At 61.8% G+C, this 229,813-nt stretch carries 209 protein-coding genes, 1 tRNA gene and 3 pseudogenes (2 of these 213 cut by a window edge); 96 read left to right on the top strand and 117 right to left on the bottom strand.

The features are described from left to right. The 16 genes from AYM40_RS02030 to AYM40_RS01955 form a co-directional block, all read right to left on the bottom strand. Nucleotides 1–2,005, bottom strand: partial view of a 3-hydroxyacyl-CoA dehydrogenase/enoyl-CoA hydratase family protein gene (locus AYM40_RS02030; protein WP_063494753.1) — the 5' portion only. 431 nt of this gene lie to the left of the window's left edge; 2,005 of the gene's 2,436 nt are visible here — the first part of the coding sequence; the start codon lies at nucleotides 2,003–2,005; its stop codon lies off the left edge, out of view. A 124-nt stretch (nucleotides 2,006–2,129) separates the two neighbouring features. Next, a complete protein-coding gene (locus AYM40_RS02025; protein WP_063494752.1) occupies nucleotides 2,130–3,917 on the bottom strand; it encodes an acyl-CoA dehydrogenase C-terminal domain-containing protein in 1,788 nt (595 codons plus the stop codon). 100 nt (nucleotides 3,918–4,017) lie between these two features. Beyond that, a complete protein-coding gene (locus AYM40_RS02020; RefSeq protein WP_063494751.1) occupies nucleotides 4,018–4,617 on the bottom strand; it encodes a TetR/AcrR family transcriptional regulator in 600 nt (199 codons plus the stop codon). Between the two features lie 226 nt (nucleotides 4,618–4,843). Beyond that, nucleotides 4,844–6,103: a cardiolipin synthase ClsB gene (gene clsB, locus AYM40_RS02015; RefSeq protein WP_063494750.1), complete on the bottom strand. Its 1,260-nt coding sequence runs from the start codon at nucleotides 6,101–6,103 to the stop codon at nucleotides 4,844–4,846. Further along, a complete protein-coding gene (gene nudB / locus AYM40_RS02010; protein ID WP_236720882.1) occupies nucleotides 6,100–6,636 on the bottom strand; it encodes a dihydroneopterin triphosphate diphosphatase in 537 nt (178 codons plus the stop codon). The genes clsB and nudB overlap by 4 nt, the downstream gene beginning before the upstream one ends. Nucleotides 6,637–6,781: 145 nt before the next feature. After that, nucleotides 6,782–8,581, bottom strand: coding sequence for an aspartate--tRNA ligase (gene aspS / locus AYM40_RS02005; RefSeq protein WP_063494749.1), 1,800 nt, complete (start codon nucleotides 8,579–8,581; stop codon nucleotides 6,782–6,784). 76 nt (nucleotides 8,582–8,657) lie between these two features. Beyond that, complete coding sequence (locus AYM40_RS02000) at nucleotides 8,658–9,314, bottom strand: DUF502 domain-containing protein (RefSeq protein WP_063494748.1); 657 nt, start codon at nucleotides 9,312–9,314, stop codon at nucleotides 8,658–8,660. Between the two features lie 75 nt (nucleotides 9,315–9,389). After that, a complete protein-coding gene (locus AYM40_RS01995) occupies nucleotides 9,390–9,794 on the bottom strand; it encodes an FmdB family zinc ribbon protein (RefSeq protein ID WP_063494747.1) in 405 nt (134 codons plus the stop codon). Nucleotides 9,795–9,995: 201 nt separating this feature from the next. After that, a complete protein-coding gene (locus AYM40_RS01990) occupies nucleotides 9,996–10,619 on the bottom strand; it encodes a hypothetical protein (protein WP_063494746.1) in 624 nt (207 codons plus the stop codon). A gap of 34 nt (nucleotides 10,620–10,653) precedes the next feature. After that, complete coding sequence (gene ubiB, locus AYM40_RS01985) at nucleotides 10,654–12,231, bottom strand: ubiquinone biosynthesis regulatory protein kinase UbiB (protein ID WP_063494745.1); 1,578 nt, start codon at nucleotides 12,229–12,231, stop codon at nucleotides 10,654–10,656. 15 nt (nucleotides 12,232–12,246) lie between these two features. Then, nucleotides 12,247–12,891 (bottom strand): ubiquinone biosynthesis accessory factor UbiJ, encoded by a 645-nt coding sequence (locus tag AYM40_RS01980; RefSeq protein ID WP_063494744.1) that lies wholly within the window; start codon nucleotides 12,889–12,891, stop codon nucleotides 12,247–12,249. A gap of 153 nt (nucleotides 12,892–13,044) precedes the next feature. Continuing rightward, complete coding sequence (locus AYM40_RS01975; protein ID WP_063494743.1) at nucleotides 13,045–14,037, bottom strand: Tim44 domain-containing protein; 993 nt, start codon at nucleotides 14,035–14,037, stop codon at nucleotides 13,045–13,047. Between the two features lie 38 nt (nucleotides 14,038–14,075). Beyond that, nucleotides 14,076–14,807: a bifunctional demethylmenaquinone methyltransferase/2-methoxy-6-polyprenyl-1,4-benzoquinol methylase UbiE gene (gene ubiE, locus AYM40_RS01970; RefSeq protein WP_063494742.1), complete on the bottom strand. Its 732-nt coding sequence runs from the start codon at nucleotides 14,805–14,807 to the stop codon at nucleotides 14,076–14,078. Between the two features lie 67 nt (nucleotides 14,808–14,874). Next, nucleotides 14,875–15,288 (bottom strand): gamma-butyrobetaine hydroxylase-like domain-containing protein, encoded by a 414-nt coding sequence (locus tag AYM40_RS01965; RefSeq protein ID WP_063494741.1) that lies wholly within the window; start codon nucleotides 15,286–15,288, stop codon nucleotides 14,875–14,877. Between the two features lie 7 nt (nucleotides 15,289–15,295). Further along, nucleotides 15,296–15,724 (bottom strand): HIT family protein, encoded by a 429-nt coding sequence (locus tag AYM40_RS01960; protein WP_063494740.1) that lies wholly within the window; start codon nucleotides 15,722–15,724, stop codon nucleotides 15,296–15,298. Nucleotides 15,725–15,758: 34 nt separating this feature from the next. Continuing rightward, nucleotides 15,759–19,853 (bottom strand): DUF3683 domain-containing protein, encoded by a 4,095-nt coding sequence (locus tag AYM40_RS01955; protein WP_063494739.1) that lies wholly within the window; start codon nucleotides 19,851–19,853, stop codon nucleotides 15,759–15,761. A 525-nt stretch (nucleotides 19,854–20,378) separates the two neighbouring features. Between AYM40_RS01955 and ilvA the strand changes: the two genes are divergently transcribed. From ilvA to queF, 3 genes are read left to right on the top strand one after another with little or no spacing between them, the layout of a single operon-like run. Next, nucleotides 20,379–21,902: a threonine ammonia-lyase, biosynthetic gene (gene ilvA, locus AYM40_RS01950; protein ID WP_063494738.1), complete on the top strand. Its 1,524-nt coding sequence runs from the start codon at nucleotides 20,379–20,381 to the stop codon at nucleotides 21,900–21,902. 23 nt (nucleotides 21,903–21,925) lie between these two features. After that, the gene (locus AYM40_RS01945; RefSeq protein WP_063494737.1) at nucleotides 21,926–22,828 is read left to right on the top strand and encodes a 5'-nucleotidase; all 903 of its coding nucleotides are present in this window, start codon (nucleotides 21,926–21,928) and stop codon (nucleotides 22,826–22,828) included. Further along, the gene (gene queF / locus AYM40_RS01940; RefSeq protein WP_063494736.1) at nucleotides 22,825–23,649 is read left to right on the top strand and encodes an NADPH-dependent 7-cyano-7-deazaguanine reductase QueF; all 825 of its coding nucleotides are present in this window, start codon (nucleotides 22,825–22,827) and stop codon (nucleotides 23,647–23,649) included. Before AYM40_RS01945 ends, queF begins: the two co-directional genes overlap by 4 nt. A gap of 231 nt (nucleotides 23,650–23,880) precedes the next feature. Here queF and AYM40_RS01935 read toward each other — a convergent pair whose 3' ends face one another. The 3 genes from AYM40_RS01935 to AYM40_RS01925 form a co-directional block, all read right to left on the bottom strand. After that, the gene (locus AYM40_RS01935) at nucleotides 23,881–24,267 is read right to left on the bottom strand and encodes a RidA family protein (protein WP_028200605.1); all 387 of its coding nucleotides are present in this window, start codon (nucleotides 24,265–24,267) and stop codon (nucleotides 23,881–23,883) included. A gap of 69 nt (nucleotides 24,268–24,336) precedes the next feature. Next, a complete protein-coding gene (locus AYM40_RS01930; protein WP_063494735.1) occupies nucleotides 24,337–25,818 on the bottom strand; it encodes an N-acyl-D-amino-acid deacylase family protein in 1,482 nt (493 codons plus the stop codon). A gap of 3 nt (nucleotides 25,819–25,821) precedes the next feature. Then, complete coding sequence (locus AYM40_RS01925) at nucleotides 25,822–26,712, bottom strand: MurR/RpiR family transcriptional regulator (protein WP_063494734.1); 891 nt, start codon at nucleotides 26,710–26,712, stop codon at nucleotides 25,822–25,824. 146 nt (nucleotides 26,713–26,858) lie between these two features. On the opposite strand from AYM40_RS01925, the gene AYM40_RS01920 reads away from it, so the two are divergent. Beyond that, nucleotides 26,859–28,136, top strand: a complete 1,278-nt coding sequence (locus tag AYM40_RS01920) for an amino acid deaminase (protein ID WP_063494733.1) — start codon at nucleotides 26,859–26,861, stop codon at nucleotides 28,134–28,136. 135 nt (nucleotides 28,137–28,271) lie between these two features. Here AYM40_RS01920 and AYM40_RS01915 read toward each other — a convergent pair whose 3' ends face one another. Both AYM40_RS01915 and AYM40_RS01910 read right to left on the bottom strand, forming a co-directional pair. Beyond that, the gene (locus tag AYM40_RS01915) at nucleotides 28,272–28,814 is read right to left on the bottom strand and encodes a MarR family winged helix-turn-helix transcriptional regulator (RefSeq protein WP_063494732.1); all 543 of its coding nucleotides are present in this window, start codon (nucleotides 28,812–28,814) and stop codon (nucleotides 28,272–28,274) included. A gap of 32 nt (nucleotides 28,815–28,846) precedes the next feature. Further along, nucleotides 28,847–30,442, bottom strand: coding sequence for an MDR family MFS transporter (locus AYM40_RS01910; protein WP_063494731.1), 1,596 nt, complete (start codon nucleotides 30,440–30,442; stop codon nucleotides 28,847–28,849). Between the two features lie 140 nt (nucleotides 30,443–30,582). Between AYM40_RS01910 and AYM40_RS01905 the strand changes: the two genes are divergently transcribed. Beyond that, entirely contained in the window at nucleotides 30,583–31,425 is an 843-nt protein-coding gene (locus AYM40_RS01905) for an EcsC family protein (protein ID WP_063494730.1), read from the top strand. Here AYM40_RS01905 and AYM40_RS01900 read toward each other — a convergent pair. The 8 genes from AYM40_RS01900 to AYM40_RS01865 form a co-directional block, all read right to left on the bottom strand. Continuing rightward, nucleotides 31,395–32,369, bottom strand: coding sequence for an alpha/beta hydrolase (locus tag AYM40_RS01900; RefSeq protein WP_063494729.1), 975 nt, complete (start codon nucleotides 32,367–32,369; stop codon nucleotides 31,395–31,397). The two genes, AYM40_RS01905 and AYM40_RS01900, sit on opposite strands and share 31 nt — an antisense overlap. A 119-nt stretch (nucleotides 32,370–32,488) precedes the next feature. After that, on the bottom strand, nucleotides 32,489–32,923 hold the full coding sequence (locus AYM40_RS01895) for a CHRD domain-containing protein (protein WP_063494728.1): 435 nt from the start codon (nucleotides 32,921–32,923) through the stop codon (nucleotides 32,489–32,491). A gap of 432 nt (nucleotides 32,924–33,355) precedes the next feature. After that, a complete protein-coding gene (locus tag AYM40_RS01890) occupies nucleotides 33,356–37,810 on the bottom strand; it encodes an ATP-binding protein (RefSeq protein ID WP_236720881.1) in 4,455 nt (1,484 codons plus the stop codon). Nucleotides 37,811–37,842: 32 nt separating this feature from the next. Further along, complete coding sequence (gene aqpZ / locus AYM40_RS01885; protein ID WP_063494727.1) at nucleotides 37,843–38,589, bottom strand: aquaporin Z; 747 nt, start codon at nucleotides 38,587–38,589, stop codon at nucleotides 37,843–37,845. A gap of 244 nt (nucleotides 38,590–38,833) precedes the next feature. Next, a complete protein-coding gene (locus tag AYM40_RS01880) occupies nucleotides 38,834–39,478 on the bottom strand; it encodes a response regulator transcription factor (RefSeq protein WP_063494726.1) in 645 nt (214 codons plus the stop codon). Between the two features lie 111 nt (nucleotides 39,479–39,589). Next, entirely contained in the window at nucleotides 39,590–40,282 is a 693-nt protein-coding gene (locus AYM40_RS01875; protein WP_063494725.1) for a response regulator transcription factor, read from the bottom strand. Nucleotides 40,283–40,433: 151 nt separating this feature from the next. Further along, entirely contained in the window at nucleotides 40,434–41,090 is a 657-nt protein-coding gene (locus AYM40_RS01870; protein WP_063494724.1) for a response regulator transcription factor, read from the bottom strand. 210 nt (nucleotides 41,091–41,300) lie between these two features. Beyond that, a complete protein-coding gene (locus tag AYM40_RS01865) occupies nucleotides 41,301–41,738 on the bottom strand; it encodes an MFS transporter (protein WP_420488485.1) in 438 nt (145 codons plus the stop codon). Nucleotides 41,739–41,770: 32 nt separating this feature from the next. Here AYM40_RS01865 and AYM40_RS01860 point away from each other — a divergent pair. The 7 genes and pseudogenes from AYM40_RS01860 to AYM40_RS01835 all read left to right on the top strand — a co-directional run. Next, nucleotides 41,771–42,424: pseudogene (locus AYM40_RS01860) on the top strand (LysR family transcriptional regulator); the annotation flags it as partial. Between the two features lie 527 nt (nucleotides 42,425–42,951). Further along, nucleotides 42,952–43,668 carry a c-type cytochrome gene (locus AYM40_RS01855; RefSeq protein ID WP_063494722.1) on the top strand — a complete coding sequence of 239 codons (717 nt, stop codon included), beginning with the start codon at nucleotides 42,952–42,954 and terminating at the stop codon, nucleotides 43,666–43,668. Further along, complete coding sequence (locus tag AYM40_RS01850) at nucleotides 43,665–45,047, top strand: c-type cytochrome (protein ID WP_063494721.1); 1,383 nt, start codon at nucleotides 43,665–43,667, stop codon at nucleotides 45,045–45,047. The genes AYM40_RS01855 and AYM40_RS01850 overlap by 4 nt, the downstream gene beginning before the upstream one ends. Nucleotides 45,048–45,071: 24 nt before the next feature. After that, entirely contained in the window at nucleotides 45,072–45,248 is a 177-nt protein-coding gene (locus AYM40_RS41790; protein WP_167378501.1) for a hypothetical protein, read from the top strand. Between the two features lie 2 nt (nucleotides 45,249–45,250). Beyond that, a complete protein-coding gene (locus tag AYM40_RS01845) occupies nucleotides 45,251–45,823 on the top strand; it encodes a cytochrome C oxidase subunit II (protein ID WP_063494720.1) in 573 nt (190 codons plus the stop codon). Continuing rightward, on the top strand, nucleotides 45,810–47,435 hold the full coding sequence (locus AYM40_RS01840) for a b(o/a)3-type cytochrome-c oxidase subunit 1 (RefSeq protein ID WP_063494719.1): 1,626 nt from the start codon (nucleotides 45,810–45,812) through the stop codon (nucleotides 47,433–47,435). Before AYM40_RS01845 ends, AYM40_RS01840 begins: the two co-directional genes overlap by 14 nt. Next, the gene (locus AYM40_RS01835) at nucleotides 47,432–48,241 is read left to right on the top strand and encodes a c-type cytochrome (protein ID WP_063494718.1); all 810 of its coding nucleotides are present in this window, start codon (nucleotides 47,432–47,434) and stop codon (nucleotides 48,239–48,241) included. Before AYM40_RS01840 ends, AYM40_RS01835 begins: the two co-directional genes overlap by 4 nt. 159 nt (nucleotides 48,242–48,400) lie before the next feature. Here AYM40_RS01835 and AYM40_RS01830 read toward each other — a convergent pair whose 3' ends face one another. Next, nucleotides 48,401–50,041, bottom strand: a complete 1,641-nt coding sequence (locus AYM40_RS01830; protein ID WP_063494717.1) for a methyl-accepting chemotaxis protein — start codon at nucleotides 50,039–50,041, stop codon at nucleotides 48,401–48,403. A gap of 305 nt (nucleotides 50,042–50,346) precedes the next feature. On the opposite strand from AYM40_RS01830, the gene AYM40_RS01825 reads away from it, so the two are divergent. Further along, nucleotides 50,347–51,147 (top strand): DUF4239 domain-containing protein, encoded by an 801-nt coding sequence (locus AYM40_RS01825; RefSeq protein WP_063494716.1) that lies wholly within the window; start codon nucleotides 50,347–50,349, stop codon nucleotides 51,145–51,147. Nucleotides 51,148–51,579: 432 nt separating this feature from the next. Here the strand turns inward: AYM40_RS01825 and AYM40_RS01820 are convergent, their stop codons facing one another. The 8 genes from AYM40_RS01820 to AYM40_RS01785 form a co-directional block, all read right to left on the bottom strand. After that, entirely contained in the window at nucleotides 51,580–53,598 is a 2,019-nt protein-coding gene (locus tag AYM40_RS01820; RefSeq protein ID WP_158515226.1) for an AAA family ATPase, read from the bottom strand. A gap of 224 nt (nucleotides 53,599–53,822) precedes the next feature. After that, the gene (locus AYM40_RS01815) at nucleotides 53,823–54,260 is read right to left on the bottom strand and encodes a VPA1267 family protein (RefSeq protein ID WP_063494714.1); all 438 of its coding nucleotides are present in this window, start codon (nucleotides 54,258–54,260) and stop codon (nucleotides 53,823–53,825) included. Next, entirely contained in the window at nucleotides 54,260–54,694 is a 435-nt protein-coding gene (locus AYM40_RS01810) for a hypothetical protein (protein ID WP_063494713.1), read from the bottom strand. Before AYM40_RS01810 ends, AYM40_RS01815 begins: the two co-directional genes overlap by 1 nt. Beyond that, complete coding sequence (locus AYM40_RS01805; RefSeq protein ID WP_063494712.1) at nucleotides 54,691–56,724, bottom strand: hypothetical protein; 2,034 nt, start codon at nucleotides 56,722–56,724, stop codon at nucleotides 54,691–54,693. Before AYM40_RS01805 ends, AYM40_RS01810 begins: the two co-directional genes overlap by 4 nt. Further along, complete coding sequence (locus AYM40_RS01800; RefSeq protein WP_063494711.1) at nucleotides 56,721–58,259, bottom strand: site-specific integrase; 1,539 nt, start codon at nucleotides 58,257–58,259, stop codon at nucleotides 56,721–56,723. The genes AYM40_RS01805 and AYM40_RS01800 overlap by 4 nt, the downstream gene beginning before the upstream one ends. Further along, nucleotides 58,243–59,397: a tyrosine-type recombinase/integrase gene (locus AYM40_RS01795; protein ID WP_236720880.1), complete on the bottom strand. Its 1,155-nt coding sequence runs from the start codon at nucleotides 59,395–59,397 to the stop codon at nucleotides 58,243–58,245. Before AYM40_RS01795 ends, AYM40_RS01800 begins: the two co-directional genes overlap by 17 nt. Before the next feature lie 235 nt (nucleotides 59,398–59,632). Then, entirely contained in the window at nucleotides 59,633–60,172 is a 540-nt protein-coding gene (locus tag AYM40_RS01790) for a single-stranded DNA-binding protein (RefSeq protein ID WP_063494709.1), read from the bottom strand. Nucleotides 60,173–60,364: 192 nt separating this feature from the next. Further along, on the bottom strand, nucleotides 60,365–61,555 hold the full coding sequence (locus tag AYM40_RS01785; protein WP_181448397.1) for an MFS transporter: 1,191 nt from the start codon (nucleotides 61,553–61,555) through the stop codon (nucleotides 60,365–60,367). A gap of 369 nt (nucleotides 61,556–61,924) precedes the next feature. Here AYM40_RS01785 and uvrA point away from each other — a divergent pair, with 369 nt between their 5' ends. Both uvrA and AYM40_RS01775 read left to right on the top strand, forming a co-directional pair. Beyond that, on the top strand, nucleotides 61,925–64,798 hold the full coding sequence (uvrA, locus tag AYM40_RS01780) for an excinuclease ABC subunit UvrA (protein WP_063494707.1): 2,874 nt from the start codon (nucleotides 61,925–61,927) through the stop codon (nucleotides 64,796–64,798). Between the two features lie 34 nt (nucleotides 64,799–64,832). Continuing rightward, nucleotides 64,833–65,918: an AI-2E family transporter gene (locus AYM40_RS01775; protein ID WP_063494706.1), complete on the top strand. Its 1,086-nt coding sequence runs from the start codon at nucleotides 64,833–64,835 to the stop codon at nucleotides 65,916–65,918. A gap of 109 nt (nucleotides 65,919–66,027) precedes the next feature. Here the strand turns inward: AYM40_RS01775 and purU are convergent, their stop codons facing one another. From purU to AYM40_RS01750, 5 genes are all read right to left on the bottom strand, one after another. Next, nucleotides 66,028–66,897, bottom strand: coding sequence for a formyltetrahydrofolate deformylase (gene purU / locus AYM40_RS01770; protein ID WP_063494705.1), 870 nt, complete (start codon nucleotides 66,895–66,897; stop codon nucleotides 66,028–66,030). Nucleotides 66,898–67,007: 110 nt separating this feature from the next. Then, nucleotides 67,008–67,880, bottom strand: a complete 873-nt coding sequence (locus AYM40_RS01765) for an NUDIX hydrolase (RefSeq protein WP_063494704.1) — start codon at nucleotides 67,878–67,880, stop codon at nucleotides 67,008–67,010. A gap of 72 nt (nucleotides 67,881–67,952) precedes the next feature. After that, nucleotides 67,953–68,567, bottom strand: coding sequence for a LysE family translocator (locus AYM40_RS01760; protein ID WP_063494703.1), 615 nt, complete (start codon nucleotides 68,565–68,567; stop codon nucleotides 67,953–67,955). Between the two features lie 55 nt (nucleotides 68,568–68,622). Then, nucleotides 68,623–69,189: an adenine phosphoribosyltransferase gene (locus AYM40_RS01755; protein WP_063494702.1), complete on the bottom strand. Its 567-nt coding sequence runs from the start codon at nucleotides 69,187–69,189 to the stop codon at nucleotides 68,623–68,625. Nucleotides 69,190–69,316: 127 nt separating this feature from the next. Further along, nucleotides 69,317–71,320, bottom strand: coding sequence for a monovalent cation:proton antiporter family protein (locus AYM40_RS01750; RefSeq protein WP_063497794.1), 2,004 nt, complete (start codon nucleotides 71,318–71,320; stop codon nucleotides 69,317–69,319). A gap of 161 nt (nucleotides 71,321–71,481) precedes the next feature. On the opposite strand from AYM40_RS01750, the gene kdsD reads away from it, so the two are divergent. From kdsD to AYM40_RS01695, 11 genes are all read left to right on the top strand, one after another. Then, nucleotides 71,482–72,465 carry an arabinose 5-phosphate isomerase KdsD gene (gene kdsD, locus AYM40_RS01745; RefSeq protein WP_063494701.1) on the top strand — a complete coding sequence of 328 codons (984 nt, stop codon included), beginning with the start codon at nucleotides 71,482–71,484 and terminating at the stop codon, nucleotides 72,463–72,465. Continuing rightward, on the top strand, nucleotides 72,465–73,025 hold the full coding sequence (locus tag AYM40_RS01740) for a KdsC family phosphatase (protein ID WP_063494700.1): 561 nt from the start codon (nucleotides 72,465–72,467) through the stop codon (nucleotides 73,023–73,025). The genes kdsD and AYM40_RS01740 overlap by 1 nt, the downstream gene beginning before the upstream one ends. Then, a complete protein-coding gene (gene lptC / locus AYM40_RS01735; RefSeq protein ID WP_063494699.1) occupies nucleotides 73,022–73,630 on the top strand; it encodes an LPS export ABC transporter periplasmic protein LptC in 609 nt (202 codons plus the stop codon). Before AYM40_RS01740 ends, lptC begins: the two co-directional genes overlap by 4 nt. Nucleotides 73,631–73,650: 20 nt before the next feature. Then, nucleotides 73,651–74,322 carry a lipopolysaccharide transport periplasmic protein LptA gene (lptA, locus tag AYM40_RS01730; protein WP_063494698.1) on the top strand — a complete coding sequence of 224 codons (672 nt, stop codon included), beginning with the start codon at nucleotides 73,651–73,653 and terminating at the stop codon, nucleotides 74,320–74,322. Next, nucleotides 74,319–75,104: an LPS export ABC transporter ATP-binding protein gene (lptB, locus tag AYM40_RS01725; protein ID WP_063494697.1), complete on the top strand. Its 786-nt coding sequence runs from the start codon at nucleotides 74,319–74,321 to the stop codon at nucleotides 75,102–75,104. Before lptA ends, lptB begins: the two co-directional genes overlap by 4 nt. Before the next feature lie 185 nt (nucleotides 75,105–75,289). Next, the gene (locus AYM40_RS01720) at nucleotides 75,290–76,807 is read left to right on the top strand and encodes an RNA polymerase factor sigma-54 (protein WP_063494696.1); all 1,518 of its coding nucleotides are present in this window, start codon (nucleotides 75,290–75,292) and stop codon (nucleotides 76,805–76,807) included. Between the two features lie 171 nt (nucleotides 76,808–76,978). Continuing rightward, nucleotides 76,979–77,335, top strand: coding sequence for a ribosome hibernation-promoting factor, HPF/YfiA family (hpf, locus tag AYM40_RS01715; protein ID WP_028199089.1), 357 nt, complete (start codon nucleotides 76,979–76,981; stop codon nucleotides 77,333–77,335). Nucleotides 77,336–77,652: 317 nt separating this feature from the next. After that, nucleotides 77,653–78,168, top strand: a complete 516-nt coding sequence (locus AYM40_RS01710) for a PTS sugar transporter subunit IIA (RefSeq protein ID WP_012431657.1) — start codon at nucleotides 77,653–77,655, stop codon at nucleotides 78,166–78,168. A 140-nt stretch (nucleotides 78,169–78,308) separates the two neighbouring features. Then, nucleotides 78,309–79,277 carry an HPr(Ser) kinase/phosphatase gene (gene hprK, locus AYM40_RS01705; protein ID WP_012431656.1) on the top strand — a complete coding sequence of 323 codons (969 nt, stop codon included), beginning with the start codon at nucleotides 78,309–78,311 and terminating at the stop codon, nucleotides 79,275–79,277. A 108-nt stretch (nucleotides 79,278–79,385) separates the two neighbouring features. Beyond that, nucleotides 79,386–80,279 carry an RNase adapter RapZ gene (rapZ, locus tag AYM40_RS01700; RefSeq protein ID WP_063494695.1) on the top strand — a complete coding sequence of 298 codons (894 nt, stop codon included), beginning with the start codon at nucleotides 79,386–79,388 and terminating at the stop codon, nucleotides 80,277–80,279. A 39-nt stretch (nucleotides 80,280–80,318) separates the two neighbouring features. After that, nucleotides 80,319–80,954: an LON peptidase substrate-binding domain-containing protein gene (locus AYM40_RS01695; RefSeq protein ID WP_063494694.1), complete on the top strand. Its 636-nt coding sequence runs from the start codon at nucleotides 80,319–80,321 to the stop codon at nucleotides 80,952–80,954. A 23-nt stretch (nucleotides 80,955–80,977) separates the two neighbouring features. Here AYM40_RS01695 and mutY read toward each other — a convergent pair whose 3' ends face one another. Together mutY and mutM are read right to left on the bottom strand one after the other, a co-directional pair. Continuing rightward, entirely contained in the window at nucleotides 80,978–82,093 is a 1,116-nt protein-coding gene (gene mutY, locus AYM40_RS01690) for an A/G-specific adenine glycosylase (RefSeq protein WP_181448396.1), read from the bottom strand. Nucleotides 82,094–82,100: 7 nt separating this feature from the next. Then, on the bottom strand, nucleotides 82,101–82,931 hold the full coding sequence (mutM, locus tag AYM40_RS01685; protein WP_063494692.1) for a bifunctional DNA-formamidopyrimidine glycosylase/DNA-(apurinic or apyrimidinic site) lyase: 831 nt from the start codon (nucleotides 82,929–82,931) through the stop codon (nucleotides 82,101–82,103). Between the two features lie 87 nt (nucleotides 82,932–83,018). Between mutM and AYM40_RS01680 the strand changes: the two genes are divergently transcribed. The 8 genes from AYM40_RS01680 (at nucleotide 83,019) to hisC (ending at nucleotide 90,240) form a co-directional block, all read left to right on the top strand. Further along, entirely contained in the window at nucleotides 83,019–84,860 is a 1,842-nt protein-coding gene (locus tag AYM40_RS01680; protein ID WP_063494691.1) for a tetratricopeptide repeat protein, read from the top strand. After that, nucleotides 84,860–85,492: a lipoprotein insertase outer membrane protein LolB gene (lolB, locus tag AYM40_RS01675; RefSeq protein ID WP_063494690.1), complete on the top strand. Its 633-nt coding sequence runs from the start codon at nucleotides 84,860–84,862 to the stop codon at nucleotides 85,490–85,492. The genes AYM40_RS01680 and lolB overlap by 1 nt, the downstream gene beginning before the upstream one ends. 65 nt (nucleotides 85,493–85,557) lie before the next feature. Next, nucleotides 85,558–86,439, top strand: a complete 882-nt coding sequence (gene ispE, locus AYM40_RS01670) for a 4-(cytidine 5'-diphospho)-2-C-methyl-D-erythritol kinase (protein ID WP_063494689.1) — start codon at nucleotides 85,558–85,560, stop codon at nucleotides 86,437–86,439. A 50-nt stretch (nucleotides 86,440–86,489) separates the two neighbouring features. Then, a tRNA-Gln gene (locus AYM40_RS01665) sits at nucleotides 86,490–86,566 on the top strand. A 45-nt stretch (nucleotides 86,567–86,611) separates the two neighbouring features. Then, nucleotides 86,612–87,568 carry a ribose-phosphate pyrophosphokinase gene (locus tag AYM40_RS01660; protein WP_006048037.1) on the top strand — a complete coding sequence of 319 codons (957 nt, stop codon included), beginning with the start codon at nucleotides 86,612–86,614 and terminating at the stop codon, nucleotides 87,566–87,568. Between the two features lie 164 nt (nucleotides 87,569–87,732). Beyond that, complete coding sequence (locus AYM40_RS01655; protein WP_063494688.1) at nucleotides 87,733–88,353, top strand: 50S ribosomal protein L25/general stress protein Ctc; 621 nt, start codon at nucleotides 87,733–87,735, stop codon at nucleotides 88,351–88,353. Nucleotides 88,354–88,496: 143 nt separating this feature from the next. Further along, nucleotides 88,497–89,099 carry an aminoacyl-tRNA hydrolase gene (gene pth, locus AYM40_RS01650; RefSeq protein ID WP_063494687.1) on the top strand — a complete coding sequence of 201 codons (603 nt, stop codon included), beginning with the start codon at nucleotides 88,497–88,499 and terminating at the stop codon, nucleotides 89,097–89,099. Between the two features lie 61 nt (nucleotides 89,100–89,160). After that, complete coding sequence (gene hisC, locus AYM40_RS01645) at nucleotides 89,161–90,240, top strand: histidinol-phosphate transaminase (protein WP_063494686.1); 1,080 nt, start codon at nucleotides 89,161–89,163, stop codon at nucleotides 90,238–90,240. Nucleotides 90,241–90,330: 90 nt separating this feature from the next. Here hisC and AYM40_RS01640 read toward each other — a convergent pair whose 3' ends face one another. Continuing rightward, on the bottom strand, nucleotides 90,331–90,588 hold the full coding sequence (locus AYM40_RS01640; protein WP_063494685.1) for a YfhL family 4Fe-4S dicluster ferredoxin: 258 nt from the start codon (nucleotides 90,586–90,588) through the stop codon (nucleotides 90,331–90,333). 524 nt (nucleotides 90,589–91,112) lie between these two features. On the opposite strand from AYM40_RS01640, the gene AYM40_RS39840 reads away from it, so the two are divergent. From AYM40_RS39840 to AYM40_RS01630, 3 genes are all read left to right on the top strand, one after another. Beyond that, nucleotides 91,113–91,661: a hypothetical protein gene (locus AYM40_RS39840; RefSeq protein ID WP_148662077.1), complete on the top strand. Its 549-nt coding sequence runs from the start codon at nucleotides 91,113–91,115 to the stop codon at nucleotides 91,659–91,661. Between the two features lie 433 nt (nucleotides 91,662–92,094). Then, nucleotides 92,095–93,936 (top strand): carboxypeptidase-like regulatory domain-containing protein, encoded by a 1,842-nt coding sequence (locus AYM40_RS01635; RefSeq protein WP_082854909.1) that lies wholly within the window; start codon nucleotides 92,095–92,097, stop codon nucleotides 93,934–93,936. A gap of 195 nt (nucleotides 93,937–94,131) precedes the next feature. Continuing rightward, a complete protein-coding gene (locus tag AYM40_RS01630) occupies nucleotides 94,132–94,479 on the top strand; it encodes a hypothetical protein (protein ID WP_063494683.1) in 348 nt (115 codons plus the stop codon). A gap of 8 nt (nucleotides 94,480–94,487) precedes the next feature. On the opposite strand, the gene AYM40_RS01625 is transcribed toward AYM40_RS01630, so the two are convergent. Further along, nucleotides 94,488–95,117: a hypothetical protein gene (locus AYM40_RS01625; RefSeq protein WP_063494682.1), complete on the bottom strand. Its 630-nt coding sequence runs from the start codon at nucleotides 95,115–95,117 to the stop codon at nucleotides 94,488–94,490. Between the two features lie 108 nt (nucleotides 95,118–95,225). Here AYM40_RS01625 and AYM40_RS01620 point away from each other — a divergent pair, with 108 nt between their 5' ends. Further along, nucleotides 95,226–95,573 (top strand): hypothetical protein, encoded by a 348-nt coding sequence (locus AYM40_RS01620; RefSeq protein WP_063494681.1) that lies wholly within the window; start codon nucleotides 95,226–95,228, stop codon nucleotides 95,571–95,573. An 88-nt stretch (nucleotides 95,574–95,661) separates the two neighbouring features. Here the strand turns inward: AYM40_RS01620 and AYM40_RS01615 are convergent, their stop codons facing one another. The 3 genes from AYM40_RS01615 to rsmD form a co-directional block, all read right to left on the bottom strand. After that, nucleotides 95,662–96,780 carry a porin gene (locus AYM40_RS01615; protein WP_063494680.1) on the bottom strand — a complete coding sequence of 373 codons (1,119 nt, stop codon included), beginning with the start codon at nucleotides 96,778–96,780 and terminating at the stop codon, nucleotides 95,662–95,664. Between the two features lie 215 nt (nucleotides 96,781–96,995). Beyond that, a complete protein-coding gene (coaD, locus tag AYM40_RS01610; RefSeq protein WP_063494679.1) occupies nucleotides 96,996–97,511 on the bottom strand; it encodes a pantetheine-phosphate adenylyltransferase in 516 nt (171 codons plus the stop codon). A 112-nt stretch (nucleotides 97,512–97,623) separates the two neighbouring features. After that, nucleotides 97,624–98,238, bottom strand: a complete 615-nt coding sequence (rsmD, locus tag AYM40_RS01605) for a 16S rRNA (guanine(966)-N(2))-methyltransferase RsmD (protein WP_063494678.1) — start codon at nucleotides 98,236–98,238, stop codon at nucleotides 97,624–97,626. Nucleotides 98,239–98,478: 240 nt separating this feature from the next. Between rsmD and ftsY the strand changes: the two genes are divergently transcribed. Beyond that, nucleotides 98,479–99,645 (top strand): signal recognition particle-docking protein FtsY, encoded by a 1,167-nt coding sequence (gene ftsY, locus AYM40_RS01600; protein ID WP_063494677.1) that lies wholly within the window; start codon nucleotides 98,479–98,481, stop codon nucleotides 99,643–99,645. 85 nt (nucleotides 99,646–99,730) lie between these two features. Here ftsY and maiA read toward each other — a convergent pair whose 3' ends face one another. Together maiA and AYM40_RS01590 are read right to left on the bottom strand one after the other, a co-directional pair. After that, complete coding sequence (gene maiA, locus AYM40_RS01595; protein WP_063494676.1) at nucleotides 99,731–100,375, bottom strand: maleylacetoacetate isomerase; 645 nt, start codon at nucleotides 100,373–100,375, stop codon at nucleotides 99,731–99,733. A gap of 25 nt (nucleotides 100,376–100,400) precedes the next feature. Continuing rightward, nucleotides 100,401–101,099, bottom strand: coding sequence for a fumarylacetoacetate hydrolase family protein (locus tag AYM40_RS01590; RefSeq protein ID WP_063497793.1), 699 nt, complete (start codon nucleotides 101,097–101,099; stop codon nucleotides 100,401–100,403). 308 nt (nucleotides 101,100–101,407) lie between these two features. Between AYM40_RS01590 and ybiB the strand changes: the two genes are divergently transcribed. Beyond that, a complete protein-coding gene (gene ybiB, locus AYM40_RS01585) occupies nucleotides 101,408–102,379 on the top strand; it encodes a DNA-binding protein YbiB (RefSeq protein WP_063494675.1) in 972 nt (323 codons plus the stop codon). A 23-nt stretch (nucleotides 102,380–102,402) separates the two neighbouring features. Here ybiB and AYM40_RS43565 read toward each other — a convergent pair whose 3' ends face one another. Genes AYM40_RS43565 through AYM40_RS01575 form a run of 3 tightly spaced genes read right to left on the bottom strand, consistent with a single transcriptional unit; the run spans nucleotide 102,403 to nucleotide 103,549 of the window. Further along, a complete protein-coding gene (locus AYM40_RS43565; protein ID WP_158515225.1) occupies nucleotides 102,403–102,510 on the bottom strand; it encodes a zf-TFIIB domain-containing protein in 108 nt (35 codons plus the stop codon). A gap of 48 nt (nucleotides 102,511–102,558) precedes the next feature. After that, nucleotides 102,559–102,942, bottom strand: a complete 384-nt coding sequence (locus AYM40_RS01580) for a nuclear transport factor 2 family protein (protein WP_063494674.1) — start codon at nucleotides 102,940–102,942, stop codon at nucleotides 102,559–102,561. A 43-nt stretch (nucleotides 102,943–102,985) separates the two neighbouring features. Beyond that, nucleotides 102,986–103,549: an acyloxyacyl hydrolase gene (locus tag AYM40_RS01575; protein WP_063494673.1), complete on the bottom strand. Its 564-nt coding sequence runs from the start codon at nucleotides 103,547–103,549 to the stop codon at nucleotides 102,986–102,988. Between the two features lie 361 nt (nucleotides 103,550–103,910). On the opposite strand from AYM40_RS01575, the gene rpoH reads away from it, so the two are divergent. From rpoH to cydX, 5 genes are all read left to right on the top strand, one after another. Beyond that, nucleotides 103,911–104,846, top strand: a complete 936-nt coding sequence (gene rpoH, locus AYM40_RS01570) for an RNA polymerase sigma factor RpoH (RefSeq protein WP_063494672.1) — start codon at nucleotides 103,911–103,913, stop codon at nucleotides 104,844–104,846. Nucleotides 104,847–105,203: 357 nt separating this feature from the next. Then, the gene (gene cydP / locus AYM40_RS01565; protein WP_063494671.1) at nucleotides 105,204–105,464 is read left to right on the top strand and encodes a cytochrome oxidase putative small subunit CydP; all 261 of its coding nucleotides are present in this window, start codon (nucleotides 105,204–105,206) and stop codon (nucleotides 105,462–105,464) included. After that, the gene (locus AYM40_RS01560) at nucleotides 105,454–107,043 is read left to right on the top strand and encodes a cytochrome ubiquinol oxidase subunit I (protein WP_063494670.1); all 1,590 of its coding nucleotides are present in this window, start codon (nucleotides 105,454–105,456) and stop codon (nucleotides 107,041–107,043) included. Before cydP ends, AYM40_RS01560 begins: the two co-directional genes overlap by 11 nt. Nucleotides 107,044–107,077: 34 nt before the next feature. After that, nucleotides 107,078–108,214, top strand: a complete 1,137-nt coding sequence (gene cydB / locus AYM40_RS01555) for a cytochrome d ubiquinol oxidase subunit II (protein ID WP_063494669.1) — start codon at nucleotides 107,078–107,080, stop codon at nucleotides 108,212–108,214. Between the two features lie 28 nt (nucleotides 108,215–108,242). Then, entirely contained in the window at nucleotides 108,243–108,359 is a 117-nt protein-coding gene (cydX, locus tag AYM40_RS01550) for a cytochrome bd-I oxidase subunit CydX (RefSeq protein ID WP_063494668.1), read from the top strand. A gap of 147 nt (nucleotides 108,360–108,506) precedes the next feature. Here the strand turns inward: cydX and nagE are convergent, their stop codons facing one another. The 5 genes from nagE to AYM40_RS01525 form a co-directional block, all read right to left on the bottom strand. After that, on the bottom strand, nucleotides 108,507–110,279 hold the full coding sequence (gene nagE, locus AYM40_RS01545) for an N-acetylglucosamine-specific PTS transporter subunit IIBC (RefSeq protein WP_063494667.1): 1,773 nt from the start codon (nucleotides 110,277–110,279) through the stop codon (nucleotides 108,507–108,509). 97 nt (nucleotides 110,280–110,376) lie between these two features. Beyond that, nucleotides 110,377–112,968 carry a phosphoenolpyruvate--protein phosphotransferase gene (gene ptsP, locus AYM40_RS01540; RefSeq protein WP_148662076.1) on the bottom strand — a complete coding sequence of 864 codons (2,592 nt, stop codon included), beginning with the start codon at nucleotides 112,966–112,968 and terminating at the stop codon, nucleotides 110,377–110,379. An 11-nt stretch (nucleotides 112,969–112,979) separates the two neighbouring features. Then, nucleotides 112,980–113,987 carry an SIS domain-containing protein gene (locus AYM40_RS01535; RefSeq protein WP_063494665.1) on the bottom strand — a complete coding sequence of 336 codons (1,008 nt, stop codon included), beginning with the start codon at nucleotides 113,985–113,987 and terminating at the stop codon, nucleotides 112,980–112,982. Then, the gene (gene nagA, locus AYM40_RS01530; RefSeq protein WP_063494664.1) at nucleotides 113,980–115,083 is read right to left on the bottom strand and encodes an N-acetylglucosamine-6-phosphate deacetylase; all 1,104 of its coding nucleotides are present in this window, start codon (nucleotides 115,081–115,083) and stop codon (nucleotides 113,980–113,982) included. Before nagA ends, AYM40_RS01535 begins: the two co-directional genes overlap by 8 nt. A gap of 96 nt (nucleotides 115,084–115,179) precedes the next feature. Then, nucleotides 115,180–115,914 carry a GntR family transcriptional regulator gene (locus tag AYM40_RS01525; RefSeq protein WP_063494663.1) on the bottom strand — a complete coding sequence of 245 codons (735 nt, stop codon included), beginning with the start codon at nucleotides 115,912–115,914 and terminating at the stop codon, nucleotides 115,180–115,182. Between the two features lie 372 nt (nucleotides 115,915–116,286). Here AYM40_RS01525 and AYM40_RS01520 point away from each other — a divergent pair, with 372 nt between their 5' ends. Next, a complete protein-coding gene (locus AYM40_RS01520) occupies nucleotides 116,287–117,213 on the top strand; it encodes a bifunctional helix-turn-helix transcriptional regulator/GNAT family N-acetyltransferase (protein WP_063494662.1) in 927 nt (308 codons plus the stop codon). Between the two features lie 37 nt (nucleotides 117,214–117,250). On the opposite strand, the gene AYM40_RS01515 is transcribed toward AYM40_RS01520, so the two are convergent. The 6 genes from AYM40_RS01515 to AYM40_RS01490 form a co-directional block, all read right to left on the bottom strand. Then, nucleotides 117,251–118,063 (bottom strand): MetQ/NlpA family ABC transporter substrate-binding protein, encoded by an 813-nt coding sequence (locus AYM40_RS01515; RefSeq protein WP_063494661.1) that lies wholly within the window; start codon nucleotides 118,061–118,063, stop codon nucleotides 117,251–117,253. Nucleotides 118,064–118,354: 291 nt separating this feature from the next. Next, nucleotides 118,355–118,984: an SCO family protein gene (locus AYM40_RS01510; protein WP_063494660.1), complete on the bottom strand. Its 630-nt coding sequence runs from the start codon at nucleotides 118,982–118,984 to the stop codon at nucleotides 118,355–118,357. 5 nt (nucleotides 118,985–118,989) lie between these two features. Beyond that, nucleotides 118,990–119,895: a heme o synthase gene (gene cyoE / locus AYM40_RS01505; RefSeq protein ID WP_063494659.1), complete on the bottom strand. Its 906-nt coding sequence runs from the start codon at nucleotides 119,893–119,895 to the stop codon at nucleotides 118,990–118,992. 6 nt (nucleotides 119,896–119,901) lie between these two features. Further along, on the bottom strand, nucleotides 119,902–121,011 hold the full coding sequence (locus AYM40_RS01500) for a COX15/CtaA family protein (protein WP_063494658.1): 1,110 nt from the start codon (nucleotides 121,009–121,011) through the stop codon (nucleotides 119,902–119,904). 22 nt (nucleotides 121,012–121,033) lie between these two features. Further along, nucleotides 121,034–121,696, bottom strand: a complete 663-nt coding sequence (locus tag AYM40_RS01495; RefSeq protein ID WP_063494657.1) for an SCO family protein — start codon at nucleotides 121,694–121,696, stop codon at nucleotides 121,034–121,036. A 72-nt stretch (nucleotides 121,697–121,768) separates the two neighbouring features. Continuing rightward, a complete protein-coding gene (locus AYM40_RS01490; protein WP_063494656.1) occupies nucleotides 121,769–122,485 on the bottom strand; it encodes an SURF1 family protein in 717 nt (238 codons plus the stop codon). Between the two features lie 114 nt (nucleotides 122,486–122,599). Between AYM40_RS01490 and AYM40_RS01485 the strand changes: the two genes are divergently transcribed. After that, nucleotides 122,600–122,809 carry a twin transmembrane helix small protein gene (locus AYM40_RS01485; RefSeq protein ID WP_007179452.1) on the top strand — a complete coding sequence of 70 codons (210 nt, stop codon included), beginning with the start codon at nucleotides 122,600–122,602 and terminating at the stop codon, nucleotides 122,807–122,809. A 229-nt stretch (nucleotides 122,810–123,038) separates the two neighbouring features. Here AYM40_RS01485 and AYM40_RS01480 read toward each other — a convergent pair whose 3' ends face one another. From AYM40_RS01480 to AYM40_RS01450, 8 genes are all read right to left on the bottom strand, one after another. Beyond that, on the bottom strand, nucleotides 123,039–123,896 hold the full coding sequence (locus tag AYM40_RS01480) for a cytochrome c oxidase subunit 3 (RefSeq protein ID WP_063494655.1): 858 nt from the start codon (nucleotides 123,894–123,896) through the stop codon (nucleotides 123,039–123,041). 132 nt (nucleotides 123,897–124,028) lie between these two features. Next, nucleotides 124,029–124,238, bottom strand: a complete 210-nt coding sequence (locus AYM40_RS01475) for a DUF2970 domain-containing protein (RefSeq protein WP_063494654.1) — start codon at nucleotides 124,236–124,238, stop codon at nucleotides 124,029–124,031. 33 nt (nucleotides 124,239–124,271) lie between these two features. Continuing rightward, nucleotides 124,272–124,886 carry a cytochrome c oxidase assembly protein gene (locus AYM40_RS01470; protein WP_063494653.1) on the bottom strand — a complete coding sequence of 205 codons (615 nt, stop codon included), beginning with the start codon at nucleotides 124,884–124,886 and terminating at the stop codon, nucleotides 124,272–124,274. A 42-nt stretch (nucleotides 124,887–124,928) separates the two neighbouring features. Further along, on the bottom strand, nucleotides 124,929–125,063 hold the full coding sequence (locus tag AYM40_RS42170; protein ID WP_236720879.1) for a cytochrome oxidase small assembly protein: 135 nt from the start codon (nucleotides 125,061–125,063) through the stop codon (nucleotides 124,929–124,931). 117 nt (nucleotides 125,064–125,180) lie between these two features. After that, on the bottom strand, nucleotides 125,181–126,794 hold the full coding sequence (gene ctaD / locus AYM40_RS01465) for a cytochrome c oxidase subunit I (protein ID WP_063494652.1): 1,614 nt from the start codon (nucleotides 126,792–126,794) through the stop codon (nucleotides 125,181–125,183). Between the two features lie 44 nt (nucleotides 126,795–126,838). After that, a complete protein-coding gene (gene coxB, locus AYM40_RS01460; RefSeq protein ID WP_063494651.1) occupies nucleotides 126,839–128,467 on the bottom strand; it encodes a cytochrome c oxidase subunit II in 1,629 nt (542 codons plus the stop codon). Nucleotides 128,468–128,533: 66 nt separating this feature from the next. Beyond that, on the bottom strand, nucleotides 128,534–129,007 hold the full coding sequence (locus AYM40_RS01455; protein ID WP_063494650.1) for a DUF2244 domain-containing protein: 474 nt from the start codon (nucleotides 129,005–129,007) through the stop codon (nucleotides 128,534–128,536). A gap of 326 nt (nucleotides 129,008–129,333) precedes the next feature. Further along, entirely contained in the window at nucleotides 129,334–130,299 is a 966-nt protein-coding gene (locus AYM40_RS01450) for a methyltransferase domain-containing protein (RefSeq protein ID WP_063494649.1), read from the bottom strand. 84 nt (nucleotides 130,300–130,383) lie between these two features. On the opposite strand from AYM40_RS01450, the gene AYM40_RS01445 reads away from it, so the two are divergent. Further along, nucleotides 130,384–131,178, top strand: coding sequence for a ComF family protein (locus AYM40_RS01445; RefSeq protein ID WP_063494648.1), 795 nt, complete (start codon nucleotides 130,384–130,386; stop codon nucleotides 131,176–131,178). 18 nt (nucleotides 131,179–131,196) lie between these two features. Then, nucleotides 131,197–131,667 carry a tRNA (uridine(34)/cytosine(34)/5-carboxymethylaminomethyluridine(34)-2'-O)-methyltransferase TrmL gene (trmL, locus tag AYM40_RS01440; protein ID WP_063494647.1) on the top strand — a complete coding sequence of 157 codons (471 nt, stop codon included), beginning with the start codon at nucleotides 131,197–131,199 and terminating at the stop codon, nucleotides 131,665–131,667. Here trmL and AYM40_RS01435 read toward each other — a convergent pair. The 5 genes from AYM40_RS01435 to AYM40_RS01415 form a co-directional block, all read right to left on the bottom strand. Next, on the bottom strand, nucleotides 131,640–132,188 hold the full coding sequence (locus tag AYM40_RS01435) for an O-acetyl-ADP-ribose deacetylase (protein ID WP_063494646.1): 549 nt from the start codon (nucleotides 132,186–132,188) through the stop codon (nucleotides 131,640–131,642). The two genes, trmL and AYM40_RS01435, sit on opposite strands and share 28 nt — an antisense overlap. A 95-nt stretch (nucleotides 132,189–132,283) precedes the next feature. Then, nucleotides 132,284–133,282, bottom strand: a complete 999-nt coding sequence (locus tag AYM40_RS01430; RefSeq protein WP_063494645.1) for an NAD(P)H-dependent glycerol-3-phosphate dehydrogenase — start codon at nucleotides 133,280–133,282, stop codon at nucleotides 132,284–132,286. A gap of 21 nt (nucleotides 133,283–133,303) precedes the next feature. After that, nucleotides 133,304–133,774 carry a protein-export chaperone SecB gene (gene secB / locus AYM40_RS01425; RefSeq protein ID WP_063494644.1) on the bottom strand — a complete coding sequence of 157 codons (471 nt, stop codon included), beginning with the start codon at nucleotides 133,772–133,774 and terminating at the stop codon, nucleotides 133,304–133,306. Between the two features lie 178 nt (nucleotides 133,775–133,952). After that, nucleotides 133,953–134,213, bottom strand: coding sequence for a glutaredoxin 3 (gene grxC / locus AYM40_RS01420; RefSeq protein WP_054035740.1), 261 nt, complete (start codon nucleotides 134,211–134,213; stop codon nucleotides 133,953–133,955). Further along, nucleotides 134,210–134,635 carry a rhodanese-like domain-containing protein gene (locus AYM40_RS01415; RefSeq protein WP_063497792.1) on the bottom strand — a complete coding sequence of 142 codons (426 nt, stop codon included), beginning with the start codon at nucleotides 134,633–134,635 and terminating at the stop codon, nucleotides 134,210–134,212. Before AYM40_RS01415 ends, grxC begins: the two co-directional genes overlap by 4 nt. Nucleotides 134,636–134,772: 137 nt before the next feature. On the opposite strand from AYM40_RS01415, the gene gpmA reads away from it, so the two are divergent. The 3 genes from gpmA (at nucleotide 134,773) to AYM40_RS01400 (ending at nucleotide 138,339) form a co-directional block, all read left to right on the top strand. Then, nucleotides 134,773–135,519 carry a 2,3-diphosphoglycerate-dependent phosphoglycerate mutase gene (gene gpmA, locus AYM40_RS01410; RefSeq protein WP_063494643.1) on the top strand — a complete coding sequence of 249 codons (747 nt, stop codon included), beginning with the start codon at nucleotides 134,773–134,775 and terminating at the stop codon, nucleotides 135,517–135,519. A 304-nt stretch (nucleotides 135,520–135,823) separates the two neighbouring features. After that, on the top strand, nucleotides 135,824–137,404 hold the full coding sequence (locus AYM40_RS01405) for a S41 family peptidase (RefSeq protein ID WP_063494642.1): 1,581 nt from the start codon (nucleotides 135,824–135,826) through the stop codon (nucleotides 137,402–137,404). Between the two features lie 176 nt (nucleotides 137,405–137,580). After that, entirely contained in the window at nucleotides 137,581–138,339 is a 759-nt protein-coding gene (locus AYM40_RS01400) for a HesA/MoeB/ThiF family protein (protein ID WP_063494641.1), read from the top strand. Nucleotides 138,340–138,415: 76 nt separating this feature from the next. Here the strand turns inward: AYM40_RS01400 and ptsP (AYM40_RS01395) are convergent, their stop codons facing one another. The 7 genes from ptsP (AYM40_RS01395) to AYM40_RS01365 all read right to left on the bottom strand — a co-directional run bounded on the left by ptsP (AYM40_RS01395) (nucleotide 138,416) and on the right by AYM40_RS01365 (nucleotide 146,188). After that, on the bottom strand, nucleotides 138,416–140,164 hold the full coding sequence (gene ptsP, locus AYM40_RS01395; RefSeq protein WP_063494640.1) for a phosphoenolpyruvate--protein phosphotransferase: 1,749 nt from the start codon (nucleotides 140,162–140,164) through the stop codon (nucleotides 138,416–138,418). A gap of 306 nt (nucleotides 140,165–140,470) precedes the next feature. Beyond that, complete coding sequence (locus AYM40_RS01390) at nucleotides 140,471–140,740, bottom strand: HPr family phosphocarrier protein (RefSeq protein WP_007179472.1); 270 nt, start codon at nucleotides 140,738–140,740, stop codon at nucleotides 140,471–140,473. 106 nt (nucleotides 140,741–140,846) lie between these two features. Further along, entirely contained in the window at nucleotides 140,847–141,374 is a 528-nt protein-coding gene (locus AYM40_RS01385; RefSeq protein ID WP_063497791.1) for a PTS sugar transporter subunit IIA, read from the bottom strand. 331 nt (nucleotides 141,375–141,705) lie between these two features. After that, nucleotides 141,706–142,662, bottom strand: a complete 957-nt coding sequence (gshB, locus tag AYM40_RS01380; protein ID WP_063494639.1) for a glutathione synthase — start codon at nucleotides 142,660–142,662, stop codon at nucleotides 141,706–141,708. Between the two features lie 101 nt (nucleotides 142,663–142,763). Beyond that, nucleotides 142,764–144,053, bottom strand: coding sequence for a glutamate--cysteine ligase (gene gshA, locus AYM40_RS01375; RefSeq protein ID WP_063494638.1), 1,290 nt, complete (start codon nucleotides 144,051–144,053; stop codon nucleotides 142,764–142,766). 235 nt (nucleotides 144,054–144,288) lie between these two features. Next, complete coding sequence (locus AYM40_RS01370) at nucleotides 144,289–145,806, bottom strand: ammonium transporter (protein WP_063494637.1); 1,518 nt, start codon at nucleotides 145,804–145,806, stop codon at nucleotides 144,289–144,291. A gap of 43 nt (nucleotides 145,807–145,849) precedes the next feature. After that, complete coding sequence (locus AYM40_RS01365; RefSeq protein ID WP_006048089.1) at nucleotides 145,850–146,188, bottom strand: P-II family nitrogen regulator; 339 nt, start codon at nucleotides 146,186–146,188, stop codon at nucleotides 145,850–145,852. Nucleotides 146,189–146,588: 400 nt separating this feature from the next. Here AYM40_RS01365 and AYM40_RS01360 point away from each other — a divergent pair, with 400 nt between their 5' ends. From AYM40_RS01360 to AYM40_RS01300, 13 genes and pseudogenes are all read left to right on the top strand, one after another. Next, nucleotides 146,589–146,846: an accessory factor UbiK family protein gene (locus AYM40_RS01360; protein WP_063494636.1), complete on the top strand. Its 258-nt coding sequence runs from the start codon at nucleotides 146,589–146,591 to the stop codon at nucleotides 146,844–146,846. A 121-nt stretch (nucleotides 146,847–146,967) separates the two neighbouring features. Continuing rightward, nucleotides 146,968–147,975, top strand: a pseudogene (locus AYM40_RS01355) (YifB family Mg chelatase-like AAA ATPase); the annotation flags it as partial. Between the two features lie 92 nt (nucleotides 147,976–148,067). Then, nucleotides 148,068–149,453 (top strand): site-specific integrase, encoded by a 1,386-nt coding sequence (locus tag AYM40_RS01350; protein ID WP_007179479.1) that lies wholly within the window; start codon nucleotides 148,068–148,070, stop codon nucleotides 149,451–149,453. Beyond that, on the top strand, nucleotides 149,419–151,449 hold the full coding sequence (locus AYM40_RS01345) for a hypothetical protein (protein ID WP_158515224.1): 2,031 nt from the start codon (nucleotides 149,419–149,421) through the stop codon (nucleotides 151,447–151,449). Before AYM40_RS01350 ends, AYM40_RS01345 begins: the two co-directional genes overlap by 35 nt. 12 nt (nucleotides 151,450–151,461) lie before the next feature. Then, a complete protein-coding gene (locus AYM40_RS01340) occupies nucleotides 151,462–153,828 on the top strand; it encodes a tyrosine-type recombinase/integrase (protein ID WP_063494634.1) in 2,367 nt (788 codons plus the stop codon). Further along, entirely contained in the window at nucleotides 153,825–154,373 is a 549-nt protein-coding gene (locus AYM40_RS01335) for a hypothetical protein (protein WP_007179482.1), read from the top strand. The genes AYM40_RS01340 and AYM40_RS01335 overlap by 4 nt, the downstream gene beginning before the upstream one ends. Nucleotides 154,374–154,375: 2 nt before the next feature. Continuing rightward, nucleotides 154,376–154,873 (top strand): hypothetical protein, encoded by a 498-nt coding sequence (locus tag AYM40_RS01330; protein ID WP_007179483.1) that lies wholly within the window; start codon nucleotides 154,376–154,378, stop codon nucleotides 154,871–154,873. Continuing rightward, nucleotides 154,870–157,047, top strand: coding sequence for an AAA family ATPase (locus tag AYM40_RS01325; protein ID WP_063494633.1), 2,178 nt, complete (start codon nucleotides 154,870–154,872; stop codon nucleotides 157,045–157,047). The genes AYM40_RS01330 and AYM40_RS01325 overlap by 4 nt, the downstream gene beginning before the upstream one ends. Before the next feature lie 133 nt (nucleotides 157,048–157,180). After that, on the top strand, nucleotides 157,181–157,561 hold the full coding sequence (locus AYM40_RS01320; protein WP_007179485.1) for a DUF2924 domain-containing protein: 381 nt from the start codon (nucleotides 157,181–157,183) through the stop codon (nucleotides 157,559–157,561). A 26-nt stretch (nucleotides 157,562–157,587) separates the two neighbouring features. Beyond that, complete coding sequence (locus AYM40_RS01315; RefSeq protein ID WP_236720878.1) at nucleotides 157,588–157,863, top strand: hypothetical protein; 276 nt, start codon at nucleotides 157,588–157,590, stop codon at nucleotides 157,861–157,863. Nucleotides 157,864–158,242: 379 nt separating this feature from the next. Continuing rightward, nucleotides 158,243–158,467 (top strand): hypothetical protein, encoded by a 225-nt coding sequence (locus AYM40_RS01310; RefSeq protein WP_007179487.1) that lies wholly within the window; start codon nucleotides 158,243–158,245, stop codon nucleotides 158,465–158,467. Beyond that, a complete protein-coding gene (locus tag AYM40_RS01305; RefSeq protein ID WP_158515223.1) occupies nucleotides 158,445–158,963 on the top strand; it encodes a hypothetical protein in 519 nt (172 codons plus the stop codon). Before AYM40_RS01310 ends, AYM40_RS01305 begins: the two co-directional genes overlap by 23 nt. A 171-nt stretch (nucleotides 158,964–159,134) precedes the next feature. Then, nucleotides 159,135–159,749 (top strand): annotated as a pseudogene (locus tag AYM40_RS01300) (ATP-binding protein); the annotation flags it as partial. Between the two features lie 163 nt (nucleotides 159,750–159,912). On the opposite strand, the gene AYM40_RS01295 reads toward AYM40_RS01300, so the two are convergent. Together AYM40_RS01295 and AYM40_RS01285 are read right to left on the bottom strand one after the other, a co-directional pair. Then, on the bottom strand, nucleotides 159,913–162,840 hold the full coding sequence (locus AYM40_RS01295; protein ID WP_063494631.1) for an autotransporter outer membrane beta-barrel domain-containing protein: 2,928 nt from the start codon (nucleotides 162,838–162,840) through the stop codon (nucleotides 159,913–159,915). Between the two features lie 1,031 nt (nucleotides 162,841–163,871). Further along, on the bottom strand, nucleotides 163,872–164,525 hold the full coding sequence (locus tag AYM40_RS01285) for a hypothetical protein (protein ID WP_063494629.1): 654 nt from the start codon (nucleotides 164,523–164,525) through the stop codon (nucleotides 163,872–163,874). A 195-nt stretch (nucleotides 164,526–164,720) separates the two neighbouring features. On the opposite strand from AYM40_RS01285, the gene AYM40_RS01280 reads away from it, so the two are divergent. Beyond that, a complete protein-coding gene (locus tag AYM40_RS01280) occupies nucleotides 164,721–165,251 on the top strand; it encodes a TlpA disulfide reductase family protein (RefSeq protein ID WP_063494628.1) in 531 nt (176 codons plus the stop codon). A 76-nt stretch (nucleotides 165,252–165,327) separates the two neighbouring features. Here AYM40_RS01280 and AYM40_RS01275 read toward each other — a convergent pair whose 3' ends face one another. From AYM40_RS01275 to ugpQ, 8 genes are all read right to left on the bottom strand, one after another. Beyond that, nucleotides 165,328–166,680, bottom strand: coding sequence for a sigma-54-dependent transcriptional regulator (locus tag AYM40_RS01275; protein ID WP_181448395.1), 1,353 nt, complete (start codon nucleotides 166,678–166,680; stop codon nucleotides 165,328–165,330). Between the two features lie 16 nt (nucleotides 166,681–166,696). Further along, complete coding sequence (locus tag AYM40_RS01270; protein ID WP_063494627.1) at nucleotides 166,697–168,697, bottom strand: sensor histidine kinase; 2,001 nt, start codon at nucleotides 168,695–168,697, stop codon at nucleotides 166,697–166,699. 58 nt (nucleotides 168,698–168,755) lie between these two features. Further along, on the bottom strand, nucleotides 168,756–170,036 hold the full coding sequence (locus AYM40_RS01265; protein WP_063497788.1) for a dicarboxylate/amino acid:cation symporter: 1,281 nt from the start codon (nucleotides 170,034–170,036) through the stop codon (nucleotides 168,756–168,758). A gap of 481 nt (nucleotides 170,037–170,517) precedes the next feature. Further along, nucleotides 170,518–171,588: an ABC transporter ATP-binding protein gene (locus tag AYM40_RS01260; protein WP_063494626.1), complete on the bottom strand. Its 1,071-nt coding sequence runs from the start codon at nucleotides 171,586–171,588 to the stop codon at nucleotides 170,518–170,520. A gap of 32 nt (nucleotides 171,589–171,620) precedes the next feature. After that, nucleotides 171,621–172,412, bottom strand: coding sequence for an ABC transporter permease (locus AYM40_RS01255; protein ID WP_063494625.1), 792 nt, complete (start codon nucleotides 172,410–172,412; stop codon nucleotides 171,621–171,623). After that, entirely contained in the window at nucleotides 172,409–173,347 is a 939-nt protein-coding gene (locus AYM40_RS01250) for an ABC transporter permease (RefSeq protein ID WP_063494624.1), read from the bottom strand. Before AYM40_RS01250 ends, AYM40_RS01255 begins: the two co-directional genes overlap by 4 nt. Nucleotides 173,348–173,371: 24 nt before the next feature. Then, complete coding sequence (locus tag AYM40_RS01245; protein WP_063494623.1) at nucleotides 173,372–174,484, bottom strand: ABC transporter substrate-binding protein; 1,113 nt, start codon at nucleotides 174,482–174,484, stop codon at nucleotides 173,372–173,374. 98 nt (nucleotides 174,485–174,582) lie between these two features. After that, the gene (gene ugpQ, locus AYM40_RS01240) at nucleotides 174,583–175,371 is read right to left on the bottom strand and encodes a glycerophosphodiester phosphodiesterase (protein WP_063494622.1); all 789 of its coding nucleotides are present in this window, start codon (nucleotides 175,369–175,371) and stop codon (nucleotides 174,583–174,585) included. A gap of 566 nt (nucleotides 175,372–175,937) precedes the next feature. On the opposite strand from ugpQ, the gene AYM40_RS01235 reads away from it, so the two are divergent. Next, nucleotides 175,938–176,708 carry a DeoR/GlpR family DNA-binding transcription regulator gene (locus AYM40_RS01235; RefSeq protein WP_063494621.1) on the top strand — a complete coding sequence of 257 codons (771 nt, stop codon included), beginning with the start codon at nucleotides 175,938–175,940 and terminating at the stop codon, nucleotides 176,706–176,708. A gap of 68 nt (nucleotides 176,709–176,776) precedes the next feature. Here the strand turns inward: AYM40_RS01235 and AYM40_RS01230 are convergent, their stop codons facing one another. After that, nucleotides 176,777–178,444 carry a Na/Pi cotransporter family protein gene (locus tag AYM40_RS01230; protein WP_063494620.1) on the bottom strand — a complete coding sequence of 556 codons (1,668 nt, stop codon included), beginning with the start codon at nucleotides 178,442–178,444 and terminating at the stop codon, nucleotides 176,777–176,779. Nucleotides 178,445–178,667: 223 nt separating this feature from the next. On the opposite strand from AYM40_RS01230, the gene AYM40_RS01225 reads away from it, so the two are divergent. After that, nucleotides 178,668–179,351, top strand: coding sequence for an HAD family hydrolase (locus tag AYM40_RS01225; protein ID WP_063494619.1), 684 nt, complete (start codon nucleotides 178,668–178,670; stop codon nucleotides 179,349–179,351). 244 nt (nucleotides 179,352–179,595) lie between these two features. Continuing rightward, on the top strand, nucleotides 179,596–179,730 hold the full coding sequence (locus tag AYM40_RS43210) for a hypothetical protein (protein ID WP_256390471.1): 135 nt from the start codon (nucleotides 179,596–179,598) through the stop codon (nucleotides 179,728–179,730). Nucleotides 179,731–179,850: 120 nt separating this feature from the next. Here the strand turns inward: AYM40_RS43210 and lipA are convergent, their stop codons facing one another. The 3 genes from lipA to AYM40_RS01210 all read right to left on the bottom strand — a co-directional run bounded on the left by lipA (nucleotide 179,851) and on the right by AYM40_RS01210 (nucleotide 182,076). Then, nucleotides 179,851–180,858 (bottom strand): lipoyl synthase, encoded by a 1,008-nt coding sequence (gene lipA, locus AYM40_RS01220; RefSeq protein ID WP_063494618.1) that lies wholly within the window; start codon nucleotides 180,856–180,858, stop codon nucleotides 179,851–179,853. Between the two features lie 13 nt (nucleotides 180,859–180,871). After that, nucleotides 180,872–181,597, bottom strand: coding sequence for a lipoyl(octanoyl) transferase LipB (gene lipB, locus AYM40_RS01215; protein WP_063494617.1), 726 nt, complete (start codon nucleotides 181,595–181,597; stop codon nucleotides 180,872–180,874). A gap of 152 nt (nucleotides 181,598–181,749) precedes the next feature. Further along, nucleotides 181,750–182,076: a DUF2917 domain-containing protein gene (locus AYM40_RS01210; protein ID WP_063494616.1), complete on the bottom strand. Its 327-nt coding sequence runs from the start codon at nucleotides 182,074–182,076 to the stop codon at nucleotides 181,750–181,752. Nucleotides 182,077–182,174: 98 nt separating this feature from the next. Here AYM40_RS01210 and AYM40_RS01205 point away from each other — a divergent pair, with 98 nt between their 5' ends. Beyond that, nucleotides 182,175–183,143 (top strand): transcriptional regulator GcvA, encoded by a 969-nt coding sequence (locus tag AYM40_RS01205; RefSeq protein WP_063494615.1) that lies wholly within the window; start codon nucleotides 182,175–182,177, stop codon nucleotides 183,141–183,143. A 24-nt stretch (nucleotides 183,144–183,167) separates the two neighbouring features. Here AYM40_RS01205 and AYM40_RS01200 read toward each other — a convergent pair whose 3' ends face one another. The 9 genes from AYM40_RS01200 to AYM40_RS01160 form a co-directional block, all read right to left on the bottom strand. Next, nucleotides 183,168–183,437, bottom strand: a complete 270-nt coding sequence (locus AYM40_RS01200; RefSeq protein WP_063494614.1) for a DUF493 family protein — start codon at nucleotides 183,435–183,437, stop codon at nucleotides 183,168–183,170. Between the two features lie 172 nt (nucleotides 183,438–183,609). Next, nucleotides 183,610–184,839, bottom strand: coding sequence for a D-alanyl-D-alanine carboxypeptidase family protein (locus AYM40_RS01195; RefSeq protein WP_063494613.1), 1,230 nt, complete (start codon nucleotides 184,837–184,839; stop codon nucleotides 183,610–183,612). Nucleotides 184,840–185,165: 326 nt separating this feature from the next. After that, nucleotides 185,166–185,810 (bottom strand): alpha/beta hydrolase, encoded by a 645-nt coding sequence (locus tag AYM40_RS01190; RefSeq protein WP_063494612.1) that lies wholly within the window; start codon nucleotides 185,808–185,810, stop codon nucleotides 185,166–185,168. A gap of 8 nt (nucleotides 185,811–185,818) precedes the next feature. Next, nucleotides 185,819–186,142 carry a (2Fe-2S) ferredoxin domain-containing protein gene (locus tag AYM40_RS01185; protein ID WP_063494611.1) on the bottom strand — a complete coding sequence of 108 codons (324 nt, stop codon included), beginning with the start codon at nucleotides 186,140–186,142 and terminating at the stop codon, nucleotides 185,819–185,821. Between the two features lie 246 nt (nucleotides 186,143–186,388). Next, nucleotides 186,389–187,546 carry a VanZ family protein gene (locus AYM40_RS01180; RefSeq protein ID WP_063494610.1) on the bottom strand — a complete coding sequence of 386 codons (1,158 nt, stop codon included), beginning with the start codon at nucleotides 187,544–187,546 and terminating at the stop codon, nucleotides 186,389–186,391. Nucleotides 187,547–187,577: 31 nt separating this feature from the next. Next, entirely contained in the window at nucleotides 187,578–188,204 is a 627-nt protein-coding gene (locus tag AYM40_RS01175; protein ID WP_063494609.1) for an ABC-type transport auxiliary lipoprotein family protein, read from the bottom strand. A gap of 34 nt (nucleotides 188,205–188,238) precedes the next feature. Continuing rightward, nucleotides 188,239–189,213 (bottom strand): MlaD family protein, encoded by a 975-nt coding sequence (locus AYM40_RS01170; RefSeq protein WP_063494608.1) that lies wholly within the window; start codon nucleotides 189,211–189,213, stop codon nucleotides 188,239–188,241. Between the two features lie 16 nt (nucleotides 189,214–189,229). Further along, nucleotides 189,230–190,108: an ABC transporter ATP-binding protein gene (locus AYM40_RS01165; RefSeq protein WP_063494607.1), complete on the bottom strand. Its 879-nt coding sequence runs from the start codon at nucleotides 190,106–190,108 to the stop codon at nucleotides 189,230–189,232. After that, nucleotides 190,105–191,238 carry an MlaE family ABC transporter permease gene (locus AYM40_RS01160; protein ID WP_063494606.1) on the bottom strand — a complete coding sequence of 378 codons (1,134 nt, stop codon included), beginning with the start codon at nucleotides 191,236–191,238 and terminating at the stop codon, nucleotides 190,105–190,107. The genes AYM40_RS01165 and AYM40_RS01160 overlap by 4 nt, the downstream gene beginning before the upstream one ends. Nucleotides 191,239–191,344: 106 nt before the next feature. Here AYM40_RS01160 and AYM40_RS01155 point away from each other — a divergent pair, with 106 nt between their 5' ends. Genes AYM40_RS01155 through AYM40_RS01145 form a run of 3 tightly spaced genes read left to right on the top strand, consistent with a single transcriptional unit; the run spans nucleotide 191,345 to nucleotide 193,355 of the window. Continuing rightward, nucleotides 191,345–192,250 (top strand): biotin--[acetyl-CoA-carboxylase] ligase, encoded by a 906-nt coding sequence (locus AYM40_RS01155; protein WP_063494605.1) that lies wholly within the window; start codon nucleotides 191,345–191,347, stop codon nucleotides 192,248–192,250. Continuing rightward, the gene (locus tag AYM40_RS01150) at nucleotides 192,247–193,062 is read left to right on the top strand and encodes a type III pantothenate kinase (protein WP_063494604.1); all 816 of its coding nucleotides are present in this window, start codon (nucleotides 192,247–192,249) and stop codon (nucleotides 193,060–193,062) included. Before AYM40_RS01155 ends, AYM40_RS01150 begins: the two co-directional genes overlap by 4 nt. Before the next feature lie 53 nt (nucleotides 193,063–193,115). Further along, complete coding sequence (locus AYM40_RS01145) at nucleotides 193,116–193,355, top strand: hypothetical protein (protein ID WP_063494603.1); 240 nt, start codon at nucleotides 193,116–193,118, stop codon at nucleotides 193,353–193,355. Nucleotides 193,356–193,453: 98 nt separating this feature from the next. On the opposite strand, the gene rfaE2 is transcribed toward AYM40_RS01145, so the two are convergent. The 6 genes from rfaE2 to AYM40_RS01115 all read right to left on the bottom strand — a co-directional run bounded on the left by rfaE2 (nucleotide 193,454) and on the right by AYM40_RS01115 (nucleotide 200,046). Next, on the bottom strand, nucleotides 193,454–193,936 hold the full coding sequence (rfaE2, locus tag AYM40_RS01140) for a D-glycero-beta-D-manno-heptose 1-phosphate adenylyltransferase (protein WP_063497787.1): 483 nt from the start codon (nucleotides 193,934–193,936) through the stop codon (nucleotides 193,454–193,456). A gap of 189 nt (nucleotides 193,937–194,125) precedes the next feature. Beyond that, a complete protein-coding gene (locus AYM40_RS01135; protein WP_063494602.1) occupies nucleotides 194,126–194,998 on the bottom strand; it encodes a hypothetical protein in 873 nt (290 codons plus the stop codon). A 581-nt stretch (nucleotides 194,999–195,579) separates the two neighbouring features. After that, complete coding sequence (locus AYM40_RS01130; protein ID WP_063494601.1) at nucleotides 195,580–196,383, bottom strand: PhaM family polyhydroxyalkanoate granule multifunctional regulatory protein; 804 nt, start codon at nucleotides 196,381–196,383, stop codon at nucleotides 195,580–195,582. 178 nt (nucleotides 196,384–196,561) lie between these two features. Further along, the gene (locus AYM40_RS01125; RefSeq protein WP_063494600.1) at nucleotides 196,562–197,458 is read right to left on the bottom strand and encodes an enoyl-CoA hydratase/isomerase family protein; all 897 of its coding nucleotides are present in this window, start codon (nucleotides 197,456–197,458) and stop codon (nucleotides 196,562–196,564) included. Nucleotides 197,459–197,595: 137 nt separating this feature from the next. Continuing rightward, nucleotides 197,596–198,813, bottom strand: coding sequence for an ABC transporter substrate-binding protein (locus AYM40_RS01120; RefSeq protein WP_063494599.1), 1,218 nt, complete (start codon nucleotides 198,811–198,813; stop codon nucleotides 197,596–197,598). A gap of 249 nt (nucleotides 198,814–199,062) precedes the next feature. Continuing rightward, a complete protein-coding gene (locus tag AYM40_RS01115) occupies nucleotides 199,063–200,046 on the bottom strand; it encodes a fumarylacetoacetate hydrolase family protein (protein WP_063494598.1) in 984 nt (327 codons plus the stop codon). Nucleotides 200,047–200,399: 353 nt separating this feature from the next. On the opposite strand from AYM40_RS01115, the gene AYM40_RS01110 reads away from it, so the two are divergent. From AYM40_RS01110 to AYM40_RS01080, 7 genes are all read left to right on the top strand, one after another. Further along, a complete protein-coding gene (locus tag AYM40_RS01110; RefSeq protein ID WP_063494597.1) occupies nucleotides 200,400–201,287 on the top strand; it encodes an IclR family transcriptional regulator in 888 nt (295 codons plus the stop codon). Between the two features lie 161 nt (nucleotides 201,288–201,448). Further along, nucleotides 201,449–202,813, top strand: coding sequence for a DUF3108 domain-containing protein (locus AYM40_RS01105; protein WP_063494596.1), 1,365 nt, complete (start codon nucleotides 201,449–201,451; stop codon nucleotides 202,811–202,813). A 160-nt stretch (nucleotides 202,814–202,973) separates the two neighbouring features. Continuing rightward, complete coding sequence (locus AYM40_RS01100) at nucleotides 202,974–203,762, top strand: alpha/beta fold hydrolase (RefSeq protein ID WP_063494595.1); 789 nt, start codon at nucleotides 202,974–202,976, stop codon at nucleotides 203,760–203,762. Nucleotides 203,763–203,880: 118 nt separating this feature from the next. After that, entirely contained in the window at nucleotides 203,881–204,138 is a 258-nt protein-coding gene (locus tag AYM40_RS01095; RefSeq protein WP_007179533.1) for a DUF3567 domain-containing protein, read from the top strand. Nucleotides 204,139–204,449: 311 nt separating this feature from the next. Next, nucleotides 204,450–205,520, top strand: coding sequence for a homocysteine S-methyltransferase family protein (locus AYM40_RS01090; RefSeq protein ID WP_063494594.1), 1,071 nt, complete (start codon nucleotides 204,450–204,452; stop codon nucleotides 205,518–205,520). 75 nt (nucleotides 205,521–205,595) lie between these two features. Then, nucleotides 205,596–208,313, top strand: a complete 2,718-nt coding sequence (gene metH / locus AYM40_RS01085; RefSeq protein ID WP_082854906.1) for a methionine synthase — start codon at nucleotides 205,596–205,598, stop codon at nucleotides 208,311–208,313. 156 nt (nucleotides 208,314–208,469) lie between these two features. Then, complete coding sequence (locus AYM40_RS01080; RefSeq protein ID WP_063494593.1) at nucleotides 208,470–208,664, top strand: hypothetical protein; 195 nt, start codon at nucleotides 208,470–208,472, stop codon at nucleotides 208,662–208,664. 152 nt (nucleotides 208,665–208,816) lie between these two features. Here AYM40_RS01080 and AYM40_RS01075 read toward each other — a convergent pair whose 3' ends face one another. Further along, entirely contained in the window at nucleotides 208,817–209,143 is a 327-nt protein-coding gene (locus tag AYM40_RS01075; protein ID WP_063494592.1) for a DUF1840 domain-containing protein, read from the bottom strand. Between the two features lie 438 nt (nucleotides 209,144–209,581). Between AYM40_RS01075 and argS the strand changes: the two genes are divergently transcribed. The 6 genes from argS (at nucleotide 209,582) to AYM40_RS01045 (ending at nucleotide 216,702) form a co-directional block, all read left to right on the top strand. Further along, nucleotides 209,582–211,372: an arginine--tRNA ligase gene (argS, locus tag AYM40_RS01070; protein ID WP_063494591.1), complete on the top strand. Its 1,791-nt coding sequence runs from the start codon at nucleotides 209,582–209,584 to the stop codon at nucleotides 211,370–211,372. A gap of 61 nt (nucleotides 211,373–211,433) precedes the next feature. Next, nucleotides 211,434–212,249 carry an SPOR domain-containing protein gene (locus AYM40_RS01065; protein ID WP_063494590.1) on the top strand — a complete coding sequence of 272 codons (816 nt, stop codon included), beginning with the start codon at nucleotides 211,434–211,436 and terminating at the stop codon, nucleotides 212,247–212,249. A 184-nt stretch (nucleotides 212,250–212,433) separates the two neighbouring features. Beyond that, nucleotides 212,434–213,072, top strand: coding sequence for a thiol:disulfide interchange protein DsbA/DsbL (locus tag AYM40_RS01060; RefSeq protein WP_063494589.1), 639 nt, complete (start codon nucleotides 212,434–212,436; stop codon nucleotides 213,070–213,072). Between the two features lie 16 nt (nucleotides 213,073–213,088). Beyond that, nucleotides 213,089–213,862: an SDR family oxidoreductase gene (locus AYM40_RS01055; RefSeq protein WP_063494588.1), complete on the top strand. Its 774-nt coding sequence runs from the start codon at nucleotides 213,089–213,091 to the stop codon at nucleotides 213,860–213,862. A 3-nt stretch (nucleotides 213,863–213,865) separates the two neighbouring features. Then, nucleotides 213,866–214,759 carry a cobalamin-binding protein gene (locus AYM40_RS01050; RefSeq protein WP_082854905.1) on the top strand — a complete coding sequence of 298 codons (894 nt, stop codon included), beginning with the start codon at nucleotides 213,866–213,868 and terminating at the stop codon, nucleotides 214,757–214,759. A 356-nt stretch (nucleotides 214,760–215,115) separates the two neighbouring features. Continuing rightward, on the top strand, nucleotides 215,116–216,702 hold the full coding sequence (locus tag AYM40_RS01045; protein WP_063494587.1) for an ABC transporter substrate-binding protein: 1,587 nt from the start codon (nucleotides 215,116–215,118) through the stop codon (nucleotides 216,700–216,702). Nucleotides 216,703–216,784: 82 nt separating this feature from the next. On the opposite strand, the gene AYM40_RS01040 is transcribed toward AYM40_RS01045, so the two are convergent. Further along, nucleotides 216,785–217,855 carry an MBL fold metallo-hydrolase gene (locus AYM40_RS01040; protein WP_063494586.1) on the bottom strand — a complete coding sequence of 357 codons (1,071 nt, stop codon included), beginning with the start codon at nucleotides 217,853–217,855 and terminating at the stop codon, nucleotides 216,785–216,787. 188 nt (nucleotides 217,856–218,043) lie between these two features. On the opposite strand from AYM40_RS01040, the gene AYM40_RS01035 reads away from it, so the two are divergent. From AYM40_RS01035 to bioF, 10 genes are all read left to right on the top strand, one after another. Beyond that, nucleotides 218,044–218,448 carry a MerR family transcriptional regulator gene (locus AYM40_RS01035; protein WP_063494585.1) on the top strand — a complete coding sequence of 135 codons (405 nt, stop codon included), beginning with the start codon at nucleotides 218,044–218,046 and terminating at the stop codon, nucleotides 218,446–218,448. Between the two features lie 73 nt (nucleotides 218,449–218,521). Next, nucleotides 218,522–220,351, top strand: coding sequence for a bifunctional isocitrate dehydrogenase kinase/phosphatase (aceK, locus tag AYM40_RS01030; protein WP_063494584.1), 1,830 nt, complete (start codon nucleotides 218,522–218,524; stop codon nucleotides 220,349–220,351). Between the two features lie 103 nt (nucleotides 220,352–220,454). Next, complete coding sequence (can, locus tag AYM40_RS01025) at nucleotides 220,455–221,231, top strand: carbonate dehydratase (RefSeq protein ID WP_063497785.1); 777 nt, start codon at nucleotides 220,455–220,457, stop codon at nucleotides 221,229–221,231. Continuing rightward, nucleotides 221,224–222,432 (top strand): acetyl-CoA C-acetyltransferase, encoded by a 1,209-nt coding sequence (locus AYM40_RS01020; RefSeq protein WP_181448394.1) that lies wholly within the window; start codon nucleotides 221,224–221,226, stop codon nucleotides 222,430–222,432. The genes can and AYM40_RS01020 overlap by 8 nt, the downstream gene beginning before the upstream one ends. 39 nt (nucleotides 222,433–222,471) lie before the next feature. Continuing rightward, the gene (locus AYM40_RS01015; protein ID WP_063494583.1) at nucleotides 222,472–223,149 is read left to right on the top strand and encodes an SDR family oxidoreductase; all 678 of its coding nucleotides are present in this window, start codon (nucleotides 222,472–222,474) and stop codon (nucleotides 223,147–223,149) included. A gap of 36 nt (nucleotides 223,150–223,185) precedes the next feature. Then, nucleotides 223,186–224,316: an acyl-CoA dehydrogenase family protein gene (locus AYM40_RS01010; protein ID WP_063494582.1), complete on the top strand. Its 1,131-nt coding sequence runs from the start codon at nucleotides 223,186–223,188 to the stop codon at nucleotides 224,314–224,316. 7 nt (nucleotides 224,317–224,323) lie between these two features. Beyond that, a complete protein-coding gene (locus AYM40_RS01005; protein ID WP_063497784.1) occupies nucleotides 224,324–224,773 on the top strand; it encodes a YchJ family protein in 450 nt (149 codons plus the stop codon). Nucleotides 224,774–225,368: 595 nt separating this feature from the next. Beyond that, a complete protein-coding gene (locus AYM40_RS01000) occupies nucleotides 225,369–226,643 on the top strand; it encodes a dienelactone hydrolase family protein (RefSeq protein ID WP_063494581.1) in 1,275 nt (424 codons plus the stop codon). A gap of 1,179 nt (nucleotides 226,644–227,822) precedes the next feature. Beyond that, nucleotides 227,823–229,172 carry an adenosylmethionine--8-amino-7-oxononanoate transaminase gene (bioA, locus tag AYM40_RS00995; protein WP_063494580.1) on the top strand — a complete coding sequence of 450 codons (1,350 nt, stop codon included), beginning with the start codon at nucleotides 227,823–227,825 and terminating at the stop codon, nucleotides 229,170–229,172. Next, on the top strand, nucleotides 229,172–229,813 hold the 5' portion of the coding sequence (gene bioF / locus AYM40_RS00990; RefSeq protein ID WP_063494579.1) for an 8-amino-7-oxononanoate synthase. The gene runs 543 nt beyond the window's last position; the window shows 642 of its 1,185 coding nt (coding positions 1–642); the start codon lies at nucleotides 229,172–229,174; its stop codon lies off the right edge, out of view. The genes bioA and bioF overlap by 1 nt, the downstream gene beginning before the upstream one ends.

Below are 229,813 nucleotides of genomic sequence, written 5' to 3'. Positions count from 1 at the left end.
TCGCCGCGTTTTCGAACGACTTCTGCACAAACTTCAGCAGGTCGTTGGTCGCGCCGGCTGCAGTTGCGGCTTCCGCTGCGCGCAGTGCCGCTTCCTTCAGGCCGCCACCCGCTGGCACGAGACCCACGCCGACTTCCACCAGACCGATATAGCTTTCGATGTGCGCGACACGCTTCGCGCTATGCAGCGCCAGCTCGCAACCGCCACCAAGCGCAATGCCCGACACGGCCGAGATGACCGGCACGCTCGCGTACTTCACGCGCAGCATCCCTTGCTGGAATTTCTTCACGAACGGCTCGATGCCCTTCGCGCCGCCCGTCATGAACGCGGGCATGGCTTCTTCGAGGTTCGCACCTGCGGAGAACGGCCCGCCCGGCGTGCCGAGTTTCAGCGACGTCGGCTGCCACACGACCAAGCCCTTGTAGTCCTTCTCGGCGAGTTCGATGGCTTGCGTCAGACCGTCGATCACCGACGGTCCGATCGTGTTCATCTTGCTCTTGAACGACACGATCAGGACGTCGTTCTCGCCGGCGCGGTCGTCGACCCACGCGCGCACGGCCTCGGTTTCGAACAGGGTCTTGCCGTAAGTCTTCGGATCAGTTGCAGTCTCGCCAACCAGCGGCGCACGGAAAACCTGTTTGTCGTAGACGCTAAGCGACGAGCGCGGCACGAACGACTTCGAAGCGGGCGACCACGAACCTTCGTTCGTATGCACGCCACCCTTTTCGGCAACCGGGCCTTCCAGCACCCACGCCGGCAGCGGCACATTCGACAATGCCTTGCCTGCCGCGATGTCTTCCTGCACCCATTCGGCGACCTGCTTCCAGCCGGCCGTTTGCCAGCCTTCGAACGGGCCTTCGTTCCAGCCGAAGCCCCAGCGAATGGCGAGATCGACGTCGCGCGCATTGTCGGCGATCGATTCCAGATGCACGCCGATGTAGTGATACACGTCACGGAAAATCGACCACAGGAATTGCGCCTGCGGGTGCTCCGATTCGCGCAAGAGCTTCAGGCGCTCTGCCGGCGGACGCTTCAGAATCCGGCCGACCAGTTCTTCCGCTTTCGCGCCGCCGTCGACGTACCCGCCCGTCTTCGGGTCGAGCACCTTGATCGCCTTGCCTTCCTTCTTGTAGAAGCCGCCGCCGGTCTTCTGACCGAGCGCGCCCTTCTTTACCAGTTCAGCCAGCACCGCCGGCGTTTCGTAGACCGGGAAGAACGGATCGTCCTTCAGCGTGTCCTGCATTGTCTTGATGACGTGCGCCATCGTGTCGAGACCGACCACGTCAGCGGTGCGGAACGTCGCCGACTTCGCGCGGCCCAAACGCGAGCCGGTCAGGTCATCCACTTCGTCGAAACGCAGGCCGAACTTTGCAGCTTCGGTGATGACGGCGAGGATCGAGAAAATACCGACGCGGTTAGCGATGAAGTTCGGCGTATCTTTTGCCCGCACGACACCCTTGCCCACCACGCTCGTCAGGAACGATTCGAGTTGATCGAGGATTTCCGGATGCGTCGTGGCGGTCGGGATCAATTCGACCAGGTGCATGTAGCGCGGCGGATTGAAGAAGTGCACGCCGCAGAAGCGCGCCTTCAGTTCGTCCGAGAAACCGTTCGACAGTTCGGTGATCGACAGACCCGACGTATTGGTCGCGAAAATCGCCTTCGGCGCGATGTGCGGCGACACCTTCTTGTACAGGTCGTGCTTCCAGTCCATGCGTTCGGCGATCGCTTCGATCACGAGGTCGCACTCGGCGAGCTTCTCGATGTCGTCGTCGTAATTCGCGGGCTGGATGTATTGTGCGTCGTCCTTCACACCGAACGGCGCGGGCGACAGTTTCTTCAGATTCTCGATCGCCTTCAGCGCGATCGCGTTCTTCGGGCCTTCCTTTGCGGGAAGGTCGAACAGCAGCACGGGCACCTTGGCGTTGATCAGGTGCGCTGCGATCTGCGCGCCCATCACGCCGGCGCCGAGCACGGCTACCTTGCGAATGATCAGATTGCTCACGTCGTTCCTCCGGGAAGTTATGCGGTGTCGCGAATGTGTCTCTTACGTTTCGCGATGTGTGACTTGTGGCGGTGGAAGGCGCCACGCCGCTTGAGGGCATGGCGCTTGCCGCAAGGGTTGGGCCTTAGAACAGCGACTCTTCGACGTCCATCATCGACTTCGAACCGGCGCGTGCCTGACGGATCGTCATCGCCGTTTCCGGCAGCAGCTTCGCGAAGTAGAAGCGTGCGGTCGCGAGCTTGGCCTTGTAGAACGGATCGCCCGATGCCTCGTTATCCAGCGCGATACGCGCCATGCGCGCCCAGAAGTACGAGAACACCAGGTGGCCGACGGTACGCAGGTACGGCACGGCGGCGGCGCCGACTTCGTCCGGGTTCTGCATCGCCTTCATGCCGATTTCCATCGTCAGCTTCTGCACCTTGTCGCCGATGTCGGCGAGCGGGTTGATGAACTCCTGCATGTCCGGCTTCACGCCTTCGGCTTCGACGAAATCGGACACCAGCTTGCCGAACTTCTTCATCTTCGCGCCCATGTCGCCGAGAATCTTGCGGCCGAGCAGGTCGAGCGCCTGAATCGCGTTGGTGCCTTCGTAGATCATGTTGATCCGCGCGTCGCGCACGTATTGCTCCATGCCCCACTCGGCGATGAAGCCATGGCCGCCGTAGATCTGCATGGCGTGGTTGGTGCTCTCGAACGCGTTGTCCGAAAGGAATGCCTTCAGGATCGGCGTGAGCAGCGCGACCAGATCCGCCGCTTCCTTACGCACCGATTCGTCGGCGTGCGACAGTTCCTTGTCGATGTGCAGCGCGGACCAGTACGAGAACGCGCGCGCGCCTTCCGCGTAGGCCTTCTGCGTGAGCAACATGCGACGCACGTCCGGGTGGACGATGATCGGGTCAGCGGCTTTTTCCGGCGCTTTCGGGCCGGTCAGCGAACGCATTTGCAGACGCTCTTTTGCGTACACCAGCGAGTTCTGGTAACCGATTTCGGTCAGGCCCAGGCTCTGCATGCCGACGCCCAGACGCGCGGCGTTCATCATCACGAACATCGCGTTCAAGCCCTTGTTCGGCTCACCGACCAGCCAGCCCTTCGCGTTATCGAGGTTGATCACGCAGGTTGCGTTGCCGTGAATGCCCATCTTGTGTTCGATGGAGCCGCACTTCACGCCGTTGCGCTCGCCCGGTTCGCCCGCTTCGTTCGGGATGAACTTCGGCACGATGAAAAGCGAAATGCCCTTGGTGCCCTTGGGCGCATCCGGCAGACGCGCCAGCACCAGGTGAACGATGTTCTCCGCGAGATCGTGTTCGCCGCTGGAGATGAAAATCTTTGTGCCGCTGATCGCGTACGAGCCGTCGCTGTTCGGTTCGGCCTTGGTGCGCAGGATGCCGAGGTCGGTGCCGCAGTGCGGTTCGGTCAGACACATCGTGCCGGTCCAGACGCCAGCGACCAGCTTCGGCAGATAACGTTGCTGCAGTTCCGGCGTGCCGTGCGCGTGCAGACATTCGTATGCGCCGTGCGACAGGCCCGGGTACATCGTCCACGCCTGGTTCGCCGAGTTCATCATTTCATACAGCGCGTTGTTGACGAACGCTGGCAAGCCCTGGCCGCCGTATTCCGGATCGCAGCCGAGTGCCGGCCAACCGGCTTCCACATATTGCTTATAGGCTTCCTTGAAGCCCTTCGGCGTGGTCACGACGCCGTCGCCGACGTACGTGCAGCCTTCCTGGTCGCCGCTGTGATTGAGCGGGAACAGCACTTCGGAACAGAACTTGCCGGCCTCTTCGAGCACGGCGTTGATCGTGTCCGCATCGAGATCCGCGTGCTTCGGCATCTGCTTGATCTCGGCTTCGACGTTAAGCAGCTCGTGCAACACGAATTGCATGTCGCGCAGCGGCGCGGCGTACTGTCCCATGACTCTCTCTCCCAAGTTTGACAAGGAGCCAGGCCGTTAGCTGAGTCCGTGGATCGGATCTTTCAGCGCCGCTGAATCTGCTTGAAGTTCGGCGGCTCTGCTAACGGCTTTCGCTCTGATACGAAACAATCAATTTTTCCAGCGCGGCCCACGTAAGACGCACCGATTCCGGCAAGTGCAGGAAGCGCGCGTCGTGATGCAGGCCGAGCGTGACGCTGTACAGTTCGAACAGCATCAGTTGCGGATCGGTATCGGCACGCAGATGCCCTTCTTCCATCGCCTGCGAAATTGCACGAGTGAGCGCCGCGCGCCACATCGTCACGCTCGACACCAGTTGCTCGCGCACCGGGTTGTCTCCACGGTCGTCATACTCGACCGCACCGCTGATGTAGATGCACCCGGTGGTGACTTCCTGAATGCGTTTCTCGATCCAGCGGGAAATCATCGCGCGCAAGCGCGGCAATCCACGAGGCTCACGCAAACTCGGGAAAAACACCTCGTCTTCAAAACGACGGTGATATTCGCGTACGACTTCGACCTGCAAATCCTCGCGCGAGCCGAAATGCGCGAACACACCGCTTTTGCTCATCTGCATGCGCTCGGCCAGCAGTCCAATCGTCAGACCTTCTAGTCCGTCGCGACTTGCCAGATCAAGTGCTGCATCGAGAATCGCGACTCGTGTTTGTTCGCCTTTTCGCATAGCTTTTTACCGTTCTAATGTGACCGAAATAAAATCGAACGGCCGTACTATTATTGAGTGTTGCCGTCCGCGAAACAAGGACTTTATTAGAAACCGGTTTCTAACCCGGTTTCAATTCTGCGACATCCGTCAATCAGAGGAAGGAGATTTTTTAGAGGCCTTTGCCTTCTTTTTGTCCCTTTCATTGACGCTGCGCCCTTGCGCTTATGTGCGAGATACCGATGGGCTAGTCATAGCCACCCACCGTCAATAGCTTCATCACGGCCCGATAGGTCGTGTAGGCAAGCCAGTTGAGCAAGCGCTCGCCCGCCGGACGAGCATCATAGCGCGCCTCGTCGATCCGGCGCGAATCCTTGAACGCGGCGAGGATCGCTTCGCGCAGCGCGACGATCGACGGGTCGTTCACCAGCACCACGTTGGCTTCATTGTTGAGCATCAGGCTCAACGCGTCGAGGTTCGACGAGCCAACTGTCCCCCAATTCGAATCCACCACCGCGACCTTGCCATGCAGCATGGTTTTCTCGTACTCGGCGATCTGCACGCCGGCTTTGAGCAGCGCGCGATACAGGAACGGCACGGCGTAATCGAGCGCCTTGAACTCCTTGCGCCCGATGATGAGCTTCACGTCGACGCCGCGCCGCGCCGCGAACACCAGCGCGCGCCGCAGCTTGCGGCCCGGCATGAAGTACGGGTTGGCGAGCAGCACTTCGCTGCGCGCCTGGCCGATCGCGGTCAGATATGCCTTTTCGATGGCGCGGCGGTTGATCAGGTTGTCGCGCGCGACGAAGGTCACGCATGGCAGCCCGCCGGCCCAGAGCGCCCCGTTGCGATTGCGGCGCCGGCGCCGCAGCGTGCCGAGCGACGCCATGGTTTTCGGCCCGAAATCAGGTTCGAGCGATTCCAGAGGCCGATGCCCGATGCGGATCCGCTGCCATTGCACCTCGAACGCCTGGCGAATATCGGCGACCACCGGCCCGTGCAATTCCACCGCGAAATCCCAGCGCCGGTAAGGTAGCGTCGCGCCGTTGTTCTCGTAATCGTCGACAATGTTGATGCCGCCGCAGTAGCCGAACTGATCGTCCACCACCGCGATCTTGCGGTGCGTGCGCGAGAAGCCGAAACGGCCGAACAGATGCGGGTTGTAGATACGATGGTCAATGCCGGCGAGCGGCCATTCGTCGAACATCGCGAGGCGCGCGGTGCCGATGCCGTCGGTAATCACCCGCACCTTCACGCCGCGCGAGGCTGCGCGCAGCAACGCCGCACTGACGGCCTGACCTGCGCTGTCGTTACAGAAGATATAGGCTTCGAGAACCACGTCGCTTTGCGCCGCGTCGATGCGTTCGATCAGTGCGGCGAAATACTCGTCGCCGGAGCACAGCAGCTTGACGCCGTTGCCGCTGGTGAAGCGGTAGCGTTGCCAGTAGCGGCGGCCGAGCAGCGATTGCCGGAGTCGCGCGAAACGGCGCGCGCCGCCGACGCTCACCGGGCACGCTCCTCGGGCCGGCCACTCAGGCGCCCAGCGAGCCGCTTCGGCAATTGCAGGATCGCGTCGGCATTCGACGACGAAAAGCAGCGCGAGGCCGCCTCTTCATACGGCAGCCACAGAAACGCCGTGTGCTCGCGCGGCGCGAGCGTCACCTCGAGCTGCTCGGGTACTTCCAGGCTGAACCAATGCTCGGTGTTGTGGATCACGCCCTCGGCATAGCGATGCCGGAACTGGGGGTAGATCTCATATTCGATCGAGTACCGCCAGTCGAACAACGCGCTGTGCGGCACCAGCTTACTACCGACCACGATACCGGTTTCCTCGGCCACTTCACGCGCCGCCGTCTCAATGAAGGGTTCGTCGACCCGGTCTTTCGAACCGGTCACCGATTGCCAGAAATCGGCGTGATCGGCACGCCGGATCAACAGCACGTCGAGCGAGGGCGTATGGATGACGACGAGTACGGATTGCGGGATCTTCGGCGGTTTCGGCATGGCGTAAAAACTGGGCGCAACGCTTGCGCGGTACATGTCGGCGAGTGGTCCAATGAGCGGTCGAGACCGGTTGCTTCGACTGTAACGCAAAAAACGAAAAAGGCGCATCGCGCGCCTTTTTCGTTTGCTTGTTCGTTCCACTTGGGCTGCCGTTCTTCAGGCAGCCCGAGTTCGGACCAGCTTAGACCTTCGGTTCCGGCTGACGCAGACGGATGTGCAACTCGCGCAACTGGCGCTCGTCCACTTCGCTCGGCGCCTGCGTGAGCAGACACTGCGCGCGTTGCGTCTTCGGGAACGCGATCACGTCGCGAATCGAATCGGCGCCGGCCATCATCGTGATGATGCGGTCCAGGCCGAATGCGATACCGCCGTGCGGCGGCGCGCCGTATTGCAGCGCGTCGAGCAGGAAGCCGAACTTGGCTTGCGCTTCTTCCGCGTTGATCTTCAGCGCGCGGAACACCTTGCTCTGCACTTCTTCACGGTGAATACGCACCGAACCGCCGCCGATTTCCCAGCCGTTGAGCACCATGTCGTAGGCCTTGGCGAGGCAGCGCGCCGGATCCGTTTCCAGATACTCGAGGTGCTCGTCCTTCGGGCTCGTGAACGGGTGATGCGCGGCGACGTAGCGGTTGTCTTCCTCGTCGTACTCGAACATCGGGAAGTCAACCACCCACAGCGGCTTCCAGCCGGATTCGACCAGACCGTTGGCCTTGCCGAATTCCGAATGGCCGATCTTCAGACGCAGCGCGCCCAGGCTGTCGTTCACTACCTTCGCGCGATCCGCCGCGAAGAAAATGATGTCGCCGTCTTGCGCGCCGGTGCGCTCGATGATCGCCTTGACCGCTTCGTCGTGCAGGTTCTTGACGATCGGGCTCTGCAGACCGTCACGGCCCTTCGCGACTTCGTTGACCTTGATCCACGCGAGGCCCTTCGCGCCGTAGATGCGCACGAATTCCGTGTAGCTGTCGATGTCGCCACGCGAGAGCTCGCCGCCCTTCGGCACGCGGATCGCCGCGACGCGGCCATCTTTCGTGTTGGCCGGCGTGCTGAACACCTTGAAGTCGACGTCTTTGACGGCGTCGGTCAGGTCCGTGAATTCGAGCTTGACGCGCAGGTCCGGCTTGTCCGAACCGAAGCGGCGCATCGCTTCCGCGTACTCCATGACCGGGAATTTCTCGGCCAGTTCAACGCCGATCGTTTCCTTGAACACGTGACGGATCATCGCCTCGAACAGATCGCGGATTTCCTGTTCCGACAGGAACGAGGTTTCGCAGTCGATCTGCGTGAATTCCGGCTGACGGTCGGCGCGCAGGTCTTCGTCGCGGAAGCACTTGACGATCTGGTAGTAGCGATCGAAGTTAGCGACCATCAGCAACTGCTTGAACAGTTGCGGCGATTGCGGCAGCGCGAAGAACTGGCCCGGGTTGGTACGCGACGGCACGAGGTAATCGCGCGCGCCTTCCGGCGTGCTCTTGGTGAGCATCGGCGTTTCGATGTCGATGAAGCCCAGCGAGTCCAGATACTTGCGCACTTCGATCGCGACGCGGTAACGCAGACGCAGGTTGTGCTGCATCTGCGGACGGCGCAGGTCGAGCACACGGTGCGTAAGACGCGTGGTTTCCGACAGGTTGTCGTCGTCGAGCTGGAACGGCGGCGTGATCGACGCGTTCAGCACGATCAGCTCGTGGCACAGCACTTCGATCTTGCCGCTTTTCAGCGAGGCGTTCGTCGTGCCTTCCGGACGCGCGCGCACCACACCCTTGATCTGCAGGCAGAACTCGTTGCGGACGCCTTCGGCCGTCTTGAACATGTCCGCGCGATCCGGATCGCAGACGACCTGAACGAGGCCTTCGCGGTCGCGCAGGTCGATGAAGATGACGCCGCCATGGTCGCGGCGGCGGCTTACCCAGCCACACAGCGAGACAGTTTGGCCCAGCAGTTCTTCGGTCACCAGACCGCAGTATTCAGATCTCATCGACATGATGTTTGTCTTTCGTTTTGCATTGGTTGAACGGCGCGCAGCGATCAGACACGGCTTGAAACGCTGCGCACCGGCATTACAGCGGAGGCTCGACTGTCGTGCGGCGCACTACCGGCGCCGGCGGCGCGGACGGCGCCACGACGCCCATCGAGACGATGTACTTGAGCGCAGCGTCGACCGTCATGTCGAGCTCGATCACTTCGCTCTTGGGCACCATCAGGAAGAAGCCGGACGTTGGGTTCGGCGTAGTCGGCACGTACACGCTGACGTGATCTTCTTTCAGGTGATTGATCACGTCGCCGCCCGGAATACCGGTCAGAAACGCAATCGTATAGGAACCGCGGCGCGGGTACTCGATCAGGAGCGCCTTGCGAAACGCATTGCCGCTGCTCGACAACAAGGTGTCCGACACCTGCTTCACGCTGGTGTAGATCGGGCCGACCACCGGAATGTGAGCGACCACGACTTCCCACCACTTCACGAGCTTCTGGCCGATGAAGTTTTGCGTCAACAGCCCGACGACAAAGATGAACGCCAGTGTCAGCACCGCGCCGAGGCCCGGCAAACGGAAGCCGAGCGCGCGCTCCGGCTGCCATGAGGTCGGCAGCAGCAACAGCGTCTGGTCCATCGTGCCGATGATCAGGCCGAGCACCCACAGTGTGATGGCCAGAGGCACCAGCACCAGCAGGCCAGTCAGGAACACCGATTTGAGCGTCGTTTTTTTCGTCGTCATGTGTACCGCCAGAGAGCCGCGCGAGCCGGTACCCGACGCACGGCGTGTGCGCCGCCCCCGAGGGCGGCAGTCCCACTAGGCGCTGCCGGAACCGTTCGAACTCGCCGATGCGGCGGGCGCGGCAGCGGGCGCGGCAGGCGTTGCGGCTGCGCCCGCTGAACCGGAGGCAGCCGAGCCGTTGGCCGAAGCCGTGTCGGATTTCGTGGCGCCCTCATTCCCGGCTGCAGCGCTTTCGCCCGAATTCGCATTCGAGCCGCCATTCGCGTCGGGCTTGGCCGGGGCGCTCGCGCCGCCATTACCGCCGCGGAAATCGGTTACATACCAGCCGGAGCCCTTCAACTGGAAACCGGCTGCAGTCACCTGCTTGCGAAAGGTGTCTTTCCCGCACTCGGGACATTGCGTCAACTGCGGGTCGCTCATCTTCTGAAGCACGTCCTTCCCGAAGCCGCATGACTCGCAACGATAAGCGTAGATCGGCATGAACTTTTCCCTACTGAAATCTTGTAAGCGCTTGCAAAGCCTTGAATTATAGCCGCATATGGCTAGTCATATGCGCATATGGCTAGTCGCCCGCGATTTTCGGGGACCAGCGCCAGGAGCCACCGTCGTTCGACTAAATGGGGGCGACCGTGATCGAATCAAGTGCGGCGCGAGCCGCCGTCGAACGCGGCGGCGGCACGCTCAACCACGACGGCGCCAGGTCATCCAACGCTCGCGGCCGGCAAAGACGGCAATCGAGTCGTTCACGGCTTCATCTTCGATCAGATCGAAGTGCGGCGTGAGCAACGCGTCGAGTTCAGCGCGCTCGACGCCGAACGGCGGCCCTTTCGGCGTCGCGTCGATGAAAAAGAAACCCGCCAGCAAAGCGCCAGCTGGCAACAACCCGGCCATCCGTTGCGCGTAATCTGCACGGCGCGCCACGGGCAGGGCGCAAAAGAACGCGCGCTCGTAGATCCATGCCGGCGTGAACGGCGGTTCATAAGTGAAGAAGTCAGCCTGCTCGACCAGCTGCGCATGCTGCGGACCCAATTGCTTGTGCGCTGCCGCTACTGCGGCCGGCGAGAAATCGATCGCCCTGACTGGATTGCCTTGCTGCGCTAGCGATAGCGCTTCGTAGGCACTGCCGCAACCTGGAATCAGTACCGCAGCGCCACGATGCCGCTCGGCGAAAGACTGAAACGCCGCCGGCACGCCGGCCTGATCCCAGGGCGTGTAATGGCGTTCGAAGCGCTCATCCCAGAACTCAGGTGAGTTGGGATCGCGGGTCGAGAAGTCGGGTGTGGAAGGCTGGGTCGGGTCGCTCATGAGATGCCTCGTAGGGATCGGAATCGGGTCGGGATCACCCGCCGTACGCGAACGCCAGAAACGCTCGCGCCAACACCGCGCCGACACCGACCGCCACGCCGAACAGCAGCAGCCCTTGCAGCAACCGGTTGGTGCGCTTCTGCTCGAGCAGAATCTGGCGAATCATGTCGTCGTTCGCGCCGCGCGTGTTATCGTGACGCGCAGCCAGCACGTGGTGGATGAGGCGCGGCAATTGCGGCAACGTCTTGCTCCACTGCGGTGCCTCGATCTTCAGCCGCTCGTACCAGCCGCGCACACCGATCTGCTCGTTCATCCAGCGCTCGAGATAGGGCTTGGCCGTCTTCCACAAGTCCAGTTCAGGATCGAGCGAGCGGCCGAGCCCTTCCACGTTCAACATGGTTTTTTGCAGCAGCACCAGTTGCGGCTGGATTTCCACATTGAAGCGGCGCGAGGTCGAGAACAGGCGCATCAACACCTGACCGAGCGAAATATCCTTCAATGCGCGGTCAAAATAGGGCTCGCAAACTGCGCGGATTGCGCTTTCCAGTTCCTCGACCCGGGTAGTAGGCGGCACCCAGCCGGACTCCAGATGCAGCGTGGCGACGCGGTGATAGTCGCGCTTGAAGAAAGCGAGGAAGTTCTGGGCAAGGTAGTTCTTATCGAAGTCCGACAGCGCACCGATGATGCCGAAGTCGAGCGCGATATAGCGGCCGAAGTGCGCCGGATCGAGGCTCACCTGAATGTTGCCCGGGTGCATGTCGGCGTGAAAAAAGCCATCGCGGAACACCTGGGTAAAGAAAATCTCGACGCCTTCGCGCGCCAGCTTCGGAATATCGACGCCAGCCCCGCGCAGCGTCTCCACCTGGCTGATCGGCACGCCGACCATGCGCTCCATCACCAGCACCGTGGGCGTGCAGAACTCCCAGTACATCTCCGGCACCAGCAGCAGATCGAGCCCGGCGAAGTTGCGGCGCAACTGGCTGCCGTTGGCCGCCTCGCGCATCAGATCGAGTTCGTCGTGCAGATACTTGTCGAATTCGGCGACCACCTCGCGCGGCTTGAGGCGCTTGCCGTCGGCCCACAGGCGCTCGGCCCAGACGGCGATATCGCGCAGCAAGGCCAGGTCGGAGTCGATCACCGGCAGCATGTTCGGCCGCAGCACCTTCACGGCGACCGCCTTGCCCGCGTGCTGCCCCGCTTTCACCTTCGCAAAGTGAACCTGCGCGATCGATGCGCTCGCCACCGGCACCCTCTCGAACTCGTCGAACAGCACGTCGACCGGCGCGCCGAGCGACTTCTCGACCAGCCCGATCGCCACCGCCGAATCGAACGGCGGCACCTGATCCTGCAGCTTGGCCAGTTCATTGGCGATATCGACCGGCAGCAAATCGCGCCGCGTGGACAGCACCTGGCCGAACTTCACGAAAATCGGCCCGAGGCTTTCGAGCGCGAGCCGCAAGCGCACGCCCGGCGGGGCGTCGAACTTGCGGCCGATGGTAGTGATACGCAGCAGCAGACGCACACGCCGGTCGTTGACGCGGCTGAGCATCATTTCGTCGAGACCGAATCGAATGACCGTAAAGAAAATCTTGAGGAAACGCAGAAAACGCATAGTTGTGCCCAGTGACTAGCGCGTGCCGCGCGACGTGGCGGCGCCGCCCGGCGCATTGGCGCCGTGGGCTTCGACCTTCTGTTCAAGACGCTCGATGCGCTTTTCCACACGCGCCAAAGCATCGCGGGCGCGGGCCAGTTCGACGTTGAAGTCTTCCAGCGCGGCGCGCCGCACCAGTTGCGGATTTTCGTCGAGCAGATATTCGGCGGCTGTGTCGAGCAGATTGCGCCCGGTGCGCCGCGCATGTTCGCCGACCGTACGCACGACCGATGCGACCCGCCACGCCGGACCGTCGCCGATCAGCTTCGCCAGATCCTCTTCCGGTTCCCAGCGCAGATGCTCGGCGAGCCTGGCGATCACAGTCGCAAACTCGGCGTCGCCTTCGATCTTCACATGCTTCATCACGGCGGCCTGGCCGCCTTGCACAAAGGCCGGCAACGCATCGGACGGCACCGAGATGGTCACGTCGAACTGTTGCGCATCGGTTTCCTCGAGCGCGCCCAGGTAGCCGTCCGGTTGCACGAGCAGCATCAGCACGAGCGGCTGACAGGACAGTCTGGCGGTCTTGCCCGCGTACGGGGCGAGGCGCTCTCGAGCCCACGATTCGCGGGCGAGCAGGTGATTGACGGCAGCAGCGAAGGGCTTGGCGGCGAGGGTCATTGAAAGTGGCAAGAAAAAACCCGCGCGGGCGAGGTGCCCGTGCGGGTTCCTATTGTAACGTCCGTTCGCTTTGCGGCTTGCTATGCCGAACGGCCAATGCTTTGTGCGAAATCAGGGTGAGCAGCGCTGGCTTGGCTCTGCCTCGCTGTTGCCTCAGTGCTGCGCCACCTGCTGAATGCCCGCCAGCAACCAGCCTTCGCCGGGGCGGTTCGCCTTCGTCAGGTTCCAGACCTCAATGAACGGCTCAGCCGCCGCCCCCGCCGATTCGCGGATCAAGCCTGAGAAGCGCACGCTGGCGAAGTATTCAGTCGCGCGTTCTTCCACGCCCAGCAACTCCGCGTTCAGCTGCACCACGTCCGTCTGATTGGACTCCGCACCGCGCGACGACAGATCGACCCTCACTTCGGCGTACATTTCCGGGGTGGTGAATTCGCGGATATCTTCCATGTTGCCAACGTCCCATGCGGCTTGCAGTCGCACGAAGTACACCTTGGCGTTGCGCAGGAACGCTTCCGAATCGAAGCCCGCCGGCACTGGCGGGGCAGTGTTGATGGACGGCGTGGTCAGCGGGTTGCCTTGCGGCTCGAGGTACGAGCCAGTGGGCGGAGCGGTGTAACGCGGTTCCTGCGTGTAGCCAGTGCCGCTCGAATTCAAGGACGTCGAGCCACCCGCGTACGCCGGCTGGGCCGTATCGCGCTTGCGGCCCATGAAGCGGCGGATCAGCCAGATACCGATCATCGCAATGATCGCGATCACGATAATGTTGGCCATGGCGCCGGCGAATGCGCCGCCCAGACCGAAGTGCGACAACAGTGCGGCGATACCGAGGCCGGCCGCAAGACCGGCAATCGGCCCGAGCCAGCGCGAGCGATTAGGCGCCGCGGCCGGAGTCGGCGCGGGCGCCGGTGCCGGCTGCGCGCGCTGCTGCATGGCCTGATTGCTTTGGGAAGGTTGCGACGGGGTCGACTGTTGCTGAACCGTATTCGACTGACGGCCGATGCTGCGGCTGCCGCCCAAACGGCGGGCTTCCGCATCGAGCGAGGCGAGAGAGCCGGCCATGATCAGACCGACCATCGCGATCAGTCCGATTCTTCTCACCAACGACCGCTTAACATTACGGGGAGATAACACACCTGAATCGGACATTTTCGTACTTTCCTTTAAAAATCGATGGGTTAGGGACCTTAGTATTTGGTCCCCACATGTAAAGCTACCACGCCAGCTGACAAATTGTAATATTTGACGCCGTCCAGGCCTGCTTGTTCCATCATTGCTTTTAAAGTTTCCTGGTCCGGATGCATCCGGATCGATTCCGCCAGGTAGCGGTAGCTCTCGGCGTCCTTCGCAAAGCGGTCGCCGAGCCACGGCAGCACCTTGAACGAATAGACGTCGTAGACCTTTTTAAGCGGATCCCACACCTTCGAGAACTCCAGCACCAGCAGACGGCCTGCCGGCTTCAACACCCGCCGCATCTCGGCCAACGCCACATCCTTATGCGTCATGTTGCGCAAGCCGAAGGCCACGGTCACCACGTCGAAGTAATTGTCCGGAAAGGGGATCTTTTCGGCGTCGCAAAGCAGCGCCGGTGTGATCACGCCCTTGTCCAGCAAGCGGTCGCGGCCCACGCGCAGCATCGATTCGTTGATGTCGGTGTGCCAGACTTCGCCGGTTTCGCCCGCCTGTTTGGCGAAGGCCTTCGACAGATCGCCCGTGCCCCCGGCGATATCGAGCACCTTGAAGCCCGGCCGGACGTTGGCCTGGGCGATCGTGAACATCTTCCACGCCCGGTGCAACCCGCCCGACATCAGGTCGTTCATCAGGTCGTAGTTGGAGGCGACCGAGTGGAACACGCCCGCCACCTTCTGCGCTTTTTCCTGTTCGTCGACCGATTGAAAGCCGAAGTGGGTTTTGCTCATCGCGCTCGTCCTTTCGCGTATTCTGAAATGTTGCGCCGCATCAGTGCGGCGACCAGGGCGAATCGTATCAGTGACGGTGCCCGTGCGCAGCACCGGCTGGAGCCATCGGCGCATCACGGTCGACGCCGGCCGCGGCCAGTTTCGCGAGATAGTCGCGCCAGAGTTCATCCTGGCGGACAGCCATGTCGTACAGCAGGTCCCAGGAATAGATGCCGGTGGCGTGCCCATCGGAGAAAGTCGGCTGCACCGCATAGTTGCCGACGCCTTCGATCATCGTGATCGTGACGTCACGCTTACCGGTTTGCAGCGTCTCCTGGCCGGGCCCGTGGCCCATCACTTCTGCTGACGGCGAATACACGCGCAGCAACTCGAACGGCAGGCGATACGTTTCGCCGTTTGCGTATTGCAATTCGAGTACGCGCGATTTGGAATGCACGACCACGCCGGTGGGTACCGGCGTATCGGGAGTCAGTCCGCTCATGGTGGCCTCAGGCTAGAGCTTGTTCGATTTCCTGCCGCACCGCCTCGCGCAGCAGAGTAGCTTGCGCGCGGCGCGACGACAGCATGGCTTCGGACACCGTGCGTTGGCGCGGCGCCCAGATTGGCAGCGGGAAATGAGCGTCGTTCGAAAAACGCGGAATCACATGCCAATGCACGTGCGGCACCTGGTTGCCGAGGCTCGCCAGGTTGACCTTCACCGGCTGAAGAATGCGCCGGATCGCGCGCTCGACCGCGTACACGGCCTGCATCACGCGATCGCGGTCGGCTTCGGCGAGATCGGAAAACTCAGCGACATGCTTGTTCCAGATTACCCGGCAAAAACCCGGGTAATCGTGTTCGCCGGCGAGGACGACACGCAGGGTGTCGTCCTGCCACAGCACATCGCCGCCATCTTCACGGCAAAAAACGCATTCCATCGTCGTCCTCAGGCAAAAATCGTCAGTCGTGCCATTAAACCAGCACGCGCTCGATTCCGCCATTGTTCGCCCGCTGCACGTAATCCGCCATCCAGTCTTCACCCAGCACGTGACGTGCCATCTCGACGACGATGTAGTCCGCTTCAGTGCCCGCGTCTTCGTTGTAGCGCGACAGGCCTTGCAGGCAGGATGGGCAGCTCGTCAGGATCTTCACCTCGGTGACGCCATTCGGTTGCGGCCCGTCGCTCGCCTTGAGTACGGAGCCGTCCGGCGCACCAGCCGCGCCGGCCGACGCATTGGCCGCGTTGGTCCCATTTGCACCGGCCTCGGCCACCAACGGAATACCACGCAGCTTCGCGGCGCCCTTGCGCATTTCTTCTTCCTTGCGGAAGCGAACTTGCGTCGAAATATCCGGGCGCGTCACCGCGAGTGTGCCGGATTCGCCACAGCAGCGATCGTTCTTCTCGATCTTGTAGCCGTCGTTCTCCGCCCCCATCAGCTGATTGACCAGCTTGACCGGGTCCATCGTCTTGATCGGCGAGTGGCACGGGTCGTGGTACATGTAGCGCACACCGTTGACGCCTTCGAGCTTGATACCCTTCTCGAGCAGGAACTCGTGGATGTCGATGATCCGGCAGCCCGGGAAAATCTTCTCGAATTCGTAACCGGCGAGCTGGTCGTAACACGTACCGCACGACACCACCACCGTCTTGATGTCGAGATAGTTCAGCGTATTCGCGACGCGGTGGAACAGCACGCGGTTATCCGTGACGATCTGCTCGGCCTTGTCGTACTGGCCCGAGCCGCGCTGCGGGTAGCCGCAGCACAGGTAGCCCGGCGGCAGCACGGTTTGCACGCCCGCTTCCCACAGCATGGCTTGCGTCGCCAGACCCACTTGCGAGAACAAGCGCTCGGAGCCGCAGCCCGGGAAGTAGAACACCGCTTCCGTATCGGCGGTGGTCGTCTTCGGATTGCGGATGATCGGGACGATCTTGTTGTCTTCGATATCGAGCAGCGCGCGCGCGGTTTTCTTCGGCAGATTGCCCGGCATCTTCTTGTTCATGAAGTGGATCACCTGCTGCGTGACCGGCGGCTTGCCGACCGTTGCCGGCGGGTGTGCCGTCTGCTTCTTCGCGAACTTCTTCAGCACGTCGTTGCCGAAGCGCTGCGCCTTGTAGCCGATGCCCATCATCGCCGTGCGCGCGAGATTGATGGTCTGCGGATTGGTGGCATTGAGGAAGAACATGCCGGCCGCGTTGCCCGGATTGAACTTCTTCTTGCCCATTTTGCGCAGCAGGTTGCGCATGTTCATCGTCACGTCGCCGAAGTCGATCTTCACTGGACACGGCGTCACGCATTTGTGACAGACAGTGCAGTGATCGGCGACGTCGTTGAACTCGTCCCAGTGCTTGATCGACACGCCGCGGCGGGTCTGCTCTTCGTACAGGAACGCCTCGACCAGCAAGGAGGTGGCGAGGATCTTGTTGCGCGGGCTGTACAGCAGGTTCGCGCGCGGCACGTGGGTCGCGCACACCGGCTTGCACTTGCCGCAGCGCAAACAGTCTTTGATCGACTCGGAAATCGCGCCAATGTCGGACTGCTGCATGATCAGCGATTCGTAGCCCATCAGGCCGAAGCTCGGCGTGTAGGCGTTTCGCAGGTCCGCGCCTTCGAGCAGCTTGCCCGCATTGAAGCGGCCATGCGGATCGACGCGCTGCTTGTACGCGCGGAATTCGCCGATCTCTTCGTCGGTCAGAAATTCGAGCTTGGTAATGCCGATGCCATGCTCGCCGGAAATCACGCCGTCGAGCGAACGCGCCAGCTTCATGATGCGCGCAACCGCCGTGTGGGCGTCCTGCAGCATCTCGTAGTTGTCGGAGTTGACCGGCAGGTTCGTGTGGACGTTGCCGTCGCCCGCGTGCATGTGCAGCGCGACGAACACGCGGCCACGCAGCACCTGCTTGTGGATCGCCTGGGCTTCTTCGAGGATCGGCTTGAATTCGCCGCCGTTGAAGATCTGGCGCAGTTCGGCGCGGATCTCCGCCTTCCACGATACGCGCACCGTACGGTCTTGCGTGATATGGAACACGGTCGCATCCGGCTGCGCGTCGACGCGATCGGCAAACTTCTCCGCCAGCCCTTCGTAGCCGAGGCCGACCAGATAGTGCTGCGCCTCGCGCAAGGACAGATCGAGCTTATCGCGCAGGAATTCCCAGCGCGCGCGCACTTTCTTCAGCAGATCGAGCGCCTGCTGCACGCGATCTTCGAGCAACTCCGCGCTCGGGATTTCGTTGGCGTCGTCGCTCTTGCCGAGCGGCAGCTTGCCGCCCTTGAAGAACGCTTCGAGGGCGTCGACCAGCTGCAGCTTGTTCTTGATCGACAGTTCGATATTGATGCGTTCGATGCCGTCGGTGTACTCGCCCATCCGGTCGAGCGGGATCACCACGTCTTCGTTGATCTTGAACGCGTTGGTGTGCTTGGCAATCGCAGCGGTACGGCTGCGGTCGAGCCAGAAACGCTTGCGCGCTTCGGCGTTGACGGCGACGAAACCTTCGCCGCTCTTGCCGTTGGCCATGCGCACGACTTCCGAGGTGGCAAGAGCCACCGCATCGGCATCGTCGCCGACGATGTCGCCGATCAGCACCATCTTCGGAAACGCGTTGCGCTTGCTCTTGGTCGCATAGCCGACCGCGCGCAGATAGCGTTCGTCCAGATGCTCGAGGCCGGCGAGAATCGCGCCGCCCTGCTTCGACGTTTCGAACAGATAGTCTTTGATCTCGACGATGCTTGGAATCGCTTCACGGGCCTGGCCGAAGAATTCGAGGCAGACCGTGCGCGTATGCGCCGGCATCTTGTGCAGCACCCAGCGCGCGGACGTGATCAGGCCGTCGCAGCCTTCCTTCTGCACGCCTGGCAGACCGGCCAGGAATTTGTCGGTCACGTCCTTGCCCAGGCCTTCCTTACGGAACACGCGGCCCTTGATGTCGAGCGCTTCCGTGCGCAGCAGCTTTTCGCCTGGCGCGTGGTTGCCGTCGAACCACTTCAGCTCGAAACGCGCGACCTCGATGTCGTGAATCTTGCCGAGGTTGTGATCCAGACGCGTGACTTCGAGCCAGTTCCCTTCCGGGTCGACCATGCGCCACCAGGCGAGGTTGTCGAGCGCCGTGCCCCACAACACCGCTTTCTTGCCACCCGCGTTCATCGCGACGTTGCCGCCGACGCAGGAGGCATCCAGCGAGGTCGGGTCGACGGCGAACACGAAGCCGGCCTGCTCGGCCGCTTCGGTCACACGGCGTGTGACCACGCCCGCGCCGGAGAAAATCGTCGCCACCTTGCGGTCAACGCCCGGCAGTTCGGTCATCTCGACCGCGCCAAGTTGTTCGAGCTTTTCGGTGTTGATGACGGCCGAGAACGGCGTGAGCGGCACCGCGCCGCCCGTGTAGCCCGTGCCGCCTCCGCGCGGGATCACGGTCAAACCGAGCTCGAAACAAGCCTTGATCATGCCGGCGATCTCGGCTTCGGTATCCGGCGTCAGCACGACGAACGGGTACTCGACGCGCCAGTCGGTCGCGTCGGTCACGTGCGAGACGCGGGACAAGCCGTCAAACTTGATGTTGTCTTTTTCCGTGACGCGGCCCAACACCTTGTTCGCGCGACGGCGCAGATCGAAGGTCTTCTGGAACTCGCTCTCGAAATCGTCGACGGCGCGGCGTGCAGCCGCCACCAGCGTTTCAACGCGAGCGGCCCGATCGATGCCCGCCTCATCGCCGTGCTCGACCAGATCGGCGCGACGGCGCTTTTCGATCTCGGTCAGACGATGGTGCAGCGCCTCGATCAGCAGTGCGCGGCGCTTCGGATTGTCGAGCAGATCGTCTTGCAGGTAAGGATTGCGGCGCACGACCCAGATGTCGCCGAGCACTTCGTACAGCATCCGCGCCGAGCGGCCGGTGCGGCGTTCCGCGCGCAGTTCGGCCAAAACCGCCCAGGCTTCGTCGCCGAGCAGACGGATGACAATTTCGCGGTCGGAAAACGACGTGTAGTTATAGGGAATTTCGCGCAGACGCGCTTCGGGATCGGCGGCCACCGCAGTGGCGGCCCCGTGCGGATCGAAAACTTGAGGTGCGTTCATGTTCGGACGACTCGGTGGGTCAACCGGGCGCGCTCACGTGTGAGGCGTCGGCGGACGGTGCGCGTGGGGCGCAATGCTGGAAATTTTCTAGGGGAGCGAAGCGCAACCGAAGGCCTACCCACATCGGTCGCTTCACGGCGCTCAAAGACAGCTACACGATCGTGCGTGCCGGACGTGACGCTCCGCCGCGGGGCAAGACTCACGCGGGACGGGCATCAAATGGGCGATCCGAGGCTGCCAGTGCATCTTCCGATCCTTATTCCAAAATGGAATTCTACCCCATGATCCAGCCGTCGCGTTGACGCCTGAAATCGGGGCTGTGGCGGGGCTGTGGCGGGGTTTTGAGGGTTGTTGGATTGAACGGCGCCCGCAAGCGCACGCGAAGAATTTTCCGACCGAACGGTCGGGCTGGCCTTTGCCGACGACGCTCGGGCGTACGCCGAGGGTTCGCTGAAGGCCAGAGCGCGCACCGTTGGCGCTATCATTGACCCTTTCCCGTCTCGCAAAGCGCACCGCGCCACCCGCATGGCTTCCCACGACTACCTGAAGAAAACCCTGACCGCGCGCGTCTACGACGTGGCCCGCGAGACCGAACTCGAACGCGCGCCGAGTCTGTCGGCTCGGCTTTCCAACCCGGTTTATCTGAAGCGCGAGGACAACCAGCCGGTGTTCTCGTTCAAGGTGCGCGGCGCGTACAACAAGATGGCGCACATTCCGGCGGATGCGCTGCAGCGGGGCGTCATTACTGCGTCGGCGGGCAATCATGCACAGGGCGTGGCGCTGTCGGCGGCCCGCATGGGCGTGAAGGCGATCATCGTGGTGCCAGTGACGACGCCGCAGGTGAAGGTCGATGCGGTGCGCGCGCATGGCGGGGCGACGGTCGAAGTCGTGCAGTTCGGCGAGTCCTATAGCGATGCGTACGGACATGCCGTGAAGCTGCAGGAAGAACGCGGCCTGACGTTCGTTCACCCGTTCGACGATCCGTACGTGATCGCCGGCCAGGGCACGGTTGCGATGGAAATTCTCAGCCAGCATCAGGGTCCGATCCACGCGATCTTCGTGCCGATCGGCGGCGGTGGGCTGGCCGCGGGCGTCGCAGCGTACGTGAAATCGGTGCGCCCGGAGATCAAGGTGATCGGCGTGCAGACCGATGACTCGTGCGCGATGGCCGCGTCGCTGAAAGCGGGGGAACGGGTCACGCTAAACGAAGTCGGGCTGTTCTCGGACGGCACCGCAGTGAAGCTGGTGGGCGAGGAAACCTTCCGCCTGTGCCGCGAATACCTTGACGATGTGCTGCTCGTGAACACCGATGCGCTGTGCGCCGCGATCAAGGACGTGTTCCAGGACACCCGCAGCGTGCTGGAGCCGGCCGGCGCGCTGGCCGTGGCCGGCGCCAAACAGTATGCCGAGCGCGAAGGCCTCGAGAACCAGACACTGATCGCGATCACGTCCGGCGCGAACATGAATTTCGACCGCATGCGTTTCGTGGCGGAGCGTGCTGAAGTGGGTGAAGCGCGTGAAGCGGTGTTCGCCGTGACGATTCCAGAAGAGCGCGGCAGCTTCCGCCGGTTCTGCGAACTGGTGGGGACGCGCAGCGTCACCGAATTCAACTACCGCATTGCGGACGCGAAATCCGCCCATATCTTTGTCGGCGTGCAGATCAGGAATCGCAGCGAATCGGCGCAGATCGCCGGCGCATTTGAAGCGCACGGTTTCGCCACCGTCGATCTGACCTTCGATGAACTGTCGAAGCAGCACATCCGCTACATGGTCGGCGGCCGCTCGCCTTTGGCGCATGACGAACGCCTGTTCCGTTTCGAGTTTCCGGAGCGGCCGGGCGCGCTGATGAAGTTCCTGTCGTCGATGGCGCCAAACTGGAATATCAGCCTGTTCCACTACCGCAACCAGGGTGCGGACTACAGTTCGATTCTGGTCGGCATTCAGGTGCCAGAAAGCGAGAACGGCGAGTTCGAGCGCTTTCTCGCGACGCTTGGCTATCCGTACTGGGAAGAGACGCAGAACCCCGTGTACCGCTTGTTCCTCGCTTGATCTTTTTGGATTGAAACGCGCAGATGGCTCTTTCGCTCGTCGACAAACTGGTGGTGGCAATCTCCTCGCGCGCACTGTTCGACTTCGAGGAAGAGAACTGCGTGTACGAGGCAGGCAATCTGCAGGCGTATGAAGCGTTGCAGCGCGAACGGCTGGCCGTGCCCGCCAAACCGGGCGTCGCGTTTCCGCTGATCCGCAAGCTGCTGGCCTTGAATGCCGGCGGCCACCGGGTCGAAGTGGTGATCCTGTCGCGCAGCGATCCGATCAGCGGCTTGCGCGCATTTCATTCGTGCAGGGAGTATGGGCTGGCGATCGAGCGTGGCGTGTTTACACGTGGGCGCGCGCCATTCGGCTATCTGAAGCCGTTGAACGCCTCGCTGTTTTTGTCCGCGAATCAGGATGACGTGCGCGACGCACTGGCCGCCGGATTTCCGGCCGCGCGCGTCTTGCCCGAATCGGCGAAAATGGCGAGTACCTATCCGGACGAGATCCGGATTGCCTTCGACGGCGACGCCGTGCTGTTTTCAGACGAAGCCGAGCGCGTGTTCCAGAAGGATGGCTTGCGGGCGTTCGTCGGCCATGAGATTCACAACAAGGATTTGCCGCTTGCGGATGGGCCTTTGAAGCCCTTGCTCGAAGCGCTGCACCGGCTGCAGAAACTCGCGGACGAAGCCGCGCCGATGCATATTCGTACGGCATTGGTGACGGCGCGCTCGGCGCCGGCGCATGAGCGCGCGATCCGCACATTGATGGCGTGGAACATCGAAATCGACGAAGCGATGTTCCTCGGCGGCCTCGACAAGAGCGCATTTTTGCGCGAGTTCGAGCCGGACTTTTTCTTCGACGACCAAATAGGCCATTGCGAATCGGCCCGCGTCGTGACGGCGACTGGGCACGTGCTGAGTGGCATCGTGAATGCATCATGACACCCGAACAATCACCGCTGGGTAAGGCTTCCACTTACACCGAACAATATGACGCTTCGTTGCTTTTTCCGATTGCCCGGAAGAATGCGCGCGAGGCGATTGGGATTGGCGCGCAGTTGCCGTTTTTCGGCACGGACATCTGGAATGCTTACGAGCTTTCCTGGCTGAATGCGCGCGGCAAGCCGCAAATTGCGGTGGCGACTTTCTTTGTGCCGGCTGATTCGCCAAATATTGTCGAGTCGAAGTCGTTCAAGCTTTATCTTGGGTCGTTTGCGCAGACAGCGTTTGAGTCGATGGAAGTTGTGCGTGACACGATCAAACGCGATGTTTCCGCTTCTTGTGGGGCGACGGTTTCTGTTCATCTGACGGCGCCGTATGAGTTTGGCAAGCTGCAGATGGAAGAGTTTGAAGGCTTGTCGCTGGATCGGTTGGATCTGGATACGGATGTTTATCATCCGGATGCTTCGTTGCTCAAGGCTGCGCTTGATGAAGCGCCGGTTGAAGAGACTTTGTTCTCTAACTTGTTGAAGTCGAATTGCCCGGTGACCGGGCAGCCTGACTGGAGCAGCGTGCAGATCCATTACGTCGGGCCGCAGATCGATCATGCGGGCTTGCTGAGGTACATCGTCTCCTATCGGAATCACACCGGGTTTCATGAGCAGTGTGTTGAGAAGATTTTTATCGATGTTCTTAAGGCCTGTCGGCCGGTGAAGCTTGCGGTTTATGCGCGGTATACCCGGCGCGGGGGGCTGGATATTAATCCGTTCCGGACGAATTTTAATTTGCCGATGCCGGATAATTTGCGGTTGGCGCGGCAATAAGGGGGCGTGTTTTTTGCCTGCGGCGGTTTTTTGTCTGCATGCCTTGGGGGGTTGGGTTTTTCTTGATTTGTTTGCCTGCTCCGCGCTTTTGTCTGTGTGCTTACGGCGGTGGCCTTTCCTTGAATTACTAACAAATCAAGGAAAGGCACTGCCGTAGACACAGGGACAGTCAACAAGCGCTACGAACACAACCAACCCCGCTCAGCGCCTGTGGCGAACCCCAAAAACCTACTAAGCCGAAGGCTTCTTATAAGCGACGCAGTCAACCTCAACCCGACAATCAATCACCATCGAAGAAACGACACAAGCCCGCGCCGGCGGATTCTCGCCAAAATACTCCCGAAACACCTTATTGAAAGAAGCAAAATCACGCGGATCGTCGAGCCACACGCCACAGCGGACAACATGCTCCGCCCCATACCCAGCTTCCTTCAAAATGGCAAAAACGTTCTGAATCGCCTTGTGCGATTGCTCAACGATGCCACCGTTGATCACCTCACCATTTTCCATCGGCGTCTGCCCGGAAACGAACAACCAGCCATCCGCTTCGACCGCCCGAGCAAAGGGCATATGTTGACCACCGGTACCCTTGCCGCCTTCCACGCCATATCGCTTCATCATCCAACTCCTTTAAAAGTCCGGCACGCGCCAACAAATACGCATACCGCATCAATCAGAAAACCAAAATCAAAACGCGCCGTGCGCATCACCCTTCGACACCGCACCGCGCGCCACAAAATGCCCTGCCCGCTCGCCGGTCACGGCCCCATCGCAGTAAGTCAATACGCCGTTCACCCACACCGCATCGATGCCATCGGCCGCCTGTTGAGGATTCTCGAACGTCGCCGCGTCGCGCACCCGGGCCGGGTCGAACAACACCAGATCCGCGTGATAACCGATATGCACCTCGCCCCGCTGCGCCAAACCAAACCGGTGCGCCGACAGGCTGGTCATCTTGCGCACCGCCTCTTCGAGCGGCAGCAGCTTCGCGTCGCGCGCGTAGTGGCCGAGCACGCGCGGAAACGCGCCCCACAACCGCGGGTGCGGCAGCGGATCGTTCGGCAAACCATCCGAGCCGACCATCGTGGCGGGATGCGACAGAATCCGCCGCACGTCGTCCTCGGACATGTTGTGATACACCGCGCCCGCCGGCTGCAAACGCTTGCCCGCCTCCTGCTGCGTGACGCCCCACTCGGCGGCAATCTCCTTCACCAGCTTGCCCGCCATCTCGGGATGCGACTCCGACCACGTAATCGTGATGTCGATGTCGCCCGTCACCTGCTTCAGATCGAGCGTCGACGAACTGCGGTTGTACGGATAGCAATCGCAGCCGATCGGCTGCAAACGACGCGCGCCTTCCAGCGACTTCAGCACCTCCTCACTACGCCCCCAGTTCGACGGCCCCGCACACTTCAGATGCGAAATCACCACCGGTACTTGCGCGTGACGGCCCACCCGATACGCTTCGTCCATCGCGTCGAGAATCGCGTCGAACTCGGTACGCATGTGCGTCGTGTAAAGCGCGCCGGCGGCGGCGAGCGGCTCGGCCAGCGCCATCACTTCTTCGGTCGGCGCCGAAAAAGCCGAGCTGTACGCGAGTCCCGAACTCAGACCCAAGGCCCCGTTCGACAACGCCTCTTCGAGTTGCGCGCGCATGCCGTCGATTTCCTCGGCCGTCGCCGCGCGATCGAGCCGGTCCATCTGATTGCTGCGCAACGCCGTGTGCCCAATCAGCGCGCCGACATTCACCGCGGGACGCGCCGCGTTCACCGCTTTCACATACGCAGCGAAAGTCGGGTACTGGAACGCATCACGCTCGCCGAGCAGGTTCATCGGATCGGGCGGATCGCCCTTCAACGAAACCGGCGACGCGCTGATCCCGCAATTGCCGACGATCACCGTCGTCACGCCCTGGGTGATCTTCGGCAGCATTTGCGGCGACTGGATCACGTGCGTGTCGTCATGCGTATGAACGTCGATGAAGCCCGGCGCCAGCGCGCGGCCATTGGCCTCGATCACCTCTTCGGCGAGCCAGTTCGACAGATTGCCGATCGCGACGATGCGGCCGTCGCGGATCGCGACGTCGCGTTCAACCGGCGGCGCGCCCGTGCCGTCGTACAGTTGCGCGCCGACGATCAGCGTATCGGCGGCTTCGGGATGCGAATGCATGGATCAGTCTCCTAACGGTTGTCGATCGCCGCCGCCACGGTGCGCGTCGAGCGCGTGCTTCATGCGGCGCAGCAATTCGCGGCTCTCGTCACCCTGGCTGACGGCGAGTTCGGTGACGAGCACATCGAGCGCCATCATCATCGCGTAGCGCGACGACGACGGCTTGTAGATGAAATCGGTTTCAAAGGCGACGATCGGGATCACCCAATCGGCCAGTTTGGCCAAAGGCGAAGCCGGCGCGGTCAGCGCAATCACAATCGCACCGTAGCTGCGCGCGATCTTGCAGTTCTCGACCATCTCAGGCACGCGCCCGGTAGTGGACAGTGCGATCACGACACACTCGCGCGATACGGTACTCGCCACCATGCGCTGCAACAACCCGTCCTGATAGGTCGCGACGGGGCGGCCAAGGCGCACGAGTCTGAAGCGCATCTCGTCGGCCAATGCGGTCGATCCGCCACCCATGCCGAATACGTAAATCATTCGCGCGGCGCGCAAGGCGGCGGCCGCTTCGGCTAAAGGCGCCTGACGAAGAAGCTGATGGTTATGCGCAAGCGCAGTTTGCAGTTCGTCGAATACGCGGGTGGCGATCGGCTCGGGGGCATCGGTGGGTCCACCCACTTGCAGGAAGCGCTGGCCCACCGCTGCAGCCTGCGCGAGTCGCAGCTTCAACTCCCGCACGTCGCGGCAACCCACCGCCTTGGCAAAACGGGTCACGGTGGCGACGCTCACCTCTGCCTGCTGGGCGAGCGCGCCAATGCTGGCGCGCGAGGCGCCAGTCAGATCATCGAGAATCAGTGCCGCAACCTTGCGTTCGGCCGAACGCAGTTCCGGCGCGCACTCGGCAATGCGCGCGACGATATCGAAAGCCAGCGGTTCGGCGGTTGAATTCATTGCAGACTGTGGGGTGTCCCGCGAAGGCTTACAAAGAGCCTCCGGCAAGTTTTGGTACTAAATAACATTTCTTCAACCATCGTACTTTCGGTAACATAGTAAAGTCAACTTTGATTCAATTTAACTGGACGATGGAGCAGGGAGACATGAAAGTTACAAACTATCATGGCGCGACGATTGATCCTTATAGCAAGGGCTTGGGCATGGTTCCGGGCACCAGTATCCAACTCACGGATGCCACGCGCCTCGAGTGGAACCTGCTGAACGAAGACGTGAGCCTGCCCGCCGCTGTGCTGTACTCGGATCGGGTGGAACACAATCTGAAGTGGATGCAGGCGTTCGTCGCGGAATACGGCGTCAAGCTCGCGCCGCACGGCAAAACCACCATGGCGCCGCAGCTGTTTCGCCGTCAGCTCGAAACCGGCGCATGGGGCATCACGCTCGCCACCGCGCATCAGGTGCGCGCGGCGTATCACGGCGGCGTATCGAGAATTCTGATGGCCAACCAGCTGGTTGGCCGCCGCAACATGATGATGGTCGCCGAGTTGCTGAGCGATCCTGATTTCGAATTCTTCTGCCTCGTCGATTCCGCCGAAGGCGTCGAGCAACTGGGTCAGTTTTTCACTTCGGTACGCAAGCCGCTGCAAGTATTGCTCGAACTCGGCGTGCCCGGCGGCCGCACCGGCGTGCGCGACGAAGCGCAGCGCAACGCAGTGCTCGAGGCAATCGCACGCTATCCGAATGTGTTGAAGCTGGCGGGCGTCGAGTTGTATGAAGGCGTGCTAAAGGAAGAGCACGAAGTGCGCGAGTTCCTGCAAAGCGCCGTCGCTGTGACGCGCGCGCTTGTCGAGGAGGGACGTTTTGCTCGCACGCCCGCCGTTTTGTCAGGCGCCGGCTCGGCATGGTACGACGTGGTCGCGGAAGAATTCGTGAAGGCCTCGGAGACCGGCAAGGTCGAAGTCGTGCTGCGGCCCGGCTGCTATCTGACGCATGACGTCGGCATCTACCGCAAAGCGCAAACAGACGTCTTCGCGCGCAATCCGGTCGCGAAGAAAATGGGCGAAGGCTTGTTGCCGGCGCTGCAACTATGGGCGTACGTGCAGTCGATTCCGGAGCCGGATCGCGCGATCATCGGCCTCGGCAAACGCGATTCCGCTTTCGATGCGGGCATGCCTGAACCGTCGCGCCACTATCGTCCGGGCACCGAAGCGCCGCGCGATATCGCGGCGAGCGAAGGCTGGGAGATTTTCGGCCTGATGGATCAGCACGCGTATCTGCGGATTCCCGCCGGCACCGATCTGAAAGTGGGCGACATGATCGCGTTCGACATCTCGCACCCATGTCTGACGTTCGACAAGTGGCGTCAGGTGCTGGTGGTCGATCCGTCCTACCGCGTCACGGAAGTGATCGAAACGTTCTTCTGATCTTGATGCAAACGGCGCGCTTCACGGTGAAGTGGCGCGCCATTCGTGACGCTCATGAGGTTCATGACCTCGATTCAGGTCGTGCCGTTCACGGAGGCTGCGGCGCTGAATCGGCTGCGCTTTCGTGTCTGAGGTCTAACCTGCCGGGACAGCGCCAGCCGTGCCAGCCGTGCCAGCCGTGCCAGCCGCGTCGGGCGCGTCGGGCGCTTGCGGCGAAGCGGCAGAGGCCGCGCCTGCAGCATTAGCCGTCGCCGCAACATCGCCGATCCGCGCTTCCAGCATCTTCAAAGCCCCCGACAGCGCACCCAGCGCATCGTCCGGCAATGCCGCCATCGTGTCGTGCAAAAACGCGTTGCGGCGCGGCAGGCTGGCTTCAGTCACCGACCGCCCCACTTCGGTCAAACGCACATTGGTCACTCGGTTATCGCGCGTATCCATGCTGCGAGCAATCCAGCCTAAACCCTCGAGCGTTTTCAACTGCCGCGTAAGCGCGCCCGGATCGACGCGCAAGCGCTCGACCAGCCGCTTCTGCGACGACTCGCCAGCCTGCTCGTGCAGCGCGAGCAGAATGCGCCAGCGCGGCAACGGCTGGCCAACGTGGGCCTCGAACGCCGACATGAACGCCCGATAAGTGCGGCCGAATTGCTGCATGACGGCGACGCGGTCCTGTTCTTCCATGATCTGTCAGTAAAACGATAAGGCTAAAAAAATCAATCCGCGTGAATCACCGGCTCGAGCTTGCGCTGGAGCTTGATCGGCGGCACACGGCGGCTTTGCCACACGGACACCACGGCGATGATCGCCGCCAGCGCGAGACCCAGATGAATCGCGGCGACGAGCGCCTCGCGCGCGCTCTCGAGCAGCATCGCACCGTTGTGGCCTGCATGCGTCAGCTGGCCAAGCAAGGTGGTTTGCGCGTCGCGATTGATCAGGATTTGCGGGTCGCCGAGATCGGAGAACCACTGCGACGCGTGATCGTTCTCCAGCGCGCGGCGCACGCCGCTCGCGTACATATGGCTAATCAGGGTGCCGGTCAGCGCCGTGCCGATCATCCCGCCGATCATCCGCAGCGACTGCAGCAACGCGGTGGCAATGCCAAGATGTTCGCGGCCGGCTGTCTGCTGCGCGAAGATCGTCAGATTCGGCATCACGAAACCGAGACCGAGGCCACCGAGCACCATGAACGACATCAGCAGCCATTGCGGCATGGAACGCGTCGCGACGACCACGCCGAGACAGGCCAGCGCCACCAGCGCGAAGCCGATGTACAGCATCAGATTCGGATTGCGCACACGCGAGACGATACGGCCGTTGGCAATACTGCCGATCGTGATGAACACGACGAGCGGCGTAATGACGAGCCCCGCTTCTTTCGGCGACATCCCGAAGCCGCCCTGGAACAGCAACGGCGCATAGAACAGCAACGAGAACATCGTGAAGCCGCCCAGCACGGCAAGCGTGAAGAGCGCCGCCAGACTGCGATTACGAAACATATCCACCGGCAGAATCGCCGTCGAGCAACGCTTTTCCCACTGCCACAACCCGTATGCCGAGGCGACGCTCAGTGCGAGCAGCGCGAAGGCGCTCAAGGTGATGCCGTGCTTCGGCAGCATCTCGACGAACAGTTGCAGCGAGCCGAGCGCTACCGCGATTAGCAGCGCACCCGGCCAATCGAGCCGCATCTTGCCCTCGTGCTCGACGTGCCGCAGATGCGGCAGGAAGCGCCAGACGAAAAACAGCGACAACAAGCCGACCGGCAGATTCACATAAAACACCGAGCGCCAGCCATAGTACTGCGTGAGAAAGCCGCCGAGCGACGGCCCCACCGCGTTCGCAATCCCGAACGCCGAACTCATCATTACCTGCCAGCGCAGTCGCACAACTGAGTCGGGGAAAAGATCAGGAATGCACGCGAAGGCGGTGCCGACCAGCATGCCGCCGCCGATGCCCTGCAAGCCGCGCGCGAGCACGAGGAACAGCATGTTGTTGGCGGCGCCGCATAACACCGAAGCCCCCGTGAACACGACGATCGATGCGATCACGAATGGCTTGCGCCCGTAGTAATCGCCGAGCCGGCCAAAGATCGGCACGGTAATCACCGAGGTCAGCAGATACGACGTGGCGACCCACGCGTAAAGCTCGAACCCCTTCAGTTCCGAAACGATAGTGGGCAATGCGGTACCGACCACCGTTTGGTCGAGGGCCACCAGCATCGTGACGAAGGAGATGCCGAGCATCGCCAGTAGCGATTCGCGGAAAGGTAAAACTTGCCCACTCGAGTGGTGGGCCGCGGTATGGACAGCCATTTTTGATAGCGCAACAGTTGACCAGTCAAACGATTGGGAATCATAGCACGCAGTGAGGCTCTAAGCTGGAACCCGCCGGTACGGTTCACTGCGCCGGCAATCGACTGAAGAATGGACCACACCTGACGCCAGGGAGGCACATGGAGCCGAGTTCGCTCGCAGCACAATCATTATCGGACGACGACGTGAGCGCGCTGCGACGCGCGAAACACGAACTGGAGAGCCCCGCGCTGGCGATGAAACTGGCCAGCATAGTCGGCGCGCCGCTCGAGAAGCTGCTCTCGCGCATGCCGGCTTTTGCTAACGAAAAGGTCACGGATGCGACGGAGCTGGCGTTGCGCAAGTGCCTCTCGATTGCGCTGCGCACGCTTGGACGGCAGGCCGGCGCCTCCCCCCTGATCGTGCCCGACAAGCCGAGCAACCTGCTGCACAAGTTCGCTGTGGCGACCACCGGCGCGGCCGGCGGTGCATTTGGTCTGTTCGCGCTGCCCGTCGAGCTGCCGGTCACGACCACGCTGATGTTTCGCTCGATCTGCGACATCGCGCGCAGCGAGGGCGAGGATCTGACGTCGATCGACACGCAGTTGCAATGCCTGACGGTGCTCGGCATGGGCGGCACTTCGAAAGCCCAGGACGACGCCGACTTCGGCTACTTCATCATGCGCGGCGCGCTGGCGCAGGCGGTGTCGAAGGCTTCATCCGAAATCGCGACCAAAGGCTTCACCGCGCATGGCTCCGCGGCCTTGCTGCGCCTGCTCAACACGATTGCCGCGCGCTTTTCGGTGCAGGTGAGCGAGCAGATCGCCGCCAAGTCGATTCCGGCGATTGGCGCGGTGCTCGGCGCGATGGTCAATACAGTGTTCATCGATCATTTCCAGCAGGTCGCGCACGGCCACTTCACCGTGCGGCGGCTGGAACGGAAATACGGCCAGGAAACGGTCGAGGCCGCCTATCAGGCGATGGACGTCACGCTGGATGGCTGAGCAGCCGTGCCGCGCGCGCTCGTTGCACTCGTCACGCGCCGCACGAATGCCGCGGCGCGATCGAGCGCGCGACCGCCTTCGGGGATGAACGGTGTGAACAATGGCCAGACGTGCGGCATGTTCTTCCACACTTCGAATTCGCAGTCGACGCCCGCCGCGCGCGCCTTGTCGGCAACGCGTTGCGAATCGTCGAGCAATACCTCGGTGCTGCCTGCCATGATGAAGAGCGGCGGCAAGCCGTGCAGATCGGCATAGACCGGCGAAGCGTAGGGGTGCGTCGCGGGCGTTTCGCCGAGATAAATCCTCGCTGCCGGCCCAATAGCGGGACCGCTGAACATGGGATCGAGTCCGTCGTTGGTACGGATGGTGGCGCCTGTCGCGGCCAGATCGGTCCACGGCGAGAACAGCAGGCAGCCCGCGGGCAACGGATCGCCGGCGTCGCGCAAGGCGACCAGCGCAGCGAGCGCAAGGCCACCGCCCGCTGAATCGCCCGCGATCACGATCGACTCTGGCGGCGTGCCATTCGCGACCAGTTGACGGTAGGCCGCGGCCGCGTCGTCGAGTGCGGCCGGAAAACGGTGCTCCGGTGCGAGCCGGTAATCGAGGGAAAAGACCGGTGCATTCGCACGTGTGGCCAAACCGAATACGACAGAACGATGTGTGCGCGGCGAACAGAAGTAGTAGCCGCCGCCATGGCAATACAGCACGGTAGAGCTGCTCGCGAAGCTCGATGCGCCATCGGCGCGCTCGATCCACTCACCCTGCATCGGCCGATCGCCCGGTCCGTACAATTCGCGCAGACGCCAGCCGCCTGGCACGCGCGGCGACCATGCACGTTTGGCCGTCAGCGCACGCGCTCTCTCGACATCGACGCCCGGCTTCAGGGTTTGCGGTCGAAACTGCCTGCGCAGATACCAGCACGCGAATGCACTTTGCCAGCTCATTGGGACGCGCTCCCTGGATAGTGTCCCGTCATGGTACGTGGGTTCGCCGCTGCGCCGGTGGACGACGGCTTCTAATCCTGAAAAAGCGCCCGCGCCACCGGGCACCGCTTTCCTCTTGCTTAGTTCGCCGGCAAAACCTGCCCGCGAATCTCGCCCGTTGGATTCTGCGCGGTATAGACATTGAAGTACCACTGCCCCGCCATGAGGTCCGTCACCTGCTGTTCGGTGAGCGCCGCCGATCCTTTGATCGGACTCGCGAGCGCGTCCTTCCCGATCGGCACCTGGATCCTGGCGTTCTGCCCGACCGGCGCGGGACCGTGGAAATGTGCGGCGGTTGCCGGGCCACTCAGCCCTTCATAGGTGATCGTCCATTGCAGGGCCTTGGTCGACGTATCGAACGTGGCGTTCAGCATGCCGTGCCCGTGACTCACGCGCGGCGGCACTTCGCTCGACGGTTCGAGATCGGCCTTCAACGCCACCCTATCCGCAAAGGCGACGCCCGACGCCAATGCCCACAGCACCACAGCGAATTTCAGTTTTCGAAGCGCGGTCATGGTCTTCTCCGGACTTTGATGCACCGCCGCACCGACATTTCGGCCACGTGCGAAGCAAGCACATACTAGTGCAAATCCTTCGAACCTGTTTGCGTCAGGGGCCATATGACAAGGGGGTCTTCGCCAGGCAGCACTCGTCGGTAGAATTCACCGTCGACTATTCTCGAAACAGCGCGGGGGCGATGCTTTCATCGAATTTTGCAAACAGTTAATTTCAAATTTTGTAATGAATCTTTTGCGCCATCCCGGTTATGCTTCGGCCTGCGAGAAGTGACTCCTTCATCGAGGGATGTCTCCAAATCTTTAACGCGGCTTCGGCCGCGTTTTTTTTCGCCCGCCCAATTCGCCGCGCAGACTCACTTTTTCGCGCGCGCCAATGCGATCGCTCAGCCGAGGCGCTGCGGCCCCACCTCGCCGACGTGCGAAGCAGCGTCATGCGAGCAATGCGGCCTGCTCCTCAATTCCATCCAGCATCGCATTACACTTGCGCGCCAACGCCAAGCCGTCGCTGCGCAAGCGTTCCGGCGTCTTGACGGTGATGTCCCGGCGGTAATCTTCCAACGCGCTGAGCAGTGGCGGATACTGCAATACGCTCACCGCCCCTGCCACGCGATGGTGCCATTCGCGCAGACGCTCGACCTCAATGCGCTCGAGTAGCGGCGACAATGCCTGCACGTCTTCGCGCACAGAAGAAACGAACGAATCGAGCAATGCCTTCACGGTCGATTCGCTCCCCCACAACCGCGTCATGTGATCCAGGTCGACCGGAACGAATGGCTCGGGGCCGCCGCCCGCATTCGGCCCGGCAATCGGCGGCGCGCTGACAGTGTCTGCGGGTACGGCTTGCCATGCGCTGTCAGTGCCAAACCAGCGGCTCAGATAGTCGCGCAGCGTGGCAAGCCGCGTCGGCTTGACAAGGCAGTCATCCATGCCCGCGTCACGACATAGCTTCAGGTCTTCCGGCGCGGTGTTCGCGGTAATCCCCAGGATCGGCAGATGGTGCGCGCCATTCTGTTCCCGCTCCCGGATACGCCGCGCCAGCTCGTAGCCGGACAGGTTCGGCATGTGGCAGTCCGTGATCAGGCATCCGTAGCTGGTTTGTTCGAGCGCGGCCAGTGCCTCCACGCCGTCGTTCGCCACGTCGCAGGCAAAACCGAGCAAGGCCAGTTGATGACGGATCAGCTCCTGATTGACCGGATGGTCTTCCGCAACCAGAATCAGCCGTCCGCTGGCAATTGCCCGTTCGCGGTCCGGCGGCACATTGGCGCCTTCAGTCATGCGCGGCATGCCGGCTGCACGCGGCGCCACCGAAGGCAGCCCCGTCATCGCCGCAGCGCACGCCGCGCCGAGGCCACGCCACGAGATGGGATTGATACTGACGCGCACCTTGTTCTCGAGGATGCGGTAGCCGGTCGGCTTCGGCTTCTCGGTCAGGCAGATGATCCGCGAACCGGGCTCGGCGCTCGCTGGCAGCGCCACATCTTCAGTCACGAAAATCATATCTACGCCCGCCAGGGCGGCTGGATCGCCAAGTTCGGCTGCATCAGGCGACACGTGGCGCAACTCGAGCCCGAGAGCCTGACCGAAATGCATCAGCGCCTGCGCGACCCGTGCGTCACCCGTCGCCACGACGCCGCGCCTCCCACGCAAGCCGCTCACGGAATAGCGCTGCGATTCCACAGGCATGGTGAGGCGCACGGTCATACGCGTACCGACCCCAGGTTCGCTACGCAATTCGAGGGTGCCGTTCATCAGATCGATCAGCTTGCGGCAGATCGTCAGGCCAAGACCGGTACCGCCGAAGCGGCGAGTGGTAGACGTCTCCGCCTGCACGAACGGCTCGAACAGCCGCGCCTGCACCTCCGGTGCGATGCCGATGCCGGTGTCCTCGACCATCATCTCGAGCGTCTGAGCGTTGCCGGTCTGATCGACGACCGCAACCTGCACGTCGACCTCGCCCTCCGGCGTGAACTTGATGGCATTGCCGAGCAAATTGAAGAGAATTTGCCGCACTCGCACGCTGTCGCCACGTAGCGTAGCCGCAACTTCGGGCGCGATGTCCACGCGTACTTTCAACCCCTTTTCGTGGGCACGACCCGCGAGCAAACCGACGGCGTTGTCGACCAGCTCGCGCATGTCGATGGGTTCGGCTTCGATAGTCAGCCGTCCCGCTTCGATCTTCGAATAGTCGAGCAGATCGTCCAGGATCTGGAGCAATGCACCCGCCGACTCGTGGATCATGCTCAGCATTTCCGCTTGATCCGCATTGAGCGGGCTCCGCTCCAGCACTTCGACGAGGCCGAGCACGCCGTTCATCGGCGTACGGATTTCGTGGCTCATCATCGCGACGAAGTCATCTTTTGCGCGCGAGGCGGCTTCGGCCGCGTCGCGCGCTCGCGCGAGCTCCTCGGACCTGGCGTGCTCAACGCTCGCGTCCACCCAATAGCCGCTCCACACAACGCTGCCATCCTTCTCGCGGCGCGGCACCAGTTCCGCGCGCGCCCACCTGAGTTCACACTCGGCTTCGAAACGAAACTCCATATTCACCGGAGCTTCGCAACCAGCCGATCGTTCCAGCTCGGCCAGCACGAAGGGTCGGTCTTCTTCGCATACGCGTCCAAAATCGATTTCTTCGCGGCTCATCGACGAGCTACGGCCGCCACCCAGCAGATGTCGAGTGTCGCCGCCGATATACGGAAACGAATACGCGCCTTCCGCGGTGCGGCGCAGTTGAAATACGACGGCCGGCAATGAGCGCGTGACGTCGAAAAGGCGCAGCTCGGTTTCGCGAGCGAGCATTTCAGCACGCCGGATATCGGTAATGTCGACCATCGTTCCGAGCACACAGCTCGGCGTGCCGTCGCTGCTGTGACAGATCCGCGTCCAGAACAGGCCGTGCCGCAGGTCGCCTGTGCCGCGTTCAAACTGAAGTTCCGCCTGTGCTGGCTCGCCGTCTATCAGCATCTTGCGTGTGAGTTCTTCCAGAACGCGGCTGTTGGCTTCGCCCCACGCCTCTACGTCCGCGGCCGTGCGCCCGATCACGGCTTCGCGGCGCAAACCACACGCTTCTTCATACGCCCGGTTAATCGCGATGTAGCGCCCATCCAGATCCTTGGCGACGAGCGGATAGGGAACCATCTCCATCATGGTTTCCTGAAAGTTCAGCTGTTGCGCCAGTTCGCGTTCAGTCTGCTTGCGCAATCTGACTTCACGTTGCAGCAGCAGATAAGCGCGCAGCGTGACCAGCAATACGATACCGATGACGATGAGCAACGGCAGAAGACGCACCGCGGTAACGCTCCATGTTCCCGACTCTCCTGCACCGCCGGTCACCCACTTTTGCCGGATGCGCTGCTTCTCGGCCGGCGGCATGGCCAGCAACGCACGGTCGATCAAACCGGCGAGCGGGCTCAGATCAGAGCGCACCGCAAAGCCGAGCGCGTCGGATTCGCCGACCGTACCGAGGATCTTGAGCACACCGGCGTAACGTTGCTTGAGGACGATATCAACGGCGGCTACGTTGCCAACCAGTACGTCTGCCTGGCCGTTCTCGACCATCTTGAGGGCGTCGTCCAGACTGGGCGCGACGGTGATGTTGGCCGCCGGAATACTGTCGATCGCGAGCGGAATCGAGCCGGCGATATGCGACGAGACCACAATCCGCCGCGAGGCGAAATCGTTGAGCGCGCGCGCGGCCGGTTCGTCTTCACGCCCGACGATCACTAGCGGATAGCTTTCGTATGCACGGGTGTGCAGCGCGTTCTTCAGACGTGGATCGTTACTGGAAGAGGTGGCCAGAATCGCCAGATCGCCGTGCTGAAACGCTTCGATGGTCGCGGGCCAGTCGGCCGTGTGGGCACGGTTGAACACGATACCCAACGCACGGCTCAGATAGTCCAGATATTCGGCGGCAATGCCGGCGGGATGGCCGGACTCGTCGACAAAACTGAAAGGCGGCCAGCCGCTATCGAAACCCACCTGCAACGGCGGCAGCGAACGTAGCCAGGCTTGCTCCTGCGGCGTCAGCACGAGGCGCCGTGCAGTGGACGCCGCCTGTGCATCGAAGCTGCCGGATAGCCAGCGCACGCGGATCGCCGTGTCGTCGGCCGGATTCATTGACGCGAGCGCGCGATCGAGCTGGTTACGCAACGCCACTCGGCTGCGCGGCACGGCAAAGCGCAAGTCAGCGAGTCTGCCGCTTTCCTCGAAGGCGACGCGCAGTCCGCGGAACTCCTCAGTGTTCAGCGCGTACTGAACGGCGGGAGTAAAGCCGAGATAGGCGTCGGCATCGCCCTGCAGGACTGCCTGGAGCGCCGCGTGCGTACTGGCGAAGGTTTGAAGCTGGGCGCGTGGGAAGCGCTCGCGCAACGAGCGTTCCAGCGCAAACCCTTTCTCTACCGCGAGGCGCGCGCCGGCAAGCTCAGCAGCGCTCGCGTACCCGTCACCGTCGCGGCGCACCGCCACCGCTGCGGACGCCCGAAAGTACGGCGCGGTGAAGCTGAAGCAGCGTTCCCGCTCGGGCGTGCGAGCGAGGCTCATGACCAGATCGACGTTGCCGGCGCAGGCCGCGGCCAGCAGTTGCGGCATGTCAGGAAACACTTTCGGCTCGATCACGACGTTCGGCCCAACCAGTGCGCGCAGATAGTCGGCACTCAAGCCGGTTAGCTGACCGTCCTGAAGCTCGTCGAAAGGCAACCACCCGCTAGCCAGAACGCCGACGGTCAACGTGGCAGGAAAGGCGCCGCCGACTGACGGATGCGATTGACCGGTGAACGGCTGGGCTACTGCCGGCTGCATCTGCATGACGACAAACACGAACATTGCAAACAGGCACTGCACTACACGTCGCAGTAGCTGCCTCATCACGACACCGCTCGGGCGTTTCATAGAGGACACCATGAAATAAGACCAGGCAGCGCTCACGCGACCTCACCCTGCCCGTGAGCGAACGACGCAGCATGCCGGCCGGACTTGCCGCACAGAAATGAAAACAGCGCACCGGCAGCGACACCGCCCAGCAATGGCGCAGCCCAGAACAGCCAAAGCTGGTCGAGCGCCCAGTCGCCGACAAACAACGCCTGACCGGTAGAACGCGCAGGATTGATCGAGCCGTTGGTAACCGGAATCGACACCATGTACGCGATCATCAGACACGCGCCGGTGACCAGAGGCGCGAACGGCCTCAACCTTCGCCGGCAAGCCGCCATCAGACTCACCATGACGAAAGCGAACGACAGTGCAAGCTCGACGACGAGCGCGGAATGAAGTTGATAGTCGGCCGGAGAATGGTCGCCGAAACCGTTCGCCGCGAATTCGCTCGCGGCCAGTTCGAAGCCGGGGCGGCCGCTCGCGACATAAGCGAGCAGTGCAGCGGCTGCGATGGCCCCGAGAATCTGGGCGGCAATATAGGGCAGCAGATCCCGAACCGGGAAACGGTGCGCGACCGTGAAGCCTATCGTGACTGCCGGATTGAAGTGCGCGCCGGAGACGGTGCCGAATGCGTAGCTCGCCGTGACGAGCGCGAGACCGAACGCAATGGACACCTCGAGCACGCCGTAGCCTTGCTGGACCGCGCCGGTATTCAATACGATGCTGCCGCAGCCGATGAACACCACCCAGGCCGTCCCGACCCCCTCGACCAATAACCGCTTGCCTAGCGCTATCATCCCGCCTCCCAGTGTTTGTGCAAATGGCAGACGGCGCCGCACGCGAGCCGCTAACAATCCGCCTGAATGTTCCAGGCTCGGCAGTGCACTGCATGGCGAAATGACTGCTTTCGTCAAGCGGGCGTTGGAAGTCGAGCCTCAGCTAATTCAGAACTATGAAGCGGCAACGTCACCCAACCAATCAGAAGACTCCTAAAGTCCTAGGAACAATCGAATGGTCGGGATCAGTTCTCTCACACTACTGTCAGGCCAACCCTATCTGTCTCGCATAGTCGATGAGGTCGTTTTCTGTCTCGAGACCGAGCTTGCGCATCGCGCTCCGCTTCTGCGTGCTGATGGTCTTGCCGCTGCGCTGCAGACGTGCAGCAATTTCGTGGACTGCCAGACCCTGCACATACAGCTGGAAGACCTCCCATTCGCGTGCGCTCAGCACGCCCGCGCGCGGTTGCGGTGGCGCGTCGGATGTGTCTATCGCGACGCGTACCTGATCCGATAGGTAAACACGGCCGCTCACCGCCGCCTCGATCGCGTCGATCAACGACGTGGCAGTGTCGCGTTTGTCCACAATTCCGGCCACGCCGAGGTGCAACAATCCAGAAAGCATGTGCGCGTGGCAAATCATCGTCAGCACAACGACGCAGGGATGCGGCCGGGCCCGGAACAGGCGACGCAGGAACGACACGACGTTGCTGGCACCGTCAATGCCCGGCATGCCAATATCCGACACGACGACGTCGCACGCGTAGGTGTCGAGCAACTCGGCCAGCGCCCGGGTATCAGGTGCCTCGCCGACTATCTCGATATGGGGTGCCGTCCGCAGCAGGCGCATCACGCCAACACGAACGCAATCGTGATCGTCGGCCACAATGACGCGGATCTTTTGTGTCATTTTGTATTGTCTTATCGACTGGCACTCCCTGCACGCGACGTGCCTCCCCGGGATGGGCCAAGTACATCTTATGTTCGCCATGCCACCGGACCGGCATGACGTCTCGTCGGCTTAGCGCCGGTTTGGCACGCAATCTTCAGAGATCACGCCGTGCTCGACGGCGAAGCGGAACAACTCCGCGTCGCTGTGCAAGCCGAGCTTGCGCATCGCCGTACATTTCTGGGCACTGATTGTCTTGACACTACGCCCAAGACGAGCGGCGATCTCCGTTACACCAAGCCCGGAAGCGTATTGCTTGAACACCTCCAGTTCGCGGCGCGACAACATTTCCCGGACAAAATCGAGCCGCTGCGCGACGGTTGCGTCGGCAATCAGCAATCGCACCGCCGGCCCGAGATAGCACTCACGAGCCAGCGCCGTGACGACCGCCACATGAATCAGATCGATCCGGTCGCGTTTGCTGATCAACCCATCGACACCGAGCGCGATGACCCTTTTCAGCGCGGTAGCTTCGGTTTCCATGGTGAGTACGACAAGTGCGACATCGGGATAGCGGGCCTTGAACTGCCTGACGGCTTCCAGTCCGTCGCCGTAGAAGCCGCCGGGCATGTAGAGGTCCATGAGAACGAGGTCGCATGGAATACGATCCACTTCCTTGAAGAGTTCCGTGGCGTCGGCAGCACGGCCGACGATTTGCATATTCGGATAACCCGCCATCAGATTCTCGATCGCCAACAAAACCAGTGGATGATCGTCTGCGATGATGGTTCGAACAGGTGAGCTTGAGTCGGCGTTGTCGTTCATCGTTTTGTTCTCCCCCGTACCTGAATTACCTGTCGCTCTCTCCGGAGCAACTGGCCCTGTCGCGATCATTAAACACATTTCTGGAGATAGAAATAAGATCGCTCTGAAATGGCTCGATGAACCTCTCATCCAATTTGATTAGCTATACGATTTAACTTTCATAAACTCCATGCGCACGGATATAAGCAAACAGACCGGGATCGTTGGTGACGCCGAGTTTAGCCATCGCTTCGCGTTTTTGGCGGCTGACGGTTCGGCGATGACATCCGAGCGCTACCGCGATCTCGGAGATCGATTGACCACGCACAACCATTCTTATCACTTCCGCCTGCCTGCGGGACAAACGTGAAACCGGCGGCGGATCGCTCGCTTCGTCCCGGGGCCGGGCAAGCGCTTCGATGATAGAACGGCCGACGTAAACCTCGCCCCTGCCGCTCGCCTCGATCGCTTGCCAAAGCTCGTCCGTTGTTTCCATTTTGCTGAGCGCACTGACTACCACATCCGACACGATGGCGCGCAGAATCGCGGCGTTCGTCAGAGCTGTCATTACGACGATGCGCAACGATGGCCATGCACATCGGATTCGCCTGACAAGATCCAGGCCGTCTTCAACCGCGCCAGACGCCTCCGGCATCGTCAGGTCGGTGACGAGCACGTCGCAAGGCGTGCTCTGCAAAAGTTTGATCAATGAACGAGGTGTAGCCGCTTCGCCGACAATGGTGACACCGGCACGCCTTTCCAGCGCAGCCCGAATGCCGAGCAGAACGAAAGGATGATCGTCCGCCAGAATGACTCGAAGTTGCACCATGATTTCTCTCGGTTGGTGTAGGTGTATTCGGCGAACAAGCAGGGGAAAATCCCACTCGCTTCACACTTGCCTTGACGTCCTCCCTGCTTGGGATGATGTGCCAAGGGTGGCCATAGAACCATCGCCATAACCGGGAGAAAATCGGAGCGTTCCGAAACCGGCAGACAATTTGATAGTCCGTTGCGGCGCTATCAGAGTAGGAATACGTAATTATGCGAATCGAATATACGTCAGGAACAGTGTGAGAAAGACGCAGGTGTTGCCGATCGCGAGTGCGGTGCCTGCGCGGCTCGTCCCTGCGAGCGTCGCCACGTTCGGCACGTGCGCGCCGGATGGCACCACGAACAATGCCGGCCCGGCCAGCGCCGCGGCAGTCGAAAGAAGTTCGAGCGGCAGCATGCGGCGGTCGCCCCAGCGGTCGGTCAGGAGTCCCCATGGCAGCTCGCTGACCGCAATGCCCAAACCGGGCATACCTGGCACCAACCCCAGCCCTTCGTTACCGAGGTGATAATCCGAACGCGAAAAGATGGCTGTGGTCGGAATCCCTGAGAAGGCAGCCGAAAAACTCGCGTTCGCCGCAAAGCCGACCCCCAGCACCTTCCACCGGTGGCTCGCTGCACGCTCACCCGCTACCGGCACGGCAGCAATCGAATCGTTTCCCACGACAGCCTCTGCAATGAATGAATTGGAGGTGTCCTACGGCTGGGGCAACCATCGGAAAATCCGGAAATTTAGATAACTTCCATCGGATATGCCGAATCGTTAGTCAACGCGAATTTGACCTGACGCAACTGCGCACCTTCGTCGCCGTCGCCGAATCGGGCAGCGTCTCGGCGGGCGCGGAGCGCGTGTTCCTGGCGCAGTCGTCGGTGAGCGAGCAGTTGAAGAAACTCGAAGAGCGCGCCGACCAGCCGCTCTTCGTGCGCAGCAAGCAGGGGGGGTCTGCCACGCCGGCCGGCAACCGCCTGCTTGACCACGCGCGTCGTATCGTTGCAATGAGCGAGGCGGCTTTCGAAGACCTGCAAGGCCGCTCGCTCGACGGCGAACTGCGCATCGCCATTACGGACTACTATCGTCTTCTCGATATCGCGCGCATTCTCAAGACGTTTTCGGAACAGCACCCGCGCCTGAAGCTGCACGTCACCGTACTGCCGAGTGCCGTGATCGACAGCGGCGCGGGCGACGATGCGTCGTACGACATCGGCCTCTCGTTGCGGCTCGTCACCGGGAACACGCGCTCCTCCAGCCGGCGCGCCGGAGCCGGTGCGCAAAGCACGGTGGTGCGCCGAGAGAAACTTCTATGGGTCTGCGCGGCCGATGCCAGTCCGCGGCCGGTGCGCACGGCATTGATGCGTCTCTTCAGTTGATGCGCTCGGCGTCAATGCACGCTTCGCGACTCATGAATCCCGGCAGACATGTAGAGCAGTGCATCGAGCGCATTCGACGAAGAATCCGGCACTCAAACCAGACGCGGAATAAATATTGAAGGCGCGCCGATCGACGCCTATGCTAATCAAATACACCGACGATTGGCCCCTCAAATTTTATTGACGTATCGAATAAATTCCTGCAACCTGATACGCGTCTGCCAAACACATCAAGCGTTATTAGCGCAGCCCGAAAGCCCCTTCTCATCGGCGCATTCAGGCGGCCCACTGTTTTGCAAAGCAATTGCATTGCCACGTCTCTTCAATACCGCGTCTTTTTAATAAATCCGTTTCGATTCGCTGCCCATGCAGTCGTTATAAAAGAAGAATTAACAGGCTTGTCATGCATCGTTCATCGAATCCATTAGTGAATTCGTGGGCGAACGCGTGAGAAACAAATAGCGAAAATAACCGTTCCCCCAACGAGGCTTGGCGTGCATCGTAGAACTATCGGATTTTCGATCCTGTTGGTGTTTTACGTCATGTGGCGTGGTGCGGCGCTCGCAGCCACTGACGCACCAGGCGCGATGCCCTCGGCCATGGACGAGCGCGTACGCGCCTGCACCTCGTGTCATGGCGTGCAAGGTCAAGGCCTGAACAACGATTACTTCCCGCGTATCGCGGGCAAACCGGCCGACTATCTGTTTAATCAGTTAACCTCATTTCGCGACGGCGGCCGTACTTATCCGCCAATGGGCTATCTGCTCGCCTTTCTGCCCGACGACTATCTGCGCAAGATCAGCCAGTATTTCGCCGACCTGCAACCGCCCTACCCCAATTCCGATCACACCGATGTCGCACCGGCCGTGCTCGCAGCCGGACAGCGGCTCGTCACCCAAGGCGACCCGGCGCGCAAAATTCCGGCGTGCATCGCTTGTCATGGAGCACGCATGACGGGTGCGCAACCTGGCATTCCAGGCCTGCTCGGCCTGCATGCGAGCTACATCGCCGGACAGATGGGCACGTGGCGCTCGGGCACGCGTCACGCGCTCGCTCCGGACTGTATGCATTCGATTGCCGTCAGGCTGACCGACAAGGACATCACCGCGGTATCGAGCTGGCTCGCACGCCAACCGCGCCCCGCCGATCCGCGACCTGCGCCGGCGTCCGCTGAACGGCTGCCTCTCGCATGCGGGAGCCAACCGCAATGAAGCCGACCCTCCGCCCGATCCGCCCTGTTTCGTATGCCATGACGAAGCGCCGTTGCACTGCTGTGTCGCTCGTATCAGGCTTGCTGATCGCCGGCTTGATCACCGCCGCCAGCGCCGCGCTTTCCGGCGCGCCGCGTGCGTTACCGATCGCCGAAGCAAGCGCCGCCGAAACCACGCCCACGGCCGCGACCACAAAGGCCACTGGCGACAAGGCCGACACCCGACCCGACATCGTCAAACGCGGCGAGTATCTGGCGCGGGCCGGCGACTGCGTAGCCTGCCATACCGCGCCGCGCGGCAAGCTGTTCGCCGGCGGCCTCGCCATGGAGACGCCGTTCGGCACGCTGTATTCGCCGAACATCACGCCGGATGCGCAGTACGGCATCGGTACATGGAGCGAGGAAGCGTTCTTCAAGATGATGCGCACCGGCCTCGCACCGGACGGCACCATGATCTACCCCGCGATGCCAATCGCTCAGTACACCAAGGTCACCCGTGAAGACTCGAACGCGATCTTCGCCTATCTGAAGTCCGTGACACCGGTGCGCGAGCAGAATCACAAGCACGCGCTGAGTTTCCCGTTCAACCAGCGCAAGCTGCTATACGGCTGGCGCACGCTGTATTTCCGCGAAGGCGAGTTCCAGCCGGACCCGACCAAATCGGTCGAATGGAATCGCGGCGCGTATCTGGTCGAAGGGCTCGGGCACTGCACGATGTGCCACACCAAGATCAACATGCTCGGCGGCTCGTCGCAAAGCGAGCAGTTCGCCGGCGGTCTGATTCCAGTGCAAAACTGGTACGCACCATCGCTCACCTCAGATAAGGACGGCGGTCTCGGCGACTGGAGCATCAAGGACATTGTCGATCTGCTGCAGGCCGGCATTTCCGATCGCGGCGCCGTGTACGGGCCGATGGGCGAAGTCACCTATCACAGCCTTCAGTACATGACAGAAGAAGACGTCAAGGCGATGGCCGTCTACTTGAAGACGCTGCCGAACAATCAAGGCCGCAAGTCGGGGCCGTCCGCGCCAACCAATACCAACGTGTTCGCGCTTGGCGAAAAGATCTACGCCGACAAGTGCGCCCTGTGCCACGGCGCGAACGGCGAGGGCCAGTTGCAGCATTACCCGCCGCTCGCACGTAACGAGTCGATCGAAATGGACTCCGCGGTCAATCCGATCCGCATCGTGCTGAATGGTGGCTTCCCGCCCGGCACCATGCGCAATCCCGAGCCATACGGCATGCCGCCTTTCGGGCAGGAACTGAACGACACCGATGCCGCCGCCGTCGTCACGTATATCCGCACTGCGTGGGGTAATCATGGCCAGCCGGTGACGTCCCGCGAGGTCAACGAGTTGCGCAAGGCGCCGCTGCATTGAACTGCTGCACTGGAGAATCTTTAGATGGAAGCGAACGATACCCGCAGCGCGGCCCCGCCGACGGATGAAGAAGTGGAACGCGTCGTCGCGGCCGGTCCGCATGGTGCGATTGCCGTGGCCGGTGTCGCCACGCTGATCGTCATGGCGATCTGGTTCGGCTTCTACTTTCTTGTCTTTCTGCCGCGCGGCGTCATCCACTGACTATGTCGACTGATTCCAATCACCAACCGGGCAGCGGCCACGAAGTCGCCTTACGCGCCGAGCGCCGCTGGGCGATTTTTGCCACAGCGCTGATCGTTTTGATGCTCGCCGTCATCGTGTTCTCGGGACTGCATTGGGCGATGATGCCGCCGTCGCGGGTCGAGACGATTGACCCTTCGCGCCTGCAACTGTCCGGCGAATTCGTCGAGGACAACCTCGGCAGCGCCGTCGAACCGGATGGCTCGGTGGTTGTGCGCTTCATTGCGCAGCAGTATTCGTTCACGCCGCAATGCCTGCTGGTGCCCGCCGATACGCCGATCACGATCCGCACCACCAGCGCCGATGTCGTGCACGGTTTGCTCGTCACCGACACCAACATCAACACGATGGTCGTGCCGGGCTACGTCGCCACGCTGAACACCCGCTTCGACAAACCTGCCGATCACCTGATGCCGTGTCACGAGTTCTGCGGCTTCGGCCACCAGACCATGTGGGCACACGTGAAGGTGATCGACAAAGCCGCATTCTTCGAGCAAGCCCGACAATCACGGAGGCTCAGCTGTGTTTCACGCTAAGCGACTTGTTCTCGCGCATTTCTGGCTAGCCTTCATCGCGTTTCTGATCGCGCTGCTGCTGGGCGCCTGGCAAATGCTGGTACGCAGCCCGCTGCTGCCATGGGTCGGCGACCCCGAACTCTACTATCGATCGGTGACCGCGCACGGTACGGTGATGGCTTACGTGCTGCCTACCTTGGTATCGATGGGCTTCGGCTACGCAATCGTCGAACTCGCGCTCGCGCAACGGCTGGTCGGCCTCAAATGGGCGTGGGCCGCGCTCGTGATGCTGGCAGTCGGCGCGGTGATGGCGGTGGTGCCGGTCGCGCTCGGCAGGGCCTCCGTGCTCTACACGTTTTACCCGCCGATGATCGGCAGTCCGTTCTATTATCTCGGCGTCGTGCTGGTGGTGGTCGGCTCATGGATCTGGGTCGCGCTGATGCACGTGAATCTGCGGATCTGGAAACGCGCCAATCCCGGCAAGCCCGTACCGCTCGCGATGTTCGCCAATGTGGCCGGCGCGTATCTGTGGGCATGGACTGCGGTCGGCGCGGCGCTCGAAATCCTGTTCCAGATCTTGCCGGTGGCCTTCGGCCTCACCAACACGATCGACGCGGGTCTTTCACGCATCCTGTTTTCGTGGACGCTGCATGCGATCGTCTACTTCTGGCTGATCCCGGCTTACATCGCGTACTACACACTGGTGCCGCGCGCGATCGGCGGCCGGCTCTATAGCGATTCGATGGCGCGCGTGTCGTTCATCCTGTTCCTCGTGTTCGCGATGCCGATCGGCATTCACCACCTGTTCGCCGATCCACAGGTCGGCTCAGGGTTCAAATTCCTGCATGCGGTATTTACCGGCATGGTGTCGGTGCCGACGTTGCTGACGGTGTTCACCATCTGCGCGTCCGTGGAAATCGCCGGACGGTTGCGCGGCGGCAAGGGCGCGTTCGGCTGGTTGACCGCGTTGCCGTGGCAGAACCCGATGATGCTGGTGATCGCGTTTTCGTTCGTGATGCTGGGTCTTGGCGGTGCGGGTGGCCTGATCAACATGAGTTACCAGTTGAACTCGACGGTGCACAACACGCAGTGGGTGACCGGACACTTCCATCTGATTTTCGGCGGGGCGATCGTCATCATGTACTTCGCGATCGCGTACGAACTGTGGCCGCAACTGACCGGCCGCGCGATTGCGTCGGTGAAGCTGGTGCGCACGCAACTGTGGCTGTGGTTCATCGGCATGATGGTGGTGACGCTGCCGTGGCACTACGTCGGCTTGCTCGGTGCGCCGCGCCGCATGGCCTACTACGACTACAACATGCCTGGGATGGAATCGCAGGCGTTCTGGGTGGGCATGTCGGCGGTGGGTGGACTAATTCTGGCGGTGTCCGGCGTGCTGTTCATCTACATCCTCGCGAAGTCGCAATTCGGACCGCAGGCAGAGCAGCAGAGTTTCCGTTTTGCGAGTGCGGTGCAACCGGTGGAGCGCGTGCCTGCCGCGCTCAATAGTTTCGGCTTGTGGGTGGCGTTGATGATCGGGCTGACGGTTGTCAACTACAGTGTGCCGATCGTTCAGTTGCTCAGATTGCCGCAGACGTCGGTGCCGGCAGTTGTCGTCGGAGCGCAGCGATGAGTCAGGAACGCGTCTTCAGCTTGCGCAACCCGTGGTTCACGGTGAGCCTGGGCGGTACCGTAGCGATTGCCATTGCGGCGATACTGATTGGCTTCATCTGGTTGCCTTCAGCCAATAGCGGATTCAGCGAGCGTGGCTTATGGGCGACGATTTGCAGCGCCGCGGGTGCGCCGTCGAGTTGGTACGGCGGCGCCAATATTGCCGGCCCGGCGCCGAGCGAGGTGGTGGTCTTGCCGCCTTTGCGGCGGGCGCGTGCTGACACGAATTCGATTGGCCGCGGCGCGACGATTGCGACGCAGAATTGCTCGATGTGTCATGGCGTGCTGGGCACGGTGCAGGTGACAGCGCCCGCGTTGGCCGGGCAGTATGCCGACGTGGTCTATAAAGAATTGCGCGACTATCAGAGCGGCGTGCGGCAGAACGCGGTAATGCAGCCGATTATCGCGGCTCGCAGCGATCAGGATCTGCACGATCTGGCGGCTTATTATGCTTCGCTGTCTCGCGCGCCGGCGGCCGAGGTTTTGCCCACAGGTGTTGGACCGGATGCGAATGCCGTGAGGCTTGCCATGCAGGGCGATCCGCAGCGGAATATTGCGCCCTGTGCGGCCTGTCATGGACAGCTGGATCGTAAGGGGGCGGCGCCCTGGCTTGGAGGGCAGTCGTCCATTTATCTCGCTGCGCAGATGCGGGCGTTTGCTTCCGGCGCCCGGCATAACGATATTAATGAGCAGATGCGGAATGTGGCTCGGCAGATGACCTCGGCGGAGATTGATAGCGTGGCTAAGTATTACGCTGCTATGCAGTGAGGGGTTGGGTTGCGGTGCTTGATGCGCGCACAAGGTCGTCCTGATTGAAGGATTCGCCGCCGCGTATCGCACCGTCGTTAATGCACCTATTAAAAATGATCGAAATTAGGGTAACGGCCACGGTGCACAGGCAATAAGCACCGCGAAGGCAACTCAACATCAAACTGCTACAAACTCACCCGCGTCGACCTTTCCCACCCCAACAGCAGAACCACTTCGCCAACCGCCAAAAGTAGAAACCCCGCTCCCTGTCTGAAACACAGCCACCGCCGAAGTCAACCTTCGAGCCTGCTCCTCCAGCGAACTAGCCGCAGCAGCGGCCTGCTCAACCAGCGCGGCATTCTGCTGCGTTACCTCATCCATCTGAGCGACAGCCAGGTTCACCTGATCGATCCCGGTGCTCTGCTCAAGCGCCGCAGCCGCGATTTCGCTCATGATCGAACTCACGCGCGAAATCGAATCGACAATCTCGGTCATCGTCGACCCCGAGCGCTCGACCAGCTGCGACCCCGCCTGCACTCGCGCCGTCGATGCATCGATCAACCCCTTGATCTCCTTGGCCGCCGCGGCGCTTCGCTGTGCCAACGACCGCACTTCGCTCGCCACCACCGCAAACCCACGCCCTTGCTCGCCCGCACGCGCCGCCTCGACCGCTGCGTTCAGCGCGAGAATATTGGTCTGGAAAGCAATGCCTTCGATCACGCCGACAATGTCGGCAATCCGCCGCGAGTCGTCGACGATGCCATGCATCGTGCCCACCACCTGCTCCGTCAGATCGCCGCCCTGCGCAGCCAGGCTTGACGCACCCTGCGCCAGCGAGCTCGCCTGCTTCGCGTTGTCCGCCGTCTGCTTGACCGTCGAGGTCAGCTCTTCGATGCTGGCCGCCGTTTCTTCGAGCGATGCGGCTTGCTCCTCGGTCCGTTGCGACAGATCGGCATTACCGGCCGCAATCTCGCTCACGCCCGTATCGATGGATTCCGTGCCGTGACGCACGGCGCTCACCGTCTCGATCAGCGAGTCCTGCATCTTGCGCAATGCCGCGGCGAGACGGCCCATTTCGTTATTGCTCGTCACGTCGACCTGGCGGGTCAGATCGCCATTGGCAATCCGCTGAAACTGCGCAATGGTCGCGTCGACCGGACTGACAATAGCCCGCACCATGACCGCCCGTCCGATCAAGGCGCCCAGCAGCGACAGCCCCATGCCGATCGCCACTGCAATGCAGATCGCGTAGAACAGATCCTGTGCATCCTGATAGCGCTGGGCGCCGTGATCGAGTTGCAATTGCTCGAGCGTGAGCATGGCCTTTTCGTAGGCGCTATAGAGCGACGGCAGCTTGTGCGCCTGCAGCTGTTCGAATGCCGTCTTGTCGCCGGACTTGAGCGCGGCCAGCGCCGGATCGACGCCCTCGTGCAGGAAGGTGTCGCGCTTGTCCTGCATGTCCTTGATCAGGCGCTGTTCGTCAGCATCCGTGCTCGCACGGCTCACATAATGGGCAAGGCGATCATTCGATGCTTTCTGATACTGATCAAAGCGCATGAGCACCGCGTTCGCGCCGTCCTGATCGTTCAGGTCGACCAACGATGCGTAAGTCGCCAGCGCCAGACGCAGGCGCAGCAGTTGTCCAGCGCTACCTTCGAGGTCGGCGACTGCGGGCGTGTCCACGGTGTACATCTGTTGCAGCGACGCGTTGCTCGAACGCAAAGACAACAGTCCGGCGGCGGCGCCGAACAGCAGCACCACGCCGAAGAACACGATCATCAGGGTAAGGCGGGTTCGAATCGACAGATTTTTCAGCATCAGGCTTGTCTCCGTTGGGCTGCCTGACCGAATGTTCAGAAAACTGGTCTCGGTCACGCGTGCTGCGCCCAAGCCCATATGGCCAGGTCCGCAACCTTTGATCAAAATTTAAGCGAACGCCACATAGATGGTCTACGGCGGGACTACAGAAAACTTTATGGTTGATGGCGCATACGTTTGCGATACATCAACATACGAGCGGAAGTCGGCCGCTGTTTGAGCAGGGGCATTTGCGGGACTACCCGGGTGGTCGGCAAGCGGCGGCTGGTAGAAAGTGACGAGGCGCACATCTCCGGAGCATTTCTATGTCAGAAATAGGCTCGGCCCTGCTGGTTTTCGCTTTATTGCTTGTCGGAACCGGCTTTGGCGTGTGGGTGCGCCCCTTGCTGCCAGAGGAGCACAAGGCACACGAAACCGTACAACTCATCCAGCTGGTTATCGGCATGCTGGTGACGTTTGCCGCTTTGGTGCTCGGGTTGATGACGGCGTCCGCGAAATCCAGCTTCGATACCGAATCGAATGATTTACGCACCTATGCGGCCGATCTGATCGAGTTCGACACGACCTTGCGGGAATATGGCAGCGATACCGATGAGGCTCGTAACCTGCTGCGCGTGTACACCGCAGCGGCGATTGCATCGACATGGCCGGGCGAGCCGGCTCCAGCCGGTGACTATCCGAGGAACATCGGAACCCAGGACGACTCGCAGAAACTGGAGAACGTACGGCTCGGCGATATGCTGACCGCGGTGGGCAGGCAGTTGCGGCAACTGCGAGCGCACGACCCATTACAACAGCGCGCGCTCGATGATGCCTTGACTCAATATCGGCGAACGGTGGACGCTCGATGGAAGATCATCGAGGAAGCGCACAGCTCAATTTCTATGCCTTTTTTGATGACGCTGACGTTCTGGTTGTGCGTGATTTTTCTCAGCTTCGGATTGATCGCGCCGCGCAATGCGTTGGCGTTGGTGACTATCTCCATCGGAGCAGTATCGATTGCTTCCGCTATCTATGTGATTGTCGATCTGGATACACCATTCACCGGGCCGATTGTCGTGTCCAGTTTGCCGATGAGAGACGCGCTGGAGCATCTTCGCCGGTGACGGGGTTTTTGGTGACGAGAAAAGTCGGGATGTGAACAAAAAAGCCCGCTCTCTATGGGAGGGCGGGCTTCTACCAACGAAAAACTGCTTTAGTCAGATTTAGAACGGTTATGGTTACTAAAAAGTGTTGATAGCGCGCTGGATGTGAGTGAGTGCCGGCCTTTCGGAGGTTTGTGTTTCACACAGTTGTTGGTAATGTGCCCACAACGCCCCAAATTCTCGTGGAAACCGCCTTCTGACCTGAATTTGTGGGTACGCGCTCAAGGGACGACTTTGCGTAATCATAGCGAACAGCGCTGCGGTATGGCATGGTTGGAAGCACGAGAATGCCGAGCTTCCAACCCAGCCACAGCGTGGCAAACCATCAGCGGTCAAGGGTTCGCTTCGCCGGGCTGGCGCCCGCCCTTGACTCGTCATGTGTCGTCGCACCGGTCAGGCCGGCAGAAGGACATTATCGTCGGCTTGCATGAGGTAATGCATCAAGGCTAGGTCCAACGCTACCTTTCGACTGTGTGCCTTCGGCGGGGCTTCCACTGCCTTTTGGGCGGCCTCGACGTCTCCGACCAGGATGACCTGAACCTGGGCACGAGTGAGGGCTGTGTATAACAGCGTTCGGTCCAGCAGCCTTGACCTGGTGACCGGGATGATGACGCGGCGCCACTGAGAGCCTTGGGCCTTGTGAACCGTCGCCGCGAACCCGAGCTCGACATCCTCAAGCATCTCGGACGTGAGCTCCCGGCAAACGCCATCGTCCCACTCGACCCAGGCCAGCACCCGTTCAGCGTCATCGCTGGGCTTGGTAGCGAGGGATTCGACCTCCACAACCCGACCCATTGACCCGTTCTGCAGTCCTTTGTCCCAGAGGTTGCGAGTGCAGAGAACGACATCTCCAAGGTTGAAACCACAGTACTCAGGCCTGTCGAACTCGTCGTTCCACCGAGTCACAGTTGGCCCGTCGCCGGTGAATCGCTGCTGGCAGACCTGGTTGAGTACCTTGGTCCCTGCCGGGCCGTTTCGCAGCGGCGCAAGGACCTGCGTGCCAGCGGTATCGACGGCATAAAGGTCCGCCACTCTTTCCGCGATTTGCCGGTCATCACAATGGATGAAGGCAACGGACGCCGTCTCGTCGGCAGAGATGCTCGGCCACACCCCCTCCCGCACGGCCGAAGCCACGGCGGCAATCTCCCCTCCATAGCGCTTCACGGTCTTGAGCTCGGTCGAGGGAATGCGTGGCACCCTCATGACACAGTGAAGGACGAGACCAGGCCCGACCGGCATGAGCTGGTAGGGGTCACCAACGAGAACGAGTCGTACGTGAGGAAGTAGCGCCTGGCACAGGCGGCTCATCGAGACGATGTCAACCATGCTCGCCTCATCGATGACCAACACCGTGGGACCATCGAAGGTCAGGTTGTTGACGCTCTTAAGGAAGCTGGCAATCGTGAATGCGGGCAGACCAGTGGCTTCCTGCATCCGCTTCGCTGCGCGTCCTGCAAGTGCCACCTGTAGCACTTTGGTTCCTGCGTCCTGATACAGCCGACACAACGACCTGAGCACGGTCGTCTTGCCCACGCCAGCCCCACCGGTGATGCAGGCAAACGCGTACTCGTCGGCCATCCTGATAGCATTCCGCTGCTCCGGGTTCAGCTCAATGCCGTCTTCAGCTTCGCAAGCCGTGATGATTCGCTCGACCCGATGACCAGGAAGCAGTCGCTCGATGCCGCCGGTCAAACGCTCCTGGATAGCCTTGGCTACCTGACGCTCCATAACCAGAGCGCCCAGCGGTTGCAGGCCGTGCTGCGTCTGAACGATGTGGCCGCTTTTGAGGCCCTCCGACACGGCGGTCGCGAGCAAATCTCGCCATTGAACGCCGACTGGCGGTCGTCCCAGCAGCGGGGCGACCTGCTCGACCAGGTCCGCCGACAGCATTGCCGTGTGGCCGGCGGCGAACATCCGATAGCACGCCTCCTCGCCGGCTCCCCGCAGCCGGCGAGGGTCGTCGGACTGAACGCCGAACTGCGTTTGTGCCATCAGGTCGACGGTCGACCATTTGCCGGCAAACGATAGCAGGCGATAGGGGTCTTCCTCAATGCGAGCTTGCGCTTCACCACCGAAGTACCGCAGCACCTTCCGTCCCAGTCCGATGTCGAAGCCAGCGGCCTGAAGCCACTGAAGGGTGCGGGACTCGCCGTGACAAGCCCAGGCCTCAACCAGACGCTGAGCTGCCGCAGCAGAGAGGACGTCGGCGAACGGCGACGGGTCGGCCGCGTCCAGCAATTGATACAACTGCTCGCCGAAGCGCTCCCAGAGCCGTCTGGCTTTGACTGTTCCGAGTCCCTCGAAGGCGGGGTTCTCGGCAATGAACGTGACGAGATGCTCGCCGGTCGGGCGGGCGAGATACGCGACCTCCGCATCGACCTGCTGCTCAACCAGCTCGAAGCCGTCAACCACGGACCGGCGCTCAACCAGCTGTCCTGCAACCGTCCACCATTGGCCTCGCTCGACCTTTGTTCCGCCAAGGGTAGCCCGGGTCGCCTTGACGACGACATAAGTGCACGCGTCAAGGACAGACCCAGTAGCATCGACGGGAACCCCGGTGAAGATGGCTCCGCCGAAGCCTCGAGGGTTCTGAGACCTGACCCCCGTCACACGCAGCGTGACGTTCGTAGGGTCGCTCACCGAGGAAGCCTCCCCGTTTCCGCGAGGACCTCCTGAAGCACCGCGTAACGGCCTAACATGCGCTTGAGCTCGGCATTCTCCGCCTTCAGGCTCGCGTTCTCCTGCTCCAGGCGAGAAAGGCGCTCAGCATCCTGAGCCGCGCGAGGTGACTCAGCGGCTCGGAGTCTGAGCGGCGACGCTTCCGGCTCGTCTCCCGACACAAGCTGCGGAAGCACGCCACGCTCGCGCAGGTCCGCCTCCAGGTTCTTGAGCGCATCCCGAATCCGTGGATTCTGCGCGAGCGCCGATTTCGCAAACCCACACTCTGCCGCGATTTCCGTGCGCGACAGGACGCCTCGCGTCACCATGTTCCGGAAGTCCTCGTCGGTCCTCGATGCCGCCCAGGTCGTGAACCGACGCACATTCTCCTCGGCGACCTGCTGTCCGCTTGCCATCACTTGGCTCCTTTCGAACGGTCGCGCTCCGGCTTCGGGAGCGGGGCATTCAACATGTCCATCGTGACGCCCTTGCGCTCGGCGTTAGTCGCCCACGTCAGGAACTGCTCGTTCAGGAGCTGGTTCTCTGCTTCCAGCCGTTCGGCTTTCGCTTTATAGCGGGAGACCTGCTCGAGAGCCGCACGAACCCGTTCATCCCGAGGCTCGCCTCGTTCATGTGGCAAAGTACCGCGCAACACGTCCTTCTTGAGCGAGAACGCATTCGCAATTTGAGGGTATTCCGCGAACGTAAATCGCGAGTATCGGTAGCCGGTCGCCGCCTGGACCGCATCCAGCAAGAGCTCCCACGTAAGCTTGCCTTTCCATGTGTCCAACGTTTCAAGGATTTTTGCAATGCGCTCGTCGGTTAGGTCTGGTGCCCGGTTCTTTTTCATGCAAGTACCTTTCGCCGCGTAGTCCGGACAAACCTGACAGGGTGAACATTGTCGGTTGTGATGAGCGGAGCGTTGTCCACGTCCAGACGAATCCGCGCTCCAGCGGGTACCGCCGGGTCCTCGAGAATCGACAGGAGGGCGTTGACTCGTTCGAGCGTCAGCGTCTGGTGCTTGACCCAGGTATCGGCACCGTACTCTTCTTCGCTCAAGGCTTCCTTGGCCTGCTTTAACAGGTACTCGGTCTCGCTCTTGAGCATGCGAAGGTTCGCTTCCTTCTGCGTCTCTCCCTTGATGCACTCCTGCTCCTCGCAGTTAACGCAGTCGCGGTACATCTGACACGGCTCGCTCGCGAAGTCGTGTTCGCACCAGCCGTATTGGGTCGTATGTGCCGCCGTCAGCCCCAGGCCTTTGAACTCGCCGCGCGTAACTAGGTCACGCCTGGTGAAGACCGGTTCCAATTCTGAGGTGAACCCGTCCTTCAATGCCTTACTGATGGGCGCCTGCACCTCATCCGAGGTCATATGGTCGTAGGCGCGGTTCTGCTTCACGTCCTTCCGACCGGAGAAGATGGCAATTTCGGTGCTGCTCAAGCCGCCGGTCTGCGCCAACATGTTCAGGTAATGGCGCAAGCTGTGACTTTGAAGCTCGATAGGCGAGCCGTCGTCCTCGGTGTAATGGAAGCGTTTGAAGATGGAGACTCGACCCTTGCGCGCCCCGTAGTGGTTGGTGATAGTGTCGGTGTCAACGCAACTGAACATGCAAAGGTATGTCGCCTTCTGCGAATGCATTTCGTTCATGAGCATGATGGACATGGACTCACGGCACAGCCGGTCGGAGGCGCCCGGTACGTAAGGGAAGGTCTCGGGCAGCAGGGCAACGACAGCCCGCTCGACATCCTCAAAGAGATAGCCAATACTGCGTCCGCCGAGCGGCTGCTTGGGCAGTCGCCTGTTTTTGTTTTGAGCCCAGGTGTTGGCCGGTCCGCTCGCCGTCGCATCACCCCACAGGATGAGACCGATTCCCTCCAACGTCAGGACCTTCTTGTCGCGAAGATGCACAGCCCCCTCGTGGAGGTACAGCTTCTCAGGGTTCTCCGTGTACCAGGCCGCCAACTTCTGGGCCGGTGTCGTCACCTCGATGATGTTTGCGACCGCCTTGCGTGCGATGGGCACCATTTCCGTGGGGAGCCACTTCGTGGTGTCCTCTGCCCCCTTTGACCCGGACCACCGTAGCCCCAGCTTCCCACGATATTCGCCGTCGCCCTCAACCAGGCAGTTGCGGCGAAGCCGAATCACTTCGTTGATGCGCTCCGGCGCACAGAGCAACAGGCCGGTGACGCTCGACACCATGACATCGGGAGGCTCGATGGCATCATGGAAGATGGCTCCGAGCGCACGGAGCGTGGCGGCGGAAGGCAGCTTCTCCTGCCGAGCCGTCAGGGCCTCCTGCGAGATACGAGACCCTCTTTCGTCGGGCTTTTTGAGGCCATGCGTCCAGCGTTGACGGAGGTGGATAAACCCCTTGGAGCGCATGAGCTCAGCGATAGATTGAAGTTGACCGGCGGTCCGGTAAGCCACCGCCGGCGAAACCTTCCTGCCATTTACCACCGCCCTAGCAAGTAAGACCGCGCTATCCAGCACATCTTCGTCGACAGCCGTCGGCCGCGAGCCTTTGCCTGACTCGCGCAAGGCGGCTTCAAGGCATCGAAGCGCCGCAATGCGCGGCGCCTGCGACTCTACCGGCTTCTTGTCGTGAAGGTAGACAAGCGTCGCTTTCGCAAAGTCCAGGAACGGATGCGGCAGACTCGGCTCGGGCTTGTCTTCGCGGGACGCCGCAAGGGTGCTGAACACCACCCGGTTCACCTTGTTCTGTCCTTTGAAGTATCCGAGCGTCCAGACGTTTATGTCGAACTGCCCCCGCGCACCCAGCACGTCCGAGTCCCTACAGAGGGCCACGAAGGCCTCGATGTTGGCCAGGGGCGCTAATTCGGCCCGAGGCGTAAAGTTGAGTACTGGAGTTGGGGCTTTCATGACACCGCCTCCGATTCCTGTTCGGCACGCTGCTGCCAAACCTGGGCGCAAAGCGCGATGACCTCCTTGACTGCCCGGATGGGCTCATCATTCACCGCCGCCATTCGGTCGTCCGCCGACCAGTTTTCCCGCTCAGACTCCAGGCGCTCAAGCACCTTCTCGTGCGGAGCGTCGAGCCACGGCTCGAACCGGAAGCATCCGTAGCAGGCGACCGGCTTGTTGAAGGCACAGCTTTTGCCTTGTCCCGCGCAGCTACCCACCGGGTCCTTTGAGACCCGGAAGTCAATGATACGGCTCCCGGGAGCGCCCTTGTGGGTCGTGTGCTCCTCATCCAGCACGAGCTGCCCTTTAAAAGCCTGGGCGAGCGGAGCAAGCATAGCCCCCATAGCCCGGTCGATGTTTTCAACAATCTTTGGAGAGGCTGCGACATAGACGTCAACCTGCTGGAGGTCTGCATGGCCCATCCGGTTCGCGATGATTACCTTGCTTGCACCTTCCTCGGCTAGCCGGGTGCCGAAGGTGTACCGGAATCTCTGTGCCGTCAGAGGCGTCGGCGCGAAGTCGAGCCGGGAAGTTGGCGGTGCAATTTCCGTCATAAGGGTACTGAACCACGCCGACAGTGTTTCCGGAGTGCAATGCCCGTAGAACAGGTCGTCAATGGCCCGACGTTGTTTGCGAGGTCCCCGAGGCATGACCAGGGCTTGTGGGAAGAAGGCGGAGTTGTCGTCGTATTCCTCCTCGCGCAAACCACTTATATAGTCTGCGATGAGCCGTCCCGTTTGTGGACTGATGTCAAACGCGAGGAAGCTGATTCGCGCGTGCTCCAAGCCCGTTTTGGCCTGAGGAAGGCTAAGCACTAACGTCGTGCTGTCAAAGTCACAGAGTTTGAGTGAAGCATATTGAGAGATACGACCGCCGCACGCCAAGAGTAGTCTGGTGAGCAGAAGCGTCCACAACGGTAACTCACCGCGACCATAGGCAGCGTTGACCGCCGAGTACAGCGCGGTGTATTCCTCCTCGCTCAGCGGTCCTGCGACTGGGTCACGCGTCCTGACCGCCTTGCCCTTCTCATTGCCGGGCTTCTTGCGCTCGAGCAAGTACGTGGCACACTCCGGCTCGACGCCGGGCAGACCGAGGTTCACCCACTTTTGTAGCAGACCGTTGAGGGTCCCGAGCCGCCCGATTTCGTGAGCACCCAGCTTGGCTGCGTAGTTGGAGATATGCTGCGCGCCAATGGCCCCTTCCGGGCATGTCGGCATGGCGTCTACGAAATGGGTGAACGCCCCATTCAGGTTCATGACATGCGCAGATGAGTGCCCCTTGACGAACGGAAGCAGGGCATGCTTGAGCCACGGAACGAACGCTTCGAAGCCGTTGTTGTAACGTCGAAAGTCAATGTACGCGTCCGCCGGGCCATCCGCCCACTCCCAGACGTCGTCGTTTGGGTCGAAGCTGCTCTTGCTGCGCGTGAATACACGCTTGGGCAAAGTAATAACAAGAGCGGTGGAGGAACGCAGTTCATTTGTCTGTAACATCGAGCTGTTCTTGTAGTTTCAGGGAGACTTCCCGTCCTTTACGGCTCGCGTGACGACGGGTATAGGTTGCAGCGGACTTCGAGTTATCGGTCCACCCTTGCTGTTCATTCCGGGCTTTCTCTTCGACGGCATCCGTCAGCCCCAGCAGTTCAGCCTGCTCGGAGAAGCGTTCATTCCAGGTGTGGCGCATCACATGGCTCGTCAGCGTGACGGGCAAGCCTGGGCAAGCCTCGCGAAGCTGCCGGAATATCTTGTCGACGCTACCCAATGACAACGGGTAGCCATCGTCTGTAACGATGAGCTGCGGGTGCTTGCGAGCGGCCTTGATTTTCTTTCTGTGACGCCTAATGTAGTTCCAGACGGCCCGCATAATTTCCGGCCGCACCTCCACCTCTCGGTCGTTGGTCTTGGTATTCGGCTGAATGCGACGGGGGTCTTCACTTGCATCGGCCCGCCGGATGATGCGCAGCTTGGGCAGGCTTTGATGGAGGTCTTTAAGCTGAATGCCCAGCAACTCGCCGCGACGCATGCCGGTCGCGAGCAAGAGCACAACCATCAGCCAATTCCGGTAGCGGACATAACCTTGCTGCCACGGGTTGTCGGGCGAGTCTAGGCGAACCACAGCGAGGAGCCGGTCCTGGTCCTCCTTAGAAAGTCCCTCCCGGGCACCGAGCTTGGCACGCTTGGGGACTTTGGGCACTTGAGCCAGAAATGCTTTGAGCGCGTGAGCGCTTTCAATCGCCAATTCCTTTCGCAGGGGCGCCGGCAGCGTCGCACCCACATACATCGCCAAGAACTCCAGGAAATCCGCCATGTACCGAAGTCGGGAGGCTTGGGTAGCTACGCTGACCGCCTTGGCCTGCTCGACTGCCGCTTTGCGACGCATGCGGATTCGTCGGATATCAATGACTTTTGATGTACCTGGTTCCTCTGCGTCTTCGTAGGACAGGTCATCCACTCGATACTGAGCAGCATCGGCTAATCGGTTGAGCTGAGGTATCGTCAGGAACTGACCGACCCGCAATCGTTCGAGCAAATCGATTTTGTGCTTAGCCAGCTCTCTGTATAGCAAAGCCAACACCATGCAAATGCCATGAATCGTGTTGGCGGCTCGACCGCGCTTGCGGTACTTGTTCAAGTACAGGGTCGCTTCGTGGACCGGAAGGCCTCCGGGCCTACTCAGCACAGAGTGATGCTCTCCGTTCCGGAACCTGATGCGCTTTGCGACAAATCTCGTCATCTACCCACCGTTTTTGCCAAGTAGTAGTTGAGTAAAGACGCTACTAGAACATAAAACAAAGTGTGGGTAAAGAAAAAGCCCGCGTGCTGAGGGCACGCGGGCTCTAATCAACAAAAATCTACCTTAGTAGCTTCTAGAACGGAATATCGTCGTCCATCTCATCAAACCCACCGCCGGCCGGCGCGCTCGGACGGCTCGAACCACCACCGCCGCCACCGCTACCGCCACGCGAAGCGGCGCCGCCCGCGACCGCGCGACCACCGCCACCGCCGCTACGCTCCGACGGCTCACCGCGGCTATAACCACCTTCGTCGCCACCGCCACCGCCCATCGAGCCGCCACGGCCACCCAGCATTTGCATCTGCTCGGCAACGATTTCGGTCGAGTAACGGTCGGTGCCGTCCTGAGCCTGCCACTTGCGGGTGCGGATGCGCCCTTCCAGGTACACCGACGAGCCCTTCTTCAGATATTCGGACACGATTTCAGCGAGCCGGCCGAAGAACGACACGCGGTGCCATTCGGTTGCTTCCTTCATTTCGCCGGACGCTTTGTCCTTGTACCGATCCGTCGTCGCAAGGCGGATGTTCGCCACTGCGTCGCCGCTCGGAAGATAACGGACTTCCGGATCGGCTCCGAGATTGCCGACGAGAATGACCTTGTTCACGGATGCCATGAGTTTCTCCTGTTGATTCTGTTACGGGCGGCGCGGCAACACACGATTCACGTCTCAAGCCAGCGGGCCGGAGATCGGAACTGCGCCTCAGCCCGCCGCCGGGTGAGTTCTGTCAAGAAAACGCCGGGCCGCCCCGAGTTTGCTTGATCCCCTCGGGGGGGCCTGGCGCGAGCGCCAGGGTTGGGGGCGCTCTTACGCCTTCTTGCGCGGCGGCTGTTTCATATTTGCCGCGATTATAAGCCAGCAAAACACCAGCCCAGAGCAAGTGAAAAAGACTGCGCTCTGACCGTCCACCTTGAGCAGCCAGCCGCCGACCACGCCGCCCAGAGCAAGACCGATCGACTGTGTGGTGTTGTACACGCCGGCCGCCGCACCCTTGCGGGTTCCCGGCGCCAGTTTCGACACCAGCGAAGGCTGCGACGCTTCAAGGATATTGAAGCCGAGAAAGTAGATAAAGAGGATCGCCGCCACACTCAGAATCGTATGCGGTGCGACGCCCAACAACAACTGTCCGATCAGGATAAGACCGATCGCGGACAGCAGCACGATTTTCATTTTTCCGCGTTTTTCCGCGGCGATGATCGCCGGGACCATCATCACGAACGAGAGGCCCATCACCGGCAAATACACCTTCCAGTGCGACGCGACCGGCAGGCCGCCGGCTTCGAGAATACGAGGCACGACGAGGAACAACGCGGTTTGCGTGGCGTGCAGCACAAGCACGCCGAAGTTCAGGCGCAGCAGTTCGACGTTATGCAGCACCTCGGCGAACGGCGCACGCACGTGCACCGGCTTGGGCGCATCCGGCACGACCCACAGCACCAGGCCGATCGCCAGAATCGAGAAGATGCCGACCAGCGTGAATAAGCCGCTCATGCCGACCCACTGAAACACGATCGGCGCACCGACGATCGCCACCGCGAACGAAACGCCAATACTCCCGCCGACCATCGCCATCGCCTTGGTACGATGCTCTTCGGCGGTGAGGTCGGCGATAAACGCGATCACCGCGGACGACACGGCGCCCATGCCCTGAATTACCCGGCCGACGATGATCCACGTCATGTCGTGCGCGCCCGCCGCGACGAAGCTGCCGAGCGCGAAGATCAACAACCCGGTCGCAATGACCGGTTTGCGGCCGACCTTGTCGGAGACCCAGCCGTAGAAGATGTACAGCATCGACTGCGTCACGCCGTACGCACCGAGCGCGATACCCACCAGCAGCACGTTGTCGCCGCCGGGAATGGTCTTCGCGTAGATCGAGAACACCGGCATGATCATGAAGAGACCGAGCATGCGCAGCGCGAAGATGGCGGCAAGCGACACGGTCGCGCGCATTTCAGGCGCGCTCATGCGTGAGGATGTAGCGGACGGATTGGACATCGGGAGCGTTCTTTGAATGAGCGGGGCGGCCTACCGCTGGGCGGCACACCGCGGGCGGGCCTTCCCCGCAGGACGGCCACCACCAGGCGGCTTACCACGGGACAGCCGGACGGCGGCAAGCTGCAGCGCGGCATTCGGGCCGGCGGCCTTGCTACACGCCCGTCCGGAGCCTCGCGGCGCCTTGTACTCGCGGAAAGTGGCCCCAGTTAGACCTCTTTCCTGCGGCGCTGGACCCCTGCCTTACAGCTTGCCTTGCACCTTCTTCGGGCTGTCAGGAAGCCGTAACGGCGGTCTTGAAAAGTCGTTATAGTAGCAGGTTTAGCCTCCGCCTCTTTCCGCCAGGTCACGGGCCAAGTCTTGGAATAACGCGTGGAACAAATCCGTATCCGTGGGGCTCGCACCCACAACCTGAAGAACGTCAATCTCGACCTCCCACGTCACAAGCTCGTCGTGATTACGGGCCTATCCGGCTCGGGTAAATCGTCGCTCGCGTTCGACACGCTTTACGCGGAAGGACAGCGCCGCTACGTCGAAAGTCTCTCCGCTTACGCCCGCCAGTTCCTGCAATTGATGGAAAAGCCGGACGTCGATCTGATCGAAGGCCTGTCGCCGGCGATCTCGATCGAACAGAAAGCGACTTCGCACAATCCGCGTTCCACGGTCGGCACCGTCACCGAAATTCACGACTATCTGCGGCTGCTGTTCGCACGGGTCGGCACGCCGTACTGTCCGGACCACGAAATTCCGCTGGAGGCGCAAAGCGTCTCGCAGATGGTCGACGCGGCGCTCGCCCTGCCGGAAGAGACCAAGCTGATGATCCTCGCGCCAGTGGTGGCGAACCGCAAAGGCGAGCACGTCGAGCTGTTCGAAGAGATGCAGGCGCAGGGCTTCATCCGTTTTCGCGTCCGTTCGGGCGGAGGCACGGCCAACGAAGGCGTCGCGAAGATCTATGAAGTCGACTCGCTGCCGAAGCTCAAGAAAAACGACAAGCACACGATCGACGTGGTCGTCGACCGGTTGAAAGTGCGCGGCGATATGAAGCAGCGCCTCGCCGAATCGTTCGAAACGGCACTGCGTCTCGCCGACGGCCGCGCGATCGCGCTGGAAATGGAGACGGACAAGGAGCATCTGTTCAGTTCGAAGTTCGCCTGTCCGATCTGCTCGTATTCGCTGCAGGAGCTGGAGCCGCGCCTCTTCTCGTTCAACAACCCGATGGGCGCATGCCCGGAGTGCGACGGCCTCGGCCAGATCACTTTCTTCGATCCGAAGCGGGTCGTCGCGCACCCGTCGCTGTCGCTGGCGGCAGGCGCGGTGAAGGGCTGGGACCGGCGCAACCAGTTCTACTTCCAGATGCTGCAAAGTCTCGCGGCGTTCTACGAGTTCGACATCGACACGGCCGTCGAAGACCTGCCGGAGAAAGTCCGCAAGATTCTGCTGTTCGGATCGGGCAAGCAGGAGATTCCGTTTTCGTACATCAACGAACGCGGCCGCACTTCCGTGCGCGAGCATGTGTTCGAAGGGATCATCCCGAACCTGGAGCGGCGTTACCGCGAGACCGATTCGGTCGCGGTGCGCGAAGAACTCGCCAAGTATCAGAACAACCAGCCCTGCCCCGCCTGCGCCGGCACACGGCTGCGCCGGGAAGCCCGTTTCGTGCGGATCGGCTCGAACAGCGACGCGCGCGGCATCTTCGAAATCAGCGGCTGGCCGTTGCGCGACGCGCTCGGCTATTTCCAGACGCTGCGGCTCGAGGGTTCGAAACGCGAGATCGCCGACAAAGTCGTCAAGGAAATCGTCGCGCGGCTGATGTTCCTGAATAACGTCGGGCTCGACTATCTGTCGCTCGAACGCAGCGCGGAAACGCTGTCGGGCGGCGAAGCGCAGCGGATCCGCCTCGCCTCGCAGATCGGCTCCGGTTTGACCGGCGTGATGTACGTGCTGGACGAGCCGTCGATCGGTCTGCATCAGCGCGACAACGACCGGCTGATCGCCACGCTCAAGCATCTGCGCGACCTGGGTAACTCGGTGATCGTCGTCGAACACGACGAAGACATGATCCGCATGGCCGACTACGTGGTCGACATGGGTCCCGGCGCGGGCGAACACGGCGGCATGGTGATCGCCGAAGGCACGCCCAAGCAGGTGGAGGCGAACGCGGCATCGATGACCGGGCAATACATGTCCGGCGCCCGCAACATCGAATTCCCGGACGAGCGCAAGGAACCGGACGAACGCCGTCTGCGCATCGTCGAGGCGTACGGCAACAATCTGCAGCACGTCTCGCTGGATCTGCCGGTCGGCCTGCTGACCTGTGTGACCGGCGTGTCCGGTTCGGGCAAGTCCACGCTGATCAACGACACGCTTTACCACGCGGTCGCGCATCACCTGTATGGCTCGTCCACTGAGCCGGCGCCGTACGAATCGATCGAAGGGTTGGAGCATTTCGACAAGGTCATCAACGTCGACCAGTCGCCGATCGGCCGCACGCCACGCTCGAATCCGGCCACTTACACGGGCCTGTTCACGCCGATCCGCGAACTGTTCGCGGGCGTGCCCGCGGCGAAAGAACGCGGCTACGAAGCGGGCCGCTTCTCGTTTAACGTGAAGGGCGGCCGTTGCGAATCCTGCCAGGGCGACGGCGTACTGAAGGTGGAAATGCACTTTTTGCCGGACGTGTACGTTCCCTGCGACGTCTGCCACGGCAAACGCTACAACCGCGAAACGCTGGACGTCCAATACAAAGGCAAGAACATCAGCGAAGTGCTCGACATGACGGTGGAGACCGCCTACGAGTTCTTCAAGCCGGTGCCGGTCGTCGCGCGCAAGCTGAAGACCTTGCTGGACGTGGGTCTGGGCTATATCCGGCTGGGCCAGTCGGCGACCACCCTGTCGGGTGGCGAGGCGCAGCGCGTCAAACTATCTTTGGAACTGAGCAAGCGCGACACCGGTCGCACGCTATACATCCTGGACGAGCCGACCACCGGTCTGCACTTTCACGATATCGCATTGCTGCTGGAAGTCATTCATCGTTTGCGAGATCAGGGCAATACCGTCGTGATCATCGAGCATAATCTCGATGTAATAAAAACCGCCGACTGGGTCATCGACCTCGGCCCCGAAGGCGGAGCCGGCGGCGGGCAGATCATTGCGCAAGGCACACCGGAGCAGGTCGCCAAGGCGAAGGCAAGTTTTACCGGAAAGTATCTGGCGCCGCTCTTGAAACGCACTGCCAGTAGAAAGTAACGCTGCACAACTCGGGTTGGAGACGGAATAAGCCATGGCCAAGCGGAATCAGGCGCGCGACGACGGGCAAGTGCAGGACCTACGCCCACGCCCGGTCAGGCTGACTAGCGACATGAGCCTGCCGAAGCTGTCGGCGGTCGAAATCGGCAGTTACCTGCTGATGCTGATCGGCATGTGGGCGGTCATCGACCTGAGGCTGCTCGGCGCCTTGCTGGCCGGGCTGCTCGTCTTTCAACTCGTGCACACTATCGCGCCGCGCATCGAACGGCATATGTCAAGTCAGCGCGCGCGCTGGCTCGCGGTGGTGATCCTCTCGGTGGTGATAGTCGGCGCGCTGACGGGACTGACGCTCGGCATCATCGAACATTTCGAGAACGACGTGCCGAGCGTGCAGAAACTGCTCGACCAGGCAATGCAGCTGATCGACCAGGCACGCGGCCGGATTCCGCATTTCGTCGCCAACTATCTGCCGGTCGATACCGAGCAGATGAAGGCCAGGGCGGCCGAGTTGATGCAGAAGAACGCGAACATGCTGCAGCAAAGCGGCAAGACCGCGGCGCGCGGCTTCACGCACATCCTGATCGGCATGATCATCGGCGCGATCATCGCGGTCGGGGCGCAGAAGCATATGCAACGGCTGCCGCTGTCCACCGCGTTCGTCACGCGCGTAACCCGTTTCGCCGACGCCTTCCGCCGCATCGTCTTCGCTCAGGTCAAGATTTCCGCGATCAATGCGGGCTTCACCGGCATCTTCCTGCTGGTGATCCTGCCGATCTTTCACGACACGCTGCCGCTCTCCAAAACACTGGTGCTGGTGACGTTTATCGTCGGCTTGCTGCCGGTGATCGGCAATCTGATCTCGAACACGATCATCGTCGCGGTGGCGCTCTCGGTGAGCTTTCCGGCGGCGGTCATGTCGCTGGTATTCCTGATCCTGATTCACAAGCTCGAGTACTTCCTGAATGCGCGCATCGTCGGTGGTCAGATCGAGGCGCGCGCCTGGGAATTGCTGATCGCGATGCTCGTGATGGAAGCCGCGTTCGGCATCCCCGGCGTGGTCGCGGCGCCGATCTTCTATGCGTACATCAAGCGGGAATTGATCTATTTGCGGCTGGTGTGAGCGTCAGTCAGCCAGACTGCGATGCGGGCTTAGCTGCAATTGCCGTTCACCGGTGGTGGCGCGATGCGGCCAGAGTTGGCCGCACCCACCGCAAGCGCATCCACTACGCTTAACGAAACACCACCGTTTTGCTGCCGTTCAACACAACGCGATGCTCGACGTGCCACTTCACCGCACGCGCGAGCGTCACGCATTCGACGTCACGGCCGATCGCCGTCAGTTGCTCCGGCGTCATGCTGTGGTCGACCCGCTCGACGTCCTGCTCGATGATCGGACCTTCGTCGAGATCCGTCGTTACGTAGTGCGCGGTTGCGCCGATCAGCTTCACGCCGCGGTCGAACGCCTGGTAATACGGCTTCGCACCCTTGAAGCTCGGCAGGAACGAATGGTGAATATTGATCGCGCGGCCGGCAAGGGATTCGCACAGCTGCGGCGACAGAATCTGCATGTAGCGCGCGAGCACCACCAGGTCGGCTTGATGCTCGTCGATCACTTCGAGCACGCGCGCTTCCTGCGCGGCCTTCGCGTCGGGCGTGCCGCCCATCAGCGGGAAGTGATGGAACGGAATGTCGTAGCTGGCCGCGAGCTGATAGAACTCCTTGTGGTTCGAGATGATCGCCGGAATCTCGATCCCCAATTGACCGGTGCGATAGCGGAACAGCAGGTCGTTCAGGCAATGGCCGATCTTCGACACCATGATGACGACGCGCGGCTTCACCGACGCATCGTGCAGTTCCCAGCGCATGCTGAACTGCTCAGCAAGCGTCGCGAACGACGTACGCAACAGGTTCAGGCCCGGATCGCCGCCCACCTGCTGGAAATGCACGCGCATGAAGAACTCGCCGGTGCGGCTGTCGCCGAACTGTGCGGAGTCGAGAATATTGCTGCCACGCTCGAACAGAAAGCCCGAAACCGCGTGGACGATGCCGGGCCGGTCGGCGCACGACAGTTTGAGGATAAAGCTGTGATCGGTCGACATGACCTGGGTGACTCCCTTCTTCAGTGCGTAGTTTCTTCGGTGTGTCCTGCTCGATGCAGCGTGCCAGGGCGTGACCCGGCGTGTTCGCCGCACCGGCACCTGGCTAGTGCCTATACAAGCGCCGGCGGCGCGAACAATGCCTCGATGCCCGCGCACGCGTCTTCGTCGATCCAGCGGCGGCGCAGCAGGCAATCCAGCGTGGCGAGACTCGCATCCACGGTCATCGCGCCTTCTTCGATCCAGCGCGCCACTTCGTCGATGCGCGCGAGCCGGTGTTCGCCCACTTCGCCGTCCTGGTTGCGCGGCGCGAAATCGGCCGGCAGCGCGAGATCGTAGATAAAAATCTGTTCGGCCTGCGTGCCTTCCGGCAACGATTGCAGCACATGCGCAATGCGGCCGGCCGTGGCGCGCGCGGCGATCTCCTCAGGAATGCCGGCTTCTTCCCAGCACTCCTTGATGATTGTCGCCTCGATGCCGAAGCCCCAACCGATCCCGCCTGCCACGACATTGTCGAGCATGCCCGGGTCGGTCGCCTTGGTGTCGCTGCGGCGCGCGATCCATAGTTGCGGGGCGGCCATCCGCGGGGCGCCATCCGCGTATTCTACGACGCCGTTCAGATGCACCGCGTAGGTCATCGTGCCGAAGAAGCGCGACGCCGCGCGTTCGATGTACGCGAGCGGCGGCGCATCGAACGCGTTGCGGATCGCGTAAGTCTCGTTGCGCCAGCCGGGAATGCGGCCCTCGGCGGCAAGCGCACCGATCACGGAACCGAGCGCCGCACTGCGCAGATCGACCGTGTTGAACACAGGTGCGAGCGTCACTCGCATGTGTTCAACACCGTCGATTTCGAACACATCGGGCCAGCGCGCGAGCAAGGGCACATCGGTCGAGCGAATCCAGCCGACCTGTTCGGCGTCGATCCAGAACGGCAGATGCGCGTGAACATCGAAGCGGCGCGCGGCGGTGATGCAAGGCAAAGTCATTCAAAGCTCCAAACTGTTCTTGTGGCGCACCCGGGTGCCGGCGCTCGCTCAGTCGCTTCAGCGGTCTCTCGGTCAATCACGCAAGGCGACGCGAATCCCAATCGCGATGAACGTCGCGCCGGCGAGCCGGTCGAGCCACACGCCCACGCGCGGCCGCCGCTTCAGCCAACCGCCGATCATTCCCGCGCACACGCCAAACAGCGAAAACACCACCACGGTCTGCAACATGAACAACACGCCGAGTTCGAGCATCTGCACCGTGACGCTTTGTGTGCCATGCGGCTGCACGAATTGCGGCAGGAACACGACGAAGAACAGCGTCACTTTCGGATTCATCAGATTGCCAAGCACGCTCTGACGAAACACCGCCATCAACGGTTGCGGCGCGCGCTCGTGCGCGGTGGCGAGGCCCTGGCTGCGCAGCGCCTTGATGCCGATCCAGATCAGATACGCGGCGCCGGCCAGCTTGATCACTTCAAACGCAACCGGCGACGAACGCAGCAACGCAGCCACCCCAAGCGCGGCCAGGGTGGTGTGGAAGGTGATGCCGGCCGCAAAGCCGAGCGCGGCGACGAGGCCCGCCGCACGGCCCTGCGAGATGCCGCGCGCCAGCACTTGCAGATTGTCGGGACCGGGTGCCATCGTGATGGCGATGGAGGTCGCGAGGAACAGCAGGAAGTTGGGCATTTTTTCTTACCGTCCTTGTGTACAGGAAGAAGCTCGCATCCAGCGATTCCAGCGCTCAATGGCCGCCGAATTCAGTCACCGTATAGAGCGGCAGGCCCGCTTCACGCAGCAGGGCCGAACCGCCGAGTTCAGGCAGATCGATAATCGCGGCACCTTCGACCACCACCGCGCCGAGCCGCTCGAGCAGAATCTTGCCGGCCATCATCGTGCCGCCGGTGGCGATCAGATCGTCGATGATCACGACACGGTCGCCTGGCTTGCAGGCGTCCTCGTGAATCTCGACGGTCGCGGTGCCGTATTCGAGCTCATAGGATTGCGCGACCCGCTTGTACGGCAGCTTGCCCTGCTTGCGGATCGGGATGAAGCCGAGGTTCAGTTCGTAAGCCAGAATCGGCCCGATGATGAAACCGCGCGCGTCCAGCCCGGCGACGTAGTCGAGCTTCGCGTCGATATAGCGCTGGACGAACAGGTCGATCAGCACGCGCAGCGACTTCGGCTCCTGCAGGAGCGGCGTGATGTCGCGAAACTGCACGCCCGGCTGCGGCCAGTCAGGCACCGTGCGGATGTGGCTTTTGATGTAATTGGCCGCATCGAGCGGCGCGCTCGCAAGCGCGTTGGACATGATGTCTCCAGATGGACCTCGACAGGCCCGATGAAATGCTAAATCAGGTGCGGCCGGCTAGGTTCGGCCGGCTAGGTGCGGCCGGCGACGCCGACCCGGCGAGATCATGCCACGCCGACCACACACGCTAGGCCGCGGCGGCGCCCGCGCGGCGATGCTTCGAGAGCCGCTCTTCGGCTTCGGCCAATTGTTCGGGCAGACCGCGCAACACCACGATGTCGCTCGCGCGCAGCTTGGTGGACGGATCCGGCTCGACGCCGCGAATGCCGTGCCGGCGAATTGCCGTCACTTCGACGCCCAGATCGAACAGGCCCAGTTCCGCCAGCGTTCGGCCCACCGCGTCCGAGTTTTCGTCGACCGGCACCGATTGTAGCCGCACCTGTTCGTGGCCGTCGTCGTCTTCAACGTCGTCCGCGCCGTGGAAATAGCCGCGCAGCAGCGCATAGCGCTCGTCACGCATTTCCTCGACTCGCCGCACCACGCGCCGCATCGGCACGCCCATCAGCACCAGCGTATGCGAAGCCAGCATCAGGCTGCCTTCGACGATTTCAGGAATCACCTCGGTCGCGCCGGCGGCCAGCAGCTTTTCCAGATCGGCGTCGTCGACGGTGCGAACGATCACCGGCAGCGTGGGTTCCAGTTCGTGAATATTGTGGAGCACGCGCAATGCCGACGGCGTGTTCGCATAGGTAATCGCAATCGCCGCGGCGCGATGGATACCGGCGGCCAGCAGCGATTCACGCCGCCCCGCATCGCCGAACACCACGGACTCACCCGCCGCCGCCGCGGCCTGCACGCGATCGGGGTCCAGATCCAAAGCGACGTACGACAAACCTTCGTGCTCCAGCATGCGCGCCAGATTCTGCCCAGCCCGCCCATAACCGCAAATGATCACGTGGCCGCTTTGCTTCAGGCTCTGCGTCGCAATGCGCGTCATCTGCAAGGACTGCATCATCCATTCAGTCGATGACAGCCGCAGCACGATTCGATCCGCGTTCTGGATCAGGAACGGCGCGGCCAGCATCGAGAGCAGCATCGCCGCGAGAATCGCCTGCAACAGGGTGGCGTCGACGAGATGCTTGTCGAGAATCAGGTTCAGCAGCACGAAGCCGAACTCGCCGGCTTGCGCGAGGCCGATACCGGTGCGCATCGCGACGCCCGGCGACGCACCGAACAGCCGCGAGAGCCCGGTCACCATCACCGCCTTCAGCAGAATCGGGCCAACCAGGAAGCCGAGCACGATGAACGGGTGCTCCCAGATCACACGCGGGTTCAGCAGCATGCCGGTCGTGACGAAGAAGAGGCCCAGCAGTACGTCGCGAAACGGCTTGATGTCCTCTTCCACCTGATGCCGGTAAGGCGTTTCGGCGATCAACATGCCGGCGATGAACGCGCCGAGCGCGAGCGACAGGCCGAACTTGTCCGTGATGAACGCCGCGCCGAGCGTCACCAGCAGCAGATTAAGGATAAACAGCTCCTGCGAACGGCGCCGCGCCACCACGTTGAACCAGCGCGTCATGAACCGCTGACCCACTATCAATAATAGGGCCAACGCCACGACGATCTTGATGGCCGCCACCCCGAGCGCGCTGACGAGATTGTTCGAATCGCCGCCCAGCGCCGCAATGACGATCAAGAGCGGCACCACCGCCAGATCCTGGAACAGCAGCACGCCGAAGATATTGCGGCCATGCTCGGTTTCGATCTCGAGCCGCTCCGCCAGCATCTTGCTGACGATTGCCGTCGACGACATCGCCAGCGCACCGCCCAGCGCCACGCTCGCTTGCCAGGTGATATGCACCCAGCGCTCCAGCACGAAACCGAGCGTGACCGCGACGGCAATCGTCCCGATCACCTGCAGCAGGCCGAGACCGAACACGAGCCGGCGCATTGAGCGCAGTTTGGAAAGCGAAAACTCCAGCCCGATCGAAAACATCAGAAACACGACGCCGAATTCCGCGAGATTCTGCGCACCCGCCGAATCGGGAATCAGACCGAACGCGTGCGGCCCGACGACGATGCCGACCGTCAGATAGCCCAGCATCGGTGGCAGATTCAGAAAGCGAAAGACCACCACTCCGGCCACTGATGCCAGCAGCAGGAATAGCGTCATTTCGAGCGGGGAAATCATCGGCAAAAACGCATCGGTAAAGCGTCCTCGTTCGTCAGCGGAACCGCGCACGCGAAACGCCGTGCAACAAGGTTGTGGGGCCGTTAAAAACAGCGGTAAAGGCAGCGGCTTGACACAGCAGGCCCGGCGCGGCGAACAAGCGCCTTTGCTATACTCCGCGAATGATAGCGAAAATCAATGGCGACCGGGCACTCACGCTCGCTCGCGACGTGCTCGACATCGAAGCGGACGCCGTGCGCGCGCTTCGCGATCAACTCGACGATGGTTTCGTCGGGGCGGTCGACTTCATCCTGGGTTGCCGTGGACGCGTCGTCGTTTCCGGCATCGGCAAATCCGGCCACGTGGCCCGCAAGCTCGCGGCCACGCTCGCCAGCACCGGCACACCGGCGTTCTTCGTTCACCCGGCGGAAGCCAGCCATGGCGACCTCGGCATGGTCACGGCAGACGACGTGTTCCTCGCGCTGTCCAATTCCGGGGAAACTGAAGAACTCGTGGCGATCCTGCCGCTCATCAAGCGGATCGGCGCGAAACTGATTGCGATGACGGGGCGTCCGTCGTCGAGTCTCGCACAACTGGCCGACGTGCATCTGAATTCCGGCGTGTCGAAAGAAGCTTGTCCGATGAATCTTGCGCCGACCGCCAGCACCACCGCCGCGCTCGCGCTCGGCGATGCGCTTGCGGTCGCGGTGCTGGACGCGCGCGGTTTTGGCCCGGACGACTTCGCCCGCTCGCATCCGGGCGGCGCGCTCGGCCGGCGCCTGCTCACTTATGTCCGCGACGTGATGCGCACCGGCGACCAGGTGCCGAAGGTGACGCCCGACGCGACCGTGCGCGACGCGCTGTTCCAGTTGACCGCCAAGCGCATGGGCATGACGGCGATCGTCGATCACAACGATCACGTAACCGGCATCTTCACCGACGGCGACCTGCGCCGCGTGCTCGAACGCGATGGCGATTTCCGCGAACTGTCGATTGCCTCGGTGATGACCGCCGGCCCGCGCACCATTGGTCCGGATCACCTTGCGGTCGAAGCCGTGGAACTGATGGAGCGCCACCGCATCAATCAAATGCTGGTCGTCGACGAGGCAGGCAAGCTGATCGGCGCACTCAACATGCACGACCTGTTCTCGAAGAAGGTGATCTGATGCCCGTCGCCCCCCTTACCGCCACTGAACGCGCAAGCCGCGTCAAGCTGATGATTTTCGACGTCGACGGCGTGCTGACCGACGGCGGCCTGCTGTTTACGGCGGAAGGCGACACGATGAAAGCGTTCAATTCGATGGACGGCCACGGCATGAAGCTGCTGCGCGAGGCCGGCATCGAAACGGCGATCATCACCGGGCGCAAGTCGGGCATCGTCGCGGTGCGGGCGAAGGAAATGAATATCGCCCACGTCTATCAGGGCGTGCAAGACAAACCCCAGGCGTTCGCCGACCTGCTCGAGCAAACCGGCTTGACGGCGGAAGAATGCGGCTATATGGGCGACGACTGGGTCGACCTCGGCGTGATGCTGAAGGTCGGCTTCGCGGCGGCGCCGGCCAATTCGCACCCTGAAGTGATCGCGCGCGCCCATTGGGTCAGCGAGGCGCGCGGCGGCCACGGCGCGGCGCGCGAAGTCTGCGACGCCCTGCTGCGCGCGCAGCACAAGTATGAGGCGCTGCTTGCGGCCGCCTGTAGCGGCGAACAGCGGGGCCTCGTCGGATGAATCAGTTCCGCTGGACCTCGCTGATTCCGCTCGCCGCGATGGCGGCGCTCGCCGGCATTACGTGGTGGCTGCTGCAAGCCACGCTGCCGCGGCCGAATGAAAGCGTGGCGCGCCCCAAGGAGCACACGCCCGACTACTTCGCAGACAATTTCTCGGTTTCCGAACTCGATCAGGCGGGCTCGACGCAATACCGTCTGACCGCCAAGTCCCTGATCCATTACGAGGATGACGAGCTGAGCGACCTGGTCAAGCCGGCCATGCGCGCCTTCCAGCCCGGCAAGCCGATCGTCACGGCGACCGGCGACACCGGCAAAGTGAACGGCGACGCCTCGATCGTCGATCTGTACGACAACGCGCGCATCCTGCGGGCCGCCGGCAACGGCGATCCACAGATGCAAGCGGATTCGCAGCATTTTAGGGTGCTGGTCAACGACGATGTGATCGAGACCGAAAAGCCGGTTAAACTTCAACGCGGCATGTCTGTGATGACTGCCAGCGGCATGAACTACAACAACGTCACCCGGGTGATGCAGCTGTTCGGCAATGTGAAGGGCGCGATTGCCGCGTCCGAAGGCTCCGTCAGCTCGCCCAAGCAACCCGGGTAATCCATTCCAGGCGTGACTGCATGAACGAATCGTTCCCCCGTTTTGATACCGGCCGCTCGCGCACCCTGTCCGCGTGCCGCGCCGGGCTCGCTGCGCTGATTGTCGCGTTGCCGCTTGCCGGCTTCGCGCCGCTTGCGCACGCCGACCGCGCCGACAAGGACAAGCCGCTGAACATCGAAGCGGACAACATGACTTACGACGACCTCAAACAGGTCAACATCTTCACCGGCCACGTGGTCGCCACTAAAGGCACGATCGTGATCAAGGCCGATCGGGTCGAAGTGACCCAAGATCCGCAGGGCTATCAGTACGCCACCGGCACGTCGAGCGGCGGCAATCTGTCGTATTTCCGCCAGAAGCGCGAAGGCCTTGATGAATACATCGAAGGCACGGCCATTCGTATCGACTACGACGGCAAGCAGGATCTGACCACGCTCACCACCAACGCCACCGTCAAGCGCCTGCAAGGCCTCTCGACGGTGATGGACCAGGTGCACGGCAGCGTCATTACCTATGACGGCCAGAGCGACTTCTACACCGCGAAGGCAGGTAAGGACGTCGCTGGTCCGGGCAACCCGACCGGCCGCGTGCGCGCGATGCTGGCGCCGCGCAATGGCGGCGCCGCGCCGCTGAACGGCGCGTCGGCTACGCTCGCGCCGTCCACCACGATCCAGGGAGCACCGAACCAGTGAGTTCCTCCGCGTCCCTCCCCAATCGCAAACCGGCCGGCACCAGCAGTTCGCTGGTGGTCCGCAACCTGAAAAAGCGTTATGGCTCGCGCACGGTCGTCAAAGACGTTTCGCTCGACGTGAAAAGCGGCGAAGTGGTCGGTCTGCTCGGCCCGAATGGCGCCGGCAAGACCACCTCGTTCTATATGATCGTCGGCCTCGTGCCGCTCGATGCGGGCGAAATCGATCTGGACGGCAAGTCGATCAGCCTGCTGCCGATTCACAAGCGCGCGTCGCTGGGCTTGTCATATCTCCCGCAGGAAGCGTCAGTGTTCCGCAAGCTCACTGTCGAGGAAAACATTCGTGCGGTGCTGGAATTGCAGCACGAAGACAACGGCAAGCGGCTCAGCAAGGACACCATCACCAACCGCACCGAGGCCTTGCTCGACGAACTGCAGATCGCCCACCTGCGTGAGAATCCGGCGCTGTCGCTGTCTGGCGGCGAGCGCCGGCGGGTGGAAATTGCGCGTGCGCTGGCCACCAATCCGAGCTTCATTCTGCTCGACGAACCGTTCGCGGGCGTCGATCCGATCGCGGTGCTGGAAATCCAGAAGATCGTCAAATTTCTGAAGCAGCGCAATATCGGCGTGCTGATCACCGACCACAACGTGCGCGAAACCCTCGGCATTTGTGACCACGCCTACATCATCAGCGACGGCAGCGTGCTGGCCGCCGGGGCGCCGAGCGACATCATCGAAAACGAAAGCGTGCGGCGCGTCTATCTGGGCGAACACTTCCGCATGTAAGTGCCCAAGGGACTGCCGGCGGTGCGAGCGCGCATCCGCCGGCCCCTTTGCGGCATCTGCACATCAGCATTTTTGACCTGGGCCGTCCCGCGCCCAGCGCCGCCGAAAACGGGCGCACGCGTAATTGCGAATGTCGCAATGTATCGCGGTCGTGGCAAACTCTCTACAATGAATCTCAACTTGCCATGAAAGCCAGCCTCCAACTCCGCCTATCGCAGCATCTTGCGCTGACCCCGCAACTGCAGCAGTCCATCCGGCTGCTTCAGCTGTCCACGCTCGAACTGCAGCAGGAAGTCGCCATGGCGATCTCGCAGAATCCGCTCCTCGAGAACGAGGACGACTGGATCGCGAGTCCCCTGCGCGTGGCGGCCGACGGTTCGCTGATCGCCCAGTCGCCCAACTCCTCCGCACCGCCCGACCAGATGGGCGGCAATACGTCGTCTTCGTCCACCAGCAGCAGCGAGCGCGCCGAGAACGGCGAGCCGCAGGGTGTCGACGAATACAACGGCCTCGCGAGCGACGGCAACGGCGACGCGTCGCAATGGGATCTCGGCGATTACGGCCGCTCCGGCAATGCCTCGGACGACGACGACCTGCCACCGCTGCAAATCCACGAATCGAGCACCTCGCTGCGCGATCACCTGATGGCGCAGCTTCGCGTCACCCAGGCGAGCCAGCGCGACCGCGCGCTGATCACCTTCCTGATCGAATCGCTCGACGACGACGGTTACCTCGCCGCCACGCTCGAAGAAGTGCTGGCCGACCTGCCCGAAGAGCTCGAAGTCGATCTCGACGAAATGAACGCCGCGCTCGCGCTGCTGCATAGCTTCGACCCGGCGGGGGTCGGCGCGCGCTCCGCATCGGAATGTCTCAAGCTGCAATTGCTGCGGCTCGAACGGTCGCCTACACGCACGCTTGCGCTCGACATCGTCGCGCATCATCTGGAACTGCTCGCGGCACGCGACTTCACGCGCCTGCGCAAGCATCTGAAGGCGAACGACGACGATTTGCGGGATGCGCATATTCTGATCCGCTCGCTCGAGCCGTTTCCCGGCGCCGCTTATGGCAAGGCGGAAGCGGACTATGTCGTGCCGGACATCATGGTGCGCAAAACCGCACAGGGCTGGCAGGCGGAGCTCAACCCGGAAGTGGTGCCAAAGCTGCGCATCAACCATCTGTACGCCAATATTCTGCGCAATAACCGGGGCGATCCGGGCAGCGGATCGTTGCGCCAGCAACTGCAGGAAGCACGCTGGCTGATCAAAAATATCCAGCAGCGCTTCGAGACCATCCTCCGGGTCGCGCAAGCTATTGTCGAGCGTCAAAAGAGCTTTTTTGTGCATGGCGAAATTGCCATGCGCCCCTTGGTTTTGCGAGAAATTGCTGATACGCTGGGCCTACACGAGTCAACTGTCTCCCGTGTGACAACCGGTAAATACATGCTGACCCCATTCGGGACGCTTGAATTTAAGTACTTCTTCGGATCACACGTTTCGACTGACACGGGCGGCGCGGCCTCTTCCACGGCGATTCGCGCGCTCATCAAGCAACTGATAGGAGCGGAAAACCCGAAATCTCCTCTTTCAGACAGCCGCATAGCCGAACTGCTGGCGGAACAGGGCTTCGTGGTCGCACGGCGTACCGTTGCGAAGTATCGCGAAGCGCTCAAGATTCCGGCAGTCAACCTGCGCAAGTCTCTGTAGCCCGTCGCCTCCCGCGTCGGGCATTTACCGGCCGCTCCGCAGTTGGCGGACAGGCCGGCCGATGCGACCTGCCAGAAGTCAGTCACCGGGGGGGCGACTCAGGCAAGCCGACAGATCGACCGGACCTTCGTCATCGTGCGGAACAAGCGGCCTCTAGCTTGGAGAAGCACTATGAATCTGCAGATCAGTGGACACCACCTCGAAGTAACGCCTGCGTTGCGCGAATACGTGATCACCAAACTGGATAGGGTGCTAAGACATTTCGATCAGGTCATCGACGGCAGTGTGGTCCTCTCGGTCGACAACCATAAGGAAAAGGAAAAGCGTCAAAAGGTTGAAATCAACCTGCATCTCAAGGGCAAAGATATCTTCGTCGAGAGCTGTGACAGCGATCTTTACGCTGCGATCGATCTGATGATCGACAAGCTCGACCGGCAAGTGATACGCCATAAGGATCGCCTGCAAGGCCATCAGCACGATGCGATCAAGTACCAGCCGGCGCCGCTACTGGATGTGCCGCCGCAATAAGGAAGATTAGGAGGTTTCTTTACTTTCCTTCGTATTTCCTCATTCGTCCGCATTTGCCCGCATCTGCGTATACCCAGCCAAACCGCCCGAGACCGGGCGGTTTTTCGTTTCTGGCCGCCGTTCTCCGTCAACGGCGCGGATCGGATCAACCCTGCAAAGAAACCCATGATGCATAGATGGCGCGCCGCACCATCCGTGGCTACCCTGTTCTATAATGTTCCGGTTACCATCGGGGTCAAGTTAGCTCAAACGGAAATCGGTCGGCCGGAGTCCTGCGCTTTCGGACTCCAACGCACGTCGCCGTGAGCGTCAAACGAATGGAACGTCACTCAAACGCCCCAGCGAGGAGAACCCAGGCCACGTTTTCGCCTGTCAACATGAATCGTTTAGCCAAATTTCTTCCCCTCGAGAACGTCGTCGTCGGACTATCGGTCACCAGCAAGAAGCGCGTGTTCGAGCAAGCGGGCCTGATTTTCGAGAACCAGAACGGCATCGCCCGTAGCACGGTCACTGACAATCTGTTTGCGCGCGAGCGCCTCGGATCGACGGGGCTCGGCGAAGGCGTCGCGATTCCGCATGGCCGGATCAAAGGCTTGAAGCAGCCGCTCGCCGCGTTCGTCCGCCTCGCCGAACCTATCCCCTTCGAATCGCCCGACGGCCAACCGGTCTCGCTGCTGATCTTCCTGCTCGTGCCCGAGCAGGCCACCCAGCAGCACCTCGAAATCCTTTCGGAAATCGCCCAGTTGCTGTCCGATCGCGAGGCCCGCGAGCGCCTGCACACGGAAGAAGACCGCGAATCGTTGCATCGCCTGCTCACTCAGTGGCAACCTTGATGCATCGGCGGTTATCCGCACGTCGCTTATTCACCCGGCTTCCCGCCTGCAGGCGGGTACAGCCAGGCGAGGTGCGCGGTCCGCGTTAACGAGGCCGCATCCTTTCCCAAGCAAGCGGTCCACACGGGAGTCACCGACTCATGGATACGTCCAGCATCAACGCCCAGAGCATTTTCGACGACAACGCCGCCATGCTGAAGTTGAGCTGGCTGACGGGGCATGAAGGCTGGGAGCGCGGTTTTTCTTCGGAATCCGTCGCCAATGCCACGTCGAGCGCCGACCTCGTCGGCCACTTGAACCTGATCCACCCAAACCGGATCCAGGTGCTCGGCGACGCCGAAATCGACTACTACAAACGCCAAACCGACGAAGACCGCTCGCGCCACATGGCCGAGCTGATCGCGTTGGAACCGCCATTTCTGGTGGTGGCGGGAGGCGTCGCCGCGCCGCCGGAACTGGTCCTGCGCTGCACGCGTTCGTCCACGCCGCTCTTCACGACGCCAATGTCCGCCGCCGCGGTGATCGACAGCCTGCGCCTGTACATGTCGCGCATTCTCGCGCCGCGCGCCACGCTGCACGGCGTGTTTCTCGACATTCTCGGCATGGGTGTGCTGCTCACCGGCGATTCCGGCCTTGGCAAGAGCGAACTCGGGCTGGAACTGATCAGCCGCGGCCACGGCCTCGTGGCGGACGACGCGGTGGATTTCGTGCGCCTCGGCCCGGATTTTGTCGAAGGGCGCTGCCCGCCGCTGCTGCAAAACCTGCTCGAAGTGCGCGGTCTCGGCCTGCTCGACATCAAGACGATCTTCGGTGAAACCGCGGTGCGCCGCAAAATGAAGCTGAAACTGATCGTGCAACTGGTGCGCCGGCCCGACGGCGAATTCCAGCGGTTGCCGCTGGAAAGCCAAACCGTCGACGTGCTCGGCCTGCCGATCAGCAAAGTCACGATTCAGGTGGCGGCCGGCCGCAACCTCGCGGTTCTGGTCGAAGCGGCCGTGCGCAACACGATCCTGCAACTGCGCGGTATCGATACGCTACGCGACTTCATGGATCGCCAACGCCTGGCCATGCAGGACCCGGACAGCCAGTTTCCCGGCAAATTGATCTGAATCCGCGACACCCCGCGGCATGTAACATCCGCAGCCAGCGGCAGGCGCCGCGGTGGCACGCGCACGGGGACCAGATGCTATGATGAACTGTACGGATTTCACGACTCCATGCGCATAATCCTGATCACCGGTATTTCCGGCTCCGGCAAATCAGTTGCCCTGAACGCGCTTGAAGACGCAGGCTATTACTGCGTCGACAATCTGCCGCCGCGTTTTTTGCCGCAACTGGCCAACTATCTCGCCGACGACGGCCAAGAACGCCTCGCGGTTGCCATCGACGCGCGTTCGAGCGCTTCGCTCGACGAAATGCCAGCGATGATCCGCGACCTGTCGCGCGCCCACGACGTGCGCGTGCTCTTCCTGAACGCCAGCACGCAGTCGCTGATTCAACGCTTCTCCGAAACGCGCCGCCGCCATCCGCTGTCCGGTTCCACCGCGCATGATGCGGACGTCGGCTTGTTGACGTCGCTTGCCGAAGCGATTGAACGCGAACGCGAACTCGTAGCGGGCCTGGCCGAATTCGGCCATCAGATCGACACCAGCAATCTGCGCGCGAACGTGTTGCGCGCATGGGTCAAACGCTTCATCGAGCAGGAACATGCGGGGCTCGTGCTGATGTTCGAGTCCTTCGGCTTTAAACGCGGCGTGCCGCTCGACGCCGATTTCGTTTTCGACGTACGCACGCTGCCGAACCCGTATTACGATCATGAATTGCGGCCGCTCACGGGCCTCGACAAACCGGTGATTGATTTTCTCGACGCGCTGCCGGTCGTGCATGAAATGATCGACGACATCGAAAAGTTTCTCGTCAAATGGCTACCCCATTTCCGTGACGACAATCGCAGTTATCTGACGGTCGCGATCGGCTGCACGGGCGGCCAACACCGCTCGGTGTTCATTGCGGAGACGCTCGCCGCGCGTCTCGCAAGTTCGGCAAATGTCATTGTGCGGCACCGCGATGCGCCGGTCGAGATCGGCGAATCATCGAAGTTAGTGGCTTAACCGGCCGTATCGCGCGGCCTCAACTCGAAGCGTTGCGCCATGCCTTCTACGTCTACTGTGCTTGCCGATGTGCCGCTGTTTCCGCTGCATACGGTGCTGTTCCCTGACGGGCTGCTGCCCCTGAAAATCTTCGAGGCGCGCTACCTCGATATGGCGCGCGACTGTCTGCGTGACAAAACGCCGTTCGGCGTGTGTCTGCTGAAAAGCGGCGCCGAAGTGGCGCGCGCCGAAGAGCCTTCGGTGCCTGAAGCCATTGGCTGTCTCGCCGAAATCGAAGAGTGCGATGTCGAAGCCTTCGGCATGCTGCTGATTCGGGCGCGCGGCACGCGGCGATTTCGCCTGCTGTCGCATCGCGTGGAGACGAGCGGCTTGCTGGTCGGCATGGCGGAGCCGCTCGGAGAAGACATCCCGCTCGAGGGCAATGAGCAACTGGCCAAATTCGGCGCGTGCGCGGAAGTGCTCGAACGGATCATCGCAACGATCCGCGAACGCGATCCGGAAAGCTTGCCGTTCGCGGAGCCGTTCAGGCTGGAAGATCCGTCGTGGGTATCGAACCGGCTCGCGGAAGTGTTGCCGGTCGCCCTTCGCGCGAGACAAAAGCTAATGGAATTGCAGGACGCCGGCGCGCGAATCGACGTGGTTCATCACTATATGCAGCAGCATCAGTTGCTTTAAGTGCCCGCGCTTTAGCGGATTGCTTAGATCAACGAGCCCTGCAAGCCATCCAGCAGTTTGCGCACCGGCGCGGGCACACCAAACGAGTCGAGATCGCTTAACGCGACCCATGCGGTGTCCGCGTCGTTAAGCACAGCCAATGCGCCCACACCGCGATCCAGTTCAGCGAGCCGCGGCTCGATATTCAGCTTGAAATGCGTGAAGACGTGCGTAAGCGGCGCGAGTGGCGCGACCGCTCCGTCGCCACCGAAGGCGCGCGCACGCTCGGCGAGCTCGGCTTCGTCGGCGGCTTCGGGCAGGCTCCACAAGCCGCCCCAGATGCCTGACGGCGGACGCTTTTCCAGCATCACGGCGTTACCGTCGCGTAGCACCAGCATCCACGTGCGGCGCGTCGGCACAGCTTTCTTCGGTCGTGCCGTGGGTAGTTCACGCTGACGTCCGGTCACGTTGGCCACGCAGTCGGCGGCGAACGGGCAGCGCAGGCAGTCCGGCTTACCGCGCACACACAACGTTGCGCCGAGGTCCATCAAGCCTTGCGTGTACGCACTGACATCGTCGTTCGATGCGTTGGACGGCAACAGCGATTCCGCCAGCGTCCACATCGCATTCTCGACTTTCTTTTCACCCGGAAAGCCTTCGACACCGAATACGCGCGCCAACACGCGCTTCACGTTGCCGTCGAGAATCGTCGCGCGTGCGCCGAATGCGAAAGAGGCGATCGCCGCCGCCGTCGAGCGGCCGATGCCCGGCAATTCAGCGAGTTCGTCGGCCGATGCAGGAAACGCACCGCCATGCTGCTCGACGACCACCTGCGCGCAGCGATGCAGATTGCGCGCACGCGAGTAATAGCCAAGGCCGGCCCACAACGCCATCACGTCGTCTGCCGGCGCGGCGGCGAGCGAGGCGACATCCGGACAACGCGCAAGGAACCTTGCGTAGTACGGAATCACCGTCGATACCTGGGTCTGCTGCAGCATGATTTCAGACAGCCAGATACGGTATGGATCGCGCGTGTTCTGCCATGGCAGGTCATGACGGCCATGCTGGCGCTGCCATGCAATCAGCCGCGCGGAAAAATCAGACATAACCGGAAAAGTAGGCGCAGCGGACGGGGCGGACGGACTTAAACGAGATGGCATTGAAAATTTAGCGCTGGCAGGTGGGACAGAAATACGTAGAACGCTGCCCCTGCACGATCTGTTTGATCGGCGTTCCACATACGCGGCATGGCAGCCCCGCGCGATCATAGACGAAATAGTCGAGCTGGAAGTAACCGCTTTCGCCATCGCTGCCGACGAAATCGCGCAGCGTGCTGCCGCCCTTCTCGATCGCTGCGGCGAGCGTGACGCGCACCGCGTCCGCCAGCAGCTCGTAGCGCACGAGCGACACGCGGCCCGCTGCGGTGGTGGGCCGGATACCGGCGCGGAAGAGGCTTTCGGATGCGTAGATATTACCCACGCCGACCACGATCTCCCCTGCCAGCAACGCCTGCTTCACCGACACCTTGCGCCCACGTGTGAGCCGGTGCATCAACGCGCCGGAAAACACCGGCGAAAACGGTTCGACACCAAGACCCGCGAGCAGCGGATGTTCGAGAACGTCGCCGGCTTCGCGCGGGTGCCACAGCACCGCGCCGAAGCGCCTCGGGTCGCGATAGCGCAAAATGAATTCGTCGAAAATCCAGTCGACGTGATCGTGTTTCGCCGCGGCGGGCGGATGCGGCACATGGCGCAGCACACGCAGCGTGCCGGTCATGCCCAGATGCACAATGAACCAGCCGGCGTCGATTTCGAACAGAAGATACTTGCCGCGCCGCTCGACCTTGCGCACCACGCTGCCACGCAAGGTTTTCGCAAGGTCTGCCGGAATCGGCCAACGCAATGCGGGCGTACGCACATCGACGCGTTCAACCTTGCGCCCGGACACATACGGTTCGATTCCCCTTCGGGTAACCTCAACTTCTGGCAACTCTGGCATGTCTAACTGGTCTGCAACTTGCGTGAGTGGTTGTGCGCTTATTGTAGCGAGCGCGTTACAATCGTCCGAAACATTGAACGGATTTCCATGAACCTGTCCTTCGTGAAGCTGTTTTCGAAGCGCCCGGCTAGCGCATCCTGCGCGCCGCACGCCGTGTCCGCTCGACGTATGCTCGGCGCTGCCGCGCTCGCCGTCTGGGCGCTGGCGGCCGTGCCCGCGCACGCGCAGGATCCTTCGCCAGACTCGGATGACACGTCCGTCACCCTGCCGGACCCGCTCGGCCCGGCGACGGCAGAAGACCAGAAGTCTCTGCCGAGCGTGCCGCTGTCCAGCCAGATCGTATTCCAGGTGCTCGCCGCTGAAGTCGCGCTGCAACGCGACCAGCCCGCACCCGCCTACCAGACCTACCTCGCGCTCGCGCGCGATACGCACGATCCGCGCATGGCGCAGCGCGCCACGGAAATCGCGCTGGCCGCGCAAAGCCCGTCGGACGCTTTGGCCGCCGCGCAATTGTGGCAGCAGTATGCGCCGAATTCGGAACGCGCCGCGCAACTCGACGCGTCACTACTCGTGTTGTCCGGCAAGCCTGATGACGCCGCGCCGATCCTCGCCGGTGAACTCGCGAAGGTTCCCGCCGACAATCGCGGCAGCGCGATTCTGGCGTTGCAACTGCTGCTCTCGCGCGGTCCGAACCGGATCGGCGGCTTGCATGTACTGCAAGACTTGCTGAAAAACGACCTGAACCGGCCGGAGGCGCAACTGGCCATCGCACGCCAGCAACTCGTTTCCGACGACGCGCCGGGCGCGCGCAAGTCGCTCGAACAGGCGCTCACGCTCAAGCCGGACTATTTGCCGGCTGCGCTGACACTGTCGCAGATGGGCCCGGAGGAGCGTAAGGAAGGGATCGCGTCGCTCGAAAGGTATGTGCAGCAGAATCCGAAATCGCATGACGCACGTCTCGCGCTCGCGCAGATGTATCTCGCGAGCGACCGTCTGGACGACGCGCAGAAGCAGTTCGAGATCATGCACAAGAACAACGCGGCCGACCTCACGCCAATGATGGCGCTCGCGCTGATCAAGATCCAGCAGAAGAATTTCAACGACGCGCAGACCTACCTGAGACAGTACGCGCAGCAGGCTGAAAAAACACCGGGTGCCGATCCGGGCCAGGCGTATATCTATCTTGCGCAACTGTCGCTCGAACAGAAGAACGAAGCGGCGGCGAGCGACTGGCTCAACAAGATTTCCCCGTCGAGCCAGCAATTCGTGCCGGCGCAGATTACGCGCGCCCAATTACTCGCCAAGCAGGGCAAGACTGAAGACGCGCGCAAACTGCTGGCCGGCCTTCCGGCCCCCGATCCGCGCGACCAGGCGCTGATTGCACGTACTGACGCGGCCATCCTGTTCGACGCGAAGCGCTACCCGGAGGCAGAAACTCGCCTGCAACAAGCAACGGCCGACTTCCCTGACGATCCCGATCTCACCTACGACTACGCCATGGCCGCCGAAAAAACCGGCCACTACGATGTCATGGAAGCGCAACTGCGCAAGCTGATCCAGACGCAACCAGACAACCCGCAGGCGTACAACGCGCTGGGCTATTCGCTGGCCGATCGCAATCAGCGCCTGTCGGAAGCGGATAAGCTGGTCGAGAAGGCCTCGTCGCTGGCGCCGAACGACGCCTTCATCATGGACAGCGTCGGCTGGGTCAAGTACCGGATGGGCGATACGTCGGACGCAATCAAGCTGTTGCGCAAAGCTTACGAGCTCCAGCCGAACGCCGAAATCGGCGCGCACCTCGGCGAAGTGTTGTGGAAAACCGGCGCGCAGGATCAGGCTCGCGCCGCTTTCCGCGACGCGCGCAAGCTCGAACCGGACAACGACACGCTGGTCAAAACGCTGCAACGTCTTCAGGTGAACGATCTTTGATGCGTCTTTCCCGCTTGATCTCCTATCCCCGGGCGCCGCGTGGCGCGGCGCTCGGATTCGTAGCGGCAGCGGTTGTCGCATTGGCCGGTTGTGCATCGGTGAAGCCGCTGGGGCCGTCCACGTCGAATGCGGCGACATCCGTCACGGCGCAGACCACGCGCGCTTATCAAGGCCGTTTCGCAGTCCAGTACAACGATCAGAACGGCCAGCAGCGCAATGCCTATGGCAACTTCACCTGGCAGGAAACGGGTGACACGGTCACCCTGCAATTGCGCAATCCGCTCGGCCAGACACTGGCGATCGTAACTTCGTCGCCGGCGTCTGCCACGCTCGAGCTGCCGAACCGTCAACCGCTCACCGCCGACAACGTCTCCACGCTGATGCAGAACGCGCTCGGCTTCGCGCTCCCGGTCGAAGGGCTGCGCTACTGGCTGCAGCCTTCGCCGGCGCCGACGTCACGCGCCAGGACCGAGAATGATCCGGAGCAGCCGTCGCGCCTGAAACAGATCACGCAGGACGGCTGGACGATCGATTACCTGGCGTATGCCGACGCGCCGGCCACCGGCGTGAAGCGCTTGAACCTGAGCCGCTCGGAACCGCCGCTCGACATCAAGCTCGTGCTGGATCAATAGTCGCGCCTGTTCGCGTAACCCTTGCCGCCTCTTGCGCGCCGCTATGGCGCATGTAGCCCTGACTCATGATTGAAACGACCGATTCGCTACGCGATTGCCTCGCGCCAGCGAAACTCAACCTCTTCCTGCACATCACCGGCCGCCGGCCGGATGGCTATCACACGCTGCAAACCGTCTTCCAGTTGCTCGACTGGGGCGACACCCTGCACTTCAAGCGGCGCGACGACGGCCTCATCACGCGCAGCACCGAAATCGCCGACGTGCCGCCGGAACACGACCTCACCGTGCGCGCAGCAAAACTCCTGAAGGCGCATGCGGGCTCTCCCGAGGGTGTCGATATCGAAATCGAAAAGCGCCTGCCGATGGGCGCGGGTCTCGGCGGCGGCAGCTCCGATGCGGCCACCACGCTGCTCGCGCTGAACCGTCTCTGGAAACTCGATTTGCCGCGACTGGAGTTGCAGGCGCTGGCGTTGAAACTCGGTGCGGACGTGCCATTTTTTATTTTTGGAAAAAATGCGTTCGCACAGGGTGTCGGAGAAGCTTTGGACGTTGTACAATTGCCGCCGCGTCATTTCCTAGTAGTTACGCCGAGGGTTCACGTTCCGACTGCAGCGATTTTCTCCGAAAAAGCGTTGACAAGAGATTCGAAACCCCTCATAATTACGGACTTTCCTGCAGAACTTAGCTGCAACACTGAATGGCCAGAAAGTTTCGGCCGGAATGACATGCAGCAGGTTGTCGTGGGAAAATACGCGGAAGTAGCGCAAGTGCTGCGGTGGTTTGAAACCATCGCACCCGCGCGGATGTCTGGATCAGGTGCAAGTGTATTTGCAGCGTTTCGTAGTAAAGCTGAAGCAGAAGCGGCGCAAGCCAAACTGCCGGGCGAATGGAACAGCGCGGTGACTGCAAGTCTCGATCAGCATCCACTCTTTGCTTTCGCGTCATAAGTTTTGCCTCGTCGAACGTTCCCTCGTTCGGTGAAGCTCAAAGTTAGTGTAGGGGAGTCGCCAAGTTGGTTAAGGCACCGGATTTTGATTCCGGCATTCGAAGGTTCGACTCCTTCCTCCCCTGCCAAAAATTCTCGCATTTCCCTCGCCCCCAGCCTGAAGTAGGTGCATGATGAGCAGCCATGACGGCCTGATGGTTTTTACTGGCAACGCAAATCCCGCGCTTGCACAGGAAGTCGTCAAAATCCTCGGTATTCCCCTCGGCAAAGCAATGGTCAGCCGTTTCTCGGACGGTGAAATCCAAGTCGAGATTCAGGAAAACGTGCGTGGCAAGGATGTCTTCGTCCTGCAATCCACGTGCGCACCGGCGAACGACAATCTAATGGAACTGATGATCATGGTCGATGCGCTCAAGCGCGCATCAGCCGGTCGGATCACCGCAGCCATCCCCTACTTTGGCTATGCCCGTCAAGATCGACGCCCGCGTTCGGCGCGCGTCGCCATCTCGGCGAAGATCGTGGCGAACATGCTGGAAATCGCCGGTGTCGAGCGGATCATTACGATGGATCTGCACGCCGACCAGATTCAAGGCTTCTTCGACATCCCGGTCGACAATATCTACGCTACGCCCGTGCTGCTCGGCGATCTGCGCAAGCAGAACTACGAGAACCTGCTGGTCGTTTCGCCGGACGTCGGCGGCGTGGTGCGTGCCCGTGCATTGGCCAAGCAACTGAATTGCGATCTCGCGATCATCGACAAACGCCGCCCGAAGGCGAACGTTGCCGAAGTGATGAACATCATCGGTGAAGTCGAAGGCCGCACCTGCGTGATCATGGACGACATGGTCGACACCGCAGGCACGCTTTGCAAGGCGGCTCAGGTTTTGAAGGAACGCGGTGCGAAGCAGGTGTTCGCTTACGCCACCCACCCGGTTTTGTCGGGCGGTGCGGGCGAGCGTATTGCAGCTTCGGCACTCGACGAACTCGTTGTCACCGATACGATTCCGCTCGGCGAAGAAGCCCGCTCGTGCGCCAAGATCCGTTCGCTGACCAGCGCCGGCCTGCTCGCCGAAACGTTCTCGCGGATTCGCCGCGGCGATTCGGTGATGTCGCTGTTCGCTGAAAGTTAAGTATTTGCGAAGGCGCAGCGCGTATTGCAGTACCGCGCACTGCGCTTTTGCACAATTGGCATGAACGAACGAAGGTTCGTGCCATCGCTCTGGGGCCTCAGCCGTAATGGCTTGGAGGCCCCGTTTTTACTGCCTGGTCGCGGGCAGTGCATTGGAGATTCAATATGAAAGTAGTCGCTTTCGAGCGTTCCTTGCAAGGTACGGGTGCGAGCCGCCGCCTGCGTATCTCGGGTAAGACCCCGGGCATCGTATATGGCGCTGGTGCTGAAACGCAATTGGTCGAACTGGACCACAACGCACTCTGGCACGCGCTGAAGAAAGAAGTTTTCCACTCGTCGATCCTCGAACTGGAAGTGGCAGGTAAGTCGCAACAGGTTCTGCTGCGCGACGTGCAATACCACCCGTTCCGTCAGCTCGTGCTGCACGTGGACTTCCAACGTGTCGACGCGAAGAAGAAGTTGCACACCAAGGTGCCGCTGCACTTCATGAACCAGGAAACCAACCCGGCAGTGAAGCTGTCGGGCGCGGTGATCTCGCACGTCCTCAACGAAATCGAAATCGAGTGCCTGCCGTCGGCACTGCCGGAATTCCTCGAAGTCGACCTGGTGAAGATCGAAGCTGGCCACTCGCTGCACGCTAAGGACATCGCGCTGCCGGCAGGCGTGGCACTGGTTGCTCACGTCGAAGCAGAAAACCCGGTCGTCGCATTGGCAACGATCCCGGCTGGCGCAATCGCTGAAGGCGACGCTGCTGCTGCAGGCGAAGGCGAAAAGCCGGCTGCTTAAGCTGCACTGAGCGAACAATCCTCTCGAGCCGTTTCAATGAAACGGTCGATGTGACCCGCCGAGGTTCGCCCCGGCGGGTTTTTTTTCGGTTTTTTTTCGGCTTGGCCGCATTCGGCGCCCGGGCCAGATGGACCTACGCAATCATGATCAAGCTGATCGTCGGGCTCGGCAATCCGGGCGCCGAATACACCGCGACGCGCCACAATGCCGGCTTCTGGCTGGTCGATCAACTGGCGCGCGAAGCAGGCACGACGCTGCGCGACGAGCGGCGCTTCCACGGTTTCTACGCGAAGGCCCGGCTTCACGGCGAAGAAGTGCATCTGTTGGAACCGCAGACGTATATGAACCGCTCTGGGCAGTCGGTCGTGGCGGTCGCGCAGTTCTTCAAGATTCTTCCGGACGAAATTCTGGTCGCGCACGACGAACTCGATATGCCGCCCGGCAGCGTCAAGCTGAAGCTCGGTGGCGGCAGCGGCGGCCATAACGGGCTGAAGGACATCACCGCGCATCTGTCCTCGCAACAGTATTGGCGGCTGCGGGTCGGCATCGGTCATCCGCGCGACCTGATTCCCGAAAGCGCGCGAGCCGGCGCCAAGCCGGACGTCGCCAATTACGTGCTGAAGCCGCCGCGGCGGGAAGAACAGGATCTGATCGACGCGTCGATCGAACGCGCGTTGGCCGTGATGCCGCAAATTATCAAAGGCGAGCTCGAGCGGGCGATGATGCAACTGCATCGCAATCCCTGAGCGACGGCTTGCTAGGGCCCGTATCGCCGTATCGCCGTATCGCCATCAACAGGAGAATCGCTTGAGCCGCTACTGGAGTGACATCGTTCACCGTCTGACGCCGTATGTGCCGGGCGAGCAGCCCGTGGTTGCGCATCCGGTGAAGCTGAACACCAACGAGAATCCTTATCCCCCGTCGCCGCGCGTACTTGACGCGATCCGCCAGGAACTGGGCGACATGGGCGAGTCACTGCGGCGCTATCCCGACCCGACAGCGCGCAAGTTGCGCGAAACGGTAGCCGCGTACCACGGCATCCGCCCTGAACAGGTGTTCGCAGGCAACGGCTCGGACGAAGTTCTCGCGCTCACCTTTCAGGCCTTGCTGAAGCACGACAAGCCGTTGCTGTTTCCGGATATCACCTACAGCTTCTACCCGACCTACGCGCGGCTCTTTGAAGTCGACTATCGGACCATTGCACTCGACGACAGCTTCGCGATCAATGTCGACGACTACACGGCGCCTAACGGCGGCATACTGTTCCCGAACCCGAACGCGCCGACTGGACGACCGCTGCCGCTCGCCGATATCGAGCGTCTGGTGACGAGAAACACCGAATCGGCGGTGGTAATCGATGAGGCCTATGTCGATTTCGGCGCCGAATCGGCCATCGCGCTGATCGACCGCTATCCCAACCTGCTGGTGATCCAAACGGTATCGAAGTCGCGTTCGCTGGCCGGCATGCGCGTCGGCTTCGCGTTCGGCAATCCGGAACTGATCGACGCACTGAACCGCGTGAAAGACAGCTTCAACTCGTATCCGCTCGACCGTCTGGCGCAAGTCGCGGCCGTCGCTGCATACGAGGACGATGCGTGGTTCCGCAACAACTGCGCCAAGGTGATTGCTAGCCGTGAGCGGTTGGCGGCAGGCTTGACAGCATTGGGCTTCGAGGTCGTGCCTTCGGCGGCGAATCTGCTGTTCGCGCGCCACGAAGGCTACGACGCAGCGACGCTCGTGGCACGGCTAAGGGAAAAGGAAATCTTCGTGCGCCACTTCAAGGCGGCGCGAATCGACCAGCATCTGCGAATCTCGGTCGGCACCGACGCCGAATGCGACATTCTGCTGAATGCGCTGCGCGACATTTTCAGCGCTTACGTCGGGTAGCGATCGGGATAACTTCGCGCGCAACACGAAGCGTTGCGGCAAAAGAAAACGGCGAGGCAGACACCGCGCCGTTCAACCATCATTCAACTCTCACGCGCTTTTCGCCGCCTGCAGCGCGTGGTACTTCGCCAATAGACCTTCCGCCGTCTCCAGATGCTCAGGGTCGCGCGGAATGCACTCTACCGGGCACACCTGAATACACTGAGGTTCGTCGAAATGACCGACACACTCGGTGCATTTCTTCGGGTCGATCACGTAGATTTCCGGGCCCATCGAAATCGCGTCGTTCGGGCACTCGGGCTCGCACACGTCGCAATTGATGCATTCGTCGGTAATCATCAAGGCCATGCTGCCACCAACTTTCCTAGGAAAAACAATACATTATAGCTTCTCAGCCTTCCGCACGGTCGTGCAAAATCCCCCGAAATTCATGCTTGCGGGTTGCGGCTGAGTTGCACAGGTGTTGCAAATTGTGCAGCGCGCAAAGTCCAGATCGCACGCTAGGCCATGACCAGCACGACGTTTTCACATAATTGCGACGTATGCGAGCCGGAGTGCCCGAATGACGCGATTTCGATGGTGCCGGAAATTAGCGTGATCGACCCGACCTCCGTTCACCTGAGATTGAAATGATCCAGCCTCTGGCAACGAGCAGCGAACGTCGTTTCAGCTCAGGTTGTCGGTTGGCCGACATATCCAGGTCTCGGAACTTCAATCTTCACCTATGGCCGAGCGGCAAAAAGTGCCGGCCCCAAAAAACTTACACGGCACCCTAAAGTTCGTCCTGACGTGACCGAAAACCTTGAAGTAGCCGTCGCCTTACGCGACACCACTTGCCAACCCGCCGTCTTATAGTTATAGTTTTTATAACAATGAACCTGAGAGAACTGCAGCAACAGAAACGCGCCGTCACGGTTGATGGAACAGTCAAAGAATCTCGACCGGTCGGCTGCGTTTCACCCTCATGGCTGGCGTGCTATCCAACGTTCGAAGACGCGCTGCAAGGCGGGGAGACCAACTTTCGAGCGCTACCTCATTGGGCGAAGCTTTCGGTACTAAAGCGCACAGCCACGGGAGCGGGCTCACCAACCCTTACAGTGGCCACTCTTAACGAAGTTCGCGTCGCTTACGTCGAACTCGCTACGACTCGTGTGGCGGAGGCAATAGAAGGCTACCTGTCAGCTGGCACAAACAGCGAAAACTTACAGGACATCAGTTCGACACCACTTGAAGTTCTCGCCGTGCAATTTCCGCCAATGTGCGTGCCCTTGGTTGCAAGGCAACCTTGTTTGCTTAGCCCCGGCAAAGGTATCTTCCTTGAAGGCTGGACGCGCTTCTTCGCGTATTGGTCACGCAACGACAAAACGATACCGCTTCTCGCGGTCGATTGGCACCTTCTGTATGAGCGCCTGACTGCATAACTGTCCGGAAAGGGCGAGACTGCACTAGACCCGTGGGACTGAGCCACGTGCTGCCGCCCGTCCTAAATTTTCTCTATAGCCCATAAAGTCCAGCAGTGACTCGCCGTTAACGCGAAGCATAGGTTATGCGCCCACATCGCTATATTTTATATAACGATACAGCAGCCCTGTTGCAGTATTTGCTGGAGGGGCAAGCAGGGAGTAGGTGATCGCCAGCTCGGCGTACGTGGTCACACCGCTTAAATCGATCTTATTTTTATAACAGTAAATTCAAGGATCATCCATGTTTTCTGGATTTCTAACGATCAATACGTCTCCTCCCAAACATTTGACAGCAAAGCTTACGCTTTGCGCAGCAGTTGCGGCAACTCTCACTGCCTGCGGCGGCGGCGGCGGATCAAGCACTCCAAGCAGCAGTTCGACCAGACCCGCTATGCCGACGACATTGAGTGGGACCGTCGCAACTGGCGCACCCGTCAGCGGAGCCAACGTTCAAATCGTAGATTCGACAGGCAAAAGCGTAACGGTCACGGCGGACGCTAAAGGCAATTATCAGGTGCCACTGACCGGGCTCACTACGCCGTTCGCAGTATTCGCTACGGATCCAAGCGGCATCGCACCCCCGCTCGCTTCCGTGGTCCCAGCCATACCTGCTAACTCATCCGCGCCGGTCATCGCGAACGTCACAAGTTTGACGACCGCTGCCGCCGCTCTGGTGACACAAAGCGGCAATCCGCTTGACCTCGCGAACAGCCAGAACCTGTCCTCCCTTGTCACCCTTGCGGCAGTCAGCAAAGCAGTGCAGACGCTCAGCAATGCGACCGCAAATATTCTTAGTGCTAACAATCTCGATCCAAAGAGCTTCGATCCAATCGCCACGCCATTCACCGCAAACCAGACGGGCGCGGATGCTGCGCTCGATGCCGTACAGGTCATTCCGGCAACAGGATCCGCTGGTGGCTTCCAACTGATCTCCACCGCTAATCCAAACTCATCTGCGAACCTGGCATTAAATTCTGGCGCGACAGCATCTTCATCGCTTCCCGCACCTCCCGCGACAGGCGCATTCCTCGCACCGTTGATGACTGCTCTGACTGAATGTCTTGGTGGCTCTTCGGGTTCGTGCTCGCAAGCAATCGACGCGAGCTATAAAGACAATGGATTTACCAGCTTCACGCAAGCGCATCCATCTCTTGCAGCATCCGGCGTCAGCCTCGGCGTAGCTAAAATCCTGGAATTCATGCCTGGTACTTCTGGTAAGCAAGTGCTAATCGCTCTTCCCTATACAACGTCGGGCGGGGCATCGGGATTCGAGTACACGGTTGCGCAGCAGACGGCAAATGGCTGGGACATCATCGGCAACCAGCAGCAGTACAACGTCCATATCCAGTCGTTTATCCAGCGACGACAGACACTCGACAACGATACCTGGCCTTCGAACGTATCGCGCTGGGAGTCCGGCATCGACATTGCGATCCCACTCGGCGCGGCAGGCACGCCTAACCCGGCAAATCTCGCGTCGGCGTCGGTAACTGGTCCTGGAATCACCGGCACAATTTATTACGTGCTCCCCGCACAAGCCGGGTCAAGTCTCATGTCGATTGCCCGTGCGCCTCAAACCAGCGTACCGACTGGCGGCCGGACCTCCAACACACAAGCGTGGGGCTACCGCTGGTCATGGCAGACCTTGCCCGGTGTCACCGGCACTTTCGTCCCAAGTTCCAATAACCTTGGGCAAAAGTATGCGCCACAGCCTATTGATGTTTCGACGGTGCCCGAGTACGCGACGTATACCGTCACTTTTTATGACGCATCCGGCACACAGATCGGACAGACAAGCGTCGTCAATCCTACGCCAAACATCGCCGCAACCAACGGCGCCAACATTCCGTGGCAAACGCTTTCGGGTGACACGATACATGCATTTCTCAACCCCAACGGGCCACAGGCGGCTGCCCAGCAAACGGTTAATGTTTCATGGTCGAACCTTGTCAACGGGGCTAACATTGCTCCGCTTGTGACGTTTCCTGAAATAACAACACAAGGCTCAGCCGCCACTGACAACATCGTTGGCGTTGGGCAAGGCCCGGCAAGCGTGAATGCGTCCGGCACTTATTCCACATCCGTAACTGCCGGCGTCAATCAGGCAGGCACCCAGACATGCCCGTCTGCCTGCTCGTTCGCTGCATTTGCCTCTGGCATCACGCGGAACCTCGACCTATCCTCGAATTACGGGCAAATCTCCCTTGACGCTTACTGGGGATACTCGGAGTGATCCACCTGAACATCGGAATTGGCTCTTTCCAGTAAGCTGTTCAAGCAGCAGCCCAGAAGAGTGACTCATGTAGTCACTCTTCGACTTCCTCTCGTCTGCAAACCTTGTGCTGTGCGGCAATCCGTTCAGGGCGCATATCACGTGGCACGTGCGCCCGCCGTTACATGAACGCTGGTCCTCTACAGCGAGTAGCCAATGATACGTTTTGCTGACTACTTCGCGCGCATCCTTCAACTGAAGGATGCGCTGCGTGATGGTTCGTCACTGCCTGCGCTCGATCCGCTTGAAGTGCGGATTATCGAATTTGTTGCCTGCACAACACACACCAACGAACGTTTGTCGGTGCGGAACGTCATGGCGCAGCGCGAGCCTGGTTCACCCGCTACGCTTTACGCCCGCATCACTTCCGTGTGCGAAAAGGGCTGGATTCAACTCAGCGATACCGAAGATGGCCGCCGCAAACAGATCAAACTCGCACCAGTCGCCCTCCATCATTTCGACATGCTGTTTGACTGCCTCATAAAGGCTATGAGCAGCAAGTAGACTGCCTGTTATATGATGTGGCGTGCTGACTGATTGTTATATGCCCTGTTTAAGGCCAGTTGAATGTTGAACATGCCGTTTGACATACGGGAACTGCTCCGCTGTTTCGGCAACAACGCCAAAATTCCCTTTATCGTATACAGCATGATCAGCGCGCCCGTCAGGTCGCCCACAAACATGCTGAAGAAGCTCTCGAACCAGTCCTTCGTCGTACCGGTCAGCGCAAACCACAAGTGATGGAACAGCGGATTTGCTATCGAATAGGCGACAGCCAGAACAAGAAGCCGCTTCGGGGTAAGGTTAGTCAGTGATGCACGCAGATCGTAATACTCAAGCGCAAACCGGTAGACCAGATACGGCGCCAGAGATCCAAGGAAAGCGCCCGCGATGGCGCGCACCGGGTCATGCGGAAACCAGTAAAGAAAATCGGTAATCAGACCGGCAAGCAGCAGGCCGATTGCACCATCGAACCCAACCAGCAACGTACTGAGAAGCCGAACACCGGACGGCAGGAAAATCCAGTTTATGCCTCGAACGAAAGACGTGTGAGTGAACACCTCCTGGTTTATCCACAGCGACACCAAAAACGCGATCAGAGTCCCAGTGATCGACCAGAAATGCAAACGTAAGCTGGACATTGCGGTAAACTACCCTTCCATGTTTATTATCGAGCGGATCATAACGCGCCTGCATGCCGTCCCGCGAGCGCCTATCTTCAACAGCCTATTCTCAACAGTGCGTAAGCAATGACACGTCCTGCTGATATCTATCTGCGATTCCTGCAGCTGACCGAAGCACTACGTGGTCTGCCTTCGCTTCCTGCACTTGATCCGCTAGAAGAAAAAATCCTCGAATTCGTTGCTCGCGTGATGCAGAAAAACGACCGGCTTTCCGTCCGGGACATGATGGCTCAAAGCGAGCTCGGCTCACCTGCGACGCTTCACGCCCGCATCACGTCGATGCGCGAAAAAGGCTGGCTAATACTCAGCGATACCGAGGACGCGCGTCGCAAGCAGATCGAACTTACCCCGGCTGCGCTTCGGCACTTCGACAAGCTCGCCGAAGCCTTCGCCAAAGCTGCGAAAGGCGCCTGAACAGCCTTCCCTTTGTCGGTCGAGCCGACAGTTCGGGTTCCGAGGCGCCTGATTCCGCAAGAGCCACCCCGTTCGCATTCACGCACAGTCAGAAGAAATTGCGCAGACCAATTGCGACACCCGTCTGGTTGCTGCGTCCTGGCAATTCAACCGTCGCCGCGCCGCTCACCCTATTAAAATCGACGGTGCCATAGACCTCCGTCCGCTTCGACAGTGAATACTCGGCCAGCGCTACCACGGTGTAGCGGGTGCCAGTGCCAGGCGCGTCATCGGCGGTTGCTGCGTTGCGCATGTGATCGTAATAAAACGCGCAGGTCAGCAATAGTGGGCCGCTCACCTGCCACGCCGCACCTGCAAACGGGCCATCGTCAATGCGATCGGTCTTCTTCAACTGGCCAATGTCGGCAATCGGTTGCTCTGCAAGCAGAGTATCGACAAGGCCAGTATTGTCCTGCGAATGCAGATAACCAAGATAGATTTTCGCCTTGCTGAACGCATAGGCAATATCCGCGTTGTAGACGGTCTGCTTGTTGTTCGAGTTGTCGCTCGTTTGCTGCACACCGGCGGCGACGCTGACAGGGCCAGTAACATACGATGCGATGAAGCCGAACATGCTGCCTGCACCAAGGTGGCCCGGAACCTCGCCCGAGAAACCGTCTGCGCCATTCGACTCGTAGTTGCTGCCGAACGAGTAAATCGCCCCGACCTCCAGGCCGCCGAACTGACCGTCGTACTTGATCGAGTTATCGGCGGATAACCCCGCACCAAGTGCGAACGGCAACCACGAATTTTCAGGGTAGTTCGCGTAAGTCAGCGGATCGTATGTGCTGACGAGCTTGTCAAACAGTGGCGTATTCTGGCGACCGAATGTCAGCGTACCGTATCGGCTGGCTAGACCAACATATGCTTCGCTGCCGAACAGCCGCCCGCTATCGCTGAGGGTGCCGTCCTGCGGATTGACATTGCTTTCCAGTTGGAAGACCGCTTTCAGTCCACCGCCAAGATCTTCCGTACCACGCAATCCAACGTGGCTGTTAATTACTGCCCCGTTAGCCATGAACAGCTTGTTATCGTTCTGCGCGTCGGCATTTGTCAAATAACGGATGCCAAGATCAGTCATGCCGTAAAGCGTAACCGAACTTTGGGCCGAAGCGCCCTGGCAAGCCAACGCCGATGCAATGCCGCTAACCGCAGCAGCAATCCCCATGTTTCTCAAGTGCAATCCCCGCGATTTCTGATCAGGCCGCTGGACGATGGTGCGGCTAGCGTGCAGCGCGCGAGATCATAACCCAGGCAGGCCATCGAGAAACAAAGGACGGGTTCATGCATTTAACGGCGACGTCTCGGTTCGCCGAACCATGCAATCATGGGTTGCAAGACCTGCTGTCCCACGCTCGCACAGCAACATGTCGATTTAGCCAGTTACGGTTGTCCCGCCGAAGCACCCTCATTCGGATCCAGCGAAGCAACCTTCTCCGTCAGCCATTTTTCGACCGACGGGAACACGAACTTGCTGACGTCGCCGCCCAATTGCGCGATTTCACGCACGATGGTGCCGGAGATGAACTGGTACTGATCGGACGGCGTCATGAACATGGTTTCGACGTCCGGCAGCAGATAGCGGTTCATTCCGGCCATCTGGAACTCATATTCGAAATCCGAGACGGCACGCAGGCCACGCACGATCACCCGAGCGTTATTGCTGCGGACAAAGTCTTTCAATAGCCCTTTGAAGCTCATCACCTTAACGTTCGGGTAGTGCCCGAGCACTTCATGAGCGATGTCGAGACGCTCTTTCAACGTGAAGAACGGCTTCTTGTTGCGGCTGTCGGCAACCCCCACCACCAGCGTGTCGAAAATGCTCGACGCGCGTCGAACGAGGTCTTCGTGACCGCGCGTCAGCGGGTCGAACGTGCCCGGGTACACGGCGACTACCATGAGACTTCTCCTCTTTTCAGACAAATTGGCACGTTAAAGCGTCCACGCGACGCATTTGGCACCGACCGCATGCGTGACGGTAACCCGCCCGATGCTTGTTTTGGAACGCGCATTATTCCTTATTTTCGCGCTGCAGCAAATGAAAGTGGACGGCACCTGCTTTGCCTTGCCGCACGATTTCCCAACCGGCTAGCGTCTCGTTCCCTTCGAGCTCGAGCGCAACGCCCGCCTCCACATACAGAAAACCTTCCGGACTCAGCAGCGGCACGGCCAGGGCGAGCGCCTTGCCGAGCAGATCGTCGCCGAACGGCGGATCGAGGAAAACTACGTCGAACGATCCCGGCGCGAGACTCGCCGCGAGGCGCAAGCCGTCGGCTTCCGCGATTTCGATGGTACGCGCCGAGAGGCGTTCCTGGTTCGCGCGCAGCTGGCTGGCCGCCTTCGCGCTGCGCTCGACCATCAACACCCGCGCCGCGCCGCGCGAGGCGGCCTCGAAGCCGAGCGCGCCGCTGCCGGCGAACAGATCGAGGCAGCGTTGGCCGTCCAGCCGTTGGCCGAGCCAGTTGAACAGCGTTTCGCGCACGCGGTCGGGCGTGGGGCGCAGGCCGTCGAGGTCAAGCACGGGCAGCGGCGTGCGCTTCCAGTCGCCGCCAATGATACGGATGGCGTGCGCCTTGCCGCTTTTGGACGAAGCGCCATGGGCGCGTGAAGGAGCAGAACGGGGCATGCAGTTTCGAATACGTTATAGGGACGCCCACGACGCCGATGCGTGTGGGCTGGAGGGCCAACGTTACCACAGGGGCGCGCGGCGTCCAGCCTGGCCGTTCGGCCAATACGACGGGTGGCGGCGCGCCTGATAAAATGTGCGGCTTCCAGCGCCTTGCATCCCGCATCGCAACGCTGCCTGCCGCTCCCACGGGCTTGCCCCGGCTGCGCGCATCGGCGGGCGCTCTCACCACGCCAGATCATGTTCAGCTTTTTCAAACGATTCAAGGGTTCGAAAGAGTCCGATAACGCGCCAGAAGAATCGCAGACCGCGCCGCAAGCTCTGGCGCCCGAACACGCCGTAGAGGCGCCGCCGTCAGCGCCCGTCGCGCCGCTAGCGCCGCAGCCGGCTGCTCCGGTTGGCGCCGATACGCAGCCGGCTGCTGTGTCCATCAGTGCGCCCGAACCCGAAGCAGCCGCGCTCGAAACCGTCGAAATCGTCCCGCCGCCTACGCAGGACGCGAGCGCCAAGCGCTCGTGGCTCACTCGCCTGAAAACCGGCCTGTCGAAAACGAGTTCGAGCCTGACCGGCATTTTCATCGGCACGAAGATCGACGAGGATTTGTACGAGGAACTCGAAACCGCACTGCTGATGTCGGATGCGGGCGTCGAAGCCACCGAGTTCCTGCTCGAATCGCTGCGCGAGAAAGTGCGCACCGAGCGCCTCACCGATCCTCAGCAGGTGAAAGCGGCACTGCGCACGCTGCTGATCGACCTGCTCAAGCCGCTGGAAAAATCGCTGATGCTCGGCCGCGCGCAGCCGCTGGTCATGATGATCGCGGGCGTCAACGGTGCGGGCAAAACCACCAGCATCGGCAAGCTCGCCAAGCATCTGCAGAGCTTCGATCAGTCGGTGCTGCTGGCTGCGGGCGACACCTTCCGCGCCGCCGCGCGCGAGCAACTCGGAATCTGGGGCCAGCGCAACAACGTAACGGTGGTGTCGCAGGAAAGCGGCGACCCGGCCGCCGTGATTTTCGACGCGGTTGGCGCCGCGCGTGCGCGCAAGATCGACGTGATGATGGCGGACACGGCCGGCCGTCTGCCGACCCAGCTGCACCTGATGGAAGAACTGCGCAAGGTGAAGCGCGTGATCGGCAAGGCGCAAGACGGCGCACCGCATGAGGTGCTGCTGGTGATCGACGCGAACACCGGCCAGAATGCCCTCGCGCAAGTGAAAGCCTTCGACGACGCACTGGGTCTCACCGGTCTGATCGTCACCAAGCTCGACGGCACAGCGAAGGGGGGCATTCTCGCGGCGATTGCGCGTCAGCGTCCGATCCCGGTGTACTTCATCGGCGTCGGCGAAAAGGTGGAAGACTTGCAACCTTTCAGCGCGGAAGAGTTTTCGGACGCCTTGCTGGGCGGTTGAATACAACAGCGTTCAACAACGTCGGTCGCGGAACAATCAAAAAGGGCGCTCTTACGGGCGCCCTTTTTTCATTCAAACCACAGCATCATTCCGCGTCGGGCTGAACCCCGGGCGCCGCGCGAGCGAACGCATCGAGTTGCATCGCGTGATCGTAGATGCGCTGAATCGTCGGAAACTTCGCCGTGTCGACCTTGAAGCGCTGCGCGTTGAACACTTGCGGAATCAGACATGCGTCGGCTAACGTCGGGGTATCGCCGAAGCACAGCTTGCCGGTGCGCGAATCGCCCGCCAGATGCGCCTCGACCGTCGTAAAACCCGCTTCGACCCAATGCTTGTACCACGCGTCTTTCGCGTCGTCATCGACACACAGCGTGTGTTTCAGGTACTTCAGCACGCGCAGGTTGTTCAGCGGATGAATCTCGCACGCCACCTGCAACGCCACCGCGCGCACATACGCGCGCTCGGCCGGCGTCCCGGGCAATAGCGGCGGCTCCGGATGCGTTTCCTCCAGATACTCGATGATCGCGAGCGACTGCGGTATCAGTTCGTTGCCGTCGACTAACGTGGGCACGATGCCGTCCAGATTCACCTTGCGGTACTCGGGCTTCAGCTGCTCGCCGCCGTCGCGCACGAGGTGCACCGGTACATAGTCGTACGGCAGGTTCTTCAAGTTCAGCGCAATGCGCACGCGATAAGACGACGAGCTACGAAAATAGCTGTAAAGCTTCATGTTGTGTGTCTCCTTCGACCGCTCTTCAGACGACGCGTACGCTGAGCTCGCCGAGCCCGTCCACGCCGCCCTTCATCAGGTCGCCCTGTACCACGGCGCCGACGCCTTCCGGCGTGCCGGTGAAAATCAGGTCGCCCGGTTTCAGTTCGAACAGCGTCGACAGATAGGCGACCGTCTCGGCAACCGACCAGATCAGTTGCGACACGTCCGAGTGCTGTTTTTCCTCGCCGTTCACCGACAACCAGATTGCACCCTTGCCGACATGGCCGACCTTCGTAACCGGATGAATCGGGCCGAGCGGCGCCGAGTGATCGAAACCCTTCGCGGTATCCCACGGACGGCCCAGCTTCTTCGCTTCGGCCTGCAGATCGCGGCGCGTCATGTCGAGACCGAGGGCATAGCCGTACACGTGGTCGAGCGCGCTTTCGGCCGGAATGTTCTTGCCGCCTTTGCTGATCGCCGCCACCAGTTCCATCTCGAAGTGGACGTTCTTCGATTGCGGCGGATACGGGAATTCGCCGGTCGCGCCAGGCGCCACATACAGCACGGCGTCGGCCGGCTTGGTAAAGAAGAACGGCGGTTCGCGGTCGGGATCGTGCCCCATCTCGCGCGCGTGCGCCTCGTAGTTGCGGCCCACACAGTAGATGCGACGCACCGCGAACTGCTCGCTGGACCCCACGACCGGCACCGCGACTACCGGTGCTGGTGCAAATACGTAACTCATCCCGTTCTCCGTTTTTTGAATTGAACCGCGCCCGCGCGGCAATGAAACAGCGAGTGTAACGCGCAGCAAAGCGCGGCGCAGCCGATCGGCACGGGCGCGCGCGATCCGGTGGCCCCGGCGCATCGTCGCGCTGGATCGCCGGATCGCCGGATCGCCGGATCACTGGATCGCCGGATCGCCGGACCACCGGACCACCGGACCACCGGACCACCGGATCGCCATAGATGCGATACTCACACCAAATAGCGTCCTTTGAATACCGTGACCGACCGCCCAACGGCGGCACGCCACCCGTCCCACTGCGCCCGATGACTGACTCCGCCGACACCGCCAATCCGTTCCCCTGTGCCCGCTATATCAAGGAAATCGGCCGCGGCCCGAACGGCGCGCGCGCCCTGACCGCCGAGGACACGCGCGTGCTCTACACCGCGATGCTCGACGGCCGCGTGGCCGATCTCGAACTCGGCGCCGTGCTGCTCGCGTATCGCGTGAAAGGCGAAACCGCCGACGAACTCGCCGCCATGCTGGCCGGCGCGCATGCGTCGTTCGAACCGATTCATTTGCCGCACGCGGCGTTCCGGCCCGTATCGATACCCACGTATAACGGCGCGCGCAAACAGCCCAACCTGGTGCCGCTGCTTGCGCTTCTGCTGGCGCGCGAGGGTGTGCCGGTGCTGGTGCATGGCGTCACCGAAGATCCGGGCCGCGTGACGAGCGCCGAAATTTTCACGCATCTGCAGATCCCGCACGCGCAATCGCACGCCGATATCGAAGACGGTCTCGCCGAACGACGTCTCGCGTTCGCGCCGGTCGACGTCCTCGCACCGAAGCTGGCGCACCTTCTTTCGCTACGCCGGCGGATGGGCGTGCGCAATTCAACGCATACGCTCGTGAAAATCCTGCAACCGTTCGCGCCCGCGGGGCTGCGGCTCGTGAACTACACGCATCCGCCGTATCGTGACAGTCTCACGCAGCTGTTCAACACGCACCCGGACGCCGCAGCGGGCGGCGCCTTGCTCGCACGCGGCACCGAAGGCGAAGCGGTGGCCGACACGCGGCGCCAGGTGCAAGTGGATTGGCTGCACGATGGCGTCTGCGAGACGCGCGTGCCGCACGAGCGCTCGTCGCCCGGCGCGCCTGAAGTCGACTTGCCCGAAGCTCGCGACGCCGCCACCACGGCCGCGTGGATCGGTGCCGTGCTGCGCGGCGAAGCGCCCGTGCCGAGTGCGATTGAACGGCAAGTGGAATTGATCGTGGATGTCGCGAAAACGCCCGTGTGACGTGCGCGGCGCATGGCCGAGCGCTACAACCAGATTCCGGTGCATCCGCGGCATCCGTGTGCCGGTGATGCGGCGAAGCGGCCGGTGCGGAGCGATGAGGAACTGCAGCGCGTAGCTGCTTGAGTGCTCACAAGGCGCTCACCGATCGCGACTAGCGAAACGGAGTGAACTCAAAAGGCTCACTCGATCGCGCAACGCGTCGCCTGCCAGGCGATCAGACGCCATCGCCCGTCTTCCTGTGTATGAATCGCCGTGTACGCAATCGGAAACAGGAGCGCCCCGTTGTTCGCTTCCATTTCGATCAACGCGCGCCCGGTGACGACGCAGGTCTCACGCCCCACCGGCAGCACCTCTTGCGACTGCACTTCGATCTGCCGATAGCGGCGGCGCCCGGCGGTAATGCCGTCGATGAACTGCCGCTTCGTTTCACGCTTGCCGTTCGTATGGACATAGCTCACGTTGTCCGCGAGCAGCCTATCGAGCGACTGCCCGTCGCCGTCGACCATTGCACGAAAGCGCTCACGCTCGAGCCCGCGAATCGCTTCGATTATCTTTGCCGCCATTGCTCAGCCCCTTGCACCGATGAGCCGAACGTGGCCACGGTCGTCAGAAGTTATATTGCAAATATAGCTGGTGGAAATTTATACCAGGATTCGGCTCTTTGATACCGCCATTGGAAATATGCTGGAAGCGGTAGCCCGCCTCGTACTGCTGGTGACTGCCGAATTGCAGGCCGACTCCCGCCATGGGGGCGAACTGGAACGCGGTCGCGAGCGTGAGGTCAGTGGAGATTCTCGGACTCGACAGAAGGCGGATACCGACGCCCGCTTCGATGTAAGGGCGAATCGCCCCCGCTCCGTCGATGAAGCGAATGATCGGCGTCACACCGATCTCGCCGATGTTCTCGTGCACATTCCCTTCGTCGGTATGCCACCAGGCCACGTGCGCCTCGCCGATCAGCGAAAAGTGCCAGTCGCCGATCTGCCACCACGTCAGATTCGGATCCCAGACCAGGCCGAGATCGAGCTTTTTAATGTGGTGATCTCCCAGACCGCCGGCGATCTGCACGCCGAACTGGTCAGCTGCGGCCAGTCCCGAAGCGCCAAACAGAATAGCCGCCGAAGCGCCTTTTAGAGCCAGACCACGCAGAACGTTTTTTTTGTTGTTCATCGAACACCCGAGCTAGTCGAACGTTGATTACCTTCGCATTGTTCTTCTATTCTAAAGTCAATCCTGACCCTATGAATCATCTGACGAAACTTAAATTTCCGCAATTAGTCACTTCGATTTTACAAAATGCTGACTACTTATAAGAACGGCGGCGCTTCGCCAGGTAAATTCTACGGCCCATACACTGTCGGCCGCAGTCTCGATACATAGCTATCGAAACCAGAATTTCAATAGGAAAATGCGGAACTTGGATGCCCCTACACCTTCTAAGTATTAGCACTCAGCAAATCAGAGTGCTAACATCCAACGCTGGAGTCGTTAACTGAATACGCTTTTGTCTGATTCCAAAGGAGTTTCCTACGTGAGCCATGCAATGACCCTTCCGAGTACTTTGAGCCCGTCTTCGGCTAAGGCCGCTTCGGCAGGTGCACTGGCGCTCTCGCATTCCTCGCTGCTGCCCGGCCAACTGGGCAATATCGACGCCTACATCCAGGCCGTAAATCGGATTCCGATGCTGACGCCGGCAGAAGAACGCCAGTTCGCCACCGAATTTCGCGAGCAGGACAACCTCGGGTCCGCGCGCCGCCTCGTCCTGTCGCACCTGCGGCTGGTCGTCTCGATCGCGCGCAATTACCTCGGTTATGGCCTGCCGCACGCCGACCTGATCCAGGAAGGCAATATCGGCCTGATGAAGGCCGTGAAGCGCTTCGATCCGGAGCAGAACGTACGGCTCGTGTCGTACGCCATGCACTGGATCAAGGCTGAGATCCACGAATACATTCTGCGCAACTGGCGGATGGTGAAAGTCGCCACCACCAAAGCGCAGCGCAAGCTGTTCTTCAACCTGCGCAGCCACAAGCAGGGGCTGGGCGCATTCACGCCGGACGAGATCGAAGGTCTCGCCCAGGAGTTGAACGTGAAGCGTGAAGAAGTGGCTGAAATGGAAACGCGCTTGTCCGGCGGCGATATTGCGCTGGAGGGCCAGGTCGAAGACGGCGAAGAGTCGTACGCGCCGATCGCCTACCTCGCCGACTCGCATAGCGAGCCGACTGCCGTGCTGGCTTCGCGTCAGCGCGACAAGCTGCAAAGCGACGGTATTGCGAGTGCGCTGGATGCGCTGGATGCCCGCAGCCGCCGCATCATCGAGGCACGCTGGCTGAAGGTGGAAGACGACGGTTCGGGTGGCTCGACACTGCACGAACTGGCCGACGAATTCGGCGTGTCGGCCGAACGTATTCGTCAGATCGAAGCGAGCGCAATGAAGAAAATGCGCGGCGCGTTGGCCGAATATGCCTAAGGCTTAAAACCCTTTAGTTGTGCCGGCTCGTCCGGCGCGCAGTTGTATGGCTGCAGAGCCCTGCCCTCGCAAGAAGGCAGGGCTTTTTTGTGCCCGCTCGACGATGCATGCGCTCAATCGCACACGCATGCACACGCGCACGCACTCAAGAACATGTCCACCAAGCACGCGTTTCTTGACGTATCACAAACCTCGTAGCGATACTGTCCGCGCGTGGTGACGTTCGCGACCCAATGCCGCAGCGCCGAACTAACGCGCGCAAGGTCCTTGCTTCTAGAATCGGGATGCACTCGCCAGACCGCTGAAACGGCCTGGATCCAGCCGGTTAACCCGGTGTGAAGTCGCCTTCGACCGATCATGACCATAGCCCTGAATCGCCATAGCAACCCTCGCTCGAGCCTGCGCAAACGGCTCGCCGCCTGGGTGCGCGGTCCGACGCTGGCGCGCGATATTGCCATCGTCCTCACCATCAAATTCGCACTGCTGATGGTGCTCAAATACGCGTTCTTCAACCATCCGCAGGCGGAGCATATGTCGCTGCCGCCTGAACAAGTCGCGCAGGCACTGCTGTCCGTGCCTGCCTCGCATCAGTCCCAAGGTGATCAACATGCCCGTTAGCGAAGTCGTAGAACTGTCGCGCCTCCAGTTCGCCATCACGGCGCTTTATCACTTTCTGTTCGTGCCGCTCACGCTCGGTCTGTCCTGGCTGCTCGTCATCATGGAGTCCGTTTATGTGATGACCGGCAAGCAGATCTACAAAGACATGACCCAGTTCTGGGGCAAGCTGTTCGGCATCAATTTTGCGATGGGCGTCACCACCGGTCTCACGCTGGAATTCCAGTTCGGCACCAACTGGTCGTACTACTCGCACTATGTCGGCGACATTTTCGGCGTGCCGCTGGCCGTTGAAGGTTTGATGGCGTTCTTCCTCGAGTCGACCTTCGTCGGCCTGTTTTTCTTCGGATGGAAGCGGCTCTCGAGAGTGCAGCACGTGATCGTCACGTTCCTCGTCGCACTCGGTTCGAACCTGTCGGCGCTGTGGATTCTGGTGGCCAACGGCTGGATGAACAATCCGGTCGGCGCCACCTTCAACTATCAGACCATGCGCATGGAACTCGACAGCATCTTCTCGGTGCTGTTCAACCCCGTCGCGCAGGTAAAGTTCGTGCACACCGTATCGGCCGGTTATGTGACGGCTTCAATGTTCGTGCTCGGTGTGTCGTCGTGGTATCTGCTGAAGCGCCGCGACACCGAATTCGCCTTGCGCTCGTTCGCCATTGCCGCGGGCTTCGGTCTGGCGTCGACGTTGTGCGTGATCGTGCTCGGCGACGAGTCCGGCTACCGCACCGGCGAAGTTCAGCAGGTCAAGCTGGCTGCCATCGAATCCGAATGGGAAACGGCGCCCGCACCCGCACCGTTCACGATCATCGGCATTCCGAACCAGAAGGAAGAGCGCACCGACTATGCGATCCGCATTCCGTATGCGCTCGGCCTCATCGCCACGCGCTCGATCGACGAACCGGTGGTCGGCCTGAAAGACCTGATGGCGCAGAACGAAGTGCGCATCAAGAACGGCATGCTCGCCTACGCCGCACTGCAAAAGCTGAAGCTAGGCGACGCCACGGACGAAGCCAAAGCCGCCTTCGACGCACACAAGCAGGATCTCGGCTACGGCCTGATGCTCAAGCAGTTCACCCCGAACGTCACCGATGCCACGCCAGATCAGATTGCGCAGGCCGCCAAGAAGACGATTCCGCCGGTGGCGCCCGTGTTCTTCTCGTTCCGCCTGATGGTTGGCCTCGGCATCCTGTTCCTTGCGACCTTCGTGCTGGCGTTCTGGTTCTGCGCGCAGCGCTCCCTGCTGCTGGAGAAGCGCCGCTGGTTCCTGCGCTGGGCCGTATGGGCGATTCCGTTGCCGTGGCTCGCTGCCGAATTCGGCTGGATCGTCGCTGAAGTCGGCCGTCAACCGTGGACCATTGCCGGCATTCTGCCGACCGCATTGTCCGCCTCGAGCCTGACGCCAGGCGATCTCTACCTGAGCATTGCCGGCTTCGTCGTGTTCTACACGGTGCTGTTCATCATCGAAATCATGCTGATGTTCAAGTACGCGCGACTCGGACCTTCGTCGCTGCACACCGGGCGCTATCACCACGAACAGCCGCTGAATCAGCCGCTGCCGACCAACACGGTCGCATGATTCGCCGCCACTCTGTTCCAAGGGAAAGTTCATCATGGATTACGCAACCCTCAAACTGATCTGGTGGGTGTTGATCGGCGTGCTGCTGATCGGCTTCGCGCTCACCGACGGCTTCGACATGGGCGCGGCGATTCTGCTGCCGTTCATCGCAAGGACCGACGCGGAGCGGCGCATCGTCGTGAACACGGTCGGCGCGACGTGGGAAGGCAATCAGGTGTGGCTCATCACAGCGGGCGGCGCGATGTTCGCCGCGTGGCCGCTGGTGTACGCCGCATCGTTCTCCGGCTTCTACTTCGCGATGCTGCTGGTGCTGTTCTCACTGTTCTTCCGGCCAGTCGGCTTCGACTACCGCAGCAAACGTGAAGACCCGCGCTGGCGCAACGCGTGGGATTGGGCGCTGTTTGTCGGTGGCTTCGTACCGGCGCTGGTGTTCGGCGTGGCGTTCGGCAACCTGCTGCAAGGCGTGCCGTTCTCGTTCGACACCGATCTGCGCGTCACATATCACGGCAGTTTCTTCGCGCTGCTCAACCCGTTCGCCGTGCTGTGCGGGCTGGTTAGCGTGTCGATGCTGGCCGCGCACGGCGCAGCCTTCGTGAAGATGAAAGCGGACGACATCGTCGCCGAGCGTGCTTCGCTGGCGCTGCGGATTGCTTCGTTCGCCACCGTGGTGCTGTTCCTGCTTGCCGGCGCACTGATCGCCACGATGATCGGCGGCTACCAGATCGTCGACGCCGCGCCGCTCGACACGGTTGCCAATCCGTTGCTGAAGAACGTGATCGGCGCACCCGGTCTTTGGCTCACCAACTACGCGAACTATCCGTGGATGGTGAGCGCGCCGGCGGCCGGCCTCGTCGGCGGCGTACTCGCCTTGTTGCTGGCGCGCTCGCGCTTTGAAAAGAGCGCCTTCCTGTCGACCTCGCTGATGGTCATCGGCGTGATTCTGACGGCGGGCTTCTCGATGTTCCCGTTCATCATGCCCTCCTCGCTCGACGGCCGCAGCAGTCTCACCGTGTGGGATTCGACCTCGAGCCGCATGACGCTGCAGATCATGCTGATCGCCGTGATCATCTTCCTGCCGATCATCCTGATCTACACGAGCTGGGTGTATCGCGTGATGCGAGGCAAGGTGACCGCCGCGGCACTCGAAGAAAATCATCATTCGATGTATTGATCAGGAATACGATTAACAGGAGTTTGTGATGTGGTATTTCAGTTGGCTTCTCGGCATTGGCGTGGCTTTGGCGTTCGGCATCATTAACGTGATGTGGCTGGAATCGCGCCGGCCTTTAGAAGCGGGCAAGCAGAAGACGCGTTGATGCATCCGTTGCCGGCCGCGCGCCGTTAGGTCCAAGCCGGTAAACGCAAAAGCGGCACCTTGAATCAAGGTGCCGCTTTTGCGTTTACCGCGTCATCGGAAGATAAGCGCGGCAATGGAGCGGCGCTGGCCGCTCCTTAACGTTGCACTACGCGGGCTGCGGCTCCGTTCCGGCACCGGTATCGGTCGACAGACGCGTGGCCAGTTGCGCGGCGTAGCGCTTGGCCGCGTCGCCAACTACGATATGGAACGTATCCGCCGAGACCCACGCCGTATCGAGCGTAGCCAGACATTGACGATCGACCGCCGACGGATCGCGAACCACGATCCGCAGACGCGTTGCCGCCACAGCGTCCAGCGACACGACGTTGCCCGCGCCGCCGAACACGGCGAGCCAATGCAGCGGATCCGGGTCGAGCGGACCGCTCTGAGCACCGCTTGCAGCCGCCACAGGAGCCGCAGCGACAGCAGCCGCAGCCACCGGCTTCACAGCATCGCCACCGCCTTGTGCGATCACCGTGCGGATTTCGTCGGCGATGATGTCCGCTTCCGGCCCGATGATCACCTGCACGTTGGTCGAGCCGCGCTTGAGCACGCCACGCGCGCCGATCGTCTTCAGTTCGCCTTCCGAAACCTTGTTGGCATCGACCACCGACAGACGCAGGCGCGTCGTGCACGCATCCACCACCGACAGGTTCGACGCGCCACCCAGCGCAGCAATATAACGCTGCGCGCGCGGCATGGCGGCACCCGCCACCGGCGAAACAAAACCGCCAGCCGTGAACGACTCGATCTGTTCGTCTTCGGCGGCGGGTTCGCGGCCCGGCGTCGCCATGTTGAACTTGCGGATGAAGAGGCGGAACAGGCCGTAGTACACCACCGAGTACACGAGTCCGAGGGGAATCGCCCACCAGCCCTTGGTCGACAGGCCGTAGTTCAGCACGTAGTCGATAAAGCCAGCCGAGAAGGTGAAGCCGAGATGAATCCCGAGCGCCGAACAGATTGCCAGCGACAAGCCCGTCAGCACCGCGTGGATCGCGTACAGCACCGGCGCAAGAAACATGAAGCTGAATTCGATCGGCTCGGTCACGCCCGTCAGGAACGAGGTGAGCGCCATCGACGCCAGCAGGCCAAACACCATCGCGCGGCGCTCTTTCGGTGCCTCGTGGTACATCGCGAGACATGCGGCTGGCAAGCCAAACATCATGATCGGGAAAAAGCCCGTCATGAATGTGCCCGCAGTCGGGTCGCCTGCGAAGAAGCGATGCAGGTCGCCCGTCACCGCGACGCCGCCCGGGGGCGTGAAGGTGCCAAACACGAACCACGTCAGCGAATTGAGGATGTGATGCAGACCCGTGACGAGCAGCAAGCGGTTCAGCACACCGAACACGAACGCGCCGAGCGCACCCGCGGTCGTCAGCCAATGGCCGGCCGTGTCGATCACGCCTTGCACCGGCTGCCATACGTAACCGAACACAATGCCTATCGCCAGACAGACCACGCCGGTGACAATCGGCACGAAGCGTTTCCCTCCGAAGAATGCGAGGTAGTCGGGCAGCTTGATGTCTTTGTACCTGTTGTACAGCAGGCCCGCGACGATACCCGCCACGATCCCGGACAACACGCCCATGTTGAGCTTGTCGTTGATGTCCTTCATCACCGCGACTTCGATCAGATAACCGATCGCACCCGCGAGACCTGCTACGCCGTTGTTGTCTTTCGCGAAGCCGACCGCCACGCCGATTGCGAACAGCAACGGCAGGTTGTCGAAGATCGCGCCGCCGGCGTCGGCGATCATCTTGATGTTGAACACATCGGGTTGGCCCAATCGCAGCAGCAGGCCGGCAACCGGCAGCACTGCAATCGGCAGCATCAGCGCCCGGCCCAGGCGCTGAATCTTCAGAAACGGATTCCCATCCATTGACACCTCCAATCCATGTCTCGTTGTCGACTGTCGTCGTTAAGTTTTGTCGCTCTACGTCCTGACTATGCGAAGCTGGTTGCGGACTGTGCAGGGTTCAGTCCAATGGCCAGGTTTCGCGGCTCACTGCTCTTACCGCCTGCGCCGATTCGAGCGCCAGGGCATCCTGGGCGCGTTGACGGCACAACTGATAATCGAGGTTGCGCACTCGCGCCTTGATGCCCGGCACCGACACCGGATCCACCGAGAGCTCGGTCACGCCGAGACCGACGAGCAGCGGCATGGCCAGCGGATCGCCCGCCAGTGCGCCGCAGACGCCGACCCATTTGCCATGCTTGTTGGCGCCCTGCACGGTCGCTGCGATCAGGCGCAGGACCGCCGGATGCAAGCCGTCAGCCTGCGCCGCGAGGTCGGCCTGGCAACGGTCCATGGCGAGCGTGTATTGCGTCAGATCGTTGGTGCCGATCGACAGGAAATCCGCGTGTTGCGACAGTTGATCGGCAAGCAGCGCCGCTGATGGCACTTCGATCATCACGCCGACTTCGATCGGTTCGGTACGGCCCGATTCAAGGGCGAATTCGTCGATGCGTTTGCGGATGCGGATCAATTCACCGACATCCGTCACCATCGGCAGCAGGATGCGTACGGCGCCGAGCGGTTGCACCGCGAGCAGACCGCGCAACTGATCGTCCAGCAGATCCGGGCGCACTTGTGCGAGGCGAATGCCGCGCAGGCCGAGCGCCGGATTCGGTTCGGGCGGCAGCGTCAGGTAGTCGACTTCCTTGTCCGCGCCGACGTCCAGCGTGCGAATGATCGCGGTGCGGCCGCTCAGTGCATCGACGATGGCCTGGTAGCTCTGGCGATGTTCGTCGATGGTCGGCGCGGCGGCGCGGTGGATGAACAGCAGTTCGGTGCGCAGCAGGCCGACTGAATCGGCGCCGTTGTCGACAGCGGTTTTCGCATCGTCGAGCGTGGCAATGTTCGCGGCGACTTCGATCGCGCGGCCATCGGAAGTCACGGCCGCCTGCTGCGACGTGCGGCGGTTCGCTTCGCGTACGCCGGCCAAGCGACTGCGCTCCAGACGCGCGCGTTCGATGTCGAGTTCGGTTGGAGCGAATTCGAGGCGGCCGGTGGTGGCGTTCACCACCACTTGCGTACCTTCGGGGATCGCGTGCAATGCGTCGCCGACTGCCACCAGCGCCGGAATGCCGGCCTGGCGAGCAAGAATCGCCGCATGCGAAGTGGCACCGCCACGCGCCATCACCAGCGCGGTGACGCGCGTGCGATCCAGCGACGACAAATCCGACGGGGTGAACTCTTCAGCCGCCAGCACAGCTTCTTCCGGCAGCGTGCGTGCCGCAGCATTCGAATAACCGAGCGCGCGCAATACGCGCTTTTCGATGTCGCGCAGATCGGTGGCACGTTCCGCGAGCAATGCGTCTTCGATCTTCGTCAGGATGGCGATCTGTGCGCGGATCGCTTCGCGCCACGCAAAGCCGGCGCTCTTGCCGAGGCTGATCAGATCGCGCGCGGCGTCGACCAGCGTGGGATCTTCGAGGAGGACTCGATGCACCGCGAAAATACCCGCCTCACCCACCGCACCGCGTTGCGACGCATCGCGCACGGTGGTACCGAGGTCGGCGTCGACGGTGGCAATCGCCTTGTCGAGCAATCGGCTTTCAGCCGCCGACGTGCCGTTCGCCTTTTCCGGCGGATCGATATCCGCGTCATCCCAGCGCACCAGCTTGCCGACCGCGACGCCCGGCGACGCGCACACACCCGCGAGCATATTCGGCGCAAGCGCTTCGTTCGCCGCATACGCAATCGCTTGCGGCGCCGGTGAACTTTGTCGCGCCGGCTTTTCTTCGACTTCGCCGTGCGCTTCCCGCGTCAATTCGTGGGCGATCGCTTCGATCGCGGCTTTGGCCTGCGGGCCGACGCCGAGCAACTCGACAGTCGCCCCTTCGCCTGCGCCGAGACCGAGCAAACCGACCACGCTCTCGATCGCAGCCTTACGCCCTTCGTAACGCACTTCGACGCGCGCATCGAAACCGCGCGCCGCTTCACGAGCGCGCGCCGCCGGCCGCGCATGCAGACCGCCTGCGTGGACCAGCGTGACTTGTTGACGGGCTTCCTCGGTTACGTTGGTGGCGCTCGCCTCGCGCGCTGCGTGCGCCGCCTCGCCGCCGCGAGCGCGCAGCATCAGCAACGGCGTTTCACCTGCCGTCAACATGCCGTCCTGCGCACGCTCGACAATCTCGAACGCATCCGAATTGGCAATTGCGATCACCGAGACGAGACTTGGCGCATTCAGCGCGACCTGATCCTGATCGAATTCGATCAGCACTTCCCCCGTTCGCACGTGGGCACCTTGCGCGACCATCGGCGCAAAGCCCTTGCCATTCAGCTCGACCGTGTCGATACCGATGTGCAGCAGAATCTCCACACCTTCGGCCGTCGCGAGCGTGACCGCGTGGCCGGTGCGCGCAAGATGGGTGATGATGCCGTCGCACGGTGCGACGAGTCGCCCCTCGAGCGGATCGATGCCGATGCCGTCACCGAACATGCCGCCCGAAAACACAGGGTCGGGCACGTTCGCCAGCGGTACGACCGGACCGGTCATCGGCGCGAGCAAAACAATATGGCCTTCAGAATGGCTCATCAAGCGGGACTCCTCGACACGTCGCATCTGATTTCTCGTCAGTGAGTTTCGGTGACTTTGTTGAGATGGCGTGGCGAATCAGGATTGCGCCCGCGCGCGGCGGCAAGGCCGGCTGCCATCACGTAAAAGGACAGGATCGCGGCGATCGGGTCGAGCGCCGCATGAGCGGTGGTAGCGAGCGGCAGCGTCGCTTCCGGCACGTCGGCCGGTGCGGCGAGCAGCACGCGGGCGCCGCGCGCCTGCATGTCGCGCGCGAGTTGCAGCAAGCCGGCTTGCTCGGGACCGCGCGGTGCGAAGACCAACAGCGGATAGTCGCGGTCGATCAGTTCCATCGGACCGTGCCGCACTTCCGCGCTCGAAAACGCTTCCGCCTGAATGCCGGAGGTCTCTTTCAATTTCAGCGCGGCTTCCTGCGCGATCGCGAGACCCAGACCGCGGCCGATCACAATCATGCGTTCGATGCCACGCAGTTCATCCACCGCGTTCGACCAGTCGAGCTTGCCAGCGGCTTGCAGTGCGTCGGGCAGCGTGTTCAGCGCGCCGAGCAGCGCGTCGTCCTTCTGCCAGTGCGCGACCAGTTGCGCGGAGATCGACAGCATGGCGATGTAACTCTTGGTCGCCGCGACGCTCAGTTCCGGACCGGCCATGAGCGGCAGGTGAAATTCGCAAGCGTCGGCCAGCGGCGAGCTCGGCGCATTCACGGCGGCCACGGTCAACGCGCCGGCCCGGCGCAACGCTTCCATCGTGCCGACCAGATCCGGGCTCTTACCCGATTGCGAGAACGCCAGCGCAAGCTGATCGCGCACCTGCAGCGGCGCTTGCTGGAGCGTCGCAACCGACATCGGCAGCGAGGCGACCGGCAGGCCGAGGCGGCTCATCGTCAGGCTTGCGAAGTAACTCGCTGCGTGATCCGAGCTGCCACGCGCGACCGTCAGCGCGACATGGCGCGGTTGCCTGGCGAGCTTAGCCGCCAGCGCCTCGACGCGCGAGGGTTCCGCGAGTTGCGCGGCGACCGTTTCAGCGGACGCCAGCGCCTCGTTAAGCATATTCGACAATTGCTTCTCCTTCGACGTATGTCGCGGTCAACGCCAGTTCACGATCGAACACGACCACATCGGCCCACGCGCCGCGCGCAATGCGGCCGCGGTCTTCGATGCCTAGGTAGTCGGCGGCGTAGCGCGACAAACGGTTTGAAACATCGGCGATCGGCAAGCCGATCGAGACGAGATTGCGCAGCGCCTGATCCATCGTCAGGGTGCTGCCGGCGAGCGTGCCGTCGGCAAGACGCACGCCGCCGAGGCACTTCGTCACGTGCTGGCTGCCGAGGCGGTATTCGCCGTCGGGCATGCCGGTAGCCGAGGTGCTGTCCGTCACGACGTAGAGACGCGGAATCGCGCGCAACGCGGCGCGGATTGCGCCCGGATGAACGTGCAGCAGGTCGGGAATGATTTCGGCGAATTCGGCGTGCGCGAGCGCGGCGCCGACAAGACCGGGATTGCGGTGATGCAGCGGCGACATCGCGTTGAACAGATGCGTGAAGCCGCAGGCGCCATGCTTGAGCGCGGCGACGGCGTCGTCGTAAGTGCCGAGCGAATGGCCGAGCTGCACACGCACGCCGCGCGCCGCCATCTCGGAGATGATCTCCATATGGCCGGCGATTTCCGGCGCCAGCGTGACCACGCGAATCGGCGCGATCGACAGATATTTCAGCACTTCGTCCATCACCGCCGAAACGGCGGCGTCGGGCTGCGCGCCGAGCTTACCGGGGTTGATGTACGGACCTTCCAGATGGACGCCGAGCACGCGCGCACCGCCTGGCGTGCGAATGCGCGCGTTGTTGCCCAGCCCTGCGACGACACTCATCAGCTCGTCGCGCGGCGCGGTCATCGTGGTGGCGAGCAGGCTAGTCGTACCGTAACGCGCATGCGTGCGGGTAATGGTTTCGATCGCGTCGCCGCTTTCCATCACGTCGGCGCCGCCGCCGCCATGCACGTGCAGATCGATAAAGCCAGGCAGGATGTACGGCGCGTCGTTCTTCGACGGATCGCTGCGTTCGCCGGTCAGCGCCGTGATGCGGCCGTTTTCGTATTCGAGCGTGCCGTGAATCCACCCGTCGGTGGTGAGTATGTTTCCGGTCAGCATGAGTCTCTCTGGTGAGGCGTAATGCGGGGTGTGACTGAATTGCGTTCGATCGAGCCGCACGTGACGGCGGGCCGCGCAGCCTCTCAGGCGCGCCGATCAGGTGCGCAATTCAGCGACAAAATCGTAGTAATCGTCGCGGCAATAGGTATCGGTCAGTTCGATCGCACGCTGGTCCGCGCTATACCCGATTCGGGTAATGACTAGCAGCGCCGAGCGCGGTTCGATGTCCATCAACGAGGCGATCTCGCTCGAAGCATTGACCGCGCGAAAGTGCTGCAAGGCGCGCACGACGGCCGCGCCATGTTGTTCGAGATAGCTGTAAAGCGAGACGCCGATGGCCTGCGGATCGGGCACGATCGCCGCGGGCAGCGCCGAATGCTCGACCGCCATGACGATGCCGTCCGCGCGCCGCAGGCGCCGCAGACTCGTCACCACCGCGCCGGGTGACAGGCCGAGGTGGACCAGCTCATCACGGTTGGCAGCGCGGATATCGCGCTCGAGCCACACCGAATCCGGCCGGAAGCCGCGTTGCTGCATCTTCTTCGTGAAGCCAGTGAGCCGCGACAACGGATCTTCGACGCGCGGCGTAATGAAGCTGCCCGCGCCCCGCGCCCGCCGGATCAGGCCTTGCTCGACCAGCAGCGCGATCGCCTTGCGCGCGGTGATGCGCGACACGCCGATCGCATCCGAGAGCGTGCGCTCCGAAGGCAGTGCTTCACCCGCCGACCACACGCCGCAGTGGATCGCCGTCGCCAGATTGCGCGCAAGCTGCAGATAGAGCGGCGTGACGTTGCGAGCGTCGGGCATCAGTGCGGACCAGCGAGTTTCCATGGGGCTCCGGCGGTCGTCTCGAAGAATGCGGCCTACGAAAATAAGAGCCCATTATATAACCAACATAATACCAGTCAATCAACTGGTCCCATGCCGGCATGATTCGCGGAAAGCCTTGCTGGATAAGCTTCACAGCGTGATTTGGGGGCGCGGAAGGACGCTTTGCAGGGATCGGGATTTACCCGTATTCGAGATACCAGACGACGGGTGCATGGTCCACATTGGTTCTCTTCCCGGCTGTCGGCGTGGCCTAAAATCGATACCTTTCTGATACCAATTTGATGTGCTCCTTAGCCGCGCTGCTTTTTTAATGGGTTTCGTTCCAATATAGTGCTGTGTAGCAAGCCATAAAAATTCCCCGGGGAGCAGCATTTGACAGATTCCGAGGCGCTGCGGCTGGCTCAGGCCGTCCGCCATTTCAACCGCTTCTATACCCAGCGCATCGGCGCTCTGCATGAGCATTTGCCCAAGAGCGCCTTCTCGCTGACGGAAGTGCGCGTTCTGCATGAACTGTCCACCGGACGCGCGCAGACGGCTTCGGTGCTCGGGCGCAATCTCGGCCTCGACAGCGGCTACCTCAGCCGCCTTCTAACCAGCTTCGAACGACGCAGCCTGATTACGCGGCGCCCGTCCGACTCGGACGCGCGCCAGTCGCTGATTGCCCTCACCGACGACGGCCACACGGCCTACGCACCGCTTGATACAGCAGCGATCGAAGAAGTATCGGCACTGCTGAACGGACTGACTGCGCTCTCCCAGGAACAGTTGATCACCGCGATGAAAGTGATCGAGCGGCTGCTCGACAGCAAGCCGAAGCACGAACTCGTGACCCTTCGCCAACCACGCGCCGGCGACTGCGGCTGGCTCGTGCATCGGCAGGCGCAGTGGTTCGCCGCGCAACACGGCTGGGACCAATCGTTCGAAGGCTTGCTTTCGCGCGTCGTCGCCGACTACTCGCAACGCGGCGATCCGGTGCGCGAGATGTGCTGGGTTGCCGATCAGGAAGGCATGGTGGTCGGCTCGGTGTGCATCGTAGGAATCTCGACGACAGTGGCAGGCGTGCGGCTCCTATGGGTCGAACCGGACGTGCAGCGTCTTGGGATCGGCACGCAACTGCTGAGTGAATGCGTGCGGTTCGCCCGGCGCGCGGGGTACACCAAACTCACGCTGACCACGGCCAGCACGCTCAAGGAGCCGCGGCGGCTATGCGAGCGTGCCGGCTTCCGGCTCGCTCGCACGACGGCGGAGCGGCGCTTCGGCAAGGATCTGATGCTCGAGCGATGGGAGTTGGAGCTGTAGGATCGGGCGTGGGATGCGCGCGAGAGCGAACCGCAGCTTAGAACGACGGCACCATCGAACCCTTGAACTGCGTCTTGATGAACTGGCGCACGTCTTCCGACTGGTAAGCCGCGACCAGCTTCTTGACCCATGGCTTGTCCTTGTCCTGCGCGCGCACGGCGATCAGGTTCGCGTACGGGCTGTGGATGTCTTCGAGCGCGATCGCGTCTTTGGTCGGCAGCAGACCGGCCGACAGCGCGAAGTTCGTGTTGATCGCGGCCACGTCGACATCCGACAGCGAGCGCGGCAGTTGCGCAGCGTCGAGTTCGACCAGCTTGATCTTCTTCGGATTCTCCGCGACGTCGAGCGGCGTGGCGTTATTGCCGTTCGTGCCCGCGCCCGCCTTCAGCTTGATCACGCCTTGCGCCTGCAACAGCAGCAGCGCACGGTTCTCGTTCGACGGATCGTTCGGCACCGCGATCTTCGCGCCTTGCGCCAGATCCTTCAGCGACTTCAGCTTCTTCGAATAGATACCGAGCGGCGAAATGTACGTCAGGCCGGCATTGACGATCTTGTAGCCGCGTTGTTTGATCTGGCTGTCGAGGTACGGCTGGTGCTGGAAGCTGTTGGCGTCCAGGTCGCCTGCGTCGAGCGCGGCGTTCGGCTGTACGTAGTCGTTGAATTCGACGACCTTCACATTCAGACCTTCGCGCTTCGCCACTTTCGTGACGACTTCCCAGATTTGCGCGTCCGGGCCACCGATGGTGCCGACCTTGATGACCTTGTCGTCGGCGTGTGCGCCGAAGCTGGTGACGAACGCCGCCCCGGCGATCACTGCCGAGAGGGCTTTGAGGATGTTTCTGCGCTGCATGTCATTCTCGCTTTTTCTGATCGATGTCAGATTCGGGTGGAAGCCGGCGGCCGACATCTTGTGGACGCGCCGCCAACTGGACCGCAAATGGTCTCATATGCCCAGCGAGATGGGAAATATCACGATTGCATATCGTTATGCGTATTGAGCGGCGGCGTTCACGCAAAACACGCTTTCAAGACGACGCGGCTAGCGCCGGGAATGAATTTGCCGATCCCGGCTTGAGGACGACAGCGAAGGGAATTGAATATGGGCACGCGGCAGACGCACGCGCCCGTCTGAATCAATACATCAATCGAGCAGCAGCTTGATATCGTGCACCCACGGCGTGGCGCCCTGGCCATCGCGCGCGAACAGACGCAGCTTGCCGTCCGTGTCGAACACATAGCTCGCCGCCGTGTGGTCCATCGTGTAGCTATCGGGCGTCTTGCCCGGCACTTTCGCGTAGTAGACGCGGAAGTCTTTCGTGATCTTCGTGAGTTGCGCCTGGTCCGCCGGACGCAAGCCGACGAACGCCGGATTGAACGCGGGCACATATTGCGCGAGCAGGGCCGGCGTGTCGCGGTCGGGATCGACAGTGACGAACAGCACCTGCACGCGTTTCGCGTCTTCCGGGCCAAGTTGCTGGAGAGCTTGCGAAAGCTCGGCCATCGTGGTCGGGCAAACGTCCGGGCAGTGCGTGTAGCCGAAGAACAGCACCACCACCTTGCCCTTGTAGTCCGCCATCGTGCGGACTTTGCCGGACGTGTCGGGCAGCGAAAAGTTGCTCCCGAATTGCGTGTTGCCGGTGATGTCGAGGTTCTGGAACGCCGGCGGCTGCTTGCCGCAACCCGCCACCAGCAGCGCGCCGCCGAGCACACAAGCGATCACGGTGACACGCGCGGCGGCACGCGCCGTGCGCACAAAACGTTGTGTAAGCATGGGGGTTATGCGCCGATCACGACGCGCGCATAGTGGTCGATCAACAGCGCGGCGAAGAGCAGCGACAAATAAACGATCGAGTAACGGAAGGTCCTGCGCGCCAGGTCGTCGGAATATTCCAAGTAGATCTTCCACGCATACGCGAGGAACACGGCGCCGAGCAACACTGCCGCCACGAGGTACACCGCACCGCTCATGCTGGAGATGAACGGCATCATCGTGACCGCGAACAGGATCACGGTGTACAGCAGAATATGCAGGCGCGTGTACTTTTCGCCGTGCGTATTCGGCAGCATCGGCAGACCGGCATTTTCGTAGTCTTTACGGCGATACAGTGCGAGCGCCCAGAAATGCGGCGGCGTCCACACGAAAATGATCAGCACGAGAATCCATGCGTCGCCCGGCACATGACCGGTGACGGCGGCCCAGCCAAGCGCCGGCGGCATCGCGCCTGACGCGCCGCCGATCACAATGTTCTGCGGCGTGGCCGGTTTGAGCAGCAGCGTATAGATGACCGCATAGCCGACGAAGGTGGCGAGCGTGAGCCACATGGTCAGCGGATTGGCGAACGTATAGAGCGTCCACATGCCGAGGCCGCCGAGCACCGCCGAAAACAGCAGGATCTGCGCGGTGGTGATTTCGCCGCGCGCGGACGGGCGCCAGGACGTGCGACGCATCTTCGCGTCGATCTTCTGTTCGACAAGGCAATTGATGGCGAACGCCGCACCGGCCAGCAACCAGATGCCGACGGTGCCGCCGATCAGGACGGTCCACGGCACCATGCCGGGCGTTGACAGAAACATGCCGATGACTGCGCAGAACACAGCGAGCTGCGTGACGCGCGGCTTTGTCAGCGCGATGTACTGGGAGACCCGGCTGCCGGGTGTTTGGGAGAGAGTTGTGCTGTCCATGTGAGGTCACGCTGGCGCGGCATCGCGCGCAGGCAACGCGGCGCGGCCGGGACGGCTAGAAGCGATCCGAAAGTTTAACATAACGAGCAGAAGCAGCAGGATTGCGGCCCCGCCGTTATGCGCGACGGCAATGGGCAACGGCCATTGCAGGACGATGTTCGACAGACCGGTGACGAACTGGACCAACCCTACCAGCAACACGCCGTTTGCCGGCCGCCGCAGCGACTCGAAACGGCGCAGTTTCAGCGCCAACCACACCAGATACGCGACCACGACGATCGCGAACGTGCGGTGTGTCCAGTGAATGGCGACCAGCGCATCTTGCGTGATCATGTCGCCGTCGCCGGTCATGCCGAGTGCGCGCCATAAGTGGAAGCCGTGCGCGAAGTCCATCGGCGGAACCCATTGGCCGTTGCAGGTCGGGAAGTCCGTGCAGGCCAGCACCGCGTAGTTGGTGCTGACCCAACCGCCCAATGCGATCTGCACGATCAGCAGCGCCAACCCGGCGATCGCCGCCGCACGCCAGCGCGCGGCTTCGGGCTCATAAGCCGGCAGCGGCGTTTGGCGCGCAGCCAGCCAACCGAGCGTGCCGAGCAACGCGAGACCGAGCAGCAGATGGGTCGTGACGATGATCGGTTGCAATTTCAGGGTCACGGTCCACGCGCCGAATGCGCCCTGCACGAGAATCAGCAGCAGCAGCGAAGTCGGCCACCACGGCGACACATGCAGCGGACGGCGCTTGAACCGTGCAGTCCACGCAATCAACGTCTGCGCAATGATCAGCACGCCGATCGCCATCGCGAAGTAACGGTGGATCATCTCGATCCAGGCTTTCGTCATGCTGACAGGGCCGGTGGGCATCAATTGATGCGCGGCGGTAATCGCGGCGTGTGCGATGAACGGCGACGACGTGCCATAGCAACCGGGCCAGTCCGGGCAGCCGAGACCGGAATCGGTGAGACGCGTAAAGCCGCCGAACATCACCAAGTCCAGCGTCAGGAAGGTGGTGAGCCACACCAGCTTGCGGAATTTGTTGTCGTCGGCCTTGACCCACACATAGGACAGCGGCAACAACGCGATACACAGGCCAATCAGGGCCAGTTGCAATACGAACATCTTTCTTACCCTTGTTGCGGCGTCAGCCGATGCTCGACCATTTGAGCAGCTTGGTCACATCGACCTTAATCTTGCTGGGGTTCGGATCTTTCGGGAAACGCATCATCAGATTGCCGTTCGGATCGACCATGTAGATGTGGTCGGTGAGTTGAGTGCCGGTGTCGGTCGGCAGCCATGCGGACACCTGCGCCGGGTTGGCGATCAGCATGTTGGTGTCGGGATAGGCTTTTTGTATCACGTCGGACACGTTGCCTGCATCGGTGCGCAGCCACACTTCCACGACGCGTTCGCGTTCCGGGCCCTGAGCTGCGCGGATTTGTCGCATGAAGTACAGCTTGGTGACGCAGGCTTTGTCGCATGCGCTGTTGTCGACGGAGATCATCAGCCAGCGGCCGCGCAGCGACGCGAGCTTGAGCGGCTTGCCGTCTTCACCCGTCACGACGAGCGAATCGGGAATCGGCCGCTGCGGTTCGACCAGCGTGCCGTAGCTCGTGCTGCCGCCGGTCGGCTTGACCACGTAATAAACGAAATACGACACGGCGATCGGCGCCGCGCAGATGAACGCCAGCAGCAGCAGCATCCAGCGGCCACGCTTCCACGATCCCTCGCCATTGGGTTGACCAGGCACCACTTTCGGAGCTGCGGGTTTGCCAGCTTGCGGCGAACGGGGAGATTGCGTCGACACTACAGGACCTCTTTCAATGATTGCGCGGCTTCGAGGCCCTTGCTCTCAGGGCACGAAACCGCAGGCGATGCATTACACGCTCGGGGCGTGCTCTTTCTTCGCGGCGCGGCGCGCGGCGTACAAACCGAAGACCAGGGCCGCGGCCGCCATGCCCCACCACTGGAACATGTAGCCGTAGTTGGTCTCGACGCCGGTTGTCGGCGCCGGCCAGTCGCGTACCAGCTTGTCGCCGTCGTCGCTCAATTGCTGAATCACGAACGATTGCAACGGCAGCCCGATTTCCGCAGCGTAGGCCGTCGTATCCAGATTCTGGCGGATCTTCTGATGCGCGGCCGATCCCCCCTGCCCCAACTCGAATGCACGCGAGGCATCGGCGCGCGCAATGCCTTCGATTTCGATCTCGCCTTGAGGCGTGCTGTACGGCGCGATGGTCTCGCGACTGTTCATGTTGCGCGGCAGCCAGCCGCGATTGACCAGCACGTAACCGCCGTCGGCCAGTTTAAAAGGCATCACGACGTAAAAGCCCGGCTGATCGTTATACGGTCGATTATCCAGATAAACGACTTTATCCGCGACGAAACTGCCACGCGCCTTCACGCGATGGAATTCGATGTCCTTCAGTTCGACCGGCGTGGCGTTGACCGGCTGCGCAGGCGCGTCTTCGAACTGCGCGATGTGTGCTTCGAGCGCTTCCTTCTGATGGGCGCGGTCGCGCTGCCAGAAACCGAGCCGCACGGTCACCGCAATCACCAGCAAAATCAACAGCGCGGGAATGAGGCGGAACTTCATTGAACGCACTCCGACACCACCGCTTGCGACAGCGTCCGGAACCGGCGGCAGACGCCGGCGCGCGGTGCGATAATAAAAGTCTTGCCTCTGCGCTTTCTGGTTTCAGTTGGTTCCATGCACATTCTCGTTCCCATCGCCTTCGTCCTGATCATCGCCAGCATGGTGTCGGCGCTGTATTTCATGATGCATGACAAGGGCAAAACCAAGCGGATGGTCTGGTCGCTCGCCACGCGGGTGGGCCTGTCGATCTCGCTATTCCTGTTCATCCTGTTCGCTCACTGGATGGGATGGATTCAGTCGACCGGTATTCCTTACGGGCGTTGAGCTCGGCGGAAAGAACCTCACGCCGCCACGCTCGTCGAACTCACCCAGCGCCCCAAACGGACCGGACGCTCCAGGCGCTCCAAACAAAACGCCGCCCTGACAGGGTCGAGGGCGGCGCTGCATGACTTGCGTATTGCTCGTGCGCCGCGCCTTGAAAGGCGATGCGCGAACGGTCTGCACGCGTTCCGGAAACCGGCCGGTTTTCGAAACGTATGCAGGCCAGACTGCGTTACAGCCAGTACACGACGACGTACAGCCCAAGCCACACAACGTCCACGAAGTGCCAGTACCACGCGGCGCCTTCGAATGCAAAGTGATGCTCCGCCGTGAAGTGGCCGCGGATCATCCGCACCAGCACTACAGCCAGCATCGTACCGCCGAGGAACACGTGGAAACCGTGGAAGCCCGTCAGCAGAAAGAACGTCGAACCGTACACGCCCGAGGCCAGCGTCAGGTTCAGTTCGTTGTACGCGTGGAAATACTCGAAGCCTTGCAGAAACAGGAAGGAGACGCCGAGCACCAGCGTAGCCGCCAGCCAGATGATCGCCTTCTTGCGATGATCTTCACGCAGCGCGTGGTGCGAAACCGTCAACGTAGCGCCGGACGACAGCAGCAGCGCCGTGTTAATGGTCGGCACCGGCCACGGCTGCATCGACTTGAAGGTCGAGACCAGCGCTGCCGGACCGTTGTTCGGCCACACCGCCGAGAAATCCGGCCAGATCAGTTTGTAATCGAGGCTGCCGAGCTGGTGCAGCGCGATTTCGCGTGCATAGAACAGCGCGCCGAAGAAAGCACCGAAGAACATCACTTCGGAGAAAATGAACCAGCTCATACTCCAGCGGTACGACTTGTCGACATTCTTGCCGTACATGCCGCCTTCGGATTCTGCGATCGCGTCGCCGAACCAGTGCCACAACGTATAAAGCAGCCACAGCAGGCCGGCGACTACGCCGAGCGGTGCCCAGTCATGGTCGTTGATCCAGGCCGCAAGCGATCCGAGCATGACCAGCAACCCGACAGCGGCGCTGATCGGATGCCGCGACGGATGCGGTACGAAATAGTACGGGCTCTCGTTTTGACCGCTCATTCTTGATTCTCCACTTCAGTCCAGTTGTTCCGGAATCTCCGGCTGTATCCTCGGCGGCGCGTCGATACCGCACCGCTTCACTCTAATTCGTGGGCTCTGCTTCGCCCTGTACTGCGCGTGAACCTGAACGCCTCAGCCCACCACTGCGCGCACGATCAGGATCAGCACGCCGATGAAAATGGCCACACTGATCAATGCCGCTGCGATCACGTGCAGCGGGTTCAGCTGCGTCGCGTCCGCTTCCAGATCACGACGCTTGCGTACCCCGAAAAACGACCAGAACACGGCTTTCATGGACTGGCCAAAACTGCTCTTGCGCGGGCCGCCGCTGTTATCGCTCATTACGTCTCGTTCCTTCGCCCGCGGCAAAAACCGTCAAGCGGGATTGGCGCTGGTTGCCGCCGTATTGGCCGTGGGTGCTGCGCTCCCGGCCGTCGCCGCTGCCGGCGTATTCAACTCAAAGAACGTGTACGACAACGTGATCGTTTTCACATCCTTCGGCAACTTCGGGTCGACCACGAACACCACCGGCATCCGTTTTGTCTGATTCGCAGTCAAAGTCTGCTGAGTAAAGCAAAAACACTCGATCTTCTTGAAGTACTCGGTGGCCTGCTTCGGTGCATAGCTCGGAATGGCCTGCGCCTGAATCGTGCGCGCCTGTTCGTTGCTCACCTCGTACATCACAGTCGTCACTTCGCCCGGATGCACGTCGAGACTGCGCTGCTCCGGCTTGAAACCCAGCGGGCCGCGCGCGTTCGCATCGAATTCGATCGAAATCGTGCGACTCATGTCGACCTGCGTATTCTTAGCCTCGCGCGCCGTGGCATCACGCTGCACGAGGTTGTTGATGCCGGTGATCTGGCAGATCGCGCGGTACATCGGCACCAGCGCAAAACCAAAACCGAACATCATCAAAGCGACGAGGAACAGCTTGATCAGCATCGAACGGTTAAAAGAGCGATCGGCCCGAGCCGGCGGTTGCGTCGACATCTCAATCCTCAACAATCCTGCGCGCAGACTTGAACCACTGCTTCAGGAGAACCACTTCTGATGAATGATGACGCTCGCAAAAAACGCGGCGGCGACGACAAACATCACGATACCGATTCGCCGATTGCCCGCGCGAATCTGCTCGGGTGTACGTCTTTCTTGAGGATTGCGCGTCATGCTCGACTTTCTGAATACTTTCGTGACTACAGGGTGCCGCCACTGCTTCGCTCGCTGCCGGGATCCGGCGGGGACATGCCGCCCGCCGCCAGAACCGGCAACCGCCCAGAACGACGATTACTCGACGGTCGGCGGGTTTTCGAACGTGTGGAACGGAGCCGGGCTCGGTACGGTCCATTCGAGGCCCGTTGCGCCGTCCCACGGCTTGTCGCCCGCTTCTTCGTGCTCGCCACCGCCACGATAGGCCGGCAGTGCAACCGCGAACAGGAAGTAGACCTGTGCCAGACCGAAGCCGAATGCACCGATCGAGATCACCTGGTTCCAGTCCGTGAACTGTGCCGGGTAATCAGCATAACGACGCGGCATACCTGCGAGACCGACAAAGTGCATCGGCAGGAAGGCGAGGTTGAAGAAGAACATCGACGCCCAGAAGTGGATCTTGCCGCGCGTTTCGTTGTACATCCAGCCGGTCCACTTCGGCGACCAGTAGTACCACCCGGAGAACAGCGCGAATAGCGAACCCGCAACCAGCACGTAGTGGAAGTGGGCCACCACGAAATAAGTACCGTGATACTGGATGTCGAGCGGCGCCATAGCGAGCATCAGGCCCGACAGACCGCCGAACGTGAACACCAGCAGGAAGCCGACCGCGAACAGCATAGGCGTTTCGAAGGACAGCGAACCGCGCCACATCGTCGCGACCCAGTTGAACACCTTCACACCCGTCGGCACGGCGATCAGCATCGTCGCGTACATGAAGAACAGCTGGCCCGTCACCGGCATGCCGGTTGCGAACATGTGGTGCGCCCAGACCATGAACGACAGAATCGCGATTGACGAGGTTGCATACACCATCGAGCTATAGCCGAACAGCGGCTTGCGCGAGAACGCCGGGATCACCTGCGACACGATCCCGAACGCCGGCAAGATCATGATGTACACCTCGGGGTGCCCGAAGAACCAGAAAATATGCTGGTACATGACCGGGTCGCCGCCGCCTGCCGCGTTAAAGAACGACGTGCCGAAGTGGCGATCGAACAGCACCATGGTAATCGCGCCCGCCAGAACCGGCATCACGGCAATCAGCAGGTACGCGGTGATCAGCCACGTCCATACGAACATCGGCATCTTCATCAGTGTGAGGCCAGGTGCACGCATGTTCAGGATCGTCACGACGATGTTGATCCCGCCCATGATCGACGACGCACCCATCAAGTGGACCGCGAAAATCGCGAAGTCCATGCCCGGGCCCATCTGCGTCGACAACGGCGCGTACAGCGTCCAGCCCGCGGCGGTCGCGCCGCCCGGTGCGAAGAACGAGCCGACCAGCAACACCGCAGCCACCGGCAGCAGCCAGAAGCTGAAGTTGTTCATCCGCGCAAAAGCCATGTCCGATGCACCGATCTGCAGCGGCACCATCCAGTTCGCGAAGCCGACGAAAGCCGGCATGATCGCGCCGAACACCATGATCAGGCCGTGCATGGTGGTCAACTGGTTGAAGAACTCGGGGCGCATGATCTGCAGACCCGGCTCGAACAGTTCGGCACGGATCATCAGCGCCATCACGCCCCCGGAGAGGAACATGATGAACGAGAAGATCAGGTACAGCGTACCGATGTCCTTGTGATTGGTTGCGAACAGCCAACGACGCCAGCCGTGCGGCGTTTCGTGGGCATGGTCGCCGTGCACGTGCTCGTGGCCCGCGACTACATCGTGTCCGATGCTAGACATGACAATCTCCTAATGCGAATTCTGCGGTGCTGACCATGAACACGTCAGGCAGCCGGGCTGATCTGAACACGCCGGGCCTCTTTCGCGTCGGTGCCGCCCGTGATCGTTTCCGGCTTCTTCAAAATGATGTGATCTTCGGCAATGCCGGCTGCTTTCAGTGCGTCGCGCACCGCTTCGGCACGGGTCTTCGCGAGCTTCGCGTTGACTTCGGCAGAGCCGGTGGCGTCGGTGAAGCCCGACAGCGTGAACTTGGCGTCCGGGTGCGCTTTCGCGTAGGCCGCGGCCGCGTCGACCGCCGCTTTCGCGTCGGCCGGCAATGTGCTCTTGCCGATGTCGAAGTAGATGCTAGCCGGGAGGGCTGCTTGCGATGCTGCCGCACTGTCCGAACCGGCCGCAGCCGCTTCAGCGCCCGAGGCAGACGCGGCGCCCGAAGCCGCTTCCGCGCCGCTAGCAGCCGCGCCTGCGTCGGCCAGATGGTTGCCGCCTTCCGGCAGCTTGCCGTTACGGGCGTCCAGAATCTGCTTCGGCTGGAGAATATCGCCGGTGTGATTGCCCCAAGAGTTACGTTCGTACGTGATGACCGAAGCGATTTCAACGTCGTTCAGCGTCGGCGCCCACGAAGGCATCGCGTTCTTGCCCTTCAGCACCAGACTCACATGTTCTGCGATCGGGCCGTTGGCGATCTTGCTGCCGTCCAGCGCCGGGAATGCGCCTGCGCCCTTGCCGGTCGGCTGGTGGCAGACCGCGCAGTTCGATGCGTACACCTTGCCGCCGCGCTCCATCAACTCGGCCATGGTGTAGGTCTTGTTCGGATCGTCCTGGCCGGCGGCCATTTTCTGCTTCTGCACATCGACCCACTTCGCGTAGTCGTCTGCCGACAGCACTTCGACCACCACCGGCATGAACGCGTGTTCCTTGCCGCACAGTTCGGTACAGAAGCCGCGGAACGTGCCCGTCTTGTCAGCCTTGAACCACGTGTCGCGCACGAAACCCGGAATCGCATCCTGCTTCACGCCGAAAGCCGGCACGTACCAGGAGTGGACCACGTCGTTCGCGGTAGTGATGATGCGGATTTTCTTGTCGACCGGGACGACGAGCGGATTGTCGACTTCCTGCAGATACGTGGTGGAAATCGGCTGACGGCCATCGGTTTCCGCACGCGGCGTGGCCAGCGTGGACAGGAAGCTGATGCCCTCACCCGGACCCTTCACGTAGTCGTAGCCCCACTTCCACTGGTAGCCGGTGACCTTGATGGTGACGTCGGCATTCGTGGTGTCCTTCATCGCGACGACGGTCTTGGTGGCGGGGAGCGCCATCAGCACGACGATGACGAACGGCACGATCGTCCAGATGATTTCGACGGTAGTGCTTTCGTGGAAATGGGAAGCCTTGTGGCCTTTCGATTTGCGGTGCGCAAACATCGAATAGAACATCACTGCGAACACGCCGATGAAGATCACCGTGCACAGGATCAGCATGAACGTGTGGAGGCTGTAGAGCTCCTCAGCGATTTTCGTCGCTGGCGGCTGGAGATTGATCTCGTTGACGGCAGGGCCGCCCGGAACATCGCCCACTGCCAGGGCCGCGCCGGCGAAAAGCAGTCCGCTCATCGCCAGCACGCCCATGAGGGCTCGCTTGATTGTTTTCATAGCTTCCTTACCCAAAATTTCCATTCAAACCCTCGACCCCGCTGGCAGGCTGTCTCGCGCTCCCCGGGAACGCCGCGCGTCTCAACACGTCTAACACCGCGTGAGCCACATACGCAGTTCGCCTGCGAACTGCGCGCGCCGATACTGCGCGAGATGTTGCCCGATCATGATCGTCTGGCCGCGCGAGACCAGTTTGATCTGGTCACGTGGCGTCGCGCCCGGTTCGATCCGCACCCAGCGCGGATTGAATTCAAACTGCGTGAGCCGCTCGGCGCTGACCTGCTCGATCACGAGCCGGTTCTGAAACAGCCGCACGCGCTCGTAATCGACAGCATGACGCGCATATATGGCAAACGCGATGCCAACCGCCAGCAATTCGATACCGGTGAACGGCAACACCAGCCAGGCGCCGACCAGAACCAGCATGAAAGCAATTGCCAACGAGAACAACGCAAGCGATACGTAGAAACATACAAACTGCCGCGGCGAAATCGAACAGTTGCGCTTCATCGTCCAGTCTTTGAGAACCGGTTCTGAATCCGCCAGCAGATCTGATGCTTCCATCGCTGCCTCCTGCCGACCCTCACCAAGCGCCACCTGCGGCCATTGCTCGCGACCGACCGCTAACGGCCCATCAGCGGCCCCTCAATCACCGCCGCGCCACTTCATGTTGCAGCCCTGTGCTTCGGGCCTGTCGCCCCAAATGTGGGAACTCCGGGCGACAAACTGACGCATTATAGGCGCGATCCATAGCATCCACAAGCAAGCCTCAATCGGCTTACAAGCCAGGTGCGACAAGCCTCCGCGCCGTTTTGACACAGCTTTCGCGCGTCTTTTGAAGCGGTAATTTCAGACATAACAGATGTCCTCTTTACCGCTTCCTTGGTTCCTCACCGATTCCTCGACGAACCTCGCCCGATATCCTCGATCCTCACGATCCCATGACCTTCAGCCGTGGTGCGCGGCACGGCTTTCCAAGCGTGGCCGTAGATCACCTCGAAGGTCAGCGCGATCGTGCCGTCGGCGCGCCGACGGGCTTCGAGCGCTCCCAGCAAAGCCTTGTGCAGCCTACGCGCGATGGCATTCGAGGTGGCCTCGCGCTCGAACGGATAGGCACCCCAGCGGCGCACGTCCGCGAGCAGCGACTCGGGCGACTTATACGTAATAGTGAGTGTTTCCTGATCCATCACAGGAATCTCGAAACCACTCTCCACCAGCATATCTCCCAGGTCATGCATGTCGACAAAGTCGATCACATGCTGGCGCGAAGCAACGCCATGCGCGGCCTCGACCTCGGCGTAGGCGCCGCGCAATTCCTTCAGCGAATCCGGACCGAGCGTGCTGAACATCAGCAGGCCGTTCACTTTCAGCACCCGTTGCCACTCAGGAAACACAAGGTCGGGCCGCGAGTGCCAGTGCAGGGCGAGATTGGACCAGATGAATTCGAAGGCGCCGGCCGCGAACGGGAGCGCCGAGAAGTCGGCCTGCGCGAAACGCGGACCGCGGGCGCCGAGCGCCTTGCCGAGCGTGGCCGGCAGAAAGCGCCGCCAGCTCGTGTCGCCGGAATCGTGACGCAACGCGCGGCTGAGCATGCCGTACGACAGGTCGGTGCCGAACACCGGCGCCTCGGGGAAGCGTTCGCGCAACGCGGGGATGTCTTCGCCCGCGCCGCAACCGGCGTCGAGCACGCTCGCCGGCGTAACCTTGATGTAGTCGAGGCGCTCGCGCATGCGCTGGGCGATTTCGCGCGGCAGGAAGGCGACGTTGCCGAACGTCGCCGCACGGCGGTCGAAAATCTGCCTGAGGCGCCGGGAATCATAGGCCGGACGGCCAGATTGAGACGAAGTTGGGGGCATGGGTGTCGTACTGGCGTAGAGCACGAAGTATACTCGCTCGCTTCCGTCCATTCAGCGTGAAAGGCCTTCGCGGTCGGTCCAATCATGCCATTCCGAAAAAAATCTTCCTTTTCCGGCGGCTCGAACGCGCGTTTTGTACGATTCGCGCGCGGCTTGTATTCGGCATGGCCGCATGTGATGCACGCCGCGCTGCCGAACCTGTGCGCATTGTGCGGCAATTTGTCGCATAAGACGCTGTGTGCCGGTTGCGATGAGACATATTGGAACGAAAGCAGGTTGCGCTGCACGGTGTGCGCGGTCCCGTTGTCCGGAATACGCTTGGCGGGTCACGCGCAATATCGCTGCGCGGATTGCATCGGCGAGCCGCCGCCGTTCGAGGCCACCTTTGCTCTCGCCGATTACCGTCAGCCGCTCGACGCCTTGGCGCTCGGCCTGAAATTCCGCGCCCGGCTGATGCTGGCGCGCGAATTCGCACAACGCCTTGCGCGTCTCGCGGAGGACACCTGGGCAGACGCGGCCGAAAAACCGGATGTACTCGCACCCGTGCCGCTCGCCAACAAACGTCTTACCGAGCGCGGCTACAACCAGGCCTGGCAGATTGCGAGGCCCTTGGCCCGCGCGCTGCATGTGCGCAGCGACGCCACCCTGCTGCATCGCGTGATCCACACCGCGCCGCAATCACGGCTCGACCTGGACGCGCGCCGGTTGAACGTAGGCCGCGCGTTCGAGGTCGCCAAACCGGTGCAAGGCCTGCATGTCGGCATCGTCGACGATGTGATGACGACCGGCGCGACGCTCGAAGCGCTGTCACGTACGCTCAAAGCTGCCGGTGCGCGGCGCGTCACCAACTTCGTCGCGCTGCGTACGCCGAAAATCTAGTCTCTACCTGAAGCCATCATGTTCAATGTCGTTCTCGTCGAACCGGAAATCCCGCCGAACACCGGCAACGTCATCCGCCTGTGCGCCAACACTGGCGCGCGGCTGCATCTGATCGAGCCGCTCGGCTTTCCGCTCGACGACGCCAAGTTGCGCCGCGCCGGCCTCGACTATCACGAGTATGCGCAGATGAATGTGCATGCCGATTGGGGTGCGTTCGTCGCCAAAGAGGCACCCGATCCGGCGCGGATGTTCGCCTTCACCACCCGCGGCTCGGGCCGGTTTCACGAGCATGCGTTTCAATCCGGCGACTGGTTCGTGTTCGGCGCCGAAACGCGCGGCCTGCCTGACACGGTGCTCGATCAATTCGCCAATGAACAACGCGTGCGCCTGCCGATGCGGCCGGGCAACCGCAGCCTGAATCTGTCGAATACGGTCGCCGTGGTCGTGTTCGAAGCGTGGCGTCAGACCGGCTTCGACGGGGGCGCCTGACGGCGTTTCAGCTCGGCTTCGTAGCGCGCGAGCATGGCGTCGTCGAAACAGGCGAACACCACGCGTTCAATCTTCGGGGTGCGCGGCAAAGTTTCGAGCACAGTGCCCACGGCGATCTGCACGGCTTCATTGGCAGGAAAATGGTAGATGCCGCAACTAATCGCGGGAAACGCAATGCTTGTGCAATGCGCCTGATGCGCGACCTCGAGCGAGCGCTGATAGCAGGAGGCAAGCAGATCCGCCTCGCCGCGCGCACCGCCCTGCCAAACCGGGCCGACCGCATGGATCACGTGTTCGGCCGGCAAGCGGTAGCCGCGGGTGATTTTCGCGTCGCCGGTCGCACAGCCGCCCAGCGCCTCGCACTCACGCAGCAATTCCTTGCCGGCCGCGCGGTGAATCGCGCCATCCACGCCACCGCCACCTAACAACGAAGTATTCGCGGCGTTGACGATCACATCCACGGCGAGTGTCGTGATGTCGACCACGCGCGCGTCTAGCGTGCAATTGTAGAAACTGAGCATGGGAACCTCGCTGGCCCGAAGCGTCGATAAAACGTGGACAGCGATAGCGGGCAGCCGTTCAGCGCTTTTCGCGCTAAACGGCTGAAAGACAAGACTTACTCTGCTTTCGAATCGCGCCGCAGCAGGGCGCTGACAGCGTCGCGGGGCGCTACACCGTCGAACAGCACGGCGCAGACTGCCTGCGTGATCGGCATCTCGATCGCATGAGCGCGAGCAATCGCCAGCACGGCTTGCGCACAACGCACGCCCTCGGCCACATGACCAAGGGCGCCGAGGATGTCGTCGAGCGTACGGCCCGCGGCAAGTTGCACGCCGACCGTGCGATTGCGCGACAGATCGCCCGTGGCGGTCAGGATCAGATCGCCCAGTCCGGTTAAACCGGTGAACGTCTCTGCCCGTCCGCCGAGCGTCACGCCAAGGCGCGACATCTCCGCCAGGCCACGCGTGATCAGCGCCGCGCGCGCATTGAGACCGAGGCCAAGACCGTCAGCAATGCCTGTGGCAATCGCCAGCACGTTCTTCACCGCGCCGCCCACTTCCACGCCGACGATGTCGTCGCCGGTATAGATGCGCATGGCGCCATGATGGAACGCGGCAACCGTGCGCTCGCGGCATGCTAATGACGTACTCGCGATCGTCAACGCGACCGGCAAGCCCTGCCCGACTTCGCGCGCAAAGCTTGGACCCGACAGCACGCCGTTGCTGCCATGCCCCGGCAGTTCAGCCGCGACCACTTGATGTGGCAACAACTGTGAGTCGGCTTCGAAACCTTTGCACAACCACACCACATGCGCCGGCACTTTGCCCGCGTCGTGCATGGCCCGGAACAGCCCCCGCAGACCGGCGACGGGCGTCGCCACGATGCATAACGCGTCGTCGGCGAGCGCGTGGTCGAGCGCTGCGTTCAGATCGGCTGCGTAGCGAAGGGACGGCGGCAACGCAACGCCCGCCAGATAGCGGGCGTTTTCGTGCGAAGCGGAGAGATCGGCGATGAGCGCGGGTTCTCGCGCCCACAGCACCGTGTCGTGCCGTGCGGCAAGATGTCCGGCGAGGGCTGTGCCCCATGCACCGGCGCCGAGGACAGCGACCTTCATAGCCGGCACCGAACGGACGCGTTAATGCGTGACGCCGTTTTGCGTCGCGCCGTCCTGGCCGCCCATTTGCGCGAGACGTTGCTCGTACAGCGCCTGGAAGTTGATCTCGGCGAGGTGGATCGGCGGGAAGCCTGCGCGGGTGATCGCGTCGGCGATGTTCGAGCGCAGGTACGGGAACAGGATCGTCGGGCAGGCAATGCCGACCAGCGGGTCGATCTGTTCGGCGGGAATGTTGCGGATGTCGAAAATGCCGGCTTGCTTGGCTTCGATCAGGAACGCAACCTTGTCCGACACCTTGGCCGTGACCGTGCCCGTGACGAGGATTTCGAACACAGTGTCGGCGAGGCGCTCGGCCTTCACGTCGACTTCGACTTCGACCGACGGCATTTCCTGCTCGAGAAAGATGCCCGGCGAATTCGGCTGCTCGAGCGACATGTCCTTCAGGTAGATGCGCTGGATATTGAAGAACGGCTGGTTATTCTCGTCGGACATGATTGAGTGATTCCCTGATAGGTATGCATGGCGGCGGCCCATGGCTTCACGGACCGCCAGATCGTTGCGACGCATCGCGTGCCCTGATAGGGCCAGCATGCGCCGACTTGTATTTCACCCGCCCCACTCACGAGCCGGCCGGCGCATAAGGCCGGCGCACAAGTAAGCGCAGCTTCGTTCAGGCAGGTTCGAGCAGAGGCATCAAACCGCCCGCGCGATCGAGCGCGGAAAGGTCATCGTACCCGCCGACATGCGTCTCGCCGATGAACACCTGCGGCACCGTACGGCGACCGGTCCGGGTCATCATTTCTTCACGACGGGCCGGGTCTTTGTCGATCAGTACCTTTTCAACGTGCTCGACGCCGCGCGACTTTAAAAGACGTTCGGCCATCTGGCAATACGGGCACACCTGCGTGCTGTACATGATCACTTTGTTCACTTGACTGCTCCTTGTTTCACAACCGGCATACCGGCCTTCTGCCAGGCGTCGACACCGCCTTCGAGAACATGGACTTCGGCGTATCCGGCATCCTGCACGATACGCGCCGCCTTGTTCGACTGCTGGCCGGTCTGGCACACCAGCAGCACCGGGTTGTTCTTATTCTTCACGAGTTGCGCGACTTTCGCCTGCAACTCGGCAAATTCAAGCTGCCGCGCCGCGGGCAGATGGCCCTTGGCAAAATCAGCGGACGGACGCAGATCGATGACCGTTGCATTGCGCCGGTTGATCAGTTGAGTCGCCTCAGCGGCCGACAGGCCCCCGCGGCCACGCCGGCTGATCGTCGGCCACAGCAGCAATCCACCGGAGATGAGGACGATTGCGATCAGTACAAGGTTTGTGTAATCAGTGAAAAACTTCACGGAAAATCCGCCGAAAAAGAGAGAAATCGAAAAGGGCAATCCGCCCATTATAAAATAACCGTCTGACGCGATGGCGACGCTCCTCTAGAGGACCCTCGCAACGCTTTACCGCTTCCTTACTACCGACCGGCAATCTCATGTACAAACTCGTTCTCATCCGCCACGGCGAATCGACGTGGAACAAGGAAAACCGCTTCACAGGCTGGGTCGACGTCGACCTGACCGAGCAGGGCAATCGCGAAGCGCAGCAAGCCGGCGTGCTGCTGAAGGAATCGGGCTATACGTTCGACATCGCCTATACGTCGGTGCTCAAGCGCGCGATCCGTACCCTGTGGCATGTGCAGGACCAGATGGATCTGATGTATCTGCCGGTCGTGCATTCGTGGCGTCTGAATGAGCGCCACTATGGCGCGCTGTCGGGCCTGAACAAGGCGGAAACCGCAGCCAAATTCGGCGACGAGCAGGTGCTGGTCTGGCGCCGCAGCTACGACACGCCGCCGCCGGCGCTCGATCCGTCGGACGACCGCGCGCCCTACCGCGATCCGCGTTACGCCAAGGTGCCGCGCGAGCAATTGCCGCTCACCGAGTGCCTGAAAGACACCGTGGCGCGCGTTCTGCCCTTGTGGAACGAGTCGATTGCACCGGCCATCAAGTCGGGCCGCAAGGTCGTGATCGCCGCGCACGGCAACTCGATCCGCGCCATGGTGAAGTACCTCGACAACATTTCGGACGACGACATCGTCGGCCTGAATATCCCGAACGGCGTGCCGCTCGTCTATGAACTCGACGAAAATCTGAAGCCGATCAAGCACTACTATCTTGGCGACCAGGACGCGATTGCCAAGGCGCAAGCCGCTGTGGCCCAGCAAGGCAAGGCGGGCTAAGCCCGTTCGAACCGCAGCCCCGCGGTGAAAAATGCAGCAGGGTTGCGGCAAACGGGCCGCGCCGACCGGCAACACACATACCGGTCAGCGCGGCCCGCATCCCCCGAGCGCGCCTTTCTAGCCGCCATCCTACGGTTACCGCACATTACTTCACCACCGCAGCGGCGATCTCACGAACCAGGTCCGGCCCGCGCTGTCGAATCACGATTCCCTGTGCTGCGCCCTGACCGGGCGGGTGTGCAGTTATACTTGTCCGTCCCATCTCTATCGACGCTGCCACGCGCTTCCGACCGCAACAGACTCTATGCGAAAGAACCTGAAAAATATCGGCCTGATTGCCGCGGGCCTTGCTACCGGCGCATTCGCCACCCTGCAACTCTCCGCCTCGGCCCAGCAACCCGCCAGCGCCGCCTCGAGCGCCGTGGCGCCGTTGCCGCTGGACCAGCTCAGGCTCTTTGCCGAAGTCTTCGGGCAAATCAAGCATGAGTACGTCGAACCGGTCGACGATAAAAAGCTTCTCACCGCTGCGATCAAGGGCATGGTGTCGAGCCTCGACCCGCACTCGTCGTATCTCGACAAGACCGATTACGAAGAACTGCAGGAGCAGACCAAGGGTCGCTTCGCGGGTCTCGGCATCGAAATTTCGTCTGAAGACGGCCTGATCAAGGTGATCTCGCCGATTGAAGACACGCCCGCATTCCGCGCCGGCATCCGTCCGGGCGACCTGATCACCCGCATCAACGACAAACCCGTGCGCGGCATGACGCTCGACCAGGCCGTCAAGCAGATGCGCGGCGATCCGGGCACCAAGGTCACGCTGACCATCTTCCGCAAGACCGACGACCGTACGTTCCCGCTCACGGTGACGCGCGCGATCATCAAGGTCCAGTCGGTCAAGATGAAGATCCTCGCACCGGGCTATGCGTATATCCGCATCACCAGCTTCCAGGAACGCACCACGCCTGATCTGGCCGCCAGGCTGCAAGACATCGCCCGTCAACAGCCGAACCTGAAGGGTCTCGTGCTCGATCTGCGCAATAACGGCGGCGGTCTGCTGCAAAGCGCGGTCGGCGTAGCCGGCGCGTTCCTGCCGCCGAATTCGGTGGTGGTGTCCACCAACGGCCAGATTCCGGATTCGAAGCAGGTCTATCGCGATACGTACGATAACTACCGCCTGCAATCGTTCGACAGCGATCCGCTGAAAGACGAAGCGCCGATCTTCAAGACGGTGCCGATGATCGTGCTGACCAACGCCTACTCGGCGTCGGCTTCGGAAATCGTCGCGGGCGCGCTGCAGGATCAGCATCGTGCGCTGATCGTCGGCAAGACTACTTTCGGCAAGGGCTCGGTGCAAACCGTCCGTCCGATGACGGCCGACACGGCCCTGCGTCTGACCACGGCGTACTACTACACGCCGAGCGGCCGTTCGATCCAGAACAAGGGCATCCGTCCTGACACCGCGGTCGATCAATACGCGGAGGGCGATCCGGACGACGCACTGGTCACCCGCGAAGTCGATTACTCGAACCACCTTGCGAACACGCAGGATCCGAACGAGAAGAAGGAAGCGGAACAGCGCGAACAGGAACGCATGGACCAACTGCGTCAGCTCGAAGAGCAGAACGACAAGAAGACGCCGGAACAGCGTCAGAAGGATCGTGAGCGCAAGCCGGTCGAGTTCGGTTCGACCGACGACTTCATGCTGCAACAGGCGCTGAACAAGCTGGAAGGCAAGCCGGTGGTGGAATCGAAGTCGCTGACCGAGCGGCGTCTGGCGCAGAACAAGCCGGCAGCTTCGGCGTCCGCGCCGGTCGCGGTGAAGCCGACGCAACCGGTGCCGGGCGCATCGGTCCCGGCCTCGGCGCCTGCTGCGCAAAGCAACTAAGCAGTAAATTCAACGTGTCTTCGCAGCCGAACCTGCTGCGAAGACACGTCGCAGTGCACCTTGCTATACCCAGCACCAGCATGAACACCCGCTCCCCGCGCGATTAAAATAACGAAACCGCGCACGGCAGGCCACTGGTCCTGCATTTCATTGCGCGACACTCCACGCGCCCCGCCATGAACGACGATCAACTCCTCCGCTATTCCCGCCATATCCTCGTCGACGAAATCGGCATCGAGGCGCAGCAGCGCTTTATCGACGCGCACGCGATCATCGTCGGCGCGGGTGGGCTGGGGTCGCCTGCAGCGATGTATCTGGCGGCGGCAGGCGTCGGCCGCTTGACGCTGGTCGATGCCGACACGGTCGACCTGACCAATCTGCAGCGGCAGATTCTGCACGTAAGCGCGTCGGTCGGGCGCAAGAAGGTGGAGTCCGGGCGCGACGCGATCGTCCAGATCAATCCCGAAGTAATAGTGAACGCAGTAGGCGAACGCGTCGACGATGCATGGCTCGATCGCGAAGTGCCGCACGCCACCGTCGTGCTCGATTGCACCGATAACTTCGCCACGCGCCACGCGATCAACCGGGCGTGCGTGAATCATGGCGTGCCGCTGGTGTCGGGGGCGGCATTGCGCTTTGACGGCCAGATCAGCACCTTTGATTTCCGCGACGCCGCGTCGCCCTGCTACGCGTGCGTGTTCCCGGAGGATCAACCGTTCGAGGAAGTCGCGTGCTCGACCATGGGCGTGTTCGCGCCCACGGTCGGCATCATCGGTTCGATGCAAGCCGCTGAAGCGCTAAAAGTGATCGGCGAGATCGGCACGCTGCTGGTGGGCCGCCTCACGATGCTCGATTCGCTTCGAATGGAATGGAACACGATGCGCATTGCGCGCCAGCCGGACTGTCCGGTATGCGGGGAACGGCATCAGGCCTGAGCCCAAGCAGGACGCCGAATAAATAACGCCGCACACTGTGCGGCGTTTTCCGTTTGAACCTAACCGGCTCTCAGTTTCAAGCCAGCACCACACGCTTGAGCGCCGCCTGTACTTCTTCCGGTTCGAACGAAGCCAGCACGTCGGCCACCGGCTTCTCGAGCGTCTTCAGATGCGAGCGCAGCACTTCCTGCTTGACCACCAGCAACTGGCTCGGATGCATCGAAAACTCGGTGAGGCCCATGCCGAGCAACAGACGCGTCAACGCCGGATCGCCCGCCATCTCGCCGCACACCGACACCGGCACACCCGCCCGCTTCGCCTCGCGCAGCGTGAAGGCGATCAGGTGCAGCACCGCCGGATGCAACGGGTCGTACAGATGCGCGACCGAGTTATCCGCGCGATCGATCGCCAGCGTGTACTGGATCAGATCGTTCGTGCCGATCGACAGGAAATCGAGCCGCTTGAGAAACAGCGGCAACGCAATCGCGGCAGCCGGAATCTCGATCATCGCGCCGACCTGCACGTTCGGATCGTAGGGGATGCCGGCGTCGTCCAGCTGACGTTTGGCTTCGCGAATCAGATCGAGCGTCTGATCGATCTCCTGCGCGTGCGCGAGCATCGGAATCAGAATCTTCACCTTGCCGAACGCCGACGCGCGAAGAATAGCGCGCAGTTGCGTCAGGAACATTTGCGGCTCCGAGAGGCTCCAGCGAATCGCTCTGAGCCCCAAGGCGGGGTTCGGTGCGGTTTCGTAGCCGTCGCCTCCCGCCATCGAATCGAGCGGCTTGTCGGCGCCGACGTCGATCGTACGGATCGTCACCGGCAAGCCATTCATCAACTCGACCGCGCGACGGTAGGCAGCAAACTGCTCTTCCTCTTCCGGCAACTGGTGCTTGTGATTCATGAACAGGAACTCGGTGCGGAACAGGCCCACACCGGCCGCACCCGAATCGACCGCGGCGCGCGCGTCCTCCGGCAATTCGATGTTCGCGCACAGCTCGATGCGCGTGCCGCAGAGTGTTTGCGTCGGCGAAAACTTGAGCCGTTGCAGCTTGCGCTGCTCCAACTCTTTTTCGCTCTGGCGGTATGAATACTCTTCCAGCACGATCGGCGCAGGATCGACGATCACAATGCCGTGATCGCCGTCGACAATGATCAGATCGTCCTGGCGAATCAGCTGGCTCGCATGCTGCACGCCGACCGCGGCCGGAATGCCGAGGCTGCGCGCGACAATCGCCGTATGTGAAGTCCGTCCGCCGAGATCGGTGACGAACCCCTGAAACGTTTGCGTCTTGAACTGCATCATGTCGGCCGGCGCGATGTCATGCGCGACCACGATCATCTCGTCGCAGGTACCGTGCACACCGTCCACCAGCGCCACTGACGCGCCGGCGAGCGCCTTCAGCACGCGCTCCACGACCTGTTCGATGTCGGCTTTGCGCTCGCGCAGGTATTCGTCTTCGATATCGTCGAAATGGCGCGACAGGCGCTCGAGTTGTTCGGTCAGCGCCCACTCGACGTTGTAACGGCGCGTGCGGATCAGGTCGATGGTTTCCTGCACGAGCATTGCATCGTTCAGGATCATTGAATGAACGTCGATGAACGCGCCCATTTCGCTCGGCGCATCCACAGCGAGATCGGCGCGCAACGCGTCGAGTTCGTAGTGCACATGTTGCTGGGCCGCGCGAAAGCGCTCGATCTCGCCCTCGATCTGAGCGGGTTCGATCAGATAGTGGTCTACGTCAAGTGCAGCCGGGGCGATCAGATAAGCCCGCCCGATGGCGATACCGCGTGACACGGGAATTCCATGCAGCGTGAAGGACACGCGCACCTCCTCTAGTTGTGTGATGCCGCGGCAAACCGCTGCAATGCTCTCAGACTCTCTTTGTCATTATAAATTCCGCGCTCTTTGCAAGTACGCCGGGGCTGTGTGCAGCGCAGCACGAAATGCCGTAACCGACCACGACAATGCGCCCTCATCCGCCTTGCGTTCCCGCAACGCACCCTTGACGCGCCGCCGGCACGACCGGGTCATGCACCCTCACACCGGTCATGCATCGATTGTCTCGCGCTAAAAAAAATGCCGCGGACAGCCGCGGCATTTCGCTTCAGGCAAGCGGAGCGCGTGAATTCACTGACCTTCGCCGAATTTATCGGCAATCAGTTTCAACAATGCGTCCATTGCTTCTTTTTCGTCGGCGCCTTCCGTTTCGATCAGCACCGTGCTGCCTATACCCGCGGCCAGCATCATCACGCCCATGATGCTCTTGGCATTGATACGGCGGCCATTGCGGCTCATCCAGATTTCCGCCTGGTAGTTGCCCGCGAGTTGCGTCAACTTGGCCGACGCGCGCGCGTGCAGCCCCAGCTTGTTCACAATAGTCGTTTCCTGTTGCAGCATGTGATGGTCCGAAGCGCGGGTAAGTGTTGTAGTGAAAGGTGAAACTGCAAACCAGCTGCAAACGGGCCGCAACCCGATCGCAATCGTCTAAAGCCGTGCGATCCGCTTACAACCCGGTCGAGCCGGCTTTCTGAGTCAGATCGGCCTCGGCCGGCAAGGCGGGCAAACAGTCACTTGAAGCGGCCTCGGGCGGCAAGGCCGGCAAACAGCTGCTGACCTCTGCGGGAGGCGCAACCGGCGCCGCCGCGGCGGGCCCGATTGCATGCACGCCCTTGGTGGCCCCGGCGAGCGCTTTGTCGACCAGCGTGTCGAGCGGCGTCGCGCGATAACAGACCGCCCGCACCAGCATCGGCAGATTGACGCCGCACAGCACCCGGACGTTCGGCAGCGAAGCTAGCCGCCCGGCAATATTCGCCGGCGTGGCGCCGAAGATATCGGTGAGCACGAGTGCGCCGTTTTCTTCCTTGAGCCGCTCGATTTCCGAGTGCGCGAACGCGACCTGCTGTGCGGGATCGCAATCCGGCGATACGTCGATCACGCCGATGCGGGCCGGCAAGCCACCGTAGATGTGCGAAACACAATCGCGCAACGCGGTGGCGAACGGAGCGTGCGCAATAATCAGAATGCCTGCCATGTCAGCCTTACTGCAAAAGAACGGCCCCGAACCGTGGACCGGGACGAAGCCCGGTTCGTAAGCGCCCTCGACCGGCCGTGGGTCGTGAGGGCCGGAACGCATCATCTGACGAGCGGCCCGCGGCGCCTGCTGTCGCGACGGCACCGACGGAAAACCGCTCGTTTACAGTCCGCAATCCATGCCTGCAGCGTCTGGCAGACGCCATCGATTCGGCTTGGCGCGGAAGAGCGGGCATTGTATCAGGCCCATTTTCGCGCCAAAGCCGGTGTTTCGCTTGATGCAGATTTACTACACAGTTTGGGTGGCATGGCAGCCATTCAAGGGTTTCGACTCAAGCTGCCGCGCGCTCCAGTGCGTCGATGAACATCGCGGCGACGTCGAAGCCGGTCTGATCCATGATCTCGCGGAAACATGTCGGGCTCGTCACGTTCACCTCGGTGAGCCAGTCGCCGATCGCGTCCAGCCCGACCAGCAGCAGACCGCGCGCGGCAAGCACCGGCGCGAGCGTGTCGGCGATCTTGCGGTCATGCTCCGTGAGCGGACGTGCCACGCCGAGACCGCCGGCCGCCAGATTGCCGCGCACTTCATTTCCCTGAGGAATCCGTGCGAGCGAAAACGGCACCGCTTCGCCGCCGATCAGGAGAATGCGCTTGTCGCCTTCCTTGATCTCGGGGATGAACTTTTGCGCCATCACCGAGCGCGCGCCGTCGTGGCTCAGCATCTCGATGATCGAGCCGAGATTCATGCCGTCGGCCTTCACGCGGAACACACCCATGCCGCCCATGCCGTCGAGGGGCTTCAGGATCACGTCGCCGTGCTCTTCGTGGAAAGTGCGCAACCGGGCGGCGTCGCGCGTCACCAAAGTCGGCGCCACGAACTGCGCGAACTCGCCGATCGCCAGCTTTTCCGAATGATCGCGAATCGCCTGCGGCTTGTTGAAGATGCGCGCGCCGCCGCGCTCGGCCATTTCCAGCAGCCACGTCGACGTCACGTATTCCATATCGAACGGCGGGTCTTTACGCATGACGACCGCGCTGAAGCGCTTCAGCGAACGTGGCGTGGCGGCTTCAGCCGCGTACCAGGTGTCGCGATGCAGGTCCGTCACGTCGCCGACGATCGCAAAACGCTGCACGTTCGCCTCGACGTCGTCGCCCGTCCACGCCAGATGCTTCGGCTCGCACGTGTAGAGCGTATGGCCGCGGCGCGCGGCTTCGGCCATCATCGCGTAAGTCGAGTCTTTGTAGATCTTGAACTGCGTAAGCGGATCGGCGATAAAAAGAATGTCCATGGGGATTCCGGTGCGCCCTTAGGGCTTGGCATTGATCGTCAATATAGTCGCTGAAAATGACGATGGCGGCATGCAAGCCGCCATCGTCCAACTAGCGAGGCTTAAACCTGAATCGCTTCCGGATCGGTCTTTTCCAGTTCGACCGAGGCGGCCAGCAACCCGAGCCGGGCCACCACGCCGTACATATAGAAGCGGTTCGGCACCGCCGCGCCAGGCTTGGCGTGCGCATCCGGCAGCGCCGTATGCTCGAAGCCGAGCGGCACGAAGTGCATGCCGGGCGCGTTCAGATTCTGATCGCGCTCGCGGCTGCCGTGCACGCGGTAGAAGCCGCCCACCACGTAACGGTCGATCATGTACACGACCGGCTCGGCGACTTCTTCACCGATCCGCTCGAAGGTGTACACGCCTTCCTGCACGATCACGTCATGCACTTCGAGACCGTCTTTGGTGGCGGCCATCTTGGCGCGTTCGCGCTTGGTGAGCGCGGCCACTTCCGAGGCGTCGTGCACGGTCATCACACCCATGCCATAGGTGCCGGCATCCGACTTGATGACGACATACGGTCTCTCGGAGATGCCGTACTCGCGATACTTCTTGGCGATCTTCTTCAGTACGCCGTCGATTGCGTCTGTCAGCGCTTCTTCACCGGTGCGCTCCTGGAAATCGACCCCTTCGACATGCGCGAAATACGGATTGATCATCCACGGATCGATCTCGACCATCTTCGCGAACTTCTTCGCGACGTCGTCATAACAGGAGAAGTGTGTCGATTTGCGGCGAACAGCCCAGCCGGCATGCAGCGGCGGCAGCAGGTACTGCTCGTGCAGATTTTCCAGCACGGGCGGAATGCCGCCTGACAGATCATTGTTCAGCAGAATCGAGCACGGATCGAAGTTCTTCAACCCGAGGCGCCGCGGCGTGCGCTCGAGCGGTTCGAGCACAAGCTTCTGCCCGTCGGACAATGCAATCGTAACCGGCCCGACGATGCTTTCGTCGAGCGTGCCGAACCGCACGTTCAAGCCGGCCTGACGCATGATCGCAGCCAGACGGGCGACATTCTCCAGATAAAACGCGTTGCGCGTATGGCGCTCGGGGATCACCAGCAGATTTTTCGCGTCGGGGCAAATCTTTTCGATCGATGCCATCGCGGCCTGCACGGCGAGCGGCAACACTTCCTGCGGCAGATTGTTGAATGCGCCGGGAAACAGATTGGTATCGACCGGCGCGAGCTTAAAACCCGCGTTCCGCAGATCGACTGAACAATAGAACGGCGGTGTGTGCTCCTGCCATTCGAGCCGGAACCAGCGTTCGATGGCGGGCGTAGCGTCGAGGATCTTCCGCTCGAGATCGAGCAGCGGGCCGTTTAACGCCGTAACTAGGTGCGGAACCATTGATCACTCGCAGACTGGAGAAAAAAGATTGTAGAGCAAACGCTTTGTCCATTTGGGGACGGTTTCTCCATTCGCAAGCCGATGCGAATGCATTCTCGCTATCGCCATGATAGGCGCGGAAAACTCCTGCTCACAAGATACGCGGCAAGAAAAAAGCCCGCCATAAAGGCGGGCCAAAGTCGCTGCGCTTGGTTCTGATCCGCAAGCCCTGGAGCTTGCGGTTGAGGGACGGCGCTTATTCGACGTGTTCGCCGTGCAGGCTCACGTCCAGGCCTTCGCGCTCCTGTTCTTCCGTCACACGGATGCCCATCACCATGTCGATCACCTTCAGCAGGACGAAGCTGACCACACCGCTGTAGATCAGCGTCGTCAGCACGCCCTTGGCTTGCAGGATGACACTGCCGTCCGCGCCGCCGATGTCCTTGACCGCGAACACGCCGGTCAGCAGCGCACCCACGATACCGCCGATGCAGTGCACGCCGAACGCGTCGAGCGAGTCGTCGTAACCGAGTTTGTGCTTGAGCCACGTTGCCGACCAGTAGCAGATCACGCCTGCCGCGATACCGATCACCAGCGAACCCGTCATACCGACGAAGCCCGAAGCCGGCGTAATCGCCACCAGACCTGCCACGGCACCCGACACGATACCGAGCACCGACGGCTTACCCTTGGTTGCCCATTCGGCGAACATCCATGCGAGTGCTGCTGCCGCGGTTGCCACCTGCGTGGCGAACATGGCGAAACCGGCACGGCCGTCTGCCGCCACTGCCGAACCCGCGTTGAAGCCGAACCAGCCTACCCACAGCATCGCGCCACCGATCAGCGTGAGCGTCAGGTTGTGCGGCGCCATCGATTCCTTGCCGTAGCCGACGCGCTTGCCCAGCACCAGCGCGCAGACCAGCGCCGCGATACCGGCGTTGATGTGCACCACCGTGCCGCCCGCGAAGTCGAGGATGCCCGCGGCAGCCAGCCAGCCGGTCGGTTCCCAGACCATGTGCGCGATCGGCGAGTAGACGATGATCGACCACAGCGTCATGAACACCAGCATCGCCGAGAACTTCATGCGATCGGCAAACGCGCCCGTGATCAGTGCCGGGGTAATGATCGCGAACGTCATCTGATAGACGCAGTAGACCGTTTCCGGGATCGTCGGGGCGAGATGGCTGACGGTCAGCGTCGTCGCCTTGTCGCCGTGGATGTAGTTCATGCCCGCCATGAAGAAGCGTGACAAGCCGCCGATGAACGAGCCGCCCGGCGTGAAGGCGAGGCTGTAGCCCACCACGACCCAGATGATCGACACAAGGCAGGTGATCGCGAAGCTCTGCATCAGGATCGCGAGCACGCTCTTCTTGCGGACCATGCCGCCGTAGAACAGCGCCAGACCCGGGATCGTCATGAACAGCACGAGCGCGGTGGAGGTCAGCATCCAGGCGGTGTCGCCCGAATTGATCTTCGACGAATCGACCGAGAACGGCGCGGTCGGGGCTGCCGGTGCGGCGGCAGCGGATGCGGCCGATGCATCAGGTGCGGCTGCGGCGCTGACAGCCGGTGCGGCGGACGCTTCAGCGGCCGGTGCCGAAGCGGCGGCGGCTGCAGGCGCTGCCGAAGCGTCCGGTGCCGGCGCACTCGCCGTCGTATCGGAAGCAGCTGCCGAGGCCGCTGCGGGTGCGGAAGCGTCGTCCGCGAGGGCGGCGCCGATACCGCCCGCGAGCAGCGAACCGGCCATCAGCATGGACATCAATAATTTGCGCATCTTCGTTTCCTCTTGTCGCTATCTGTGTCGCTATCTTTTGGTATTACAGAGCGTCCGCGCCGGTCTCCCCGGTGCGAATCCGAATCACTTGCTCGATCGGGGTGACAAAAATCTTGCCGTCGCCGATCTTGCCGGTGCGTGCCGCGCGTTCAAGCGCCTCGATCGCCTGGTCGACGATGTCGTCCGAGACAGCTGCCTCGATCTTCACCTTCGGCAGGAAATCAACCACGTATTCGGCGCCCCGATACAGCTCCGTATGGCCCTTCTGCCGGCCGAAACCTTTGACTTCGGTGACCGTGATCCCTGAGACGCCGATGGCCGACAAGGCTTCGCGCGCCTCATCGAGCTTGAACGGCTTGATGATTGCGGTAATGAGTTTCATGGAATCCCCTCGCTAAGTTGCGTAACCCGTTGCGTAACCCTGTTTGCGTACCCTGTAACCCGTTCGCATGGTCTCGTTCCGCTGCCGGCAAAAAGCACCCGGCAGTGCGCGCCGGGCAGTAACAGCAACTCGCGTGCCATGTTGTGTCAGACTTCGCCCGCTGCACGTTGCAAAAGGGGCGCAAGCGGCCCTGGCCGGATGGCCAGCGTTGGCAGAGCACGGTGGCGCGGCGTATGGATCGTTGCTAGAGTGTTCGAAGGCTTTTAACGTTTGAGCGCGCACCAAACGGGCTCATGCGGCAGCGGCAGGCAACCGGTCATGCACCAAGGCGGCCCATCCGCCGTGACAAAGCACAGACGTAACGAAACATGCACATTTTTTGTGCATCAAGGGGATCACCATGAAACAACCGAACGATGTCTTTAACGATTTTCAGGCTCGCATGAGCGAGCTATTCAAGAACTCGCCGGCCAAAGATGTCGAACGCAACGTGAAAGCCATGCTGTCGCAGGGCTTTTCCAAGCTCGACCTGGTCACGCGTGAGGAATTCGATACGCAGACCCAGGTGCTGGTGCGCACCCGCGCACGCCTCGAAGAGCTGGAGCGCCGCGTCGCCGAGCTGGAGCAGAAACTGCCGGTCACGGCGCAAACATCCTAAGGCTTTGCTCGCAGCGCTTTAGCTGCGCAGTGCTGCGCATCACTGGCAAGCGAGCCGTGACGTCATCAGCGTTTTAGGGGACTCGCGCGCGCCCTCGGCGCGCCGTCCGACGGGAGAAAACATGTCGCTTGCCGTGGTGCGCAGTCGCGCGCCGGCCTCTGGCCGCGCGCCCGAAGTAACCGTCGAGGTCCACCTCGCGAACGGATTACCCTCTTTTTCGATCGTCGGCCTTCCGGATCTGGAAGTGCGCGAAAGCCGCGAGCGCGTGCGCGCGGCGCTGCAGAACTGCAGCTTCGATTTCCCCGTGCGGCGCATCACCGTCAATCTCGCGCCTGCCGATTTGCCGAAGGAGTCCGGCCGCTTCGATCTGCCGATCGCTTTGGGCATTCTGGCGGCGAGCGGGCAGATTCCGGCCGAGTCCCTCCTGCATCGTGAATTCGCCGGCGAACTGTCACTGACCGGCGCGCTGCGGCCGATGCGCGGGGCTTTCGCGATGGCCTGCGGGACGGCCCGCAGCGGCGCTTCTCATGGTGACCCTGGCAGCGCTTCCAGTGTTGCATCAGCGTTCACTACGCCGGGCGAGCAGACAACGCCCGTGGCGTGCGTTCAGCACACGCCGCAGCTTTACCTGCCTGCGGCAAGTGCGGCCGAGGCAGCGCTCGTGCCCGGTGTCGATGTCTACGGCGCCGCCGATCTGCCGTCGCTATGCGCGCATCTTGCCGGCGCGCCTGACGCCCGGCTCTACCCAGTTGCGGCCCCCGAACTCAGCGAGACCGCGCCCGCCGCCGCTCCTGACATGAGCGACGTGATCGGCCAGCGCGGCGCGCGCCGCGCACTTGAAGTCGCCGCGGCCGGCGGACACCACGTCTTGCTGGTCGGGCCGCCCGGCGCGGGCAAATCGATGCTCGCCGCTCGCCTGCCGGGCCTGCTCCCACCCATGACCGATGACGAAGCGCTCAGCTCGGCCGCGTTGCTGTCCGCCAGCCGGGCCGGCTTTACCCCCTCACAATGGCGGCAACGGCCGTTTCGCGCGCCGCATCATTCGTCGAGCGCTCCGGCGCTGGTCGGCGGGCGCAACCCGCCGCAACCCGGCGAGATCACGCTCGCGCATCTGGGTGTGCTGTTTCTGGTTATAGCGAGACAAACATTTTAGTAGACGGACTTTACAAGTAGGGTCGCATCCTATAACCTAGAAATTATATAAACACCGAAAAACAATAGATGAACTATCGGGTGTATTTCAGTGACTCGGGGACCACAACAAAAGCTGGCTTTGGGAAGGTTGCCCATTTGCCCTGCATCTTTGATTCAAGACCGGGATACCATAGGGCGGCCAGTCGTTACCTCATCGACCGAGGGCTCGGGGTCTGGAATCCGAAAGCCCGGGGGGTGGCCATCGAGACGATTGCGCCAAGCGACCAGACCATTCTCAACTACGCACATTGGCTCGCCAACTTTTTAGAGTGGGCCAACCTTCGCGGAATTGACCTATCCACTTGCACTTACGCTGAGCATGTCCAAGGTCGCTACCAGACCGAAATGGTGAATGGAATCTGGTCTCGGGACGCCGTAGGTCTCAAGCCAAGCACTATCAATCTACGTGTGCAGCAGGCCTGCGACTTTCTCACCTGGATGTCGGACAAGGGCCTTCGAGGCCCCTTTCACATTGCGACTGAGACGGTAACCGTTAAGTCTGGAAGCGCAACGAGTTCAGTCGGGCATCGGCCGAAAGAAATCGAGGTGCGAAAAGGGAAAGTACGTCAGAACAAACGACGACTCCGAATGCCGACTGACGCGCAACTCGATGCTTGGCTCAGCCGCGTTTACGCGAAGGCCGGTGACACGAAGGGGTTGATGTGCGAGACCATTTTGCTCACTGCGATGCGACGGGAAGAGGTTGCTTGCTGGCGCGTCGATACCTTGCCGCCGGAGAAAAAAGACTGGCACATAAATAATCCAGCGGCGCCTCTGAAACAGCAGCAGGTTCGAGTCAGCATCAAGTTCGGGACAAAGGGCTCCGGGTATGGCTACGACCACGGCGACAAGATTGGGCCGGAACGCTCCATCTGGATTCCGCTGGAGCTAGCCGAACGGCTAGACGAATACCGAAGGAAACACCGCAATTCCGCCCTTCGAAAATGGGTGAAGTCGGCCCCGGCGTCGGAGCAGCGGCGTCGAATCAGCGAGACGGTGCATCTGTTTCTTGACGAGCATACCGGTGAGCGAATCACGAGCAAACATCTGTACCAAGCTTGGACAAGCGTGGAACTTCCGTTCGACGGTTGGTCGCCGCACCTTGGCCGCGACTGGTGGGCCTGCTCCGTCCTGTGGCGGGAACTGAAAAAGCACGAGCACCTTCTTTCGTTGGGCGTCGAGACAGCTACGGCCCTTCTGGAATCTACGGCGATGAGCGTCATCAGACTGCAGATACAGCCTCAACTAGGACATGCGCATGACAGCACCACCATGATTTATCTGCAGTGGGTCATGGACATGGTCAGCGTGGGCCTGTCGGTCAGATACGAGGCTGAACATAACAACGAATTTCAAATAGAAATCAACGGGGAAACAATTGCGGATTCGAAATTACAACAAAGACAACCTTAGGGAAAAAGCACTCCCGGTTGCGGCAGTAGTCGTCCCGCCCGAGCTATTTGAGTCTGGCGAGTCCGACCCACTTCGATTTTGGACGCGGCACGCCCATCCGCAATACATGGACCTTACTGTCTTTCGTGATGGGGAGGCCCACGCGCCTACAGGTCGCGGAGGCACAACCTGGCTCGGCCCATTCACTGGCCGCCCTCAACTTATCGCGGAACTCGCGCCGGCAATCCGCGAATTATGCGAATACGCGGCGCCGAGCACGGCGAGTCAATATCGTTACTCGCTCCGGGCGTGGTGGCGGCTCTTTGATGCAGTCGAATCGTCAGCGCTTCAACCGGACAGCGTCCGAGTAGAAACTTTCGCCGACGTTACGGAACTGCATCGCCAGCGGGCTTATGACGAAGGGATGAGCCGGACCGTCTTTTCTGCATTCACGAAGCTTCTAAACCTAGTCCGGAAGTCACGCGGAGTGGCTCGCCTTTACTGGGACCCGCCGGAAGACTCGCCCCCAGTTCGGCATCTCCCTCCGCAATGGCAAATCGACCAGATTCGATTCCACTTCAAGCGGAACTGGTTTGCTGCATTGGCCCGTTGGGAGAGAGCTGAGCAACTCCTTGCGGGCGAGCCGCCGTTGAACGTTATAGAAGAAGGCTTGCTGAAAAACTATCAGCGTTTCGACGCAGCAGTAACCCGTACTGGCTCGCCACGGCCCAGTGCCGAAGAGATTTGGGGGGAGATGATTCCTTCCACTTTCAATAACAGGGGCTACAGCATCCCCCAGATGCTCGACGGCCGGTACCCAAACGCATACGACATCCGCGTGGCCTTTCACCTGTGTCTGGCCAGCACGGGATGGAATCCTTCCACCTTGCTCGCTTTGGACGTTGACACCAATTTCATTGAGCCGCATCCGAAGGACCCGACGCGCTACCTGATGACAGGATACAAAGCCCGCAGCAAGTCAGAGCAAGCGACCGAGGGTCTGCGTAAATCTCGCGGCTCAGCCGGCGGAATCATCCAGGAGTTGATTGCTCGCACCGAGCCGTTGCGAAGGCAGTTGCGCAAGGACATCGAGCAGTTGCGCAATCGGTATGCTGAACTGGCGACCTCGGGTGCAGCGCATGAAGAGCTGAGCGCCATTCGAAGACAACTTGTCCGACTCGAGCAAGGGGTGAAATCGCCTTGGATTTATCTCACTTCGACAAGAGACGCCATTGTTTGGCTTGAGCAAAATAAGGCCACCCACTCGCGTGGTCTTCGTGGCGGCAGAAATTCATTCCTGGAGGACGTTGTCGAGGAAATCAATGCAAAGCAGCCAGCCGACCGGCAGCTCTCGAAGCTCAAAGCAGGCGATTTCCGAGATGCTTTCGCCGCGTACGCCTATCGCATTAGCGGCGGGATGGTGCTGTACGTGATGAAGGTTCTCGGGCACAAGCATCCGACGACGACCCAAATCTACCTCGACAATACCCTCCTCAACTCCGAAAGCGACCGGCTTTATCGGTCCTTCAGTAACTCGCTCTGGCATGAAATCAGGGTGCATGGTCGGGTCGACCCGACCATTGTCGCGAAGTGGTCCCGAGACGGAACAGTTACGGACTCGGAACGCGCTCGCCTCAGCGAGTACCGCTCGCTAAGACGCAGCCGAATCGGCGTGGGCTGCAAAGACCCAATGCACCCTCCGAAGCACATCGCGCCATCGTTTGAAGCCGACGGTACGGCAATGTGCAACGTTCAGCGATGCACATTGTGCCTCGACCACGCGGTCATCTTCCCTGACAGTCTGTCTGGATTGTGCAAGCGTCTGGCGGAGTTGTATCAAATCAGGTCCGGAATGTCGGCGGTGGCGTTTCTGGAGTCCTCGTTCGGCGAGGAAATCAATAACACTGAGGCCGCGCTCAAGCACTTCGACAAGGACCTGGTGCAAGCCAGCCTCGCGCTGTGGCAGACGCGTATCGCAAGCGGTGAACACCGCGTTGTCGCATTTGAGAGCATTTAAACGGGGCGTTGCATGAACAATAACCTGCAAATTGTGGCGGACGACACGCTTTCCGCCCGTCCAGCACTAGCGGTAAACGACACGCTCGGTATCCCAGCGTCATTCTCCCCGGAGGAAGAGCCTGGCGTCTCCCGCAATCGGGCGCTGCTCCAGGTCACGGCAGAGTCCATTCAGCATCTGGATGAATCCGGGGTCATCAACCTCCAGCACATCCTCGAGCACGGCAACGAGTACGGCTGCTGGGAAACTCCCAAGCGGTGGAGGCCTGTCGAATCGAGACACGCCACGATGCGCCTTCTCCTGCGTCAGCGGATTATTGATTTGCTTCCGGAGGCGCTTCAGATACAAGTGCTTGAAGACACAAGTCAACTGAAGGAGGCTCAGGGGGCCGCCGGCGTGGGCCCTTCGCACATCCTGTCGCAAAGCCACGCCAATCGGGTCCTCGACCTGGCGGTGCTAACCTTTAGTCGCTACCTTTTGTTGCTTCGGATGGGACCGAGCTCTCAGTTGGCAAAGGGCGCATCGCTGGACCCTTCCACAATCAGCGGCCTGGCGTACGACACCCTTTCTGCAATGTTCGCAATAGCCGCTGCGAATTTGCTCGCCTCCCCCTCAATTCGCCTCCGTGCCGGCAGCGCGGTAGCCAACGCGTCCGAAGTTGGGTTTCTGAGGCATATATCGAAAACCGATTTGGAGTCTTTGTCCGAAAGCAAGCAGAAGCGCGCGTTTCCAGAAGTTCGACGCATGCAATCCCTTGCCGACCGGGGCTTCTGGCGTGACGTTCCAGACGTTGGCCGAGACCCAAACGCGACGACAGAAGTCGCTGGTGAGAAAAAACAGAACGCTCCCGAGAAGGACAGAGATAGCCACCTGCCGTTACCGGACGACTATGTCTCCGAGATGGGACAGCGAAGCGTCTGGCTAATCAAAGACTTAGCACCTAACCTGCTGATTGTTGCGGGCGAGATAATTGCACTATGGGCCCGCACAGACAATGGTACCGACAAACCGAAAGCAGTCTTGGCTCGTCGTCGCAAACTACTGCCGGAGTATCTTGCGGACTTCGTATGGAAGGACTCTCAAGGGCGAGTCATCGCAAGGCCGCCCTTCGAAATCAAGCTGTCACGAAACACCGACGTTAGGGTACGGAAGCGCGTTGCCGAAGAAAATCTCCACTGGCCGCCTCGTACGTTCGCGCACATCCTAGGCCTGTTGAACAACGTCCAGTTGGCACATTTGTTTGTCGTCGGTCTTTCGACAGGTGGCCGGAAATCGGAAACGCTCACCTTGGAACGCGACTGCATCGAGTATGCACGCAACGGGATGCCCTACGCGAACGGTCGCACGTACAAACTCGTTAAGCGACATGACGGTGAGCTTCGTGATTGGGTATTGCCCGACTTGGCGGTAGAGGCACTCGAACAACAGGTCCGAATGGCGGCCTTAGTTGAGTCAATCGGTTTGCAGAAGCCGGTCCGCTCTACAACCGACGACGATACGCCTAGTGGACTAGCGCGTCACCTGTGGGTTCAAGTTTCGTCAGGAAGTCACAGCGACCGTACCTCGCCATTCCTCAACCTCGAAAAAGCGTTGAAGGTCTATGCGAAAACGCTGGGAATGGACCCAGCGCCTGGCGGCCAGAATATTCGGCCCCATCGCCTCCGCAAGACCGTTGCTCGCTTAGTGGCACTCGCTTTGACTCAAGCCCCGAAGATTCTGATGGATGTCTTCGGCCATAAGTCTATTGAGATGACGCTTTACTACATTCTGACGGACAAGGATTTGCAGGCGGAGATTGAGACGGTCAGCCGCGAACTGCGCGTGATGCGTGCCAAAGAGGCAGTCGAAAGAATCGTCGCCGGGGAAGACCAACCCGACGGGGCGTTGCCGCTTGGCGGCTACGGCGGCCCAGCCGCCCTGATGCTAAATCGAGCAATTCAGGTCCACGGAGACCGTCTGCATCAGCGCGGTGAGGACTGGGGCGCAAACAGCCCGATGGAACTGGCTGAAATACTGACACTCCAGGGCAAAGGGTGGCAGCTCGTCAGGCCCGGCGTCATTTGCACGAAGTTCGCAGGCACGGAATCCGGACCTTGCAACAAGAGCAAAGGCCATCCCGAACCATCTCGCTGCCAATCTCATTGCAAGCACCGGCTCGAGGAACCGTTCCTTCGCGAGGACGTGGATGGGTCAATCAGAGACTCGGTGCGAGCTTACGTCGAGGCCGGAGAAGCCGGTGAAGAACTTGTTCAGGCGCTGTGGGCAGGTCAGGTTCGCACGCACGTGAGTCGGTTTGAGGACTTGCGCCAGAAATGGATGGAGAACCCCGTCGTTAGGTCGATTGTCGAGGAGCCGAAACAGGAGGGCGTGGCAGCATGACGACACCACTTTCCAAAGGAGCGAAACGCTCCGATTCGACGCGCGCACTCATTCAGGAGCGCGCCCTGGAGCGCGGTGCGCAACGCACGGAAGACGTCCAGCAGCGGGTTCGTATGCTCATGGCGGACATTGAAGACGAAATGGCCCGCAATGAGGGGATTTATCCGCACAACGGCGGAGCGCTGTCCGGTGCCGAAATCGCCCGCCGAGCGGGAATCCATCCAACCACCCTCTTCAGTCCGAAGCAGCGGGACTTCGGTTCCGAGGTCAAGCAGTGGCTGGAGAGGATTAAGGAAGGAAAAGTCGTTGGCCGAGGCCCTGTCCGCCGCGAACTCGCTGACCGAATTGCCGATTGGAAGGCTTTGTACGACGGACTCGCCCAGTCCCACCGCGACACCGAACTCGAACTCCAGCAGACCGAGGCCGACCTGGAAAAAGCCCGGGGCGAAATCAAAACCCTCCAAGCCACCGTAGACCGATTGACTGAACAACTAGCGGCGTTGGGCGGGGAAAAAGTCGTATCGCTGCGAAACAAGGGGAAGTGAAGATGGCGAGACCTAGCGTCATTCCTCAAGTTCTCGGTCGCCTGGAGGCCTATCTGAACGACCGCGAAGCAGAGTACCTAGCTCAACCTGTCGACTCAAGGTCCCCGACAGTTCCCGCGACTCCCGACGGAAAAGTCAACGTACGAGCTATCGCAGCGGCCATCGGGCTCAAGACTACGCAGGAAAAGTACCTGTATGAGCGCGAAGAGCTGAGCCAACTCATCAACCTTATGGCTGAAGGTCAGGGCTTGGCTCCCATTGGGTCGCGGCTGCTGCAAGCTGCTGCCGATAAGGTGCTCAAGGAAAGGATTGTCCGGCAAGCCCAGAACGCCAAGCTGGCCGAGCAAGCCGCCGTGGAAGCCCAGGCCGCCCAGGCGGAGCTGCTTGAGCAACTACAAGCCCTTGCCTCTGAAAACGAGCGCTTGCGGGCGCACAATGTTCGACTGCAAGCGCAAATTGACGCTATGCATGCCGGTGTCTTCATCCGGGTGAACGAATGAGAGCGCCATTCTCTGCGACCGTCGTCGTCGAGCGGGTGCTCTCCCAACTAGACAATGGCTGCATCTTCTCGGCCCGGTGCGAGGACGGTAGTGCCTTGCGGGTCAAGTTCTCGGGTAAGGACACCCGCCCCCTAACTGGTGATGTTCTTGTTGTTGAAGGGCTGCTGGGCGAGTACCGCGACCGCTTCGGCAAATCCGTTCGTCAGCTTGAATCAAAACGCATGCAGCCCGCTGCATCCCACGGCGCGCTGCTCGGGCCGTGGCTGGCGAAGTTGCCGAACATTGGTCCGACGCGAGCCGAACGCCTGCTCCACACGTTTGGCAATGACCTAGCGGCCGTGCTATGCGACGTCGACCGTATGAACGATGTCGCTGCCGTCATCGAGCCTGGCAAGCCCGCACTGGCGGCACGGATTACTGCCCAAATCTACGCGCAAATGGCGTCGCAATCGAGCGCGCAGCGCTCGCGTGCTGCGGAGGTCGAATTCCTGGCATTCCTTGAGAAGCTCGGCATTCGAGAGACCAGACTAGCTCATCAGCTCTGGCGTCTCATGTCGGGCGAGTCGGCCATTGACCGCCTAAAACGCAACCCCTACGTGCCCGCCAGCCTCATAGACTGGAAGACTGCCGACCGTGTTGGCCTGCGTCTGCTTCGGCAAGCTGATGCAGACGGCGAGCTGGGCCGGCATCCGACTCGCCTGATGGGTGCCATGAACAGCGTTTGGCGTGAACTGCTGGCGAACGGCGACACCGCCGCGACCGAAGAGAAAGTGATGTCACTCTTGGAATCGCGCGGCGTCAACCCTACCGAAGCACTGCGCGTTATCGAGAGCAATCTCGCCCTCAAACGTGGCCAAGACCTGCTGAGAGCACCTGGAGCCGCGTGGCTGGAAGACCAAGTGACCGTGGCATTGTCAGCGACGGAGGCCCGTGCGCCAAGCCTTTCCGTGCCAGCAGGCACGGACCTCGAGAGGTTGGTAGATGCCGCTCAGACGGACGCGCAACTTCAACTGACAGACGAGCAGCACGCTGCCATCGCGAAGCTGCTCGGCCTGCCCGTCGCGGTTCTACAAGGCGGTGCCGGCGTCGGCAAGACTACCGTGATGAAGGTCCTGACTATCGCATGGGAATCGCTGGGCGGCGATGTGGTGATGGGCGCGCTGGCCGGCAAGGCCGCATTAGCGCTCTCGCGAGGAGCGTCATCTCATAGCCGGCCACGCCTGGCCTACACGATTGCCAGACTCATTAGCATGCTCGAGCAGCAACGCGACTCAGCGAAGCGAACTCGGCAACCGGAAGTTAGCTTTACCAGCCGCACGCTTCTGGTCATTGATGAGGCCGGGATGATGGACACGCCGAGCCTCTACAAGCTGCTGAGTCTGTTACCGCCAGGGGCTCGCGTGCTGTTCTCCGGCGACGAAGGACAATTGCCCCCGGTCGGTATCGGCAAGGTCTTCCATGACCTCGTAGCGGAGGGCTCACGCGTCGCCAATCTGACGAAGGTGTTGCGGCAGGCAGACGACAGCGTGATTCCCGAGGTCGCCTCGCAGATTCGAGTCGGAAAGCAACCCACGCTCCAGCCCTGGCGAGGCGAAAGCAAAGGCGTCTATTTGGTTTCGCCCAGTCAGCTGTGGACGGTCCAGAGGCAACTGCGCGACAAACGTGAACTGATGGTCGTTGCAGCGAGACGCAAGACAGTCGACGACATCAACTTCACGGAGTCCGCGCGGCGACGAACCGCTGACACTGTCACGCAACGCCTCGGTCCCCTGGTGGAGGTCGCAGTCGGCGACCCGATTGTGGCGACGGCGAACCGCTATGCTGAGGGGTTGTTCAACGGGTTGCTCGGAACGGTGACCGCCGTTGAAGGGACCGACGTTTCGCTATTGTGGGATGGGGAAACCCTTCCGCGAAACCTGTCGGAAGAAGCCCGGAGCAGTATTGAGCTGGCTTATGCCATCACTTGTCACAAGGCACAAGGTAGCTCGTCGGAGGCTGTCATCGTGGTTGTAGAGGACTCTGTCCTAGTCACGCGGGAATGGCTATATACGGCCATTACGCGAGGCCGCGAGCTTGTCTTGCTTGTGGGAGAAGCAGCGGACATCCAATGCTCTGTGGACCGCCGCACGATTCGCACCACAGGATTTCAGGTTCCGGCTCGGCTGCGGAGCTAGGCAAGTCGTGTGTGTCTCATGCGCGGTGACAGCTGCCTGTCACCGCCGCGCAGCAAGTTCGGGCTAAGATTCTCTGGCAATCTCAAAGTTTTTTCAGTACTATAAACACTGAAATGTCTTTGGGAGACTCTCCGTGGCGACCATCAATGTTGATTTCGACGTGTTCAAGGCCCTTACGAACCTGCGCATGTCCGAGGAACAGAATGAAAACGATGTGTTGAGGAAACTGCTCGGATTACCGGCAGTTGCCAGTCAGCTCTCGAGCGACGAGCCAGCCTGGGTGTGGAAGGGGGTTTCGTTTCCTGCCGGAACGAAACTCAGAGCGACATTCAAGGGCAAGGAGTACATGGGAGAGGTCCATAACGGAGCGTTCCTGCTGGATGGTGTTGAGTACACATCGCCGTCGGCGGCTGCTCAGAGCGTTACCCAGTCGCCAGTGAATGGGTGGACGTTCTGGCAATGCCTCCGCCCCGGAGACACGCAGTGGATTGGAATCAATACACTCCGACGGTAGAACCTTCATAAGGCCAGAGAAAAGAAATGAGAAAAGCAACCTTCTCCGCGATGCCAGTCCTCCTTGCTCTAGCTGCGTGTTCGACCGGTGTCGTTCCAATGGACGCGGGCACCTACATGGTGGCCAAGAGAAGTGCGCAAGTTGGTTTTGGCCCGGCGAATGGCGCGAAAGCCGACGTGTACCGGGAAGCGAACGAGTTCTGCGCGAAAGAGAACAAGAAAGTCGAAACCGTTTCACTGCAAATGACTGATTCGGCGTTCGCCCAACCGGCCAGCGCCTCGCTCCAGTTCAGGTGTAAGTGAGTCAATGGTCGGGGCGCAGCCCTGACCCCGCACGGAAGCCGCAGCGGAGCGCAGGCCGAAGGCCGAGCACCGAACGGGTGAGTACGGGGCTTGCCATTGACGCACCGCCTGCCAAGTAGCCTATGCCCTCGGGCAGACGGTATCTGGGCCGAAGGCCCTGTGCCGGCTGCCCCGAGGGCCCAGCGGCCCGGCGGGAGCGCTCCCCTCGCCTTGGGCGAGGGGCGGGGGGAGTGGCTCGCCTTGCTTTCTTTGGGCTTCAATTCTCATTTCAATGGTTATGTCTTAGGATAACGTCCACGGGAGAGGGATAGGCGCTCCCACACGTCAACCCGCGCTGCAAAAAACAAGCGCTCGACGAAGAGAAGTAAAAAGGCGGCCAATGGGACGACAAGAGGGGTTTTCTCGACTAGCGAAGCTGATTCGCGGGCTGGGTGTGCTCGCGGCCGGCTTGGTGGCACTCTTTCTTTGGCCGTTGCTTTCCAACGGGCGGACTTTTTCGGACAACATCGGCTTTGTCGTGGCCGACCTCGTCGTAGCGGCCGCCCTGTATTTCGCGGCGCGCGCTGTGGCTTGGGTCATCGATGGGTTTGCCGGTGAAAGATAGCTTACTCAGGCACGTCTTTCTGGCCTGCATTCCCACCTTCTTGCTCATGGGCTGCCAACAGAAGGAAGCCACAGTGGAAGCCTACGGCTACGTGCAGAAGGACCCCAATTGCACCAACGGGGACAATTGCGGGTTCAAGCGTGCCGGCGAATTTCTGTTCAACGTATCCGCAGCGACGCAGCAGGTCACCTACCAGTACATCCCTGAAGGTGGCAACCGGAGCGACGCCGACTTCACGAAGCTCGAGCATTGTGTTGTCGTGAGCGCATCCGACTTCAAATGCGACGGTCTCAGCCGGGTGCAGGGGGCTTTCGTTATCGAGCCCCTCGCCTTACCGCCCGTCAATTACATCTCGGATTCCTTCATTGAAGCCCACGTCGACAACCCTACCCGCTCGAGCTTCAAGTTTGTAGAGGACGTCTTGAGCAAGGTCACTTGGCCTTGGATTGTCGGTGGCGTGGTTGTGCTCATGCTGCTGGGGGCTGTAGCCGGCTAAAAGTAAAGCCAACCCGACCGGAGGAAGTCAGCTACTCGTGGGGTGAGTGTTAGATGAAGAACCGCCAGACCAACGCTGGCCATTCGCCCATCTAGTACATGACCACATTAGATTAAGCTCAAACCCTTATAGAACGGGGTTTTGGGATACTCATCGAATGGTTCACCAGCTATAATTCTGGACGAACTGCCGGAATTCGACCGCCATGTGCTCGAAACCCTGCGCGAGCCCCTCGAGGCCGGCCGCATCACTATCTCGCGCGCTGCCTTGCAAGCGGATTTTCCGGCCGCCTGCCAGCTGATCGCCGCGATGAACCCGTGTCCCTGCGGCTGGCGCGGCGACCCCAACGGCCGCTGCCGCTGCACGCCGGAAATCGCGGCGCGCTATCTGCGCAAGCTGTCCGGGCCACTGCTCGACCGGATCGACATCCAGATCGAGATTCCCGCGCTCACGCCGGCGGAGTTGTCGGCGCGTTCCACTGCCGCCGGTGAAACCAGCGCGTCGATCGCACTGCGGGTGAATGCCGCTCGCGAGCGGCAACTGGCCCGGCAAGGCAAAACCAATCGGGAACTGGGCGGACGGGAAGTGGACGAGGTCTGCCGCCCCGACGCAGCCGGTGAGGCTTTGCTGCGTCAGGCCGGCGAACGCTTCGGCTGGTCGGCGCGTGCTTACTACAGAGTCCTGAAGGTGGCGCGGACCATCGCCGATCTGGCCGGCACCGCCATGCCGAGTGCCGCGCAGATCGGTGAAGCCATTCAATATCGGCGCGTGATGACCCCGACTTGACACGACCGGGCAGTGTAAGGACGCTGCAGCCGTTCTGCCCGATCATCGTGAAACCGCGCCGCACGGAATCAACGGTGTGGGAGGGGGCCAGGTTCGCGAGATCGTGCTGCAGCTACGCACGTGGCGCAACCGCGAGGCCACGCCACGCCACGCCACGTGCATCTCACCACGAATATTTCACGCCGGCCATGCCCGTCAGTCGTTGATAACTGCTCCCGGCAAAACCCCACGCGACATTGCCCCAGGTCTGCCAGCGATGTGCAAACCTGTATTGCACGCCAGCTTTCAACTCGCCCGTGCTATTCGGCACACCATTGAGCGCGATTGATATATCGTCCACGACGATCGAGTTGCGCCGGTTGTTGTACCACCAGTTAGCCTCGAACGACGCCCGGATCATATTTCCGGCGCTGGTTCCAAAATCGCGGTAGAGACGCGCGCCGAGCCGGCTCGTCAAGCCGCCGGAACCGTTATCCCCGACCTGTGTGCCGTTGACCTCGGTATGCGTGCCCGCGCTGTAGTCCGCGTAGAGGATCTGGCCTTGCGGTTCGATCACCCAATCGCTGTTGAAGGGATTCATCGCGTAGCCGACTTCCAGGGAACCCGTCCAGCTGTGCGAGCTGTACCGTTCTCCGGGCAACAAATCGCCCTCCACCTGATTGTCGAAGTTGCCGTATTGGAGCCAGCTGTCCACGTAAGCGCCGAGCCGGGTCTTCTCGTCGGCAAACCAGCTCGCATAGCCACCGACTGCGTATCCGCTGACAGTGCCGTGCGCTGAGAACGGATTGCCGTCCGCGCTCGCGTCGGTGCGCATATTGCCGTAGGCCGCCATCAGACCGACATGCACGCGGTCGATGCTCTGCATCCCTGACCATTGCGCAATGTCACCACCGGCCTGCAGCACCTCGCCTTGTGTATTCACGCCGAGTTGACCGTCGGCGCCGTGACCGCGCAGGCCGGAGCCGGCCACGCGCACCCAACCGGCCCCCGTTGGAGCGCGTCCGGCTGCATCGTCACCCGTCTGATGCGGCGGATCGCCCAGACGGTCATGCAAGGTCTGAATGAACATAGTCTGCGCCGCATACTGGTTGCCGAGATATGCACCGACCTCGGGCCGCAGAAGCTTCGGCGGAACTGGCGTTGGCGTTGGCGTTGGCGTTGGCGTTGGCGTTGGCGTTGGCGTTGGCGTTGGCGTTGGCGTTGGTGTCGGTGTCGGCGTCGGTGTCGGTGTCTGCTCGGAGCGCAGATACCACTGACCACTGTTCGGATCGCCCACCCCGCCCTGGAAAAGCCGGTACTCGTACGGACCTCCTACCACCCGGCCGTCGAGCGTGAACGCCCCGCCAGCAGAACGGCTGGCATCCGCCACCTGCACGACCTGAATGCCGTCCGTCGGCGTGAACGCGCCCACGCCACCCACGCGCTGCACGCTCAGATGCGTGGCGCCTCCCGCACCGATGCTCGTCGCGTCCGCCACCAACATATCGCTCTGCGAACTCGCACCGCCTTCATTCAGCACGCTGTCGATCAGCAGCCGGCCGCCATTGGAAATATAGGTGCCCCCCGTCACGATCAGGCGGTCCCCGGCAACGCCGTTGGCCATCGTAATCGTGCCATGGTTGTCGAGATTGCCGGCAATCGTGAATACAGCGTCCGGGCCGTTGGCGAACGCCGGCAGCGCATTGCCGACGCCAATCAGACCCATGTTGAGTACAGACGTGCTCACCTTGCCGTAGCCACCGAATGAACCGGCCGCGTCGACAGTGACCTCCCCGCCGCCGGTGAGTTCGGCGCCAGGATGGGACGCGTCGCCAATCGCCAGGGTGCCGCTACTGATTGTGGTGCCCCCGGTATAGGTGTTGCTGTTATTCAGAATCAGCGTGCCGGAACCCGCTTGGGTAAGCCCGCCGTTTCCGCTGACAATATTGCCGTAAACCACCGTATCAGACCGGCTAAACCGCAACTGCCCGCCATTGCTGACCGACACATCGCCACTCACACTGCCGGAGGCTCCACCATTGCCAATCTGCAATGTGCCGCCGTTCGACACGCTGGATCCGGCGCCAGTGCCGCCATTAGTAAGCTGGCCCGTGACAATCAATGTGCCATTTTGCACATTGAGTGCCGAGGTACTAGCTGCCGTAGTGCCCACCGTACCACCCAAGGTCCAGGTCCCGGTATCCAGAGCGGAGATTGTGGACAGCCCGCTAAAGCTATTATTGGCCGTACCATTGCCCTGCAGTGCCAAAGTATTGTTTTTGCCCGAACTGGTGATCGAACCATTCAGCACGCTTCCGGTTTGCAAAACTAACTGGTTGTTGCTGCCGCTCATACTGACAGCGGTACCGCCTGATCCGGTGATGGTGCCCGAGTTCGTGAGCAAGCCTCCTGAACTGCTGTTCATCTGCACGCCGGTGGTACCCGATATGCTGCCGCTATTGGTGATCGTTCCGTTACTCGTACCGCGCACGATCATGGCAGGACCCGAAATTGCGGTAATCAAGCCCGCGGAGTTAACCGTATAAGTCCCGTTATCGATCACCAGCCCCGCGCCGCCATCGTTGCCGATGATTCGCCCAGTGCTGCTCTGTGTGACTGAGCCCCCTGAGCCCAATCTGATGGCTGACGAAACGCCAGAAATATCGCCATCATTCACAATCGTCGTAGTCACTCTCCCTGATAAAATCCCGTAAAACAGTTCGCTATTGATGCTGGCGCCGCCATGATTGCGAATGGTTCCCCCGTTGATGAGCTGAACACCGTACGCCAAGACAAAATTCTCGCCGCTAATGCGGCCGTAGTTGTCTAGCTGAACACCGTTGGCGGTAGCGGCACCAAGCTGAACTCCGCCGCCAATCGCGCTGACAGAACCGTAATTGGTCAATTGCCAGTTCTTCGAGGCATCGCCAGATATGCCGACGTTGGTGCCGGTGTTATTGATAACGGTGGTGACCGGCGCCACGAAAACACTGGAAGAGGGGTCCAGTATTTGCAGAAAGACCGTGGCCGTTGAGCTATTGATTGTCGTGGCTGCGCAAATTTTTCCGGCCGGTAGCCACACTGCCAGCCAGGGCGAACTGAAGGTCAACATCCGGATAACGCCGCATATCAATGGATAGCGTAAGCGCGCATTGAGTGGTTTTGCGGCGTGAGGCGACCGACGCATACTAGCGACCTCGATATTGGTTAGCTGTGGCCTGGATCAGTGCGTGGCGCCGCCGAAACACATCACGTTTGCCCTGCCTGAATCGCTTGCGGATACGCTTTGTCGCTGCAGTCAGATCAAAGTGGCCGTGCCTCCGTTTTGAAGGAGAGCCCGTCACCGTCAATTGATCGGCAGTCGCGAAAATCGGAAGAGTGGCCAGAATATTTTCGCAAGGTTTTCACTGCGAAGTCCGATCAATTTAAAATGGCAAGGAAATTCTGCCATTCAAAAATGCATAAAATGAGCACGGCTTCACGAAAATTTATCAGAAAGTAAAGAAACCACAAAGACGCGAATTGCCGCCGGCGCGACCGCTCGTCACATGCATTAACAGTCAGTCAACCTAATAATGCATTTTGAATCGGATGGATTTGCGTTGAATGCCTCCGAATATATTTCCGCAAGCACTACCACCCCGCAACTAAAAGATCAGTTCGGCCTTACAGAAACGGACTTTGCCGTTCCTGATCCCCTTTCCTGCGGATGTGCGCACGGGAAGATCCAATAGCAAGGCCACCGGTGCGGCGTCATCGTTGAGCGCTGACGAAATCTGGCCACTCCGCATCGTCTGCGCGCCGCCGAACTGGCAAAAAATGCGTGTCAAGACTTGACTTATGCACACGTACGCGTTCCAGAGAGATTTTGAAACATCTGAAAGGCACACGGAAGCCCGCATCTAAAAGGCATTGATTCGATTGGTTTTTTTCGCCTGCCCGGAGCGGACTCCACCTGACAGAATGCCCACGGGATGGGCATCTTCGGTAAAAACCGCGAAGTTCTCAACAGAGTTATCCACAGCACCTGCGAGTAATCAGGAAACTTCAACGTAAACCGAGAATTAGCATGCAATGCTGCGAAGGAACTTTCACTGTGCACTGCGATCTGGCGGCACGCCGAATCCGCCAAAGCGCCCCCTTTCAATACAGTTGGAACGACGAAAAAAACTGGTCGACCTGTTCCTGCTGGAGGGGCTTGGAAGCAATGATGGCCGCCTGATACACATGCCGGCCACGCGCGACCAGACGCGCATAGACGGTTCGCGTTTCGTGTTTCGAACCGGCCTCACCGGTCAGCTTCATTTCCAGCCCCATCACCCGACCGCCGGCGGCGAGCGGGATTTGCACCGCATGAGCGTCCGGTGCGGCGCCCACATTGCGGGCGAGGCCGGTGCGCAGGAATTCGAGCGCGGCGCGCTGCGTCTGCGGATCGTCGTTCGGCAGCATCACCGTGCCGACCGCGAACACCGCGTCGCCGGCTTCGGCTGTCTGCATCGCCATCTGCATCGGTGTGCCGTCGATCTGGACCGCGCGCTGATCGTTGTCCGGCTTGGCCGGCAGGTCGACCGTGTAGCCGTCGTCGTTGTTCATGATGGTGCGCCAGTCGAAGGTCGGCGAACACGCCGTCAATGCGCCGCCCAATGCCAGCGCGCAAGCCATCGTGCCGAGTACTGCGCGCGCACGCGGCAAGCGAAAAGCGGCGCCGGCCAGGGCGAAACTTGGGGAACGGCTGACAGGACGGCCAAACGGGATTATCGAAATCCGGGCGAGGAAGCGAAAAACGGTTCGAAGCATGGGACAGAAGATTGGGCTGACAGGAACGTAAAGTCCTATTATCCCCTCCCCGGCCACCTGCTGCCGCGCGGCCGGAATGGGGCTACAATAGCGACGCTTGGCAGCACCGGATTTAATAGTCGCAAAGCAAGACCAAACGCAGCCCATACCAACGCACTGTCCCGCGCGCTCCGCGCGACTCTCGAGGTTCCGTTCATGAGTTCCACCCCGTCCACCGCCGCACGGCGCGCGAATCCGATTCGCACCATCATCATCGCCGTCGTGGCCATCGCGATTGCGATTGCTGGCTATTTCGCGTTCGCCGGGCAGCAGCGCGTGCCCGATGCGACCTTCACGTTGCTGTCAGGCCAGAAAGTCTCGACCGCCGACCTGAAAGGCAAGGTCTACCTGATCAACTTCTGGGCGACCAGCTGCGACACCTGCATGAAGGAAATGCCGCAGATGGTCCAGACCTATAACCGCTTCAAGGGCAAAGGGCTCGAATTCGTCGCCGTCGCAATGAACTACGACGCGCCGATGTACGTGACCAATTACACAGAAACCCGCCAGTTGCCGTTCAAGGTTGCGATGGACGACGGCTCGGTCGCCAAGCAGTTCGGCAACGTCCAGCTCACGCCGACCACCTTCCTGGTCGACAAGGACGGCAAGATTCTGAAGCGCTACGTGGGCGAGCCGCAATTCGCGGAACTCGACCAGTTGCTGGAAAAAGCGCTGAACGCGGTCTGATTGCCACGGAAAGCCTGAAGCAAAGCACCCTGATTCAAACGCCGGCGTCGCACCTCGCCGCCGGCGCTTCAAATCCTCACCGCTCCCCTTCCCCTTTGGCCGCAAGGCCATATCGCTTGATCTTCTCGTAGAGCGTCGCCTTTCCAAGCTGCAGCTTGTCCGCCGCGACCGCGACGACACCGCCGGCCTGCTCCAACGCCTCCGCGATCACCGCCCGCTCGAACTGCTCGACACGTTCCTTCAACGGTTGCGTCGCTAAGCCGTCGTCGGCGAAAGACATGACCGGATCGTCGGCCACGCCGAGCACGAAGCGGTCGGCGGCATTGCGCAGTTCGCGCACATTCCCCGGCCATTCCCGCTGCATCAGGCTGGCACGCTGCCGGTCCGTGAGAATCGGCGCAGGGCGTTGATAACGCACCGCCGCATCCAGCAGGAAGTGCTCGAACAATGGCACGATGTCCTCGCGACGCTCGCCCAACGGCGGCAGCGCGATCGTCACCACGTTCAGCCGGTATAGCAAGTCGCGACGGAACGAGCCGTCCGCGACATGCTCGGCCATGTCGCCCTTTGCGGCGGCCACCACTCGGCAATTCACGCGAATCGGCTGATTCGAGCCGAGCCGCTCCAGCACGCCGTCCTGCAACACACGCAGCAGCTTGACCTGCAACGCGAGCGGCATGCTCTCGATTTCGTCGAGGAACAGCGTGCCGCCCGAAGCATGTTCGAGCTTGCCGATGCGGCGTTTTGCCGCGCCGGTGAATGCGCCGGGCTCGTAGCCGAACATTTCCGACTCGAACATCGGCTCCGGTAGCGCGCCGCAGTTCACCGCGATAAACGGTTTGTCACGCCGCGGCGACAGTTCATGCAGACTGCGCGCGATCAATTCCTTGCCCGCGCCGGTGTCGCCGTTGATCAGCACCGACGCGTCGGTCGGCGCGATATTCGCGATCAGCCGCCGCACCTGCTCGATCGCCGGGCTACGGCCAATGATGCGTGGCGCCACCGTATTCTGGCCGGCCAGCTCACGGCGCAGCGCGAGGTTCTCCAGCACCAGCTTGCGGCGCTCCAGCGCGCGTCGCACGGTTTCGATCAGACGCTCCGATGCGAACGGCTTTTCGATAAAGTCATACGCGCCGTCACGCATGGCCTGCACGGCCATCGAAATATCGCCATGACCGGTGACCAGAATCACCGGCACATCGGGCGCGCGCTCGTGGCACTGCGCGAGCAGTTCGAGACCGCTTGCGCCAGGCAAGCGAATATCGCTGACGATCACGCCTGAGAAATCCGCGCTAATCATCTTCGCTGCGGATTCCGCCGACGCATGGCCGATCACGTCGAAGCCCGCCAGTTGCAAACTCTGCACGCTGGCGCGCCGCACTAGCTCGTCGTCTTCGATGTACAGCACTTGCAAGCCGTCGTTCAGCATGTTGTTCTCGTCTGATTCAGGAACCCGTGGTGAGCGGATCCGATGTGTGACTCGTCTGCACGCGCGCGCGGCGCAGCGTCAATACGAATAATGCACCGCCGTCCGGCGCGTTGCGCGCCACCAATGTGCCGCCGCAATCGCGCGCAATCGACGATGAAATCGCAAGGCCGAGCCCCAACCCCTGGCCCATTTCCTTCGTCGTAAAGAACGGTTCGAACAGGCGCGGCAGCACGTCGTCGGGAATGCCTGGGCCGTTGTCGCGCACTGCGAACGACACACTCGACTCAGCGGCTTCGATCTCGATCGAAATGCGCGGCGGCGTCATCCCCGCCGTTGCGTCGAGCGCGTTGCCGAGCAGATTGATCAGCACCTGTTCAAGCCGAAGCTCGTCGCAATTGGCGACCAGATCGGGGGGATCGTCGGCGAGATTCAGCAGCCCGCGCGCGCCGGTTTCGGCATCTAGCAAAGCGAACTCGACTTCGACGCCTTGCAGGCGCTTTTGCAGCAGCGCGATCACATTGCGCAACGCTCGCATGATCGGCGCACGCGCGCTGCGCGGCCGCGCGCGGCCGACGAACAGCTTCAACTGATTGGTGATCTTGCCCATGCGCTCGGTGAGCGCCGCGATCGCTTCGAGATTCTCGCGCGCCGAGGCCTGGTCGCCGCGTTCGAGCAGCACGCGTGTGTTGTCCGAAAAGCCGCGCAACGCCGCGAGCGGCTGATTCAATTCATGCGTAATGCCGGCCGCCATCTGACCGAGTGCGGCGAGTTTGCTCGCCTGGATCAGCTCATCGTGCGCGGCGCGCAGTTCCTGTTCGGCGCGCGTTCGCTCGGCGACTTCCTTCTGCAACTGTTCATTCGCCTGCGAGAGATCCGCGGTGCGCTCGGCCACTCGCTGGTTCAGTTCCGCGTAGGCCTTTTGCAGCAGCGAACGGCTGCGCATCACTTCACGCACCCGGGCGCGGCGCATTCTCCAGTAGAACGCGAGCAGCACCACCGACACGTATCCGAAGCCGGTAACAATGGTCGCATTGCGCGCGTCGGCATCGACCGGACTAACGGGCGACATCGTAATCAGATGCCAGTCCGGCTCGCCCATGCCGCGCCGCGACGCAAGATAGCGCGTTGCATAGCGACCACCGCCGATACGCACGATCTGCGCGTCGCCTTCGAGGGTGCGCTCGATCGTCACCGGCAGCGGCGCGATCGGCTGTTGTGCGTACTGGCGCGCCTGATAGATCGAATCGGCGACCTGTCCCGACAACGGCTGGATCGTGTGATATTTCCACGCCGGCATCGACGACAGAAAAATTACGCCGTGGTCGTCGGCGACAACCAGGGGCTCGGACGCATCCGCGCCCTGAAACCATTCAAGATCGAGTTTGACGACCGCCACGCCGACGATCTTGCCGTCCCGCCGCACCGGCTGCGAGACGTAGTAACCCGGCGCCTGCGAAATCGTGCCGATACCGAAGAAGCGGCCCACGCCCCCCTTCACCGCATCGAGAAAATACGGCCGGAATTGATAGCCCGCACCGATGAAGCTGCCCGGTCCGCGCCAGTTGCTCGCGGCGACACAATAGCCGTCGACCGGAATAATGTAAGTGACCGTTGCCCGCGCATGGCGGTTGAGGTCGTCGAGATAGAGATTGGCGTGCTCGACGTTAGCTGGACTGGGATTGACCAGCACGTCCTGCACGATAGGATGTTCGCCCAGCAGATAAGGCAGCGATTCGTAGCGCTCGAGTGTGCTTTTCAGCGCGCTCGTCGTGCGATCGACCCGCACCGCGGCGTTGCGCCGCAAATTGTCGATGCCGCTCTGCCAGGCGATGCTGTACGTGAACCCGCACGCCGCCACGAGCCCGGCGACGAGCGCGAAGAGGATCAGCAGGCGGCGCGTCACGTTGGCAATTCCCGATCGGTGAGGATCGGATATTGTGGCATAAGGCGGCGCGCCGTCGGCGCGAGCTGCGTCGGCAGACAGCGTGGGGGCACGGCGCGCGGCTGCCGTTTTCATACGCGGGTATCCGCTGCCGTGATCGGATTGCTGGTGGGTGTCGTAGCCGGTACGCGGCTTAAACGCTAGCCGGCTCTTTGACCGTCGCTTCACCCCGCAACGCGGCGTTCAGCTTGTTGCGGTCCAGTTCCTTTTCCCATGCCGACACCACCACCGTCGCCACACCGTTGCCGACGATGTTCGTCAGCGCGCGGCATTCGCTCATGAAGCGGTCGATACCGAGAATCAGCACCATGCCCGACAGCGGAATGGTCGGCACCACAGCGAGCGTGGCGGCCAGCGTGATGAAGCCTGCGCCCGTCACACCGCTTGCGCCCTTCGAAGTCAGCATCGTCACCGCCAACAGCGTGAGCTGCTGCGTCCACGTGAGGTCGGTGTTGGTAGCCTGCGCGATGAACAGCACGGCCATCGTCATGTAGATGTTGGTGCCGTCGAGGTTGAACGAGTAACCGGTCGGCACCACGAGGCCCACCACCGAGCGCGAGCAGCCGAGCTTTTCGAGCTTCAGCATCAGTTGCGGCAGCGCGGCTTCCGACGAGCTCGTGCCGAGCACGATCAGCATCTCTTCCTTGATGTAGCCAACAAAGCGCAGGATGTTGAAGCCCACCGCACGCGCGATGATGCCGAGCACGACCACCACGAACACGATCGAAGTCAGATAGAACGTGCCGATCAGCTTGAGCATCGGCAGCAGCGAGCCGATGCCGTACTTGCCAATGGTGAAGGCCATCGCGCCGAACGCGCCGATCGGCGCCAGCTTGGTGATGATGCGCACGATGCCGAACAGCACGTGCGAGAGCCCGTCGATGAAGTTCGTGACGACCTTGCCCTTCTCACCGGCCGTGGCGAGCACCGCACCGAACAGCAGCGCGATCAGCAGGATCTGCAGGATTTCGCCTTGTGCGAAAGCCGACGAGAGCGTGTCCGGAATGATGTGCATCAGGAAATCGACCGTGGTCTGGCCGTGTGCCTTGGCGGCATACGACGCGACAGCCTTGCCGTCGAGCGTGGCCGGATCGATATTGAAGCCGACGCCCGGCTTCAGCACGTGCGTGGCGATCAGGCCGAGCAACAATGCAAACGACGAGACGATTTCGAAGTACAGCAGCGCCTTACCGCCGACGCGCCCGACCTTCTTCATGTCTTCCATACCGGCGATACCCGTCACCACCGTACAGAAGATAATCGGCCCGATCACCATCTTGATCAGCTTGATGAAGCCGTCGCCGAGTGGCTTCATGTCGATAGCGAAGTCCGGCGAATAGTGGCCGAGCGCGATGCCGATGATGATCGCGACGATCACCTGGACGTACAGCACTTTGTGGATAGGTTTCTTCACGATGTTTCCTGCGATATGGGTGAGCTCAAGGCCTGCCACGCTGCGCATCATGCGAACGAATAGTCGTCACGCCTGTGCACGGCATTAGGCCGCGACAAGACGACGAATTCAGAAATACCGGGAAGGGAAATCAGACATCGTTGTCTCCTTGCTTTAGTTGTCGGTCCATTGCGGCCGCAGGTTCTAAATTGCAAGGTCGATGCCAGCTTGATGCGACGCGAATCGCTTTGATTTTTATAGGTTTTTTGGTGTGCTACGACGCCCGCCGTCCGGGATTCCGGAAATCCGGACGAGGTGTGTCGGGGAATCCGGAATCCGTACAGGCGCGAATTCGGGAAAACCCGGGGCGCCTTTTGGGCTGCGGCTTTCGCCTGTTTCAGCCGAAACCGCCCAGCTTGCGCGCCGGCTTTCGCACGCGTCAGCAGAAACCGCCTAGCCGTACGCGCGGCCCTCGCCCACGTCGGGCACGGCTGTCCGGCTTCTATGCGCCGCCTTCTTCAAGCACCAACAAGTTCTCGTGCGAGAAACCCAGCGACACCGGTTGGCCTCGTTCGGGCAAGCCGCGATTCGGGTCGTTGAATACATCGAGTGAAATGACCGCATCCTTCACGCGCGTTCTGATGCGCACCACCGCGCCGAGGAAATTCACTTCTTCGACGGTCGCGTTCAGCGTGTTGCGGCCCGGCGCGGCCGGCTCCAGCACAATGGCTTCGGGCCGCAGCGCGAGCATGCGTTTCTTGCCCGCGTCGTCTGGCGGCAGTTCTTGCGTGGTGGTCAGTTCCTGACCGTCGACGGCCATCTTGCCGGTTTTCGGGTCGATCACATGGCCCGCCAGAATGTTCAGCGTGCCGACAAACGACGCGACAAAGCGCGTGCGCGGATAGTTGTAGATCTCCGAAGGCGAGCCGATCTGTTCGACACGCCCCTCGTTCATCACCACGATGCGGTCCGAAATCGACAGCGCCTCTTCCTGATCGTGCGTGACGAAAATCGACGTGATACCCAACTCACGCTGCAACGCCCGAATGTCTTGCCGCAGCGAAATGCGAATCTTCGCGTCGAGCGCGGAGAGCGGCTCGTCGAGCAACAGCACCTGCGGCTTGCCGGCAAGCGCGCGCGCCAACGCCACGCGCTGCTGCTGACCACCCGACAATTGCCACGGATAGCGCTCGCCGAGTTGCGGCAACTTGATCAGTTGCAACATCTCCTCGACGCGCTTGTTGATCTCCGTCTGCGGACGATGCGTGATCTTCAGTCCGAAGCCGATGTTATCGGCCACGGTCATGTTCGGAAACAGCGCGTACGACTGAAACACCATGCCGACCTTGCGCTGCCGCGTGCGCAAATGCGTCACGTCCTTGTTATCCAGCCGGATGACGCCGCGCGTCGGCGTTTCGAAGCCGGCGATCATCCGCAGCACCGTGGTCTTGCCGCAGCCGGATGGTCCGAGGAACGTGATGAACTCGCCGCGTTCGATCTTCATGTCGAAGTGATGCAGCGCGGTGTTCGCCCCGAAGGCCTTATGCAGATTTTCGATCTCAAGGAATGCCATGATTCGCTGCCTTAGTCGGTCAAATGAGTCCGTCAAATTTTCTGGCCGCTAAGCGCGCGTGCCGAGCCGAATACCTGAATCAAACCCATCGACGCCCATGTGATCACGAACGCGATGATCGCGAGCGCCGACGGTTCGTACGCACGGTTCGCACCGATCAATTGCAGATACGGGCCAAACGCGGGGCGGTCGAGCAGACTCGCCAGCGTGAACTCGCCGATCACCACGGCAAAGGTGAGAAATGCGCCGGACAGAATGCCCGAGCGGATATTCGGGAAGATCACCTTGAACAGAATCGTCGCCCAGTTCGCACCGAGACATTCGGCGGCTTCGGTCAGCGAACGCACGTCGACGGCGCGCAAACCGGCGTCGACCGCGCGATACATGTACGGCAGCGAAAGCGTGACGTAGCCGAACACCAGCAGCAGGTCGGTCGCGCGTTCGTTGCCAGTGAGCGGCAGAATCGAACTGCTGTTATAGATGCGCAGATACCCGAACACGATCACGATCGCTGGCACCACCAGCGGCAACAGCGTGATGAATTCGACGACCGGCCGCAGTCTCGGCAGCCGCAACTGCACGTAGTACGCAGTCGGCACCACCAGCAACACGCCGACAATGATCGTCAGCACCGCCATCAGGATCGAATAGCCGAACGAGGCCTGAAACCGCGGATCGCTCAGCACGACGCTATACGCCTCGAAGCTGTAGACGCCACGCTTCATGCGCAGGCTGAATTCGAAGGTGGCGAGCAAAGGAATCAGAAAGTACAGCGAACCGACGATCATCGCAGTCCACGCGCCGACACGCGATTGGCTATTCATCGACGCCCCCTTTCAGCGCGTGAACGCAACCAGATGTACCCGCCGTTCGACAGCCCCGTGACAAGCACCATGCCAAGCGCGAGCGCATAGCCCAGGTTCTGGTTGTGCATCACATCGCCACGAATCTGCGCGTACAGCAGGATCGTGACGATGTTCAGCGAACTGCCGGTCAGCGCGTAAGCCGTGGCGACCGCACCGAACGAATTGGCAAACAGCAGCAGCGTCGCGCCGAGCACGCTCGGCCACAACACCGGTAACGCTACGTGGCGCCAGTATTGGAAGGCCGTGCCGCCGAGGCAGTCGCAGGCCTCACGCCATTCGCGCTTCAGGCCGTCGAGCGCGGGCGTGACGATCAGCACCATCAAAGGAATCTGAAAGTACAAGTAAGTCAGTGTCAACCCGGAGAAGCTCAGAACGCTGAAGCCCGTCGAGTACAGATTGAAGCCGAGGTATTTCTTCAGCAATACGGTCACGAGACCGACGCGTCCCAGCGTGCAGATGAAGGCGAACGCGAGCGGCACGCCGGCAAAATTCGAGGCGACGCCGGAGAACGTCATCAACGTCGGGCGAATCCAGCCCGGCAATTTGCCTTGCACCGCCGCCCACGCGAGCAGCGAGCCGATCACCGCGCCGCCGAGCGCGGAGGCGGCGCTCACCTTGAAGCTGATCCAGTAGGCATCCATCACCGTGGGCTGGAGCAGGTCGCGGAAATTGGCGAGCGTGAAATGGCCTTGCGAATCCTGGAATGCGCCGACCATCAGAAAACCGGTCGGCAAAATCAGGAACAACAGCGCGAAGGTGAAAAACGGCACCACGCCGATCCAGGCGAGCAACTGCGACGCGCGGCCCGGACCGTCGACGCGAGGCGTTGGAGTAGGCGCAGGCGGAACCAGTAATTCCGGCTGCACCGATCCGGCATCCGATGAGGCGCTCATAGTTCACCTTTGGTGCTTTCTGGCTTACTTGACGTTCGCGCCGACCGCTTCGTCCCAGTGCTTCGTGATGGTGTCCTTGTAGGCGTCCTGTTGGGACAGTGTCGGGAACACCACATTCTTGTATGACGACGGCGCCGGCAGCTTGTCGAGCAGCGCTTGCGGGACCTTCTTCGCCGCCACCAGTTCGTTATAGCGCATCGGATGGCAATAGCCGGTGAGCCAACCGATCTGGCCTTCATCCGAGTACAGATATTCCATCCACAGCTTGGCGGCATTCGGATGCGGCGCGTAGGCGCTGATTGCCTGAACGTACACACCGGCGACCACGCCCGTCTTCGGAATCACCACCTGCACCTTCGGATTGCCCTTCAGTGTGTCGCGGTCGGCCAGCGCGTTGTAGTCCCAGCGCACGACGATCGGCGTAGTGCCCTGAGCGAGCGACGCGGCCTTGCCGATCACCGGCACAAAGTTGCCGTTCTTGTTCAGAGCGGCGAAATATTGGAGACCGGCCTTGTCGGCCTTGCTCACATCGCCCTTGCTTTGCGACAGGCCCGCCGCGAACACGGCCTGGATCGCCTGGTTGGCCGAGCGCGGGTCGCCGGCCAGCGAAACGGCGTTCTTATAGTCTGACTTGAGCAGATCGCTCCAGTCGGACGGCGCCTTGTCGATCATGTCGGCGTTCACTTCAAACGACAGCACGCCGTAGTAATCGCCATACCAATAGCCTTCGGCATCTTTCGACTCTTTCGGAATCGAGTTCCACGAAGCGACCTTGTACGGCTGCAGCAAACCCTCGGCCTTCGCGGTCGGACCGAACGACAGACCCACGTCGATCACGTCAGGCGCCTGCGGACCCTTGTTGCCCTTATTCGCCTTGATGGCTTCGACTTCGTCGCCGGAACCCGCATCCGGATTCAGTTCGTTGATCTTGATACCGTACTTTTTCTGAAAGCCGGCCACCAGCTGACCGTAGTTGCACCAGTCATGCGGCAACGCGATCACGGTAAGTTGGCCTTCCTGCTTCGCGGCTGCGACCAGTGCATCGAGCGGCGCGGCCGAAGCGCTGCTCACGCCGGCTGCGGCGACACCCGCAGCGGCCGACATCGAAAGTATGCGAGCTAACACTGTGCGCTTCATAGTCTTCCCCATCCTCTGCCGAAATTGCTACGTTTGGAAAATTTCTAATTTCTGGCCCTATGGGCACGCGCCTGCGCAAACTCGCACCCGCGCCATGCTCAGTCCGGATTCGCCGGCGCTGAAAACATGTCCTCGTGCTCCAGTCTATCGATGCGATCTGTACAAATCATGTCGACGCCCCATTGCGCGAGCAGCTTTGCACGCGCCGGGTCGTTCACCGTGTAGGCCAGTACACGCAAACCGGCTGCCTTGATCTCGGCGACCAGCCGCTCGGTCAGATACCGGTGGCTCGCGTGCAAAGACACGCAATCCAGTTCCCGCACGATGCGCAGCCAGTCCGCCGGGACCTCTTCGAACAGCATGCCGCGTTGCAATGAGGGCGCCGCATCCCGCGCAGCAGCGAGCGCCTCGAACGAAAACGATGACAGCAGCGGCGGCGTCTGCCCTTGCCACAAAGTCAGCGCGCCACCTGCGACCAGGCGCCCGGTGATCTCGTCACGACCCGCGCAGGGTTTGATTTCGATGTTGGCGGCGATGCCATCTCGTGCGCAACGCCCCGCCGCCTCGGCGAGCGTCGGCAGGCGCGTGCCAGCAAACTGCGGCCCGAACCAGGCGCCGGCATCGAGCACGGCCAGTTGGTCCCACGTGTGTTCCGCCGCGGCACCATGGCCGTTAGTCGTGCGTTCCAGCGTGTCGTCGTGCAACAGAAAGAGCTGGTTGTCGGCAGAGAGCTTGGCATCGAATTCGACCATGCGGTAGCCGTAGCGCACGCACGCGTCGAAACCGGCCAGCGTGTTCTCCGGCGCCAATGTGCCGCCGCAGCGATGCGCAACCCGCCTCGGATACGGCCAGTCTGCGGATAAAGTGCGATCAATGCCGTTTGCCACGTCTCGTTACCTTCCAGATAGAGCGGGTTAAGTATGCTCCCGACACGTTCCCAGTTGCCCGTACCGCCATGACGCACTGCGTCATGCAGCCTTTACGCGTGGGCCCCGCGCGTAGTATCGCGCCAATGGGCGACGCTGCGATAGCAGGCCACACGGCCAACGCCGAGACCCATTCCGCCCCGTGTTGGCTCAGCGATTTTATTGTCAGGATGCCAAACCGTGCGGCCTCCTGGCAGCGCCGCATGCAGCAGTGAATGGTTCAAGCGGCAGATCCCAAGATCCATTATGGCAACGGCATGGGTCAAGCAAATTGCCAAAAATTGCCACAAAATGCTCGAAATTGGGCATTTCAATTCCTTTCCGAACATTTGATGTTCGAAATCGGCGCAGCACTTCGATCTGCGAAGGCTAAGGTTAAATACACAAAGTTGCAAGCTGCCAAAAAAATACAACACAATTCGGCTAAAGTAGTACGCTTGACATCCTCCGGACACACATCCGTGTCCACGATGACACTTTAAAAAAGCAAGCCGTGTGAACGAGCGTTCGCACTCAAGGAAAAATGCATGTGGCAGGAAGACCGTCATCAGAGAATTCGCGCGTTGCTGTCCACGCTTCAACGCGTGTCGACTGAACGGATCATGGCGGACCTCGGGGTGTCGCGCGAAACGGTGCGGCGCGATCTGCTCGACCTGGAAGCACTCGGTGAATTGCGGCGCGTGCATGGTGGCGCGATCAAACCCGCCGACGAGGCGCCGATCGCCGAGCGCGCCCACATGCGCGTCAAATCCAAAACGGCAATCGCCAAGGCGGCCACCGGTTTGATCGCGAGCGGCCAGACACTTTTCATCGACGCGGGCACCACCACCGCAGCGCTCGCCGAAGAGCTGGCGAAACTGGCGAACCTGACGATCGTCACCAATTCCATCGACGTCGCGCTGAAAATGCGCGGCGCCGTGGATCAGACGGAAGCAGCCAACGAAGTGATCCTGCTGGGCGGTTCGATCAGCGATCGCGCAATGGCGACCACCGGCGCCACCACCGTGCTCGACATCCAGCGCTATCGTGCGGACATGGCCTTGCTCTCGCCGGTCGGCATCGATCACCGGCATGGCGCGACCAACTACGATCACGCTGAAACCGAAGTGGCGCGCGCCATGGTCGCCAACGCAGACCGCGTGGTGATCCTCGCCGACTACAGCAAGATCGGTCAGCGCAGCAGGATTTCCTACTGTCCGGTCGATAAGATCGATGTGCTGGTCACCAACAAAAAGGCGGCCGAAGCCGCCGACTTTGCGGCGCTGAAAAAGAAGCTGGAAGAGATCGTTCTGGCTTAGGGCGCCGGCGTGTTCGGGGCTTCGCACGAATGCTTCAGGAAGCGCTGCAAGAGCGCCGCGCGACCCGCTTATTCCTTCACATGCATCGTATCGAGCACGCGCTTGCGCAAGCGCGTGTCGTGCAGCGCGCCGGCTGCGTCGAGCACCGGATAGGCCGTCGAACAGAACAGTGAATTGAGCCGCTTCATGTCGCTGATCAGATCCAGATGCAACGCGCTGGTCTCGATGCTGCGCAGGGTTTGCCCCGCGAGCCGGTCCAGGTGCTTGTATGAATACGCGCGCTCCAGATCGCGAAAGCGCTCCTTCTCCGCCAGCAGCCGCTCGGCGCAACGCAGGTCGTTAGTCAGAAACACCGACAGGCCAAGCTGCAGATTGCTGACGAGCCGTGCCTGCAGGTCGTCCAGCTCGCCCAGCCCCTCCTCCGAAAACGACAGCCGGTGCGCGATCTTCTTTTCCTCGATATCGCCAACGATCCGCTCGATGATGTCGCCCGCATGCTCCAGATTGATCGTCAACGCGATGATGTCGGTCCAGCGGCGGCTGTCAGCTTCATCGAGTTGCTCGCGGGAGATCAGTGTCAGATAGCTTTTGACCGCGGCGTAGAGTTGGTCCACGTCGTCGTCCATACGGACCGTTTCGCGCGCCTTGTCGAGGTTGTTGTCATGAATCAGGTCCGCGATGTTATCGAGCATGGTGCGCACGATGTCGCCGATGCGCAGCACCTCGCGGGCGGCGTGCGCGAGTGCGAGCGTGGGTGTGGGAAGCGCGGCGGCATCCAGATGCAGCGGCCGCAGTTCGCCGTTGGGCTGCGGCCGGTCCGGCAATACCCGCGTGCAGATGCGCGCCACCGGATCGATCAGCGAAAGGCAGGCGCAGCAACGCAGTGTGTTGTAGATCACGTGAAAACCGACCACCGCTTCGCGTGGATTCGCGATCAGCACCGGCAGCCCGCGTGCAAGCAACGGCGCGAACGGCAGGATCAGCAACGCGCCGGTCAGCTTGAATGCGAGACTGCCCAAGGCCAGACGCCGCGCCGCCGCGTTCTGCGCGAGCGTACCCATCAGCGCCAGCAAGCCGCTGCCGAGATTCGCGCCGATCACCAGACACAGCGCCACCTTCAGCGAGATCACGCCGGACGAGGCAAGCGTCGCAGTCAGCAGGACCGCCGCGAGACTCGAATAGGACAGCATCGCGAATGCCGCGCCGACCAGCGCGTCGAGCATGGTGTCGCCGGTCAGCGCGCCGAACATCACGCGCACGCCGGCGCCTTGCATCATCGGCTGGGCGGTTTCGACGATCAGGTGCAGCGCCAGCAGGATCAAGCCTAGCCCGATCAGCGTACGGCCGACCTGGCCGAGGCGGGTTTGCTTGCGCGACAGAAAGAGCGGCACGCCGAACAGAATCAGGATCGGCGACAGCCATGACAGATCGAGTGTCAGCACCCGCGCCATGAGTGCGGTGCCGACGTCGCCGCCAAGCATGATCGCGAGGCCGCTGGTAAGCGGCAGGAGACCTTGCGCAGCGAAGGACGTGACAATCACCGCCGTTGCATTGCTGCTCTGCACGAGGCTTGTGACGCCAACGCCCGCGAGGAAGGCACGCCAGCGACTGCTGGTGCTGCGCCCGAGGACGCTGCGCAGATCGGCGCCGAGCACGCGCAGGATGCCGGTACGTACGATATGCGAGCCCCACACGAGGAGCGCCACACCAGCCAGAAGGTTAAGGAGAATCAACATAAGGCACTGCGCACCCGTTCCTGCTGCCAAGACCCGAACCGCATGCCGCGCGAACCGGCACCCGGGGCGTTTATGACACTAGTGTTGCACATTTTTGCCTTATTGTAATTTTGTGCTTTTGAATATACGCTCGTGCCAGCCTGTGGATTGCGGTGTGCCGGCTCATGGTCCGGCACGCGATTCGCTCAACTACTTATTTTTCTCACTCTCACAAGGACGCTGGATGAGCCGCAACCTTGCGCTGTTCGACCTGGACCACACGCTGCTGCCGCTCGACAGCGATCAGGCGTGGGCCCATTTCATCGCCGGATTGGGCATAGAAGGCGCTGCGCAGCACGCGGAGGAAATCGACGACTATTACCGCCAGTATGTGGCCGGCACACTCGATATGACCGCCTACCTGAATTACACATTGGCGCCGCTGGCTCGCCACTCGCGCGAGCAGCTCGACGCGTGGCACGCGCAGTTCATGGAGGAGGTGATTGCGCCGGCCATTCTGCCCGCTGCGCGGAAACTCGTGCAACGTCATATCGACGCAGGCGACCTGTGCTGCGTCGTCACAGCCACCAATGTGTTCATTACGAAACCGATCGCCAAGGCACTCGGCTTCGAACATTTGCTGGGGATCGATCTCGGCACTGAAGACGGCGATCCGTTGGCACGCTTTACCGGAAATTCGGTCGGCGTGCCGACCTTCCGCGAGGGCAAGATCACGCGCACCGAGGACTGGCTAGCTTCGCTCGGCCAGCGCCTGCAGGATTTCCCGCAGAGCCGGTTCTATAGCGATTCGATCAACGACGTGCCTTTGCTCGAGCGTGTCACGCATCCGGTCGCGACCAATCCCGACCCGCGTTTGCGCGCCGTTGCCACGGAACGCGGCTGGCCTGTGATTGAATTGTTTGCTTGAGCGTGCGCGGGCTGGCGGCTAGACGCGCCCCTTCACAATACTGGTGTGCCTGGGTGCGGCCGATGCAGCGGCTCGTCCAACGCGTCACGCAAGAGAACAGGAGCGTGATGGATGGTTGATGTGGTTTTCGCTGCTCATAACCGGCGTCGTCGCGGCCTCCTTTTCCGCATCTCATTATTCGCTTACCTAACTGATTTAGGCGCGCTGAGCTGCACTTTTCGACCTGGTTTCAAGGAGATCCAGCATGCCCAATTTGATCTACCGCCTCATCGAAGACCGCGCGCTGCGCCATCGTTTTATCGGCTTTCTCTATCCGTTCACGATTATCGGCGGAGTGATATCTGTTACTTGCAGTCTGCTCGCGCGCCACTACCGCTAAGCAGCACAGGCAGATCGCCGCGCGGAACTGCTGAACCGCCCGCTCCAGCGCCCCAAAAAAGAACAAAGCCCGCAACACGTGCGGGCTTTGCATTTTCAAACTGACAACACACTAAACCGTTCAAACCACCCCGGCTCCATGCGCCTGCAGATCGGCGTGGTAGCTCGAGCGAACCATCGCGCCTACCGCCGCGTGTGTGAAGCCCATCTTGTACGCTTCTTCTTCGTACATCTTGAACGTGTCCGGATGCACATACGAGCGGACCGGCAGGTGGTGCTCCGACGGCTGCAGATACTGACCGATCGTCAGCATGTCCACGTCGTGTTCGCGCAGATCGCGCATCACTTGCAGAATCTCTTCTTCGGTTTCGCCGAGGCCGACCATCAGGCCAGACTTGGTCGCGACGTCCGGATGCAGCGCCTTGAAATCCTTCAGCAGTTTCAGCGAATGCGCGTAGTCCGAACCCGGGCGCGCTTCCTTGTACAGGCGCGGTACCGTTTCGAGGTTGTGGTTCATCACATCGGGCGGTGCGGCGTTCAGAATGCCGATCGCACGATCCAGACGGCCGCGGAAGTCCGGTGTCAGAATTTCAATGCGTGTTTCCGGCGACAGTTCGCGTGTCTGACGGATACATTCCACGAAGTGAGCCGCGCCACCGTCGCGCAAATCGTCACGGTCGACGCTCGTGATCACCACGTACTTCAGCTTCAGTGCGGCGATGGTGCGCGCCAGGTTGCCCGGCTCATCCACATCGAGCGGATCGGGGCGGCCGTGGCCGACGTCGCAGAACGGGCAGCGGCGCGTGCACTTGTCGCCCATGATCATGAACGTCGCGGTGCCCTTGCCGAAGCATTCGCCGATATTCGGGCAGCTCGCTTCTTCGCACACCGTGTGCAGGTTGTGTTCGCGCAGAATCTGCTTGATTTCGTAGAAGCGCGAATTGCCGGTGGCCGCTTTGACGCGAATCCAGTCCGGCTTTTTCAGCTTTTCGATCGGGACGATCTTGATCGGGATACGGGCGGTTTTGGCTTGTGCCTTCTGCTTCGCGGTGGCGTCGTAGGCAGCGGCGGAAGCCGGCTCGGCGGCAGAAGCGGCAGAAGCAGCGAGGTTCGCGGTAACGTCAGTCATTCGTTCGGTCCAGTCAGGCGGTGAGAGCACCAGCCTGCGGTTGGGCGACGGCTGCGGGACTGCCGTCGAGGTTTGCGGTGAGGCGTGCTGCAAAGGTACGGGCCACGTCGTCCCAGCCGGCGGCAACACCCAGCGTTGCCATATCGACTGTTTCGAGCCCCGCGTAGCCGCATGGGTTGATGGCCAGAAACGGCCGCAAGTCCATGTTCACATTCAGGCTCACGCCGTGATAGCTGCAGCCGTTGCGGATTTTCAGACCCAGCGCGGCGATCTTGGCGCCGGCATTCAGCCCGGCATCCGGCCCGGGCGCCACGTAGATACCAGGGGCGCCCGCCTTGCGTTCTCCCGCGAGATTATACGCCGCGAGGGTGTCGATCACAGCCTGCTCGATCCGCGTGACCATCTCGCGCACCATCAGCTTGCGCCGGCGCAGATCCAGCAGCAGGTAGGCAACCACCTGCCCGGGTCCGTGATAGGTGATCTGCCCCCCCCGGTCGACCTTGACGAGCGGAATACCGCTATCGGCGGCCAGGAGATGCGCCGGGTCGCCGGCCTGGCCAAGCGTAAAGACGGGAGGGTGTTCGACCAGCCAGATTTCGTCGGATGTATCGGCAGTGCGCGCGTCGGTGAACGCGCGCATCGCTTCGAAACTGGCTTCGTAAGGTTCGTTGCCAAGCCAGCGCAGCGTAAGCGGCGCCATGGCGGGCAAAGGAGACGGGGAAACCGGGGCGGCGCACATAATTCCCACAGTTTACCGAAATCTGGGCATCCCCGCCGGACGCACCTGCTTAAGGGCATGGCGCCGCCTCGTATCGCGCCGGAGCGCCGTTTAGCCTGAGCGCCGTTTTGCCTGAGCGCCGATGCGCGATCACGTCGCGGCGCTCCCTGCGTTCACACCGTGCGCCAGCCCCCACGCATGCGGGCCGCCAGCCGTTCGCCGACCCGCGCGAGCCAGTTCAGTGCACGCTCATCGCAGCGCGTCGGCACCGAAAACGCGACCTTCGCGTGCGTGCTGCCCTCCGCGCTCAACCACAACCGTTCACCGCGCCGCAGCCGCAGCGTGTGGCCAGGCTGCAGCCAGTAGTCGTCCGTGTCGTCGCTGCGCGTAACCCACACCGCGCCACCGTGCACAACCAGCTTGGTGCTGCGCGCCACCTTCATAGGAATGGTTTCGCCGTTGCGGATTTCAAACGCGATGCTAGAGGAAATTTCTCGCATAATGCCCTCGCAAAAGTTCGTTTCGTGGCTACAATCGTAGGCGTAGCAAGGGTTTACGCAAAACGATCTATTTTCACCTCTATGTGAGAAATATTGCGATGGACCTCCGGCAATTACCCCCACTGAACGCCATCAAGGCGTTCGAAGCCGCCGCCCGCCACGAGAGCTTCTCGCGCGCCGCTGACGAACTGTTCGTCACGCACGGCGCTGTCAGTCACCAGATTCGCGCGCTTGAGGCGGAGTTGGGCGTCACGCTGTTCGCCCGCGACGGCAAACGCGTACGGCTCACGGACACGGGCCGGCGCTATGCCACGCGCGTGCGCAGCGCGCTGACGGCGCTTGTCGACGCCACCCGCGAAATCCGCGCCGGCGACCGCGAGCGGCGCCTTGTCGTGTCCATGCTGTCCTCGTTTGCGGCGCGCTGGGTGACGCCGCGCATTGGCAGCTTTATCGAGGCGCATCCCCAGTGGGACCTCGAACTGCTGTCCACCAATGCGTTGACCGACTTCGCGCGCGACGACGTCGACGTGGCGATCCGCTTCGGCTACGGCAAGTATTCGGGGCTGCACGCGGAGTTGCTGCTGGAGGAGATATTCTTTCCGGCCTGCGCACCGAATTTCAACGGCGGCAAGCTGCCGCAAACGCCGGCCGATCTGGCCAAGGTCCCGCTGCTGCGTTCGGACGACGAACTCTGGCGCCCGTGGTTCGACGCGGCCGGCCTCACCGACTGGCCGGAGCCGAAGCGCGGCGTGCTGTATCAGGATTCGTCGAATTTGCTGCAGGCGGCCATCGACGGTCAGGGGATCGCGCTCACGCGCCGTTCGCTGGCAATGCACGAGATCGCAGCAGGCCGCCTTGTGCGGCTATTCGATGTGGATGGACCAAGCCCATGGCAGTACTACTTCATCTGCCCGCCGCAGATGCTCGAAACCGCGCGCGTCAAGGCGTTCCGCGCCTGGGTATTCGAAGAAGTGGGACGGTTCAGACAGCTTTTCGAGCGGGCTTGCGAGGCGGGGCCTGCAGCAAGCGCCGATCTGGCGGCGGACGCATTGCACGTCACGCCGTAAAACCGAGACACACAGCGCCAGGCTTTAAAGCACCACTTTCACCATCGGATGGCCGGTGAGCGCGCGATAGATATCGTCGAGCTGCGCCTGGCTCGTGGCGCGCACTGTGACCGTCAAACCGGTGTAATTGCCGCCGCTGGACGGCCGCGTTTCCACGCGCTCGGGGTCCACTTCGTTATCGAACTGCCGAACCACCGAGACAATCGTCTCGGCGAACTCTGGATGCGACTTGCCCATGATCTTGATGGGAAAGTCGCACGGAAACTCAAGCAACGATTCTTTCGCGGGATTCACTTTCTACTCCTTGCAGCGCTTCTAGCGCTTCCTTGGCCTTGGCACGCTGATAGGCCGCGTACAACACGCCATCCTTCACCAGCGCGCTTCGGACAAGGGCACCAGCTCGCCGTTCAGATAAACGATCGGATCGAGCGAAATATCGGCAACAGCGGTCATCGCAATCGGGCTCTTACTTCTTCTTGTTGAACATCAGCATCAGCGAATCCCATACGCGGCCGACCACGCCGGCTTGCGGTACAGCCTGCAACGCGACAATCGGGAATTGCGCCAGCACCTTGCCGTCGGCCACCAGCTTCGCCGTGCCGACTCGCTGACCATTCGCGATCGGCGCGATCAGCGGATCGATCTGCTCGATCTGCGGCTTCACCTTGTCGCCCATGCCCTTCGGCACGGTGATGGTCTGATCGCCCTTCACGCCGATCTGCACGGTGTCCTGCGCACCCTTGTAGACGCGCGGCGTGCCCACCACCTGATTCGCCTTGTACAGACGCACCGTGTCATACGCGGTGTAGCCGTAGTTCAGCATCTTCAGGGCGTCCTGCACGCGGTCGTGTTCCTTGGTCTCGCCCATCATCACCGCGACGAGGCGGCGCGAGCCGTCGGTCGTGCCCGGCAGCGAACGCTTCGCGCTGGCGATCAGGCAGTAGCCGGCGGCCTGCGTGTGACCGGTCTTCAGGCCGTCCACCGTCGGATCGATCCACAGCAGACGGTTGCGGTTCGGCTGCTTGATCTTGTTGTACGTGAATTCCTTGACCGAGAAGATGTTGTAGTAGTCGGGGAAGTCACGAATCAGACGCGCCGACAGAATCGCGAGGTCGCCCGCCGTGGTGTAGTGCTGCGGGTCGGGCATACCGTTCACGTCAGCAAAATGCGTGTGCGTCATGCCGAGTTTCTGCGCTTCGGTGTTCATCATGTTGACGAACTGCGCTTCGCTGCCGCCCACCAGTTCGGCCAGCGCGATCGCCGCGTCGTTACCGGACTGGATGATCATGCCGTACACCAGATCGTGCACGGTCACCGGCTTGTTCGCTTCGATGAACATGCGCGATTCGTCGGTTTTCACGCGGCGCACCGCTTCGCTCGGCTCAATCGTCTGGTCCATCGTGATCTTCTTCGTCTGCAGTGCTTCGAAGACGAGGTACGCGGTCATCAGCTTGGTCAGCGAGGCCGGCTCGGCGCGTTCGTCGGCATTTCCCGAGGCGAGCACCTGATTGCTGGTGGCGTCGACGAGCACCCACGAGCGCGCGTTCACCGCGGGCGGCGGCACCTGCGCGAACGCCGTGCTGGCAACGAGGGTTGCCGGCAGCACCATGCCGAGGGTCACGGCGCGGCTAAGCGCAGGGGGAACGAAAGAAGCAACTGACGGGAATGACGTGCGGCCGGAGGTGGAGAAACGCATAGGGTCGGTTCGTGCGAAAAAATACATCGCGCGCAGGGCGCACAGTTTGGAGGAGCCGGTCGGCGAACGTCAGGCCGTAAAACGGCGCGGCGCCCATTGGACTTCCGGCCACGCGATCGGTTCGCGCAGCACGCCTCGCATCCGGCACCGCTGCGCGCGCAAAGCTACGCGTCGCGCGAACTGCCGGGTGGGCGATGCTGCGCCCAAAAAAGAGCGCCTATTATACGCGCGCTATCCTGGTATCTTTGACCAAAGGGCGGCGATTAATTTGCGTTTGCACGTACCTGTACCCCGGAAAACACGCGCGGCGCGTCCCCCGCACCCCATTAACGCCACGCGTCGACAATGATCCGTTTCAGAACGTGCAGCTTGCGATGCAGAAAATGCTCTGCCCCCGGAATCACGACGATCGGCAATTCCTGCGGCCGCGCCCAGTCGTAAACCGACTGAATGGGAACGGTCTCGTCGGTTTCGCCGTGAATCACAAGCGTATTTTCCGGCACGGGTGCGACCTCCCAACGGCTCGCCGCCGTGCCGACGAACACGATCCGCTCGATCGCCTGACCTTCTTCGCGCAGCTTCGCAGCCACGTGCGACAACACGAAGGTGCCGAACGAAAAACCCGCCAGTACGAGCGGCAGATCGCCCTGCCCGGCTTGCGCGCGCATGTGATCGAGCACGGCGCGCAGATCGTCGCGCTCGCCGATGCCGGCGTCATGCTCGCCTTGCGTTTCGCCGACACCCCGGAAATTCGAGCGGTACGTCACGTAGTTCAACTGCACAAGCGTGCGCGCGAGCGTCTGCGCGACCTTGTTGTCCATCGTGCCGCCGAACAGCGGGTGCGGGTGCGCGACCAGGGCGATGCCGCGCGGCGCGGCGCCGTTCTCGCGCATGTCGTCGGGCAGATCCTGCGCGACCTCGATCTTGCCGACCGGGCCGTCGATCAGATACTTCTTCGTATGTACGTTCATGGCGCGGTTTATTGATCGATCTTCAGGCGCTCGACAATCTTGCCGTTCACGAGGTGCGAATCGACGATTTCGTCGATGTCGCTCTCGTCGACATACGTGTACCAGACGCCTTCCGGATACACGACGAGCGCCGGGCCGAGCTCGCAACGCTCGAGACAGCCTGCCTTGTTGATGCGCACCTGGCCCGGACCTGCAAGGCCGAGTTGCTTCACGCGTTTTTTCGCGTGTTCCTGCATCGCCTGCGCGTTGCAATTCGCGCAGCTCGGGCGCTCCGCGCCGGGATCGCGCTGATTGAGGCAGAAGAAGACGTGGTACTTGTAGAAGGAGTCCATGATGTCCGGAAGCGAGACTGTGAGAGTGGGAATGGCGCTGGAAGCGCTGCGGCGCGCCTGTTGTGCGGACGATTATAGCGAGCGGGGCTGACGGTCGCTGAACGACGGACTGACGGCGGCCCGCGGCCCGGCCGGGTATGCAGCGCACCTTGCGGCGTGCGCCCTGTGCGCCCTGTGCGACCCCGTGCGGCCCTGTGCGGCCGGGCGCGCCGCCCCATCCGGCCGCGCGCATGCGCCGCCCGTGCTTCATGCGCGTTTCACGCGCCGCCTGAGCCACACCTGTTCGACGCGATAGGCGAGCCACACCAGCGCCGCATACGGCCAGCTCCACGCGATCCAGTGCGCGAGACCGTTGAAGTGCAGATACCGCCCCTGGCGCCAGTCGGCCAGCACGGCATCGAAATACGGATTCACCGGCAGCAGATTGACGAACACCAGCGCGACTGTGAGCGCGCAGGCCGCGAGCGCCGCACGCGACCGGCGCCGCAAGCGCAGCGCCAGGAGTGCCGCGACGGCGCCGCACACAAGCCCCGCCAAGGCGCCGGGCGTCGCCCAGTCGAACGCAAGACCGGATTGCGATTGCAGAAAGGTCGCGCCCGCCTTGACGCACAAGGTCGTGACGATAAACAGGATCAACAGGCGCACGAGCGGCGCATGGCGGCGCACCGGCAGCGAAGCCAGGGCGAGTGCGGCGAACAGATCGAGCGTCGTGATGACAGCTTCCCAGGTGTCGTCCGGCAGCCAGGCGGCAACCAGCGCCGGCCACGCACCGACGTGCCAGGTCGGCGGCGTCCATGCGAGCAGGGCATCTTGTGTCGTCGAATCGAAACGCAGCCAAAGTTCGCGCGGCCAGTTGCCGAGACCGAAGAGGCGCGGCGCCGGGTACATCGTCGCGAACGGCCACAAGGCGACGAGGCACGCGAGCGCCGCCGTGTCGCGCTCGAACCAGAGAAGCCGCAAACGCCGCAGCAGACCGCGATCGAGCAATGCGCCAGTGGCCGGCGACATGATCGCCGCGCCGAGCAGCGCGCCGAGCGCATTGGCGGCCAGATCGAGGTTGGAGGCAACGCGCGTCGGCAGATAGGTTTGCACCGCTTCCATCACACCCGACAGCAACCCGCCGAGCACGAAGGCCAACGCGACCGCCAGCGTACCGCGCCAGCGCGGATACACCGCAAGCACCACCAGCGCGCCGAACGGCATATAGCCGAGCACGTTCGTGACGACGTCGAACGCCGTCAGGTACTGCGGCATGGGATCGGACAGGTAGGCAAACGGAGCGAGGCCGAGCGAACGCCAGCCGGAAAACGGATACCACGAACCGTAGACGATCAGCGCCGCGTACAGCCCCAGCGCCTGCCGGGCAAGCGCCGACGGACGGCGCTGCCAGGGTTTAACGCTCATGCAGCGCTCCGTTCTTTGCGCTGCATGCCGGTCATTGCGCGGCGACCAGCGCCTGCACGCCGAGCCATGCGCCGATCTGCGCGACGAGATCGTCGCTGGCCGCGGCGAGGGCTTGCGCGCCGCCGGCGGCGTCCGCCGAACTGGACGGCGCGCGCGCGATGAAGGTGCGCTGGCCGATCACCTTGCCGCCTTGCGTCAACGTAGCGCGCGCGGTAACTGCCGCATGGCTTTCCGACCGGCTATCGAAGACCTGTTCGAACTCGCTCAGATCGACCTTCAGGACCGCGGCGTGCACGCCGTCAGCGCCCGTCAGCACGGTGCCGCGCGAACTGAGCGCACCGCGCAGACGCTGGGTCAGCAATTGCGACGGCGCCATGGTCCAGTGGCTATTCGCGTACGACGCCGTCTGCTGCGCGTCGGCGTAGCTGAGCCGGTAAATCAGCTTGTCGGATTCGAGGTTGTCGGGCGCGGTGACATCCAGCACCTTCACCGCCGGCAGCGTGCCGGCCGAGGCCGCCGGATTCGGCGGCCCGAAGTCGTAGCGGATGTCCGAGATCGCCGCGGGGTTACCGGCACAGCCTGCAGCCAGCACGCCGAACGCGAGCAGCATCGCAAGCGCGGCGCTCGAGGACAACAATCGGTGAATCGAGCGTGACATAACCATGTTCCTTCTTCAAAACCTGCGAATCATTTCATTGAGGAGCGTGCGCAGCGGCGCGGGCCGCCGGCCACGTGAAGCCAGCTTCGCCGGGGCCCGGCGCCGCACCCGGCGCACCGAACAGCACGCTGCGCGGATTGGTGCTGAACGTGTCGGCAGCGCGGTCCACCGAACGGGCCGCGGAGCGCACGTCTTCGGCGAGCGAATTGACGCGCGGCAGCGTGTCGTAACCGACGCGCGCCGACAACTCCTGGATCGAACTGTCCATCGACACCAGCGCGTCACCCGCTTGCTGCGCCGCCGTTCCGACCTTGTTCAGGTTGGTTTCGAACGGCCCGTCCGGGCGGTTCAGACTGGTGATCAACTGATTGGTCGATGCCAGCGTGCGATCCAGTTCGTTGATCGTGGCGGGCAGCTTGCCGGCTGCGGGCGCCATCTGCTGGGTCAGCGTGGCGACGCCGTCGGCGGCCTTCTGAAGGCTCGCTGCCGTGCCCTGCAACTGGCTGACCATTGCCGGCGACAACAGATTGTCGACGTCGTCAGTGACTCTTTCGAGTTTGCGCAGCAAAACGTCGCCGCGCTGCTGCAACTGATCGAGCAAGCCCGGATGCATCGGCAATTGCGCCACCGCTTTAGCCGACGACGCGAGCGGTGTCAGATCGCGCCCAGTGTCATCCAGCTGGATGAAGGCGATACCCGTCACGCCCTGAAACCCCAGGCTGCCGAACGTGGAGTGCGTAATCGGCGCGTGCGTGTCGACGAGGATACGAATCAGAATCTGTCCCGGATGATCGCGGTCGAATTTGATCGACTGCACCTTGCCGACGTCGAGCCCGCGATAGCGCACGGCCGCGTCGGTATAGAGCCCCGTGACGTTGGTGCGCGCGATCAGATCGTACGGCACCCGTACGGAACGGTCGACGTTGAACAGAAAAGCCGCCACCGCGATTGCAGCCAGCAAGGCCACCGTGAAGATCCCTGCCCAGAAGGCATGTGATTTGTTTTCCATTGTCAGGTTCCCTGGTTCACAGCGGCAATTCGGACGATGCCGATTCGAGCGCCGCGCGCGGCAACTTTGCGCGGCGTTCCGGCGGCAGCGCCTGCAGCGCACGACGCCCGCGCAGGCCGAGGAAATATTCGCGGATAAAAGGATGATCGACGCCCGCCGCCTCTTCGACCGGCGCGGCGACCAGCACCTTGCGATCCGCCAGCACGGCGACGCGGGTGGACAGCGCGATCATCGTATCCAGATCGTGCGTGACCATGACCACCGTCAAACCGAGCGCGCGATGCAGCGCGGAGATCAGTTCGACGAATTCGTCGGACGCCTGAGGATCGAGGCCGGCGGTCGGTTCGTCGAGAAATAGCAGCTCGGGTTCGAGTGCGATGGCGCGCGCAATACCCACGCGCTTGATCATCCCGCCCGAGAGCGCGGATGGCATCTTCGATGCGTGCTTGCATGGCAGGCCGACCATCTCGAGCTTGAGCATCACGATGTCGCGCAGCAGGTCCGCGGGCACCTGGCCGAGCTCGCGCAAGGGCTGCGCGACGTTGTCGAACACCGAGAGCGACGAGAACAGCGCGCCGCGCTGAAACAGCATCCCGGAGCGGCTGCGCATGAGCAGCGCGTCTTCAGGCGAAATGGTGGCAATGTTCTCACCGAACAGCTTGATGGTCCCCGACGACGGCCGCTCCAGGCCGAGAATCTGCCGCACCAGCGTGGTCTTGCCCGAGCCCGACCCGCCGACGACCGAGACGATCTCGCCGCGCCGCACGTCGAAATTCAGATGCTGATGCACGATGTTGCGGCCGTAGCGCTTGGTGATGTCGATCACTTCGATCACCGGCTCCGCAATCTCGGGCATCGGTTGGCCGCGTACGGCCTGAGTGAGTGGCGCGATCATCCTAGCCCCACGTTCTGGAAGAGGATCGCGAACACCGCGTCCGCGAGAATCACGATAGTGATCGAGGTCACCACCGAGGTCGTCGTGCCTTCGCCGAGACTTTGCGAATTGGCCTTGATACGGAAGCCGAAGTGACAGCCGACGATCGCGATCAGCATGCCGAACGCGATGCCCTTGCCGAGGCCGATCCACAAGTTCGCAACCGGCACCACGCTCGGCAAGGCGCGCGCGAAGTAGCTCATGTCGATGCCGAGGACGATCTTCGCGGCGAGCGCGCCGCCCGTCAACGCGATGATATTGGTCCACATCACGAGGAGCGGCATGGCCACGCCAAGCGCGACCACGCGCGGCAGGATCAGCCGCAAGCCGTGCGGGATGCCCATCACGCGCATGGCGTCGAGTTCTTCGGTGACGCGCATCACGCCGATCTGCGCGGTAATCGCCGAGCCCGAGCGGCCCGCCACCAGAATCGCCGACAGCACGGGCCCCAGTTCGCGAATCACCGACAGCCCAAGAATATTGACGATGTACTGATTCGCGCCAAAAAGCCGCAGTTGCTGCGCCGACAGATAGCTCAACACGATGCCAATCAGGAACGCGACCAGCGCGGTGATCGGCAAGGCCTTGGCGCCGGCGTTATAGACGTTCGCGGAGATTTCGGTCCATGGCGTGATTTTCGGTTTGCGCAGGATCGCGAGGAGATCGATCACGACCTGCCCGAACATGCCGAATCCGCCGTACAGGTGCTCGAAGAACGAGAAGATCCCGAGGCCGAGCCGGGTGAAGGGATCGAACTTGATCACCGGCTCGACCTTTTCGCGCGCCGTATCGAGCAGTGCGATGCGCTCGAAAATGTCGCGTTGCGTATCGGTGAGCGTGGTGTCCGGGGGCAGCCTGTGGCCCCACACGCGCCACAGTGCCTGACCGCCGACGTGGTCCATCCGGTCGATACGCGACAGGTCCCATTGGCGGATGCCCTCAGCGCCGAGCAGCGAGTGCAACAGAGGAATCACGTGGCCGGTGGCCTTGTCGCGAGCGAGCGCGAGCGCTGTCCACTGGCCCGAGAGCCGGACGATCTTGCCTTGGCTGCCAGCCGCGACTTCAAGGCCGGGCGGAGTGTCGTAGTTCAAGGATCGCTGCAATCTGGTTATCGGATTAGGGGTCATTGTAGCGAAGGCGCGGCAGATGAACCGTGCTCGCGGGCTCACAGCGTTCGCTATCGCTACAATATGAGACATGAACGCCTCCAAGACCCCACCCCAAGCCGCCGCGGCTTCCGACTGGCGCATCGACCGCGAGCGCGCCATCGCGCTATTCGGTCCGCACGCGCATGACTGGCCGATCGAAATCGTCGAGGAAACCGGCTCGACCAACGCCGACCTGATGACGCGCGTCAAGGCATTGCCGCGCAAAACCGGCGCGCTGCCGCGGCCGATCGTGCGGGTCGCGTATCTGCAAACCGCGGGCCGCGGCCGCCGTGGCCGTCCATGGTATGCGGAGCCGGGCAATGCGCTGCTGTTTTCGGTGGCGTGCGTGTTGCCGCGGCCGCTCGAAGGGCTGGCGGGCTTGAGTCTTGCGGTGGGCGTGGCGCTGGTCGACGGGCTGCGCTCGTTGCCGGTCGCAGGCCCTGGGCAAATCGCGCTGAAGTGGCCCAACGACGTCCTGCTCGAAGGCGACAAGCTGGCCGGCATCCTGATCGAAACCGCGTGGAGTACCGATGACGCAAGCGCCGTGGTGATCGGTATCGGCACCAATGTGAAGGGCGCTGAGGAGCTTGCCGCCAAGGTCGGCGCGCTGAACGCGGACGTGCCGGCGCAGGCGCGCGGCACCGTGCCGACCGCGCTGCAACGCGCGCTGCCGAATGCGAACCTCACCGATACGCTGGCGGCGGAACTGAGCGCGCTCGAACCCGCGTTGCAGCGCTTCGGCGCTGAAGGCTTCGCGCCGTTCCAGTCGCGCTGGAACGCCGTGCACGCTTACGCAGGCCGCGAAGTCGTGCTGCTGGAGCAAGGTCAAGAGCTGGCGCGCGGCGTGGCGACGGGTGTCGACGAGCGCGGACAACTGCTGCTCGACACGGCGGCGGGCCGCCTGACCGTCGCGACCGGTGATGTCTCGCTGCGTCTGGCCGATGGTGCTGCATGACGAGCGGTGCGCCTTATCTGTTGATCGACGCAGGCAATAGCCGCATCAAGTGGGCGCTGGTGCAGCCGGACGGTATGCAAATCGCGGCCGGCGCGCTGGCGCACGGCGGCGCTGACCAACCTGACTGGTCGAATTTGCCGGCGCCGGGCGGCGCATGGTTGTCGAACGTCGCGGGCGAAAGTGTCGCGGCGCGGATTGCCGCACTACTCGACGCTCACTGGCCGCAACTGCCGCGCGCGACGATCCGCGCCTCTGCGCAGCAATGCGGCGTGACCAATAGCTATACGACACCGCATGCGCTCGGCAGCGATCGCTGGGCCGGGCTGATTGGCGCGCACGCAGCGTTTCCCGGTGAGAATCTGCTCATTGCGACGTTCGGCACGGCGACCACGCTTGAAGCGTTACGTGCGGACGGCTGCTTTGTCGGCGGCCTGATTGCGCCGGGCTGGACCTTGATGATGCGCTCGCTGGGCGAGCACACGGCGCAACTGCCGACGCTCGACGCCAACGCGGCGCGCGGCTTGCGCGACCCGGGCGCCACATCTGATCGAGATCGGCGCGGCCCGTTCTTTGAGACTGATACGCCGCGCTCGCTGTCGGCCGGGTGCACGTTGGCGCAAGCTGGTTTGATCGAGCGTATGTGGCGTGATTTGCAGGACGAATGGCAGGTGCCGGTGCGCCTGGTGGTGAGCGGCGGCGCCGTGGACGAAGTGACAAGTGCGCTAAAAGTGCCGCATACTCGCCACGATTCGCTGGTGCTGTCAGGGCTTGCGCTGATTGCTGCCGAACGCACGATGGAACGCGACGCCTGAGTCCCGGCCCGACGAAAAACGGCGGCTGAACTTATCGACGGGGAATACTAACGATGCTGCGCTGGCTGATCGCCATATTGTTTCTTGCCAACATGCTGGCATTCGTCGTGGTGCGCGGCGTGTTCGGCCCGGCGCCCACGGCCGGCGGCCGCGAGCCGAACCACCTGAACCGCCAGTTCCATGCGGAATGGTTGAAGGTGCAACCCGTCACGGCAGCCGAAGCCGCCGATCAGGCGATCGTAGGCGGCCCGGCGCCGACGGTGCCGATAGCGGCATCAGCGCTGCCGCAGTGAAGAAGCGGCGGCTGGTGCTGGAGTAGCGCCGTGCCCACCCATCTGCCAGTAGTGCGCTTAGCGTTGGAAGAGAAGAAAGCGCCGCCCGGACAAACACATCACCCTTGCGCGCGAACCTTCTTCAATAACGCAGTGGTCGAACGTTCATGCTCGAAGGGAATCGCCAAAGCCTTGCCGCCCCATTCCCGCACAATGGCCGATTCGGGCAAAGCATCCATGTCGTAGTCGCCGCCTTTGACCAGCACATCCGGCCGCAGCGCCGAAATCAACTCCACGGGCGTCTTCTCGCCAAAGCAGACCACGTAATCGACGCTCTCCAGCGCTGCCAGCAAAGCCATCCGATCGGCCTCGTTATTGATCGGCCGGTCATCCCCTTTGCCTAGCATGCGCACCGATGCATCGCTATTGACGCCCACAATCAGGCAAGCGCCGAGCGCTCTGGCGTCGGCAAGATAAGTCACATGTCCGCGATGCAGAATGTCGAACACTCCATTGGTAAATACAACCGGCGCAGGCATAGAGGCGCGAAGTTTCACCAACGCATCGCGCGTAAAAATCTTGCGTTCAAAAGTGGCGGCCATGATGGAGTCGCGAAGAAAAAGAAGTGCCGCCACGATACACGGCGAACGGCGTGAAGCAAAACGGCCCAGCAAGCTCATGCCTGCCGGGCCGTTCTTGAAACTGTAAAACCGGTTCGTGGCGCACGCGCTGAATCGGACTCAAATTCGCGGACTCAAACCCGCAGCGTGAAGCCCACGAACCGGAACCGATCAAGCCGGCTGTTCAGCCGATTTCTGATCGGCCTGCAAGCGCGCAACGACTTCCTTGCGATAACGGTTCAATTCCTGCGCCGTATTGAACGTGCGCTCGAACAGAATCGACAGGTTATGCAGAATCCGCTCGACCACTTTCTTTTCCCAGCCGTCGTCGAAACGGATCTGATCGTCGAGCCAACGCTCGAGCCATTCCGGATCCGGCAGACGCGATTGAATCGTGTCGCGCGGGAATAGCGCCTGATTCACGTGCAAATTGGTCGGGTGCAGCGGCTTTTCCGTGCGGCGCGCCGATGCCATCAGGACGCCGATCTTGGCGAACGCTGCACGCGCGATGTCGCCGGTTTGCACCATTGCTTTCTTCATATAGCGCAGATACGCGCCGCCATGACGCGCTTCGTCGCGCGAGATGGTTTCGTAGATAGCCTTGATGACCGGTTCGGTGTGCCATTCGGCCGCGCGGCGATACCAGTGATTCAGGCGGATTTCGCCGCAGAAGTGCAGCATCAGCGTTTCGAGCGGCGGCGCCGGGTCGAATTCGAAGCGCACCGCGTGCAGTTCTTCTTCGGTCGGGCACATTTCCGGCTTGAAACGGCGCAGATATTCCATCAGCACCAGCGAATGCTTCTGTTCTTCGAAGAACCACACGCTCATGAATGCGGAGAAATCGCTGTCGTGATGGTTATCACGCAGGAACATTTCCGTGGCGGGCAACGCCGACCATTCGGTGATCGCGTTCATCTTGATCGTCGCGGCCTGCTCGTCGGTCAATAGCGATGCATCGAACTTGTCCCAGGGAATGTCTTTCTCCATGTCCCATCGAACGGATTCGAGCGATTTATAAAGTTCCGGATAAAGCATGGTGTTCATAGTCCCACCCCTGTTCTGCGCATACTGTCTGTGTCTGTCACTATTACGTGTAGTACTTTTGCTGATGACGAACGAAACGCACCGTTTTGGGCATCGTTTATCGGCCAAGCCTTCAATTTTACGCGGTAATCGGCCGCCTAGATGCATCGGGCAGCAAAGAAGTCCAGCCGTTTGCGCGGCGCCGCTAACCAGAAGTTACGCGCTACGCGGCCAACCGTGGGTGAGGGATACCCTATGCCTGAGGTCGAGCCAGTTTGCGATGAATCCGCACCGCCCAGCCCTGCGCCGGGATACCGGCGGCGAATACAGCAAGGGCGGCTGGATTGGTTGTTTTCAGCGCACGCCCAAAAGCCAAGTGAAGCTTACACAATGATAGCACGCTGACTTTACGGATCCCGTGCACTATCAGACGCCATTCCGGCGTCTGATTGACCTCTCTCAATAAACGGCCCGATTCGTGGAGTGTGGCCGACGATCGAGGTCAAAACCATGACAGGCGGCGAATTCGCTTTGTTTGCACCGCCGGTGCGTCGGGCATCGCGCCCTCGTATGGGTCGCGCTGCCCGGGTTCATTCCTGCCGTCAAATGGCCTTTTTCGTCGCTCGCGGAGCGGCGCCCGAACTGCCTGCGCGCTTCGCGGACGTTGAAGCCGACGTCGCTGCCCGCTTTGCTGCCGGGCGTTTGGTTGCGGGCCCGGTGGCGTCTGCAGCGGCCTCATCCGGCGCGTCAGCCGCGTCCCTCGCCGACGCCGAAGCGCTCGCCGCTTCGGGCGCGCCCGGCGCCGAACCGCCTGATGCGGCGGCGGTGGCAGTTGGCTGCGTCATCGCAAACCGGGCGATCTGATTGAACTGCGATTGCAGCAGATTCCACCAGGCGGAGGCGTCGAACGACGGCGTTGCGGCGGCCTCGCCTTCGTCGGTTGCCGATTCGGCGGCGGCCGACGCGCTCGCACTGCTCGAAGCCGAAGCAGTCTCCGGATGCGGCCAGCCGCTCGGCGCGGGGCTCGGCGCAGCCTCCGCGGAAGCCGGCTGCGCCATCGACGACTGCGCGAACGCGCCGAACGCACGCAACGTCGCGAGCGTGGCGCGCTGCACTTCGAGCGCCTGAATAGCGGACTGCAACATGTTCAGATTGAGCTTCAGCCACTGCTCGACTGCGCGCATATCCGTAATGCGCTTGTCGAGTTCTTCGACGTTAGTCAGCGGCGCCATCATGTCGGTCATCATCGACAGCGACGGCCCGAGGCTGCTGCCAGGCTGCGCGCCCGAAAACGCCGAGCCGAACGGCGAGAGACGCATCATGCCCCACATCTGTTCGAGCATTTCAGCGGGCGGAAAACCGGGAAAGCCGGGGAAGGGCGGCGTGGTGCCAGGTGTATCGTTCATGCTTGTCGCCTCGCTGCATAAAGGGAAGAAAATAGCGCCATCCCGCGCGCGTCTGATTCGATCATACCGCGCGTGGCGCTGCGAACCGCGCTTAGTTTGGGCTGCTGTTTGCCCCGCTCGCGCGGCACCTCAAGTGCCGACCGGCTGGGTTTTGTGCAATACACATCAGTCTCCAGTTTCAGGAGCGCTCACCGCCCGGGGCGCCGCCGCCCGGGGTCTGACGCGGCGGCCCGCTCCACGGGTCCGCGCCGCCAAAAACCGGCGCGCGCCGCTCGCGCAGCGAGTTCACGCCTTCGCGGACATCCGGCCCGGCGAAGCCCATGAATTCCAGTGCCAGCGACGTGTCGAACGCCGGCCCCGCCGAGCGCAGCCAGTTGTTCAGCGCGTACTTGGTCCAACGAATCGCCGTTTGCGAGCCGTTGGCCAGTTTTTGCGCGACTTCGAATGCTTTGGGCCGCAGATCGTTTTCGTCGACGGCGAGCGACACGAGGCCGATCCGCTCCGCCTCTTCGCCGCTCACCGGTTCGCACAGCAGCAGGTAATACTTGGCCTTCGCCATGCCGCACAGGAGCGGCCAGACAATGGCCGCGTGATCGCCGGCGGCCACGCCCAGGCGCGTATGGCCGTCGATAATGCGCGCCGACTTCGCCGCAATCGAGATATCCGCGAGCAGTCCGGCCACGAGCCCCGCGCCGACCGCCGGACCGTGCATCGCCGAAACGATCGGCTTGCTGCAATTGATCACGTTGTAGACCAGATCGCGCGCCTCGCGCCACACGCGTGCGCGGACGTCGAAGTCGGTCGCCATGTCTTCGACCAGTTGCAGGTCGCCACCGGCCGAAAAGCCCCGGCCCTCGCCGCGAATGATCGCGACACGCGTGTCGGGATCGCGATCGATATCGCGCCAGATTTCGGCGAGCTCGAAGTGCATCCGCGCGTTAGCGGTGGCGAGCCCGCTTTTGTTCGCGCCCTCGCCGCTCATCACGACTTCGAGCACACCGTGCGGGTGGCGGTGCAATTGCAGCGACTGGTAGTGCGCGTAGAACGCGTCGTTACTGTGTGGTGCGTGAGACATGGTGAGCAATCCGTCTATCGGTATATCTGTTGAACTCGTCGCCCTTGAGGGCACATTCGGCACATTCGGCACATTCGGCACATTCGGCACATTCGGCACATTCCGCGCTCTGTCAGCACACCCCCCCTGCAAACTCGCTACGGCTGATAAACCCATTTTGCATTCTTGATTTCGACCATCACGCGCGCCCGTTGGTCGAGTCCGAGGTGATCCGTGGCGCTCATGTTGACCACGCCATTGGTATCCGCAAGACCACGTGTCGCTTCCAGCGCGTCGCGCAGCGCACGGCGAAATTCCGGCGTGCCGGGCGCGGCCGCCTTAAGCGCGACCGGTACCGCATTGCCGAGCAGCATGCCGGCGTCCCACGTGTACGAACCGAACGCCGACACGCTGCCCGGTCCGCGCAATGCCTCGAAGCGCGCGATGTAGTCGAGCGCGAGACGTTTGGCCGGATGGTCCGCCGGCAATTGCGCGGCGACCAGCACCGGGCTCGCGGGCAGGAACGTGCCGTTGCAATCGGCGCCGCACACGCGCAGGAAGTCGTTATTGCCGACCCCATGATTGTGATAGATCAGCCCTTTGTAGCCGCGTTCCCTGAGCGTCTTCGGCGGCAGCGCGGCGGGCGTGCCGGCCGCGCCGACCACCACCGCATCCGGATGGGTCGCGAGAATCTTCAGGACCTGGCCGGTCACACTCGGATCGGTACGGTTGAAGCGCTCGCTCGCCACCATGTCGATGTGATGCAACTGCGCGAATTTGGCGACTTCAGTGTAGAAGGTTTCGCCGAGCGCGTCGGCCTGGCCGATGAACGCGATCGTTTTGACGCCGTGCGCGCTGGCATGCGCGGCGATCGCCGAGGCCATCATCGCGTCGGTCTGCGGGGTCTTGAATACCCAGTGGCGTTTTGCATCCACGGGTTCGATGATTTTCGCCGACGACGCGAGCGAGATCATCGGCGTTTCGCCTTCGGCAGCCACGTCGATCATCGAGAGCGAATTCGGCGTGATCGACGATCCGATAATCGCGTCGACGTGATTCTCGGAGATCAGCTTCTTGGTGTCCTGCACGGCCTGCGTGGTGTCGGATGCGTCGTCGAGCACGATATATTCGACGCTCTGGCCGCCGATCTGTTTGGGCAGCAGCGCGACGGTGTCGCGCGCGGGGATGCCAAGCGACGCTGCCGGCCCGGTCAGCGACAGCACGAGGCCGATCTTCACCTGCGCGAGGGCGATGGCGGATAGCGCGGCACATAGCGCCGCGGCAAGACGGGCGAGCCCGCGCCGCGATGGTGTTACGCGCTCGCTCGATGCGCGAGCGCGCGGGGTTCCTCGTGCAAAGGATTCAAATCGCGGCATGCCGTCTCCTCACGTCTGTTTTTCGTTTTGATGTACCGTCGATATGCTGCTTGTGCCCTGCTCACATGGTGCTTCGCGTTGGTTTCACGTTGGTTTCGCCATCGACGGACAGCCCCTACCCCGAGGCCGCCGCCGCGCCAGCCAGTGTAGCGGCGCGTTATGGCGCCGGCATCGGGCGAAACCCTTTCGTAAGCGCTAAAGCGCCTGCGGGCGCGCTCCTGACGACGCGTCCCGCACCGAACCGGCGCCTCAATCCAGCGGCGCGATGCCCTGATCGATCGAACCGAAAATCGACTTGCCTGCTTCGTCGAACATCTCGATCTTCACTGTATCGCCGAACTTCATGAACTCGGTTTGCGGCGCGCCGTGCTCGATGGTCTCGAGGCAGCGCTTCTCAGCGATACAGCAATAGCCGCGCTTCGCGTCCTTGTTCGACACCGTGCCCGAACCGACAATCGCGCCGGCGCGCAGGTTGCGCGTTTTCGCCGCGTGCGAGATCAGTTGGCCGAAGTGGAACACCATGTCGGTGCCGGCGTCGGGCTGGCCGACCTTCTTGTTGTTCCAGTGGACGATCACCGGCCGGTGCACGCGGCCTTCGCGCCAGCTCTCGCCGAGTTCGTCGAGCGTCACCGCCACTGGCGCAAACGACGTGGCCGGCTTGCTCTGGAAAAAGCCGAAGCCCTTTGCGAGTTCGCCGGGGATCAGATTGCGCAGCGAGACGTCGTTGACGAGCGTCACCAGCCGCACACTTCTGAGCGCCTGATCGGGGGTGGCGCCCATTGGCACGTCCGTGGTGATCACGGCGACTTCCGCTTCGAAGTCGATGCCGAATTCTTCAGATGCGCACAACACATCGTCTTTCGGGCCGATGAAGTCGTCGCTGCCGCCCTGGTACATGAGCGGATCGGTCCAGAATTCCGGCGGCATTTCCGCGCCACGCGCGCGGCGCACCAGCTCCACATGGTTCACGTACGACGAACCGTCGGCCCACTGGAACGCGCGCGGCAGCGGCGCCATGCATTCTTTGGCGTCGAACGCGAAGGTGTTGCGCGCGCGGCCCTGGTTGAGCGCGTCGTACAGGTCCTGCAGTTGCGGCGCGTAGAAGGCCCAGTCGTCAAGCACCCGCTGCATGGTGGGCGCGATCGCGTCGGCGACGGCCGCGGTGTGCAGGTCGCGGGACACGACGATCAGCTGACCGTCGCGCGTGCCGTCCTTCAGCGTGGCAAGTTTCATAGAGGAGTGAACCGTTAGTGACGATAGAAGGAATCTATTCTACGATGGTGAATCGACGCGGCCCAAGTGGCGGTGGCCGGCGGCAGTTTGCGCAACCTGGCGGCACGGCTGGCGGAGCCGGCCTTAACGACCGGCTGTCAGGCCCGGTTGCCGGGTCTGATTGTCAGGCCTGATTGCCGAGTCTGATTGTCAGGCCCACTTGCCGGGTCTGATTGTCAGGCCCCGGTTGCCGAGTCTGATTGTCAGATCAGGTTGCCGGGCCGATCGCATAAGCTGTTGCAGGGCTCGGCTGGGAACCTCGTTGCCCGCCTCTTTTCTCACTGTTTTTTCAACGCGCTCCATACGCCCCGCTCATGCCTCCAATTGCCCGCTCCGGCGCGATCCGTACCGACACCGACACCACTGAACCGCACGACGCGCACGAATCCGACGACGAAAGCATCGAGACCGGCGAGGAGAAGCTGCGTTCCGGCATCCAGTCCATCGAAGTCGGGTTCAGATTGCTTGACGTGCTGACCCACGAACCGCGCGCGATGATGCTGCGCGATCTGGCGCAGCGTGCGGGCATGAGTCCGGCGAAAGCGCACCGCTATCTGGTGAGTTTCCTGCGCCTCGGCGTGGTGGCACAGGATCCGCTGTCGGGCCGTTACGAACTGGGCGGCTTCGCATTGCAATTGGGGCTCGCGCGGCTTGCCCGCGTCGATGGCGTGAAACTCGCGCGCATTGCGCTCGCCGAATTGCGCGACCAGCTCGATCTGACCGTGGGCATCGCGGTGTGGGGCAATCAGGGGCCGACGATGGTCCATTGGATGGAATCGAGTCATCCGGCCAAGGCGTCGCTCAAGCTCGGCGACGTGATGCCGCTGCTCAGTTCCGCCACCGGTCTGCTGTTTGCCGCCTACCTGCCGTCGAGCAAGACCGCCGCGATGCTGGAGCGCGAACTGGCCGATTCGCGCCGCTCGTCACACACGGGCGGCCCGCGCACGCCGGAAGAGGTCGAACGGCTGCTTGCGGAAGTGCGTCAGCACGAAGCGGCGCGTGTGGAAGGCATGTTGCTGCCGACCATCCACGCGTTCTGCATGCCGGTGTTCGACTCGACCGGCGATCTCGCGCTCGGCCTGATCGCGCTCGGCCATGAAGGCGCGTTCGATATCCGCTGGGGCGGCGAGATCGATACGGCGCTGCGCGAATGTGCGCAAAAGCTCTCGTACGAGCTCGGGTATAGTGCGACGCCACGCTGATGAGCTGAGTTCAGGAACATCGTTCGCCAGTGGGTAGTCGAAACCGTGCGCCGCCCGTTCAGGACCCGGGCCTGACGGCGTTCACCGTTGCCGCCACGCACGGACGCTGGACGTGCCTCCGCCCATCCCTTTACCGTCCTCCCGTTCGAATTCACTCGCAAATGTCCTCACCTTCTGCCACAAGCCGCTCTGACCGCACGCCGCGCGCTGGTTTACAGGTGTGGCGATGGATTGCGGTTCTGCTGGTGGTGGCCATCCTGCATTGGATTGCAGCTCAATGGGTCGAGCGTAACCGCGCGACGCTGAATCCATCGGACAACGAGCATGTCCCCGTGCAAGTCGCACTGCTGACACCCGAACGTATCGAGCGCAAACCCGCCGCCGACGCGCGGCAAGCAGCGGCGCCTGTCCCGGCGCACAAGGCAGCCGCGAGCAAGCCACGCGAACATGTGTTGACGGCAACGCAACCGGCAACGCATGCGCCCGCGGTGACGGCCGCATCGGCTGCCGCGGCGAGCGCATCGGCCGCAGCGAGTTCCCCTGAGGCCAATAGCAATACCAATACCGGCGCCAGCGCCACCGGCACGGCCAGCGCCCCCGCCGCCGCCAGCGCACCCAAAGCTGCCACGGGCGTGAAATTCTCCGTTCCGCCATCCGGGGAGCTGCAATACGACACGTTCTACAACGGCGTGCGCAATCAGCCCGGCACCATCCACTGGACCAGCAACGCCGAGAGCTACGAGATGGTCGTCTCCGTGCCGGTGCCGTTCGTCGGCACGTTCGTGTATTCGAGCCATGGCCGCATCGACGCATTCGGCCTCGCGCCGGATCAGTACATCGAAAAGCGCGGCCGCCGACCGGAAGACGTGGCGATCTTCAATCGCACCGGTAAACAGATCGCCTTCACGCGGACCCCGGCCACGCTGCCGCTGCCCGACGGCGCGCAAGACCGTTTCAGCATGGTGATGCAGCTTGCCAGCCTCGTGCGCGGCGACCCCGCCGCCTACAAGCCGGGCGTGACGCGGCAATTCTTCGTGATCGATAACGACAGCGGCGAGAACTGGCCAGTCGAGACGATCGGCGACGAGACGATCCGTACCGCGCAGGGTTACCTCGAAACGCGCCACTTCAAACGCTTGCCTCGCCATGAGGGTGATTTGCGCCGCATCGACGTATGGCTCGCGCCGTCGCTCGGCTGGCTGCCCGCGCGAATCATGCAGACCGAGCCAAACGGCACGCAAGTCGAACTGGTTTGGCGCGGCAAGCTCAGTGCAGACGGCGCCGGCAGTCCGGCCAACAGCACCGGCGGCACCGATGGCTCTGGTGGCTCCGGTGGCTCCGGTGGCTCCGGTGGCTCCGGTGGCTCCGGTGGCTCCGGTGGCTCCGGTGGCGGCAGCGGCAATACTTCATCTGACAATTCAGCAGACCAGTCGCCCGCCACCAACGCACCCGAAATGGCGCCTGCAACCACCCCATCTTCACCGATCGATTCGACTGTTCCAGGCAACCTGCCCGACAAGCCCTAAACCCGAGTAGGGTCTCAAACAAGTCGCTGAAACTTCTGCGACGGGGCTCGCTCGCACGTTGAGCTGTAACCGTTCGAGCGGCCGCCATGTATGTATAGTGAAGGTGGGAGAAGCACGCGCAAACGGCCCTTTCCACTGCGTTCCCTTCCAAGGAGTCCGCATGCAAGTGAAAATCAACGGCATCGAGACACGCTATGTGCTGAGCAATGAGGGCGGCGGCCCGTGGCTGACGTTCATTCACCAACTCGGCGGCGATCTGTCTGTGTGGGACCAACTCGCCGGCTATTTCCGTGACAACTACACCGTGTTGCGCTATGACCTGCGCGGCCACGGCAAGACCGCGGTCTCGAGCGAGCCTTTCCGTATTGCCGATCTGTCACACGATCTGGCCGCACTGCTCGATGCGCTCGGCGCGCCCACCACGCATCTTGTCGGCATGTCGATGGGCGGCATGATCGCGCAGCAATTCACGCTGGACCACCCGTCGCGCGTCGACACGCTGACCGTTGCCGACACCGCGGGCGGCACGCTGCCCGAAGGCCGCGCAGTGTGGGATCAGCGCGCGGCGGCGGCACGCACGGAGGGCATGGCATCCTTGGCGCCTGCGACGTTGAGCCGCTGGCTGACACCCGATTTTCGGGCAGCGCATCCCGAAGCAGTCGAGCAGATCCGCGACGTGCTGACCCATACGTTGTCAGAAGGCTACGCTATGGCGTGCGCAGCGCTGCGCGATTTCGACGTACGCAGTAAGCTGGGAACAATCCGGTGCCCAACATTGACCGTGGCGGGCCGTCACGACACGGGCACGCCGCCTGCTGCAACGCAGGCGATAGCAGACGCCATCGAAGGCGCACAGTTCGAACTGCTCGATGCCGCTCATCTCGCGCCCATCGAACAATCTCACCGTTTTGCTGCACTGCTTGAAACGTTTCTTGAAAGGCCGGTCTAACCGGTAGGTTCGGAGCTTTTACGAGCGTCAATCCGGACCCACCCCTTGAATTCCACACCACAAGCTCCACTTATGGCGCAGGAATGGCCAGGAGCCAACGGAAATAAGGAGTGTCGCCATGCAAATGATCTACAACAGCCCCAACTATTGTGTCGTCGAGTTTCCGCCGCAGGAAGGTCCGCTGGCCATGAAATCAGGAGGCTACGAGATCGTCGACAAGAACATGCAGCGCGAAATCTACATAGACGGTGCAATGGCAGCGCGTTTTCGCGAGCATGTGCAAAAGCTGATCGAAGAGGAACCGTCGCTAGATGAGGTAGACGAATTCCTCGGGCAATTCGACAGCCTGATGCATCAACCGGTGATTCTTCACTAACCGAAGGGTTTGACGTAACGGTTTGGCGACATACATCGACCGCGCCGACCGGCATAGCCGGCGGCCTTTACAAGTCGGTCAGCAGTAGTAACGCGGCCCAGCAGGCTTTCACCTGACTGGGCCGTTTTGTTTCCGCCGTTTTGTTTCCGCCGTTTTGTTTCCGCCGTTTTGTTTCCGCCGTTTTGTTTCCGCTGCAGCCGCAGTCTCCGCAGTACGCGCACCCGCCAGCTCGGCCCGTGCCCGGCGGGACCGGCCGGCAGCGGCTACAATGACAGGTTTCCCGAAAAAGCCGGCGCAAGCCCACGTCCGCCATGAACCAGCCTGCTCAATCCGCCACGCCAGTCCGCCCCGACGCCGCCTACACGCGCGGCACGGCGCTGCCCGCGCTGCTCAAGTCGCGCATCCTGATTCTGGACGGCGCAATGGGCACGATGATCCAGCGCTACAAGCTCGACGAAGCCCGCTATCGTGGCGAGCGCTTCAAGGACTACGGGCGTGACATCAAGGGCAACAACGAGTTGCTGTCGATCACGCAGCCGCAGATCATCGGCGAGATCCACGAGCAATATCTCGCGGCGGGCGCGGACATCATCGAGACCAACACGTTCGGCGCCACCACGGTTGCGCAGGCCGACTACGGGATGGAAAACCTCGCCATCGAGATGAATCTCGAATCGGCGAAGCTGGCGCGCGCCGCCTGCGACAAATACTCGACGCCCGACAAGCCGCGCTTCGTCGCCGGCGCGATCGGACCGACGCCGAAGACTGCAAGCATTTCCCCTGACGTGAACGATCCGGGCGCGCGCAACGTGACGTTCGACGAACTGCGCGCGGCGTACTACGAGCAGGCGAAGGCATTGCTCGACGGCGGCTGCGATCTGTTCCTCGTCGAAACGATCTTCGACACGCTCAATGCAAAGGCCGCGCTGTTCGCGCTGGACGAGTTGTTCGAAGACACCGGCGAGCGCCTGCCGATCATGATCTCGGGCACCGTCACCGATGCCTCGGGCCGGATTCTGTCGGGACAGACCGTCGAGGCCTTCTGGAACTCGCTGCGTCACGCGAAGCCGCTCACGTTCGGTTTGAACTGCGCGTTGGGCGCGGCGCTGATGCGCCCGTACATCGCCGAACTGGCGAAACTGTGCGACACCTATGTGTCGTGCTATCCGAACGCCGGTTTGCCGAATCCGATGAGCGATACGGGCTTCGACGAATTGCCGGCGGATACGTCGGGATTGCTGAAGGAGTTCGCGCAGGCAGGCCTCGTGAATATCGCCGGCGGCTGCTGCGGGACGACGCCGGAGCATATTGCGGCGATTGCCAAGGCACTGGCTGAAGTAAAGCCGCGCCAATGGCCGACTCAATACCGCGACGCAGCCTGAGTCTGGCGGCTCGCCCCTGACCCTCCGCTCTTCCGCTATCGAACCCGACGCACGCAACCGAACCTCACCTACGCCATGACCGATCACACCATGCGCCTTTCCGGCCTCGAGCCGTTCAACGTCACGTCCGGGACGCTCTTCATCAACGTCGGCGAACGCACCAACGTGACCGGCTCGAAGGCGTTCGCGCGAATGATCCTGAACGACCAGTTCGACGACGCGATCGCGGTCGCGCGGCAGCAGGTCGAAAACGGCGCGCAGATCATCGACGTCAACATGGACGAGGCGATGCTCGATTCGAAAGCGGCGATGGTCCGCTTCATGAATCTGATCGCGTCGGAGCCGGACATCGCGCGCGTGCCCATCATGATCGACTCGTCGAAGTGGGACGTGATCGAAGCCGGTCTGAAGTGCGTGCAAGGCAAGGCAATCGTCAATTCGATCTCGCTGAAGGAAGGCGAAGAAGCGTTCCGCCATCACGCGAACCTGATTCGCCGCTACGGCGCGGCCGCGGTCGTGATGGCCTTCGACGAACAAGGCCAGGCCGATACGTTCGAACGCAAGACGCAGATCTGCAAGCGCTCCTACGATTTCCTCGTGAACGAAGTCGGCTTCCCGCCGGAAGACATCATCTTCGATCCGAACATCTTCGCGATTGCGACCGGCATCGAAGAACACAACAACTACGCTGTCGACTTTATCAACGCGACACGCTGGATCAAGGAAAACCTGCCGTACGCGAAGATCAGCGGCGGTGTGTCGAACGTGTCGTTCTCGTTCCGCGGCAACGATCCGGTGCGCGAGGCGATCCACACCGTGTTCCTCTATCACGCGATTCAGGCGGGGATGGACATGGGCATCGTCAACGCGGGTCAGCTCGGCGTGTATGCCGATCTCGATCCGGAGTTGCGCGAGCGCGTTGAAGACGTCGTGCTGAACCGCCGTGAAGACGGCACCGATCGTCTGCTGGAAATCGCCGACAAGTTCAAGACCGGCGCCGCGAAGAAAGAAGAGAACCTCGAATGGCGCAACCAGCCCGTCGAGAAGCGTTTGTCGCATGCGCTGGTGCACGGCATCACCAACTTCATCGTCGAAGACACCGAGGAAGTACGCGCGAAAATCGCCGCTGCCGGCGGCCGTCCGATCAACGTGATCGAAGGCCCGCTGATGGACGGCATGAACATCGTCGGCGACCTGTTCGGTCAGGGCAAGATGTTCCTGCCACAGGTCGTGAAGTCGGCCCGCGTGATGAAGCAGGCTGTCGCGCATCTGATCCCGTACATCGAAGAAGAAAAGAAGCTGCTCGCCGAAGCCGGCGCCGACGTGCGCGCCAAGGGCAAGATCGTCATCGCTACGGTGAAGGGCGACGTGCACGACATCGGCAAGAACATTGTCTCGGTGGTGCTTCAGTGCAATAACTTCGAAGTGGTCAACATGGGCGTGATGGTGCCGTGCAACGACATTCTCGCCAAAGCGAAGGTCGAGGGCGCGGACATCATCGGCTTATCCGGTCTGATTACGCCGAGCCTCGAAGAGATGGCCTACGTCGCCTCGGAAATGCAGCGCGACGACTACTTCCGCGTGAAGAAGATCCCTTTGCTGATCGGCGGCGCAACCACCTCGCGCGTGCACACCGCCGTGAAGATCGCACCGCATTACGAAGGCCCGGTGGTGTATGTGCCGGACGCATCGCGCTCGGTCTCCGTGGCCTCGAGCCTGCTGTCCGATGAGGGCGCGGCGAAGTATGTCGACGACCTCAAGGCCGACTACGACCGTATCCGCGACCAGCACGCCAACAAGAAAGCCCTGCCGATGGTCACGCTCGCCGAAGCCCGCGCGAACAAGACCAAGGTCGATTGGGCCGGCTACCAGCCGGTCAAGCCGAAGTTCATCGGCCGCCGCGTGTTCAAGAACTTCGACCTGAGCGAGCTGGCGAACTACATCGACTGGGGTCCGTTCTTCCAGACCTGGGACCTCGCCGGCCCGTACCCCGCGATCCTGAACGACGAGATCGTCGGCGAATCGGCCCGCCGCGTATTTTCGGACGGCAAGTCGATGCTCGCGCGCCTGATCCAGGGCCGCTGGCTGCAGGCTAACGGCGTGATCGCGCTGCTGCCGGCCAACACGGTGAACGACGACGACATCGAGATCTACACGGACGAATCGCGTTCGGAAGTGGCGCTCACGTGGCGCAACCTGCGCCAGCAAAGCGTGCGGCCGGTGGTGGACGGCGTGATGCGCCCCAACCGCTCGCTCGCCGACTTCATCGCGCCGAAGGATTCGGGGGTGGCCGACTACATCGGCATGTTCGCGGTCACGGCGGGTCTGGGCGTCGACGTGAAGGAAAAGCAGTTCGAAAAGGATCTCGACGACTACAGCGCGATCATGCTCAAGGCGCTCGCTGACCGCTTCGCCGAAGCCTTTGCCGAAGCGATGCATGCCCGCGTGCGCCGTGATCTCTGGGGCTACGCGAACGCCGAAACGCTTTCGAACGACGACCTGATCGCCGAAAAGTACCACGGCATCCGCCCGGCGCCGGGCTACCCGGCCTGCCCGGACCACCTCGTGAAACGCGACATGTTCGACGTGCTGCAAGCCACGGAAATCGGCATGAGCGTGACCGAATCGCTGGCCATGCTGCCGGCGGCTAGCGTCTCCGGCTTCTATCTGGCCCACCCGGACAGCACCTATTTCTCGGTCGGCAAGATCGGCCAGGACCAGCTGGAAGACTACGCAAAACGCATGTCGTTGTCGAAAACAGACGCCGAACGGGCTCTCGCGCCGTTGCTGTAAGCCTTGCGGGGCGGGAAACCTACTATATCGGACACGCTAGGCTGAATATTTGCGGCAGTGCAATTTTCGGCTTTGTAGACTGAAATGGCTTCAACCCGCCAGACGCGGCCAAACGCGTCGGCTTATCAAATTGCAATCGTCAACGGAGAGAATCGTATGAAGAAGCTGACGCTGTTATTGACGGCTGTTTCGCTTGCAGCAAGCGCCTCGGTGGCGCTAGCCCAGCCTGCCAGTTCGGTGAGTTCCTATTCGCCGCCTACGGAAAAGCACGTCAAGAAGCCCAAGAAGCAGAAAATGAAGAAGGGTGCGTCGGCACCGATGGCCGCATCGGCGGATGCCGCCAGCCAGTAAACGGGTTCGGCAGACGGGCCGCCAAGGCCCGTGAAGGCCCGCACAAGACGAAGAGCCCGCTGATGCGGGCTCTTTTCATTGATGCGTCACAGTCTGCGCAGCGCAGCGCTGCGAGGCGCTGCGAACGCCACCGCTGGCGGACCGCTCCGGTATCAGAGACCCCAAACGATATCCGCGTTTTCTTTCTGCGCGGCGCGCAGCATGTCGAGGAACGGATACGCGCGCTGGGCAAGTCCCGGCGGAATCTCATGATGCTCGTGACCGTCTTCGCCTTCGTGGAAATGGCCCTCGTGCTCGGCACGTTCCTGTTTGTCGACGCTGATCGCCGCTTCGAGTTTCGTGATCGCGACACTCAGTTCGTCGTGGGTGATGACACCTCGCTCACCCAAGCGCTTGCCGACAATGCCAACCAGGTACTGAGCGAGATTCTCCAGCATCATCACGTCCGGCGCGGCGCGACATTTGAAAGTAATCAGCATGACTGTTCCCTTTTTCGTTATGTTGGATTGACGCTCGAACGGCTGTAAGCCCGCCGTCGGCGCGCGTTTCGTTGACACGCCGATCAGGCGCGGCGGCCACGGCCCTTGGTGGGCATCTCATTGAACATATTAGCACCTGCTAAAATCCGTCTGGACGGAAAAGCACGCCGCAAAGCGCCGCGCGCGGCATTGCGCAGGCGACATGGCTGGCCCGGTTGGCCGAAACCGCATGCGGCTGCGCCAAGCCGCAGTTGCAAGCGCCTCGGCATGCCGCTGCGAACCGCGTTGCCCGCGACGTGCCTGATGGCGCCCCAGGTGCCAGGCGCGTCCCGGCCGGTGCATCGCCGCTTTCCACGCTTCTAACGAATCGGCTTCGCTTCGCGCGCGGCCGCCGCTTCTTCCGCATCACCGGATTGCCTCACTGGACTCGCAACAAGCATGCTGCCTGCACATAAACATACCCTCGAAACACTGCTCGCCGACACGGTGAAGCAGGTTGCTGAAGCAACTCAGGGCGCGAACGAAGCCGCCTTTGTCTCGCCCACGATCACGCTGGAGCGGCCCAAGGTGGCCGCGCACGGCGACGTCGCCTGCAACGTGGCGATGCAACTCGCCAAGCCGCTGCGCGCCAACCCGCGCCAGCTGGCGCAACAGATCGTCGACGCGCTGCTCGCGCAGCCGCGGGCCAAGGGTCTCGTGGATGCCGCCGAAGTGGCCGGCCCCGGCTTCATCAACTTGCGCCTCGCGCCCGCCGCCAAGCAGGCGGTGATCGCCGCCGTGTTCGCCGAACAGGATGCCTTCGGCCGTTCGCAGCGCGACGCCGGCAAGCACGTGCTGATCGAATTCGTCTCGGCCAATCCGACCGGCCCGCTGCACGTCGGCCACGGCCGCCAGGCGGCGCTCGGCGACGCGCTCTCGAACGTGCTGGCTAGCCAAGGCTATGACGTGCATCGCGAGTTCTATTACAACGACGCCGGCGTGCAGATCCACACGCTTGCCGTGTCGACCCAGGCGCGCGCCCGCGGCCTCGCCCCCGGCGACGAAGGCTGGCCCGCCTCGGCGTATAACGGCGAGTACATCGCCGACATCGCGAAAGACTATCTGAGCGGCGCGACGGTGGCCGCAAGCGACGGCGAGCCGGTCACCGGTGCGGGCGACATCGAGGACCTCGACGCGATCCGCCGCTTCGCGGTCGCGTATCTGCGCCGCGAGCAGGATATGGACCTGCAGGCGTTCGGCGTGAAGTTCGACCAGTACTACCTGGAGTCGTCGCTATACAAGGAAGGCCGGGTCGAGAAAACCGTCGAGGCGCTGATCGCCGCCGGCAAGACCTACGAACAGGAAGGTGCGCTGTGGCTGCGCACCACCGACGACGGCGACGACAAAGACCGCGTGATGCGCAAGAGCGACGGCACCTACACGTACTTCGTGCCGGACGTCGCCTACCACGTCGCCAAGTGGGAACGCGGCTTTACCAAGGTGATCAACATTCAGGGTTCGGACCACCACGGCACGATTGCGCGCGTGCGCGCTGGCCTGCAAGGTCTCGGCGTCGGCATTCCGAAGGGCTATCCCGACTACATCCTGCACAAGATGGTCACGGTGATGCGCAACGGCGAAGAGGTGAAGATCTCGAAGCGCGCCGGCAGCTATGTGACGGTGCGCGACCTGATCGAATGGTCTGGCGGCGCGACGCCGGGCTCGGAAGCCGCCGTCGACCTGATCGACGAAGAGACAATTCGCCGCGGCCGCGACGCCGTGCGTTTCTTCCTGATTTCGCGCAAGGCGGATACGGAATTCGTGTTCGACATCGACCTGGCGTTGAAACAGAACGACGAAAATCCGGTGCACTACGTGCAGTATGCGCATGCGCGGATCTGCTCGGTCATCGCGGAAAGCAAGGCGCGCTACAGCACGGACGAAAGCACGCTGGACCAGGTGGACGTGTCGCCGCTCACCAGCGAACGCGCCATGGCCTTGCTGAACAAGCTCGCCGAGTTCCCGGACATGCTGCAACACGCGGCCGACGAACTCGCGCCGCACGCGGTCGCGTTCTATCTGCGCGACCTCGCCGGCGAATTCCACTCGTTCTACAATGACAGAGCCGAACGCGTGCTGGTCGACGACGCTGCCGAGCGCAACGCGCGCGTCGCGCTGCTCGCGGCCACGCGTCAGGTGCTGGCCAACGGTCTCGCGACGATCGGCGTCTCCGCTCCCGTCAAGATGTAAGTCCTCAGGCGCAACATGCACGCGGCCGTCGTTATAATCGACGGCCGTTCCAGGATTCTTTTTGCAGGTGATTCATACGATGGCAAAACCACGCCGCACAACAAAGCAATCGCAATCGAAGCAAACCGGGGGGACTTTTCTCGGCATCGTGCTGGGCCTGATCGTCGGTCTCGCGATCGCGGTAGTGGTGGCGCTGTATATCACCCGTGCGCCTACGCCATTTGTCTCGAAGGTCGCACCGCCCGCGGCGCCCGACACCGGCGCGAGCCAGGGGCAGCAATACGACCCGAACCGTCCGCTGCAAGGCAAGACGCCGGGCCAGCCGGTACCGCAAGCCGCGCAACCGGCGCCGCCGAACACCGCACCGGGCCAGACCAACTCGCAAACGCAGTCCGGCATGCTGGAAGAACCGCAGATCGTCGAAGTGCCGCCATCGAATGGCAACGCGAACGGCGCGGCAGTCGCACCAAAGCCGGCGCAGGATAACGACAACGGCACCGCCGCCGCACCGGCTAAAAAGCCGCAAGGCTCCAGCACACCGCCGGCCACCGCGGCAGGCTCGGTGCCGAAGAGCACGGCCACCACGGCGGCCAACGCCAAGCCGGGTTCGAGCGCCGCGCCGACAGCGGGTGACGCGAACACGGGCTATTTCCTGCAAGTGGGCGCCTACAAGACCTCGGCCGACGCCGAGCAGCAGCGCGCGCGCCTCGCCTTCCAAGGCTTCGAATCGAAGGTCACGCAGCGCGATGCAGGCGGCGTGACGTACTACCGTGTGCGTATCGGCCCGTTCTCGAAGTTCGAAGACATGAATTCTAGCCGTCAGCGTCTGTCCGACGCGGGCGTGGATACCGCCGTGATCCGCTTTACGAAGCAATAAGCAAACAATAAACAAACGGTGATTTGCCGGAACGCGCCGCCGCCGAACTATCGGCATGCGGCGCGAGTCACAAGTACAACCGACAAGCACAACAGACGACCAGAGCGTCTAACGCCGACATTGAAAACGGTGACGGGCATTTGCGTGGCGCCACCGCTTTACCGCCTACTTGGGTCAACAAAACATGAAAAAACTGCTGAGCATTCTGTTCCTCTCGCTGGGCCTGGTTGCCGCCACGGCGCATGCATCGCCTGCCGCGCCGGTTTCCGGCAAAGACTACACCGTGCTGTCCACGCCGCAACCTACGGACGAGCCCGCCGGCAAGATCGAAGTCACCGAATTCTTCTGGTACGGCTGCCCGCACTGCAATGAATTCAACCCGTACCTCGAGGCATGGGTGAAGAAGCAAGGTCCGGACGTGGTGTTCAAGCGCGTGCCGGTTGCCTTCCGCGACGACTTCATACCGCACTCGAAGATGTTCCACGCGCTCGACGCACTTGGCCTCGCGACGCAGCTCACGCCGAAGGTTTTCAATGAAATCCACGTCAACAAGAACTACCTGCTGACGCCGGAAGATCAGGCCAAGTTCCTTGCGAAGAATGGCGTCGATCCGAAGAAGTACATGGACGCGTACAACTCGTTCTCGACGCAAAGCGCGTTGCAAAAAGACAAGAAGCTGCTGGACGACTACAAGATCGACGGCGTGCCGACGCTGGCCGTGCAGGGCAAGTATGAGACCGGTCCGGCGGCGACCAACAGCCTGCCGGGCACGATCCAGGTACTCGACTACCTGGTGCAGCAAGTCCGCGCCAAGAAGATGTAATGTTGAAGGCGCCGGAATGAGTTCCCCCCTGAAGGTTTTCATTACCGGCGCTTCGAGTGGCATCGGCCTCGCGCTCGCCGCCGAATATGCGCGGCGCGGTGCGATTCTCGGCCTGATTGCCCGCCGCGGCGACGCCCTCGCCGCCTTCCAGCAGTCCCATCCGCAAAATTCCATCTCCGTTTATTCCGTCGACGTTCGCGATGCCGAGGCGCTCGCCGATGCGGCCGCGCAATTCATCGCGCAGCACGGTTTGCCGGACGTCGTGATCGCCAATGCCGGCATCAGCCGCGGTGCGCTCACCGGGCACGGCGATCTGCGCACGTTCCGCGAAGTCATGGATGTCAATTACTTCGGCATGGTCGCCACCTTCGAGCCGTTCGCCGCCGCGATGGTTGCCGCGAAGAAAGGCACGTTGGTCGGGATCGCCAGCATCGCCGGTGTGCGCGGTCTGCCGGGGTCCGGCGCGTACAGCGCGTCGAAGTCGGCCGCGCTCAAGTATCTGGAAGCGTTGCGCGTCGAGATGCGGCCGCTGGGCGTCGGCGTGGTCACCATCGCGCCCGGCTATATCCGCACGCCGATGACCGAACACAACCCGTACCGCATGCCGTTCCTGATGGACGCCGACCGCTTCGCCGTGAAGGTCGCAGGCGCGGTCGAACGGCAGACGGCCTTCGCGGTGTTCCCGTGGCAGATGCGCATCGTAGCAATGCTGCTGCATATGCTGCCGCGCCGGCTCTACGACCGCGCCTTCGAACGCGCGCCGCGCAAGCCTCGCGCGGTCGCTGAGTAAATCATGCAGCCGCGTGCGGTCGATGCAGCCGGCGTCGCGCATGAAATGGGGGGCGTCCATGCGTCGGGCGTCGATACGCGGGGCGCCCATGCGTCGGCCGCCAGTGCGCCGGGAGCCGACACGTCGGGCGTCGATACACGCATCGTCTCGCTGGTGCCTAGCATCACCGAATTGCTGTTCGCTTTGGGGCTCGACAGACAGATCGTCGGGCGCACCGGTTTTTGCGTGCATCCACGTGACAAAGTGCGGCAGGTGCGCAAGGTCGGCGGCACCAAATCCGTGAATATCGACGCGATTCGTGCTTTGCGCCCCACCCATCTGATCGTCAATATCGACGAAAACGAGCGCGATACCGTCGAGCAGTTGCGCGCGTTCGTGCCGCATATCGTCGTCACCCATCCGCAGACGCCGCAGGACAATCTCTCACTGTATGCGCTGCTGGGCGCCATCTTCGGCCGCGAGCAAGAAGCGCAGCGCTTGAGCGAGGCGCTCGAAGCGCGTCTGCGCGAGGTCGCCGCGCAGGTGTTTCCCAAACAAAACGTGCTGTATCTGATCTGGCGCGAGCCATGGATGACGGTTGCCCGCGATACCTACATCGCCGCGATGCTGCGGCTCGTGAACTGGCAAACGCTGCCTGACGTAGAAGGCGGAGCGGCAGGCGCCGCGCGTTATCCCACGCTCGACTTTGGTGACGCGCCATGGCTTGCCGGTGTCGATCGCATACTGCTCTCAAGCGAGCCCTATCGCTTCACACAAGCACATTGCGACGCACTGAAACGCGATCCTCGTCTGGCCGGCAAGCGTATCGAGTTGATCGATGGCGAGCTGGTGTCGTGGTACGGCGTGCGGGCGATTGATGGCGTCGCTTATCTGCTCGGGCACGCGGCCGCGCCGTAGGCGCCCGCGCAAAGCCCAGGTCACCGGGTAGCGTCGCCTGATGCTCGCATGAGCCGCGTGACTGCCGCACGCAGCCTCGAGACTGCCCCGGACGACGCCATCGTGCGAGGCCGTCCCCCTGCGCACCGACTCTCGCTGTCCATATGAATATGCGGATTAAATTGTTGTCGGCGCAACCACCCTTCGATAAGCTTTCGCCGAGGCCGAGACGCGCGTGTGCGGTACCAGCCAAACCATGCGCTAGCGCCCGAAACGTATCACAATAAAGACGACGGCCAGAACGGTCGCCGCCCGTCAACGGAATACAACTACACAACCAGACGCACTGCCTGACTGCGCTTGTTATGGGAGATCCTATGCGCTTCAAACTGCTCGCAGCCGCCGTACTGTTCACGGCGCCCGCGCTCGTGCTCGCCAAACCGCTGACCGTCTGTACCGAGTCGAGCCCTGACGGCTTCGACGTCGTGCAGTTCAACTCGCTCGTTACGACCAATGCGTCGGCCGACGTGATCTTCAATTCGCTGGTCTCGTACGACGAGGCTGCGAAGAAAGTCGTGCCCGCGCTGGCCGACAAGTGGGACGTGAGCCCCGACGGCCTCACCTACACGTTCCATCTGCGCCCGAACGTGCAGTTCCAGACTACCGATTACTTCAAGCCCACCCGCGCGCTGAATGCCGACGACGTCGTCTTCACGTTCGACCGCATGCTCAACGACAGCAATCCGTGGCACAAGGTGGCGGGCGCAAGCGGCTTTCCGCACGCGCAATCGATGGGTTTGCCCAAGCTCATCAAATCGGTCAGCAAGGTCGACGACAACACCGTCAAGTTCGAACTGAACGCGCCGGACGCGACCTTCGTGTCGATCCTGACAATGGGTTTTGCCTCGATCTATTCGGCTGAATACGCCGACCAGTTGCTCAAGGACGGCAAACAGGCCGACCTGAATTCGAAGCCGATCGGCACCGGTCCATTCGAATTGAAGAGCTACACCAAAGACGCGGTGATCCGCTACGACGTGAACCCGACGTACTGGGGTGCAAAGCCGAAGATCGACCGCCTGATCTACGCGATCACGCCGGACGCCACGGTGCGCGCCCAAAAGGTGAAGGCGGGCGAATGCCAGATCGCGCTGTCGCCGAAGCCGCAGGATCTCGCCGAAGCGAAGGGCGACAAGTCGCTCGCCATCGTGCAGACACCGGCCTTCATGACCGCCTTCGTCGCACTGAACACGCAGAAGAAGCCGCTCGACAATCAGAAGGTGCGCGCCGCCCTGAACATGGCATTCGACCGCACCACGTACCTGAAGGCGATCTTCGACAACACTGCGACGCCGGCCGTCAATCCGTATCCGCCTAACACCTGGAGCTACGACAAGGCAGTGAAAGCATGGCCGTACGATCCGGTGAAGGCGAAGAAACTGCTCGCGGACGCAGGCTATCCGAACGGCTTCGAAACAACGATCTGGGTGCGTCCGAACGGCAGCGTGCTGAATCCGAATCCGAAAGCCGGCGCCGAACTGCTGCAAGCCGACTTCGCCAAGATCGGCGTGAAGGCGAATGTGAAGGTGATCGAATGGGGCGAGTTGATCAAGCAGGCAAAGCAGGGCCAGCACGACACGCTGTTCATGGGCTGGGCCGGCGACAATGGCGATCCGGACAACTATCTGTCGCCGCTCTTCAGTTGTAACGCGGTGAAGTCAGGGATCAACTTTGCACGCTTCTGCGATCAGGATCTGGACAAGCTGATCGCCGACGGCAAGACAACGCCCGATCAGGCCAAACGCGCGAAGGCGTATGAACAGGCGCAGCAGATCATCCACGATCAGGCGCTGTGGATTCCGCTGGGTTACCCGACGGCAGCGGCCATCACGCGCGCGACGGTGAGCGGCTATCACGTGAGTCCGTTCGGACGGCAGAACTTTGGGACGGTGGCGGTGCAGTAGAGCGGTGCAATAAGCGTCAGCCACGCCGCTTGCAAAAAAGCCCGGTTGCGCACCGGGCTTTTTTATCGATGGACAAACTCGCTTACGCCGAAAACCGGATCACCCCATCCGCATCCTGCGTGCGCTTCAACTCACCCCCGAGCCACAGCAGATGCAGGTGCGCCAACGCTTCGCCCATCGCGAACGTCATCTGATGGATGTCGAGCTGGCGCTTGAACATGAGCGGCACGATATCCGCGGCGCTCTGCGGCTTCTCCGCACATGCCTCGCGCACCTCGGCCAGACGCGCGTCATGATGCTCACGCAATTGCCTGATGCGCGTGCGCACGCCACGAAACGGCTTGCCATGCGAGGGCAGCACGAGCGTGTCATCCGGCATCGTCTCATAGCGGCCGAGCGATTCCAGATATAGCGCGAGCGGCGTGCCTTCCGGCTCCATGTCGAACACCGAGACGTTAGTCGAAATGCGCGGCAGCACCATGTCGCCGGAGATCAGCGTGCCGGTCTCTTCGCAATGCAACGCGCAGTGTTCCGGAGAGTGGCCGAAGCCGGTCACCACCCGCCACGTCTTGCCGCCGATCTTCACGCCATCCGCTTCGCGCAGGCGGCGGTACTGACCAGGAATTGCCGGCACGAGGCTCGAGTAGTAGCTCGTGCGATTACGCAGCTTCTCAAGCGACACCTGATCGTTCAGACCATGCCGCGCAAAGTGACGTGCCGCGCCCTCGCCGCCCGCATTCGAGCCGTCGCCGGCCGCCATCACGCGTGCCTGCATGTATTCGCCGAGCGTCATCCACAAGCGCACGTCCCAGCGCTTCTTGTCGCCGCCGGTGCAAATCCAGTGCGCGAGGCCGATGTGGTCCGGATGGCAATGCGTGACGATCACGCGCAGCACCGGCAGGCCGTCGAACACGGAGTCGAACACTTTCTCCCAGCTCTCCTTGATCCCGTCCGATGCAATGCCGCAGTCGACTACCGTCCAGCCTTGCTGACCGTCGATCTCATCGCGTAGCAGCCACAGATTGATGTGATCGAGTGCGAACGGCAGCGGCATGCGCAGCCAGAACACGCCGGGCGCGACTGCCATCGCATGGCCCGCTTCGGGCAAGGTGTCGTTGAACGGGTAGTCGAGTTGATGTTCGAGTGCATTCATTGTGGTTGTCTTCCTCCGTCGGCCGTCCGGCATGGCGAGGTATGCGATGCCGGACGACGTGGTTGCGGCCCGGTCAGGACATACCGGTGCCGTATTGCGCCGTAGTTGCGTTTCGATCAAGTTGACGATAACGTAAACGTCGATTCTATCGTTCAATCCGATTTTCTGCCCGGTCACGGAATGCCCCGATGAACACGCAATACACGATCACCGAGCTCGCGCGCGAATTCGACGTCACGCCTCGGGCGATCCGCTTCTATGAAGACCAGGGTTTACTCTCGCCCAGCCGTGAGGGTTCGAGCGGCTTGCGGCGCGTCTATTCGGGCCGCGACCGAACCCGCCTGAAGCTCACCCTGCGCGGCAAGCGGCTCGGCTTCACGCTGTCGGAAATCCGCGATCTGCTCGATGTCTATGAGTCGCCAACCGACACCGTGCCGCAATTGCACGCCTTCCTTGCCACGGTGGCGCGCCATCGCGACGTGCTCGAACGTCAACTGGAAGATCTGAACGCGACGCTCGAAGACCTCGCGCAATACGAAGCCCAGGCGCGCGCGCTGCTGGAAAGCGGCGCACGCGAAACCAGGTCCGCTTAAGAGGTCCGCCTAAGCCCACCCGGACGATACAATCACGGGTGTCTTCACGACATGGGATGAATGCACGGTCGACATGAATCACTTCCCCAAACTGTTGTCGTCGCAGATCGGCTTTGACGTCGCGCAGACGATGCTCGAAGGATTCGATCGGCACTACCGGATCTTCCGCGACGCCGCGATCCATGCCAAATCGCTCTTCGAAGCTGCCGACTGGCATGGCCTGCAAACCCTGGCGCGCGAGCGCATTACCTCATACGACGATCGCGTCGAGGAATGCGTCGAACTGCTCGAAGACGAATACGACGCCGAGAATATCGACGACGAAGTATGGCAGCAGATCAAGCTCCACTACATCGGCCTCCTGACCACGCACCGCCAGCCCGAGTGCGCGGAGACGTTCTTCAATTCGGTGTGCTGCAAGATCCTGCACCGTTCGTACTTCAGCAACGACTTCATTTTCGTGCGTCCGGCGATCTCGACTGAGTACATCGAGAACGACGAACCGGCGGCGAAGCCGACCTATCGCGCGTACTACCCCGGCAAGGACGGTCTTGCCGCCACGCTCGAGCGCATCGTCACCAATTTCCAGCTGGAACCGCCGTTTGAGGATCTGACGCGCGACGTTGCATGCGTGATGCAGGCGATCTACGACGCGTTCGGCGTGTTCGACGAAGCGCCCAACTTCCAGATTCACGTGCTCTCGTCGCTGTTTTATCGGAACAACTCGGCGTATATCGTTGGACGGATCATCAACGGCGATATGCTGTTGCCGTTCGCGGTGCCGCTGCGCCATGTGAAGCCCGGCGTGCTTGCACTCGATACCGTGCTGCTCAAACGCGATCAGTTGCTGATCATCTTCAGCTTCTCGCATTCGTATTTCCTGGTGGACATGGAAGTGCCCTCCGCCTACGTCGAATTTCTCGGCACGATCATGCAGGGCAAACCGAAGGCGGAAATCTATACGTCGGTGGGTTTGCAGAAGCAGGGCAAGAATCTGTTCTATCGCGATCTGCTGCACCATCTGAAGCACTCCAGCGATCAGTTCATCATCGCGCCCGGCATCAAAGGGCTCGTGATGCTGGTGTTTACATTGCCGTCGTTTCCGTACGTATTCAAGCTGATCAAAGATCACTTCCCGCCGCCGAAGGAAACCACGCGCGAGCAGATCAAGGGAAAGTATCAGCTCGTCAAACGGCATGACCGGCTGGGCCGCATGGCCGACACGCTCGAATATTCGAGCGTGGCGCTACCCATTTCGCGGCTCGACGAAGCGCTCGTGCGCGAACTCGAAAAGGAAGTCCCGTCCTTGATCGAACACGACGGCGACAACCTGGTGATTCGCCACATGTACATCGAACGCCGGATGGTGCCGCTCAATCTGTTCCTGCAAAGCGGCAGCGACGACGACATCGATCACGGCATCAAGGAATACGGCAACGCGATCAAGGAATTGATGCAGGCGAACATCTTCCCTGGCGACATGCTGTACAAGAACTTCGGCGTGACGCGCCATGGCCGCGTCGTGTTCTACGACTACGATGAAATCGAATACCTGACGGAATGCAACGTGCGCGCGGTGCCGGCGCCACGTAACGAGGAAGACGAAATGTCGGGCGAGCCGTGGTACTCGGTCGGCCCGCACGACATTTTCCCTGAGACCTACGGCACGTTTTTGCTCGGCGACCCGCGCGTGCGCCGATCCTTCATGCAGCATCACGCGGACTTCTTCGATCCGGCGCTATGGCAACGGCACAAGGATCAACTATTAAAAGGCGAACTGCCCGACTTTTTCCCGTACGACAGCAGCGTGCGCTTCCGCATCCGCTATCCGGAACGATTCGCCGATACGGCGTCCGGACCATCGGAGAACCAGGCAGATGAACGCACCGTGCGCGTGGCTTAAACCTCATGCGCCGCATGCGCCGCCCGCATCGTTGAATGCATCGTCCGAACCTTATGTAACGACATCGACCGGTCAATCGGTCGAGCAACCGCCCAGACTCACCATGAATACGAACGCTTCTCCCGCTGCCAATCCGCTTGCTCATCTATTCGACAACAACGACGCATGGGTGACCCGCAAGCTGTCCGAAGATCCGGAGTACTTTTCGCGCCTCGCGCACCAGCAGACACCCGAATATCTATGGATCGGCTGCTCCGATTCACGCGTGCCGGCCAATCAGATCATCGGCCTGCCGCCTGGCGAAGTGTTCGTGCACAGAAATATCGCCAACGTGGTGGTGCATACGGATCTGAACTGCCTGTCGGTGATCCAGTTCGCCGTCGATCTGCTGAAGGTCAAGCACATCATGGTGGTAGGTCATTATGGCTGCTCGGGTGTCGCCGCGGCGCTGCACGGCCGACGCGTGGGTCTCGCGGACAACTGGCTGCATCACGTGCAGGACGTGCGCACCAAGCACGCCGCGCTGATCGAAGAGTGGCCGCTTGGCGAGGCGCGCCATCGGCGTCTGGTCGAGTTGAACGCAATCGAACAGGTCATGAACGTATGCCGGACCACCATCGTCAACGACGCGTGGGCGCGCGGCCAGGAACTGACCGTGCATGGCTGGGTGTATGGCGTGCACGACGGCAAGGTGCGCAACCTCGGCATGACGATTAGCGACCCTGCCGCGCTAGATGCGGCCTATAAGAGCTGCGTCGCTGCCGTGTCGGCCAGCGGCGCGCACAAAGCGGACAACGACATGGTCGCCGCCGATGCGGCCCAGCTCGGCGAGGTGCCGGCCATCGTCGAAGGTGTGATCAATGAACTTAAACATGAGTGAGGCAAGCATGAGTGAGACAAAATCTGATCCGATCGTGATCGTCGGTGTGGCCCGCACGCCGATGGCGGCATTTCAGGGCGATTTCGCTTCGCTCACCGCGCCGCAGTTGGGCTCGATTGCAATCGAAGCCGCGGTGCAACGCGCCGGGTTGAAACCCGAGCAGATCGACGAAGTGGTGATGGGTTGCGTGCTGCCCGCCGGCCTCGGCCAGGCGCCCGCGCGCCAGGCCGCACTCGGCGCCGGCTTGCCGCTCGCCACCGGCAGCACCACGGTCAACAAGATGTGCGGCTCCGGCATGCGCGCGGCGATGTTCGCGCACGACATGCTGGCCGCGGGCTCGGCCGACGTGATCGTCGCGGGGGGCATGGAGAGCATGAGCAACGCGCCGTACCTGCTGCCGAAGGCGCGTAGTGGCATGCGCATGGGCCACGGCCAGGTGATCGACCACATGTTCTGCGACGGTCTCGAAGACGCCTACGAAAAGGGCCGTTTGATGGGTACCTTCGCCGAGGAGTGCGCGGCGTCGTTCGACTTCACGCGCGAAGCGCAGGATGCGTTCGCCGTCGAGTCCCTGAATCGGGCGAAGCGCGCGAATGAAGACGGCTCGTTTACATGGGAAATCGCGCCGGTGAAGGTGGAAAGCCGCAAGGGCGACGTGACCATCGATCACGATGAACAACCGTTCAAAGCGAACCTCGACAAGATTCCGACGCTCAAGCCCGCGTTTAGCAAAACCGGCACGGTGACGGCGGCGAACTCGTCATCGATTTCCGACGGCGCCGCGGCGCTTGTAATGATGAGTGAATCGACCGCGAAGCGTCTCGGTGTCGAACCGCTTGCTCGCGTGGTCGGCCACTCCACCTTCGCGCAGGAACCGGCGAAGTTCACCACCGCGCCGGTCGGCGCGATTCGCAAGCTGTTCGAGAAAAACGGCTGGCGCGCCGACGAAGTGGATCTGTATGAAATCAACGAGGCGTTCGCGGTGGTGACGATGGCCGCGATGAAGGAACATCATCTGCCGCATGACAAGGTCAACGTGAACGGCGGCGCCTGTGCACTCGGCCATCCCATCGGCGCATCGGGCGCGCGCATTCTCGTCACGCTGATCGGCGCGTTGAAAAAGCGCGGTCTCAAGCGCGGCGTCGCGACGCTATGCATCGGCGGTGGCGAAGCGACCGCGATGGGCATTGAACTGGTTTGATGCACAGTTTTTCGGCGTTGGAGAGCTTGAGGTGATTCGATGAAGACAGTGTTGATCGTCGGTGCATCGCGCGGCATCGGCCAGGAGTTCGTGCGGCAGTACAAGAAAAGCGGCTGGCGCGTGCTCGCCACCGCGCGCGACAGCGTCGCGCTCGACGCGCTGAAGGCGCTCGGCGCCGAGACCTTTTCACTCGACGTCACCGCGCCCGAAGAAATCGCAGCGCTCGGCTGGAAGCTCGACGGCGAACAGCTCGACGCGGCGGTGCTGGTATCGGGCGTGTACGGCCCGCGCACCGAGGACATCGAAACGATCACGGCCGAAGACTTCGACCAGGTCATGCACACCAACGTGCGCGGTCCGATGCAGTTGATGCCGATCCTGCTGCCGCTCGTCGAACAAGCCGGCGGTGTGTTCGCGGTGATTTCGAGCAAGATGGGTAGCATCGGCGACGCAAGCGGCACGACCGGCTGGCTGTACCGCGCGAGCAAGGCGGCGCTCAACGACGCACTGAAAGTCGCCTCGCTGGATACCATGCGCGCAACGTGTATTTCGCTGCACCCTGGCTGGGTGCGCACCGACATGGGCGGCGCTCAGGCGGCAATCGATCCTGCACGGAGCGTGACCGGCATGCGCGAAGTGCTCGCCCAGGCTGCGGCCGCGCGCGAAGCGTTCAACGGCCGCTTCTATCAATACGACGGCACGGCGCTCGACTGGTGAGGAAACAGATGGGGAGACTAACGAGGAGACCGAACCATGGTGCTTGATCAGGATCACCTGATGGTCCGCGATGCGGTGCGCACATTCGTCCGCGAAGCGGTCACCCCGCATGCGGCGCAATGGGACCGCGAGCGCATCTTTCCAAAGGACGTGCACCACCAGCTCGCCGAACTCGGCGCCTATGGCGTGCTGGTGCCCGAAGCGTACGGCGGCGCCGGCATGGACGCGCTGGCGCTCGCGCTGATCCTCGAAGAAATCGCGGCGGGCGACGGCGGCACCTCGACCGCGATCTCCGTCAACAACTGCCCGGTGTGCAGCATTCTGCTGACCTATGGCAACGACGCGCAGAAACGCGACTGGCTCACGCCGCTCGCGCGCGGCGAGATGCTCGGCGCGTTTTGTCTGACCGAACCGCAAGCGGGTTCTGACGCATCCGCGCTGCGCACCACCGCGACACGCGACGGCGACACCTACGTGTTGAATGGCGTCAAACAGTTCATCACGAGCGGCAAGAATGGCAACGTCGCGATCGTCATGGCCGTGACCGACAAGGCGGCGGGCAAGCGCGGCATCAGCGCGTTTATCGTGCCGACCGACACGAAGGGGTACATCGTCGCGCGAGTCGAAGAGAAGCTTGGCCAGCATTCGTCGGACACGGCCCAGATTATTTTTGAAGATTGCCGCGTACCGGCCACGAATCTGATTGGCGCGGAAGGTGAAGGCTATCGGATTGCGCTATCGGGGCTCGAAGGCGGGCGCATTGGTATCGCGGCGCAGAGCGTCGGCATGGCGCGCGCCGCGTTCGAGGCGGCATTGGGCTATGCGAAGGAGCGCGAAAGCTTCGGGCAGCCGCTGTTTTCGCACCAGGCCGTGCAATTCCGTCTCGCCGATATGGCGACCCAACTCGAAGCCGCGCGCCAGTTGATCTGGCACGCGGCTTCGCTGAAAGACGCCGGCCAGCCTTGCCTGACCGAGGCCGCGATGGCCAAGCTGTTCGCCTCGGAAGCCGCCGAGAGAATCTGCTCGGCAGCCCTGCAGATTCATGGCGGCTACGGCTATCTGAGCGACTTCCCCGTGGAGCGCATCTACCGCGATGTCCGCGTGTGCCAGATTTACGAAGGCACCAGCGACATCCAGAAAATTTTGATCGCACGCGGTCTTGGCTGAAAGTTTGATGAATAAGCCATTGTTGTCAATGCAACGACCGTCCGACTGCCCATGTGGCGCCGCCGCGCCCGATCGGCGGAGCGGCGCCAAACCGCCCCGCTTCGCGCAATGTTGCGGCCGCTACATTGATGGCGGCGAAACCGCGCCGCGCGCGCTCGAACTGATGCGCTCGCGTTACAGCGCGTATGTTGTGGGCGCAACGGATTATTTGCGCGCGACCTGGGCGCCGCACACCTGCCCCACGGATCTCGACGCCGACCCTGGCGCCCCCGACGCGCCGCGTTGGCTCGGACTGCAGATCAAGGCCTTCACTGAAACCGACGCCGATCACGCGACCGTTGAATTCGTCGCACGATACAAGGTAGGCGGCCGCGCCCACCGGCTGCACGAGTTGAGCCGCTTTCTACGTGGCGAAGACGGACACTGGCGCTATGTGGATGGCGACGTGAGCGAATAAGCCAAACCTTTCGCAGGCTTACACAACGCAGCGACGCTGCGACGCACATAGCACGGCACTCACATATGGCCCTCAAACGAGGGCTTTTTTTTCGTGTTGGCTCGATACCACAAGGCGTGTGTTGCGACACATTACTTCGTGCAACCAAGCACCGTGCGACAGGCACTTTGCGGCGTCTCGGGAGGGCATACGCGCCTTGATCCGCACGCGGCAATTATTGCGCCGCGGGTTCTCCTTTATTGCGCAAAACAAAATTGTCGTGCCAGGATGAGGCCGTAGGTTTGTGACGTCACATTGCGAGAATAGGTCCATACCGATCCGCAAGATGCGCAGGCGCCCTGCCGATTGCCCACCAGTAAGGGTTCGACAGCGGTTCCGGGTAGCATGTGTGGCGCTCATCATCGGCGCGTGGGGTCGCGTCGGCCGTTTGGGTTCATCCCGTGCGATCTCGATTAGCGTGCGTGCGCTTTGCGCACTACGTACGCGAGTGTGTTTTTGTTTGTCGAAAACGCCGATGAAAGGCAAGTGTCAGAAATGACATTCGGCAAACATAGCGTCACGGTGTTCAGGGCAGGCTTTTAAGGCAGGTGCGTGAATGGTGTTCAGCAAGGTTCTGACGAAGTGTGCGGTGACGTGTGCAACGGCGATATGCGCTGTCGCACTCGCGCATGCCGACCCGCTCGCCGACCCCCAGGCAGGGCCCCTCACCCGCGCGCACGTGCCGCGCATCGCGCTCGACGACGACATCTATCTGCCCACCGCCGGCCTCAACGAACAGATCATCCGCGTGCCGGTCGACGCTGCCGGCACGGTCACGCTCGAAACGACGATCTACAAGCCGGACGGCGCAGGTCCGTTTCCGATGATCGTTTTCAACCACGGCAAGATTCCTGGCGACCCGCGCATGCAGGAACGCAGCGACCCGTTGCCGTTCGCGCGTGAATTCGTGCGCCGCGGCTACGTGGTGGTGGCGCCGAACCGCCAGGGCTTCAGCCATTCGGACGGCACGTATCAACAGGATGGCTGCGACGTCGAACGCAATGGTGTCGGCCAGGCTGGCGACGTGGCTGCGACGATCGATTTCATGTCGAAGCAGCCGTATGTGGACGCGACGCACATTGTGGTGGCGGGCACCTCGCACGGCGGCCTGGCAACGATGGCTTACGGCCCCGAGGCTGCATCCGGCGTGCGGGCCTTGATCAATTTCTCGGGCGGTTTGCGGCAGGACGCGTGCACCGACTGGCAAGGCAACCTGACGCGCGCATTCGGCGCATATGGCGAGAAAGCGAAGGTGCCGTCGCTGTGGTTGTATGGCGATAACGATTCGGTGTGGAATGCGCCGCTGGTGGCCGGCATGTATGCCGCATATGCCGCGCACGGCGCGAGCGTGAAGATGGTGGATTTCGGCAACTACAAGAATGACGCGCATCGGCTCGTGGGCGATCGCGATGGCGTGCATGTGTGGTGGCCTGCGGTCGAGGCTTTCCTCGCTCGGGCGGGGATGCCTACCGGAGTGCAGTATCGGGTCGATGATCCTTCAGCACCGAAGGCGAGCGGCTTTGCCGCAGTCGACGCAGTCAACGCTGTCCCGTTTGTCGATGAAGCCGGGCGTAACGGCTATCGCAACTTTTTGCATCAGTATCCAAGCCGGGCTTTTGCTGTGTCGGATACGGGTGCGTGGTCGTGGGCCGAGGGTGGCGACGATCCAATGTCGGTTGCTATTGCTAATTGCCAGAAGCAGAGTTCGGCACCTTGCCGGTTGTATGCGGTGGATAACGCCGTTGTGTGGGGAGCTCAGTCTTCGCAGACGGCGGATTCTTCTTCGGCTGGTTCTGCCGGTGATCGGCGGGCTATTGCTAGTCGGAATTAAGGGTAGGGTTTTTGCCTGCTCGGCGCTTTGTTGTCTGTTTGCTTACGGCGTTGGCCTTTCCTTGAATTAATATTGGTTTATTAGCGTTCGCCCCTGTGCGGGGCAGGCACTCACTTTCTTTGCCGCCGCAAAGAAAGTAAGCAAAGAAAGCGGCTCAAACCGCTAATGCTAAGTGGGCACCGTGGTCTGCACGGGGTAGTGGTGCATCTGGAATCCGGGCCCTCGCACCTTCCCGCCTGAGTGACTAGGGTGTCATCAGCTCCCACTCCGCACTGCGTGCGTCGCGGACGGGTCTGCATGGGAAACCCAGGGGCTTCAGTTCGAGTCTGTGGGGGCTATCGGCTTCGCCTCAGCGAGGTGCCCAAGTGTCCCAACGACGAGTTTCGCAAGTGAATGAAAGTGCAAACTCGCAGACCGGATGAAACGGGGTGCAGCGCGGTTTCAGTATCGGCAGCGAAACAGGTTCCGTGCAAAAAATGCAAGTGCGGAAACGTAGTGGTCGGTTTTGTGAAGTACTCTTCGGCGCGCGCAGCGCCGCCGGAAGTATGACGCCCTTGTCACTGACGCTTGAGGGTGCGCGAACACCGATTCCAGATGCACCACTACCCTTTGCAGACCACGGCGCCCGCTTAGCATTAGCGGTTTGAGCCGCTTTCTTTGCTTACTTTCTTTGCGGCGGCAAAGAAAGTGAGTGCCTGCCCCGCACAGGGGCGAACGCTAATAAACCAATATCAATTCAAGGAAAGGCCAACGCCGTAAGCAAACAGACAACAAAGCGCCGAGCAAACAAACAGATCAAGAAAAGGCCACCACCACAAAACCCCAGACAAATCCCGCCGAGCAGGCAAAAACCCCAAACCACACACCGCCGGAGGCAAACCCCACCTTAAACCCCCAATTCCCGCCCATAAGGTCCAACTACTTTGTCGTCGCCAACTCCGCCGATTAGCAACCTTCAGAACGAAACTTAAACCACCTGCATCCAACAGCACCAAACCCCAGCGCCGCAGGCAAAAACCCAACTCTCGCCCCTAGTGCACAGCACGAAATAAACCGCTAATCTCGACCCCGCACGCCATTTCAAGGCCGCGCGCAGCGCAAAGAAAAACCCGCACCACGAATGAAAGGGCCCTAAAAAAGCCAGCCGTGCAACGGCAAAAAAGCACCCCGGAGCACCCTTTGGAAAAGTCAGCATCCCCTGAAGACTGGATCACCCGCAGCCTGCGTGCCGTCTGGCACCCCTGCACCCAGATGAAGCACCACGAGCGCCTGCCCCTCGTGTCGGTCGCGCGCGGTCAAGGCGCGTGGCTCTATGACCGCGCGAACAACCGCTATCTGGACGCGATCAGCTCCTGGTGGGTCAACCTGTTCGGCCACGCCAACCCCCGCATCAACACGGCACTGAAAGACCAGCTCGATACGCTCGAACACGCGATGCTCGCCGGCTGCACGCACGAGCCCGCCATCGAACTCGCGGAGCGCCTCAGCGCCCTCACCGGCAACACGCTCGGCCACGCGTTCTTCGCATCCGATGGTGCATCCGCCGTTGAAATCGCGCTGAAGATGAGCTTCCACTCGTGGCGCAATCGCGGCTTCGCCGACAAGCAGGAATTCGTCTGCATCGCCAACAGCTATCACGGCGAAACCATCGGCGCGCTCGGCGTCACCGATGTCGCGCTCTTCAAAGATGCCTACGACCCGCTGATCCGCCACGCGCATGTCGTCGCATCGCCCGATGCTCGGCTCGCGCAAGCCGGCGAAACAGCAGCCGACGTCGCACGCCACGCGCTCGATCAGGTTCGCTCGCTGTTCGAAGCGCGCGCCACGAAAATCGCCGCGCTGATCGTCGAGCCGCTGGTGCAATGCGCGGCCGGCATGGCAATGCACGATCCGTCGTATATCGCCGGCCTGCGTGCGCTGTGCGATCAGTACGGCGTGCATCTGATCGCCGATGAAATCGCAGTCGGTTGCGGACGCACCGGCACCTTCTTCGCGTGCGAACAAGCCGGCATCTGGCCGGACTTCCTGTGTCTGTCGAAAGGGATCAGCGGCGGCTATCTGCCGCTCTCGATCGTGCTGTCGCGCGATGAAATTTTTGAGGCCTTCTATCACGACGATATCGCGCGCGGCTTCCTGCACTCGCATTCGTACACGGGCAATCCGCTCGCATGCCGCGCGGCGCTCGCCACGCTCGATCTCTTCGCAAGCGACAACGTACTCGCCGTCAACGCGCAAAAATCCGCAAAGCTGAAGGCCGCACTCGCGCCGCTCGCCGAGCACAAGCAGGTGCGCAATCTACGTCAGTGCGGCACGATCTTCGCATTCGACGCAGTGATCGACGACGCTCAGCAAGCCAAAACATTTTCGCGCCGCTTCTTCGAAAACGCGTTGCAGCGTGAACTGTTGCTGCGTCCGATTTCGACGACGGTGTATCTGATGCCCCCCTACATCCTGGACGACGAAGAAATCGCGCTGCTTGCCTCGCGCACGCGCGAAACCTTCGAAGCAACGCTCGCGGAGACCCGCTAATGCACCTGCTCGACACCCTCACCGAAGGCCTCAAGGACATCGACGAGCGCGGTCTGCGCCGTCGTCGCCGTACTGCCGACACGCCGTGCGCCGCGCACATGACGGTCGACGGCCGCGCAATCATCGGCTTCGCCAGTAACGACTATCTCGGTCTCGCCGCGCATCCGCAACTGATCGCGGCGATCGCCGAAGGCGCGCAGCGTTATGGCGCGGGCAGCGGCGGTTCGCATCTGCTCGGCGGCCACTCGCGCGCGCATGCACAGCTCGAAGACGATCTGGCCGAATTCGTCGGTGGCTTCGTCGACAATGCACGGGCGCTCTACTTCAGCACCGGCTACATGGCGAATCTCGCGACGCTCACCGCGCTCGCGGGCCGCGGCACGACGCTCTTCTCCGATGCGCTGAATCACGCGTCGCTGATCGACGGTGCGCGCCTGTCGCGAGCCGACGTGCAGATCTATCCGCACTGCGATATGGAAGCCTTGAGCGCGATGCTCGACGCGTCGAACGCCGAGGTCAAAGTCATCGTCTCCGATACCGTGTTCAGCATGGACGGCGATATCGCGCCTCTCGCGCGTTTGCTCGAACTCGCGGAACGGCATGGCGCATGGCTGATCGTCGACGATGCGCACGGTTTCGGC

Source organism: Paraburkholderia phytofirmans OLGA172 (assembly GCF_001634365.1).
In the GTDB taxonomy this organism is placed as follows: domain Bacteria; phylum Pseudomonadota; class Gammaproteobacteria; order Burkholderiales; family Burkholderiaceae; genus Paraburkholderia.
The sequence above is the reverse complement of the archived record's forward strand: the minus strand, read 5'-3'. Positions and strand labels throughout refer to the sequence as shown.

Bases quoted from the DNA above. Each gene is read 5' to 3' on its own strand.
- AYM40_RS02025 (WP_063494752.1), bottom strand. From the start codon at position 3,917: ATGGGACAGTACGCCGCGCCGCTGCGCGACATGCAATTCGTGTTGCAC.
- AYM40_RS02020 (WP_063494751.1), bottom strand. From the start codon at position 4,617: ATGCGAAAAGGCGAACAAACACGAGTCGCGATTCTCGATGCAGCACTT.
- nudB (WP_236720882.1), bottom strand. From the start codon at position 6,636: ATGTACCGCGCAAGCGTTGCGCCCAGTTTTTACGCCATGCCGAAACCG.
- aspS (WP_063494749.1), bottom strand. From the start codon at position 8,581: ATGTCGATGAGATCTGAATACTGCGGTCTGGTGACCGAAGAACTGCTG.
- AYM40_RS02000 (WP_063494748.1), bottom strand. From the start codon at position 9,314: ATGACGACGAAAAAAACGACGCTCAAATCGGTGTTCCTGACTGGCCTG.
- AYM40_RS01995 (WP_063494747.1), bottom strand. From the start codon at position 9,794: ATGCCGATCTACGCTTATCGTTGCGAGTCATGCGGCTTCGGGAAGGAC.
- AYM40_RS01990 (WP_063494746.1), bottom strand. From the start codon at position 10,619: ATGAGCGACCCGACCCAGCCTTCCACACCCGACTTCTCGACCCGCGAT.
- ubiB (WP_063494745.1), bottom strand. From the start codon at position 12,231: ATGCGTTTTCTGCGTTTCCTCAAGATTTTCTTTACGGTCATTCGATTC.
- AYM40_RS01980 (WP_063494744.1), bottom strand. From the start codon at position 12,891: ATGACCCTCGCCGCCAAGCCCTTCGCTGCTGCCGTCAATCACCTGCTC.
- AYM40_RS01975 (WP_063494743.1), bottom strand. From the start codon at position 14,037: ATGTCCGATTCAGGTGTGTTATCTCCCCGTAATGTTAAGCGGTCGTTG.
- ubiE (WP_063494742.1), bottom strand. From the start codon at position 14,807: ATGAGCAAAACCCACTTCGGCTTTCAATCGGTCGACGAACAGGAAAAA.
- AYM40_RS01965 (WP_063494741.1), bottom strand. From the start codon at position 15,288: ATGAGCGGACTGACTCCCGATACGCCGGTACCCACCGGCGTGGTCGTG.
- AYM40_RS01960 (WP_063494740.1), bottom strand. From the start codon at position 15,724: ATGGAATGCGTTTTTTGCCGTGAAGATGGCGGCGATGTGCTGTGGCAG.
- AYM40_RS01955 (WP_063494739.1), bottom strand. From the start codon at position 19,853: ATGAACGCACCTCAAGTTTTCGATCCGCACGGGGCCGCCACTGCGGTG.
- ilvA (WP_063494738.1), top strand. From the start codon at position 20,379: ATGGCTTCCCACGACTACCTGAAGAAAACCCTGACCGCGCGCGTCTAC.
- AYM40_RS01945 (WP_063494737.1), top strand. From the start codon at position 21,926: ATGGCTCTTTCGCTCGTCGACAAACTGGTGGTGGCAATCTCCTCGCGC.
- queF (WP_063494736.1), top strand. From the start codon at position 22,825: ATGACACCCGAACAATCACCGCTGGGTAAGGCTTCCACTTACACCGAA.
- AYM40_RS01935 (WP_028200605.1), bottom strand. From the start codon at position 24,267: ATGAAGCGATATGGCGTGGAAGGCGGCAAGGGTACCGGTGGTCAACAT.
- AYM40_RS01930 (WP_063494735.1), bottom strand. From the start codon at position 25,818: ATGCATTCGCATCCCGAAGCCGCCGATACGCTGATCGTCGGCGCGCAA.
- AYM40_RS01925 (WP_063494734.1), bottom strand. From the start codon at position 26,712: ATGAATTCAACCGCCGAACCGCTGGCTTTCGATATCGTCGCGCGCATT.
- AYM40_RS01920 (WP_063494733.1), top strand. From the start codon at position 26,859: ATGAAAGTTACAAACTATCATGGCGCGACGATTGATCCTTATAGCAAG.
- AYM40_RS01915 (WP_063494732.1), bottom strand. From the start codon at position 28,814: ATGGAAGAACAGGACCGCGTCGCCGTCATGCAGCAATTCGGCCGCACT.
- AYM40_RS01910 (WP_063494731.1), bottom strand. From the start codon at position 30,442: ATGGCTGTCCATACCGCGGCCCACCACTCGAGTGGGCAAGTTTTACCT.
- AYM40_RS01905 (WP_063494730.1), top strand. From the start codon at position 30,583: ATGGAGCCGAGTTCGCTCGCAGCACAATCATTATCGGACGACGACGTG.
- AYM40_RS01900 (WP_063494729.1), bottom strand. From the start codon at position 32,369: ATGAGCTGGCAAAGTGCATTCGCGTGCTGGTATCTGCGCAGGCAGTTT.
- AYM40_RS01895 (WP_063494728.1), bottom strand. From the start codon at position 32,923: ATGACCGCGCTTCGAAAACTGAAATTCGCTGTGGTGCTGTGGGCATTG.
- AYM40_RS01890 (WP_236720881.1), bottom strand. From the start codon at position 37,810: ATGAAACGCCCGAGCGGTGTCGTGATGAGGCAGCTACTGCGACGTGTA.
- aqpZ (WP_063494727.1), bottom strand. From the start codon at position 38,589: ATGATAGCGCTAGGCAAGCGGTTATTGGTCGAGGGGGTCGGGACGGCC.
- AYM40_RS01880 (WP_063494726.1), bottom strand. From the start codon at position 39,478: ATGACACAAAAGATCCGCGTCATTGTGGCCGACGATCACGATTGCGTT.
- AYM40_RS01875 (WP_063494725.1), bottom strand. From the start codon at position 40,282: ATGAACGACAACGCCGACTCAAGCTCACCTGTTCGAACCATCATCGCA.
- AYM40_RS01870 (WP_063494724.1), bottom strand. From the start codon at position 41,090: ATGGTGCAACTTCGAGTCATTCTGGCGGACGATCATCCTTTCGTTCTG.
- AYM40_RS01850 (WP_063494721.1), top strand. From the start codon at position 43,665: ATGAAGCCGACCCTCCGCCCGATCCGCCCTGTTTCGTATGCCATGACG.
- AYM40_RS41790 (WP_167378501.1), top strand. From the start codon at position 45,072: ATGGAAGCGAACGATACCCGCAGCGCGGCCCCGCCGACGGATGAAGAA.
- AYM40_RS01845 (WP_063494720.1), top strand. From the start codon at position 45,251: ATGTCGACTGATTCCAATCACCAACCGGGCAGCGGCCACGAAGTCGCC.
- AYM40_RS01835 (WP_063494718.1), top strand. From the start codon at position 47,432: ATGAGTCAGGAACGCGTCTTCAGCTTGCGCAACCCGTGGTTCACGGTG.
- AYM40_RS01830 (WP_063494717.1), bottom strand. From the start codon at position 50,041: ATGCTGAAAAATCTGTCGATTCGAACCCGCCTTACCCTGATGATCGTG.
- AYM40_RS01825 (WP_063494716.1), top strand. From the start codon at position 50,347: ATGTCAGAAATAGGCTCGGCCCTGCTGGTTTTCGCTTTATTGCTTGTC.
- AYM40_RS01815 (WP_063494714.1), bottom strand. From the start codon at position 54,260: ATGGCAAGCGGACAGCAGGTCGCCGAGGAGAATGTGCGTCGGTTCACG.
- AYM40_RS01810 (WP_063494713.1), bottom strand. From the start codon at position 54,694: ATGAAAAAGAACCGGGCACCAGACCTAACCGACGAGCGCATTGCAAAA.
- AYM40_RS01805 (WP_063494712.1), bottom strand. From the start codon at position 56,724: ATGAAAGCCCCAACTCCAGTACTCAACTTTACGCCTCGGGCCGAATTA.
- AYM40_RS01800 (WP_063494711.1), bottom strand. From the start codon at position 58,259: ATGTTACAGACAAATGAACTGCGTTCCTCCACCGCTCTTGTTATTACT.
- AYM40_RS01790 (WP_063494709.1), bottom strand. From the start codon at position 60,172: ATGGCATCCGTGAACAAGGTCATTCTCGTCGGCAATCTCGGAGCCGAT.
- AYM40_RS01785 (WP_181448397.1), bottom strand. From the start codon at position 61,555: ATGTCCAATCCGTCCGCTACATCCTCACGCATGAGCGCGCCTGAAATG.
- AYM40_RS01775 (WP_063494706.1), top strand. From the start codon at position 64,833: ATGGCCAAGCGGAATCAGGCGCGCGACGACGGGCAAGTGCAGGACCTA.
- purU (WP_063494705.1), bottom strand. From the start codon at position 66,897: ATGTCGACCGATCACAGCTTTATCCTCAAACTGTCGTGCGCCGACCGG.
- AYM40_RS01765 (WP_063494704.1), bottom strand. From the start codon at position 67,880: ATGACTTTGCCTTGCATCACCGCCGCGCGCCGCTTCGATGTTCACGCG.
- AYM40_RS01760 (WP_063494703.1), bottom strand. From the start codon at position 68,567: ATGCCCAACTTCCTGCTGTTCCTCGCGACCTCCATCGCCATCACGATG.
- AYM40_RS01755 (WP_063494702.1), bottom strand. From the start codon at position 69,189: ATGTCCAACGCGCTTGCGAGCGCGCCGCTCGATGCGGCCAATTACATC.
- AYM40_RS01750 (WP_063497794.1), bottom strand. From the start codon at position 71,320: ATGATTTCCCCGCTCGAAATGACGCTATTCCTGCTGCTGGCATCAGTG.
- kdsD (WP_063494701.1), top strand. From the start codon at position 71,482: ATGATAGCGAAAATCAATGGCGACCGGGCACTCACGCTCGCTCGCGAC.
- AYM40_RS01740 (WP_063494700.1), top strand. From the start codon at position 72,465: ATGCCCGTCGCCCCCCTTACCGCCACTGAACGCGCAAGCCGCGTCAAG.
- lptC (WP_063494699.1), top strand. From the start codon at position 73,022: ATGAATCAGTTCCGCTGGACCTCGCTGATTCCGCTCGCCGCGATGGCG.
- lptA (WP_063494698.1), top strand. From the start codon at position 73,651: ATGAACGAATCGTTCCCCCGTTTTGATACCGGCCGCTCGCGCACCCTG.
- AYM40_RS01720 (WP_063494696.1), top strand. From the start codon at position 75,290: ATGAAAGCCAGCCTCCAACTCCGCCTATCGCAGCATCTTGCGCTGACC.
- hpf (WP_028199089.1), top strand. From the start codon at position 76,979: ATGAATCTGCAGATCAGTGGACACCACCTCGAAGTAACGCCTGCGTTG.
- AYM40_RS01710 (WP_012431657.1), top strand. From the start codon at position 77,653: ATGGAACGTCACTCAAACGCCCCAGCGAGGAGAACCCAGGCCACGTTT.
- hprK (WP_012431656.1), top strand. From the start codon at position 78,309: ATGGATACGTCCAGCATCAACGCCCAGAGCATTTTCGACGACAACGCC.
- rapZ (WP_063494695.1), top strand. From the start codon at position 79,386: ATGCGCATAATCCTGATCACCGGTATTTCCGGCTCCGGCAAATCAGTT.
- AYM40_RS01695 (WP_063494694.1), top strand. From the start codon at position 80,319: ATGCCTTCTACGTCTACTGTGCTTGCCGATGTGCCGCTGTTTCCGCTG.
- mutY (WP_181448396.1), bottom strand. From the start codon at position 82,093: ATGCCATCTCGTTTAAGTCCGTCCGCCCCGTCCGCTGCGCCTACTTTT.
- mutM (WP_063494692.1), bottom strand. From the start codon at position 82,931: ATGCCAGAGTTGCCAGAAGTTGAGGTTACCCGAAGGGGAATCGAACCG.
- AYM40_RS01680 (WP_063494691.1), top strand. From the start codon at position 83,019: ATGAACCTGTCCTTCGTGAAGCTGTTTTCGAAGCGCCCGGCTAGCGCA.
- lolB (WP_063494690.1), top strand. From the start codon at position 84,860: ATGCGTCTTTCCCGCTTGATCTCCTATCCCCGGGCGCCGCGTGGCGCG.
- ispE (WP_063494689.1), top strand. From the start codon at position 85,558: ATGATTGAAACGACCGATTCGCTACGCGATTGCCTCGCGCCAGCGAAA.
- AYM40_RS01660 (WP_006048037.1), top strand. From the start codon at position 86,612: ATGAGCAGCCATGACGGCCTGATGGTTTTTACTGGCAACGCAAATCCC.
- AYM40_RS01655 (WP_063494688.1), top strand. From the start codon at position 87,733: ATGAAAGTAGTCGCTTTCGAGCGTTCCTTGCAAGGTACGGGTGCGAGC.
- pth (WP_063494687.1), top strand. From the start codon at position 88,497: ATGATCAAGCTGATCGTCGGGCTCGGCAATCCGGGCGCCGAATACACC.
- AYM40_RS01640 (WP_063494685.1), bottom strand. From the start codon at position 90,588: ATGGCCTTGATGATTACCGACGAATGCATCAATTGCGACGTGTGCGAG.
- AYM40_RS39840 (WP_148662077.1), top strand. From the start codon at position 91,113: ATGAACCTGAGAGAACTGCAGCAACAGAAACGCGCCGTCACGGTTGAT.
- AYM40_RS01635 (WP_082854909.1), top strand. From the start codon at position 92,095: ATGCCGACGACATTGAGTGGGACCGTCGCAACTGGCGCACCCGTCAGC.
- AYM40_RS01630 (WP_063494683.1), top strand. From the start codon at position 94,132: ATGATACGTTTTGCTGACTACTTCGCGCGCATCCTTCAACTGAAGGAT.
- AYM40_RS01625 (WP_063494682.1), bottom strand. From the start codon at position 95,117: ATGTCCAGCTTACGTTTGCATTTCTGGTCGATCACTGGGACTCTGATC.
- AYM40_RS01620 (WP_063494681.1), top strand. From the start codon at position 95,226: ATGACACGTCCTGCTGATATCTATCTGCGATTCCTGCAGCTGACCGAA.
- AYM40_RS01615 (WP_063494680.1), bottom strand. From the start codon at position 96,780: ATGGGGATTGCTGCTGCGGTTAGCGGCATTGCATCGGCGTTGGCTTGC.
- coaD (WP_063494679.1), bottom strand. From the start codon at position 97,511: ATGGTAGTCGCCGTGTACCCGGGCACGTTCGACCCGCTGACGCGCGGT.
- rsmD (WP_063494678.1), bottom strand. From the start codon at position 98,238: ATGCCCCGTTCTGCTCCTTCACGCGCCCATGGCGCTTCGTCCAAAAGC.
- ftsY (WP_063494677.1), top strand. From the start codon at position 98,479: ATGTTCAGCTTTTTCAAACGATTCAAGGGTTCGAAAGAGTCCGATAAC.
- maiA (WP_063494676.1), bottom strand. From the start codon at position 100,375: ATGAAGCTTTACAGCTATTTTCGTAGCTCGTCGTCTTATCGCGTGCGC.
- AYM40_RS01590 (WP_063497793.1), bottom strand. From the start codon at position 101,099: ATGAGTTACGTATTTGCACCAGCACCGGTAGTCGCGGTGCCGGTCGTG.
- ybiB (WP_063494675.1), top strand. From the start codon at position 101,408: ATGACTGACTCCGCCGACACCGCCAATCCGTTCCCCTGTGCCCGCTAT.
- AYM40_RS01580 (WP_063494674.1), bottom strand. From the start codon at position 102,942: ATGGCGGCAAAGATAATCGAAGCGATTCGCGGGCTCGAGCGTGAGCGC.
- AYM40_RS01575 (WP_063494673.1), bottom strand. From the start codon at position 103,549: ATGAACAACAAAAAAAACGTTCTGCGTGGTCTGGCTCTAAAAGGCGCT.
- cydP (WP_063494671.1), top strand. From the start codon at position 105,204: ATGACCATAGCCCTGAATCGCCATAGCAACCCTCGCTCGAGCCTGCGC.
- AYM40_RS01560 (WP_063494670.1), top strand. From the start codon at position 105,454: ATGCCCGTTAGCGAAGTCGTAGAACTGTCGCGCCTCCAGTTCGCCATC.
- cydB (WP_063494669.1), top strand. From the start codon at position 107,078: ATGGATTACGCAACCCTCAAACTGATCTGGTGGGTGTTGATCGGCGTG.
- cydX (WP_063494668.1), top strand. From the start codon at position 108,243: ATGTGGTATTTCAGTTGGCTTCTCGGCATTGGCGTGGCTTTGGCGTTC.
- nagE (WP_063494667.1), bottom strand. From the start codon at position 110,279: ATGGATGGGAATCCGTTTCTGAAGATTCAGCGCCTGGGCCGGGCGCTG.
- ptsP (WP_148662076.1), bottom strand. From the start codon at position 112,968: ATGCGACGTGTCGAGGAGTCCCGCTTGATGAGCCATTCTGAAGGCCAT.
- AYM40_RS01535 (WP_063494665.1), bottom strand. From the start codon at position 113,987: ATGCTTAACGAGGCGCTGGCGTCCGCTGAAACGGTCGCCGCGCAACTC.
- nagA (WP_063494664.1), bottom strand. From the start codon at position 115,083: ATGCTGACCGGAAACATACTCACCACCGACGGGTGGATTCACGGCACG.
- AYM40_RS01525 (WP_063494663.1), bottom strand. From the start codon at position 115,914: ATGGAAACTCGCTGGTCCGCACTGATGCCCGACGCTCGCAACGTCACG.
- AYM40_RS01515 (WP_063494661.1), bottom strand. From the start codon at position 118,063: ATGCAGCGCAGAAACATCCTCAAAGCCCTCTCGGCAGTGATCGCCGGG.
- AYM40_RS01510 (WP_063494660.1), bottom strand. From the start codon at position 118,984: ATGCTTACACAACGTTTTGTGCGCACGGCGCGTGCCGCCGCGCGTGTC.
- cyoE (WP_063494659.1), bottom strand. From the start codon at position 119,895: ATGGACAGCACAACTCTCTCCCAAACACCCGGCAGCCGGGTCTCCCAG.
- AYM40_RS01500 (WP_063494658.1), bottom strand. From the start codon at position 121,011: ATGTTCGTATTGCAACTGGCCCTGATTGGCCTGTGTATCGCGTTGTTG.
- AYM40_RS01490 (WP_063494656.1), bottom strand. From the start codon at position 122,485: ATGAAGTTCCGCCTCATTCCCGCGCTGTTGATTTTGCTGGTGATTGCG.
- AYM40_RS01485 (WP_007179452.1), top strand. From the start codon at position 122,600: ATGCACATTCTCGTTCCCATCGCCTTCGTCCTGATCATCGCCAGCATG.
- AYM40_RS01480 (WP_063494655.1), bottom strand. From the start codon at position 123,896: ATGAGCGGTCAAAACGAGAGCCCGTACTATTTCGTACCGCATCCGTCG.
- AYM40_RS01475 (WP_063494654.1), bottom strand. From the start codon at position 124,238: ATGAGCGATAACAGCGGCGGCCCGCGCAAGAGCAGTTTTGGCCAGTCC.
- AYM40_RS01470 (WP_063494653.1), bottom strand. From the start codon at position 124,886: ATGTCGACGCAACCGCCGGCTCGGGCCGATCGCTCTTTTAACCGTTCG.
- AYM40_RS42170 (WP_236720879.1), bottom strand. From the start codon at position 125,063: ATGACGCGCAATCCTCAAGAAAGACGTACACCCGAGCAGATTCGCGCG.
- ctaD (WP_063494652.1), bottom strand. From the start codon at position 126,794: ATGTCTAGCATCGGACACGATGTAGTCGCGGGCCACGAGCACGTGCAC.
- coxB (WP_063494651.1), bottom strand. From the start codon at position 128,467: ATGGAAATTTTGGGTAAGGAAGCTATGAAAACAATCAAGCGAGCCCTC.
- AYM40_RS01455 (WP_063494650.1), bottom strand. From the start codon at position 129,007: ATGGAAGCATCAGATCTGCTGGCGGATTCAGAACCGGTTCTCAAAGAC.
- AYM40_RS01450 (WP_063494649.1), bottom strand. From the start codon at position 130,299: ATGCCCCCAACTTCGTCTCAATCTGGCCGTCCGGCCTATGATTCCCGG.
- AYM40_RS01445 (WP_063494648.1), top strand. From the start codon at position 130,384: ATGCCATTCCGAAAAAAATCTTCCTTTTCCGGCGGCTCGAACGCGCGT.
- trmL (WP_063494647.1), top strand. From the start codon at position 131,197: ATGTTCAATGTCGTTCTCGTCGAACCGGAAATCCCGCCGAACACCGGC.
- AYM40_RS01435 (WP_063494646.1), bottom strand. From the start codon at position 132,188: ATGCTCAGTTTCTACAATTGCACGCTAGACGCGCGCGTGGTCGACATC.
- AYM40_RS01430 (WP_063494645.1), bottom strand. From the start codon at position 133,282: ATGAAGGTCGCTGTCCTCGGCGCCGGTGCATGGGGCACAGCCCTCGCC.
- secB (WP_063494644.1), bottom strand. From the start codon at position 133,774: ATGTCCGACGAGAATAACCAGCCGTTCTTCAATATCCAGCGCATCTAC.
- gpmA (WP_063494643.1), top strand. From the start codon at position 134,773: ATGTACAAACTCGTTCTCATCCGCCACGGCGAATCGACGTGGAACAAG.
- AYM40_RS01405 (WP_063494642.1), top strand. From the start codon at position 135,824: ATGCGAAAGAACCTGAAAAATATCGGCCTGATTGCCGCGGGCCTTGCT.
- AYM40_RS01400 (WP_063494641.1), top strand. From the start codon at position 137,581: ATGAACGACGATCAACTCCTCCGCTATTCCCGCCATATCCTCGTCGAC.
- AYM40_RS01390 (WP_007179472.1), bottom strand. From the start codon at position 140,740: ATGCTGCAACAGGAAACGACTATTGTGAACAAGCTGGGGCTGCACGCG.
- AYM40_RS01385 (WP_063497791.1), bottom strand. From the start codon at position 141,374: ATGGCAGGCATTCTGATTATTGCGCACGCTCCGTTCGCCACCGCGTTG.
- gshB (WP_063494639.1), bottom strand. From the start codon at position 142,662: ATGGACATTCTTTTTATCGCCGATCCGCTTACGCAGTTCAAGATCTAC.
- gshA (WP_063494638.1), bottom strand. From the start codon at position 144,053: ATGGTTCCGCACCTAGTTACGGCGTTAAACGGCCCGCTGCTCGATCTC.
- AYM40_RS01370 (WP_063494637.1), bottom strand. From the start codon at position 145,806: ATGCGCAAATTATTGATGTCCATGCTGATGGCCGGTTCGCTGCTCGCG.
- AYM40_RS01365 (WP_006048089.1), bottom strand. From the start codon at position 146,188: ATGAAACTCATTACCGCAATCATCAAGCCGTTCAAGCTCGATGAGGCG.
- AYM40_RS01360 (WP_063494636.1), top strand. From the start codon at position 146,589: ATGAAACAACCGAACGATGTCTTTAACGATTTTCAGGCTCGCATGAGC.
- AYM40_RS01350 (WP_007179479.1), top strand. From the start codon at position 148,068: ATGAACTATCGGGTGTATTTCAGTGACTCGGGGACCACAACAAAAGCT.
- AYM40_RS01340 (WP_063494634.1), top strand. From the start codon at position 151,462: ATGAACAATAACCTGCAAATTGTGGCGGACGACACGCTTTCCGCCCGT.
- AYM40_RS01335 (WP_007179482.1), top strand. From the start codon at position 153,825: ATGACGACACCACTTTCCAAAGGAGCGAAACGCTCCGATTCGACGCGC.
- AYM40_RS01330 (WP_007179483.1), top strand. From the start codon at position 154,376: ATGGCGAGACCTAGCGTCATTCCTCAAGTTCTCGGTCGCCTGGAGGCC.
- AYM40_RS01325 (WP_063494633.1), top strand. From the start codon at position 154,870: ATGAGAGCGCCATTCTCTGCGACCGTCGTCGTCGAGCGGGTGCTCTCC.
- AYM40_RS01315 (WP_236720878.1), top strand. From the start codon at position 157,588: ATGAGAAAAGCAACCTTCTCCGCGATGCCAGTCCTCCTTGCTCTAGCT.
- AYM40_RS01310 (WP_007179487.1), top strand. From the start codon at position 158,243: ATGGGACGACAAGAGGGGTTTTCTCGACTAGCGAAGCTGATTCGCGGG.
- AYM40_RS01305 (WP_158515223.1), top strand. From the start codon at position 158,445: ATGGGTTTGCCGGTGAAAGATAGCTTACTCAGGCACGTCTTTCTGGCC.
- AYM40_RS01295 (WP_063494631.1), bottom strand. From the start codon at position 162,840: ATGTTGACCTTCAGTTCGCCCTGGCTGGCAGTGTGGCTACCGGCCGGA.
- AYM40_RS01285 (WP_063494629.1), bottom strand. From the start codon at position 164,525: ATGCTTCGAACCGTTTTTCGCTTCCTCGCCCGGATTTCGATAATCCCG.
- AYM40_RS01280 (WP_063494628.1), top strand. From the start codon at position 164,721: ATGAGTTCCACCCCGTCCACCGCCGCACGGCGCGCGAATCCGATTCGC.
- AYM40_RS01275 (WP_181448395.1), bottom strand. From the start codon at position 166,680: ATGCTGAACGACGGCTTGCAAGTGCTGTACATCGAAGACGACGAGCTA.
- AYM40_RS01270 (WP_063494627.1), bottom strand. From the start codon at position 168,697: ATGAAAACGGCAGCCGCGCGCCGTGCCCCCACGCTGTCTGCCGACGCA.
- AYM40_RS01260 (WP_063494626.1), bottom strand. From the start codon at position 171,588: ATGGCATTCCTTGAGATCGAAAATCTGCATAAGGCCTTCGGGGCGAAC.
- AYM40_RS01255 (WP_063494625.1), bottom strand. From the start codon at position 172,412: ATGAATAGCCAATCGCGTGTCGGCGCGTGGACTGCGATGATCGTCGGT.
- AYM40_RS01250 (WP_063494624.1), bottom strand. From the start codon at position 173,347: ATGAGCGCCTCATCGGATGCCGGATCGGTGCAGCCGGAATTACTGGTT.
- AYM40_RS01245 (WP_063494623.1), bottom strand. From the start codon at position 174,484: ATGAAGCGCACAGTGTTAGCTCGCATACTTTCGATGTCGGCCGCTGCG.
- AYM40_RS01235 (WP_063494621.1), top strand. From the start codon at position 175,938: ATGTGGCAGGAAGACCGTCATCAGAGAATTCGCGCGTTGCTGTCCACG.
- AYM40_RS01230 (WP_063494620.1), bottom strand. From the start codon at position 178,444: ATGTTGATTCTCCTTAACCTTCTGGCTGGTGTGGCGCTCCTCGTGTGG.
- AYM40_RS01225 (WP_063494619.1), top strand. From the start codon at position 178,668: ATGAGCCGCAACCTTGCGCTGTTCGACCTGGACCACACGCTGCTGCCG.
- AYM40_RS43210 (WP_256390471.1), top strand. From the start codon at position 179,596: ATGCCCAATTTGATCTACCGCCTCATCGAAGACCGCGCGCTGCGCCAT.
- lipA (WP_063494618.1), bottom strand. From the start codon at position 180,858: ATGACTGACGTTACCGCGAACCTCGCTGCTTCTGCCGCTTCTGCCGCC.
- lipB (WP_063494617.1), bottom strand. From the start codon at position 181,597: ATGTGCGCCGCCCCGGTTTCCCCGTCTCCTTTGCCCGCCATGGCGCCG.
- AYM40_RS01210 (WP_063494616.1), bottom strand. From the start codon at position 182,076: ATGCGAGAAATTTCCTCTAGCATCGCGTTTGAAATCCGCAACGGCGAA.
- AYM40_RS01205 (WP_063494615.1), top strand. From the start codon at position 182,175: ATGGACCTCCGGCAATTACCCCCACTGAACGCCATCAAGGCGTTCGAA.
- AYM40_RS01195 (WP_063494613.1), bottom strand. From the start codon at position 184,839: ATGCGTTTCTCCACCTCCGGCCGCACGTCATTCCCGTCAGTTGCTTCT.
- AYM40_RS01190 (WP_063494612.1), bottom strand. From the start codon at position 185,810: ATGAACGTACATACGAAGAAGTATCTGATCGACGGCCCGGTCGGCAAG.
- AYM40_RS01185 (WP_063494611.1), bottom strand. From the start codon at position 186,142: ATGGACTCCTTCTACAAGTACCACGTCTTCTTCTGCCTCAATCAGCGC.
- AYM40_RS01180 (WP_063494610.1), bottom strand. From the start codon at position 187,546: ATGAGCGTTAAACCCTGGCAGCGCCGTCCGTCGGCGCTTGCCCGGCAG.
- AYM40_RS01175 (WP_063494609.1), bottom strand. From the start codon at position 188,204: ATGTCACGCTCGATTCACCGATTGTTGTCCTCGAGCGCCGCGCTTGCG.
- AYM40_RS01170 (WP_063494608.1), bottom strand. From the start codon at position 189,213: ATGGAAAACAAATCACATGCCTTCTGGGCAGGGATCTTCACGGTGGCC.
- AYM40_RS01165 (WP_063494607.1), bottom strand. From the start codon at position 190,108: ATGATCGCGCCACTCACTCAGGCCGTACGCGGCCAACCGATGCCCGAG.
- AYM40_RS01155 (WP_063494605.1), top strand. From the start codon at position 191,345: ATGAACGCCTCCAAGACCCCACCCCAAGCCGCCGCGGCTTCCGACTGG.
- AYM40_RS01150 (WP_063494604.1), top strand. From the start codon at position 192,247: ATGACGAGCGGTGCGCCTTATCTGTTGATCGACGCAGGCAATAGCCGC.
- AYM40_RS01145 (WP_063494603.1), top strand. From the start codon at position 193,116: ATGCTGCGCTGGCTGATCGCCATATTGTTTCTTGCCAACATGCTGGCA.
- rfaE2 (WP_063497787.1), bottom strand. From the start codon at position 193,936: ATGGCCGCCACTTTTGAACGCAAGATTTTTACGCGCGATGCGTTGGTG.
- AYM40_RS01135 (WP_063494602.1), bottom strand. From the start codon at position 194,998: ATGAACACCATGCTTTATCCGGAACTTTATAAATCGCTCGAATCCGTT.
- AYM40_RS01130 (WP_063494601.1), bottom strand. From the start codon at position 196,383: ATGAACGATACACCTGGCACCACGCCGCCCTTCCCCGGCTTTCCCGGT.
- AYM40_RS01125 (WP_063494600.1), bottom strand. From the start codon at position 197,458: ATGTCTCACGCACCACACAGTAACGACGCGTTCTACGCGCACTACCAG.
- AYM40_RS01120 (WP_063494599.1), bottom strand. From the start codon at position 198,813: ATGCCGCGATTTGAATCCTTTGCACGAGGAACCCCGCGCGCTCGCGCA.
- AYM40_RS01115 (WP_063494598.1), bottom strand. From the start codon at position 200,046: ATGAAACTTGCCACGCTGAAGGACGGCACGCGCGACGGTCAGCTGATC.
- AYM40_RS01110 (WP_063494597.1), top strand. From the start codon at position 200,400: ATGCCTCCAATTGCCCGCTCCGGCGCGATCCGTACCGACACCGACACC.
- AYM40_RS01105 (WP_063494596.1), top strand. From the start codon at position 201,449: ATGTCCTCACCTTCTGCCACAAGCCGCTCTGACCGCACGCCGCGCGCT.
- AYM40_RS01100 (WP_063494595.1), top strand. From the start codon at position 202,974: ATGCAAGTGAAAATCAACGGCATCGAGACACGCTATGTGCTGAGCAAT.
- AYM40_RS01095 (WP_007179533.1), top strand. From the start codon at position 203,881: ATGCAAATGATCTACAACAGCCCCAACTATTGTGTCGTCGAGTTTCCG.
- AYM40_RS01090 (WP_063494594.1), top strand. From the start codon at position 204,450: ATGAACCAGCCTGCTCAATCCGCCACGCCAGTCCGCCCCGACGCCGCC.
- metH (WP_082854906.1), top strand. From the start codon at position 205,596: ATGACCGATCACACCATGCGCCTTTCCGGCCTCGAGCCGTTCAACGTC.
- AYM40_RS01080 (WP_063494593.1), top strand. From the start codon at position 208,470: ATGAAGAAGCTGACGCTGTTATTGACGGCTGTTTCGCTTGCAGCAAGC.
- AYM40_RS01075 (WP_063494592.1), bottom strand. From the start codon at position 209,143: ATGCTGATTACTTTCAAATGTCGCGCCGCGCCGGACGTGATGATGCTG.
- argS (WP_063494591.1), top strand. From the start codon at position 209,582: ATGCTGCCTGCACATAAACATACCCTCGAAACACTGCTCGCCGACACG.
- AYM40_RS01060 (WP_063494589.1), top strand. From the start codon at position 212,434: ATGAAAAAACTGCTGAGCATTCTGTTCCTCTCGCTGGGCCTGGTTGCC.
- AYM40_RS01055 (WP_063494588.1), top strand. From the start codon at position 213,089: ATGAGTTCCCCCCTGAAGGTTTTCATTACCGGCGCTTCGAGTGGCATC.
- AYM40_RS01050 (WP_082854905.1), top strand. From the start codon at position 213,866: ATGCAGCCGCGTGCGGTCGATGCAGCCGGCGTCGCGCATGAAATGGGG.
- AYM40_RS01045 (WP_063494587.1), top strand. From the start codon at position 215,116: ATGCGCTTCAAACTGCTCGCAGCCGCCGTACTGTTCACGGCGCCCGCG.
- AYM40_RS01040 (WP_063494586.1), bottom strand. From the start codon at position 217,855: ATGAATGCACTCGAACATCAACTCGACTACCCGTTCAACGACACCTTG.
- AYM40_RS01035 (WP_063494585.1), top strand. From the start codon at position 218,044: ATGAACACGCAATACACGATCACCGAGCTCGCGCGCGAATTCGACGTC.
- aceK (WP_063494584.1), top strand. From the start codon at position 218,522: ATGAATCACTTCCCCAAACTGTTGTCGTCGCAGATCGGCTTTGACGTC.
- can (WP_063497785.1), top strand. From the start codon at position 220,455: ATGAATACGAACGCTTCTCCCGCTGCCAATCCGCTTGCTCATCTATTC.
- AYM40_RS01020 (WP_181448394.1), top strand. From the start codon at position 221,224: ATGAGTGAGGCAAGCATGAGTGAGACAAAATCTGATCCGATCGTGATC.
- AYM40_RS01015 (WP_063494583.1), top strand. From the start codon at position 222,472: ATGAAGACAGTGTTGATCGTCGGTGCATCGCGCGGCATCGGCCAGGAG.
- AYM40_RS01010 (WP_063494582.1), top strand. From the start codon at position 223,186: ATGGTGCTTGATCAGGATCACCTGATGGTCCGCGATGCGGTGCGCACA.
- AYM40_RS01005 (WP_063497784.1), top strand. From the start codon at position 224,324: ATGAATAAGCCATTGTTGTCAATGCAACGACCGTCCGACTGCCCATGT.
- AYM40_RS01000 (WP_063494581.1), top strand. From the start codon at position 225,369: ATGGTGTTCAGCAAGGTTCTGACGAAGTGTGCGGTGACGTGTGCAACG.